This is a genomic window from Planctomicrobium mucosum, from assembly GCF_051466335.1.
GTDB lineage: Bacteria > Planctomycetota > Planctomycetia > Planctomycetales > Planctomycetaceae > Planctomicrobium.
Map to the genome: position 1 here is coordinate 3,964,354 of NZ_CP195793.1, position 230,686 is coordinate 4,195,039.

General features: G+C 52.6%; 182 protein-coding genes, 2 tRNA genes, 1 other RNA gene and 2 pseudogenes (2 of these 187 running past the window's edge). 103 read left to right on the forward strand and 84 right to left on the reverse strand.

Annotated elements, in window-relative coordinates:
- From SH668x_RS15730 to SH668x_RS15750, 5 genes are all read left to right on the forward strand, one after another.
- Positions 1-187 carry the final stretch of a hypothetical protein gene (locus tag SH668x_RS15730; RefSeq protein WP_437186019.1) on the forward strand. Its footprint begins 1,031 nt before the window's first position, so 187 of the gene's 1,218 nt are visible here — the last part of the coding sequence; the start codon falls outside the window, past its left edge; it ends in the stop codon at positions 185-187.
- 181 nt (positions 188-368) lie between these two features.
- Positions 369-1,847, forward strand: coding sequence for an aldehyde dehydrogenase family protein (locus SH668x_RS15735; protein ID WP_437186020.1), 1,479 nt, complete (start codon positions 369-371; stop codon positions 1,845-1,847).
- Between the two features lie 321 nt (positions 1,848-2,168).
- Positions 2,169-3,434, forward strand: coding sequence for an outer membrane protein assembly factor BamB family protein (locus SH668x_RS15740; protein WP_437186021.1), 1,266 nt, complete (start codon positions 2,169-2,171; stop codon positions 3,432-3,434).
- Positions 3,435-3,524: 90 nt separating this feature from the next.
- Positions 3,525-4,064 carry a hypothetical protein gene (locus SH668x_RS15745; protein ID WP_437186022.1) on the forward strand — a complete coding sequence of 180 codons (540 nt, stop codon included), beginning with the start codon at positions 3,525-3,527 and terminating at the stop codon, positions 4,062-4,064.
- Positions 4,065-4,201: 137 nt separating this feature from the next.
- Complete coding sequence (locus SH668x_RS15750) at positions 4,202-4,783, forward strand: hypothetical protein (protein ID WP_437186023.1); 582 nt, start codon at positions 4,202-4,204, stop codon at positions 4,781-4,783.
- Positions 4,784-4,859: 76 nt separating this feature from the next.
- Here SH668x_RS15750 and SH668x_RS15755 read toward each other — a convergent pair whose 3' ends face one another.
- On the reverse strand, positions 4,860-5,885 hold the full coding sequence (locus SH668x_RS15755; RefSeq protein ID WP_437186024.1) for a ThuA domain-containing protein: 1,026 nt from the start codon (positions 5,883-5,885) through the stop codon (positions 4,860-4,862).
- Positions 5,886-6,110: 225 nt separating this feature from the next.
- Here SH668x_RS15755 and SH668x_RS15760 point away from each other — a divergent pair, with 225 nt between their 5' ends.
- Positions 6,111-7,229: a Gfo/Idh/MocA family protein gene (locus SH668x_RS15760; RefSeq protein WP_437186025.1), complete on the forward strand. Its 1,119-nt coding sequence runs from the start codon at positions 6,111-6,113 to the stop codon at positions 7,227-7,229.
- A 122-nt stretch (positions 7,230-7,351) separates the two neighbouring features.
- Entirely contained in the window at positions 7,352-8,170 is an 819-nt protein-coding gene (locus SH668x_RS15765) for a glycerophosphodiester phosphodiesterase (RefSeq protein WP_437186026.1), read from the forward strand.
- 121 nt (positions 8,171-8,291) lie between these two features.
- On the opposite strand, the gene SH668x_RS15770 is transcribed toward SH668x_RS15765, so the two are convergent.
- A complete protein-coding gene (locus SH668x_RS15770; protein ID WP_437186027.1) occupies positions 8,292-8,981 on the reverse strand; it encodes a TIGR02117 family protein in 690 nt (229 codons plus the stop codon).
- Positions 8,982-8,998: 17 nt separating this feature from the next.
- Positions 8,999-9,928 carry a hypothetical protein gene (locus SH668x_RS15775; protein WP_437186028.1) on the reverse strand — a complete coding sequence of 310 codons (930 nt, stop codon included), beginning with the start codon at positions 9,926-9,928 and terminating at the stop codon, positions 8,999-9,001.
- 718 nt (positions 9,929-10,646) lie between these two features.
- Here SH668x_RS15775 and SH668x_RS15780 point away from each other — a divergent pair.
- Complete coding sequence (locus tag SH668x_RS15780; protein WP_437186029.1) at positions 10,647-11,951, forward strand: alpha/beta hydrolase family protein; 1,305 nt, start codon at positions 10,647-10,649, stop codon at positions 11,949-11,951.
- 30 nt (positions 11,952-11,981) lie between these two features.
- On the opposite strand, the gene SH668x_RS15785 is transcribed toward SH668x_RS15780, so the two are convergent.
- The 4 genes from SH668x_RS15785 to SH668x_RS15800 form a co-directional block, all read right to left on the reverse strand.
- Entirely contained in the window at positions 11,982-12,560 is a 579-nt protein-coding gene (locus SH668x_RS15785) for a hydrolase (protein WP_437186030.1), read from the reverse strand.
- Between the two features lie 78 nt (positions 12,561-12,638).
- A complete protein-coding gene (locus SH668x_RS15790; protein WP_437186031.1) occupies positions 12,639-13,469 on the reverse strand; it encodes an enoyl-ACP reductase FabI in 831 nt (276 codons plus the stop codon).
- Between the two features lie 272 nt (positions 13,470-13,741).
- Positions 13,742-15,442 (reverse strand): hypothetical protein, encoded by a 1,701-nt coding sequence (locus SH668x_RS15795; protein WP_437186032.1) that lies wholly within the window; start codon positions 15,440-15,442, stop codon positions 13,742-13,744.
- Positions 15,443-15,766: 324 nt separating this feature from the next.
- A complete protein-coding gene (locus SH668x_RS15800; RefSeq protein WP_437186033.1) occupies positions 15,767-16,558 on the reverse strand; it encodes an HpcH/HpaI aldolase family protein in 792 nt (263 codons plus the stop codon).
- A 364-nt stretch (positions 16,559-16,922) separates the two neighbouring features.
- On the opposite strand from SH668x_RS15800, the gene SH668x_RS15805 reads away from it, so the two are divergent.
- A complete protein-coding gene (locus tag SH668x_RS15805; protein ID WP_437186034.1) occupies positions 16,923-17,261 on the forward strand; it encodes an STAS domain-containing protein in 339 nt (112 codons plus the stop codon).
- A 109-nt stretch (positions 17,262-17,370) separates the two neighbouring features.
- Here SH668x_RS15805 and SH668x_RS15810 read toward each other — a convergent pair whose 3' ends face one another.
- Together SH668x_RS15810 and SH668x_RS15815 are read right to left on the reverse strand one after the other, a co-directional pair.
- Positions 17,371-19,470 carry a glycosyltransferase family 39 protein gene (locus SH668x_RS15810; protein ID WP_437186035.1) on the reverse strand — a complete coding sequence of 700 codons (2,100 nt, stop codon included), beginning with the start codon at positions 19,468-19,470 and terminating at the stop codon, positions 17,371-17,373.
- A gap of 193 nt (positions 19,471-19,663) precedes the next feature.
- Complete coding sequence (locus SH668x_RS15815; protein WP_437186036.1) at positions 19,664-20,782, reverse strand: glycosyltransferase family 4 protein; 1,119 nt, start codon at positions 20,780-20,782, stop codon at positions 19,664-19,666.
- A 283-nt stretch (positions 20,783-21,065) separates the two neighbouring features.
- On the opposite strand from SH668x_RS15815, the gene hisA reads away from it, so the two are divergent.
- The 7 genes from hisA (at position 21,066) to SH668x_RS15850 (ending at position 28,774) form a co-directional block, all read left to right on the forward strand.
- A complete protein-coding gene (gene hisA, locus SH668x_RS15820) occupies positions 21,066-21,806 on the forward strand; it encodes a 1-(5-phosphoribosyl)-5-[(5-phosphoribosylamino)methylideneamino]imidazole-4-carboxamide isomerase (protein ID WP_437188569.1) in 741 nt (246 codons plus the stop codon).
- Positions 21,807-22,118: 312 nt separating this feature from the next.
- On the forward strand, positions 22,119-22,604 hold the full coding sequence (locus SH668x_RS15825) for a DinB family protein (RefSeq protein ID WP_437186037.1): 486 nt from the start codon (positions 22,119-22,121) through the stop codon (positions 22,602-22,604).
- A 173-nt stretch (positions 22,605-22,777) separates the two neighbouring features.
- Positions 22,778-24,253 carry an FAD-dependent oxidoreductase gene (locus SH668x_RS15830; RefSeq protein ID WP_437186038.1) on the forward strand — a complete coding sequence of 492 codons (1,476 nt, stop codon included), beginning with the start codon at positions 22,778-22,780 and terminating at the stop codon, positions 24,251-24,253.
- Between the two features lie 233 nt (positions 24,254-24,486).
- A complete protein-coding gene (locus SH668x_RS15835) occupies positions 24,487-25,536 on the forward strand; it encodes a sulfate ABC transporter substrate-binding protein (RefSeq protein WP_437186039.1) in 1,050 nt (349 codons plus the stop codon).
- 187 nt (positions 25,537-25,723) lie between these two features.
- Positions 25,724-26,665: a sulfate ABC transporter permease subunit CysT gene (cysT, locus tag SH668x_RS15840; RefSeq protein ID WP_437186040.1), complete on the forward strand. Its 942-nt coding sequence runs from the start codon at positions 25,724-25,726 to the stop codon at positions 26,663-26,665.
- A complete protein-coding gene (locus SH668x_RS15845) occupies positions 26,655-27,632 on the forward strand; it encodes a sulfate ABC transporter permease (RefSeq protein ID WP_437186041.1) in 978 nt (325 codons plus the stop codon). Before cysT ends, SH668x_RS15845 begins: the two co-directional genes overlap by 11 nt.
- A gap of 77 nt (positions 27,633-27,709) precedes the next feature.
- A complete protein-coding gene (locus SH668x_RS15850; protein ID WP_437186042.1) occupies positions 27,710-28,774 on the forward strand; it encodes a sulfate/molybdate ABC transporter ATP-binding protein in 1,065 nt (354 codons plus the stop codon).
- Positions 28,775-28,832: 58 nt separating this feature from the next.
- Here SH668x_RS15850 and SH668x_RS15855 read toward each other — a convergent pair whose 3' ends face one another.
- The gene (locus SH668x_RS15855; RefSeq protein WP_437186043.1) at positions 28,833-29,456 is read right to left on the reverse strand and encodes a hypothetical protein; all 624 of its coding nucleotides are present in this window, start codon (positions 29,454-29,456) and stop codon (positions 28,833-28,835) included.
- 295 nt (positions 29,457-29,751) lie between these two features.
- Here SH668x_RS15855 and SH668x_RS15860 point away from each other — a divergent pair, with 295 nt between their 5' ends.
- From SH668x_RS15860 to tsaD, 3 genes are all read left to right on the forward strand, one after another.
- On the forward strand, positions 29,752-32,370 hold the full coding sequence (locus tag SH668x_RS15860; protein ID WP_437186044.1) for a PVC-type heme-binding CxxCH protein: 2,619 nt from the start codon (positions 29,752-29,754) through the stop codon (positions 32,368-32,370).
- A 142-nt stretch (positions 32,371-32,512) separates the two neighbouring features.
- On the forward strand, positions 32,513-34,051 hold the full coding sequence (locus tag SH668x_RS15865; RefSeq protein WP_437186045.1) for a S41 family peptidase: 1,539 nt from the start codon (positions 32,513-32,515) through the stop codon (positions 34,049-34,051).
- A gap of 234 nt (positions 34,052-34,285) precedes the next feature.
- The gene (gene tsaD / locus SH668x_RS15870) at positions 34,286-35,353 is read left to right on the forward strand and encodes a tRNA (adenosine(37)-N6)-threonylcarbamoyltransferase complex transferase subunit TsaD (protein ID WP_437186046.1); all 1,068 of its coding nucleotides are present in this window, start codon (positions 34,286-34,288) and stop codon (positions 35,351-35,353) included.
- Here tsaD and SH668x_RS15875 read toward each other — a convergent pair.
- The gene (locus SH668x_RS15875; RefSeq protein ID WP_437186047.1) at positions 35,350-37,110 is read right to left on the reverse strand and encodes a carbon starvation CstA family protein; all 1,761 of its coding nucleotides are present in this window, start codon (positions 37,108-37,110) and stop codon (positions 35,350-35,352) included. The two genes, tsaD and SH668x_RS15875, sit on opposite strands and share 4 nt — an antisense overlap.
- Positions 37,111-37,186: 76 nt before the next feature.
- Positions 37,187-39,280 carry an MJ0042-type zinc finger domain-containing protein gene (locus tag SH668x_RS15880; RefSeq protein WP_437186048.1) on the reverse strand — a complete coding sequence of 698 codons (2,094 nt, stop codon included), beginning with the start codon at positions 39,278-39,280 and terminating at the stop codon, positions 37,187-37,189.
- 201 nt (positions 39,281-39,481) lie between these two features.
- On the opposite strand from SH668x_RS15880, the gene SH668x_RS15885 reads away from it, so the two are divergent.
- The 7 genes from SH668x_RS15885 (at position 39,482) to SH668x_RS15915 (ending at position 47,542) form a co-directional block, all read left to right on the forward strand.
- Positions 39,482-40,672: a pyridoxal-phosphate-dependent aminotransferase family protein gene (locus SH668x_RS15885; protein ID WP_437186049.1), complete on the forward strand. Its 1,191-nt coding sequence runs from the start codon at positions 39,482-39,484 to the stop codon at positions 40,670-40,672.
- Positions 40,673-40,978: 306 nt separating this feature from the next.
- Positions 40,979-41,287, forward strand: a complete 309-nt coding sequence (locus SH668x_RS15890; RefSeq protein ID WP_437186050.1) for a hypothetical protein — start codon at positions 40,979-40,981, stop codon at positions 41,285-41,287.
- Between the two features lie 382 nt (positions 41,288-41,669).
- Positions 41,670-42,413, forward strand: coding sequence for a succinate dehydrogenase cytochrome b subunit (locus SH668x_RS15895; RefSeq protein ID WP_437186051.1), 744 nt, complete (start codon positions 41,670-41,672; stop codon positions 42,411-42,413).
- A gap of 119 nt (positions 42,414-42,532) precedes the next feature.
- The gene (locus SH668x_RS15900; protein ID WP_437186052.1) at positions 42,533-44,464 is read left to right on the forward strand and encodes a fumarate reductase/succinate dehydrogenase flavoprotein subunit; all 1,932 of its coding nucleotides are present in this window, start codon (positions 42,533-42,535) and stop codon (positions 44,462-44,464) included.
- Positions 44,465-44,524: 60 nt separating this feature from the next.
- The gene (locus SH668x_RS15905; protein ID WP_437186053.1) at positions 44,525-45,325 is read left to right on the forward strand and encodes a succinate dehydrogenase/fumarate reductase iron-sulfur subunit; all 801 of its coding nucleotides are present in this window, start codon (positions 44,525-44,527) and stop codon (positions 45,323-45,325) included.
- A 73-nt stretch (positions 45,326-45,398) separates the two neighbouring features.
- Positions 45,399-46,673, forward strand: a complete 1,275-nt coding sequence (locus SH668x_RS15910; RefSeq protein WP_437186054.1) for a PLP-dependent aminotransferase family protein — start codon at positions 45,399-45,401, stop codon at positions 46,671-46,673.
- A 227-nt stretch (positions 46,674-46,900) separates the two neighbouring features.
- Entirely contained in the window at positions 46,901-47,542 is a 642-nt protein-coding gene (locus SH668x_RS15915; protein WP_437186055.1) for an NfeD family protein, read from the forward strand.
- Positions 47,543-47,652: 110 nt separating this feature from the next.
- Here SH668x_RS15915 and SH668x_RS15920 read toward each other — a convergent pair whose 3' ends face one another.
- The 6 genes from SH668x_RS15920 to SH668x_RS15945 form a co-directional block, all read right to left on the reverse strand.
- Positions 47,653-50,784 (reverse strand): efflux RND transporter permease subunit, encoded by a 3,132-nt coding sequence (locus SH668x_RS15920; protein ID WP_437186056.1) that lies wholly within the window; start codon positions 50,782-50,784, stop codon positions 47,653-47,655.
- 89 nt (positions 50,785-50,873) lie between these two features.
- On the reverse strand, positions 50,874-52,319 hold the full coding sequence (locus tag SH668x_RS15925) for an efflux RND transporter periplasmic adaptor subunit (protein ID WP_437186057.1): 1,446 nt from the start codon (positions 52,317-52,319) through the stop codon (positions 50,874-50,876).
- 85 nt (positions 52,320-52,404) lie between these two features.
- The gene (locus SH668x_RS15930; protein WP_437186058.1) at positions 52,405-52,848 is read right to left on the reverse strand and encodes a MarR family winged helix-turn-helix transcriptional regulator; all 444 of its coding nucleotides are present in this window, start codon (positions 52,846-52,848) and stop codon (positions 52,405-52,407) included.
- Positions 52,849-53,560: 712 nt separating this feature from the next.
- On the reverse strand, positions 53,561-54,370 hold the full coding sequence (locus SH668x_RS15935; protein ID WP_437186059.1) for a TerC family protein: 810 nt from the start codon (positions 54,368-54,370) through the stop codon (positions 53,561-53,563).
- Positions 54,371-54,532: 162 nt separating this feature from the next.
- Positions 54,533-56,203, reverse strand: a complete 1,671-nt coding sequence (locus tag SH668x_RS15940) for an ABC1 kinase family protein (protein WP_437186060.1) — start codon at positions 56,201-56,203, stop codon at positions 54,533-54,535.
- A gap of 163 nt (positions 56,204-56,366) precedes the next feature.
- Entirely contained in the window at positions 56,367-60,500 is a 4,134-nt protein-coding gene (locus SH668x_RS15945; protein ID WP_437186061.1) for a hypothetical protein, read from the reverse strand.
- A 387-nt stretch (positions 60,501-60,887) separates the two neighbouring features.
- On the opposite strand from SH668x_RS15945, the gene SH668x_RS15950 reads away from it, so the two are divergent.
- The 3 genes from SH668x_RS15950 to SH668x_RS15960 all read left to right on the forward strand — a co-directional run bounded on the left by SH668x_RS15950 (position 60,888) and on the right by SH668x_RS15960 (position 71,556).
- Positions 60,888-61,673, forward strand: coding sequence for an inositol monophosphatase family protein (locus SH668x_RS15950; protein ID WP_437186062.1), 786 nt, complete (start codon positions 60,888-60,890; stop codon positions 61,671-61,673).
- Positions 61,674-62,227: 554 nt separating this feature from the next.
- Positions 62,228-65,506 (forward strand): hypothetical protein, encoded by a 3,279-nt coding sequence (locus SH668x_RS15955; protein ID WP_437186063.1) that lies wholly within the window; start codon positions 62,228-62,230, stop codon positions 65,504-65,506.
- A gap of 35 nt (positions 65,507-65,541) precedes the next feature.
- Complete coding sequence (locus SH668x_RS15960) at positions 65,542-71,556, forward strand: hypothetical protein (RefSeq protein ID WP_437186064.1); 6,015 nt, start codon at positions 65,542-65,544, stop codon at positions 71,554-71,556.
- A 102-nt stretch (positions 71,557-71,658) separates the two neighbouring features.
- On the opposite strand, the gene SH668x_RS15965 is transcribed toward SH668x_RS15960, so the two are convergent.
- On the reverse strand, positions 71,659-73,110 hold the full coding sequence (locus SH668x_RS15965; RefSeq protein ID WP_437186065.1) for a hypothetical protein: 1,452 nt from the start codon (positions 73,108-73,110) through the stop codon (positions 71,659-71,661).
- 73 nt (positions 73,111-73,183) lie between these two features.
- Complete coding sequence (gene bioD / locus SH668x_RS15970; RefSeq protein WP_437186066.1) at positions 73,184-73,873, reverse strand: dethiobiotin synthase; 690 nt, start codon at positions 73,871-73,873, stop codon at positions 73,184-73,186.
- A 184-nt stretch (positions 73,874-74,057) separates the two neighbouring features.
- Between bioD and SH668x_RS15975 the strand changes: the two genes are divergently transcribed.
- From SH668x_RS15975 to SH668x_RS15990, 4 genes are all read left to right on the forward strand, one after another.
- A complete protein-coding gene (locus tag SH668x_RS15975; RefSeq protein ID WP_437186067.1) occupies positions 74,058-75,083 on the forward strand; it encodes a DHH family phosphoesterase in 1,026 nt (341 codons plus the stop codon).
- Between the two features lie 115 nt (positions 75,084-75,198).
- The gene (locus SH668x_RS15980; RefSeq protein ID WP_437186068.1) at positions 75,199-75,774 is read left to right on the forward strand and encodes a ubiquinol-cytochrome c reductase iron-sulfur subunit; all 576 of its coding nucleotides are present in this window, start codon (positions 75,199-75,201) and stop codon (positions 75,772-75,774) included.
- Between the two features lie 144 nt (positions 75,775-75,918).
- Positions 75,919-77,835 carry a cytochrome b N-terminal domain-containing protein gene (locus SH668x_RS15985; protein ID WP_437186069.1) on the forward strand — a complete coding sequence of 639 codons (1,917 nt, stop codon included), beginning with the start codon at positions 75,919-75,921 and terminating at the stop codon, positions 77,833-77,835.
- A 526-nt stretch (positions 77,836-78,361) separates the two neighbouring features.
- Positions 78,362-79,705, forward strand: coding sequence for an NAD(P)/FAD-dependent oxidoreductase (locus tag SH668x_RS15990; protein ID WP_437186070.1), 1,344 nt, complete (start codon positions 78,362-78,364; stop codon positions 79,703-79,705).
- A 139-nt stretch (positions 79,706-79,844) separates the two neighbouring features.
- On the opposite strand, the gene SH668x_RS15995 is transcribed toward SH668x_RS15990, so the two are convergent.
- Entirely contained in the window at positions 79,845-81,200 is a 1,356-nt protein-coding gene (locus tag SH668x_RS15995) for a pyridoxal phosphate-dependent decarboxylase family protein (RefSeq protein WP_437186071.1), read from the reverse strand.
- A 103-nt stretch (positions 81,201-81,303) separates the two neighbouring features.
- Between SH668x_RS15995 and SH668x_RS16000 the strand changes: the two genes are divergently transcribed.
- Positions 81,304-81,699, forward strand: coding sequence for a transposase (locus SH668x_RS16000; RefSeq protein WP_437185515.1), 396 nt, complete (start codon positions 81,304-81,306; stop codon positions 81,697-81,699).
- Positions 81,699-82,103: a transposase gene (locus SH668x_RS16005; protein WP_437185516.1), complete on the forward strand. Its 405-nt coding sequence runs from the start codon at positions 81,699-81,701 to the stop codon at positions 82,101-82,103. Before SH668x_RS16000 ends, SH668x_RS16005 begins: the two co-directional genes overlap by 1 nt.
- Before the next feature lie 104 nt (positions 82,104-82,207).
- Here SH668x_RS16005 and SH668x_RS16010 read toward each other — a convergent pair whose 3' ends face one another.
- From SH668x_RS16010 to rfbA, 3 genes are all read right to left on the reverse strand, one after another.
- A complete protein-coding gene (locus tag SH668x_RS16010) occupies positions 82,208-83,617 on the reverse strand; it encodes a tetratricopeptide repeat protein (protein ID WP_437186072.1) in 1,410 nt (469 codons plus the stop codon).
- 140 nt (positions 83,618-83,757) lie between these two features.
- Complete coding sequence (locus SH668x_RS16015) at positions 83,758-84,765, reverse strand: RluA family pseudouridine synthase (protein ID WP_437186073.1); 1,008 nt, start codon at positions 84,763-84,765, stop codon at positions 83,758-83,760.
- A 191-nt stretch (positions 84,766-84,956) separates the two neighbouring features.
- A complete protein-coding gene (gene rfbA / locus SH668x_RS16020; protein WP_437186074.1) occupies positions 84,957-85,871 on the reverse strand; it encodes a glucose-1-phosphate thymidylyltransferase RfbA in 915 nt (304 codons plus the stop codon).
- 340 nt (positions 85,872-86,211) lie between these two features.
- On the opposite strand from rfbA, the gene SH668x_RS16025 reads away from it, so the two are divergent.
- From SH668x_RS16025 to SH668x_RS16035, 3 genes are all read left to right on the forward strand, one after another.
- The gene (locus SH668x_RS16025; protein ID WP_437186075.1) at positions 86,212-88,482 is read left to right on the forward strand and encodes an efflux RND transporter permease subunit; all 2,271 of its coding nucleotides are present in this window, start codon (positions 86,212-86,214) and stop codon (positions 88,480-88,482) included.
- A 153-nt stretch (positions 88,483-88,635) separates the two neighbouring features.
- The gene (locus SH668x_RS16030) at positions 88,636-90,057 is read left to right on the forward strand and encodes an NAD-dependent malic enzyme (protein ID WP_437186076.1); all 1,422 of its coding nucleotides are present in this window, start codon (positions 88,636-88,638) and stop codon (positions 90,055-90,057) included.
- Positions 90,058-90,363: 306 nt separating this feature from the next.
- Positions 90,364-90,438 (forward strand) — tRNA-Pro (locus SH668x_RS16035).
- Between the two features lie 48 nt (positions 90,439-90,486).
- On the opposite strand, the gene SH668x_RS16040 is transcribed toward SH668x_RS16035, so the two are convergent.
- From SH668x_RS16040 to SH668x_RS16050, 3 genes are all read right to left on the reverse strand, one after another.
- Positions 90,487-91,644 carry a tyrosine-type recombinase/integrase gene (locus SH668x_RS16040; protein ID WP_437186077.1) on the reverse strand — a complete coding sequence of 386 codons (1,158 nt, stop codon included), beginning with the start codon at positions 91,642-91,644 and terminating at the stop codon, positions 90,487-90,489.
- Positions 91,622-91,864, reverse strand: coding sequence for a hypothetical protein (locus SH668x_RS16045; RefSeq protein ID WP_437186078.1), 243 nt, complete (start codon positions 91,862-91,864; stop codon positions 91,622-91,624). Before SH668x_RS16045 ends, SH668x_RS16040 begins: the two co-directional genes overlap by 23 nt.
- 113 nt (positions 91,865-91,977) lie before the next feature.
- On the reverse strand, positions 91,978-92,622 hold the full coding sequence (locus tag SH668x_RS16050) for a hypothetical protein (RefSeq protein ID WP_437186079.1): 645 nt from the start codon (positions 92,620-92,622) through the stop codon (positions 91,978-91,980).
- Positions 92,623-92,748: 126 nt separating this feature from the next.
- Between SH668x_RS16050 and SH668x_RS16055 the strand changes: the two genes are divergently transcribed.
- Together SH668x_RS16055 and SH668x_RS16060 are read left to right on the forward strand one after the other, a co-directional pair.
- Entirely contained in the window at positions 92,749-93,558 is an 810-nt protein-coding gene (locus SH668x_RS16055) for an IS5 family transposase (RefSeq protein ID WP_437186080.1), read from the forward strand.
- On the forward strand, positions 93,492-93,812 hold the full coding sequence (locus SH668x_RS16060; protein ID WP_437186081.1) for a PH domain-containing protein: 321 nt from the start codon (positions 93,492-93,494) through the stop codon (positions 93,810-93,812). The genes SH668x_RS16055 and SH668x_RS16060 overlap by 67 nt, the downstream gene beginning before the upstream one ends.
- A 53-nt stretch (positions 93,813-93,865) precedes the next feature.
- On the opposite strand, the gene SH668x_RS16065 is transcribed toward SH668x_RS16060, so the two are convergent.
- The gene (locus SH668x_RS16065) at positions 93,866-94,099 is read right to left on the reverse strand and encodes a carbon storage regulator (RefSeq protein WP_437186082.1); all 234 of its coding nucleotides are present in this window, start codon (positions 94,097-94,099) and stop codon (positions 93,866-93,868) included.
- A 637-nt stretch (positions 94,100-94,736) separates the two neighbouring features.
- Positions 94,737-95,228, reverse strand: coding sequence for a thermonuclease family protein (locus SH668x_RS16070; RefSeq protein WP_437186083.1), 492 nt, complete (start codon positions 95,226-95,228; stop codon positions 94,737-94,739).
- A gap of 521 nt (positions 95,229-95,749) precedes the next feature.
- On the opposite strand from SH668x_RS16070, the gene SH668x_RS16075 reads away from it, so the two are divergent.
- The 4 genes from SH668x_RS16075 to SH668x_RS16090 all read left to right on the forward strand — a co-directional run bounded on the left by SH668x_RS16075 (position 95,750) and on the right by SH668x_RS16090 (position 98,051).
- Positions 95,750-96,925 (forward strand): TIR domain-containing protein, encoded by a 1,176-nt coding sequence (locus tag SH668x_RS16075; RefSeq protein ID WP_437186084.1) that lies wholly within the window; start codon positions 95,750-95,752, stop codon positions 96,923-96,925.
- A gap of 220 nt (positions 96,926-97,145) precedes the next feature.
- Positions 97,146-97,454, forward strand: coding sequence for a hypothetical protein (locus SH668x_RS16080; RefSeq protein ID WP_437186085.1), 309 nt, complete (start codon positions 97,146-97,148; stop codon positions 97,452-97,454).
- Positions 97,451-97,765 carry a hypothetical protein gene (locus SH668x_RS16085; RefSeq protein ID WP_437186086.1) on the forward strand — a complete coding sequence of 105 codons (315 nt, stop codon included), beginning with the start codon at positions 97,451-97,453 and terminating at the stop codon, positions 97,763-97,765. Before SH668x_RS16080 ends, SH668x_RS16085 begins: the two co-directional genes overlap by 4 nt.
- Positions 97,713-98,051 carry a hypothetical protein gene (locus SH668x_RS16090; protein WP_437186087.1) on the forward strand — a complete coding sequence of 113 codons (339 nt, stop codon included), beginning with the start codon at positions 97,713-97,715 and terminating at the stop codon, positions 98,049-98,051. The genes SH668x_RS16085 and SH668x_RS16090 overlap by 53 nt, the downstream gene beginning before the upstream one ends.
- Positions 98,052-98,148: 97 nt before the next feature.
- Here the strand turns inward: SH668x_RS16090 and SH668x_RS16095 are convergent, their stop codons facing one another.
- The 5 genes from SH668x_RS16095 to SH668x_RS16115 form a co-directional block, all read right to left on the reverse strand.
- Entirely contained in the window at positions 98,149-98,697 is a 549-nt protein-coding gene (locus SH668x_RS16095; protein ID WP_437186088.1) for a hypothetical protein, read from the reverse strand.
- Positions 98,698-98,858: 161 nt separating this feature from the next.
- Positions 98,859-99,374: a hypothetical protein gene (locus tag SH668x_RS16100; RefSeq protein ID WP_437186089.1), complete on the reverse strand. Its 516-nt coding sequence runs from the start codon at positions 99,372-99,374 to the stop codon at positions 98,859-98,861.
- A 277-nt stretch (positions 99,375-99,651) separates the two neighbouring features.
- Positions 99,652-103,101: an RHS repeat-associated core domain-containing protein gene (locus SH668x_RS16105; protein ID WP_437186090.1), complete on the reverse strand. Its 3,450-nt coding sequence runs from the start codon at positions 103,099-103,101 to the stop codon at positions 99,652-99,654.
- Positions 103,102-103,210: 109 nt separating this feature from the next.
- Complete coding sequence (locus tag SH668x_RS16110) at positions 103,211-104,071, reverse strand: transposase (protein WP_437186091.1); 861 nt, start codon at positions 104,069-104,071, stop codon at positions 103,211-103,213.
- Between the two features lie 32 nt (positions 104,072-104,103).
- Positions 104,104-104,916, reverse strand: a complete 813-nt coding sequence (locus SH668x_RS16115) for a hypothetical protein (protein WP_437186092.1) — start codon at positions 104,914-104,916, stop codon at positions 104,104-104,106.
- A gap of 66 nt (positions 104,917-104,982) precedes the next feature.
- Here SH668x_RS16115 and SH668x_RS16120 point away from each other — a divergent pair, with 66 nt between their 5' ends.
- The 6 genes from SH668x_RS16120 to SH668x_RS16145 all read left to right on the forward strand — a co-directional run bounded on the left by SH668x_RS16120 (position 104,983) and on the right by SH668x_RS16145 (position 112,046).
- Positions 104,983-105,378 carry a transposase gene (locus SH668x_RS16120; RefSeq protein ID WP_437185515.1) on the forward strand — a complete coding sequence of 132 codons (396 nt, stop codon included), beginning with the start codon at positions 104,983-104,985 and terminating at the stop codon, positions 105,376-105,378.
- The gene (locus SH668x_RS16125; RefSeq protein WP_437185516.1) at positions 105,378-105,782 is read left to right on the forward strand and encodes a transposase; all 405 of its coding nucleotides are present in this window, start codon (positions 105,378-105,380) and stop codon (positions 105,780-105,782) included. The genes SH668x_RS16120 and SH668x_RS16125 overlap by 1 nt, the downstream gene beginning before the upstream one ends.
- Positions 105,783-105,932: 150 nt before the next feature.
- Positions 105,933-106,334 carry a DUF3427 domain-containing protein gene (locus tag SH668x_RS16130; RefSeq protein ID WP_437186093.1) on the forward strand — a complete coding sequence of 134 codons (402 nt, stop codon included), beginning with the start codon at positions 105,933-105,935 and terminating at the stop codon, positions 106,332-106,334.
- A 441-nt stretch (positions 106,335-106,775) separates the two neighbouring features.
- A complete protein-coding gene (locus tag SH668x_RS16135; protein ID WP_437186094.1) occupies positions 106,776-109,874 on the forward strand; it encodes a PSD1 and planctomycete cytochrome C domain-containing protein in 3,099 nt (1,032 codons plus the stop codon).
- 14 nt (positions 109,875-109,888) lie between these two features.
- Positions 109,889-111,313: a DUF1501 domain-containing protein gene (locus tag SH668x_RS16140; protein ID WP_437186095.1), complete on the forward strand. Its 1,425-nt coding sequence runs from the start codon at positions 109,889-109,891 to the stop codon at positions 111,311-111,313.
- A gap of 253 nt (positions 111,314-111,566) precedes the next feature.
- Complete coding sequence (locus SH668x_RS16145) at positions 111,567-112,046, forward strand: TspO/MBR family protein (RefSeq protein WP_437186096.1); 480 nt, start codon at positions 111,567-111,569, stop codon at positions 112,044-112,046.
- A 282-nt stretch (positions 112,047-112,328) separates the two neighbouring features.
- On the opposite strand, the gene SH668x_RS16150 is transcribed toward SH668x_RS16145, so the two are convergent.
- Together SH668x_RS16150 and SH668x_RS16155 are read right to left on the reverse strand one after the other, a co-directional pair.
- Complete coding sequence (locus tag SH668x_RS16150) at positions 112,329-113,138, reverse strand: IS5 family transposase (RefSeq protein ID WP_437185075.1); 810 nt, start codon at positions 113,136-113,138, stop codon at positions 112,329-112,331.
- A gap of 45 nt (positions 113,139-113,183) precedes the next feature.
- Positions 113,184-113,384 carry a hypothetical protein gene (locus SH668x_RS16155; RefSeq protein WP_437186097.1) on the reverse strand — a complete coding sequence of 67 codons (201 nt, stop codon included), beginning with the start codon at positions 113,382-113,384 and terminating at the stop codon, positions 113,184-113,186.
- Positions 113,385-113,648: 264 nt separating this feature from the next.
- Between SH668x_RS16155 and SH668x_RS16160 the strand changes: the two genes are divergently transcribed.
- From SH668x_RS16160 to SH668x_RS16170, 3 genes and pseudogenes are all read left to right on the forward strand, one after another.
- Positions 113,649-114,935 carry a metallophosphoesterase family protein gene (locus tag SH668x_RS16160; protein ID WP_437186098.1) on the forward strand — a complete coding sequence of 429 codons (1,287 nt, stop codon included), beginning with the start codon at positions 113,649-113,651 and terminating at the stop codon, positions 114,933-114,935.
- A 403-nt stretch (positions 114,936-115,338) separates the two neighbouring features.
- Positions 115,339-116,148: an IS5 family transposase gene (locus tag SH668x_RS16165; protein WP_437186080.1), complete on the forward strand. Its 810-nt coding sequence runs from the start codon at positions 115,339-115,341 to the stop codon at positions 116,146-116,148.
- A gap of 131 nt (positions 116,149-116,279) precedes the next feature.
- Positions 116,280-116,378 (forward strand): annotated as a pseudogene (locus tag SH668x_RS16170) (IS5/IS1182 family transposase); the annotation flags it as partial.
- A 233-nt stretch (positions 116,379-116,611) separates the two neighbouring features.
- Here SH668x_RS16170 and lpdA read toward each other — a convergent pair.
- Positions 116,612-117,994, reverse strand: coding sequence for a dihydrolipoyl dehydrogenase (gene lpdA, locus SH668x_RS16175; protein ID WP_437186099.1), 1,383 nt, complete (start codon positions 117,992-117,994; stop codon positions 116,612-116,614).
- A gap of 439 nt (positions 117,995-118,433) precedes the next feature.
- Between lpdA and SH668x_RS16180 the strand changes: the two genes are divergently transcribed.
- The 3 genes from SH668x_RS16180 (at position 118,434) to SH668x_RS16190 (ending at position 121,504) form a co-directional block, all read left to right on the forward strand.
- On the forward strand, positions 118,434-119,060 hold the full coding sequence (locus SH668x_RS16180; RefSeq protein ID WP_437186100.1) for a hypothetical protein: 627 nt from the start codon (positions 118,434-118,436) through the stop codon (positions 119,058-119,060).
- A gap of 380 nt (positions 119,061-119,440) precedes the next feature.
- The gene (locus SH668x_RS16185; protein ID WP_437186101.1) at positions 119,441-119,953 is read left to right on the forward strand and encodes a DinB family protein; all 513 of its coding nucleotides are present in this window, start codon (positions 119,441-119,443) and stop codon (positions 119,951-119,953) included.
- Between the two features lie 534 nt (positions 119,954-120,487).
- Positions 120,488-121,504, forward strand: coding sequence for a peptidase M42 (locus SH668x_RS16190; protein WP_437188571.1), 1,017 nt, complete (start codon positions 120,488-120,490; stop codon positions 121,502-121,504).
- Between the two features lie 182 nt (positions 121,505-121,686).
- Here the strand turns inward: SH668x_RS16190 and SH668x_RS16195 are convergent, their stop codons facing one another.
- Together SH668x_RS16195 and SH668x_RS16200 are read right to left on the reverse strand one after the other, a co-directional pair.
- Positions 121,687-122,484: a dienelactone hydrolase family protein gene (locus SH668x_RS16195; RefSeq protein WP_437186102.1), complete on the reverse strand. Its 798-nt coding sequence runs from the start codon at positions 122,482-122,484 to the stop codon at positions 121,687-121,689.
- 108 nt (positions 122,485-122,592) lie between these two features.
- Positions 122,593-123,246 (reverse strand): response regulator, encoded by a 654-nt coding sequence (locus tag SH668x_RS16200; protein WP_437186103.1) that lies wholly within the window; start codon positions 123,244-123,246, stop codon positions 122,593-122,595.
- Positions 123,247-123,916: 670 nt separating this feature from the next.
- Here SH668x_RS16200 and SH668x_RS16205 point away from each other — a divergent pair.
- The 6 genes from SH668x_RS16205 to lptE all read left to right on the forward strand — a co-directional run bounded on the left by SH668x_RS16205 (position 123,917) and on the right by lptE (position 131,574).
- Entirely contained in the window at positions 123,917-124,750 is an 834-nt protein-coding gene (locus SH668x_RS16205; protein WP_437186104.1) for a DUF6677 family protein, read from the forward strand.
- A 75-nt stretch (positions 124,751-124,825) separates the two neighbouring features.
- The gene (locus SH668x_RS16210) at positions 124,826-125,002 is read left to right on the forward strand and encodes a hypothetical protein (RefSeq protein WP_437186105.1); all 177 of its coding nucleotides are present in this window, start codon (positions 124,826-124,828) and stop codon (positions 125,000-125,002) included.
- 89 nt (positions 125,003-125,091) lie between these two features.
- Positions 125,092-128,223, forward strand: coding sequence for a valine--tRNA ligase (locus SH668x_RS16215; RefSeq protein ID WP_437186106.1), 3,132 nt, complete (start codon positions 125,092-125,094; stop codon positions 128,221-128,223).
- Positions 128,224-128,479: 256 nt separating this feature from the next.
- A complete protein-coding gene (gene recO / locus SH668x_RS16220) occupies positions 128,480-129,226 on the forward strand; it encodes a DNA repair protein RecO (protein WP_437186107.1) in 747 nt (248 codons plus the stop codon).
- Positions 129,227-129,486: 260 nt separating this feature from the next.
- Positions 129,487-131,007, forward strand: a complete 1,521-nt coding sequence (locus SH668x_RS16225) for a tetratricopeptide repeat protein (RefSeq protein ID WP_437186108.1) — start codon at positions 129,487-129,489, stop codon at positions 131,005-131,007.
- A 3-nt stretch (positions 131,008-131,010) separates the two neighbouring features.
- Positions 131,011-131,574 carry an LPS assembly lipoprotein LptE gene (gene lptE / locus SH668x_RS16230; RefSeq protein ID WP_437186109.1) on the forward strand — a complete coding sequence of 188 codons (564 nt, stop codon included), beginning with the start codon at positions 131,011-131,013 and terminating at the stop codon, positions 131,572-131,574.
- Positions 131,575-131,581: 7 nt separating this feature from the next.
- Here lptE and SH668x_RS16235 read toward each other — a convergent pair whose 3' ends face one another.
- From SH668x_RS16235 to rpsL, 5 genes are all read right to left on the reverse strand, one after another.
- Positions 131,582-132,130, reverse strand: a complete 549-nt coding sequence (locus SH668x_RS16235) for a GNAT family N-acetyltransferase (RefSeq protein WP_437186110.1) — start codon at positions 132,128-132,130, stop codon at positions 131,582-131,584.
- 43 nt (positions 132,131-132,173) lie between these two features.
- The gene (locus SH668x_RS16240; protein ID WP_437186111.1) at positions 132,174-132,557 is read right to left on the reverse strand and encodes a DUF2237 family protein; all 384 of its coding nucleotides are present in this window, start codon (positions 132,555-132,557) and stop codon (positions 132,174-132,176) included.
- Between the two features lie 196 nt (positions 132,558-132,753).
- Positions 132,754-134,835 (reverse strand): elongation factor G, encoded by a 2,082-nt coding sequence (fusA, locus tag SH668x_RS16245; RefSeq protein WP_437186112.1) that lies wholly within the window; start codon positions 134,833-134,835, stop codon positions 132,754-132,756.
- Positions 134,836-135,031: 196 nt separating this feature from the next.
- A complete protein-coding gene (rpsG, locus tag SH668x_RS16250; RefSeq protein ID WP_437186113.1) occupies positions 135,032-135,505 on the reverse strand; it encodes a 30S ribosomal protein S7 in 474 nt (157 codons plus the stop codon).
- A 94-nt stretch (positions 135,506-135,599) separates the two neighbouring features.
- Entirely contained in the window at positions 135,600-135,971 is a 372-nt protein-coding gene (rpsL, locus tag SH668x_RS16255; protein WP_437186114.1) for a 30S ribosomal protein S12, read from the reverse strand.
- Positions 135,972-136,367: 396 nt separating this feature from the next.
- Between rpsL and SH668x_RS16260 the strand changes: the two genes are divergently transcribed.
- The 5 genes from SH668x_RS16260 to coaD all read left to right on the forward strand — a co-directional run bounded on the left by SH668x_RS16260 (position 136,368) and on the right by coaD (position 140,929).
- Positions 136,368-136,694, forward strand: coding sequence for a tetratricopeptide repeat protein (locus SH668x_RS16260; RefSeq protein WP_437186115.1), 327 nt, complete (start codon positions 136,368-136,370; stop codon positions 136,692-136,694).
- Positions 136,695-136,886: 192 nt separating this feature from the next.
- Complete coding sequence (locus SH668x_RS16265; RefSeq protein WP_437186116.1) at positions 136,887-137,531, forward strand: hypothetical protein; 645 nt, start codon at positions 136,887-136,889, stop codon at positions 137,529-137,531.
- A 301-nt stretch (positions 137,532-137,832) separates the two neighbouring features.
- On the forward strand, positions 137,833-139,164 hold the full coding sequence (locus SH668x_RS16270; RefSeq protein ID WP_437186117.1) for an MFS transporter: 1,332 nt from the start codon (positions 137,833-137,835) through the stop codon (positions 139,162-139,164).
- A gap of 92 nt (positions 139,165-139,256) precedes the next feature.
- Entirely contained in the window at positions 139,257-140,141 is an 885-nt protein-coding gene (locus SH668x_RS16275; protein WP_437186118.1) for a ThuA domain-containing protein, read from the forward strand.
- Between the two features lie 248 nt (positions 140,142-140,389).
- Positions 140,390-140,929 (forward strand): pantetheine-phosphate adenylyltransferase, encoded by a 540-nt coding sequence (gene coaD / locus SH668x_RS16280; protein WP_437186119.1) that lies wholly within the window; start codon positions 140,390-140,392, stop codon positions 140,927-140,929.
- A gap of 20 nt (positions 140,930-140,949) precedes the next feature.
- Here coaD and SH668x_RS16285 read toward each other — a convergent pair whose 3' ends face one another.
- Positions 140,950-142,221 (reverse strand): lactate racemase domain-containing protein, encoded by a 1,272-nt coding sequence (locus tag SH668x_RS16285; protein ID WP_437186120.1) that lies wholly within the window; start codon positions 142,219-142,221, stop codon positions 140,950-140,952.
- A gap of 289 nt (positions 142,222-142,510) precedes the next feature.
- On the opposite strand from SH668x_RS16285, the gene glnD reads away from it, so the two are divergent.
- Both glnD and nth read left to right on the forward strand, forming a co-directional pair.
- Positions 142,511-145,195, forward strand: a complete 2,685-nt coding sequence (gene glnD, locus SH668x_RS16290; RefSeq protein WP_437186121.1) for a [protein-PII] uridylyltransferase — start codon at positions 142,511-142,513, stop codon at positions 145,193-145,195.
- A 109-nt stretch (positions 145,196-145,304) separates the two neighbouring features.
- The gene (gene nth, locus SH668x_RS16295) at positions 145,305-145,967 is read left to right on the forward strand and encodes an endonuclease III (protein ID WP_437186122.1); all 663 of its coding nucleotides are present in this window, start codon (positions 145,305-145,307) and stop codon (positions 145,965-145,967) included.
- A 5-nt stretch (positions 145,968-145,972) separates the two neighbouring features.
- Here nth and SH668x_RS16300 read toward each other — a convergent pair whose 3' ends face one another.
- Positions 145,973-147,334 (reverse strand): excinuclease ABC subunit UvrC, encoded by a 1,362-nt coding sequence (locus SH668x_RS16300; RefSeq protein WP_437186123.1) that lies wholly within the window; start codon positions 147,332-147,334, stop codon positions 145,973-145,975.
- A gap of 414 nt (positions 147,335-147,748) precedes the next feature.
- Between SH668x_RS16300 and aroF the strand changes: the two genes are divergently transcribed.
- On the forward strand, positions 147,749-148,786 hold the full coding sequence (aroF, locus tag SH668x_RS16305; protein WP_437186124.1) for a 3-deoxy-7-phosphoheptulonate synthase: 1,038 nt from the start codon (positions 147,749-147,751) through the stop codon (positions 148,784-148,786).
- Positions 148,787-148,956: 170 nt separating this feature from the next.
- Positions 148,957-150,534, forward strand: a complete 1,578-nt coding sequence (locus SH668x_RS16310; RefSeq protein ID WP_437186125.1) for a sialate O-acetylesterase — start codon at positions 148,957-148,959, stop codon at positions 150,532-150,534.
- Positions 150,535-150,787: 253 nt separating this feature from the next.
- On the opposite strand, the pseudogene uvrA reads toward SH668x_RS16310, so the two are convergent.
- A pseudogene (uvrA, locus tag SH668x_RS16315) lies at positions 150,788-154,435 on the reverse strand (excinuclease ABC subunit UvrA); the annotation flags it as partial.
- Positions 154,436-154,672: 237 nt separating this feature from the next.
- On the opposite strand from uvrA, the gene ssrA reads away from it, so the two are divergent.
- Positions 154,673-155,031: a transfer-messenger RNA gene (gene ssrA / locus SH668x_RS16320) on the forward strand.
- A 167-nt stretch (positions 155,032-155,198) separates the two neighbouring features.
- Here ssrA and SH668x_RS16325 read toward each other — a convergent pair.
- The 4 genes from SH668x_RS16325 to SH668x_RS16340 all read right to left on the reverse strand — a co-directional run bounded on the left by SH668x_RS16325 (position 155,199) and on the right by SH668x_RS16340 (position 159,806).
- Positions 155,199-156,152, reverse strand: a complete 954-nt coding sequence (locus SH668x_RS16325) for a hypothetical protein (protein WP_437186126.1) — start codon at positions 156,150-156,152, stop codon at positions 155,199-155,201.
- 104 nt (positions 156,153-156,256) lie between these two features.
- Entirely contained in the window at positions 156,257-158,062 is a 1,806-nt protein-coding gene (locus SH668x_RS16330) for a serine/threonine protein kinase (RefSeq protein ID WP_437186127.1), read from the reverse strand.
- A 188-nt stretch (positions 158,063-158,250) separates the two neighbouring features.
- On the reverse strand, positions 158,251-158,862 hold the full coding sequence (locus tag SH668x_RS16335; RefSeq protein WP_437186128.1) for a hypothetical protein: 612 nt from the start codon (positions 158,860-158,862) through the stop codon (positions 158,251-158,253).
- Between the two features lie 128 nt (positions 158,863-158,990).
- On the reverse strand, positions 158,991-159,806 hold the full coding sequence (locus SH668x_RS16340; protein ID WP_437186129.1) for a hypothetical protein: 816 nt from the start codon (positions 159,804-159,806) through the stop codon (positions 158,991-158,993).
- A 387-nt stretch (positions 159,807-160,193) separates the two neighbouring features.
- Between SH668x_RS16340 and SH668x_RS16345 the strand changes: the two genes are divergently transcribed.
- The 3 genes from SH668x_RS16345 to SH668x_RS16355 all read left to right on the forward strand — a co-directional run bounded on the left by SH668x_RS16345 (position 160,194) and on the right by SH668x_RS16355 (position 164,082).
- Complete coding sequence (locus tag SH668x_RS16345; RefSeq protein ID WP_437186130.1) at positions 160,194-161,381, forward strand: LptF/LptG family permease; 1,188 nt, start codon at positions 160,194-160,196, stop codon at positions 161,379-161,381.
- Between the two features lie 417 nt (positions 161,382-161,798).
- Positions 161,799-162,128, forward strand: coding sequence for a thioredoxin (trxA, locus tag SH668x_RS16350; protein ID WP_437186131.1), 330 nt, complete (start codon positions 161,799-161,801; stop codon positions 162,126-162,128).
- A 256-nt stretch (positions 162,129-162,384) separates the two neighbouring features.
- Positions 162,385-164,082, forward strand: a complete 1,698-nt coding sequence (locus SH668x_RS16355; protein WP_437186132.1) for a hypothetical protein — start codon at positions 162,385-162,387, stop codon at positions 164,080-164,082.
- A gap of 83 nt (positions 164,083-164,165) precedes the next feature.
- On the opposite strand, the gene tpx is transcribed toward SH668x_RS16355, so the two are convergent.
- The 4 genes from tpx to gatB form a co-directional block, all read right to left on the reverse strand.
- A complete protein-coding gene (gene tpx, locus SH668x_RS16360; RefSeq protein ID WP_437186133.1) occupies positions 164,166-164,669 on the reverse strand; it encodes a thiol peroxidase in 504 nt (167 codons plus the stop codon).
- A gap of 213 nt (positions 164,670-164,882) precedes the next feature.
- A complete protein-coding gene (locus SH668x_RS16365) occupies positions 164,883-165,467 on the reverse strand; it encodes a Uma2 family endonuclease (RefSeq protein WP_437186134.1) in 585 nt (194 codons plus the stop codon).
- A gap of 142 nt (positions 165,468-165,609) precedes the next feature.
- A complete protein-coding gene (trpE, locus tag SH668x_RS16370) occupies positions 165,610-167,097 on the reverse strand; it encodes an anthranilate synthase component I (protein ID WP_437186135.1) in 1,488 nt (495 codons plus the stop codon).
- Between the two features lie 215 nt (positions 167,098-167,312).
- A complete protein-coding gene (gene gatB / locus SH668x_RS16375; RefSeq protein ID WP_437186136.1) occupies positions 167,313-168,809 on the reverse strand; it encodes an Asp-tRNA(Asn)/Glu-tRNA(Gln) amidotransferase subunit GatB in 1,497 nt (498 codons plus the stop codon).
- A gap of 455 nt (positions 168,810-169,264) precedes the next feature.
- Here gatB and SH668x_RS16380 point away from each other — a divergent pair, with 455 nt between their 5' ends.
- The 5 genes from SH668x_RS16380 (at position 169,265) to SH668x_RS16400 (ending at position 178,953) form a co-directional block, all read left to right on the forward strand.
- The gene (locus SH668x_RS16380) at positions 169,265-170,197 is read left to right on the forward strand and encodes a LysR family transcriptional regulator (RefSeq protein ID WP_437186137.1); all 933 of its coding nucleotides are present in this window, start codon (positions 169,265-169,267) and stop codon (positions 170,195-170,197) included.
- Positions 170,198-170,401: 204 nt separating this feature from the next.
- Entirely contained in the window at positions 170,402-175,015 is a 4,614-nt protein-coding gene (gene gltB, locus SH668x_RS16385; protein ID WP_437186138.1) for a glutamate synthase large subunit, read from the forward strand.
- 160 nt (positions 175,016-175,175) lie between these two features.
- Complete coding sequence (locus SH668x_RS16390) at positions 175,176-176,696, forward strand: glutamate synthase subunit beta (protein ID WP_437186139.1); 1,521 nt, start codon at positions 175,176-175,178, stop codon at positions 176,694-176,696.
- Positions 176,697-176,802: 106 nt separating this feature from the next.
- A complete protein-coding gene (locus SH668x_RS16395; protein ID WP_437186140.1) occupies positions 176,803-177,489 on the forward strand; it encodes a hypothetical protein in 687 nt (228 codons plus the stop codon).
- 471 nt (positions 177,490-177,960) lie between these two features.
- Positions 177,961-178,953, forward strand: a complete 993-nt coding sequence (locus SH668x_RS16400) for a hypothetical protein (protein ID WP_437186141.1) — start codon at positions 177,961-177,963, stop codon at positions 178,951-178,953.
- A gap of 84 nt (positions 178,954-179,037) precedes the next feature.
- Here the strand turns inward: SH668x_RS16400 and SH668x_RS16405 are convergent, their stop codons facing one another.
- Entirely contained in the window at positions 179,038-179,859 is an 822-nt protein-coding gene (locus tag SH668x_RS16405) for a sugar phosphate isomerase/epimerase family protein (protein ID WP_437186142.1), read from the reverse strand.
- Between the two features lie 522 nt (positions 179,860-180,381).
- Here SH668x_RS16405 and SH668x_RS16410 point away from each other — a divergent pair.
- Positions 180,382-181,746 carry a hypothetical protein gene (locus tag SH668x_RS16410; protein WP_437186143.1) on the forward strand — a complete coding sequence of 455 codons (1,365 nt, stop codon included), beginning with the start codon at positions 180,382-180,384 and terminating at the stop codon, positions 181,744-181,746.
- 463 nt (positions 181,747-182,209) lie between these two features.
- Here SH668x_RS16410 and SH668x_RS16415 read toward each other — a convergent pair whose 3' ends face one another.
- On the reverse strand, positions 182,210-183,937 hold the full coding sequence (locus tag SH668x_RS16415) for a serine/threonine-protein kinase (RefSeq protein WP_437186144.1): 1,728 nt from the start codon (positions 183,935-183,937) through the stop codon (positions 182,210-182,212).
- Positions 183,938-184,037: 100 nt separating this feature from the next.
- Between SH668x_RS16415 and SH668x_RS16420 the strand changes: the two genes are divergently transcribed.
- The 3 genes from SH668x_RS16420 (at position 184,038) to SH668x_RS16430 (ending at position 184,882) form a co-directional block, all read left to right on the forward strand.
- Positions 184,038-184,110, forward strand: a tRNA-Glu gene (locus SH668x_RS16420).
- 120 nt (positions 184,111-184,230) lie between these two features.
- A complete protein-coding gene (locus SH668x_RS16425) occupies positions 184,231-184,491 on the forward strand; it encodes a hypothetical protein (protein WP_437186145.1) in 261 nt (86 codons plus the stop codon).
- A gap of 193 nt (positions 184,492-184,684) precedes the next feature.
- A complete protein-coding gene (locus SH668x_RS16430; protein WP_437186146.1) occupies positions 184,685-184,882 on the forward strand; it encodes a carbon storage regulator in 198 nt (65 codons plus the stop codon).
- 111 nt (positions 184,883-184,993) lie between these two features.
- On the opposite strand, the gene SH668x_RS16435 is transcribed toward SH668x_RS16430, so the two are convergent.
- A complete protein-coding gene (locus SH668x_RS16435; protein WP_437186147.1) occupies positions 184,994-185,404 on the reverse strand; it encodes a hypothetical protein in 411 nt (136 codons plus the stop codon).
- A gap of 340 nt (positions 185,405-185,744) precedes the next feature.
- Here SH668x_RS16435 and SH668x_RS16440 point away from each other — a divergent pair, with 340 nt between their 5' ends.
- The 4 genes from SH668x_RS16440 to SH668x_RS16455 all read left to right on the forward strand — a co-directional run bounded on the left by SH668x_RS16440 (position 185,745) and on the right by SH668x_RS16455 (position 190,255).
- The gene (locus SH668x_RS16440) at positions 185,745-186,302 is read left to right on the forward strand and encodes a hypothetical protein (protein ID WP_437186148.1); all 558 of its coding nucleotides are present in this window, start codon (positions 185,745-185,747) and stop codon (positions 186,300-186,302) included.
- Positions 186,303-186,388: 86 nt separating this feature from the next.
- Positions 186,389-187,522, forward strand: coding sequence for a glutamate 5-kinase (gene proB, locus SH668x_RS16445; RefSeq protein WP_437186149.1), 1,134 nt, complete (start codon positions 186,389-186,391; stop codon positions 187,520-187,522).
- Positions 187,523-187,682: 160 nt separating this feature from the next.
- The gene (locus SH668x_RS16450) at positions 187,683-188,498 is read left to right on the forward strand and encodes an enoyl-ACP reductase FabI (protein WP_437186150.1); all 816 of its coding nucleotides are present in this window, start codon (positions 187,683-187,685) and stop codon (positions 188,496-188,498) included.
- A 203-nt stretch (positions 188,499-188,701) separates the two neighbouring features.
- Positions 188,702-190,255 carry a UxaA family hydrolase gene (locus SH668x_RS16455; protein ID WP_437186151.1) on the forward strand — a complete coding sequence of 518 codons (1,554 nt, stop codon included), beginning with the start codon at positions 188,702-188,704 and terminating at the stop codon, positions 190,253-190,255.
- 96 nt (positions 190,256-190,351) lie between these two features.
- On the opposite strand, the gene SH668x_RS16460 is transcribed toward SH668x_RS16455, so the two are convergent.
- The 3 genes from SH668x_RS16460 to argC all read right to left on the reverse strand — a co-directional run bounded on the left by SH668x_RS16460 (position 190,352) and on the right by argC (position 193,649).
- A complete protein-coding gene (locus SH668x_RS16460) occupies positions 190,352-191,125 on the reverse strand; it encodes a hypothetical protein (RefSeq protein WP_437186152.1) in 774 nt (257 codons plus the stop codon).
- 347 nt (positions 191,126-191,472) lie between these two features.
- Positions 191,473-192,492, reverse strand: a complete 1,020-nt coding sequence (locus SH668x_RS16465) for an AAA family ATPase (protein ID WP_437186153.1) — start codon at positions 192,490-192,492, stop codon at positions 191,473-191,475.
- A gap of 149 nt (positions 192,493-192,641) precedes the next feature.
- Positions 192,642-193,649, reverse strand: a complete 1,008-nt coding sequence (gene argC / locus SH668x_RS16470) for an N-acetyl-gamma-glutamyl-phosphate reductase (RefSeq protein ID WP_437186154.1) — start codon at positions 193,647-193,649, stop codon at positions 192,642-192,644.
- Between the two features lie 1,048 nt (positions 193,650-194,697).
- On the opposite strand from argC, the gene SH668x_RS16475 reads away from it, so the two are divergent.
- On the forward strand, positions 194,698-195,225 hold the full coding sequence (locus SH668x_RS16475; RefSeq protein ID WP_437186155.1) for a MarR family winged helix-turn-helix transcriptional regulator: 528 nt from the start codon (positions 194,698-194,700) through the stop codon (positions 195,223-195,225).
- Positions 195,226-195,322: 97 nt separating this feature from the next.
- On the opposite strand, the gene SH668x_RS16480 is transcribed toward SH668x_RS16475, so the two are convergent.
- The 7 genes from SH668x_RS16480 to SH668x_RS16510 form a co-directional block, all read right to left on the reverse strand.
- Positions 195,323-197,692 (reverse strand): DNA gyrase/topoisomerase IV subunit A, encoded by a 2,370-nt coding sequence (locus SH668x_RS16480; protein WP_437186156.1) that lies wholly within the window; start codon positions 197,690-197,692, stop codon positions 195,323-195,325.
- Between the two features lie 102 nt (positions 197,693-197,794).
- On the reverse strand, positions 197,795-198,295 hold the full coding sequence (locus SH668x_RS16485) for a 6-pyruvoyl trahydropterin synthase family protein (protein WP_437186157.1): 501 nt from the start codon (positions 198,293-198,295) through the stop codon (positions 197,795-197,797).
- 22 nt (positions 198,296-198,317) lie between these two features.
- A complete protein-coding gene (locus tag SH668x_RS16490; protein WP_437186158.1) occupies positions 198,318-199,211 on the reverse strand; it encodes a triphosphoribosyl-dephospho-CoA synthase in 894 nt (297 codons plus the stop codon).
- 23 nt (positions 199,212-199,234) lie between these two features.
- Positions 199,235-199,711: a 3-hydroxyacyl-ACP dehydratase FabZ family protein gene (locus SH668x_RS16495; RefSeq protein WP_437186159.1), complete on the reverse strand. Its 477-nt coding sequence runs from the start codon at positions 199,709-199,711 to the stop codon at positions 199,235-199,237.
- 127 nt (positions 199,712-199,838) lie between these two features.
- Positions 199,839-200,222: an acyl carrier protein gene (locus tag SH668x_RS16500; protein ID WP_437186160.1), complete on the reverse strand. Its 384-nt coding sequence runs from the start codon at positions 200,220-200,222 to the stop codon at positions 199,839-199,841.
- Between the two features lie 254 nt (positions 200,223-200,476).
- On the reverse strand, positions 200,477-201,229 hold the full coding sequence (gene fabG, locus SH668x_RS16505; RefSeq protein ID WP_437186161.1) for a 3-oxoacyl-[acyl-carrier-protein] reductase: 753 nt from the start codon (positions 201,227-201,229) through the stop codon (positions 200,477-200,479).
- Between the two features lie 113 nt (positions 201,230-201,342).
- Positions 201,343-201,822: a 3-hydroxyacyl-ACP dehydratase FabZ family protein gene (locus SH668x_RS16510; RefSeq protein ID WP_437186162.1), complete on the reverse strand. Its 480-nt coding sequence runs from the start codon at positions 201,820-201,822 to the stop codon at positions 201,343-201,345.
- Positions 201,823-202,334: 512 nt separating this feature from the next.
- Here SH668x_RS16510 and SH668x_RS16515 point away from each other — a divergent pair.
- A complete protein-coding gene (locus tag SH668x_RS16515; RefSeq protein ID WP_437186163.1) occupies positions 202,335-202,925 on the forward strand; it encodes a hypothetical protein in 591 nt (196 codons plus the stop codon).
- Between the two features lie 182 nt (positions 202,926-203,107).
- Here SH668x_RS16515 and SH668x_RS16520 read toward each other — a convergent pair whose 3' ends face one another.
- The 13 genes from SH668x_RS16520 to SH668x_RS16580 all read right to left on the reverse strand — a co-directional run bounded on the left by SH668x_RS16520 (position 203,108) and on the right by SH668x_RS16580 (position 213,513).
- Positions 203,108-204,223: a pyridoxal phosphate-dependent aminotransferase gene (locus SH668x_RS16520; protein ID WP_437186164.1), complete on the reverse strand. Its 1,116-nt coding sequence runs from the start codon at positions 204,221-204,223 to the stop codon at positions 203,108-203,110.
- Between the two features lie 48 nt (positions 204,224-204,271).
- Positions 204,272-204,976 (reverse strand): 7-cyano-7-deazaguanine synthase QueC, encoded by a 705-nt coding sequence (gene queC, locus SH668x_RS16525; protein ID WP_437186165.1) that lies wholly within the window; start codon positions 204,974-204,976, stop codon positions 204,272-204,274.
- A gap of 193 nt (positions 204,977-205,169) precedes the next feature.
- Positions 205,170-206,054: a class II aldolase/adducin family protein gene (locus tag SH668x_RS16530; protein WP_437186166.1), complete on the reverse strand. Its 885-nt coding sequence runs from the start codon at positions 206,052-206,054 to the stop codon at positions 205,170-205,172.
- A gap of 75 nt (positions 206,055-206,129) precedes the next feature.
- Positions 206,130-206,453 carry a EutN/CcmL family microcompartment protein gene (locus tag SH668x_RS16535; RefSeq protein WP_437186167.1) on the reverse strand — a complete coding sequence of 108 codons (324 nt, stop codon included), beginning with the start codon at positions 206,451-206,453 and terminating at the stop codon, positions 206,130-206,132.
- 42 nt (positions 206,454-206,495) lie between these two features.
- Entirely contained in the window at positions 206,496-207,230 is a 735-nt protein-coding gene (locus SH668x_RS16540; protein ID WP_437186168.1) for a hypothetical protein, read from the reverse strand.
- A gap of 46 nt (positions 207,231-207,276) precedes the next feature.
- Complete coding sequence (locus tag SH668x_RS16545) at positions 207,277-207,543, reverse strand: EutN/CcmL family microcompartment protein (protein ID WP_437186169.1); 267 nt, start codon at positions 207,541-207,543, stop codon at positions 207,277-207,279.
- Between the two features lie 107 nt (positions 207,544-207,650).
- The gene (locus SH668x_RS16550) at positions 207,651-209,144 is read right to left on the reverse strand and encodes an aldehyde dehydrogenase family protein (RefSeq protein ID WP_437186170.1); all 1,494 of its coding nucleotides are present in this window, start codon (positions 209,142-209,144) and stop codon (positions 207,651-207,653) included.
- Between the two features lie 48 nt (positions 209,145-209,192).
- Positions 209,193-209,504 (reverse strand): EutN/CcmL family microcompartment protein, encoded by a 312-nt coding sequence (locus SH668x_RS16555; protein WP_437186171.1) that lies wholly within the window; start codon positions 209,502-209,504, stop codon positions 209,193-209,195.
- A gap of 181 nt (positions 209,505-209,685) precedes the next feature.
- The gene (locus SH668x_RS16560) at positions 209,686-210,882 is read right to left on the reverse strand and encodes an acetate/propionate family kinase (RefSeq protein WP_437188573.1); all 1,197 of its coding nucleotides are present in this window, start codon (positions 210,880-210,882) and stop codon (positions 209,686-209,688) included.
- Between the two features lie 159 nt (positions 210,883-211,041).
- A complete protein-coding gene (locus tag SH668x_RS16565) occupies positions 211,042-211,305 on the reverse strand; it encodes a BMC domain-containing protein (RefSeq protein ID WP_437186172.1) in 264 nt (87 codons plus the stop codon).
- 267 nt (positions 211,306-211,572) lie between these two features.
- On the reverse strand, positions 211,573-211,863 hold the full coding sequence (locus SH668x_RS16570) for a BMC domain-containing protein (RefSeq protein ID WP_437186173.1): 291 nt from the start codon (positions 211,861-211,863) through the stop codon (positions 211,573-211,575).
- A gap of 127 nt (positions 211,864-211,990) precedes the next feature.
- Complete coding sequence (pduL, locus tag SH668x_RS16575; RefSeq protein WP_437186174.1) at positions 211,991-212,722, reverse strand: phosphate propanoyltransferase; 732 nt, start codon at positions 212,720-212,722, stop codon at positions 211,991-211,993.
- Positions 212,723-212,757: 35 nt separating this feature from the next.
- On the reverse strand, positions 212,758-213,513 hold the full coding sequence (locus tag SH668x_RS16580; protein WP_437186175.1) for a DeoR/GlpR family DNA-binding transcription regulator: 756 nt from the start codon (positions 213,511-213,513) through the stop codon (positions 212,758-212,760).
- A 266-nt stretch (positions 213,514-213,779) separates the two neighbouring features.
- On the opposite strand from SH668x_RS16580, the gene SH668x_RS16585 reads away from it, so the two are divergent.
- From SH668x_RS16585 to ndk, 6 genes are all read left to right on the forward strand, one after another.
- Positions 213,780-214,802: an AAA family ATPase gene (locus tag SH668x_RS16585; RefSeq protein ID WP_437186176.1), complete on the forward strand. Its 1,023-nt coding sequence runs from the start codon at positions 213,780-213,782 to the stop codon at positions 214,800-214,802.
- Positions 214,799-216,040, forward strand: coding sequence for a DUF58 domain-containing protein (locus SH668x_RS16590; RefSeq protein ID WP_437186177.1), 1,242 nt, complete (start codon positions 214,799-214,801; stop codon positions 216,038-216,040). Before SH668x_RS16585 ends, SH668x_RS16590 begins: the two co-directional genes overlap by 4 nt.
- Positions 216,028-218,079 (forward strand): transglutaminase-like domain-containing protein, encoded by a 2,052-nt coding sequence (locus tag SH668x_RS16595; protein ID WP_437186178.1) that lies wholly within the window; start codon positions 216,028-216,030, stop codon positions 218,077-218,079. Before SH668x_RS16590 ends, SH668x_RS16595 begins: the two co-directional genes overlap by 13 nt.
- A complete protein-coding gene (locus tag SH668x_RS16600) occupies positions 218,079-218,366 on the forward strand; it encodes a hypothetical protein (RefSeq protein ID WP_437186179.1) in 288 nt (95 codons plus the stop codon). Before SH668x_RS16595 ends, SH668x_RS16600 begins: the two co-directional genes overlap by 1 nt.
- Positions 218,367-218,505: 139 nt before the next feature.
- Entirely contained in the window at positions 218,506-219,654 is a 1,149-nt protein-coding gene (carA, locus tag SH668x_RS16605; protein ID WP_437186180.1) for a glutamine-hydrolyzing carbamoyl-phosphate synthase small subunit, read from the forward strand.
- Between the two features lie 65 nt (positions 219,655-219,719).
- Complete coding sequence (gene ndk / locus SH668x_RS16610; protein ID WP_437188575.1) at positions 219,720-220,181, forward strand: nucleoside-diphosphate kinase; 462 nt, start codon at positions 219,720-219,722, stop codon at positions 220,179-220,181.
- Positions 220,182-220,255: 74 nt separating this feature from the next.
- On the opposite strand, the gene SH668x_RS16615 is transcribed toward ndk, so the two are convergent.
- Both SH668x_RS16615 and SH668x_RS16620 read right to left on the reverse strand, forming a co-directional pair.
- Entirely contained in the window at positions 220,256-220,576 is a 321-nt protein-coding gene (locus SH668x_RS16615; protein WP_437186181.1) for a hypothetical protein, read from the reverse strand.
- A 48-nt stretch (positions 220,577-220,624) separates the two neighbouring features.
- Entirely contained in the window at positions 220,625-221,149 is a 525-nt protein-coding gene (locus SH668x_RS16620; protein ID WP_437186182.1) for an SdrD B-like domain-containing protein, read from the reverse strand.
- A gap of 403 nt (positions 221,150-221,552) precedes the next feature.
- Between SH668x_RS16620 and SH668x_RS16625 the strand changes: the two genes are divergently transcribed.
- The 7 genes from SH668x_RS16625 to SH668x_RS16655 all read left to right on the forward strand — a co-directional run bounded on the left by SH668x_RS16625 (position 221,553) and on the right by SH668x_RS16655 (position 228,715).
- Positions 221,553-222,164 (forward strand): A24 family peptidase, encoded by a 612-nt coding sequence (locus SH668x_RS16625; RefSeq protein ID WP_437186183.1) that lies wholly within the window; start codon positions 221,553-221,555, stop codon positions 222,162-222,164.
- On the forward strand, positions 222,164-222,580 hold the full coding sequence (locus tag SH668x_RS16630) for a TadE/TadG family type IV pilus assembly protein (RefSeq protein WP_437186184.1): 417 nt from the start codon (positions 222,164-222,166) through the stop codon (positions 222,578-222,580). The genes SH668x_RS16625 and SH668x_RS16630 overlap by 1 nt, the downstream gene beginning before the upstream one ends.
- 48 nt (positions 222,581-222,628) lie before the next feature.
- The gene (gene cpaB / locus SH668x_RS16635) at positions 222,629-223,645 is read left to right on the forward strand and encodes a Flp pilus assembly protein CpaB (protein WP_437186185.1); all 1,017 of its coding nucleotides are present in this window, start codon (positions 222,629-222,631) and stop codon (positions 223,643-223,645) included.
- 110 nt (positions 223,646-223,755) lie between these two features.
- Positions 223,756-224,871 carry a hypothetical protein gene (locus SH668x_RS16640; RefSeq protein ID WP_437186186.1) on the forward strand — a complete coding sequence of 372 codons (1,116 nt, stop codon included), beginning with the start codon at positions 223,756-223,758 and terminating at the stop codon, positions 224,869-224,871.
- Between the two features lie 77 nt (positions 224,872-224,948).
- Positions 224,949-226,280, forward strand: a complete 1,332-nt coding sequence (locus tag SH668x_RS16645) for a CpaF family protein (RefSeq protein WP_437186187.1) — start codon at positions 224,949-224,951, stop codon at positions 226,278-226,280.
- Positions 226,281-226,343: 63 nt separating this feature from the next.
- Positions 226,344-227,192 carry a type II secretion system F family protein gene (locus SH668x_RS16650; RefSeq protein WP_437186188.1) on the forward strand — a complete coding sequence of 283 codons (849 nt, stop codon included), beginning with the start codon at positions 226,344-226,346 and terminating at the stop codon, positions 227,190-227,192.
- Between the two features lie 179 nt (positions 227,193-227,371).
- Positions 227,372-228,715 carry a type II secretion system F family protein gene (locus SH668x_RS16655; protein ID WP_437186189.1) on the forward strand — a complete coding sequence of 448 codons (1,344 nt, stop codon included), beginning with the start codon at positions 227,372-227,374 and terminating at the stop codon, positions 228,713-228,715.
- A gap of 192 nt (positions 228,716-228,907) precedes the next feature.
- Here the strand turns inward: SH668x_RS16655 and SH668x_RS16660 are convergent, their stop codons facing one another.
- Positions 228,908-230,686 carry the 3' portion of a hypothetical protein gene (locus tag SH668x_RS16660; protein ID WP_437186190.1) on the reverse strand. Its footprint extends 33 nt past the window's final position, so the window shows 1,779 of its 1,812 coding nt (coding positions 34-1,812); its start codon lies beyond the right edge, outside the window; the stop codon is at positions 228,908-228,910.

The window sequence follows — 230,686 nt, forward strand, 5'->3', positions numbered from 1 at the left end:
GAAAGTTGCTCAGGCTTCACAAAACGAATCTGGTAGCTCTGAAGGAGAAGATTTCCGTCCGCGAATGCTGAGAGATAAATCAGCACCGGACTCTGGTCGCCCCGCAAATCTCTCTCCGACGACTGAAGTGATCAACGTCAATCCAAAATCCTCTTCGTACGCGTTTCCAGAAGCTCGCCGGCAGTAAATTTGCCGGTGCCACTCCAAATTCTGTACAATACGGAACGATCTCCCGGCAGTTCCCAGTCAAACCAGTTCGCGTTGATCGGACCGGTTGACCTGCGAGGCTGAATGCGGTTCAATCGAGAATAGGTCAAACGCATTACGTTTTGCCGATCATTTACGCTCGATTGTCCAAGGAGTTCTTCATGTCCGTTGCATCCGCCCCCAAGTCGACGTACGCCCCACCCCGAGTCCGTCGAACTCAATTGCTCATTGACGGGAAGTGGCAGGACTCTGTCAGCGGCGAAACGTTCGCTACATTCCACCCAGCGACCGAAGAGAAGATTGCTGATGTCGCTCGTGCGAACGAAAAGGATGTCGACCTAGCGGTGATGGCTGCTCGTCGAGCCTTTGAGACCGGTCCTTGGTCCAAGATGGATGCCCGAGACCGCGGACGCTTAATGTACCGGCTGGCTGATCTCCTCGAAGAGAATATCGAAGAACTCGCAGCCCTGGAAACACTCGACAACGGTAAGCCGATTCTCGATGCCCTCAACGGTGACTTACCCGGAGTCATTGACTGCATTCGTTATTACGCCGGTTGGGCGGACAAACTGTCGGGCGATACCATCCCGATCCGCGGAAATTACTTCTGCTACTCGCGTCGCGAACCTGTCGGCGTCGTCGGCCAGATTATCCCGTGGAACTTCCCTGCTCTGATGGTGGCATGGAAGTGGGGACCAGCTCTTGCCTGTGGCTGCACGATCGTCATGAAGCCAGCAGAACAGACTCCATTGAGCTGCTTACGCATGGCAGAACTGGCGATGGAAGCCGGAATTCCAGCAGGCGTGATCAATATCGTCACAGGATTCGGCGACGCGGGGGCTGCATTGGTTCGGCATCCGGAAGTCGACAAAATCGCGTTCACTGGCTCAACAGAAACCGGTCAGATCATCATGCGAGAGTCGGCTGCAACTCTCAAACGATTGACGTTCGAACTCGGTGGCAAGAGCCCGAATATCGTCTTTGATGATGCAGACATTGAGTCGGCGATTAACGGAGCCGAATTCGGCCTGTTCTTTAATCAGGGGCAGTGTTGCTGTGCGGGGAGCCGCCTGTTCGTCGAAAAGTCCATTCACAAAGATTTTGTGAAGGAGCTGACAAATCGCGCCCAGCAGCGAAAGCTCGGAAATCCGTTCGATGCTGCGACGACTCAGGGACCACAGATTGATGGTGATCAGTTCAACAAGATCATGGACTACATCGATCGAGGAAAGAAGCAAGGTGCCGACTGTGTGACGGGCGGAAATCGATTTGGTGACAAAGGCTTCTTTATCGAGCCGACCATCTTCGACAACGTGAAGGATCACATGGACATTGCCACCGACGAAATCTTTGGCCCGGTTCTCAGCGTCTTCCCGTTCAATGACATCGACGAAGTGGTTGCCCGAGGAAACAAAACCAACTACGGTCTGGCTGCAGCGATCTGGACGAAAGATGTCAGCAAGGCTCACCGCGTCGCGGCCGCCTTGCGGGCAGGGACCGTCTGGGTGAACTGCTACGACGTCTTCGATGCCGCTGCTCCATTCGGTGGCTTCAAACACTCCGGAATCGGAAGAGAACTCGGCGAAGCAGCACTGGCCAACTACACGGAGCACAAGACCGTGACAATGAATCTGGGATAGTCGCTCTCTGCAAGAGAGCAGCGATCTTCTTCTTCGATTCGCAAAACCAAAAGGCAGGTAACTTGAGTGTTGCCTGCCTTTTCGTTTGTTCTACGGATGTAGCTCCGGCGTCCAGAAGTTCCTCGTTGTGGACATCTCCCCTTTCTATATCGTTCGCATCCCCAAGTTCACGCCCGCACCTGCAGTTGTCGTCAACATTTCAACATTTGGATTCGAGCAGTGTTGGGGTTATAGTGACCGGTAAGTCAGACCAGTGATTCCTCTGACCGTGCCATTTGTCCTTTCGTCCTTGTCCAACGATCACATTCAGGAAGGCTGACGATGCGTCGAAAACTGTTGACTGCTGGTGTAGCTGCCATGCTCTTTTCAGCTCCGTTGTTGGCAGAAGACTGGCCACAATGGCGTGGAAAAGACCGCGACGCCAAAGCCGTTGATCCCGGCCTGAAGTTGGACTGGGAAAAGAAAGCCCCCGAACACCTGTGGACGATCGACGGGATGGGCCAGGGTTATGCGAGCATGTCGATCGTCAACGATCGTCTGTACACAACGGGGAATACCGCTGAGGGACAGAAGGTTGTTTGCGTCGACCTCCCCAGCCAGAAAGTCGTCTGGTCTACTCCGATGACAAGCAAGGCGCCAGAGCACGGTTACGAAGGCTCGCGCTGCACCCCGACGATCGATGGCGATCGCCTGTATGCAGTTGCCTCCGATGGGCAGATTTTCTGCATGAATACGGAAGATGGCAACGTCATCTGGAAGCACAGCTTCGAATCAGAATGGGACGGAAAGATGATGAGCGTGTGGGGATTCTCGGAATCTCCCCTCGTCGACGGTGACCGGGTCGTCTGCACTCCCGGTGGCGATCAGGCCATGATGGTCGCATTGGACAAGATGAGCGGCGATGTCATCTGGAAATCACCTTTCTCTTACAATGGAGAACGAGGAAAAGATGGAGCTGGCTATTCGTCCATCGTGATTTCCAATGCTGCTGGTGTGAAGCAGTATGTCCAGCTGATTGGCAGGGGCCTCATCGGCGTTCAGGCGAGCGACGGAAAATTCCTGTGGGTATACGACAAAGTCGCCAATGATGTCGCCAACATTCCTACTCCGATCTGCTTTGGAAATTTTGTTTTCGCGAGTAGCGGATACGGGACTGGAGCCGCCTTGCTGAAGATTTCGAAGGTCAGAAATGTTGTGAAGGCGGAAGAGGAATATTTCCTCGATGCGAAGACTTTCCAGAATCACCATGGCGGAATGGTTCAGTTTGGCGATTTCATCTACACCGGGCATCAGCACAACAAAGGATTCCCTCTCTGCCTGCATGTTCCTTCTGGAAAGGTCAGATGGGGTGGCAATATTCGCCCGGTTGGAGACGGCTCGGCGGCCATTACAGCAGTAAACGATCAGTTGATCTTCCGCTACCAGGATGGGACGTTGGCATTGATCAATGCAACCCCCAAAGCCTACCAGCTCAAGGGAACATTCAAGCCTGAGTATCAGGAGCGTGAGAGCTGGTCGCATCCTGTTGTGGTGAATGGCAAATTGTATCTGCGTGAGCAGGACAAGCTCATGTGCTATCAGTTGTGATCAACCAGCTGCTAACATTGACATCGGGTGACCGGAAGCCAGTGGTGAGTCCACTGGCTTCTTCTTTGAATCAAGTTGAAAGTGCGATCGATGAAACTGGAATACAGCCTCACAGCTGAGGATTTTCTGGCGTTCCAAAACTATTACCTCTCCACGGACAAGCGATATCGTCAATCGACAATTCGCGGAGCAGCACTCTGTTTTATCGTACTTTCAATTCTGCCCATCATGGCGCTGTTCGGCGGAGAGAAGCCTGCAATTGAAACAGCGAAGGAAATCTGGCCAATGCTGCTCGGCCCTTTCTTTGCTGTTCCAATTTATCTCTTCATGACGAAGCGAACAGTCCGTCGTCGACTTCGAGCAATGGCAGAGAGTGAAGAAGTTGCTGCTGTCTACAGTCCAAAATCCGTGACGACTTCTGCAGAAGGAATCTCCGGAACAGATGAGATCGGAACCGTAGTTTACAACTGGACAACATTAACACACCTCGCTGTCCGAGAGGGTCGAGTGCTCATGGTGTTCAACAACGGGAGTGGTTTAGTGCTTCCTGCAAATGCATTTCAAAACGACAATGAGCGACAGGCGTTCGTGGCGGAAATTCAGCAATTTTCGGGCATCGCAGCAGACTGAACACGTAGCGTCGTCGGTGTCACGATCTTGCTTCCATGTCAGATCAACATTTCCATTCATGATGCTTCTCACCCTGCTATACTAAATTTGGGTGCGAATTCCGCGGAAACGTTCTTGCTTCGGGAGTTGTGTTTTCGATGGCAAAATGCGATGGGTGTGGAGCGTCGATCGTTTTTGGGGGTGTCACGTTTAACGACCTCCGCTTTTGTAAGCAGGCTTGCCTCAAGAAGAACCGTGACAGCGTCATCATCAAATCTCTGGCTCGCGAGATCCCTCCCGAGGTGCTGGCCGAACAAGTCCAGCTGGTTTTTGAGGGAGACTGTCCGCGATGTGGCGGGTCCGGCCCAGTCGATTGCCACAAGTCGCATTGGGCGCTCTCTTACTTCCTCGGGTCGACCTATGGTAGCCAGACGCATGTTTGCTGCCCGTCATGCGCCAGAGTCTCGCGGCTGAAAAGTTTGGGCTACACTGTCTGTTTCGGCCTGTGGTGCTTTCCATGGGGGCTGCTCTTCACCCCACTGCAAATCGGTCGGAACATCTTCGACATGGTTTCATCTTCAAGAACAGAAGCTTCTGCTGATCTGGAAGAGTTTGTCCGATTGCAGCTAGCCGCTCAGCAGTTCATTCAAGTTTCCATGCAACAGGAGCAGGAAGAGCAGCAAAGGAAAGCCCTCAACAAAGGGAGTCTGAATTTTGAAGATTCAGGCGAAAGAACCTGAAACCCAATGAACAAGCCCGAACAAAGTTGATTGCTCGGGCCTGAGATCTTGCTGAATTCACGAAGTCAAAGCGACTTCATTTTGTAGGGTGTACCGGGTTCATGATAGGGGTATCCCAACCCGCCATGTCGAGCGGCTTCACTCCACGGCGATAGCCGTCGAACGAGAACTTGACCGGGTGATATGCGCCGACGAAAGCGATTTCGGACTCGGGTTTGATCTCGTCTTCCAAACCAAGCCCCCACAGGCAGGCATTGACAAGCATTCGCCTGTAGTCGTCGTTGAGAATATCGACAGAGGCCCCGTAGGTGCTTGTGAAGACACGTCCCTGTTTCCCATCGACTCCTTCGTAAGTGCGCGTCCATGCTCCGGGGCAAGGATGCTTTCCTTCAGCGGGAGCGGAATCCTGAGTCATCCCTTCGAGCGGCTGCGCCAACGCCAGAATGGTGCTGTCAGCTTCAGGCTCTGTCCAATACCCTCCAGCCTGTACCCAGGGAGTGACTACTCCCTTGAGAATTGGATGAGTCTTTTGTTCTGGGACAAGATCCAATCGCGTGCTCATGCGGTGATTGTCTCCGTAGTGACCTGCCCAGGTCTCCCCGAGTACTCGTCGTCCGAACCCCTTCGGATAGTCCGCCCCATCATAGTCGTAGGAGTAGCGGGAATACTGTTTTCCCTTGGGGATATTGAAAGCATGTGTCGAGGTTCTCAGCCCAACGACAGGTCCAGCACGGTGCAAGTAGTCCTCAATCGGCTGCATTTGTTCTGGACTGAAATCCTGAAATCGCAACATCATCACCATCAGGTCTGCGTTTTCAAGAGCCTCTGTCCCGGGCATATTGTTATTCCCCGGAACGATTTCACCCGTGACAGGATCCACATTGAAAAGCACAGTGGTTTTAAAGCCGTAGTGCTTCGCAAGAATTCGAGCCAACGCAGGCAGCGTTTCTTCGGAACGATACTCATGATCGCCCGCCAAGAACACAATGTGTTTCCCATGGCCGATCCCCGATTCCCCCTCGAAGACCAGATGGTCAGCCCGTACAGCGGAGGTGAAAATGAACACGGAACACAGAATTAGAGCCAGTCTTGATCGCTTCATTGGGACTCCACAGTGTATCGTTCATGGAAATTCGCCACACGAAATTCCCCAGTATGAATTCGAATCCATCGAATCCGGAGATCTCACGAAGCTGAATCAGGACTAATCAACGGAAGCTGTTGTAATGAAGTTAAATTTGTCCTGCAACACCCTGTGGTCCGTTGGTCCTCGAATTCCGTCCTGACTCAATTCATTGCAGCAATTCTTCCGGAAAGTGATTGCCCCATGTTCGAACTGTTCTCTTCTTCGAGCCAGCAGTCGATTTCTCGACGGGTCGCATTGAAGGCCGGGTGCTTGGGACTGACATCCATCGCGGTCGGTTCACAGAACGCGGTTGGCAAAGATCGCCCCCAGCGAAAAGTCCGTATTGGCCAGATTGGTGTGACACACGGGCATGCGAACAAGCTGCAAGTGTTCAAGAACCATTCCGAATTCGAGATCGTTGGGGTCGCAGAGCCGAATCCTGAGCAACATGAGATGATGAAGTCGTCCCGCTTATACGGGGATCTGAAGCATTGCTCGGTTGAAGAGCTTCTCTCCAGTCCAAATCTGGATGCGGTGTTAATCGAAACGGATATCCGCGATCTTCTTCTGTATTCCAAACTTGCATTGGAGGCTGGCAAACATATTCATCTGGACAAGCCCGCCGGCTCTTCACTTCCAGAACTGCAGGAAGTGATTGACATCGCAAAGCAGCGGAATTTGTTCGTTCAGCTGGGTTACATGTACCGGTACAGCCCGGCTGTTCAACTGCTCCATCAGTTCCTTCAGCAGGGATGGTTAGGAGACGTTTTCGAGATCCATGCCGTCATGAGTAAGGTCGTGGATCCGACTTTCCGCAAGGTCTTCTCCGAGTTCACAGGCGGAACGATGTTCGAGCTGGGTTGCCATCTGGTCGATCTGGTCGTCGGAATTCTGGGAGTGCCCGACAGCATCCACTCTTACTTGAAGCACTCGGGAAAATTCGATGATTCATTGAACGACAACTGCCTTGCAGTGTTCGATTATCCACAGGCGAGAGCCACGATTGTCAGTACAGGATTGGAAGTCGACGGTTTTGCACGACGGCATCTTGTCGTCTGTGGAACTCAAGGAACTTTCTCGATCCAACCATTAGACAATCCATCCGCAACAATCACTTTGGAGACCGCACAAGGTGACTTCAAGAAAGGAACCCAAACTGTGACATTCCCGCGGTTCGATCGGTACATCGCAGAGGCAGATGAGCTGGCTCGCGTTGTACGTGGTGACATGCCAATCCCGAATCGTTATCAACAGGAAATTGATGTGCAGCGGTCTGTATTACTCGCTTCCGGTATGGAGACAATCGGCAACAAAAAATGACTGTTAAAAAGCGGTGAATTCAGGCCAAGTGGGTTGCGGGTTGACGACACAGACAGGATTGTTTGTAAAGCGGGCCAACTGCATCAGAATCAAACGCCTCCTTCTCGAGTTGAAAGACTGAAATGAAGTTAGTGAATTGGCTGGCTGGTATCGCCATTTTGGGACTGTGCAGTCAGATCCCAGTAACTGCAGTTGCTCAGGAAAAAGGGCTCGTCTATGCCCACCGTGGGGGAGCATTTGAGTACGAGGAAAACACACTCTCTGCAATCCGCACATGCTACGAAAAGGGAATTCGCGGGTTTGAAATCGATGTTCGTATGACCAAGGATGGCGAACTGGTCGTTCTGCACGACGACACCCTGGATCGCACGCACGCAGGAACCGGTCCAGTTGAAACCAAGACTGCCGAAGAAGTCCGGAAGATCAAAACGAAAAAAGGGGAGTCGTTTCTGTTCCTGACAGAGCTTCTCGATTACCTCGCGGATAAACCCGGTGTTTATCTCGAACTCGAAATGAAGACCAGCAAACCCGAAGTTTACACTCCGGAAATTCTGGAAACGTACTGCCAGAAAATTTACGATCTGGGAACATCCAGGCAACCAGAGAAGTCAATATACACCTTCACTTCGTTCGACGATCGCCCTCTCAAGATTATCAAGAAGAATCATCCAGAAGCGGATATTCTTTACATCACGGGGGGAGCCTGCACTCCTGAATTCGTGGAAAAGGCGGTCTCTCTCGGAGCGAAACGAATCGGAGTTCGCATGGAAGGAACCTCCCGCGCGATGGTCAAAGAGGCCCAGAAGGCCGGACTCAAAGTGAACGGGTGGCCCGGTCGGAATCTCGAAGATTATCACCTCGCTGTCGGGTTGGGAGTCGATTGCATCTGCACCGACATCCCCATGGCAGTGCTCAAGTTTCAGGGAAAATTGCCCGAGTAATGCAGGTTGAAAATTGCCGGCCCAAAGCGTGGTGACGGTCATAAACAGAGCTTTCAGAAACAAATTCTGGAGGCTCTTTTTTTATGACGAGACCTCTTCATGTAGGCGTCTTCGCCACGCATTACGATCTTGGGAGATAGAGGGTCGGTGTTTTGGGAAGTGTGCTTTGCCACGGAACGTGAACGCCGCTGACGCGCAGTGCGTTCCCCACCCACGAATTGCACGTGTTGAAGATGATGTAGCTCCCCTTGGCTTCGAAAAATGCGTCGGTCTGGCCGTAGGAATATCCCGGAATCTGAATCACTCGCCCCTGCTCATCCCGCTGAAATGATCCCCTGATGAACTCGACCAACTCGCTGTACTGATCAGCGGAGATTTTCACAGAAACAGCCCTGCTCTCGACCTGCGGGAACGTGAACGCAACGTGTAAGCAAGTATGCGACGGGAGGCAAAGTGCATTGAACGCGGTCGAGAACTTGAGGTCGTTCCAAGTCGGCGTTCCGAGAAAGAAACCCCGATCTCCCCAGCCGATGGCGATGTGGGAATATCGAGTGGGACTCGTTTGGAACCAGTCTGGATTCAGTTCAGTTTGCCAGTCGAAAACAGCGTTCGTCACGGGAACGATGATATCAGAGTGAACAGCATTGGACGTGATAAAGATCTCGATTCCATCCGGGGTGGGGGTAAAGTCGTTGTTGACAGGGATGAGCCCAATCAGGATGACTCCGACGTAAAACAGAAAGAGGTAAGCAGTCCACTTTCCGATTCGAAATCCCCATCGTCCAATAACCGAATTCAGAGAAACTCGCACGTTTCACCTCTGGCATACTAATGGACTTGTTCGAGCAAATTCGATTGAACACTCCGGCTGACGAGCCAACGAAGGCCGATCAAGAGTGAGACATCAGCGATCGCGGTCCCGATTGCGAATAATGGATTTCCCGAGAGTACCACAATGGAAACCACAGCGGTCTGAAAATACCACCCAAATGCAAACGACAGCAGTGCCGGGGACGAGTTCCACCCGTTGGCAATCAGGATCGTCGTGTACGTCGCCAGAAATAAAGCGAACAGTCCGTAGAAAACCCAGAGATTCATTTTGTGTTCTGCAACATAGCAAAGAGACATCATTGGCACGAAAACGCTCACTCCGAGAATGCCCGCCAGAAGCGATGGCCTTCCTGTCAATGTCAGGGAACCGCGCCGTAACAGCAGCGACGCTCCCATTAGAAGGACCATGATGCCGTAAAGCGCGATCAGCTGCTCTATGTTTCCGACAATTCCATCACGTCGAGTATCTGAAAGGAACACCAGACTCCCCAATGCGACGAGTCCCAGGCTCAGCAGGAAAAACGATCGTGTAGTTCGTAGCCAGGCTTGTACACTCACTGCTCGAAAGAAAAAGTGAGTGAAGAAAATGGGAAAAACGACTGAGGCAAACCCATGCCAGATGCTGATGAACGTCCCCCAGGGCCACCCGATTCCAATCGCATCCCCGTAGCCATCAAATTGCCTAATGGGAGTCCCTGTCTCGAGCAGCAGCGTCTTTGCGAGGACGCCTTCGTTAAAGATCCCGTATGCTGTTCCACAAAGAATCAGACCTCCTAAACCAATTTGGCGACGACACGCAAACTCGCGTATCAAGAGAACCGGTAACCCATAACCGAGCGTCAGAAAGACAAGTGTAATGGGATTTAGAAACGCGTGGAGGGGAGTGCTTCCGGTCACCAGTTCAGGAGTGACCATCGTGAGAAACATCAGCGTGGCAATCGGTTGCCAGAGTTGTGTCTTGCCCGGAGCAGTAATGGCAACAGTCCTTTCAGGTTATGTGAATCGGTTCATTCCCCCGTTCCTGAATATAGCACTCTTATCGACTGAAATGGAAATGCCGTAAAACGGTCGGTTCACTCGCAGATGTTGCCCGAAAGAAGTTCATCAGCCAGTCACTGATTCAAGTTGAACTCTCTCGATCGTCACCTGAAGGTCGAGTGAATACTCAATAAAGGACCTGTTGTTGAACCCCAGAACGAATCGTGCTGAGCGCTGTCGCTGTGTCAACTCGCTGCAATTTCCTTCTGCAATTCTGACAGTGACCACTTCCCCCTCAATCCAACACTCCACTCACGCCCTCCTCAGTTGGCAACATGCTTCCAAAGTATCACGCAGGTATTCGGATTGAATCGACAATACCTGGGAGCGCGCTCGATTCAATCACAGTCTCTCAGGGTTGCAGGTTGAATCGTTCCAGCTGAGACGGAAGCGATCAGCGAGTCGGGGTGACTGGTAAATTCAGAACGAAACGGTCACGATAGATTCGTCCGTTTGTCAGATAACTCATCTGATTGAATATCTGGCGTCTGGCAGCGATTGAATGCTCCGGGGAATCGGCATCAATTCCTTTGGTTGAGGCGTCGATCCGTTTGGTCAAGCAGGTGAAATACAGAGATTCGCAGAGAAATAAAGCGAGGGTTGCTAAATGGTGAATCACTGGACGCTGAGAGTTCAATTCTTATCACTCCTTACGTTCATGGCTGGACTTGCGATGGCAGACTCACCGCCGACCCATACGGATGAATCCAAAGTTTCCGCTTACCAGTTACCAGATCCGCTGACATTCGCTGATGGAACTCCAGTGAAGACCGCTGAGGACTGGTTCGAACGGCGTCGTCCGGAATTGCTGAAATTGTTCGCAGAACAAATGTATGGCAAGCTCCCACCTGCCCCGGAGAAACTGAAATATCAGATACTTTCCCAAGACGAACAGGCATTAGATGGGAAAGCAATCCGCAAGGAAGTTGAGATAACGCTCGTCGAAAAGCCAACGCCCGTCACGATGACGATGCTGATCTACATTCCTAAAAACTCGAAGCCTGCCCCGGTTTTTTGGGGCCTCAACTTCCGTGGGAATCATTCCGTCACTGCCGACCCTCAAGTCCGACTGAACCCCAATTGGATGGCAAATGGGATCCCTGGAGTTGTGGATCATCAGGCAACAGAAGAGAGTCGAAACAGCCACGAGTCCCGCTATCCAATTCCCATGATCATAGATCGTGGTTACGCTGTGGCGACCGCTTACTACGGGGATATCGATCCAGATTTCGATGACCAGTTTCAAAACGGAATTCACCCCGCATTTTACAGCTCAAACCAATCCAAGCCACTTGCGGATGAATGGGGAGCGATCGGTGCATGGGCATGGGCCATGAGTCGCGGTGTGGATTATCTCCAGATGGATTCAGACATTGACGGAAACCGAATCGCTGGAATGGGGCACTCCAGACTGGGAAAAACCGCTCTTTGGGCAGGCGCGAATGACCCCCGGTTTGCGTTGACAATTTCAAATGAATCCGGATGTGGCGGAGCGGCGATCAGCCGCAGGGAATATGGTGAAACAGTCTGGCGAATCAACCATGCGTTTCCGCATTGGTTCTGCGAGAACTTCAAGAAGTACAACGGTCGCGAGGCGGAACTCCCCTTTGATCAGCATGAACTCATCGCCTTGATCGCCCCCCGCCCCGTCTACATCGCGAGCGCCCTTGATGATCAGTGGGCCGACCCTAAGGGTGAGTTCCTGGCCGCACGATTTGCTGATCCGGTCTACCGCTTTTTAGGGACCTCAGGGATGGGAGGAGACGGTCTACCAGAGATCTCACCGGAAGTCGATCAGCCACTTCAGTCAGGGATCATCGGTTATCACATCCGGTCAGGGAAGCATGACCTGACGGAGTACGACTGGGCTCGGTTTCTCGATTTCGCCGATATCAATCTTCAGAAGAAGTAATCTCATTCATCCAGGACCGACGTCAGGTCCTTATGAACGCCCTGTCACCAGATTGCTGATCTGCTTGAACGTGGCTGAACCAGCGACTTCGACCCACTCGAAGAGCACCATTTCCATCGTTACCAGTCTCACTCCCGCATCCGACATTCTCTTCAGACCGAGTTCGTGGTCATCGGGATTTCGGCTCCGCGAAGTGTTGGCGACCAAGTAAACATTGAATCCCGCTGCCAGCAGGTCGAGCGCCGTTTGTGTCATGCAGACGTGCGTTTCAATCCCTGCGATGACAACTTGATCCCGACCGTCAAGTCTTCCTGACTGAGTGACCCAGTCGAGGCACTCAGCGCAGCTAAAACGAAGCTTCTCAACCCGCTCTGGGACAAGTTCGGCCAACGAAGCGACTGTCGGCCCCAGCCCCTTTGGATATTGCTCTGTGACGCTGACGGGGACGTTCAGCAATTGGGCCCCCTTGGTCAGCTTGATGCACTTGTCGAGAACGACATCAAATTCCGGCACCACCGACTGAAATCGCTCCTGCATATCAACAACCAATAGACGGCTGCGAGTTGCAGAAAGGAGTTCGGAACTGCGGGAGTAGGCAGCGTGAGACATGGCGGCATCTCAGAAACAATGCTGAAAAAAAGAGCGGGGGACTTTCATCCCCCGCATTCCTGAATCGGACGTGACGTCTTACGACGCTGATGATTCGGATGACTCACCGAATGCATCCAACGGAGGACCACCCATGACGTGGTATCCGCAGTCGACGTGCAGTGTTTCACCTGTGATGCCGGAAGCATAATCGCTCAGCATGAACATCCCCGTCTTACCAACTTCATCTTCAGAGATGTTGCGACGGAGTGGTGAGAACGTCTCGTACAGCTCGAGCATCTTCTTGAAGTCGCCCACACCGCTGGCACTCACGGTTCGGAGAGGACCTGCACTGATCGCGTTGATACGAATGTTCTGCTTGCCCACTTCGCTGGCCATGTACTCGACGCTGCTTTCGAGAGCCGATTTGCAAAGCCCCATCAGGTTGTAGCCTGGGATCACTTTCTCACCGCCAAGGTAGGTCAGCGTGAGAATCGAACCACCATTGGTCATGAGAGGACGGGCGCGGTCAGTCATCGCGAGCAAGCTGTAAACGCTGATGTCCATTGCGAAATGGAAACCGTTGCGGCTGCAGGCGTAAACCGGACCGGTCAAGTCTGCAGGCAATGCTCCAGCGATACTGTGGAGGATGAAATCGACTTGGCCGAACTGCTCTTCGATGATCTTGAACGTTGCATCGAGTTCTTCGTCGCTTTGAACGTTACATGGAACAACGAACTTGGCGTCGAGCGGTTCGACGAGTTTGCGGACTTTGTTCTCGTTCTTGGGGCGTGCTGGATCTTTGTCCGGCAGATGAGTGAACCCCATTTCGGCGCCTTCCGCGTGCAGTGCCTGAGTAATCGCCCAGGCAATAGAGCGATCATTGGCGATGCCGAAGACGACTCCCTTCTTTCCAGTGAACAAACCCATGATCCGTATTTACTCCTGAAGATGCAGTTAACCTGAATTGCTGAACGATAATGGACAACCAGACTTTGGGCAATTGGGCCGCGACGTTTCATATCACGCCGGGAACACAACTCCCGTTTTCGGCTTCGCTTTTCCTGGGAACTCAGGCACTGGGATTTGCAGCCAGTAACACGACTAAGTTACCCAGACTATCAACGCTCAGTAGATATATGAAAACCGCCCACTGAAACATTCGGTTTCAGTGGGCGGCGACTTAAGTTCAAACCAACCCGTTATTTACGCTTGAGAGAGAACTGAACCCCCAATGATCCATGACCTTCTGAGTCTGGAACCATGTAAGAGGCCGATGGAGTGAGATACTTCTGAAGAGCTTCGAATGGAGGAAGCAATCCGAAGTCGACATTTCCTTCGAAAAGACTATCAAATTCGCCTTCACGTGCCTTATCGTAGCCGAGCTTCAGCTGGTCCACTGGATTCTGGTAAGCCAGCAGGCTGACTTTGGCTGGAATCTTGGCTTTGACTGCTTCGTACTCCGCCGACTTGTTCAACGGAGCTTCATGAGTTGATGACAGTGCGGTCTTCAGAAGTGATTCCTTCGACGAAATCATGATGCTCTTATTCTTGACGACAGCAGCACCCTGGTCACCCTCTTCGGTCAACTTCAGGAGTTTCGCTCCCTCAAAGTCTTCGCTCTTCGCATTCAGATTCTGTCCTTCGACGAAATCGAGAAGCTTCTGGGCTTTCTTTTCGTCTGTGACGCCGAGAGCGACTGTTGCAAGAACGTCTTCTGCCGATGCACCTGGAGTGATCTGGTACTGAACTTCTCCGGTCAGGACGTCAATAATGTCCTTCTTAATGTGCAAATTGGTGCCGGATTGCTGCGAGAAGCCGTCAACCATCTGAGCGAACTTGCCCGGCCCCGAGAACGAATCGTACATCGATTCAATTGCTTGGTATGCCCCCTGAATATTCCAGTCAAACGCACCAAACTGGCTTGCATTGGCTGGAATCCAGTCCGCTGGAGCGGAAACGGTTGGGCGAAGTTCAAAAATCTTCAGGATGCCGGAAGGTGGGCCGTCAACATAAATCATGGAACGGCTGATCGAATCGTAGTCTTCGACTGCAAACTCGATCGCTCCACCCATTCCCTTGAGGGAGTTCAGTCCGAAAGTTGGAGCATTGATGAGTCCGGCAGCCATCTGAGTCTGCTCGCTCATTGAAAGTGCCGTCGCGAGAAGGCCGACAGGATCGATGTAGTACTCGAATGCGGTGTCCGAGCTTCCTGGAGTGGTACACTTCTCGATAATCTCGCCAAACACTTCGTTGTCGGCGAATGTTTCTTCGCCGTCGCCACCCCATTGATCAATGACCGTTTCAAGGACAGACAGAGATGAAGCTGCGACAAAGATTTGATCTTTGACGAAGTAAGAGATTGTAACCCCTTCGTCAAAGTCTTCGTGGTCGATGGTGTAAGTCGTGACTTCAACACCGTCGATTGTTTCCGTAGACTTCTCGGAAATCTCGTCTTTGTCAGCTTCTTCTGCCTTGGCTAACAGCGTCTCGAGCACATCCTGATGTGTCCCGATGTCAATGAACAGAACTCCAGCCAATGACTCGCCGACTGGACGAACGAGAGCAAAGCTCACTTCGCCAGAAAACAAACCGCAAATCTGAGCCGGGTTGAGTCCGATCTCTTCTTCGGCTTTCTTCAGCCCTTCGTCGATTTTATCGACAATCTGCTTCTTGAAAGCGTCAAACTCTGGGTCGTGGAAGAGCTTGCTCAATTCCGTTTTCTGGAAGCTCTCATATGCCTTTGGAGCATTCGGAATCGTAGTGTACAGCAGAACTCCGTCGGGTAGACGCTGTGCTGCGGTAATTTCGTCCGCTGCATACCCTCGAATTGGCGATACTGCGACTGAGGCTGCGAAAGCAAGCAGCATCGCGGTGGTTCGCAAGAGACGATTGAACCTCATCTTCGTGGTATCCTTTTCGGCTATGTCGCGTTGGCCAACTGCCTGTGATGCGAACGGGCAATTGATCCCAACACAAAGATATTTGTTGCTGGAGAAATGTGATTCAATTCTCCAGAGACATGATTTGATTTTCTCAGGTGTATCGGGAAAATGTCAAATCGGCAAGCTTTACCAAGAGAATACCATGACGAACAGTAAATGGTTTCGCGACTTCCCGTTAATTTTTGACTAGTCGGGTTCCTTGCGATGCCAATTTGTTTGCACATTCCTGACTCAGGGCGGAGCGGGCATGCAAACTTGAGACACTTTCAAAGAAAGATCAAATTAAAACAGGGGTTTGAATTTCTCTTTGATCGCCTTGATCCCTTCCTGAAATGTTTTCACGTCCGTCGTCATGGAGACTAAACTGCAACCATGATCGACCAACATCGCTGAATGCTCTGGGCTGAATGTGACTGCTCCGAATGTCTTACCGTGACGTTCACAACTCTTCGCGATCTTCACGACCGCTGCGACCATGCGGGGATGCATGATGTCTCCAGCAATGCCATAAGCCTGACTGAGATCTGCAGGCCCCAAAAAGAGGTGATCGACATCGCTGATTGAAGCAATTTCTTCGCAGCATTCGACCGCAGCTGCGGTTTCAATCTGAATCGCGACCAAGGAGTTTTGATTCGCTTGCTGACAGAACTCGGGGATCGAGAGAAGGCCGAACTGACCATCATGACCACCACCGTTGAGTCCTCGCTCTCCGCGGGGTGCGAATTTACTCCATCGGACAAACTGCTCTGCTTGCTCGGGGGAGAAAACCTGCGCAGCCATCACCCCTCCGACACCAGACTCCAACGCGCGAGTCACAGTGGCGTAATCCGTCGGAGCGACTCGAACAAAACTGTCGAGATTCCAGGCCCTGCCAGCGCGGGCGGCTGATTCGATTTGATCGATCGTGAATCCGCCATGCTCGTGGTCGATCCAGAATCCATCGAAGCCGCCCTGAAGCCCGAACATTTCGACCATATTCGGGTGAAAAGACCGTCCGAGAGCAAATACGTTCAATCGTTCTTTGCGGGCCAGTCTCGATTTAATCGAACGCGATCGATCGTCTTGGTGATGCATTGGACACTCCTCAGGGGCAACGTGTTTTATCTGATCATATGCATTGTTTCAGAAATCATCTACTGAAAACACATTGCTTCGATCGAGGCGTCGTGTCTAGCGGCTAGCCAGACCTTCCAGCACAGCAATTGCTTCCGTCCCCTCAGTCGATTGGGCCATTGGACTGACCCCGCCACCGAGGCAAATATCTCGATATCAAAACCGTCCACCGTGAATTTTGTGCAAAAATATTACAAAAACACGCCTGTCATTGACCAACGCCGTGTTATATAAAACTAAAAAAGATATAATCACCCGCACTTCATCTCGAAGGCGGCTGAAGATTCATCGAGTTTTTAGATCAACCATTTGAAAGTACTGACTCATGAGTGCTCCCGCACATCCCATTCTCGAAGTTTATCAGACCGGTCCGACGACGGTGGTCGGATTTGGTGGACGGGACGTCCTGCTCGATGTGAATGTCGCGGGCTGTCGAGATGAACTTCTCGCGCTGATTGAGAACGAACAGTGTGAGGTCGTCGCCTTCGACTTGACCGGTGTAATGCTGCTACCAAGCGGTCTTCTCGGGGTGCTTGCATCACTTCGCAAACTCGGGGTTTCAGTGCACCTGTACAACCCGTCGAAAGACATTCGCGAGGTTTTGGAAATCACTCACCTGAACCGGCTAATGGAAGTGTACGAAGTCCCGATTCAGAAAGATTGACCAGTGAAGCTGGCTCGCAGATAATCCACGACCTGACCGGACTCCTTTTGTCAATAAAAAACGCCTGCAGACAGTGCAGGCGTTTTTTATTACAGAGTCATCGCTGGGATCAGTTCTCTTGGTATTCAGGTGTCGCTGGAGGGGTTTTGCTGTCGCCAGGGGGAGGCGTAGCGATCTCCGAATCCTGCGGATACCACAACGAGTCATACTGAGGATTCAGCTGCGATTTTGGTTGCGAAGATTCCCGCAATGAATTTGGATTCGATGGCGAGTTCAATAGTGGAGAGGTCCCCGAATTCGGTTGATAAATCGAGTCATTGCTACTTGGAGTCGAAGTCCCTGTTTCCCCATAGTTGAATTTGCCGGTCACCGGGTCGTAGACAGGTCCACTTTTCGAACTGGAACTTCCGGTAGTTTTCTGCGATGGGTAGCCAGCAGGGAGAGAAGGTGCTGCATCAGGATGGTTCGTCGTCGAAGAGCGCGGAGAACCATCGATCGAAAATGGAAGAGACTGACTCTCTGTAGCGGACGGTGTCTGGAGTGGAATCCCGGTTGCGAGCGGAGCATCACTCGCTCGGTTTGGATTGAATCGGAACGGAGCAGCCGGGCTCGCCCCTGCAGGTTGAAGTTGCTGGACGCGCGTTGGCTGCGGTTCGGTCGAAGGTCGGACGACTGCCATCCCCAATCGAAACGGAGGCACGTTGGCATCCGTTTGCCACTTCAGATTCACCGGGGTAATGACATTGGCATTTGGAATACGGTTCTGCAATTCAACTGGCGTCAGCTGATCGGAATCCGCATCCCAAATCACGACTCCGCCATTACGGAGCAATGTCTGGTCATTCATTCCGACATTTTTTCCGGGATTTAGATCCGTGTATGTTTTTACGGTCGAGCCTGTGGTGCTGTACCAGGCAGCGTTCTGAACAAGCTGCTTATTGCCAGCGACGATGGGAGGTTTTCCTTTGAAGCCGGCGGATTTCCAGGCAGACTCAACTTGCTGAGAGAGTTTCTCCCCCGGGAACTGCGTGTTCGCTCCCTGATTTTTAATTTGAGGAACCATCACAGTCAGGGCGACGAGTGTCGCTGCGAACAAGCCCACGGCGGCACCGATACGAATGATGGATCGTCTCCATGAAAGTCGTGTTTCGCTTAAATGTCCCCACATCAGTAGCACCACTCCCAGGTAACTCCAGTTAGTGACCCCTGCAAACAACGCTGAACTCGGGCCGGCCATCAAGGAAAGCCCGAAGATGATCGCCGGAGGGAGGCAAGTCAGCCACAACAAGTAACGACGACCAAAATCTCGCTCTTCATCTTCTGATTTCACTGGCTCTTCAAAGCTGAACCACGCGACGAGCGGAGTGAGGAGAAGAATGACTGGTACCACGCACAACAGCTGAGTTCCTAAAAACGACAGCGGCTGGATTAAGTGGTGAGCAACAGAAGCAGAGCGTTCAATACCAGCCTGGACTGTCAGGAATTGATTCTGAGCAAGCCAAACCAGATGTGGCATCAGGAACGTCACCATGGCGATTCCAGAGAGGAATGGCCAAGAGGAATCCCAGCATCGTCTCGCACGATCATTAATCAGCGTGAAGATGAACATGGTCAGAAGCAGAAGCAACGTTCCGTAACTGGCAAGGAATCCGAGTGCCAGGCAAAGACCAGTCGCAGCCCAGTAGCGGCGTCTTTCATTCGTCAGAGCCGTGTAAAATGAGTAGATACTCAGGGACCACAGGGCGCTTGCCAGCTGATCACCATTGAACGCTGAAGCTGCGATGGTGCAGGAATATCCCCCCAGTAGTACGAACGCAGCACAAAGTGCCGTCCAAGGGTGAAGAAATTGTCTTCCCAGCTTCCAGGCAGCCCAGACGCTGACAACACCACACAACTGCGCCAGCATGTAAACCGGCCAATTCCACGGTGCGAAGAACGAACTGACAGCAGTTGCGATCCAGACGCCCAATGGGGGATGCGATGCATAACCCCATGCGAATTCGCGTCCCGACGTGAGCATTTCCAGCGTCTCATTCGGGAGGTTCGGCTGAGTTGCTGTTGCGAGAATCGTCCAGACGATGACATGGACAGTCACGATCGCCCAGAAGAATCCGATCGTCGGATCACGTCGACTCAATCTTGCGAAGTGAGCGATCGGCGAGAATTGGAACATCAAATGGCGGCGTTGTAGGGCTCCGTCCCAACTCATCGGCCTGTACTCCTGAATTTCATTGCCGAACTTACTGATCCGCTGGTGTGATCGAGCTGATTAAAAACCAGCATCACGACGAAACTCCTCTCTCGGCATCAGGAGGAGCAACTACGAATGAAACGGAAATATAAACACTGTGTCGCAGGAATCCTCCTGCGCGGTAAATCTTGTTAGTGAGTCAAATTGCTCATCAGGCTGCAAACTCGCGATAAACATTGAGCGTCTGGCTGAGCATTCGCTCCTTCAGGTAAGGGTGATCTTCCGGAATGGATGCCCCCTCGGTCAGTATCTTCTTAATCGCTGCCGCTGCTGCTGCGGTGTCTCCCGGAGGAACGACCCCCACCGGGAAGATGCGATTCAGGATCTCACCAGTTCCACCATGATCGTACCCCACGACGGGTGTCCCCATATTCAGGGCTTCCACAGTGGTGCGTCCAAACCCTTCTGGAGGGTGTGAAGTCAGCGAGACGAGAACATCGGAGACCGCATAAATTTCGCGAATGTCGTGACGATGCCCCACAAACGTGACTTGCTTGTCCAACCCTTTTGACTGAACGAGTTCCCGCAATTCCTCAGCATATTCCTGACGACGTGGATCAACCCCACCCACGATCAACGCTTGAATTTCTGGGAGATCGACTTTCAGACGCTCAACGATATCGACCAGATCATGGTGCCCTTTCAGGCGAGTCATGCGTCCGACGAGCGAGACGACAGGCTTTCCTTGCAGATGGGGATATTTTCCATACCACGCATCAAGCCAATTGGCGTCAGGCTGAAATCCTCGCGGGAATTCCACAGGATCGATCCCTCGTGGAATGGTCCGAATCCGATCTTGTGAGAGTGCCGGATAATTTGTTTTCAAATAATTTGCGACAGTTTCGGAGATCGCGATCACTCGCTCTCCGGAAGTCATGATGGCACTGAACCGGTTGACGCGGTATAGGCCGTGTGCAGTCGTAACCAGATGCGGGCGGGACTTTCGCCCCAGACTTTTCCATGCAAACCACCCAATCCACGCCGGGATACGTGAGCGGATATGCAGGATATCGACGTTTTCTTTTTTTAGCAGAGATCGCAGCTTAAAGATGTACTGGAGCACCTTGGGGGACTTCATCCCAATTGGCCATTGGACATGTTCACCGCCAGCGCGAGTAATCTCTTCAACCAGACGGCCTCCACCAGAGATCACGATGGAGCGGTGTCCGTTCCGAACGAGTTCCGCATTCAACTCAACGGTTCCACGCTCAACCCCGCCGGATTCCAGGTTCGGAAGGATTTGAACAACGGTGAGGCGTGGGTTAGACATACTCTGTACGCAACAAAAAAGTGGAATCAGGCTCTCGGATCGAGACACTCGCCGGGAAAATACCCCAAATTGCGCAAACAGGTCAATGCGTAACTGGCGCCGACGATTCAAAACGCACTTTCACTTCAGTGAAATATGATGTTCGATCGCCATTTTGTAAAAAATGCCAGCGAATTCACTGGTGGCCGACCATTCTGACTGCCGCTTCCTTGACTCCACCCCCCAGTCCCCCGACCATTCTTCTTTCAACAGATTACATGACTTGTGGAATTCGGTGGACATGATGGAAATTCTCCCAGCGATCGATTTGCGTGGAGGAAAATGCGTACGACTGCGTCAAGGGGACTACGCACAAGAGACCATTTTCGGTGACGACCCTGTTGCCATGGCGCTTCGATGGGAGCAGGCTGGTGGCCAACGGTTGCACCTCGTCGACCTGGATGGGGCGAAGGCAGGGAAACCTGTGAATACCGATGTCATTCGTGAAATTGTGAAAGCGGTCAAGATCCCCTGCCAGCTTGGAGGGGGAATCCGAAGCGAAGAGACCGTTCGCCAGATGCTCGAGGAAGTCGGTCTGGCTCGCGTCATCATCGGAACCGCTGCACTCAAGCAACCGGAATGGTTCCGGGACATTGTTGAAAAATTTCCCAATCGGGTCTGCCTGGGACTCGATGCTAGAAATTCCATGGTCGCGACAGAAGGTTGGCTGGCCGACTCCAAGACATCGGCGATGGATCTCGCGAAACAGTATGTGGGGCTTCCGCTGGGCGCTGTGATTTACACGAACATCGCGAATGACGGGATGATGCAGGGAATTGATGACGGAACCCTCGCCGACTTCCGGACACTCGCAGACATGGGGCTCAAGGTGATCGCTTCTGGCGGAGTCACCACGATGGAAGATATTCGTAAGCTCCACGAGATTTCAAAAACCTCCCCAAACCTTGTCGGAGCCATTACAGGACGAGCGATCTACGAAGGAACCGTGGACGTCGCTGAGGCCGTAAAACTGGCCGCTTCCTGAAAAGAATGACTGGAGAGATTGGCGGCCTACAGACGACCAGCGCAGCGTTCACTTGATGAACCAGGTTGCTCGGTCCGCCTTCTCTCCGTGACATTCGTCTCTTCGCCCGATCTCTGACGTCGATGCGTCTCTGGCACTCCAGTCCAACGTGAAACAGAAGCCCACACCCAGTCCACACGCGCCGCACAGGGGACCAGTTGTAATGCCACGACGTATTTAACTGGGAATCTCATCTATCTAAATGCTGCAGGACATGCCCATAATTCGGTCGTGGTTGCGTCAATTCAATGAGATCTCCGACGGAAGTAAGAAATGTTGGAAACCGAAATCAAGGTGAACCGGTTTTTGATTGAGTATGTGGTGAACCTGCTCAACGACGTCCCGGATGAGCAAATGGCGGATCAGCCATTCCCGGCAGCGAATCACCCCGCCTGGATTGTCGGACACCTGACTGCCTCCGCAGAATCGATTGTGACACTCCTCGGAGGAGTGCGAAGACTTCCGGAAAACTGGACTGAACTCTTCGGGCAGAATACAGAGCCATCGACGGACCGCTCGAAGTATCCTTCAAAAAAGGATCTCATTGAATTGCTCGTCGATCGATATCGCACCGCTTGTGAGCTCCTCGAAATCGCACCAACCGAGGCATTAAAAGGTCGCAATCCTCGCCCTCACATGATTGAGCATCTCCCGACCGTAGGCGATCTCGTTTCATTTGCGATCACGGGGCACGTCGGAATTCACACCGGTCAGCTGTCCATGTGGCGTCGTGCAATGGGAATCGGTCGCCTATTCTAAAGAAGCAGACCAAGTGATCATTGAACGTTACAAACCGAGCACCCTAAGCCAGCTTGGTCTCCCCGACAAGAACGTTCAACAATCAGCCGGCTGTCGGGAGTGATTCCTGATTTCGATTTCAAGTCGATGATCAATTCGAATTGAAATGTGTCTCTGACATCAGCGGAGAGACGATGAATCGTGAAAATGCCTTGTTACGGTTGCAAGACGAAATTTGGGACGTGCTTGTCATCGGGGGAGGATCGACCGGGCTGGGAACTGCCGTTGATGCGGCATCACGCGGATACAAAACAGTTCTCGTCGAGCAAAGTGATTTCGCCAAAGCGACCTCCAGTCGTAGCACGAAGCTGATTCACGGTGGCGTGCGTTATCTCGCACAGGGAAATGTCTCCCTCGTTCGCGAATCGCTGCATGAACGGGGGCTGTTATTACGCAACGCCCCGGAACTCGTTCGACCGCTGGAATTCATCATACCCGCACACAGTTGGACGGAACGCCTGTACTATGCCGCTGGATTGAAAGCCTACGATCTGCTCGCGGGCAAACTGGGCATGGCTCATTCAAGAATTCTCTCTCGCGCAGAGACAGTTCGCAGAGTCCCCACACTCAACGGCGAGAAATTTTCAGGCGGGATCTCCTATTTCGATGCCCAATTCGATGATGCCAGATTGGCGATTGCACTCGCGCAAAAGGTTCTCGATTTGGACGGCGTCGCTCTGAACTACGTGCAGGTTTCATCGTTAATGAAAGAAGGAGGAAAAGTCACTGGGGCAGAAGTGCAGGATCGTGAAACCGGTCGATCCTTTCGAATTTCAGCCAAATCAACCATCAACGCTACTGGAATTTTCACCGACGAAATTCGCCGAATGGATGATGGTGAGGCGAAGCCAACACTCAGCTTGAGCCAGGGAGCACACATTGTCGTTGATCGATCTTTCCTCCCCGGGGGAGCGGCGATCATCGTCCCCAAAACGGATGATGGTCGGGTACTCTTTTTGATCCCCTGGCATGGATCGACCGTGATCGGAACAACTGACATTCCCGTCTCTGCTCCTGAATTGGAACCACGCCCGTTGAAGGAAGAAGTGGAATTCCTGATTGAACATGCGAATCGTTACCTTGCAAAACAGGTTCAGCGTTCTGATGTGCGAAGTTGTTTCGCAGGACTTCGGCCATTGGTCAAAAGCGATGGGGAGGCCTCGACGTCGAAATTATCCCGAGATCACGTCATCCGGACGTCGGCGACCGGATTGGTCAGCATCTCAGGAGGGAAATGGACCACCTTCCGAAAGATGGGTCAGGATGCCGTCGACGCAGCGTCCAAAGTCGCTGACCTGCCGATGAAGGCGTCCCAGACCGAGTCTCTTAAATTCTCTGCCGGGGAGTTCAAGGAGAGCGTCAACCTCCAGGAAATCCCTGTTCTGAGTGGTGACTTCGTCAGAGAGAGTGCTCGGCACGCGATGGCGAGAACGGTAGAAGACGTTCTCGCCCGCCGGAGTCGATTACTCTTCGTCAATGCGCAAGATGCGATCCTCCAAGCTTCCGAGGTCGCTCGAACGCTCGCAGAAGAACTGCAACGGGATGAGCACTGGGTCGCGACGCAAGTTTCTGACTTTGAAGCGGTTGCATCTCGATATCTGCTTCCGTGACTCTCCATGATTCCGTGAAGTATTCGCTCCACCAAATCACCCTGCTCAACCGCAAAAGTAGCGGTTGAACTGATTATTTTGATTAATTTGGGTATTGTGGTGGCGATTCACTGGCAAAAACGCCGATCGACACAAATTGGTGTGGATTGACAGCGTACGTAAATCTGATATAACCACGACTGAATTAGTAGTTCATTTTCCGGTCAAGCCTCAAAGTTACAGGACGACGCCTCTTGTTATCGCAATCGACTCGAAAATCTGGTTGGAGCTTCCTCGTTGGAACAGCGTTGCTGCTCGGAGGAGTGGCGACGTTCCTGCCTCTGTCGGGATGTTCACAACAGACGACCGATTATGAACTTCTCAACGTCTCGTACGACCCAACCCGAGAACTCTGGAAGGATCTGAACGCTGCGTTCGTGCCCAAATTTGAAGAAAAGCACGGCAAGACGATCAAGATCAACCAGTCCCACGCCGGGTCTGGACCTCAGGCCCGGGCTGTGATCGAGGGTCTGCCGGCCGATGTTGTGACCTTGGCACTCTCTTCCGACGTCGATGCAATCTCACGTTCCGAAGTGATCGCCGAAAAATGGAGCGAACGGCTCCCCCACAATAGCGTTCCGTACACCTCCAGCATCGTTTTCGTCGTCCGCAAAGGAAATCCTCAGGGAATCAAGGATTGGCCAGATCTCGCCAAGCCAGAGGTTCAGGTGATTGTCCCGAGCCCCAAGACTTCCGGCAACGGGAAGCTGGCATTTATGGCACTTTGGGGAAGTGTTGTCCTCAATGGCGGAACAGAAGATGAAGCACGCGAGTTTGTCAAAAAGATCTATAAGAATACACCTGTGCTCGACACCGGGGCGCGTGGTGCGACAGTTTCCTTCGCAGAACGTGGTCTTGGAAACGTCCACCTGACTTGGGAAAGCGAAGCTCACCTCGAAATTGCCCAGTCAAATGGAGACCTCGAGCTTGTGTTCCCATCGAGCAGCATTCTGGCAGAGCCCCCTGTCACCGTCGTGGACAAAGTGGTCGATTCGAGAAAGACCCGCGAGATCGCTGAAGAGTATCTCCAGTTCCTGTACACACCTGAAGCACAACAGATCATCGCCAACCACTATTTCCGCCCACAGGACACAACAGTTCTCGAAGCGAATCGGGATCGCTTTCCTGAAATCAAACTGTATCCTGTCACAGCAATTTCCCCCGGCGGACTGGGCGAGGCTCAAAAACGATTCTTCGATGATCGTGGAGAATTCGATCAGATCTACGAAAGCTCGGGGAAGTAATCTGCCGTCAACAGACTGTCGCCGAGAAATTAATTCGGCGACTGGTCACTTCCGTTCCATTCAGATTTGAACTCAACGAGTTTACCCGTACTGACCCCATGACCTTTCCATTGCGATCTCAACTGAAGCTTGGAGAGAACTGGCCCCAAAACGTGCGGGTGGCTTTAATTAACAGTTTTGAAGGATCATGACCGAGTCAAAAACCGGAGTGATCACAACTCCATCACAGCACGAGTCCTCTCCCGGAAAAGCTCAGGGAAGTCGAACCTTGTATTCATCGGATGGATCAAAGCCTCCAGTGAAGAAAGGGCGTTCGCATCGAAGCCCTCTTCCTGGATTCGGTCTCGGGATGGGAATCACACTCAGCTACCTCTCTGTGTTGCTGCTGATTCCGCTATTCGCTCTCATCCTGAAAGCGACCAGCCTGACTCCTTCAGAATTTCTCGCTGCCGTATGGTCCCGTCAGGCTGCATCAGCCTACATGGTTTCGTTCGGAACGTCACTGGTCGCTGCGATTGTGAACTGTGTGCTCGGGCTGCTTCTTGCCTGGGTGCTCGTCCGGTATCAATTCTTTGGGCGGCGGTTCCTCGATGCATTGATCGATCTTCCGTTTGCACTTCCAACCGCTGTCGCGGGACTTGTCTTCTCTGCCTTGCTGGTTGAAAAGGGGCTCTACGGGAATGTTCTGGTTCCAATCGGCATCCAAGGAGCGTACACCCAGCTTGGGATTGTCATCGTGATTGTGTTCGTGGGCCTTCCCTTCGTTGTGCGAACCGTCCAGCCTGTTCTGGAAAGCATGGATAAAGATGTCGAAGAAGCGGCGGCATCGCTGGGTGCTTCTCGCTTGCAGACCTTTAGAAAAGTGCTCTTTCCCGCACTCTGGCCTGCGATCATGACCGGATTTGCGCTCTCCTTCGCACGTGGAATTGGTGAATACGGAGCGGTTGTGTTCATCTCGGGAAACATGCCGATGAAAACTGAAATCGCCCCTGTACTGATCGTGAAAAAACTCGACAACTTTGCATATGCGGAAGCGACGGCAGTTGCGCTGGTTTTGATTGTCGCGTCATTGCTGTCACTGATCGTCATTAATTGGCTCGAAAGCCGGAGTCGACGTTATGCAGGTTAGTCACTCACACGGCCTGAAAAAGGCAAACGCAACAGCACAGGAGCCATTTTGGCTTCGTTGTGTCTTGATCACCTTGGCTTTTGTCGTTGTCTTTTCTCTGATTCTCGTTCCGGTGTTGTACGTCTTCTATCAGGCGTTGCTCCCGGGCGCAAAAGGATTTCTCGACACAATTCTTCACGTTCGCAGCTTCAGTCAGCTGGCTGAAAGTCTGGGATTATTGTGGTCCGGATTCGCTGCGTTTTTCTCGAATCTTTTCGGCGACCCAAATACCCGACACGCGATTTTCCTGACCTTCACGGTTGCCCCCATCGCAGTGATTCTGAACACGGTCTTCGGCGTCGCAGCAGCCTGGACAATCACCAAATTCAGATTTCCGGGTCGTTCCGCATTAATGGCGTTCCTGGATGTCCCGTTCGCAATTTCTCCCGTCGTCGCGGGATTGATGTTCGTGTTGCTGTTTGGTTCACGCGGGCTGCTGGGACCAACACTGAACTCCATGGGATTGCAAATCATTAACTCGTGGCCGGGAATCGTTCTGGCAACAAGTTTCGTCACGATGCCATTCATCGCCCGTGAATTGATTCCATTGATGCAATCATTGGGAAGCGATGAAGAGATGGCTGCGGTCAGTCTGGGGGCAAGTCCCTGGCAATTATTCTGGCGAGTGACATTCCCCAATATCCGCTGGGGACTGCTCTTTGGAATTATTCAATGCAACGCGAGAGCGATTGGTGAGTACGGAGCGGTCTTCGTGGTCTCAGGACGCATTGAAGGGAAGACAGACACCATGCCGCTTCGCGTGGAGAAGCTGTTTTTCGAATCGAACAATCCCGGGTCTTACGCCGTTGCATCCGCGTTGACTCTCATGGCATTGGCAACACTCATCGGGAAGATCATTCTCGAGAACATTCTGGCTTCGCAAGAGGCAGCCCGTCGGGCGGAAGCTGAGGAACTTGAAACGGTTTGACGCCGACTCAGGAAGCGACTTTCGCATCAGGATTCAAAAGAGAGTAACACCCGACCGGGGTGCTGAAGGACAGTGGAATGAGTATCACAATCCAGAACGTGACAAAAACGTTTGGCAGCTTCACAGCGTTGCACGACATTACCCTGGAAGTTCCATCGGGATGCCTGCTCGCGTTGCTTGGCCCTTCCGGATCTGGGAAAACGAGCCTGCTCCGCATTATCTCCGGATTGGAGCATGCAGACACTGGATCGATCCGTTTCGAAGACGAAGACGTGACCAGTCAGCAGGCTCGCGATCGCGGCGTCGGGTTTGTGTTTCAGCACTACGCATTGTTCCGACATATGACGGTTTTCGAAAACGTCGCTTTCGGGATGAGGGTGCGAAAAGCTCCGAAACAGGAAGTACACGACCGCGTTCACGAACTACTGAATCTCGTTCGTCTGGAAGGCCTCGGACATCGTTATCCTTCAGAGCTATCAGGTGGACAACGGCAGCGTGTGGCACTCGCGCGTGCGTTAGCTGTCCGTCCGCGCATGCTCTTGCTGGACGAACCGTTTGGTGCACTGGATGCGCAGGTTCGTCAGGAACTCAGAAACTGGCTTCGCAGACTGCACGAAGAGATGCACGTGACAACGGTCTTCGTGACGCACGATCAGGAAGAAGCATTCGAAGTTGCTGACCGGGTCGTTGTGATGCGGAAGGGGAATATCGAACAGGTTGGAACTCCTCAAGAGGTTTTCGACCACCCGGCGACCCCTTTCGTGATGGACTTCCTTGGGAACGTCAACGTCTTCCACGGACGAGTTCAAGCGGGACGCGCACACGTCGGCCCGTTCAACCTTGCCTATGACGACTATCAACACGATGAGCCTCGTAATGCGACCGCGTATGTGCGTCCGCACGAGTTGCTGATCGATCGCGTGGCTGTTGCACCGGGATCACTTTCGGGACGCGTTGTTCAGATCAATCCGCACGGGGCGGTCATCAAGGTTCGCGTTCTTTTGGACGAATTCGGCGCTCAAGTCACCGTCGACCTGGTTCGGGAACAGGCACAACGGTTGCAACTTGTGCTCAACGACAACGTATTCGTCAGCCCGAAATCGGCAAGGGTCTTTATGCCCGAAATGGACTACGCCATTTAGTCGGAGTTTGAGATGACTGCACATCGATGGAGACGAATTCAGTCCAGCTGACAAGCTGTCACCGAAGGCGTTTCCAGAGATAGACTTCATCGGAATTCTGAGTGTCGACAAGTTTCAGCGAGGAGTCGTCGACTCGAACAATGTTGTAGCTGCGAGAGTCTCCGAAGTCTCTGACGAGGCGGTCGACGTTTTCTTTGGGAGTTCCTGCCACAATTGTGTGGGTCAACACCCCATCTTCTTCTTTCCAACGCAACTCCAGTTCCATTTCCGTCCCGTACAGGAACGACGCCAAAAGATCCAGGCGGATGTGCATTTTGGCAGTCCCATCCTGATTCACCCAGATCTCCCTGCGGATCGATTCATCGAGTAACCAGTGTCCGGTCAGTTCAACCTGCTGGGCCGCTGTTGTTGAAGTCGTTCCTTCATCTGTCGCGGGGTTCTCCGAAGCTGGATTCACATTCTGCACTGCGCCTCCTTCAGGAATCTTTCCGGAGGTAGGAGACTCGGGATCAGTGCGACGTTGAATCAAAACCCCTGCACTCACCATTGCGAAAATCAGCAACGGTAGCAAAGTCATTCGTAACGTGAGCGACGTTTTCTTTCGTCGACCTGGTGCCGGGCGTTCGACGACATCCGCGAGTGGTGACGTTTCTGCGAGATGTGGTTGTTCTGATTGAGTCATGTGAACAGTGTTTGTCGGGGAATGCGAATCAATACCCATCCAGGAATTTACAATCGTCGTCTTTGTTGCCAAAATCTCAGGCGATCACAGAGGATGGAATGTGGTCAATAGCGGCATGAGCGTCTGCAAAATCTGTAAGATTTGAATTTGTTCATTGTCACCAGAGAGACGAATGCAAATTAAAAATAAAACGTTTTCAGAAGAGTCCAATCAAAATTCTGTCAAATCGGACAATCAAATGAAATATGGCTTTTCAGGACCCAAAAAATGGAAGCTGCTGGGATGTCTGCTTTCAATGGGCGTGGGCTCCTTTTCGTTCGCAGACGAGCCGCTCAAATTCAATGCAAATGACAAAGTCGTCGTCATCGGTAATACCTTTGCCGAACGGATGCAGCTTCATAATCATTGGGAAACTCTCCTACATTGCCGATTTCCTGATAAAAAGTTAGTGCTTCGTAACCTTGGGTACGCTGCTGACACCATTACCGTCCGTCTGCGCTCCGAGGATTTTCAGAACCACGGCCACACACTGATTGACCATCAGCCGGATGTGATTCTGGCGTTCTTTGGATTCAACGAGTCATTTGCTGGTGAAGCCGGTCTGCCTGAATTCAAGGCCAACCTGACGACGTTTCTGACAGACCTGAAGCAACTGAAGTACCCAAGCCATAACTTCCCGAACGGCCGAACGGAACCTGTGCTTCAGGACATCTCTGGCACCGTTGAGAAGGCTCCTCAGATTGTTCTTGTTTCGCCGATTGCGAACGAGGACCTTGTCGAACGCAACATTCTTGCGGGAAAAAAGAATAACGCGAATCTTGAACTTTACACCGCTGCGATGAAGGAAGTCGCTGCTGCCTCTGGTGTTCGATTCGTTGATTTGTACTCGGTCACAAAGCCCTTACTCGACGACCCCTCGACCGATCTCACCATCAACGGCTGCCACCTGAACGAAAAAGGTGACGCTGCTGTCGCAGAGGTTCTGGATCGTGCACTGTTCGGGACAGAAACGACACCTTCCGGCGATAAATCCGAGAGCGTCAAGAAAGAAGTTGCTGAGAAGAACAAAAAGTTTTTCTACGACTATCGCGCTGTCAATGGCTTCTACATCTACGGCGGCCGCCGCAATCCGTTCGGAGTTGTGAACTTTCCTGCTGAGTTCGCGAAGCTTCGTAAAATGGTGGAAGTTCGTGATGAACGAATCTGGAAGGCTGCTGAAGGCGAGACGTTGCCAGAGCAGATTGATGATTCCAAAACCGGTGAATTCACACACATTGAAACGAACTTCAAAAATGAAGTTCGAATCAATCCACCAGAAGAATCCGCGAAACTGTTTACGGTTGCAGATGGTTTCGAAGTGAACCTGTTTGCTTCTGAGGTCGATTTCCCGGCCCTCGAAAACCCTGTCTCCTTCGCGTTCGACCCGAAGGGGCGTTTGTGGGTCACAACCATTGAATCGTACCCGCAATACCTCCCGGGAACGCCTGTTAACGACAAAGTTCTGATTTTCGAAGACACCGATGGTGATGGCAAAGCGGACAGCCACAAGGTCTTTGCCGACAATCTCTATCTTCCAATTGGAATCGAACTGGCGGACCACGGGGCTTACGTTTCACAACAACCAAACCTCGTCCACCTGAAAGATACAGATGGTGATGATCGAGCAGATCACTCAGAAACGGTGTTGCAAGGATTCGATTCTGCCGACTCCCACCATTCGCTGAGCGCGTTTGAAATGGGACCGGGCGGAGAACTTTATTTCCAGGAAGGAACGTTCCATCAGACTCAGGTGGAGTCACCATACGGTCCAACTCGTGTCGCGAATGCAGCGGTTTTCCGCTACGAGCCCAAGAGCGAGAAGTTCAGCGTCTTCGTTTCCTACCCATTCGCGAATCCGTGGGGGCATACGTTCGACAAATGGGGCCAGGACTTCGTCGCAGATGCTTCGGGTGGAGCGAACTACTTCGCTGCACCGTTTTCTGGCGATCTGGATCACCCTCGCAAACATTCGGGGCTCAAGCAATTCCTCCAGATGCAATGGCGTCCGACATGCGGGTGCGAATTCGTTTCCAGCAGCAATTTCCCAGCCGAAATGCAGGGCGACTACCTGTTGAACAACTGCATCGGCTTCCAGGGAGTGCTGCAATACCGAATGCGGGAGGAGGGATCCGGGTACGCTGCTGAACCAGTCGCTCCACTCCTGCGATCAGCTGATCCGAACTTCCGCCCTGTTGACCTGCAGTTTGGACCAGATGGAGCACTGTATGTTCTCGACTGGTACAACCCACTCGTCGGCCATATGCAGCATTCCATCCGAGATCCAAATCGATCCAAGATTCATGGTCGTATCTGGCGAATCACCTACAAAGGAAACCCGCTAGTCAAACCAGCCCAAATCGCTGGAGAGCCTGTCGAGAAGGTGCTCGATCTCCTAAAGACGTATGAAGACCGGACCCGCTACCGCGTTCGTCAGGAACTTCGTGACCGCAAGACCGCTGAAGTGATCCCTGCCGTCGACGCTTGGATCGCTGCCCTCGACACAGAGGATGAACACTACGAGCATCATGTGCTCGAAGCGTTTTGGGTTAAGCAACACCACAACATTCTGGACGAAGCACTGCTCAAGCAGCTGTTGTCCGCGAAGGATGGCCGAGCACGCGCTGCCGCTGTTCGTGCCCTCTGTTATGCGACAGACCGCGTCGAGCAGCCATTGGAACTGCTGAAAGCAGCGGTTCACGACGAGCATCCACGCGTTCGATTGGAAGCAGTCCGCGCTCTCAGCTTCTTCGACAGTCAGGAAGCACTCGACGCAAGTGTTGAGGTTCTGTTGTACGATCAGGATGACTACCTGGAATACACTCTGAAAGAGACGCAGGAGACCCTGCAGCGGCGAATCGACGCCAAGTCCAACTAGAGTAATACGTTACAGATTTTCATTGGAAGCCCGGGAGAACACTGCTCTCCCGGGCTTCCGGTGTTGATGGTTCTCGCAAACGGATTTACAATCGAGCGACGATGCGCACAATCCAAAATTGCCTTGGTAGAGGGATGGCTTCATGCTGAATCGATACTCCCGCTTATTCGGATGGCTCACAGGAACTGCGTTGACAGCGTCAATGTTCTTCACAACTCCCGTACTATGTGCGCAGGAAACTCCGGAAGCCGAAATTCCGGCTTCAACAGAATCGATGCCGGATGATGCTGTTGAAGAAGACGTGGTCGCTGACGAAAAGCTGACTCCGGAAGAAGAGTATTTTGAGTTGATGCGTGTCTTTGCTGACACGTTTCAGGAAATCGACCAGAACTACGTGGAATCAGTTGATCGCCGGACCCTGATCAATGCCGCTGTTCGCGGCATGCTCGCCGAACTTGATCCCTACTCTGACTACATTGCTCCAGAAGATCTTGCGAACTTTACGGAAGCGATCTCGCAGGAATTCGGTGGCGTTGGAATTCGAGTCAACTGGAACCGCGACACTCGAACGCTTGAAGTTCAAAGCCCACTCGCTGGAAGTCCTGCATTCAAGGCTGGATTAAAATCTGGAGATCGGATCGTTGAAATCAACGGCAAACCGATCAAGGATTTTCCAGTCGGGAAGGAAATCGATACCGCCGTCGAAACCCTGCGGGGTAAGCCCGGGGAATCCGTCGAAGTGGGCATCCTCAGTGGGGATTCAACTGAAGTGAAAAAGGTTCCGCTCGTTCGAGAGATCATTCAACTCGATACCGTCATGGGAGACACCCGGACCCCAGACGGTAAGTGGAAGATGATAATCGACGATGAGAAGAAGATCGGCTACATGCGGATTACGCACTTTACCAGCCGAAGCACATCGGAGGTTCGTGAAGCGCTCAAGACGTTGAAGAAAGAAGGAATGAAAGGATTGATTATCGACCTGCGATTCAATCCTGGTGGACTTCTCGAAGCTGCCGTTGAAATCTCCGACCTGTTCATCGAAGAAGGGTTAATCGTTAGTACCGATGGGAGAAACAGTGCCCATCGCACATGGAACGCGAAACGCTTTGGAACGTACACTGGCTTCCCGATAGCAATTCTCATCAATCAGTACAGCGCCTCCGCAAGCGAAATTGTGAGTGCCTGTTTGCAAGATCACAAGCGTGCCGCTGTCATCGGAGAACGGAGCTGGGGAAAGGGGAGCGTTCAGGACGTCATCGACCTTGAAGGTGGAAAGAGTGCACTGAAGCTGACAACCGCTGGATATCACCGCCCTAGTGGAAAAAACATCCACCGTTCACTCAAAGCCAAAGAGACCGATGAATGGGGTGTCTCTCCGGACGAGGGTTACAAGGTCGAAACAGATTTGAAATGGAAGCAGCAATACCAGGACTATCGCAACGAACGTGACCGCCTGGGTGATAAAGCACCGGAAAGTTCGTTTATCGATACCCAGCTGAATGCAGCGATTGATTACCTCAATCTGCAATTCCAGAAACAGGCTGAACCCAAAGCAGAGGGCGAAGAAAAGCCGGGTGAAGAACCTGCTGCTCCTGCGGAAGGTGAACCGGCCGGGAAGAAAGCTGCAAAGAATGGACGTCCTCCACTCTTCGCAGTCCCTCGTGTTCGAGTCGGTTAGTCCTTCTCGCATGTGAAGTTCGACACTTTTGGAATTCACAATTAACTGGACTCTTGCTTGCAATGCAGCACGCAGAGTTGTGACTACTAAATTTTCGTCAGGGTCGCCGAAGCAGTTGCGTTGCGTCGGCGATCCTGATTTTTGCTTTCACACTGAACGAATACCTTGTGACGTTTTGTTTGTGCTGGTTTGTTTTGATGACTGCCTGCGAACACCGAAACGGGGATGAATCGCATGTCATCGACCACTCAAATTGAAACTTCAAACTCCTCTTCACAGCTGATTCTGGTGATCGAATCGTCGTGTGACGAAACTGCCGCTGCGGTCGTCGACCGGGGTCTGAACGTGATCAGCAGCGTCGTCGCATCTCAGGACGAATTGCATCAACGTTTCGGAGGCGTGGTGCCAGAGATTGCTTCACGGGCGCATCTGTCACGAATTCTACCCGTGATCGACGAAGCGATGCGACGAGCGGAGAAGTCGTTCGACGATCTCACAGCCATTGCCGTCATGACGGAACCGGGACTCGTCGGATCGTTGCTGGTCGGCGTGACTGCGGCAAAAACGCTTGCAATGGTGCTGAACAAACCGCTCATTGCGGTGAACCACATCCACGCCCATCTTTATGCCTGCCGAATGGTCGCTCAGAAAAATGTCTTCCCTGCGATCGGATTGGTTGTGAGCGGGGGCCACACCAACCTTTACGAATGCCGGACTGCGATCGACTACGAACTGCTTGGCTCCACAATTGATGATGCGGCCGGTGAAGCGTTCGACAAAGCTGCCGCGATGCTGGGATTGCCCTACCCTGGTGGGCCGTGGATGCAGAAAGTCGCGAAAAAGGGAGACCGAAAGGCGTTTACCTTCCCGCGTTCGTTCATTCACGATGATCGACTGGCATTCAGCTTCAGCGGACTCAAAACAGCGCTGCGATACACCGCGCTGGGACAACCGGGATCTTCGACGCCTGCACCGGAACTGACAGAACAGCGGATTTCGGACCTCGCAGCAAGTTTTCAGGAAGCAGTCGTCGACGTCTTGGTTTCCAAGAGTCGACAGGCGTTGAAGCAGCGTGGACTGAAGACTCTTTGCATTGGAGGGGGCGTGGCAGCGAATGCTCGACTCCGGGAACAACTCGCAGAGGCATCGCGTCGCTATAAATTTGAGGTCATCATTGCCCCCATGTCATTATGCACTGACAACGCAGCAATGGGAGCGATCGCGTGGGAACTCCTCGACGCCGGGCGCACATCTGAACTCGATCTCGATGTGACACCCGGACTGGTTCGACATTCACGCTAAGCGGATTCCGGAGGAACTGGCGTCGCTGTTCGTGGGGAGTCGAGCGGCATGTTTCGACTGATGATCACAATCGCTTCCCAGATCATCAGTATGGCCAGGGTAACGAGGAATATCGCGATCCATGCAACAGGATTGGCGGTAACCCCTCCCTTGAACTGCTTCATGATGATCAGAACAAGAGCCCAAATGCTCATGATCGACATCAAGACCATCGGAATGCCGGTGACAAACCAAACCCAAATCGCTTGTCGGGTTCGCCACAGCCAAACCGTGACGCCGAGCAACGCAATCGCTGCAAGAAGTTGATTGCTGGCTCCGAACAACTCCCAGAAGGTTCGCCAGACAGGAATACGGCGACCATTCGCATCCGTGGCCGCCTGAAACACGAAGAATAGCGGAGCACCCGTCGTCAGAAGCGTGCCAAGAACCCGTCCCGCTGTACCTTGCAAGCCGGTCAGTTCTTGAATGATAAATCGCCCAAGACGAGTGCAGACGTCCAACGTATCGTAGACAAAGGTGGAAAACGCCATTAAGGCGAACGCAACCCCAACAGACGATGGAATCGATATCGTTTCAAGGAAACTTCCGATTCCCAGTGCGTAGATGAAGTTTGGCTGCGGGTTTTTCACGAGTGCATGATCTGCTGCCAGCGTCATCACACAGCAGAGTGATACGATCGCGACCATTGCCTCGAGAAGCATACTTCCATAGCCAATTGGCTTTGCATCAGCTTCTGTTTTCAATTGCTTGGATGTTGTTCCAGAAGCGATTAGAGAGTGAAATCCGGAACAGGCGCCGCAGGCGATTGTAATGAATAACATCGGGGCCAGTGCGTCCCCCTTCAGGCTCGTCCAACCGGAGAAAGCAGGAAGCTCAATAGGCTTTCCACCCGCGATCAAACCAATGACTCCTGCTCCTAAGGCCAGAAACAGGAAGTAGCCCCCCAACTCACCCCGAGGCTGCAATAAAATCCAGAGTGGAGCGACGGAAGCAATCGCACAGTACAGGAGGAGGAACACATCCCAGATGACATGAGCGGTACCGTCCGCCTGAGCAACAGTCATCTCTGGATTCCACGAGCGGAGCATCGCTGAAACGTCGACTGGAAAATGTTGGCCAGCCACGATGGCAACACCAATCAGCGGCAGAAAGATCAGCGTTGCCCAGCCGGCAGTCAACTTCGTAAATCGAAGCAAAAGTCCCATGATCACAGGAAGAACCAGATACATCAGAGATGAAGATGCGATCCCTGCACCCGTCACCCGATCGCCATTTTCAAGTTCCTGAACGCCAACGAACGAGGCTGCTGTGATATCGGTAAACGCGACGATGATGTAAACCAGGGCCAACCAGATGAAGGTCAGGAACAACAGGAACGCACGAGCAGACATGTACTCCCGCACAACCTCTGCGATCGATTTACCCTGATGTCGCACGGAAGCGACGAGCGAAGTGAAATCGTGCACACCCCCGATGAAGATCGACCCAAAGAGTATCCAGAGTAACGCTGGAGCCCATCCAAATGCAGCCCCTGCCAGAATGGGACCAACGATCGGGCCCGCTGCTGCGATGGCAGAAAAATGCTGATTGAGAAGTGGTCCCTTCGACAGTGGCGCGTAGTCGAGATCATCCTGCAGTTCATACGCCGGAGTCTTCCGTCCGGGATCGATCTGAAGGAGTCTGGTGAGGAGACGTCCGTAAGTTCTGTACGCGATCATCAGCAACACCGCTGAGACCGCGACAATAGCGACCATCATGCCCGTATACCTTAAAACTCTGAGATGACCTAATGGAGCAACGACGCATTCAATGAGCCCGAGTGCATAGAACGAATCACTCAGGTTTCAAGTCAAAAACAGGCTGATTGTTTTGACCTGCAAATTTCAATGTTGTCACCGTGATTGTCTTCGTTTTTTCATCGATCGAGATCACCATCTCTTTACCAGCTTCCTGATAAGAGTTGACGATCTTCGAAAGTGCCTTCTTCATCGGAACTTTCCCCAAGTTGAACGTCTGCGGCATGTTCTTGGTATAGCCAGCATCCTTCAATGCGTCACCATCGACGAACACCTTGACCTGAATTTCGTCACACAGGAAAGTGACAGCCTGTTCAAACGGTGTTCGAGCGAACTCGGCATCGACGATTGTGTTTAGACGATCGACAACAGATTCCGGTAGCTTGGGTTTCGCAGGATCTGTTGCTGTTGTCACGGCTGTTGAGAAGTTGGTGCGGGCCGCTTCGTTGATGGTAAACAGCGTTGCCAATGACAGATTAGGGGTCGCTTTTGCAGGGAGCACTGTTGTAAAAGAAACGTGTTGCGTGTCATCGGAAATGACGGTCGATCGCTGAAACGCTTCAATCATGGCTGGGAGTCGGCCAATCAGTTTTCGGAACCGGACTTCTTGCGGGTGCATCTTGATGCAAAGTGACCGCCAGAGCACCTTCGGAAGAAGTTGCAGCTGAGACGCCATTTCTGATTTCAGCTTCATCGGCCGCATTGTCGTCACAGGGAGTACGGTAAACTCGGAGTGAAGATAAGGGGTCGGATGCATTGACCATTTTGCCATCTCGATATCTTCGCCGAACCAGTCTCGTACTGCCGTGACGAACTGCAGAGCCGGTCCCGGAACCAGCTCTTTGGCGTAGATATCAAGATCCCGCAAGTCTGCAACCACTGAAAAAAGGCGCTGCCGGTCCGTTGTTTTCAGCATCTCCTCCATGGCAGCAGAGACATCCTGATTGGGACGATTGACCGAATACTCGAGGTCTGATGCCAAACTGACCGGGCAGATCGCATAGTTGCGCTCGTCTTTGATCAGATAGCCTTGAGTCTCGTCAATTTTGATACGCAGGTCCGGACGATCAGTGATCTCATACAGATACTTCCCCGGAAACGAGTCAAGGAGCGATGTGAGTTTTTCAGGCTCTTTCAGTGTGACGGCGGCGCAGTATTGAGGTGGTGCTCCGCGACCGGAAAAGAGGACGCCCAACGTCAACGACTCGATCTGAGATGGGTCACGTCGACAAAATGTTTTGATCGTGTCGGCAATCCATTCAGTTACCTCATCGGTCAGGCTGGCCCGCAAGACCTGAAAATCATATTCATCCGACCAGAGTTCCGCTGGCCGGAGATGAATGACCATGTTGACACCATTTGGCATCATCAGAAGCTGAATTGGATCACCGTGAGTGGGACGAAATTCGGCTGCCAATTCGGGATCGCTCTCAAGAAGTGCTTTGCTATAGATCGCGTTCGGATGAGTTGGCCTTGGAATCACTTTGGGAGCAACCGCTTCGTTCCGAGCAACTGGTTGAGTTGCTGTCGTTGAAACCGCCGCAGGTTGCCGAGTCGCCATAAATGCGATGACTCCCGCACAGGCAATTCCAATCACTCCAAATACCGCGTACTGATAAAGCTGAGCTTTCTTTTGACGTGCTTTGCGAGCAGAAATGTAGTCAGACTCGGCGGTCTCATCTCCTTCACTGCTTGTGAGAGGCGACGATCCGCTCGACTTAGGCTGCTGAACTGCATCAAATGAAAATGGAGAGAGAGTTGAAGCGGGCTTCTGTTTTGTTGCGGGTGGAGCCGTAAACGGGTTCGGATCGGTGAACGGATTTTGTTCACCGAAGTTGAATGCGCCAGGCTGTGCATTGGTATGTGCATTGGCAGAGGGTTGCGAGAAGTCTGGAAAAGCAGGTGCAGATTCCGCTGGGGAAGGAGCCGTTGCCTTTGGAGAATCCGTCTCCTCAACCCGATCGACCGGTTCCGGCACGGATGTAGCGTCGGCAGCAGGTTCGTTGGGATTGCGCAGGACAAACGGTTGCTTGCAACCCGGGCATTTCACACTTCGCCCGAAAAGGGAATCGTCCTTGATTTTGAGTTTCGTTTCGCAATGCGGACAATGGAGTGAAACAGCCGTGGACATGATCTCGTTGCCCCTGCGCGTCTGCAGCAAATCAGGTAAATCAACTCTTAGAGAGTTGCCAAAGTAGTGAATTCGCTGTGAGAAAGGAATTTTTTCACCGCAGCGACTTCCGAATTTTCTGCGACCGATGACAAATCCTCGGTATCGCTAGTAGACTGGAAATGATTCTACAGTCTCTTTGCATCCGATGGCAGGTCGCTCATGTCCCAGATGAAATTCGATCCGATCACTCCTCCAGACCGAGTCTTGATGGGCCCTGGTCCAAGTACTGTGTCAGCTCAGGTCCTTGCGGCGCTCGCTGCTCCGAGCGTTGGTCATCTTGACCCGTATTTTCTCCGAGTGATGGACGAAACTCAACAGATGCTGCGTCAGGTATTCGCTACCGAGAACAAACTGACTCTGGCGGTCAGCGGTACTGGAAGTGCAGGAATGGAAACGTGTGTTGTCAACCTGATCGAACCGGGGGACCGCATGCTTGTTTGCGTGAACGGAGTCTTCGGCGGGCGAATGGCCGATGTCGCAGCCCGTGCTGGTGCTGAGGTTCGAAAAATCGAACGTCCCTTTGGCGAAGTCTTTCACGTCGCCGAAATCGAAGCGGCCATCAAAGAATTCAATCCGAAAGTGGTGGGAATCGTCCACGCAGAGACTTCAACGGGCGCGCTTCAGCCCCTCGAAGAAATCTCCGCTGCGGTGCACAAAGCGGGAGGTCTACTGCTTGTTGACTGTGTGACCAGTTTAGGGGGAACTGAAGTCGCGATCGACAAATGGAATATCGACGCAGCCTACTCTGGCACTCAGAAATGCCTGAGTTGTCCACCGGGCCTCTCGCCAGTGACCTTCAGCGACCGCGCCGTTGCCGTGATGGACGCTCGAAAAACCAAAGTTGCCAGCTGGTACCTGGACCTCTCAATGGTACGAAATTACTGGAGCAGCCAGTCACGCGCTTATCACCATACCGCGCCGATCAATATGAACTACGGATTACACCAAGCACTTCGAGAAGTTCTGGAAGAAGGGCTGGAAACCCGCTTTGATCGCCATCGGCGGAATCATCTGGCATTGCGGGCAGGGATCGAAGCGATGGGCCTGAAATTCGCAGTCGAAGAGTCCATTCGCCTCCCGATGCTCAATGCGATTCTCATTCCAGAAGGAGTCGATGACAAAGCCGTTCGTGGGAAGTTGCTTCAGGACTACGGAATTGAAATCGGCGGCGGACTGGGACCAATGGCAGGCAAAACATGGCGGGTCGGCCTGATGGGAGTTTCCAGCAGTCGACGGAACGTCCTGGGATTTCTGGCCGCCTTGGACGGATGCCTGATTTCTCAGGGATACAACTGTCAATCTGGATCTGGAGTTGCGTCAGCGAACAAGTTCTATGGAACTTCAGAGTGATCGAATCTCAGCTTTGAGTCTTCGCATCGGAATACGAACTTTCCAATGTGAAGACTCAACTTTAAATACTTCGATGAACGCTTCCAAAATTCGCGTTTATTCCAAGAGCGGGAGCAACGAAACCCGCGACGCCCCCCCGGGATTTGGTAAAATTCAACGGAGCGATCGCCGATGGAATGGACGGATCACTCGTTTCGTCGGAAACGCAACTGCTCAGGACGGAAGAGTCGCCCCTCATCAGACGGTGAGGCATCGTAAGTCAATAAAATAGCTCAGCGATTGGTCGTCGACTGATCAAGAGTGCCAATGGGTTTGAATGTCATGGCTAAAGATCTCAGTGCATATCAGCAGAAAATAGTTTCCCGCTACTACGACAATCGAGACCAGATCGATGATCAGCGACTTTCGGAACTTGTGACGAGTATTTATCTCGCCAAGCCTGGAAGCAAACAAATGGACAAGCTTTGGATCTCGGCGGGCGAAACCATGGAACGATTGCGAGTGATCTCCAGCCGAGTCCAACACGTCATGGAGAAGCGAGACCCGGCGATCCTCGCTGAAGTCGTCAAAGAACTGCAGAATGGAACCTTGAAGCGAGAACCCGTGAAAAAATAGCGCAGCCTATCGCGACTTCCCGACAGATTCGCGCCGTGACACCCAGCCCCCCTGACGCAACAAGCAGCACATCCAATCAAATTCGCCAGCACAACATGAGGTCTTTTCAGATCGAATCTCTGCGCCAAATCTTCCTTTTTTTGGGCAGAATTCCGGAATCGGAATTGATTCTCAGTACTGAGAAAGAATCGTGAGAATCTGTTTCAACGGTGAGAGTGATGCGGTTGATGGAAGAGTGCCTCGTTGCAGAGAAGCGGCGGTTCCCTGTATTATCGCGTGACTTAGGCAAATTCCGTGACAAGTGTGAATACGTGGTTTCTGATGTAACTGGAGCCAAATTGATGCACTTGATGCAATCTTCTGCGAAACGAAGGAGCCTCAATTGAATTGGCTCAAAGCTTTCTTCGCCTCATCAGTGGGGCGGAAGTACGTCATGGGAGCAACAGGGCTGTTTCTGTGCTTCTTTCTCGTTGTGCACCTTGCTGGAAACCTCATGATTTATGCGGGTTTCGAGGTATACGATGAGTATGCTCACAAGCTGCATTCAAATCCTGAATTTCTGGTGCTTGCCGAGATTCTGCTCTTTTCCGCTTTGGCATTCCATATCGCTTACGGAATCTGGTTGACCTTCTCCAATCGGGAAGCCCGCACCGAGCGTTATGCGTTTCAGAAATCGAAGCGTAAGGACCGCGTACTGACCGAAACAGTGCCGACTTCCGACAAGACCATGTTTTTGACCGGTTTGGTCATCCTCATGTTCCTGATCATGCACCTGAACGACTTCAAGATTCAGGGTGGCTGGGAAACGGCATTCGAAGGGGCGACACCTTCTGACAAAGTGCAGATCGTGTTATCTCATACCTTCCGTGGAGTGTTGTACCTGATCGGTGCGGTATTCGTCGGAATTCACGTTTCACACGGTTTGCAGAGTGCCTTCCAGTCGCTGGGAGTCAATCATCCTAAATACACGCCGACCATTAAATACGCCTCATGGCTGTTTGGATTGGTCGTTGCAGTTGGATTCGGAAGTTTTCCAATTGTTGCCTGGATTAGTGGATGGAGCGCGTCTCCGGAAGTGGTTCCACAAGTGGGACGGGTTGTTAAAGCAATCCTGCTTCAGTGTTAGGTAAATAAGAGTTCTCGGACGTTGAGAGATCGCGTGGGGGATGAGTTCCATTGGAACGACGCCCAATGATTTCGCACTGTCGATTGCGGTTTGCAATTGAGGAAGTCAGGACAGCAGCAATGAGTGACGGTGAGACAGGACGATTGAATTCTCGCATCCCCGCAGGCCCCTTGGCTGAGAAGTGGGATCGCTGTAAGAACAATTTGAAGTTGGTCGCTCCAAACAACAAACGGAAATACGACGTCATCGTTGTCGGTTCCGGTCTGGCAGGGGCATCGGCAGCGGCATCGCTCGCTGAACTTGGCTATAACGTCAAGGTCTTCTGTTTTCAGGATTCAACCCGTCGTGCCCACAGCATTGCGGCACAGGGGGGAATTAACGCCTCGAAGAACTACCCGAACGACGGTGACTCCGTCTATCGATTGTTCTACGACACGATCAAAGGGGGCGACTTCCGGGCTCGTGAAGCCAACGTCTATCGTCTCGCTCAGGTCAGCTCCAATATTATTGATCAGTGCGTAGCGCAAGGGGTTCCGTTTGCTCGCGAGTACGGCGGACTTCTCGCGAATCGAACATTCGGGGGATCGCAGGTTTCGCGAACCTTTTACTGCCGCGGACAGACCGGACAACAACTGCTCCTCGGTGCGTATTCAGCGTTGATGCGACAAGTCTCGAAGGGGAAGGCGAAGGTTTTCGCCCGTCGGGAAATGTTGGATCTCGTCAAAGTCAACGGTGTCGCACGTGGGATTGTCACGCGTAACCTTGTGACAGGTGAATTTGAGACACACGCAGCCCACGCCGTTCTGCTTTGTACTGGCGGGTACGGAAACGCGTACTACCTGTCAACAAACGCCAAAGGATGTAATGTCACCGCTGCGTGGCGATGCTACAAGCGTGGGGCGTTCTTCGCGAATCCAGCGTACACCCAGATTCATCCGACCTGTATTCCAGTGAAGGGTGACTACCAGTCCAAGCTCACGCTGATGAGCGAGAGTCTCCGGAACGACGGGCGAGTTTGGGTTCCCAAGAAGGCAGACGATCAACGCAACCCGAAGGATATTCCGGAAGAAGATCGCGACTACTATCTCGAACGCCGCTATCCATCATTCGGAAACATGGTTCCTCGCGACGTAGCCAGCCGTGCCGCTAAGGAGCGATGTGACGCCGGTTTCGGTGTGAATGAAACAGGGAAAGCCGTTTATCTGGACTTCCAGCGTGCCATTCAGGAACAGGGCGAAGATGTCATTCGCAGCAAGTACAGCAACCTGTTCCATATGTACGAAAAGATCACCGACGAGAACCCGTACAAGGTTCCGATGAAGATCTACCCTGCGGTTCACTATACGATGGGTGGACTGTGGGTGGACTACCATCTGGAGAGCACCGTTCCGGGCCTGTTTGTTCTCGGGGAAGCAAACTTCTCTGACCACGGAGCAAACCGCCTGGGTGCAAGTGCTCTGATGCAGGGACTCGCAGACGGTTACTTTGTGATTCCTTACACCCTTGGGCATCACCTCGCCTCTGCTCAACTTGATCCAGTGACGACAGCACACCCAGAGTTCGACGCTGTGAAGGCAGAAGCTCAGGCCCGTGTCCAGAAACTCCTCGATGTGAACGGAAAACGCTCCGTGCAGAGCTTCCACCGCGCACTCGGGGAGATCATGTGGGATTATTGCGGCATGGCCCGCAATGCATCCGGGCTCCAGACAGCGATCAACAATATTCGTGAGCTCCGAGAAGAGTTCTGGACTAACGTCCATGTTCCAGGAAGCGGTGCAGACTTCAATCAGCAAGTCGAACAGGCTGGACGAGTCGCAGACTTCCTCGAATTCGGTGAACTTCTTGCCCTCGACGCATTGCGACGCGAAGAGTCCGCAGGAGGACACTTCCGGGAAGAACATCAGACATCAGATGGCGAAGCCAAACGTGATGACGTGAACTTCGCTCACGTCGCAGCCTGGGAACATCAGGGACCGACCGCCGAGCCGATTCGTCACACCGAACCACTGTCGTTCGAATCGATTCAGATCAGTTCCCGAAGCTACAAGTAAAGTCGAAGGTCAGCCCTGTTTCGTTGACGTTCAAACATTCCTTATTAGACCGTGCATCCCATGACCAGTTCCTCAAAGAAGTCGCTCAGCCTGACCCTCAAAGTCTGGCGGCAATCCAGCCCGAATGAGAAGGGGGCATTCCGAGAGTACAAGCTGAAAGACATTTCTCCGGATATGTCGTTTCTGGAGATGTTGGACATCCTCAACGAACAGCTGATCGCAGACGGGGCATTGCCTGTCGCTTTTGATCATGACTGCCGTGAAGGGATTTGCGGTTCTTGCGGAATGATGATTAACGGTCAGGCTCATGGTCCTGACATGGAAACGACAACCTGCCAGTTGCACATGCGACGATTCCAGGATGGAGACACCATTCTGATCGAGCCATGGCGGGCTTCAGCGTTTCCTGTCATTAAAGACCTTGTTGTCGATCGAACTGCGCTCGACCGCATCATGCAGGCTGGTGGTTACGTCTCAGTGAACACCGGACAAGCACAGGACGGGAATTGCATTCCTGTTCCTCGCCATGATCAAGAAAGCGCGATGGACGCAGCAGCGTGCATCGGATGCGGAGCATGTGTCGCCTCCTGTAAGAATGCTTCGGCGATGCTGTTTACGTCTGCCAAAGTCTCACAGTTGGCGCAGCTGCCTCAAGGCGAACCTGAGCGTGCTCAGCGGGTCTTGAAGATGGTGGCTCAGATGGACACGGAGCGTTTCGGCGCCTGCACGAACACCTACGAATGCGAGGCAGCTTGCCCAGCAGGGGTTTCAGTCAGCCACATTGCCCGTCTGAATCGTGAATACTTGAAAGCAACTATTTTCTCCAAAGAGGCCAAGGCAGAGGCGGGCGGCCACGGCTGATTCGGTTCGACAGGGAATGTCCATTGGCAGTGCCGATGGACATGACTGGCGAAAGCAGGATTGATCACCGTATATGCCGGATATCAAATTTAGCCAACGTCGCGCGCTGACTCACGACCTCGCGATCAGCTACCTGATGCAACAGGGAATCGAGAACCCGCATGTCATTTCTTTGGCTGCGGGGTTTGTCGATCCCGAGACGCTTCCGCTGAGTGAAGTGATGCAGGCTGCGGCCGGAATTCTTAGCTCCCCTGCTGCAGGCAAAGGGGCCCTCCAGTACGGGACCACGCAAGGCTATAGTCGATTACGACGCCTGCTAGTCGAACACCTCGCGCATCTTGAGAATCTTGAGTCCCAACAGCTAGGGATTTCCCCCGACCGCCTGGTGGTCACTACTGGTTCGCAGCAGTTGCTTTCTCTGCTCTGCGAAGTGCTGTTCGATCCGGGCGACATTTGTCTTGTCGCTGGCCCGACCTACTTTGTCTTTTCAGGAAATCTGGAAGGAGTTGGAGCCCGTCCCATCACCATCCCCAGCGATGGTGATGGGATGCGGATGGATCTGCTCGAGCAGGCTTTGGAGCAACTCAAAGCTTCTGGGGAGTTGTCTCGCGTCAAGATGATTTATGTCGTGAGCTACTTTGATAATCCGGCGGGAACAAATCTCAGTCTCGAACGACGTCAACAGGTACTTGAGATCGCAAAGAAGTACTCTACTGATCATCAGATTCTCATTCTGGAAGATGCGGCGTATCGGGAGATCAACTTCGATGGTCCGAACTTACCGAGTATCTGGTCGTTTGATGAGTCGCACGAACAGGTGATCTACACTCAGACCTTCTCCAAAACATTCGCACCGGGACTGCGGGTTGGGTTTGGTGTCTTGCCAACCCAACTTGTCTCTGCGGTCTGCGATCGGAAAGGGAATGAAGATTTCGGCTCTGGAAACCTTTCGCAGCATCTACTCGCGCAGGTGTTGCAGGAAGGGCGGTATTTCCCGCATCTGGCACAGGTGCTGCAGGGATACCGGGTCAAACGAGACGCGATGCTGGCAGCGGCCGATCGGTATTTCTCGGACATTCCCGGAGTCTCCTGGCATCACCCTCAAGGGGGCCTGTATGTCTGGATGACGGTTCCCGAGCATATTGACACCGGATTCGACAGTCCTCTCTATCGGGCGGCGGTAAAAGAAGGCGTGATTTACGTTCCGAGTGAGCTTTGTTATGCACAGGCTGGCGAAACGCGAAAACGGAACCAAATGCGCCTCAGCTACGGGGTGCAGACGCCGGAAGGAATTGATCGCGGCATGAAATGCGTCGCGAACGCTCTGCGGGTAGTGCTGGGATTTTGAAGGTGACTCCCAGCGACTCACCCGTTCTCAGAAACGCTGAGCAATCGGACGAATTCGGCACGGGAACACACACTTGCCCATTGCAATCGCGCTGATCCTCACCAATTTTTGAATCGTTGTTGAGTGACGGTTTGTTCTCGCCATTCCCGGAGCTAAAATTCTGGAGTAACTCGAGATTGATATAAGCTGTGACTTAACTTCACGATACAGCGGAGCAATTGTAGTTTATGGACCCACAACTGCTCGTATTCCTGTTTTTGATTTGCGGCCTGGCTCTTATTTTTGTGGAGCTCTTCGTTCCATCGGGTGGAATGATTGCGGTCATGGCCGCATGCTGTTTTATTGCTTCCGGCTATAGTGCGTACCAGTCCTGGTACGGTTCGTATCCACTTTACTGGTGGATTTATATTGTCTCCATCGCTTTTCTCATTCCATTGGCGATCTGGGGGGCAATCCAGATCCTTACCAGAACAAAGTTCGGGAACCGTGTCCTCATGCCGGCCCCCACACTCGAGGAAGTAACCCCATTTCAGAGCGATCAGGCCCATCTGGAATCTTTGATCGGAAAACGCGGACGATCATTATCACCCATGAATCCCGGGGGGATGGTCCTCGTTCAGGGGGAACGACTTCATGCGACCAGTGAGGGACTGATGGTCGACGCCAATCGCCCCATCGAAGTGGTCGCGGCTCGAGGAACTCGAATCGTTGTGCGTGAAGTCGATTCCGAAACGGAACCAGAACCCGTTTCCCTTGTGGAGACCGAAGAACAGACTCCCCCCGAACCGGAGAAGAACGCCCCCGGAAAGCAGTCTTCGGAAGAGATTTTTGATCCTTTCCTGACTGACGACCTTCAGGACAAGAATTGATAAAAAGAGCCCGAAGCTTCATGGAAACTTCGGGCTCTTTTTTGATAACTCGTCGAACAGTGCACCGTCCTTGCACTGTTCAGTCCGCATTGTGATCCGAGAAGCCGGGATCAGACGGACTGAAGTTCGTTTACCCTGTCTGCTTCGACCTCCTCCGGAGCCGCGAACCGTTTGGATCGGCCTCCAGAGAACCAGTTGCCGAAGCTGTCGATGAGCGAGTAAGTCACGGGGGTCACGAGCAGTGCCAGCAGCAGGCTCAGCATCTGCCCGCCGATGATGACTTTGGCCATGCTCGCACGGGCTCCTGCTCCGGGGCCCTGCCCCACAGCGATCGGCGCCATCGCTGCGACAAGCATCACGGTCGTCATAAGAATCGGACGGAGACGAGTATGGTTTGCTTCGAGAATCGCTTCATCGCGAGGCATCCCAGCACTACGTAATTCGTTCGTTTTGTCGATCTGTAGAATCCCGTTCTTCTTCACGATCCCGATAAGCATGAAAAGCCCGAACATCGCGTACAGGTCCAATGGAGTCCGGAAAAGCATGAGCGAGACCAAGCCAAACGGAATGGTCACCGGCAATGCTGCCAGAATACTGACCGGGAACAACCAGCTTTCGAACTGAGCAGCCAAGATCAGGTACATGAACAAGATGCTGAGGATCAAGGCAACGGCGAAGTAGTATGCTGTATCAGCCAACATCTCCGCCTGCCCGGCGTATGATGTTTCGTACTCGGGAGGAAGGTTCATCTCTTTGACGATTGCGTTTGCCTGATCGACCACTTCCTTGAGCGTCACATCTTCTGGCTGAGCGCGGATCGTTACAGTACGCTGGCGATTGAGTCGGTCAATCTGGCTTGGACCACGAGCTTCGGTGAGCTTAGCCAGACTGGTGAGTGGCACCAAACCGGAAGTCGGCGATGGAATTGTGATGTATTCGAGGGATTCAGGATTATTACGAAACGACCTGTCTGCTCGAAGCCACACATCGTATTGCTCCGCCCCTTCTTCGTACTTCGAAACAATCTGCCCTCCAACGAGTACATTCAACGTACTCGAAATTGTCTGAACAGGGATTCCAAGGTCACTGGCTCGATCGCGATCAATCTGCACTTGTAGCTCAGGCTTACGAAGCGTCAAAGTGGTGTCGACGTCTACAAGACCTTTCACTTTTTTCAGTTTTTCAGCGAGCGCTCCCGAGTACTCTGCCAGTTTTTCCAGATCCGGCCCTTTCAGCTGCATCTGAAAAATACGGTTGTCCCCATTCGCTCCGCCGGCAATCGTCGCGACGTCCATCACCGCAGTTCGGAGTTCCGGGTAGTCGAGCAAGATTCGTCGAGCCCGCTTCATCACATCGAACTGAGAGTATTTTCGATCTTCAAGCGGAAGGATCGCACAGTGAATCGACGCTTTCGTGACATCTCCCTGCCCTTTGCCCCCGCCGTTACTCTCTCCAATGACTGTGAATAAGTGAGTCGCTCCGGGAAGCGTTTTGATTCTCTCTTCGATTTCCTTGACGATGTCGGTCGTACGTTGCAGCGTGTACCCCTCTGGAGTGAGGATGCTGACCTGGAACTCGCTCTGATCATCACGGGGAACCATGTTGACTCCCAAATTCATCGCGATGGGAATCGTTGAGAAGGTCACAAGCACACAGACAATCATCGTCAGCCATCGGTGTCGTAAGGCGAACCGGAGAGCGTACCCGTAACCCTGATCGATGATTCGATAGATGAAACCATCTTTCGAATTGTGTTTGCTAAGGTCCTCAATTTTCAAGAATCGAGAGCACAGCATCGGAGTGAGCGTAAACGAAACGAACAGACTCACCAAAATCGCGATCGCAACAGTAATCCCGAAGCTGGAGAAGAAGCGACCGATAATTCCTCCCATAAATGCGACCGGCAGGAAGATCACGACCAGCGACAGACTGGTTGCCACGACTGCCATCGCGATTTCTTTCGTCCCGACCCGCGAGGCCTCCATAGCACTCATTCCGTGTTCTTCCATGTGGCGGAAGATGTTTTCGTGCACCACCACCGCGTCATCAATCACAATTCCAATCGCCAGAATCAACCCCAGCATCGTGATGTTGTTCAGCGAGAAATCGAGGTACTGCATGAACAGGAAAGTTGGGACGATGGATGTCGGAATCGCCAATGTGGCGATCAGTGTGGTTCGCCAGTCGCGAATGAAGAGGAGAATCGTTGCGGAAACGAGAATCGCTGCCAGGATCAGATGGAATTGCACTTCATCCATCGATTCCTGGATGAAGTGTGACTGATCCTGAATGATTTCGATTCGAATGTCAGGAGGCAACGTTTTCTTGATTTTCTCGAGCCGCTTTTTGACGGCATTAGAAATCGCAACTGAGTTCGTTCCTGACTGTTTGAGAACAAACAGACTCGCTGCATTTTGATTGTCGAGAGTGCTTAATCCTCGCGGCACTTCGATGGTGTCTTCAGCACGTCCGATGTCTTTGATTCGAATCGGCAGCCCATTGCGATTGGTGACGATGAGATCATTGAACTCACGCGTATCACGGATTCGCCCCAGCGTGCGAAGAACGAGTTCTCGCGGCCCTTGATCGACAATACCACCCGGAAGCTCAACGTTTTGCGTGACGAGTGCGACTCGCACATCCTCGACCGAAAGCTCCAGCGCGTTCAGTCGATCCATATCGAGAATCACGTTGACAGCCCGAGTGCGTCCTCCATTCAGAAAGATTGATCCAACGCCAGACACAGTTTGGAGCACTTCCTGAATATTTCTGCGTGCGATCTCAGTGACTTCGCGTTCATCACGGTTCCCTGAAACCGCGAGCGTCAAAATCGGCGAGGCGTCGAGGTCGAACTTGTTGACGACAGGTGGCTCCATCCCTTCGGGTAGCTGCCTGGTGATTGCGGAGACTTTGTCGCGTACTTCCTGCACCGCAACGTCGATGTCTTTTTCGAGATCGAATCGGACGACGATTGTGGTCGCCCCTTCTCGACTCACAGATTGAATTTCGTCCAGCCCCGAGACGGTATTGATCGCCTCTTCGAGAACTTTGGTAACCGTCGTTTCCATTTCCTCCGCACTCGCACCTGCGACTGTGGCGGTGACTGATGCGATCGGAAATTCCACCTTTGGAAACAGGTCCACTCCCAGTTCAGTGTAGGCCACGATCCCGAGGACCGCTGGGATGGTGACCAGCACCCAGGTGAAGACCGGACGACGAATACAGATTTCCGAAATGTTCACAGAACAGCATCCTTGGCTCGACGTAGTCGGACCGTTTGGATTCGAATGGGATGTCAGTCAATTACAGGTTGAGGTTGTTTCCGCTGCAACTACGGATGCTCTGTCGTTGCTGGTGTCGTGGAAACAGGCTTCACGTCTGATGCAGTCGCATCAGGCTGAGATTCGCGAATCCGAACTTCGGCGCCCTCTGAAAGATTGAACTGTCCGCTGGTCGCCACAACCGCGTCAGGAGGCAACTTGGGCGAAGCAACTTCGATCCAGTCATCAGTCTGCTTTCCGGGGGTGAACTGAACTTCCCGGGCTTTTCCGTTCTCAATCAAAAACAGCTTCATGACACCGGCATAGCGGATCATCGCAGAGAGTGGCACCGTCCGGGCTTCGGGATCGTTTTCAACCTCGATCACTGCTTTCGCAAATGCGCCCGGCTTCAGGCCGGCGTGATCGTTCTTGACCTGGATTTCCACCTGAAAGGCTCGATTTCTGGTCTCGACGCCGGGGTTGATCATCGTCACGAGCCCCTTGAACGGCTCATCAGACGAAGCGGTCCAAACGTCAACGTTCTGACCGACTCGAATCTGCGAACTGTACCGCTCAGGGACTGCCACGCGCAACTTCAGTGTTCCGTCGATACACATCCGGAAAAGCTCATCTCCAACCCGCACGAATGTCCCCTCCGAAACGGATCGACTCGTGATAATGTACGGCTTGGCTTCATCTCCATGAGGGCTCATCCGCTGTGGAGTGGGGGCGCGAACTTTTGTGTCGAGAAGTTGCTGCTGTGCAATGGCGAGGGCAGCCTGTCGGGCCGCAATTGTGGCGAGGCTTGCTTTAGCAATCAGCAGCTGATTTTCGAGTTCAGCCCCGGCCATCCGGAATTCGCTCATCACGTTGTCGACCGCTTCCTGAGTCGTTGCCTGCCGCTCTGCGAGACTCTTGATCCGTCCGAGCTTCAACTGAGCGAGATCGACTTTTTCCTTCGCCAGGATGACAGTCGGAATCGATTCGATATTGAACTGGGTGTCCACGACATTCTTCAAACCGAGGCGTGCCAATTCGACATTCAAATTGCTTTCCGCCTGCTTCGAGGCAAGCTCGAGATCAGTTGGGTCGATCTCAAGCAGGAGCTCTCCCGGCGCAATTCGTTCAGAGACTTCTTTCTCGATTGATAGGATCCGTCCCTCTGCTTTTGCACTGACCACGAGATCCTCGTAGCCATACAGCGTCCCGACAGCTTCGACAGTCCGCTTGACAGGGCGAACCGTGACTTTGTCAGTCGTAATCAAGATCGAAGACGGCTCTTCGCCATCTCCTGCAACGTCCGGAGGAAGTTCCGCACGGTGGTCTTGTCCGAATTTGCCTGTCGCGTAAGACCACCCGCCGAATCCAAAAGCAGTCATCAGAAGCAACCAGAACGCTGTCTTCAGCGGACTGGACTTCTTGGAATGCTCGGCCGTCGAACTGGAATTATGATGTGAGGGTGAACCAGGTTGCTTTGCGGTCAGAGGTTTCGGTTCAGTGACTTGTGCTTGTGACATGGAATGGGTGTCTCAGTGAGATGAGAGATGAAACGACTGAGCTGAATTGATTAATCATTTCGATCCACGAAGCGGGATCGTTCACTTATGAAATGGACTCAAATTGGGGTGCCCCTTCAGCGATCTTACGGAATAAGCCAAGGAGCTGAACTTGTTCTTCGGTGGTCAGGGGCAGGAGTAACGCCCGGTGCAACTCCATTTTGTACTGATTGACACCGGACCAGATTTGGTTCCCGTTTTCTGTCAATTGGACAAAAACAACACGACGATCTGTTGTGGACCTCTGACGGCTCACGAGCCCTTTGAGTTCCATTCCATCGATCAAAGAAGTGACAGAGTTGACGGCGAGACAAAGTTGCTCAGCAAGTGAACGCATGATTTGATCCCCGGACTCTCCAAGGATCTCAATCACTCGAATCTCGTTCGACGTCAGCGCAATATCAGACGCGGTGCAGGGGTTTTTACGAAATCCCTTTAAAATCACCTGAACATACTGACCGAGTTCTTCCGCCCGTTTTTCGATTGTCACAAGCCTCGTCGCCCCTTCAATAATTAGTTCGAACTTCGAATGATTCCATTATTGAACTGATTAAACCCTGAAGTCAATAGGAACTATCGGCCGCTTGCTGAACTCTCAAATTTGAGCAGTGCCCCGGGCGCTCTTTAGAATCGTGGGGAGTTTAGGAACTGAAGAACATTTGGCGTCATCGCCTTAAGGCTGCGAGTTCGCATCAGCGGAACTCGCTTCGATTCTCATGAATCAAAAAGGAACTCAGTTTGCTGTCCCTGCTTCAAGCTCATTCGTTAGCGAACGAAGCGGCGGACGTGAATCCCCTTCACAGCAAACGAATCGATGCTCATCGAGAAGCGAAGCTCCCGACATCACTGGGACATCGAAGACGTCGGAAAGAGAATCTTGGAAGCCGCATCAACGAACCGAACGCGATTTCAGACGAATTTCAGTTCATTGCAACGATGATGTTTCGGCCCCGTATCCGACGGCGAATCGACCAAGCGTCGATAAAGAGGTCTACTGCCACAAGATGATTTAGAAACGTCTGAGGAAACAGCGGTAATGCCGACGGCCTCGCATCATGGGATTCAGCCCGCAACCACGCATGGTCGTAGAATCACTCCTCGACACCGGGATAGGATCAAGCGGTCTACTTGATCCTATCCCGAATGACAGGGAACAATGCGAAGCAGTTTTCTGTCGCATCGGGTGATCAAAGACATCGACATTAGTGAGCAGGATTCGCTGGCACGTTCGACTCCGTAGCGCGTCGCAATCGAATGTTGATCATCTCGACAGCGAGCGAGAAGGCCATCGCAAAGTAGATGTACCCTTTATTCATATGTGTCCCCAGCCCTTCAGCGACCAGTAACACCCCAATCAGAATCAGGAAACTCAGCGCGAGCATTTTCACGGTCGGGTTCTTATTGACGAAGCGTTCGACTGTCCCGGCAAAGAAGATCATGATTCCGATGGAGATGATCACCGCGGTACACATCACCCAAATCTCCTTCGCCATCCCCACCGCTGTGATGACTGAGTCGAGAGAGAAAATAATGTCCATCAGCGTGATTTGAATGAGAATGGACTTGAGAGTCACTTTCTTAGGTTCAGTGTGCTTCTCATTCGCACCATCCAATTTGTGGTGAATCTCCAAAACACTATTCCCGATCAGGAACAGCCCCCCCAGAAGCATGATCAAATCTCGCACGGAGATGCCGTTCATCTCATCGAATCGATGTTTCGCTTCGGTTGCTGCCAGAGCATCATCGCCCTGAGGTTGCATCGCTTCGATCCAGCCCGCAGGAATCCCCAGATCCGTTACGTGGAAAATGGGAGTCGCAAGTGATAGCACCCAAGTGATACAGAACAACAACACCAAGCGCATCCCCATCGCCAGACTCAGGCCCAATGTTCTTGCAAATGCTCGCTGCGCTTCCGGAAGCTTTTGAACCAAGATGCTGATGAACACGATGTTGTCGATTCCAAGAACGATTTCCATCGCAGTCAACGTCAGCAGCGGAATCACCCAATCCATCGTTCGCCTCGATTCGAGTACCAGATCGCAATCTCTGAAATCCGTTGTTCATCGGGACTTCAGTACTACAAGCATCTGAAGTTAGCAAGCTTTGAAACAGCGTAAAGAGGATTTGTCATCTCCCTTCCTGAATTTCGTTCAGGAACAGCATACAAGAGATCTTTACAGCCGACCGCTACGAAGAATCCCCCAGATCAGCCAGATTCCAAGCAGTCCGGAAAGTGTGAATATCGGCAGGGCGATCCAGATGGAATTCAAGTCCCCCGAACGAATCACCAACGCTGTCGAAACGACAAGCGATGAAATCAGAAGACCAATGACGAGCCTGTTGCTGGAGCGGTCAAACTCGTTAATGAGTCGATCCAGACCGCGATGCTCCAGTTGGACTTTCAAGTCGTCCTGACCGATTTTCTTGAGCGTATTGCCGAGATGAATCGGCAGATCATGGGCAGCACCCAGTAAGATCTTCAGATCTTCAAAAGCCCGTTCCACTATCTTTTTGGGGTGATATCGCTGCTTAATCTGCGATTCCACGTACGGCGCCAGAACCGCCGCCAGATTGAAATGGGGATCAAGTTTTCGACCAACCCCTTCCAGCGTCACGATTGCCCGAACCAGGACCATGAGATCCCCGGGGCACCGAAGTCCGTGACTCGCTAAAATGGCGATAAAATCGTTGAGCAAACTTGCGATTCGGAGTTGTTCCAGTGAGACGCCGTAATAGGCATCCAAAAAGTCCCGGACGTCCGACACTAACAGTTGCTCGTCGACTTTCTGGGTCGCCTGTCCGAGTTTCGTCACGACATTAACAGCGGAATCGACATCATTTCTTGCCACCGAGACAAACAGATCGAGAAGGAGATCTCTCCGTACCTCGTCGAGATACCCAACCATGCCATAGTCGAGCAGACAGATGGAACCGTCAGGCATGATCCGAATGTTTCCGGGGTGCGGATCGCCGTGAAACACCCCCATCTCAAATGCCATCCGCAGATAGATCAGCGCTCCATCAGACGCGACTTTCGCTGGGTCGAGACCACATTGCCGAAGCCCAACGATGTCGTCAACTTTCATCCCGTCTACCCGTTCCATGAAGAGGACCGAGTCGGAGAGCAATTCGTCGATAACGACTGGAACGTACAGGGAGAGATCGCCCTCGAACAGGCGGGCAAACTCCTGCATCGCTCGCCCTTCCCGACGGAAATTCATTTCACGGCGGATCGTACGAGTAAACTGATTGACCAACCCCACCGGATCAAACACCCGCGATTCCGGAACATGATTTTCCAGAAGTTGTGCAAGTTCCAGAATCAGGGAGATGTCCCGCTCAACGGTTTGAACGACATCTGGCCTGCGAACTTTGACCGCAAGACGACGCCCATCTTTAGCGATCGCAGTGTGAACCTGCCCCAACGAACCAGCGGCGAGTGGAACTTCGTCGAAACTGCGTACAAGGTCCTGAATGGGACGCCCGAACTGATCCTCGACCGATTCGTAAACCTGCGTCACATCAAAGGGGGGAACGCTCTCCTGAAGCAGTGCAAGCTCAGCGATCACATCCGCTGGAATGAGATCCGAACGTGTACTCAACACCTGACCGAACTTCACAAATGTTGGCCCCAGATCCTGCAGGGCCATCCGGATTCGGCGAGGAGTGGTCAGATTCTCCGACGCCTCCCGCTTTCTGCGACTGATAAGTCGATGCCCCCAGTTGAGATAAGGAAGCAATCCAAGCCGTTCGAGCAGATCGCCAAATCCGTAATTCAACAGGACCGTCGCGACTTCACGGCCGCGGTTCAAATTCTTCAGGAAACGAATGGGATACGGCTGCACTACAAAGAGTTCATCAATTTCCGGAGGTGGTGATACGGATTAAACATGCGTTTCAGAGCGAGTCGCCCTCACTGCGATCTCATCTCAAAGGTGGAATATTCAGGGTCGACGACGAGGTAAAAATCGTTCGAATATTAAAAAACGACCGAACAAGAAGTGAGATTTACGGCTTCTGCGTTCCCTGACGGTTCAGCATTTCCTTATAGGCTTCAGTATTCCGCCGATACTGCGGTGGAGCCAGACGATTGCTGGAACCGGAACTTCCGGAGGCCTTTCTTTCGTGCGTGCCCCCAGCTTTGGATTGGCCGCTCGACTGATAGTCGATCCCTTTCAGAAGTGTCTCAAACTGTCGACGTGATGCAGCCGATTCAGGGGATTGATCCGCTCCTTGGTCTCCCAATTGCTGTTCCAGTCGTTGCATGAACTGGTCCAGATCTTTCTCGGTATATCCAAGTCGATCCATCAATTCGTTGGGAGTTTCACCTCGCTCCATCTGGTTCCGCAGGCGTTTCAGTGCCAATTCTGTCGCTTTTTTCTTGTTGGCCAGATTCGCTTCCTCTGGTGTCAGGTCACCTGAGTCCCCGGAAGGAGAACCAGAAGCGTTGTCATCGCCGACCGGGCGTTGCATTCCGTTACTGACTCCGCTTTGACGATTCGATCCTGGTTTCCCTGATGGCGAACCATCGCTGCTCTGGGCCCCACTCTCGCCGCCTTCCTGCCCCCCACCTTCCTGCCCCCCACCTTCCTTACCAGATCCCTCCTTACCAGATCCTTCCTTACCAGATCCCTCCTTACCAGATCCCTCCTTACCAGATCCCTCCTTACCAGATCCCTCCTTACCAGATCCCTCCTTACCAGATCCCTCCTTACCAGATCCCTCCTTACCAGATCCCTCCTTACCAGATCCCTCCTTACCAGATCCCTCCTTGCCAGACCCCTCCTTGCCAGGCCCCTCCTTGCCAGGCCCCTCCTTGCCAGGCTGGTCTTCCATACCTTGCTGCGAACCTTCTGCCCCTTCGGAGTCGCTCCCCGATTGCTGTTCGTTGCCTGATGGATTTTGTGGATTCTGGGGTTTGCCCTGTTGCGACTCCTGCCCCTTCATCCCCTGATTTTCTTTGGCTTCCTGCTCCGCGCCATTTCCCTGAGCATTCGGATTGGGGGGATTTCCTCTCTCCTCCGACTGACCAGCAGATTCGCCGCGCGACTCTCCCTCGCCCTTTTCAGGCATTTGTTCGGGATCAGAGGAATTTTCGCCCTGCGAGCGAGTCGTTTCGCCCTGGTCGGGAGCAGGTTTTGAGGCGTCATTGCCCTCTTTCATCGGTTTGCCATCGGGTTGACCAGTCTTCTGCGTTTCCCGATTGCCTTCACCTTGCTGCTCACCGGTTTCGCCGGGCCGTCCCTCTTTGCCGCTCTCCATCTGATTGGCGTCTGGTTTGCCGCTGCTGGAGTCGTTATTTCCTTTTTCAGCAGAATTGTTTTTCGGCTTGGACGAATCGTTTGGAGCGGGTTTCATGTTGCTCCCGTTTCCGTTCTCTTGCCCGGAAGCATCTCCATGAGAACCATCTTCGGAGTCAGACGGGGTTGCCGTCTCACCGGGCGAGCTTGGTTGCTCTCCTTGCTGAGGAGTTGCGTTTTTCGTGTTCTTGCCCGTTGAAGGCTCCCCGTTCGATTTCGGAGGATTACCGTTCTGCGGTTGGTTCTTATTCTCGCCGTTTTCATCGGCCGGCATCGACTCACTGTCGGGACCAGTATTGTTTTGATCAGATGGCTCGCCGTTCGACTTCTGTTCCTGATCGGTCCCACTCTGATCCGTCATCGGCTTCTGCTTCGAATTCTGCGACGGCGACATCGGTGAGTCCGATGGTGACTGATCGTTCTGATCCCCGTTTTCACTCTGAGCATTTTCTGAATCAGAAGAACGATTCTCACCCCCCTGCTGATTTGCAGATGGCTCATTCTGGCTCGATTCCGGTTTCGATTGATCTCCCCCGTCAGAACGGTTCATCCCCTGTTGAGATTTCTCCTCGTCTGACTGCTGCTGATTCTTCTCTTCCCATTCCAGCAGTTCTTTCAGAGCTTGGTCCTCGGCAGCCTTATCTTGCTTCGGCTTTTGAGTGGACTTCTGGTTCTGAGAAGATGGCTTACCGGATTGCTCACCCTCTCCGTTTTGCTTGGATGATTCCCCATCACTTCCCTTTTGATTGGGTGATGGTTGTGATTGTGTCCCGTTCCGGGAATCGCCTTCTTTGCCTGCGGATTCCCCAGATTGTTGTTCGCCCGGTTGCTTCTGGTCGTTGGGCATTTGCTCAGGGTTCGGCTCCGGAGTGTTCCCGTCCGCTCCCTTCCCCTGACGCGAATTTTCACCCGGCTGGGAATTTTGCTGGTCTCCGTTGCCAGCATTTTCACTCGTTTCTCCACCCTTCTGCTGGTTTTCATTCGCCCCATTCATAGGCTGTTCGCCCTGCTGGTTCTGATCAGCCTGATCCTGCATCTGCTCGGAGTTTTGTTCGCCCCCCTCTTGACGGGGCTCTTTCTGGCCCTGTTGGTCGTGATCTTGAGGCTGTTGTTTGTTCGGTTGATCCTGACGCTGGTCGTTTTGATCCGCCTGTTGGATCTTTTCGTCGAGGTTCTTTTCCTGCTTCTGGTTCTCATTCTCTGCTTGCTCAGGCGCAACAGGTTCAACAATCTTGATGACTTGCCGCTGCGTGCGGGTAATGTTTTTCAGACGTTTGCCAAACGGTTCAAAGTTGTCTTCAGCCTCCGCCCAATACTCGATTTGATCCCCTGCCTTGAGCGGAATTTCGTTGAGTTTTAATCGGTAAACGGATTTGAACTCATCCTTCTCTGGAGGAGCCATGAACAATGGCGCGGGGTAGGCAAGCTCTTCCCCATTATGGGCGAGTTTCAAAGAGACACGCCGCAACATGAAATCAGGATCGCGAGCGTTCAACGCGATGGGGATATGAATATTCGCCGGAGCAGTGATCTCTTCCGTCGGATTGACGATCGTGATCTCCGGTTTCAGGTCCGGTTTGATTTGAATGCGGTAGATCGTAGGCGCCCGATTCTTTTGATTCCGCTCGTTCCAGACCTGAACATGGTAATACCGGGCAAACGTCCCATCGTCCCGAAATCGAAGTTGCCACCGTGCGGTAAGCACATCGTCTCGGATCACCATTGGGTACTCTTCCGCGCTCTCAGTAGCGGTTTCGTCTTCAGTGCAGAAAACCGCTCCCTTCTTCACAGGCATGTTTGCGCGAGCACGAACCGTAACGAACGTTCCTTCCCACGCTTCGATGGTATTGCCTGGCTGTGTCGATGGATCGAGTCGCATGTATCGCGGGTACTCATACACCACTTCAATGACTTCGGCAGATGGAGGCTGATTGACGCGAATCTCATACGTCGCGGACCGAGCATCGCCTGCTTCGATTCGATAAGTCACATCGCTCATGAGCCCCTTGCCGCCGTCGCCAGTCAGAGTCGCCTGAAAACGGGGAATCTCTTCGTCAGTCCTCTGCATCCGGATCGGCTCATTCACAAACCGACGATCTGCGGTGGAGAAGAGCAGGTTGACGACCTCCGGAATTTTTCCGCCCAGTTCCGCCACGACCTGCACATGATCGCGGGCGAGAACTTCTGTGGTTCCCGGCTTCACGTTGCGAATCTCTGTTTGCGTGGCAGCAGATACAGACGAAGCTGGCATCAATGCGCGCCAGAGTGTCGTGGACATATTCTTCGGTGAGAAGAACGTATAAAGACACAGAACAACGATGATCGAGAAAAGTACGTAAGAACCTCGCATCAGCGATTTACGGTCGACAGCCTGTTCGAGATTCGCGTTCGACATCTCGTGTGCAGTTCGCTTCTCGAGCGCGGAGAGAATCGATGGCGAGATCTCATGGCCGGCTTGTCGGAGATTGACCCAACTCAGCAGGCTCCCTTTGAGCTCGGGATGCGCAGCTTCGATCTGTCTGGCTGCATACAGCGTGTTGATCGACTGCATCCACGGATAGAGAATTTTCCAACCGACCCAGCCCAGCGCGATCAGCCCCAATGCGGACAGAAGCAGCAACCTTGCGCTGTCCGATAACCCATGCGGGATGACCCACTGATCGACGATCGCAAACACGAGTAGGTACGCACTGAGAAAACTCAGCAGCACAACCCCGGCGGAAATCAGATCGGTTGAGTGAATCCCGGTTCTTGTCTTTTTGAGTTGATACTCAATGAACTCGTCAAAATCGACGTAGCTTCCCTGCGCTGCATCAGGTTTAGGTTTCTCAATAACCGCCATAGGGTGATTCCTTGGACGATGAGCCCAATGAGCAGCAACAAGTCCTGAGAGTTAGAAATCGCACCAGAACAAGTCACTCGTGAAAAAGTGCTATCAGGTTAATTGGCGTCGATAAACAACCAGATCCGCGACGCAGATCAGCATTGAATACCTCCCCATCATCATACTCGACGTGAACGGTTTGGTGAATGTTTCCGGAATTGCTGAAAATTCAATGATCGCAGAAAACTGCGCGGCAAACTTCGGTTTTTTCTGTCAGTTGTCCCCAAGATTGAATTCAGGACTCACTTTCCAATGCGAATTCTCGGAGTCACGCTGGAGATTTGGGTGAAATAAATCGACAATAACGGGAAGGTCTGTTTCTGTGGGGTTCAGTTGGAAGTGAAAATGGATTTTCTTCAGGCAGCGATTGAGGCAGCCAGGATCGGCGGGAGAATTCTCGAGGAGTGGGGAGAAAAGTTCACCGCGCGAGAGAAATCGCCAGCAAATCTGGTGACGGAAGCTGACGAAGCGTCTCAGAAAGCAATTTTTGAATACCTGCACGGACTCTACCCAGACCACCGTTTTCTCGGGGAAGAGGGGCTGTCGCTGGAAGTTGGAGATTCTCCGTACCGATGGATCATCGATCCATTGGATGGGACGTCAAATTACGTTCACCGCTTTCCCTATTACGCCGTTTCCATCGGACTGGAGAAAAGCGGAACAATTGTCGCTGGAGTGATTTACGATCCAAATCGAAACGAAATGTTCGCCGCAGCACTGGGACAGGGCGCAACACTCAACGGCAAACCGATTTCTGTTTCAGATCGCAGCGACATTCGACAGGCGATGTGTATGGCAAGCCTCCCTGTCAAAGTGGATCGCGATCACCCAGCAGTGAAACGGTTCTTGAAGATTCTTGAAATCTCGCAGACAGTCCAGCGGACGGGGTCGGCAGCGTTGAATCTGTGCGCCGTAGCGTGTGGAAGGATTGAAGCCTTCTGGTCAATGAGTCTGCAGTCGTGGGACATGGCCGCCGGAGTCCTGATCGTCACTGAAGCGGGTGGGAAAGTGACCACAACCTGCGATGAATCGCCCTTCTCGGTGATGGTCCCGGACTTGTTGGCCACGAACGGCCTGGCACTCCATCAAACGCTCGTAGACGTCTTTCGCGCGGACCACAACGCCCTTTAAATGACAACGAGTCAACGAAAACCCAACCTCAACCTCAGTTGAAGAATTTCATAAACGAAGAACGCTGTGACTCCTAGCGAGGCGTTGCTGTCTAAAAACTGAATATTTTGAGTCAACCTCCAATCCAACAAGAGGTTACGTCGAATCCAAAACAGCAAAAAACCATTCCAGTCCTACCGATTTTTTCTTTTCGGTGATTCCTTCCGAAAGTTCTTGGCTCCTGAGTGAGAATTCGAGGAGTCTTGTGGTTTTCAAGGTGAAGGGTGACATATCATTTGTCGTTGGCAGCCCGATCCGGCATCGACAGTCAAACGGAAGTTGACGAGGTGATGCGAGTTCAGTCGAATCTTCTGAAGAGTTGCACCTGCTCGAAAATGATTTTCAGGCGGGCCCGATCAGCGTTTGCTCAAGCTGCGGCTGAAAATCAACGCTTTCGGTTTGGCAGTAATCTGTTGCGTCACAGCACGATATGCCTTGCATTCATTCTTGCCATTTTCTGCGAGACCGCTTCCGCATCAGCTCAACCAGCCTCTCCGGAGAGAGACTCCAGTGGGATGACCGAGGGAACTCCACCCCAGCCACAACCCACGACTCCTCCATCAGCGTCATCCAAACCGACAAATCCCGTTCCCCCTGCTGCCGGAGCATCCGCTCCAACACCGTTTGGACGGCCATCATCGACGATGACACCAGTCCCCAACAGCGCCGGGCCACCGTCTGTCGCAACTCCAAAAGCTGAACTGGAAATTCCTGAGTTCCACCTGACTCAGGTTCAATTGGACGCTGACATCGTCGCAGATCGAGTCAATCTGGTCGTGACAGTCGAAGTGATGATCAATCATGGACCGGGTTGGCACCGAGTTCCTTTACGGTTCGGCGGGATGCACGTTTCACGTCGCGAGTACACGGGGGGGGGAGAAGAAGCAGCCGACACATCAAACAAAGAAGCAGACGAGGGGTTGAACTGGCTGTTCAAAGGAGAGGGGAAACACCAACTCAAACTCCACGGCTGGGTTCCGTTGAAGTACTCGGTGACCGGTGGGCAGTTCCAACTGACTCTGCCAACCTTGCCATCACAATTCGAAGCTCGCCTGAAAACTCGAATTCCTGATCCGACCGCGATCGTACGGTCGGCCAAGAATTTAACCGTTCTCGACGTCAAACGAACACCCGAAGAAACCACCGTCGAGTCGAGCATTATTGGCAATTTGCTCCTGTTCTCATGGCAAACACCGATCGCGGGCGGCGAAGTCGTTTCCAATGTCCAGACCTGGCTTCATCTCAAACCAAGCGCTGAACATCTCGCGTTGATTGTCGAACAGGAAATCGACCTGCAGCAGCCGACCGATTCGCTGCTCATCAGCCTTCCGCCGGGATTTCGACTTGTTCAACTCACCGGCCAGCAATATCGATCACACGAAATCCTACCTGATCGCCCCAATTGGGTTCGGGTCCAGTTTGCCAGCAACAACCTCGGTCGCCTGACCTTGAACTGGGGCTTTGAGCGGGATTTCAATGCAGCAGGTGGAACACTTCAGTTGGAAGGGTTCGATGTTGAAGGGGCAGTCAGAGAAGAAGGCCGGATTCGAATCGATGAATTCGAAAACCTCTTGATGGTTCCTCGTCCACAAGGGACGCAACTTGTCCACGCGATCGGCGTTAATCAGGTTCGATCCCTGGGAACAGGTGTCCCGTTGGTCGCCTATGAATATCTGCGACAGCCATTCCGAATCGAATTTGAAGTACAACCGTCGATCCCTTATTTCTCGGTTGAGCCTGTTGGGCAACTGCGATTCAACAGCGACTCCATTGACCTGACGGTCAATCACCATGTTCGCTTTGAACGGGGAGCCATCACCGAGTTAAAACTCAATTGGCCAGACTGGATGAAAGAAGGTTGGCGGGTTGTCTCTGTTTCCTCAGACCACTCCCGCACCGGTCCAATGGCGTACGATGCCACTTCACAACCCGGCATGATTCGTCTTTGGTGGCCGAATCCTCTTGGCCGGAAAGAAGGGGAAGCAGTTTTTACGACAACGTTTCGTAAAGCGGTTAAGTTCGACCAAAAAGAAGCGAAGGTCGAATTCACGCTCCCTGCGCCACAGGCGTCGGAAGTTGAACCGTTCATTGTCAGACTCGATTCAGCGGATCAGCTTTCTGTCCAGCTGACGAAAACCGACTCCAGCCCGCTCCCTCGATTCGCTGGAGTGTCAGAATTACCTGAACTGGCACTCGTCCAGACAACACCGTCTGAGAAGAGCAGTCGCGCCTATCGGATCGACCAGCCATCAGAACCAATGATTGCCCTGATCCAGTCGCATGACCGAGAGACCAAGATCTCAACACAGGTCCAAATTGGGAATGTCACTGCCACCAAGCTGAGAGTCGATCAGCTGTTTCAATTCGACGTCCGTTATGGACGAGTCCGGACATTCGAAATCGTCATTCCGCCTGAGCTGAAAAAGCACATTCCCGATTGGGCGTTGACTCAGGGCTTCGAGGTCACCTCACAAGGTCGCCCGGTAGCAGTGTCCCCGGGAGAAACGTCAGACGCTGTCCAGGTCGATCTTGGAGCGGAGCGGATCGGGCAATTTGATGTCACAGTGTCCTACAGCTTCCCGGTTCCTGAAAACGCCTCCACTCGCGACATTGACCTCCCGGTTTTCTCATTGAAGAACGAACCATTCCAAGTCGCAGAGTGCACGATCAGTGCGGTCGATTCGCTTCAGGTCCGCTCCGGTAACAAAGAATGGGAAGCCCTGCAGACCTCTCCGAGTTATGCTCGTTGGATCAACTCCCTGAAGAAAGGGCCAGTCCAGTCGATTCCACTCACGATGGGTGCGAAACTCGCGGACGCTTCTCAGCAATTTGTGGCGGATCAGGTTCAGGTTCGCACAATTTTCGCCTCCGATGGAAGCGCCGAGTCGTGGGCAGAACTTCAGTTGGAGCGGCCTCAATCACGACTCGTGATCGACTTCCCAAAGGGAACTGAGTTCAAGGACAACGCCTTCCTGATGGATGGACTCCCGCTCCCACAAAGCGCCATCACCCGTCGAAGTGGTGAGTCCGACGAAGTGACGATCACGATTCCTCAACATGCAAAACCGAAAACCGTTGTAACGGTGCGATACCGGACTCCATCAACGAAGGCGTTCGGGCTTTATAACCGGATCAAACTCCCACTCCCTCAATTCAAGGGAAGTGTCTGGGTGGATGAAACGGTCTGGGAAGCACAACTCCCGCAGAACAATCACATGTTCACCTATCCAGATCTGGTCCCGCAATTCAAGTGGACCCGAAATTACTTCTTCTGGTTACGTGAACCGACTCCTGATTTCCTGCGTCATCGAAAAGAACTGACCATCGCTGAAGTCCCACACGAGTTTCAGTTTGCTCCGCAGACATTTTACGCGTTTCGTGCATTCGGCCCGGTTCCTGAACTCTCGTTCATCTCGATGAATCGCTCCCTGATTCTCCTGATCGGAGCTGGTTTCGCGTTATTGCTCGGATTCATCTTCTGGTACTTCCCAGCGACCCGAAACGTCTTCTCCATCGTGGTCATTTTCTTCCTGTTTTCAGCCGCGAGCCTGTGGTACGTGGAATCGATGCTACTGCTCCTTCAACCTGCCATTTTCGGGGTACTACTGGCATTGACTGCAACTGTGATTGACTCTTCAGGAGTCCCCAAAGAGAAGGATCGGCCGAGCTCTAGATTGGATCGCAATCCAGTGACCGCCACAGAAATCAAGCAGGAAGATTCTTCATTGAACTCCCGTTCGACTCGGATCTATCGGCAAGTCAACGCCGGAAAATCCGATCGGATCGAAAGTTGATTCGCCATTCGATCCGGATTTGGGAGTCAGAACAGATGAACAACAATCGAACACTTTATTCGTATCTCCCGGCAAAGAGGCGTATTTGCTTTTGGCTGCTGCTCCTATTGGCACTCTTGCCGGCTTCTAGCTACGCGCAAGACGCAGTGCAGCCAACGACTCTTTCCACTCCCACAAAAACCGCAACGACTTTAGAGCCAGCAGACTCGACTGGAGTCCACAAACAAGACGTCGTTGCAGTTGACCTCGCTGAATATTCCGCAGAGCTGAATGGACAGGACCTGACAAGCGGCGCTTTTACGCTGGATGTCGTTCGCAAGGAAGCGGGAATTGGCACGCTGGACTGGACCGACATCAGAATCGCGGTCGCCAACCTCAAGTGGTCCCAGCAGCCTCTTCTCGCGGGCACGTCTCCCGCCAATCGAATGCTGATTTACACAGATCGCGATCAAGACACCCTCACTGGAAACTGGAGTGCCGCGGGCACTCTAATCAATCAGCAATCCGTTTTTGATCTGGTGTTCCCTCCAGCGCTCAATAGCCGAGTCACGATTCGATCCGCATCGGATATCGTTCTCACTGCCAGTCATGGAGTCTTGAAGAAGGGATCACAGGACGAGCAAGGAAAGGTGGAATGGACCCTCGAACTTGGAAATAAACCTGCGACGACACTCACCGCGACTCCGGGAACATTTTCTAAAGGGAGTGTTCCTGCCCGCTACGAACTCGAAACGGAATTTCGAGCCCGTCGCGACGGGATGTTTATCAAAGCAGACTTCGCCATCGAAGGTCCAATCAGTTCAACGCATCCATTTCTGCTGAATGTCCCTGCCGAGCTGGATGTGCAGTCAGTCACCCTCTTCAGCGGGGCTTCTCAGATCGGGACGACCCTGAGCTTTAAACGAGACCCATCGCAACCGGATCAGCTGCTTGTCCCGTTGAATGTTGATCGGCTGGAACCCCGGTTCATCCTGCGGCTTCGCGCCTTTCAGTCAGTTGCGTGGGGACAGCCTCATGCGCTGGAAGCAGTGAGTATCTCCTCCGCTTTCGCGACGCGAAAGTCTGTTGTGATTCGCATTGAACCGCCATTGCAACTGCAATTCAGCGAGTCGCAGGGCTTGCTTCAAACCAGTCTGACGAGCGAAGAAGCGACAGGGGAAGTTTGGCGATACGAAGTCAGCGACCCGTCTTCCGCATTGAAGGTCACTATCGATTTCCCACAGTCTCCCGTCGTCGCAGACATCACCTGTCTGATGGATGCTCGTCGATTGAGTGCGTGGACGGCAGCCTCGATCACGATGCATGTCGAAAACGGAAGCCGTTTTGAATCTGCAATTCAGCTTCCGGATGACTGGAAGCTGGTCTCCGTGGCAGCAGGCGACTCTGAATCTCGCATCGCGTCTTGGAAGGTCGAACAGAAAACGTTGATCGTCAATTGGCAAAACCCCATGACATCGACCTCTCATCGACAACTCAGGCTCTTTGCGAAGGTCTCTCCATGGAAATTGCAGACGCCAACTCGCCTACAGATTCCACAAGTACTCTCGACGAGCGAGGTCTCAGTTCTGTTCCAGATTCTGACTCCGGTCAGTTCAGAATTACAGATCATCGAAAGCGAAGGGTGGCGTGTTATCGAAAACACCCCGATTGCTTCGCCGATTCTGCGGTTACGAGAAGTGACTGACAGGATTACGACGGCCAATTCGATCACCTGTACGACCCTGAAGTCCAATCACGTCAATCGGGGGGGCAGAACGCTCATTAATCTTGTTTCCAAGAACCCTGCTTCAGAAAGTGGAATCACCGGTCGCTTGATCGATCAGAGTCCTCGAACAGAATCGTCATCTGATGACACCACAGCAGCTGCGTTGAGTTCCGGAATCGCGAGCGTGGTCTCGATGGAAATGCTGACGAACGTTGGTCCGACAGTCCGTCATGGTTGCATGCATCAGGTCACAATCGATGTTGATCCACCCTCCAATGCAGCGGACCTGAAACTTCGATTACCTGAAAATTGCCGGCTCTCGGCGATTTCTGTCGATGGTCGGTCGATCACCGTATTCCGGGTGGGAGACGAAGTACCGCTCCCCTCAGAAATCACGACCGTGGGGAAACTGGGAATCACCTATGTCACCGAGCCGATCGAAAAGTGGCCGAATCAGATCAACTCCATTCCAGTGCCTCGACTCTCGCTCCCAGTGACTGCGTTTAACTGGAAAATCAACTTCCCCGCAGAACAGCAAATCGAGAATGTCGCCGTCCCCGGTGTGTTGAGTAGTCTGAAAAACGCCCCTTCAAATGAAAATCAGTTCTTCGGGCCATTGAATCGCGATGACAACGACAAGGTGTTTAATCCATTCTCCAGAAGTGAATGGACTCAGGTGATTGACAAACTCCATCACGCCGATGACATCGAGTCCCTCCGCCGATCGATCCACCTGACCGCTCCGACTGTAGGTGACTCCGTAGAATTCACAGCATGGAATGCAAACAACGTGCGTGGTTACGCGTGGGTCGCAATGATGGCTTGTATGCTGATTGGCGCAGCGACGAGGCTGTTCCAGATCGTCTGGATTCGTCGCATTTCGGCGTTCTGGATCATCATCCTGTTTGCGGCTGTTTCCGTTGCCTCTCCTCCGTGGGCGCTCATTCTCGGCGGAATGATCTCCGGCTCACTCTTGTCCCTGTTGATTCCACGGAGATGGATGCAGAAGCCCGATTTTCTCGCAGAAAGCAGTACGCGGACGGTTCGCAAACGCGATGTGGCAACAATTTGTGCGATTCTTTTCAGTTCCCAATCGGCGTTCGCCCAGCCGGTTCCTGAATTGCCAGAAGTGCTCGTTCCGTCTTTTGCTACTGAAGAATCGACCGCTGCCGCCTCCGTTTTACCAGAGTATCTGATTGCTTCAGCTCACTACAAGTTAGAGCAGTCCAACCCGATTCCCCGATTCCGAACAACATTTGTTGTGTTCACGCCGAATGCAAAAAAAGAAGTCTCTGTGCGATTGCCGCTGCGGAGTGTTGTCTTTTCCCCCTCGGCGGAGTGCCTGGTCAACGGTGAGAAGCAGAGTCTGATTCCCTCGGTTAGCGGAGATTCGATCATCGTTCGCGTCGATCCAAGTCAAGCGAAGATGGAGGGAGAAGGACTCCCCGATGGCTGGGGCAAAAGCGAAATCGAACTGGAATTCTCAATTCGACCGACCTATTCAGACGCACCCGTCACTCCCATGAATGCGATGATGGGAGAGCGCTTGGTCCAGTCGTTCCACGCTCAGATTCCTGCAATTCACGACTCGGTGCTATCGATTCCTGATACGGAATCCGCGCGTCCGTTCAAACGTCTTGGCGAGGCTGTCCCGGATGGAAAAGGGGGATTGATCATCCAGCTGGGAGGAGTTCAGAATCTCAAGATTGACCCCGACCAACCAAAGCGGATTGAGCTTTCGGGAGGAAGTGCTGTCACCCTTCTCGACGTGACTCCGCTTCGATTCAAAGGACAGACCCGAATTCTTCCCGGACCGGATGGATGGCCCGCTTTACTTCCGCTCAGTTTTCCGCCGAACTGTGTCATTACTTCCGTCACAGGAACCAATCTGATTGACACTGTCGACGCTGCCTCTTCGCCGGATTCCACAGACCTCACACTCCGCCTGAAACCCGATGTCGCTCCAACCGCAGTCACGATCAACTATGACCTGAAGGGGAGCCAGCAGAACGACATTGATCTCTCAGTCCCCGCATTTCCTCTTTGGGAAGGTCGAACTGTTCCACATTCCATTGGAATCACAGGGCCACCAACTAGCCAGTTGAGCGTTGTGCCGAGCACGGGAGTGAGCATCCTCAATCCCGATGAATGGCCAATTCAGCAAGATTCACAGAAGACCCGCCCCTATGTCGCAGTCCTCTTGAACTCCCCTCAGACGTTTCAGTTGAAATGGAACAAATTAGTTCCGGTTCGAACTGCTGCGTTATCCGAGCAAATGACTATCGAAGGGGAATACATTTCGTGGTCCGCCAGCATCCGCTTGAATGTGGCACAGATTCCGACGTTCCGTCATCAATTTCGAATTCCTTCTGGAGTGAAAATCGATGCTGTCATCTCCGGCCAGGATGGGATCGACGGGCCTGTACGATTTTCCAGAGTGGGTGATGTTCTCTCGGTTTTTGTGTCGGGCGGACAACTTGGCGAGCGGATGTTTCAGATTCATGGAAAGGTCCCACTGACTGTCGACGCCTGGAGTCAAATCCCCTCCATCACGGGAATTGATACGACATTCACAGAATCGCTACTCTCGATTTCCGATAACACGGGTTGGAATATCGATCTGGAAACCCAAGCGGGAGTCCCACTGGCCAATCGAATCCAAAGAGAGGATGCCGAGGGGGCGATTGAACTCCCGCGTGCGATCGGCACATATCAATCCGGATCGGGCCCTCGACCAGAACGGGTTCGTGTCACCATGCCCTCTCGAGCGACGCGGGCCGAGGGGATACTGCTTCTGAAAATCCAGTCGGAAGAAGAAGCCGATCTGATCAGCACTTTTCATCTGACCGCAGTCGAAGCAAGTTTGAAGAAAGCAGTCTTTCGACTCCCCACTGATCTCTCGGACATCCGTGTTCGCCCTTCGCTGTTCACTCATACGTCGACGTCGGACGCCAATGGGACGACCATCACGGTCAAAATCCCGGACCGTTTCTCCAGCTCTGCGACTGTCTCAATCGCCGCCAAGCTGAAGGGGGACATCATCCAGAAACTCCTGACTCATCAAAGTTCTGCATCGCCCCCGGTACTCTTCCCGATGGTGGAGATTACGTCCGCACAGAAGCAATCTCAGATTGTCCTGCTAACCAAAGGATCGTCCTTCATTCCGGTCCAGTCGGAAAGCGTCCGGATTGAATCTACTGATCTGCCAACATGGATCCCCCACGAATGGTTGCACGCCGTCCAGAATCAGGAACTGGTCAGTTATCAGCTTGTTCGCAAAGAGTTGAATCTGATTGGACGATCGACCGTTGACCTCACGGGCAGACCGGTCGTGCGGCTGATCGAGTCGGTCATTTGGCCGCTCGAAAAAGGGCTCATGGCAGGAACAACACGGGTCTGGCTGGCGACAAATAAAAGTGAGCAGTTTTTAATCCCGCTGGACAAGTACCTTCACGTCACTGCGATCACCTGTGATGGGATGTCACCGCCGGCCTGGGAAATCAGTCAGGCAGGCATCCTGATTAATCTCCCATTGGAAAACCTGATCACTTTGAACATTTCCTGGTATCAGCTTGCCTCCCAAGGGGCTGAAGCACCGATTCAGATTCGAGGAGATCTCGCGGAATCCCACATGATCGCAATTGCTCAGTCGGATTTCTGGAAACTCAACCCCGTGGGCTTACGTCCGATGCAAAAGCTGTCGGTCTGGCTGGAACGCTGGTCTGCGTTGCTGCAATGCATGAGCGATGTCAGCGGTCCACTTGATCAAGATAGCTTGCTACTTCAGCAGATTCGCTTCAGTTCAAGTATGGCAAACTCCATCATGTCGTCGGGAGTCAGTCCGACCAAGGAAGAGCTTGAACTCTATGAACGCAATTCCAAGACGTGGATGAAACTAGAAGAAGACCTCGCGTTTCTTCGAGGAACAGAAAGCCTCGAGATCACTCCGGCCGCTTCAGGAATTCCCTTCACGGAGTTTCTCGTTGATCCTGATCAGATCATCAAAGTGGACTGGTTCAAGTCCATTCCCAAAAGCGATTTCGGTGAAATCAGTTCAGAGCTGGTTGTTCCTCTTCCATGGGGTAGTCTCTGGAGAGAGCTATTGGTACTGGTCGCAGTCTGCATCGTCGTGCTCTATTCGACTTGGCTACAACGAACCAGAGAGGCGTTTGCACTCCGTCCCCAGTGGAGCATCATGCTGCTTGGAGCCCTATGGTGGACCTTTCTGACTCCCAGCATCATTGGATTTCTCATTTTCACAACCGCCTTTTTGGTAGAGGTAGGAGTGAGAATCTTTGCGATGATGAACGGACGTGTTCTGGAAACGCAATCAAAAGCGGGCTAAACCGGTTACATTGAGATCGGCGAGCGTTTCGATCAGGGAAGCAGCGGACTTGGTTGCGACCAAGAAATTCCGTACAGATTCCAATTCTTAAAGTCGATGGAATCACCGACGAACAACACTCGCTTCAGAATGTTGTTTGACATCGCTCTTCTTGAACGCGACCTCGGCGATCGTTGTTACGCCGTTTCCATTCTTTGAATACCCCTTCCGAAACTGAAACCGCCAGACAAGGTTTTCCGGTAATTGATCCAGCCCTTCATCTGAAGAGGTCAGGTAGGTCTCATAGGAGGCTCCCGGTGAGAGAACTTTACCCAACTCCTGACCGACCATGTCCCAGTCACTCGAAACCGGAAGACGATAAAGTGGCAGTTCCTGGGCGTCCCGAATCTTTGTTCCCGCTTCAGCGATATAGTTGTTGGATAGATCGTGCTTGAATTTTGAATTCGTCACCCATCGTAAGATCAATTCCCGATCGAACGGGGCAATCCCTTGCTCGGGCGACAGGTTCGTCAATCTCAGCTTGAGCTTCCAGAGCGGTTGTGTTGGCTCCCGTTTGCGAAACGTGTCTCCAGAATAATGAACAAACTCTGCTCGTGACTGCTCGATCTCGAGAGGCTCGACGAGAATGTTTCCAAAACGCCGAGACTCACCCAAATGAAGCGTGTGGCCGTCGGGTAGCTTGATATGCGCTGGAACGTAGGTGAGTTCATCCGGCTTCTGGTTGGGGATGTCAGGGAGGCTTTCCAACTGATGAGACCGTCCGCCCAACAGAAATATTGATGCCAGCAGTGCCAAGGTCACCGCACTGGCGTAGCTCACGAGAAGTACCCACTTCAGATGAGAGGGTGAGGATGTCGGTGCAACCTGCTCGGGCGATGGCTGGCCAGTGGCTGCCTGATTTGGGCGAGACGTCGGTTGATCCATCCCGGCGAATGCACCTGCGACCGTCGCGGCGCTTCCAGCGACTTTCTCTGGCGAACTCACTTCAAACGGAGAGGCCGTTGAGAGACTCCTACGGGGCTCCTGCGGTTTTGGAGGGGGGCCATTCAGAAAATCGACAGGACTCGCTTCCGTATGTGCATTCTGGCGAATCCGTGCTGGTTCGAACGAAAATGACTCACCATCTTCAGGAGTCTCAGTCTCCTCCCGCGTGGATGGGTCGACGCCGGCCTGCTCTCGTTCTTCAAAATGGGCGTTCTCGCCAGTCGATTCCTGGAAGAAGGTTTCTACGGGAGTTGTGCTCTCAGCTTCTTTACCTTCACCGAATTGAAGATTCGTCTCAGGAGGTCGTTCAAGGGGAAAAGAGAAGATCAGTGTCGATCCATCGGATTCATTGAACCGCGGAGGAGGAATCGATGCAATCTCTTCGCTCTCAACGTACTCAGCTTCAATATCGACGTCCGCTGGTTGCACATTCTCCTGCTGTGCACTGTCGCTGGAGTCAGCGGCATTCCCATCATCACCGAGTGGAATTTCCCCGCGTTCTTCAGGTGGATCTGCTGGCTGGCGCTGATTCAACCAATCCTGCTCAGAAGAGGAATCCCGTTCGGCCATCGTTACACCCCTTGCAGTCCAACTGAAACAACAGAAACAGAAGACCAGTTTAAATCCAAACGACCTCGACGAATTAAGAACTCAGACCATTCACGATGCTCTCCAGAATTTCGCGTGACTCCGCCTCGTTCATTGCATCTGGCCCGCTGATAAATGGAAGTGGTCCCAGAATCGAGACGGATGTTAAGCTCTGAAGCAGGCTCACATTGGACGATCCTGTTCCATCATCTAATGCAGAAACCCGATTGACAACCGCCGCGGTGACTGGCAATCCAGAATTTCGGATGGATTCCAAAGTCAGCAACGTATGATTGATCATCCCCAGACGATCGGCTGCCACAACCAGAACCGGAAATCCCAGATCCACCGCGAGGTCAGCAATAGTTTGTTGTTCGCCAATCGGGCAAAGCCAACCGCCAATTCCCTCAACGAGAAGCCAATCGACATTCCCCTTCCAAACGTCGACCCCGGATCGTAGTAAGCCTGAGTCGACTTTCTTTCCTTCCAGCTCAGCCGCAGCGGGCGGAGCCAAGGGAGCGAGAAACCTCTGAGGGCAAATCCAATCCAATGGGTACTGATTCCCCGTTGCATTGGCGAGAATTTCCAGATCGGACCAGCTTTTCCCGTCGAGACTTGCCCCAGAACAAGCAGGCTTATAAACCCCGACCCGGTGCCCATCCTGCTGCAACTTTCTGGCGAGTAACGCGGTCACATGTGTCTTGCCGACCCCGGTATCAATCCCTGTTATAAACAACTCTTGCATTCTGAACGTTATAACCTTGAATACAATCAATACCGTAAGAATCATTCTAACTCCCTGATGTCGCTGAAATTCAGGGAGGCCATTGGAAACTCGGCAACGAGCGAGTTACATTTTCCACTATAGACATTCGCCGGATCCGATACCAATTCATCTCATACGTTCGTGAACCCCAAAGGTAACCCTCATGCCGATCGACTGGCAGCCGCTCATTGACATTGTTAACGCTCACGAGCGGTTTGTGATTACCAGCCACGTTCGTCCAGACGCAGACGCGATCGGTTCGGAGATGGGGCTTGTTGCTCACCTTCGTGCCTTGGGGAAGCAGGTACGTGTCATTAACCCTTCCGCAACTCCAAATCATCTGAAATTTCTGGACCCCGAAGGAATTACTCAGAAAATTGGCGGCCCCATTACTGTTGAGTCGGCATGTGACACAGATGTGCACATCGTTGTCGACACAAGCGCCTGGCAGCAGTTGCAGGAAGTGGGAGAAGTCATTCGAAAATCCCCCGCGAAGAAGGTCGTGATCGATCATCACCTCAGTTCTGATGATCTGGGAGCCGTCGTTTTTAAAGACACCACCGCTTCAGCAGCAGGTGTTCTCGTCACCGAATTCATTCAGGCTTCGAAGGCCCCGATTCAGGAGCAACAGGCGTTTGCGTTGTTCGCTGCGATTGCCACTGACACCGGTTGGTTCCGTTTTTCAAATGTTGAAGCGAGAACTTTAAGAACAGCAGCCTCTTTGATTGACGCCGGAGCCAAACCACACATATTATTCCGTGAATTATATGAGCGATCTTCGCTCGCCCGCCTGAGATTACACTCCCTTGTATTGGGTCGAGTCACCTTGGCCTGCCACTCCCGCGTTGCACACACCTTTGTTTACCGACAGGATTTCGTCGATACCGGCGCTGTCCCCACCGATACTGAAGAACTCGTCAATACCTGCCTGACAATTGAAGGAGTCGAAGCGGCCTTTATCCTTGTGGAACAACCCGACGGCAGAGTCAAAGGAAGCCTTCGAAGTCGCTCCTCCGTCAGTGTTGCCGCTGTTGCAGAGCTGTTCGGAGGAGGAGGACACAAACAGGCTGCCGGTGTCATGCTCCCGGGACCGATTGCTTCTGCTCAGGAAACGCTTCTTCACTCGTTCAACCAACAGTTAGATCAGCTGCAGGCCACTCAGAATTCCACTGCGAATGAGTGCCCGTAGCGAGTCATTGACGAACATCGAATAAAATCCCCCCGAAAGCACCGTCACACAGATTCCGAGTCGCTGAGTCACTCCGTCATGGAAGACCCTCAGCTCCAACTACGAAGGGCTTAAGATGTCTGATGCGCCTCCAGTTCAGGAATCGTCAGAAGTTCCTGCAGAAGTTGTGCGACGTAAATTTATTGTTGAGGCAGCTGCCGTCGTTGTTGGCGCCTTCACAGCTATTGTGCCGGCGTTCACAGCGATCGGGTATTTTCTCACTCCGCTTCTGAGAGGGAAAGCCAAAGCTGCGGAGGGCGATGACGGCTTTCTGAAAATTGGCTCGGTCAACAGCCTCAGAAATGAAGGCGAACCATCTTTTTTTCAGGTCTCCGGCATCAAACAGGATGCGTGGACAACCTATCCATCGACGTCACTGGGAGCGGTCTACGTTCGCAAAGACGAAAACGGCAAGCTCACCTGTTTTAATGCACGATGCACACATTTAGGCTGCACTGTGACTTATCGTCCGGACAAAGAGGACTTTCTTTGCCCATGTCACGCGAGCTCTTTCAGTATCGATGGGCAACGCAGCAATCAGATTCCGCCGCGTGATCTCGATCACCTCGAGTGCGAAATTCGTAACAACGACGAGTTGTGGGTCAAGTTTCAGAACTTCCGGGCTGGTCGCGAAGCGAAGATTCCGGTTTAGTCGTTGTGTTTCGCCTGTGAAGCCTCGTCGCCAGACGGCAAGCCCGAACGACACAGCGATTGCTTCTCTCTTTGGCAGGGAATTCCTGCCCCGCTGAGCATAAGTCGAATGCTCGACCTTTGAATCAACATCAGGACCGGAATCATGCAAAGATTGCTCAACTGGCTGGACGACCGCACGGGCATTCGACACCTCATGAAGGAAGCATTGTTCGAGCCAATCCCTGGTGGCGCACGATGGCGCTACGTCTGGGGAAGTACGCTCGTCTTCACGTTTATGATTCAGGTCATCACCGGAACATGTCTGTGGATGTCTTACAGCCCCAGCGCGACCACTGCCTGGGAAAGCGTGTTTTACATTCAACACTACATGATGTTTGGGTGGATCATTCGCGGGATTCATCACTTCACAGCACAGGCAATGATCATTCTGTTGATCCTGCACATGATGCAGATCGTCATTGACGGAGCATATCGGGCCCCACGTGAAGTGAACTTCTGGCTCGGGCTCGTCCTGATGCAGATCATTCTATTCCTTGGTCTGACAGGCTATCTGCTTCCGTGGGATCAAAAGGGGTATTACGCGACACAAGTCGCCACTGAAATCATGGGTTCCGCTCCGATTGTCGGACCTTCCATTCAGACATTGATGCAGGGAGGAACGCAATACGGAAATCTGACGCTCACTCGATTTTTCGCTTTGCACGCTGGAATCCTGCCAGCAATGCTCATTGGATTTTTGGGACTTCACATCTACGTGTTTCGTCGCCATGGGATTCATGCCATCAAACGACCGACCGTCCAGGATGGGATGTTCTGGCCCGATCAGATTCTGAAAGATGCCGTGGCCTGCATGGCTGTGCTGATCGCCATTCTCGCTGCGACGTGGTATTGGAATGGAGCAGAACTGACCGCCCCTGCGAACCCAGCAGAGGCCTACAATGCCGCTCGTCCGGAATGGTATTACCTGTTCCTGTTCAAATTCCTGAAGTTTCCATGGGTCAGCCAGATGGGAGAAGCTACCCACCTGGGTGAAGCGTTCGGAGCGATCGTCGTTCCGGGCATCGCGATGACAGTGATCTTCCTGATGCCGATCATCGCCTACTTCCGCTGGGGACATCGCTTTAACGTCGCTTACATGTGGACAGTGTTGGGAATCGCTGGCGTCTTGACTGCTCTGGCGTCGTACGAAGACTGGTATTCTCCTTCACAGGACGGAAAAGACTTCCGATCAGCAGTGGCCAACGCGCATCGTGATGCTGCCCGCGTCGTGGAACTTGCGAAGTCTCCCACTGGAATTCCGCCTCAGGGAGCAGCCTCCCTATTAAACGACGATCCTCTGACACAGGGGCCACGACTTTTCGAAACTTATTGCATCTCCTGCCATCAGCCCCAAGAAGGCTGGGAGTTCGCAGAGAAACCTGTTGCACCAGCACTCGCGGATCCTCACCATCGGAGCGAGATGTTCTTCGGTTCCCGGGAATGGACAAAATCAGTCCTCACAGACTTTGCCGTGCATTTCTCACGCCTTGAAAACACTCAGGGTGATCTCGCAGAGAATGCCAAAGCAATTCTGGGTGGCAGCATGAACGATTGGTCCGTCTCGAATGGTCCGACTCTGGCGCTTCCAGAAAACGCCGCTGACCTCGAAGCAATCACCGAGTTCGTCTACGCACAGAGTCAACGACCGGATGCTCTTGATCCAGATCACGAAAAAGTGGTTCGTGGACAGGAGATTTTCACTAGCGGCACACTCACCAACGGAACGATTGATGCCTGTGCGGATTGCCATAGCATGCGCCCATTGGCCATCGTCGACGGGAAAGCTCAACTTGCTGAAACGGCTCTCTCGGAAGATTTGTTTCCGACATTGACCGGCTATGCAAGCACGGGCTGGCTGAAGGCGTTCATCAGCAATCCACAAGGCCATTATGCTGGATCAGATGGAAATAACGCGATGCCTGCGTTCGAGTCTCAGATGCAGCCACGTGAACTGGATCTGCTGGCCCGCTGGCTCTCGCAGAACTACTACATCCCGGCAGAACCAGCGGCCGCCCACTGACGGCTTACCTTCAGCAACTGAAACTTCTCCAGCATCGGAGCCAACTTAAGTGTTTTGGCTCCGATGCTTTTTTATTTGAACTCAACCACATTTCTTTAGAGACTTCGCCCATCTACTTGTTGATGTTTTAAATCCTGAAACAGCGACGCTCTTCTGGAAATTCAGTTTTGCATTCGTCAAAAGATCATCTAGGCTTCATCAAGCTGGCCAAAGTCAGAATGGCGGCAACGAAGTGATCAGTGACGATCAAATTCAAGATTCTTTCCAGCAATTGAGAAATGAACTCCGGAATGCCCCTGGGTCGCGAACAGGCCAAGTCAACGAGTGTCCTGAATGCCAGGAATAGAAAGTGGATTCCATCAACCTCGTTCCACTTCCATTCCTGTGAACTGACAGGCGGTTCTGCGGATGAATGACTACGGATGTCCATTCTGTCTCGGTCCCAAATGTCGTTTATTTGAGCAATCACAGTAACAATTCGCACAGTGCCACTTCATCGAAACTCCGCAACGAGCAGACTCATTCAATGAACACAACTCATCAATCCGCACGACGACACCAGGTGGTCATCATCGGAGGAGGCTTCGGTGGCTTGAATGCAGCGAGATCACTCAAAAATGCTCCTGTCGACATCAAACTGATCGATCGGCGGAACTTCCACTTATTCCAGCCGCTGCTTTACCAAGTCGCTGGCGGTGCTCTCTCCCCGGCGAATATCGCATCTCCTCTTCGTCACATTTTCGCACGACAGAAGAACTGCCAGACACTGCTCGCATCCGTCACCGGGATTGCTCCTGATCGCAATGTGATCATCACTGACGAAGGAGAGATTCGCTACGACACGCTGATCGTAGCTGCCGGTGCGCGTCACAGCTATTTTGGGAATGATCAATGGGCGGAATTCGCTCCCGGCCTGAAAACGGTGGAAGACGCAACATCGATTCGTGCTCGGATTCTGATGGCGTTCGAGGACGCTGAACTTGAGCCAGACCCTGCCATTCGCCGCAAACTTCTCACGTTCGTGATCGTTGGGGGAGGTCCGACAGGTGTGGAACTCGCTGGGGCTTTGGGGGAAATTGCTGGTCGCAGCCTGAAACACGAGTTCCGGAACATCAACCCTTCCGAGGCCAATATCCTGCTGCTCGAAGGAGCAGATCGTCTTCTGCTTCCGTTTCCACCAGAACTTTCCGAGCGTGCGAAACAATCTCTCGAACGAGCTGGCGTACAGGTACGGATCAACACCAAAGTGATCGACATTCAGGCAGATCACGTCAAAATTCAGTTCGATGGAAAAGAAGAAATCATCGAAACCAGCACCATTCTCTGGGCTGCTGGAGTTCAGGCCTCTTCGATCGGGAAGAAGATCGCAGAAGAAGTCGGCACTCCAACGGACCGTGCTGGCAGGGTAATGGTAGAACCGAACATGAGTCTCCCCGGCCATCCAGAGATTCTCGTGATCGGAGATACTGCCAACTTCTCCCATCAGGGAGACCGTCCTCTTCCCGGAGTGGCCCCCGTTGCGATTCAACAAGGTCAGTACGTCGGCAAGCTGATCAAAGCGAGATTAAAAGGAAAACCAGAACCAGAGTTCAAATACTGGAACAAAGGAAATCTCGCCACCATCGGAAAATGGTCTGCGGTTGCTGATCTTGGACTCTTCAAAGTCTCTGGGGTAATCGCCTGGCTCCTGTGGCTCGTCGTCCACTTGATGTACATCGCAGCATTTCGAAACCGAGTGCTCGTTGTCATTCAATGGGGTTGGAATTTCCTGACTAACGACCGTTCAGCCCGACTGATTACTGGCGACGATCAACTCCGTGCTGCATCGGCTCAACATCAACGTGATGCAACGATTTCTCAAACGAAGTAGTCAGCAGGCACCGTCGCACGAAGTGCCCCTGAATTTTGAGCGAGTACTCTGTCCTGACAATGAACATCGATTGCAGAACGATTCCGCTTCTTGAACCAGACAACGGCTGAAGGAGCGGAAGTCGCCTGTTTTGAACACTCTATTGAGAGAGCACGTCATTCAGAGTTTTTTCCAATGCTTGAATGATTCGTGGCATCCACTCGAAGTGTTCCTGTTTCATAAGGCAGGTGCGCAAGCAGGTAACTTCGTCTGTATCCCACGTCTCGATGGAGTGATCTCCTGAGAAATACGATCGCGGCAGAGAGAGCAACGCAAGATGGATGTTGTTCTTCGCAGCCTGATTGAAGAACTGCCGAGCTTTCTCACTGGCAAGGCTGCTACTTTCAGCCTGAAAGTTCCACACAACAATGTCCAGCTGCGGTTGAGTCACAAGATGAAAGTGGCTCTCTGATTCGATCCAACCTGCGAGTTGTCTGGCAGCCAGACAACATTGATCGAGCTGACCTGCAAATTCTCCACCCGGAATCGTTGGGAGTAGCTGCATCGTGGCCCAAAGTGCTGCCGCACCAGCCCCAGCCCGCGAACACTCCAATGAGATCTCGCCCAGATGGAGTTCATCTGAAGTAAAATACGTGTACGGAGATTCGTGATGGTAAATCGCAGCTACATTTCGATTTCGAAAGAGAACACACCCGCAGCCGTACGGTTGTAACCCATGCTTGTGCGGATCAACGACGATGGAATCAACTTCCGATGTGGCGTCGAATGCCCGTTTCACATCAGTATCCAAGTGCGAGGCCAACCGAAAATAACCACCGTAAGCAGCGTCGACGTGCACTCGAAAAGAATAGCGTTCTCTCAGGAGCAGAATTTGATCAAGAGGATCAACCGCTCCGAATCCTGTCGTTCCCAGCGTAACGACCACAGTTCCAATTTCCTCATCTTTCAAGAGCCGCTCGAGCTCGGCAACATCGATGCGCCCTCGGGAATCGACTGGCACAGGATGAAATGGAACCTGCAGGACATTCGAGAGTCGAGAATGAGTGTAATGAGCCTGTGACGAGGCAGCGACCGCTTTTCCTTCGGTCAATTCACGTGCTACCCAAAGTGCCTCGAAGTTGGCCATCGTTCCCCCACCTGTCAGATGCCCGAGGTGGGTCGACAATCCAAACATCGCTGCAATTTGGCTAACTACGTCGAGTTCCAGAGCCGACGTGGCCCGCCCGCCGTCGTGCGCATGGTTATTGGGATTGAGGTTCATCGCCAGCATGTATGCGAGGTGCGCCACAGGATGTGGCGGGCGCAGCATTTGCCCGAGATAGAGAGGATGCTGATAAGGATAGTTATCCTGCAACTTCACAGCGGTTTGCTGAAGCACTTCCTCCATACGACGGGTCACTTCCGGAAGCTGAATCTCCGGAAGATCACTAAATCCGAGCGCTAATGTCTGCTGGCAGCGTTGAAACAGTTCGAGATGGGCTGACGTCAGAAACATTGATTTGACCATTGTGTGTCTTAGAGCGTTCGGACAAAACTGATCTTGGCACGTTTTGAGGATTGTGGGAAGGTCTGGTTTTTCTGTTCATGGAGGAACCGACATGGCTGGCCAATTGCTCAGTGATGATTTGTGGAACGAGATCGAATCGTTCTTCCCAACCTACGAGTTCTCTCCCAAAGGGGGCCGACCTCCTGCGGAGAACCGCACCGTCTTCACCTGCGTTCTGTTTGTGCTCAAGACTGGGATCGCCTGGGAAGACCTGCCACTGGAGCTGGGCTGTTCTTACAAGACCTGCTACCGGCGGCTTCGCCAATGGATCGATCTGGGAGTCCTGCAAGACATTCATCGCCACCTCCTCACGCAGCTCAACGCCGCTGGTCGCCTAGAACTGGCCGACGTGCTCATCGATGCTGGGTTGATTAAGTCCCCGCTGGGAGGACAAAAATCGGCCCGAATCCGACAGACCGCGGCCGCTGCGGCAGCAAGTCGCACCTGATGACCACTCACAACGGGATTCCATTGGCCAACACGCTCACTGCTGCCAATGTCCCTGATCTGAGACAACTTCTCCCGCTGGTGTTTCTGAAGTTTCCCAAGATTGGTGGCAAGCGAGGACGGCCACTGGACCGTCCCCGTAGCGTGATCGCGGACAAGGGCTACGACTGCCAGACCACCCGTGATCTTCTCGCCGTGGCCGGGATTGAAACGCACATCCCCAAGCGCGGAACGCGACAGGCCTCTTCTCTAGGCGGCAGCCGCTGGCCCGTTGAACGGACGATCGCCTGGCTCAAGCAGTTCCGTCGAATCCGGATTCGCTGGGACAGGCGGGAAGAGATCTTTCAGGCGTTTCATGACATCGCTAACTCACTGATCACCTGGCGATTCCTCAACGCCGATTAAGTTTTGTCCGCCGGCTCTAAGAAAGAAGACAGGCAATCCTGTGTTGGACTGCCTGTCTGAAGTGACGTCAAATGTCGACCGGAAGTTCGACGAACTAAAGTCGGTTATGGAGCACCAAGTGCGTAAACCGATCCACGATACGCTGACAGTTTCGGAAGCTTGTTCACTGTTGCTTGCTTGAAGTAGGCCTTGGCATCATCTTCACGATTCAATCGCTGAAGTTCCACCCCGATGAAGTAGTATGCCTCAGCCATTTGCGAAGCCTGCGCGTTTTTGTCGACCTTGCTCACCGCAGCGAGCAGTTGCTTGGTATCGCTCTTTGACAACTGGAACAGAACAACCTGATCCACCCAATCCAGTTGATCAGCAGCTTTGGTCGTCGAGGCCTGGTAGTTGGCAGCATTGACCTGATTGAGTCGTTTTTCACAGGCCAGTTGCCACTGCAACAGGAATCGCAAATTCGGATTCAGACGCAATGCTGTCCGGAATGAATCTAACGCTCCGGAATAATCTTTCGTGAAGAAGAGAGCAAATCCCAGGTCAGCGTAGGCCATTGGGTTTTCTGGCGCCTTCTGCACAACCTGACGATAGTCAGCGATCGCTTCAGCAGCTTTGAACTGGTCCAGACGAGCGGTTGCTCTCAGACTCACTGCCCCCAACTGTGAAGGATCCATTGCCAATGCTTGAGTCAGTGCCGCTTCTGCAGATGCAGCGTCACCAGACTCAAGGAGCGCGAAGCCACGATTCACGTAAGTCGGAACGAACTTGGGATCGAGTTGGATTGCGCGATCGAAATCTGCAAGTGCTTCTTTGGTCTTTCCAATCGACTGCAGGTACATCCCGCGGTTGTTGTACACGAGCGGGTTCGTCGAAAAGGTGGCAACTACCCGGTTGTAATCTGCCACTGCTTCAGCAGGCATATTGGCAGCGGCAGCCGACTCTGCGAGGAGCATATGAGCAGCCAGATGTTGAGGCTGGAGTTTAATTGCTTCTTGAAGATCTTTCCGAGCTTCTGGAAAATCCTTCAGCTGCAGGTCTGCCTGAGCCCGCTGATAGTACAAGTTGGCGCGCTGCTCTGCTGTCAAACCCTCTTTGTCCAGAATGGAATCGGCGACAGTTCGTGCTGTTGTGGCATGAACCGGCTTCCCTTCATGGGCGGAAAGATGACTCATCCCGTAGATGTAAGGAAGGTAGTATTCTGGCTTTCCGTTGCCTTCATGCCGAATCGCCTCACGGGAATCAGCAATTCCAGAGACGATCAGATCTGTCTTGCCAGAGAAAATCCCCATCTCAATTCGGCTACTGCCGCGGAGATACAAAGCGACGTGGTCCTGAGGGTCTTTCGCGAGTACCTGATCGCAAAGCTGCATCGCCTTCGGAAAGTCGCGATCACGGTAAGCGGTGTCCGCTGCATCTTTCAGTTTATCGAGCTCGCTGGGAGCCTGGGCAAATACGGAACTTGCGTTTAGAAAAATGCAAATTCCAAGCAGCATCACGCCACGTAAACGAAACATTCCCAACTCCTTCTGGGTCTGAATGATTAACAATCGAAGTTCTTCGTAACTGATTTTCTCCGAATCATCAAGCCTAAACGGGGACTTGAATGAGTTTGCACAAAATAGGCGATTGGCCAGAAAAAATCTGACATTCAGTGTCATTCATCGACGCGGCCGACCAGATTTCCGCAGCGTAACACCTCAATCGTCTGAACGAAGTCGTCAGGCACTGGGGCGGTGAACTCCATCCACAACTGAGTAACCGGATGTGCGAAAGAAAGTTGATTCGCATGCAAGGCGTGTCGACGAATCGGGAGACCGGTTTCGATTTCCCTGTCTTCGTCTTCGGTCATTCCTGGTCGAAACGGTTTGAATCGATTGTTGCTCTCGTAAAACTCATCCCCAACAAGAGGATGTCCCAATGCGGCAAAATGGACTCGAATCTGATGATTCCGACCAGTCCGAGGTTTCGCCAGAACGAGTGTGTGATTTGCGAATCTCTCGACGACTTCAAAATGCGTTCTTGCCGGTTTGCGATCGATGGCGTCTGCCCGACAGGACATTAAGACGTGCCGGTCTGTCCTCGCTCTTCCGATCGGCCAATCAATCGAACCTCGCGATTTCTCAATGACTCCCTCGACGATCGCGAGATAGGTTTTACTCATCCGTGACGCTTCAAACCCCCCGGCCAAAGCAGCGTGAGCATGATGGTTCTGCGACGTCACAATCACCCCGCTCGTTTGGCGATCCAGACGATGCACGATCCCCGGTCGCAGCAATCCACGATGAGATGTCCGCTGATCGAAATAGTGCTGCAGTCCGTTGGCGAGTGTGTGGACCTGAGTTTCACCAACCGGGTGAACGATGAGGCCGGCCGGTTTGTTCACGACCAGCATCCAGGGATCTTCATAAATCACAGAAATCGGGATGTCTGTCGGTTCCAGCAACTTGTCAGGGGGTTCCAACAATCGAATGTTCACGAGTTGCCCGGAGAAGACCCGGTCCGTTTCGTTCGCTGGAGCGTAGTTAATTGTCGCTCCACCCGCTCTGACGATTCTCTGCATCCGCCAGGGGTTGTAGTTTCTCAAATGCTTAATGAGAAAGGAGTCGATGCGGACTCCATTCAGTTCGGCTTCGACGAGAAATTCAAATGCTGGAGCCGACATAAGAAAGTGATCAGAACATAAAGAAACCGGATGCAACAAACACAACCTGCAAATGGTTTTGCATCCATTCGCTGGAACATCCCCCGAGACAACGGGTAGTTTTACCACCGGTCAGGTTCGATCGACAAGCTCTGAGGATTCGATTCCGAAAGAATGGGAACGCTTCCCCATACGGAATGCGAATCCGCAAGTTAGCGCCCTTCTTTCAGTCGACGAGGGAGTTCTCGACCTTCATTCAGCAGGTCGAGGAGATACGCTCCGTAGGCACTCTTCCCAAGAGGCTGAGCCAGCGCCCGCAACTGTTCATTGTTGATGTATCCCAATTGCCATGCAATTTCTTCAGGGACAGCAACTTTTTGGCCTTGTCGACTCTCAATTGCTTCGACAAAACCGGATGCCTGCAACAATGCCGATGGGGTTCCGGTGTCCAGCCAGGCAAACCCGCGTCCCATTAACTCCACGCAAAGATCGCCTCGTTCGAGGTACGCCTGATTGATCGATGTGATCTCGAGTTCCCCACGCTGCGATGGAGTGACCGATTTTGCCATCTCAATGACATCGTTGTCATAGAAATACAGCCCGGTGACAGCATACCGGGATTTCGGCTGCCTGGGCTTTTCGATGATGTCGACCGGCTTTCCATTTTCGTCGAACGAAATCACCCCGTAACGTTCTGGATCGCTGACGCGATATGCAAAGACGGTGGCACCTGTCTCGCGGGACGCAGCACTCTGGAGGAGTTTTTGCAGGTCGTGACCGTAGTAGATGTTGTCCCCCAGAACGAGGCAGACGTTCTCTTTTCCAATGAACTCTTCACCGATCAGAAACGCCTCAGCTAGTCCTCGTGGTGCCGTTTGCACCGCATACTTGAGCGAAATGCCCAACTGTGAACCATCTCCGAGAAGTCGTTCGAAAAGGGGAAGATCAACGGGCGTGCTGATGATCAGAATTTCGCGAATCCCCGCCAGCATCAGTACGCTCAGCGGATAGTAAACCATCGGCTTGTCGTAGATCGGAAGAAGCTGCTTGCTGACCACGCTTGTCATTGGATGCAAACGGGTCCCCGCTCCCCCTGCGAGAATAATTCCCTTCTTCGTCGATGCCATCAGGCGCTCCGGCTGTGTTCGGTGAAACAACACCTGCCCTTGGGGTTGCGTGCAGTATCCATCAGATATCGACCCTGCATTACGAAATCCGATAGAAAATGTCACGTTGTGTGCGGAATTGGAATGGCTCTCGCAATCCTCAAATTTCCTCACCTGAATTCTTCAATTCCAGAACTTCCAAAAACTCCCGTCCGTTACAGATCAGGGAAAAGGCACGTTCATCGAGTTGTTTGCGATGCTTCTCTCGTTCCTTCCTTGCGGGAAGGCCCCAGTATGCTAAACCTTGTGAAGCGAATTACCTCACAGGCAGATTGCAGTCGCTTTTGCTGCGAAAGTTTCCATGAACATTCAGTCAACGGATCAAACCGCAGGAAATCGTCTCATCGATTTCGTCATGCGTTGGCCGGGCTGGCTGATGCTGGTAGCAATTATACTGACAGCACTGGCTATCAGGCCTGCCTCTCAGCTCACGTTTGATCAATCGATCGAATCTCTCTACGCGGAAAATGATCCTAGACTTCTGGATTATTTGAAAAGCAAAAAATGGTTTGGCGGGGACGACTTCGTCTTTCTCGCTTACACCGATCCAGAACTAATGTCTGCAGAGGGTCAGGCTCACCTCATTCAATTGACTGACCTCATGCGGAACACCCCGGGAGTTGACCCGAGAAATGTTCAAAGCCTGAGCGAACTCATTAACATCGGTCGCAATCCTTTTATGCGACGCCACCCGGAAAGAGTGATCGAGTTCGGGCGGCGACTGGTCGTAGGTGACGACAATCAAACCACGGCGCTGATGATCAGCCTTACACCGGACGGCCAGGATGGTATCTCGCAGGCGGACACCATTTCTCGCTTGCGGCAGATCGCTGCCGAGCAGCCATTTGAAACGTTTGTCGTCGGTGAACCCGTTCTGATCCATGACATGTTTCAGTATGCGGAGAAGGATGGAGCCCGCATGGGATGGGCTGCCGCTGGCGTCCTCTCTTTCGTCATCCTGATCATGCTGCGGGATTTGCGATCAGTCATTCTTCCACTGATCATCGTCCAAATGACTGTGATCTGGACGAAAGCCGTTCTCGCGCTGAGTGGAATTCAGCTGACGATGGTCAGCTCGATTCTGGCTTCACTCGTCACAATCATCGGTGTGTCGACGGTCGTTTACACTTCTCTTTTCTATCGATCACTCCGGGAATCACATGATCGACGAGGCGCATTCCGCCTCATGATGCAATTGCTGGCAATCGACATCATGTGGGTCTGTATCACCACAGCCACCGGATTCTCAGCTCAGCTCACAAGCCATCTTCACCCTGTTCGTTCTTTTGGGGTGACGATGGTGATCGGTTCTCTTCTCGTTCTCGCAGCGATGGCACTTGTCATTCCCGGCGGATTGCTGATGGGACCGGAACGCTCGTTGGCTCGACACCCTCGCGGAGAAAGCCAGATCACTCGCTTCCTGCTCGCCGTCACGGAATGGGTGCTTCATCACCGATTCCTCGTCTGGACTGCGACGTTGGTACTACTGGTGATCTCTTTGTTTGGGCTCCAGCGACTCCGACTGGAAACGGACTTCAGCAAGAATTTCCTCGCTTCAAGCCCTGTCCGTAAATCACTCGATTTCATGGAAGAAAGACTGGGAGGAGCTGGCTCGCTCGAAGTGAATTTCCCGGCTCCGGAAGAACTGAATGACATCTTTCTCGATGAAGTTCGAGAACTCTCTGAGACGCTGCGCGCGATCGAGATCAATGGGAAGCCAGGAATTACCCGCGTCCTCTCTGCGAGTGACGGGGTCGACATGATCCCCAGATTCCCGATCATCACACCAACGCTGCAAGTTCAGATTGAGCGACTCAACAAGGTCCAACCTCATTTCCTCCCGAGCTTGTACTCGCCTGAAGAAGGGCGAATGCGCATCATGCTGCGAGCACAAGAACGTCAGTCTTCGGAAGAGAAAGAACAACTTATTCAGCAGGTGACCGCAGCGGTTAACGAGAAATTTTCCGATGCAAATGTCACCGGGCTCTACGTCCTGATGACGAATCTGATCGACAGCCTGGTCCATGACCAATGGATCGATCTCCTGACTTCCGCAACCGGTCTGATTTGCGTCATGTCGATCGCATATCGCAGCCTGAAATTTGGTGTTATTTCGCTGATCCCCAATGTTCTCCCGATGATCATGTTGCTCGGAGGAATGGGATGGCTCGGTGTTCCAGTCAACATTGGAACCGCCATGATCTCCAGCGACGCCATGGGGCTCACGATTCACGACAGTATCTTTTACCTCTCCGCCTATCGAAGAGCCCGCCGATCGGGATTGCCGTTTCGTGAAGCATTACGCGAAGTTCAAACCGAAGTTCGCCGCCCGCTCGTCTATTCCAATGCAGCCCTCATCTTAGGCTTCCTTGTGCTGACGACCTCCAATTTCGTTCCGCTTATTTATTTCGGGGTTCTTGTCAGCGTCGCGATTGCGGGAGGATTGGTGGTGAACATGATCCTGCTGCCCCTCTTGCTGGAACTGATCGACTCTCCTCGCAGATCACAAGCAACCCCCGCTGCCGACGACTCCATTGCAGATTCTTCAGCTCAGGACGATGTCACAGAGTGATCTCTCTGAACTGAATTCACTCCGTCGATTTAATGATCCGATTGTCTGTCAATCTTGCGGCCAGCAAGTTGATGTCGCAGCGTCGACCGTGATTGAATATTATCGAACCGCATTCAAATTCGATTCGATAAGTTCTCGGGAAGCGACGCGACAATGAGCCATTTCAGCCCTGCTTATAGCATTACGATTCGTTTGAAATACCACGATATTCCGGGTGCGCTCGGAAAGATCACCTCAGCGATTGGCCATGCAGGTGGGTCCATCGGTGCCGTGGATATCGTCGACAGCAAGGACGGGGTGATCACTCGCGACTTCTCTGTTCAGGCAACCGACGTCGCCCATGGCGAACAGATCGCGAAATCGGTCAGCAGCCTGGACAATGTCGATGTCGTCAATGTCTCTGACCGTACCTTTCTGATGCATCTGGGCGGAAAAATTGAGGTCACATCCCGCGTTCCGTTGAAAACTCGAGACGACCTGTCGATGGCATACACGCCGGGTGTCGCACGAATCTGCAAAGCAATCGCCGAAGATCCTGATGCTTCTTTTAATCTCACCGTCCGCCGAAACATGGTCGCGGTCGTTAGCGATGGAACTGCTGTGCTCGGACTCGGAAACATCGGTCCTCGGGCAGCGATGCCTGTGATGGAAGGAAAGGCACTCCTGTTCAAAGAGTTCGGAAAAGTCGACGCGTTTCCAATCTGTCTGGAAACACAGGACGTAGAAGAAATCATCCGAACAGTGAAGTATCTCGCTCCGACATTCGGAGGGATCAACCTGGAAGACATTTCGTCGCCTCGCTGCGTCGAGATCGAAGAACGCCTGGAAGCAGAACTCGAAATTCCCGTCTTTCATGACGACCAACATGGAACCGCCGTCGTCGTGCTGGCAGCCTTATTGAATTCCCTCAAAGTTGTCGGCAAGAACATGGAGGAGATTCAGGTTGTCATCAACGGAGCCGGGGCTGCTGGCGTTGCTATCGCGAAACTTCTCCTCCTCGTGGGAGTGAAGCGGATGATCGTTTGCGACACAGCCGGAGCGATTCACAAAGCCCGGACCGACAAGATGAACTCCCTGAAAGCCTGGCTCGCAGACCATACCAATTCAGAGCAAAAAGCAGGGACATTATCCGACGTCATCGCCGGCGCCGACGTCTTTGTGGGAGTCTCCGCTGCAGGCTCGCTGAAGCGGTCCGACATCGAACAAATGAACAGCGACGCGATCGTCTTCGCACTCGCAAATCCGGATCCGGAAATTACTCCAGAAGACGCGGGAGACTCCGTTCGCATCATGGCGACCGGACGCTCAGACTACCCAAATCAGATCAACAACGTCCTCTGCTTCCCGGGGCTCTTCCGTGGACTCCTCGATGTCCGAGCCCGCAACGTCAACGAAGAAATCAAAGTTGCCGCTGCCCACGCGATTGCATCGATCATTACAGATTCAGAACTTCACGAAGATTACATCGTCCCCAGCGTCTTCGACCGCCGTGTCGCGACTGCCGTTGCTGAGACTGTTGCTCGCGTTGCAGTCGAAACGGGCGTCGCGCGTAAAGGACTGCCACCAAAGCAGTAAAGAACAATTTTCAGACACAGCTGAACCGGAACGTCCAGACAGGGTCTTTAACAGGACATCCGTGCAAAGCCGTTGAAGCGTTCAAACGGAATTGCGATTGCCACTGAGACGTCAAGGTCACGAAACATTGTCCCCAGAAAGTGAACAAACGGTTAGTTCGGGGTCAGTTTCCCCTTCCCGGCGACACTTGGTCGCTGTAGAAGGAATTTCGGTTTGAAAATTTTTCAAAATGGGGGGGAGAGATTTCAGAATCTCAGTCGAATTGACTTTCATAGTCGGGTCGGACCCGTTAATCTTCCCCGCACACGGAGTGTAGCTCAGCTTGGCTAGAGCGCCTGCTTTGGGAGCAGGAGGCCGCAGGTTCGAATCCTGTCACTCCGACTTAGTTTACGGCGAATCCCAAACCGCCGAACAGCAGTTAGACAGCAATTAGGAAGTGAGTCTCGCAAAGACCACTTCCATTTTTTTTGCCGCAATCTGTCCGTCTGACGCAATAAAGTGCGAGTAAGTCCGGTGTGTTGTCGCTGAATCCGAGTGGCCCAGGATGTGAGACACAATGTGAATCGCCGTCCCCTCTCTCAGCAATGTGCTTGCAGCAGTATGACGAACGTGGTGGTAGCCACGATGTCGAATGCCCAGATCTCGCAACAAGACCGCCCAGTGATTCTTCGCAAAGCTGGTTCTACGAGTGGGGAGCCCTCTCCGGCCAATAAAAATAAAATCCTCGGGTTGGGCGTGCTTTTCCTTCAACGCAATCTTTTGTCTCTCCCTGAGCTGATCCATTACGCTCGCAGGAAGAGTGACAGTCCGCATCCCTCTCATGGTTTTTGGCGCCTTGATTGTGACTGTTCCGGCATAGTCTCTGGCCTGACGTTCAATTCGGATGGTGCAATTCTTCCAATCAACGTCACGCCACTGGAGACCAAGAAGCTCCCCAAGTCGTGGACCGCAAGCAAAAGCGATATGGTGCAGGGCCTCCAATCGATGACCTTTCACGTGTCTGAGAATCTTTCGAACTTCAGAATCCGTGAACGGTTCAATCGCAGCTGGCTTCACAGTCGGTTTCAGTTCCTTTTCGCAGGGATTGAATGCAACAAGTTTGCGACGCATCCCAAACGCAAACGCGCTGGACAGAACCTTGAATGCAATTTCGATCGATCTCGCACCAGATGGCTTGACCACAAGGGACGTAGGAGACTTCAGCTCGGAAACCCACATGTCGACAACTTCGACCGTGCAGTCTTCGCAATTGCGGTTTCCGATCAGCGGGACTATCCGCCAGTCAATGGCACGCTTGTAACTGTCGATGGTGCTCACTCCTCCTTTACTTGTAGTGAGCCACTTGGCGAGCAGGTCTGCAACAGTCAGTTTCGTTCCTGCCGTGGCGAATCTCTTGTGCTTTTCTCGCAGCTCACTCAGGACAAGTTGTCCGTGAGCCTGAGACTTAGCATTTTTGCTGACTCGTCGAGTCGTACCGTCCAGATTCTCAACGGTCAGACTGACAACCCACTGACCGTTTGCTCGCTGAAAGATCGTCCCCTCGCGATTTCCGCGACGCCGTTGACTATTTCGTTTTTGGTTTTTCACTTGTGTTTGACCTTTGGTTGCTCAAGTACCCGAGTACATCATCTGCGTGAATCAAAGACCAATCTCCCCACTTTATTATTGGAATTTCCGCATCCTGAACCTTCTTCCGAAGTGTCTTTGGCTCGACGTCTCCAACCGCCTTTGCCCAGGCCGTGTCGGTGTAGAATCCATTCTGAGACAAAAACTCTTCTGGGGAGTTTGGATATTGTGTTGTTGACATGGGTGAATAGAATCCCTATGTTCGCACTTGAAGGCACGAAAACCGTGGTAGGTAGGAATGTCTTGAAGCTTGTGAACACGTGCAGTTGGGATTCGCAGTCCCGACTGCATTTTTTATTTCACAAGCACCGCCAGCCCAAAACGGATTACACCGGGGGCGGCAAGAAACATCTTTGGAGGAGGCCTCGCAGCTGGCGAGACTCGCAACGCACGACAACAGAACGCAGGGCGATAAGCCCGCTTGTGCGGATTGAACACGACGTATCGGTCCTTACGGTGGTAACGTAGGGTCTGAGAATGCACGTCGTGGTTCGCACCCACGGCGTGCAACGTCGCTTTATATCGATTATCATGCATCAACACAAGACACGTCAGGAGGCTGTTGAAATTCGCCCTGATTGTATTTGCAGCAATTCCTGAGCAGTCGTTTGACACCGTGCCAAGGGCCAGCGAAATGAACGGGCTGATTAGTTTCTCGTGCGATGGTTGCGGGTCAAAACTCAAGGCCCCGTCGCGAAAAGCTGGCAACTCCTTCCCCTGCCCCAATTGTGCGATGAGCGTCGTGGTCCCTCCAGTCTTCAGGGAAGATGTCGCGACCAGTTTGCCGCTCACAAGCCAAAGCCGTAACTCCGGCATTCCGGAGACTGCACCAAAAGACGAACGAGTCTTGGTTAGGCTAAGCCCGACACTATTGGGAGAGAGCCCATTTGGCTCGTCAGTTGTGATGGCTTTCGCCGCTGGTCTGATCGCACATGGCATCGTGAATTCAATTTCTGCTTGCATTGTGGGAGGGGCGTTAGGAATTTTTATTGCGGCCATCTGCTGGCTAGACAGATCTAGAGTCTGTTATGGACTTAAGTGTTGGTTTTGAAGTAGTTTCCGTGGATGAGCAAGCCCCGGATGCCTTACCCCAGTGACGTCACGGACGACGAATGGGCCTTTTTAGCCCCCTATTTGGCGCTGGTGAAAGAGGACTCGCCGCAGCGGGTTCACTCCCTTCGAGCCGTGTTCAATGCCATGCGGTGGCTGGTACGCACCGGGGCGCAGTGGCGGTTCATGCCCCATGAGTTCCCGCCTTGGCCCGTGGTCTATCAGCAGGCTCGCCGTTGGCTGGAGGCTGGCGTGTTTGAGCACATCGCTCATGACCTGCGGGAAGTGGCTCGCGTGTCTCAGGGACGCGATGAGCCCCCCTCAGCAACGATCTTAGATGCGCGAGTCATCCAATCCACTCCCGAGAGTGGTGCCAGAGCCGGTTACGATGGCGGCAAACGGCGGAAGGGCTCGAAGGTTCACGTGGCCATTGACACGCTCGGGCACCTTCTCGCCTTGAAAGTGACCCCAGCCAATGAACAGGAGCGAGCCCAGGTTTCCGACTTATGTGTCGCTGTGCAGGAGGCGACTGATCAGGCCATTGAAGTCGCCTATGTGGACCAAGGTTATACTGGCGAGAACGCGGAAGAGGCTGCCGCTGAGCAGGGAGTGGAACTGCGCGTCGTGAAACTCCCTTATGCCAAGAAAGGATTCGTATTATTGCCACGTCGGTGGGTCGTGGAGCGGACCTTTGCCTGGCTAGGACGATCACGGAGGCTGGCACGTGACTACGAACGACTGGCAGAAGTCTTGGCCGGATGGCACTGGGTGGCCATGGTCGCACTGCTGCTCAAATACACGCCGATCGTCGTCCAGAGTTCATAACAGGCTCTAGGACAACACTGACTGTCACGACCACAAGGACCATTCTTCAGCGTTCGTTCTTTTCGTTTTCAACCACTGAAGTCCGGCATAGTGACGTCAGAAATATTCAAGTCACTCAGTCTTTAGGACAGAGACTTGCGAACTCTGGAAGAATTAAGCTCTCCACTTCTGGTCAATCCGGATTCGAAATTGAGATCAACGGAATTGACAATCCCATGCATGTAAAAAGCCTAATCGACAAATGCCGTCGGTGAGTTTTGCCAGCCAGATCACGACTCCTAGCCAGGGCTTCTTCGACGCGTTTCCCTCAATCGTCGCGAACAATTCGCAGCTCGAATTTTCGATCAGTTCCGACTCCAAGAACACTCTGAGTCGTTGTGACGTTCTCTCGAAAATCAGCCACGTTACACCTGAGAACTGGCACTGACTTCGGTGCATTGACCTGGATTGAAACGCGACCGTTTCTCGTCTTGCGGACTTTGATAGAGATGTCGGACGTGATGTGAATCAACTCATCATTGAAGACTGTTGTAGTGATCATCTGAAAACCTCTAGTTCGTGATGGAAGTTAGAAATAGGCGTGCGTATGCACGGACCCGGAAGATTCAGGAACGAAGCGATAACACCAGCTATCCCATGACGCGAAAACGCAAGCCACGGAACGTGACGGTGTGACAACGTGAATGTCGTGACGACACAAACTGGAACATCGCCAGCTGCCTTAGTCATCAGCAAAGCAAACTGATGAGCCGCATCAAAGCAGCCTATCTCGACTGCTGAGTACGTGATCGAAGAGCGTTCCCGTCGCGAGCCGCAGAGGCTTCTGAGCGACAGAAACGTGGATCAATCTGAAAGAAAACGTGATCGTCGCTGATCATCGCGTGAATGCCCTTGTCCGATTATGTGCGTTGTGTCTTTGGCACCTCATTGCGCTGTTGACTGCTCCTTTGCATGTGGTGAACATTACTATACACCTGAACACTCATCAAGAGCAGTTGCTGTCGTCACTACATCTTGTGTGATCGTCGGCGATGGAACCTCAATTCTTCAGAATCACTTAAAAAACGATCGGGACAATTACCGCCCACTGATACGTCGATTTTTACGTGAAATTTGGACTAAAAATTCTCTCCGACGGAATTTTCCTGAAAAAACCTCCACGGTCACCTTCGTTTCGCTCACTTCCGCTTACGAAACTCCCACGGCGGCAGCGGCATCGGATCAGCCCACAAACCTCTCTTGGCTTCCTTCGCCTCGACCTGAGCAGCTGCATACCGCTCCTCTGAGTTGTAATACTCGTAGTGCCACGCCATTCCGTCCGTGATCATCTGCAGATTGACGTCACCCCCATCGACGAACAGCTTGCCCAAAATCCGGCCATAGCGATCCTTGCCTGTCACGTGCAGTTGAACGGTCTTACCAAAAGCCAAGTCGCTGAGGTGTTGCTTAGCCTGCGCTCCAACCGCCTGCTTGCCCTCGGGTGAATCGATTCCTTCCAATCGCACCCTTACCTCTGAACCATCGATCAGGACTTTTACGGTGTCGCCATCAGTTACGGCAACGACTTTGCCTTGGGCAACCCGCTCGATCGTTGGAATCTTGCCTGCGGCCAATCCAGTCGTAGATGCCTGAATGACGACCAGCATCATGAAGAGATACTTTGCCCGCATCCCAATTCTCCAAACTCAAAGGGCCAACAAATGAAGCTGCTGAAACCTTTTTTAATCACATATGCAATTGCTGCTGTCACCCACGAGGGACATTCACGCTCACCTCTGTTCATGCAAGCACTGTAAATCTGATGGCACGAGCTGAGTTTGTAAGCCTGGATCCAAGAAGCAGTAAGTTCAGATCTGATCCCCGACAAACATGGGCATGCGTTTCTGTCGAGTCATCACTTCATAATAATGAGTTGCAGGCTGCGAAATCGGGTATGCCGTCCGATCAAGTAGTGAGCACCCCATAGCTGATGCTGCGTACCAGAACCCGTTATCGAACGCAAACGTCGCGGGGATGAACGCTTCCCGACCGCCCCATTCACCGTCCCGCAGCAGCTCGACACGTCGCTATGGTCGCTCTGCTCCTCAAATACACCCCGTTCGTCCTCCAGAGTTCATAACAGATTCTAGAGGGGATTGGGGCAGCAGAGTGTATTATTGCCTTTTAGGCGGATTGTTGCTTGAATTGTGGTATGACAACTCGCAAAACACCAAAAAGCTGTGGTAAGAGATCAGCATCCACCCAAGAAGGCAGTCCGGACGCACTACTCCAAGCCATCGAGAACGCCGCCCGTGAAATTGCCAGAAGATGCGAAGCTTCTGATTTATCAGAAGCGTTTGATGCACTTACTACGTCTATTGAGACAGCTGGGAAAGCCCATTCCGGTTCATGGCTTGGTTATCAGTCTCGCGTTTACTATAGAGAATTGGAAATACCCCCACCTGGCTCTCATTTCGATCCAACTTGGGGATTAATGAATAGATACTCAAATGGAACCGATGAAGGATGGTTCGAGTATCCCTTTGATGCCGTCTATGAATTCGTTGTCAGCTCTGCGAAGAATCCTAACCTCGATCAAATCAAGAAATTGGCGATTGCAGCCGCAGAAGAAGTCCGGGAACTAAAGGAGCGATTGTCTTCACTGCTGATCACGCTGAATGAAAGAGAAGATCGTTACCTGTCGGATTTACTGAAAGACTGCGAAAGCTTAAGGATGGCTAGTGCACGGACCTTAATAGGAAGACTGAAACCTTCGGGGAAGTTTTTCTCTCATGATATGGTGGCTCTTTCCAACGGAATTAAACCCCCACCTCATATTGCCGCTTATGGTGAAGTGGCAGCGTATCAAGAACCATACTCAGTGGCTGGTATACTTTCAAAAATTGCTGGTCGAGCAAGGACACATTTGTCACACCGCAATCAAACTTCGAGCCAAAAGCCTGTACTGGGTGACAAAATTTTTATTGGACACGGACGATCTGCTGCATGGCGCGATCTAAAGGACTTTCTCCAAGACCGTCTGCATCTCCCCTGGGATGAGTTCAACCGAGTTTCAGCGGCTGGGATTACTGTCGTCGCTCGGCTTTCGAGAATGCTCGACGAAGCGGCATTCGCCTTTCTTGTGATGACAGCAGAAGACGAAACAAAGGACGGAAAAATCCAGGCACGAATGAATGTCATTCACGAAGCCGGACTATTCCAAGGCCGCTTGGGGTTCGAAAGGGCGATCATTTTATTGGAGGAAGGGTGTGAAGAGTTTTCCAATGTCGAAGGACTCGTTCAGATCCGCTTTCCTGCAGGAAACATTTCCGCGATCTATGAAGATATCCGCAGGGTTCTGGAGCGCGAAGATTTGTTGAATAATTAGACCAATTTTCTACGCCTCCTTGTTGAAAGAAGATTGCCTTGTTGAAAGAAGATTGCCTTGTTGAAAACGACTCTTGAACATCTGGAATGCTGGGGCTAAAACAGTTTGCATGAGCCAGTCATCACGGACGAGCATCCTTTTGGAAGTCGCCTCACTTTCACTGCGGATTGGCCGGTAGTACGTGGCTCCGAATTCGCATCGCTTCAGTCGTCAGAAATTCATGCAGGGACAACTGCTCACTTGCCTGATTCTGCGGGCTGATCTGAAGACAACCTATCGAGGTGTGATTGAGTTCCTGGAAGTCTCTGACGCCTTGCGCGACCGTCTGGGGCTAAAGGCTCTACCGCACTATTCCACGCTCAAGAAGTTCGCGGACCGTTCCAGCGTACTGGAGATTGTCGATGCCATACTGCATGAACTGGTCCAGCAGTTTGCTTTGGATGCAGAAGAAGCGGCGATCGATTCCACGGGCCTAGAAACAAGCTCAGCCAGTGCTCATTTTCAGTCTCGCAGTGGGAAAAACAGATGAAATACGTGAAACTGTTCGTGTGTGTGCTGGCCAAAGCAGCGACCAGTTCCCAGCCGAAAACCCTCTTCGCCGATGCAGGCTACGATGCCGAATGGGTCCATCGGTTCTGCCGGGAAGACTGGCAGGTGGACAGCGTGATCAACCCTGCTGTGCACCGAACGGATGGTGGGCTCAATGGAATGTATCGCTCCGAAATGACTGCAGACACACTCAAGGAGAAAGGCTACGGCAGACGCTGGCTGGTGGAATCGTACATGAGTGGGCTCAAACGCACGCCAGGAGGCACAGGAAAAGGCCCGGATCGAAGCTGAAGAAAAGGCTAAACGGGACGCTGATGAAGCTGAGAAGGCAAAGGCTGCCAAGGCTCAAAAAGACAAAGAGATTGCTGAGCAGGCCGAGCGGGATCGACTGCACCGGGAAGCTGTGCGACCGGACATCGAGAAGTTGACTGCCATTACAGATGCGATCCACGCCATTAACGCTCCAGAGGTTTCAAATGCCGCATCCGAAACGCTGTTCCTGATTATGGACGCGATCAACGACTGCGAGCAGAAGGTGCGGAAAATTATCCAGAGATCACAGGGAATCGCGCACTGAAAAGTCCTGTCGGCGTTGGCCCGCACTGACAGGTTGCTGCCGGGGGAGGAGGCCCGCCAACCCCGGCAGCTTTTTGATTCACGAGAGAAACCCATGATCATCGTTCACCATCACTACATGGATTCTCAGCGGCTTCCGCTTTTTCATTGCACGGCCCCCAACTCACCGCCAGTCCGCTGGGAATCAAAGATCCAGCCAGGACACACACTGACAGTTTCACGTATTTCGTCCGCTGTTTTCCGCTGCGGGACTGGAAATGAGCACTGGCTGAGCTTGTCTCCATGCCGGTCGAATCGATGACCGCTTCTTCTGCATCCAGGGCAAACTTCTGGACCAGTTCATGCAGCATGGTATCGACAATCTCCAGCACGCTGGAGCGGTCGGCAAACCTCTTGAGGGTCGAATAATGCGGAACAGCAGTCAGTCCCATTCGTTGGCGAACAGCGTCAGAGACTTCCAGAAATTCAATCAGTCCCCGGTAAGTGGTCTTCAGATAGGCCCGCAGGATCAGGCATGTCAGCAACTGTTCCTGCGTCAACTTCTGAGGACTGTTGCGGTGCGAATAGGACGCCACGTACTTGCGTGCGATTCGCAGCGAAAGGGAAGTAACTTCCAACAGAATGTTCGTCCGAGGTGACTGGCTCATCAACGACTTTTAGCGCATCCAAATGCAAACTTCAAGAATACTTTTCAACAAGGCAAACGGAAATCTCCTTAACCATTCCTTCTTTTTGATCAGTGAGAAAGGGACGTGAAGGAGAGTAAGGCACTGATGATCGCGGATGCGTGCGACGAACGCAATAGACATTACGGTCCGAACAAAATTAATTTAGGCATTATCTCTCCGGAGTGATTGACAAGATACTCAAAATAATAGCTACGACCACGCTTGGTTTGCACCTGCAGCAAGACATAACTTCCATTCGAATCTTGGCTTTTTAGATCCCACTTAACTTCTCTCCAGTCAGTTTCATCTCCCCATAATTCTAAGATACTGTTCAAACGATCTAAGTATGACTGATTCAGAGGAAAAGGAAGGTCAAAGCAAACATTTTTAACATCTATTGTGCCTTGCGAACCATCATTTCGCACATATGTAATTGGATTGTTTTGCAGTTCCCTATAGTCAATAATTATTGCTCTATTTAATTTTTCATCGACCGATCCAAGCTTCGGAAACCCTAGAATCAAAAACAACTGATAACCACCAAGATTACGAGAATCTGCATCACTCCAGACAACTTTCTTCTCTGTGGGTGCGCTTATCATAAAAATCACTGCTGTTAACACTACCGCAGAAATAATCGCAAAAACAACTCGCATTACACGAAACCTTCTCAAAAACGCAACACGCTAAAAGCAATTTCATGACCCAAACACACAGGTGTCAAAGTGTTACATAGAGGCACTGAAAGGCCCTGTTGAGTGACATGGGTTTTCCTGCAATCGAACAACACTTTTGTAATGCATACTACTAGAGCGCCTTTCATAACCCATTCGGGGACCCCTCTGAATACCTGGGTTTTCGAACAGTTCCAGGGGGTATGAAATCGGCTCTATGAAATTGACTCTTCAATACTGTTGCTGATTGACACGTTTATTATCTAAGGTTTATTGCGGCATTGAAGAAATTTTGATAATGCCCCAATCCTTGATTCTTTACAGATAACATGTCGGATTGAAGCTGTGAAGGACGCGGGGGGCGCATTTCTATATCCAAGCAGTCAATATTAAACAATTCGGGCAATGAAATCGATCCGTCCATCAGTGATCTTGCGGCAGTAATTGCAACTCGCTCATTTTCTTTTCCAAATCGAGAGAAGTTAATGCCATTTGCTGAATCCGATAATATCCATGCGATTTTTCCTCCACCATAGACGATCTCAAGCGGCAGAATGTAAAGAATAACGGATCCGGGGCAAGGGGCATTTCCGCAGGATGCATTTATTATTGTTAGCATCCAATCAACGTCAACATCTCCGTATTTTGTTTCCATTTCCAGATTAAACAAAATGTTCCCCTCTTCTCCCCATGTTGGATCAAACCGCTTTGCGAAATTACATATATTCCCATCGTAATGCTTTAATGTTTCACAGATTGCACTCCTCTTGTCTTTGATACTGGACCAAATTTTTCTGTTTTCCGTTCCACTGGGGTCCACCCCGTTCGGCACGAAGTACGCGCGGTACAAATTCATGCCATCCACGAATCCGGCGGGATCGATTGTGGTCCAGCGGCCGGTTCGAGGCATGTAAATACGGGCGCGGATGTAGATCCGGCCGGTATCTGAATCGGTGAAGTAGCCCCAGAATCCGCCGAACTGGAAGGGATTCCGTGTCGTGCCGGTTCTGGCAAGCAGCTCGCCAAAGGCATTGTATTGATAGGTATCGGTGACAATCTGGCTGGCATCTGTCAACTCAGTGGTATTGCCGAGACTCTCGTCGTGAGAATAGCTTGGAACCCAGACACTTCCATTATACCGGTATTGAGACACTGTGCCGCCGTAGATTGTCGGCTCTTGAGTGTAAACCGCGGTGATGACATTGCTGTTGTCCGTCTCCAACAGGTACGCCTGACTATCCCAGAGAAATTTTGTCGTGCTGCTACTGTCTTGTAGAAGAACTCGCAGCCCATCTGGATCATACGCCATGGTATTTCGAATGCCGCCAGAAAGCTGGATCAGAGTTTGGCGATTTTCATAGTCATAAGTCCCGGTGGTCCGCGAACCGCTTGGCTCCAGCATGACAGTGAGGTTTCCACTGGCGTCGTAGGTGGAGGTGGTTCGACCGGAGGGGCTGACGCTGACGGTCAGCTGATTGGCAGCGTCGTATGTGCTGGTGGTGAGGGTGCCGTTTTCGTTCTTCACCAGCCGGTTGCCGGTGGCGTCGTAGGTGTAGGTGTTCCGGTAAGAGATCCCGGCATCGAGTGTGCTCCATTCATCGGCTGACAGAGTGTCCCAATCATCAGGAGTGAGACCAGACAAGCTGAGAGCGGGAGAACTTCGATCCTCACCGGTCAGTCGATCAATGGCATCATATGAATAGGACGTGACGCTGCCGGAAGCTTCGGTGATCGTCTTTCTGTTCCCGGCTGCATCGAATGTGTAGTCGAACTTCGAAATGGTTGAATTGTCCGACTTCAGGTTCGCGATTCGCTTTTGCTGGTTGGCAGCATCGTACAGATACGTCGCCCGGGTGCCGTTCGCCAGTTCCTTCAGCGTTCTGCGTCCGGCATTGTCATAGCTGAAGGATGTCCTGCCGTTTTGCGGGTTGCGGAGGGTCTTCAGCTGATTGTTGGCATCGTAGGAGTAAGTGAACACCCCTCCACTGGCGACATTCAGCTGAGTCCGGCGACTGTTGGCATCGTACGAATAGGTCACCCGCTTGCCGACTGGTGTCACCTGCGCACGTTTCCGTTGCAGTGTGTCAAACGTCGTCGTGTATCGTCCGGTGGCATTAGCACTCATCGTCCGCGCTCCCAGCGCATTATACACAAACGTCGTGCGGGATCCATCCGGATAGCGCCCCTGGGTCACTTGATGATTTGCATCATAAACATAAGTCGTCCGGAACCCTCGGGCGTCAGTGCGGGCCTGCACGTTCCCATCTGCATTGTAGGTGAACGTCACTCGCCGATTGAGAGGATCGATCTGACGAGTCTGCTGACCGGCAACATCATAGATGGAGGTATACCGGTTTCCCCGTTCATCGATCTTCGCGATCGTCTGCCCAGCGGCATCAAACACATTGGTTGTGCGGAAATTGAGAGCATTGACCGTGGCCTGCTGTCGTCCGTTCAGGTCGTAGACGGCCGTCGAGCGGTTTCCGTTGGGATTAATGGTCGCTACGATGCGGGATTTGTCGTAGACCGACGTAGTGCGGGCCCCGAGGGGATTGACCTGAGCCAGAGGTCGGCCAGCGGAATCGAAGACATTGGTACTGCGATTGCCGAGAGGATTGACAATCGCCACCTGCTGACCAGCGGCGTTATAGACCAGCGTGGTACGCTGCCCCAGTGGAGCGATGTTGGCGACCACGTCGCTGGCGGTGTTGTAAACGGTCGTTGAACGGGTTCCCAGTGGGCTGATTTGAGCGGTTGCCCTTCCAGCGGCATCATAGACCGTCGTGCTTCGTCCACCGATGGCATTGACCTGAGCGGTCATTCGACCGGCAGCGTCGTAGACCATTGTCGTCCGGTTGCCGAGGGAATTGATGCTGGCAATGACCTGCTGATTGGCGTTGTAGACCGTCGTCGTCCGATAGTTGAGGGAGTCGATCTGGGCAACGGGCTGACTGAGGGCATTGTACACGGTGGTCGTGCGGTGATTCAGGGGGTCGACTGTCGCAATCTGTCGATTGGCGTTGTCGTAGATGTTCGTGCTGCGATTGCCCAGAGGGTTGATAGACGCAATCACATCGTTGTTCGCATTGTAGACCAGCGTCGTTCGGGCCAGCAGCGGATTGATGGATGTAAGAGTGCGACCGTTGGCATCGTAGAGTGTAGTGCTGATGTTCCCCAGCGGGTCTTTCGTCGCGATGCGCTGATTGGCCAGGTTATAGCTGAAGCTGGTCCGCTGGCCAAAGGGGTCGATCGCCGCCACTTGTCGACCGAGTGAGTAGATATTGGTGGTGCGATACCCCGCAGGGTTGATCGTGGAAAGTTGCCGACAACCGGCATCATACGTGTAGCTGGTACGCGCTCCGGTGGGGTCGACATTCGCCAGAATGCGATTGGAGAGATCGTACAATACGGTCGTTCGACGGTTGAGCGGATCTTGTGTAACAGTTCGCTGACCGTTCACATAGGTGTAGCTGGTGCGGTTTCCCAACGGGTCGACCGTGGAAATTACCTGGGAGAGTGCATTGTAGACCATAGTCGTCCGCTGGCCAAGCGGATTCACAGTGGCGATCGTCTGTCCTGCGCCATTATAGATGTAGCTGGTCCGATCCCCCAGCGGATTGATTTCCGAGATGACAGTTCCATTTCCATCACGGACCAGAGTCGTTCGCTGACCAAGTGGATTCACAGTGGCAACGTGTCGCTCGTTCACGTCGTAAACATAAGTGGTGCGACCGACCGGGGATTGTCTGGTTTCGATTCGACGGACGTTTTGAGAGAACGTTGCTCTGTTGAAAGGCCTGTGAGTTATTGTGTTTCACCTAACGCCTCAGGGCGTAGGCCAGGACTCGGATCGCTGCTTCCACAAACAAGCTTCGCTCACTCCGGGCTGAGAGGGCGTTTCCGGTGGTGCGTTTGAGCCCACTCAGGTACGATTCCACCAGCCAGCGTCTGCCGTAGCCTTTCTCCTTGAGTGTTTCTGCAGTCATTTCGGAGCGATACATTCCATTGAGCCCATCATCCGTTCGGTGCACAGCAGGGTTGATCACGCTGTCCACCTGCCAATCCTCCCGGCAGAACCGATGGACCCATTCGGCATCGTAGCCTGCATCGGCAAAGAGAGTTTTCGGCTGCGAACTCGTCGCCGCCTTGGCCAGCACTTCAGCTGCTTCAGCCTTGTCATTGCAGGGCCCCCAACTCACCGCCAGTCCGCTGGGAATCAGTGATCCGGCCAGTACACACACGGACAATTTGACGTACTTTGTCCGCTGTTTTCCGCTGCAAGACTGGAAGTGAGCACTCGCTGAGCTCGTCTCCATGCCTGTGGAATCGATGGCGGCTTCTTCTGCATCCAGTGCAAACTTCTGGACCAGTTCATGCAGCATCGCGTCGACGATCTCCAGCACGCTGGAGCGGTCAGCGAACTTCTTCAGCGTCGAATAATGCGGCAAGGACTTTAGCCCCAGACGGTCACGCAGGTCACTGGAGACTTCCAGAACCTCGATCACACCCCGGTAGGTTGCCTTCAGGTACGCCCGCAGAATCAGGCAGGTGAGAAGCTGCTCCTGAGTAAACTTCTGGGGACTGAAGCGGTGCGAATAGGGAGCGACGTACTTGCGGGCGATCCGCATTGAGAGTGAAGTGACTTCCAGCAGGATATTTGTAGGTGATGACGCGCTCATGCAACCTCTTTTAGCGCGACACAATCGAACATTCAAGAGACGTTTTCAACAAGGCAAGAGAACGTCTTGTACGAGTAAGTTGTGCGACCACCCAATGGCGGAATTTCAGCGGTGAGAAGCTGGCGGTCGTAGGTCCATGTTGTGCGGTTTCCGAGTGGCTCGATCTCGCCGACCTGATTGCGCATGGCGTCGTAGATCTTAGTGGTCACCTGCCCCAATGGGTTGGTGACCTCCGTCACCGCCCCGCTGACATAGTTGTACGTGGTGATCCCACTATTAGGCGACTGGACACGGTTGCAGAGCCCGTTCGCATCCCATCCATAGGTCGTGCGCAGGCCGTCTGGAGCGATAATAGATTTGATGCGGCTGTTGGCGTCGTACTGATACTGAGTCTGGCAGAGTTCGGGAGTTGTTGCGGACTGCAGTAGTCCTCCAGCACTGAATGCGTAGGCTGTCGTCCTGCCATAGGGATCTGTGATTCCGGAGAGGTTGCCGTTGCCATCGTATGCGTATGTGGTCACCTGACTGACCGGGTTGGTGATGGTCGTGTTGCCGACATTGCGGGTAATTGTCCAGGTGCCCGGCTGAGGGATTGTTTTCCGAATGCGAAAGATCTTGCCCGGGTGCGACGGCGCCGTGGATGAATTGTAGTCGTGCTGGGTCCCATCCGCCTGCGTCTCAGTGAACGTACCGTCGTCATTTTCGACGAGTGTACAGGCGTTGCTTCCGACGGATTGGTACTCGTATGCTGGAGTCGCTGTGAAAGTTGCAGGCGGCGTGATTGCATCAGATTCTAGAAGTGAGGGGACGATGACCTTGCAATAGTACTTAGAGCGTTCGGACAAAACTGATCTTGGCACGTTTTGAGGATTGTGGGAAGGTCTGGTTTTTCTGTTCATGGAGGAACCGACATGGCTGGCCAATTGCTCAGTGATGATTTGTGGAACGAGATCGAATCGTTCTTCCCAACCTACGAGTTCTCTCCCAAAGGGGGCCGACCTCCTGCGGAGAACCGCACCGTCTTCACCTGCGTTCTGTTTGTGCTCAAGACTGGGATCGCCTGGGAAGACCTGCCACTGGAGCTGGGCTGTTCTTACAAGACCTGCTACCGGCGGCTTCGCCAATGGATCGATCTGGGAGTCCTGCAAGACATTCATCGCCACCTCCTCACGCAGCTCAACGCCGCTGGTCGCCTAGAACTGGCCGACGTGCTCATCGATGCTGGGTTGATTAAGTCCCCGCTGGGAGGACAAAAATCGGCCCGAATCCGACAGACCGCGGCCGCTGCGGCAGCAAGTCGCACCTGATGACCACTCACAACGGGATTCCATTGGCCAACACGCTCACTGCTGCCAATGTCCCTGATCTGAGACAACTTCTCCCGCTGGTGTTTCTGAAGTTTCCCAAGATTGGTGGCAAGCGAGGACGGCCACTGGACCGTCCCCGTAGCGTGATCGCGGACAAGGGCTACGACTGCCAGACCACCCGTGATCTTCTCGCCGTGGCCGGGATTGAAACGCACATCCCCAAGCGCGGAACGCGACAGGCCTCTTCTCTAGGCGGCAGCCGCTGGCCCGTTGAACGGACGATCGCCTGGCTCAAGCAGTTCCGTCGAATCCGGATTCGCTGGGACAGGCGGGAAGAGATCTTTCAGGCGTTTCATGACATCGCTAACTCACTGATCACCTGGCGATTCCTCAACGCCGATTAAGTTTTGTCCGCCGGCTCTAAGCGAAGGCTATACCATCGCACAGGAAGATTTGCAGACGCTTCGCAAATGCATTAAAAACTGAGCCCTCCCGCTCCGGTCTAAATCCGGCAGGGTGGGTGGCGATCTACTTGAAGCCAACAAGGGTGATGTGTGGTTGTTTCATTCGATGGAGTCGTTATCGGCAACGACTACTCTCGAAAGACGCTGGCGAAACTCTGGGGTTACTCCAGCTATCACGCCCTTGCGCGAGGAGTGGTGACACCAGAGGCCGATAATAAAATCATCCTGTTCGTGACCAAAGAGAAACAGGCGTCAAGTGAGCAGTATGCTGACTCGTTGAATGGCAATTTTCTCTTCTGGGAAGGCCCCAATGACCATTTTGCAGAAGGTCGAATGGTCAACGCGACTCAATCAGATGATGAGATCCATTTATTTTATAGGCCGAGGCATCACTCGGAGTTCACCTATCTCGGTGAGTTAAGTGTCCTGGAGTTCAAAGAGTACAAAGACCAGCCGAGTCAATTTGTTTTTAAGTTAGAATCCTACAAGTAATCGGAATTTTCTGACGTTCCATGCCTCCAAAGACTCAATCGCGATTACAAACCGTTCATTGGCGTCTTGTCATCCCGACTGAAGAAAAGGCTCGTTGCAGTAATTTGCAACGAGCCTTTTTTCGTTTGGTAGATCGCCATTCCTAGAGCGACTTTCATAACAGTCTGAAGGTGCTGACGCAGCCAATCCGCTGACCCGGGCGTTGTTGCCGATGAAAACTTTGAACCGCCCACACCCTATCCAGCCATTCAACAAAATCAGCGATATTGCAACCGGCAGTTAGTCGACACCATAGGCGAGAGTCTCGCCAGAATGAATTACTGCTGTTCAAGCTCGTTCTCGTGTACAAACTATGGGTTCGCCTGGACGTTCCAAACTTGACTAGAATTGGATGCGGCGATATGAAAATGGTTCCGTCCATTGTGACTCAGGAGCCGGGCCTTGAAGTTGCTTCGTCTGCTTAATGTGATTGTCGTTTTGGCCTCTTCTGTGGCTTTCGTCGCTGCGGAGGAATTGCCACCCGCAACCGGTCCCCGGATCGATCCTAATGATGTGTTTTCATTGCTGAAAACTCACTGCGTTCGTTGTCATGGGCCGGCAGTGGCAGAAGGAAAGCTGAACCTCGCGATTAAACAAGGAATCAAACGAGGAGGCGAGAACGGCGCAGCGGTTGTTCCCGGGCATCTTGAGGACAGCCTAATCTGGCAGCGAGTGGCCGCTAAAGAAATGCCCCCGGAAGAGCCGCTTTCTGACGAAAATATCGGAATTCTCAAACAGTGGATCTTGGCCTGCGCCCCCGGATTGCCGGAAACAGTATCCGACGAGCCGAATACGGAAGATCACTGGGCGTTTCAGCAACTCCAACCAAGTTCAGTTCCTGAAGTTCGTGATGACACGGCGGTGCGGAATGATCTTGACCGATTCGTGCAGGCTCGACTCGAACCAATGGGGCTAAAAATCGGCAGTGAAGCCCCTCGAGAAACGTTGATCCGCCGCGTGAGTTTCGACTTGACCGGCCTTCCACCTAAGTTGTCAGAAATCGAACAATTTCTAAGCGATCCTGCTGATGACGCTTATGAAAAAATGGTGGAACGCTATCTGAACTCAGAGCGGTATGGAGAACGTTGGGGAAAGTACTGGCTTGATGCTGCTGGGTACGCTGACAGTAATGGTTATTTTGGAAGTGATACCCTGCGTCCGTATTCCTATCGATACAGGGATTATGTCATTCGTTCGCTCAATGCGGACAAGCCGTGGAACCAGTTCATTCGCGAACAGCTAGCCGGGGACGAGTTGGCCGGGTATGTTTCTGGCCAGGAATTCGATCCACAGATGGTCGAACTGCTCGAGGCGACTCATTTTCTGCGAAATAGTCCTGATGGAACAGATTCCAGCGACGGCAACCCCGACGAAGTTCGCGCCGATAAATACGCTGTTCTGGAAGGAACCCTGCAGATCGTTGGAACGTCACTTTTAGGTCTCACGGTCCAATGTGCTCGCTGTCATGACCATAAGTTCGAGCCCTTTACGCAGAAGGATTATTATCAGCTTCAGGCAGTCATCTACCCTGCTCTCAATGTGGATAGCTGGATCACGCCAAGTCAACGCGTGATTGTTTCCGCTACAAAAGACGAGGTCTCAAAATGGCAAGAGCAAAACCAGCTCATCGATAACCAGATCGCAAAAGTCCATCGCGATTATCAACAGTGGGCCAGAGAGCATCGTGAACGAGGAAACATTATTTTTCACGACGCTTTTGATACGGAATCACAGCGAGTTGCTGATCACTGGTCAAACGTAGTTCCTGGAGACGCTCAACCCGCGGGCGACCCTCCAGTTCAGCTGGACCACACGACTTCTCCCGGCGCGAATCTCGCTGACGGGACACTCAGGATTTTGGCCGGAGCAGAAGAAGGAGATCGTGTCCTCTCGACACACGAATCCTTCGACTGGACTCCAGAGGCCACCGGTGACTGGATTCAAGCGACGTTCGATCTTGTTGATGCTGGTACTCCAGCTCCTTACGTCGGATTTTTTATTGCATTGCGGGATTTCAACAACCAGCAGGAACGGACCAACGGGAACCTGCTCATCGACGGGGCGATGTCCGGCCGAACAACAGTTCACACCAATTACCCTGGCACCGTTTCCGTGAATCGCGGTCAGATCGGAAAGAGCAGCTACTCGCCCGGCCGTAACTATGGCGTCCGGATCACCAATATTGGAAATGGCAAGTTTGAGCTATCTCATGTCGTAGATGGCTCGGTCGAACCGGATTCGCTCATCCTCGATGAAAGCGAACTTCCCAATGGCGGTTTTGGGTTCGAGTACTGCTGCGGGAGAAGTTATGTAGTCGATAATGTCTTGGTGGAGACTTCACTGGCGACATCTCCAAAGAGTGACGAAATGCAAGCGATTGAGGAGGAACGCCAAAAACGCCGGCTTCAATTGGATAACGAGATCAAGTTACTGGAGGAGAAACGACCTGGCCCCCTCGAGCAACTTGCGCTCGTTACAGACGGTGGTCGCGAGGCACCACCAGTTCATTTATTAGAACGAGGAAGTTATCAGGCTCGTGGGGAACTGGTGGCAGCGGCTGCTCCATCGATGTTCAGCCGAGACGGAAGTTCAGAGTTATTGGAACCATCGTCGACGGAAAATCGTCAAACCACGGGACGGCGACTCGCTTTCGTCAACTGGTTAATGGCACCTGATTCACGTCCCGCTGGATTGCTGGCTCGGGTAACTGTTAATCGCTGGTGGCAATACCATTTCGGAACTGGACTTGTCGCCACGCCGGATAATCTTGGCTATTCCGGTGCAGCCCCGACGCATCCGGATCTCCTCGAGTACCTCGCTTGGCAACTCGTTGATCGCGAATGGAGCAGCAAGGCGATTCATCGGTTAATTCTTCATTCGGCAACCTATCGACAAGTCAGTCTTCCTTCTCAGCAAAGCTTGGAATCCGATCCACAAAACCAATTTCTATCACGGTTCCCTCTCCGCCGACTCGATGCAGAAGCAATTCGCGATTCGTTACTCGCAGTGAGTGGGAGCCTTGATCTTACAATGTACGGTCCTCCCGCAGGAACCCAGATGAGCAGCGATGGGGATGTCATAGTTGCAGAGCAACCCCAGGGCCAACGCCGAAGTGTTTATTTACGACAGCGCCGAACGGAGGTCGTTGGTGTTTTGGACGCTTTCGATGCTCCTTCAATCGTGTTTAACTGCACCGTTCGAAATCGGACGACAGTCCCGCTTCAGTCGTTGAAACTGATGAATTCTCCTTTCATACGCCAAAGAGCGAGTGAGCTGTCCCGTCAGGTACAAAGTCATCAATTGAGTCAAGACAACACGATTCAACTGCTATTCCGCACTGCACTGGGCAGATCCGCGACCGAACAGGAACTTTCCGCCAGTCTTGAGTTCTTGAAAACGCAACCTGCCAATTACCCCTCGCGTGAAGATGCGGATTCGATCACCTGGGTCGATTTGTGCCAGATGATCCTCGCCAGCAACGCCTTCCTCTACATTGAATAACCGGAAGACCTCAGATGAATCCAGAGCTTCCCTTCGCATACAACCGCCGTGCATTTCTGAACCGATCTTCCGTTGGACTCGGAACACTTGCGCTCGCCCAGCTTCTACAGAATGATGCCAGGGCGGCGATGAGCAAGAGTGCAGGCAGAGGTCCTCATGTTCCACACCATGAACCGTCAGCGGATTCAGTCATTTGCTTGTTCCAACACGGTGGCCCCAGCCAGATGGATCTCTTCGATCCAAAACCTGAACTCAGCCGTCGACACGGACAGCCCTACGAAGGGGATTTGGAGATTCATTTTGTCGGCCAAAAGGGGAACATCTTAGGTTCCCCTTTTCAGTTCGCGCCGCGGGGTGAATCAGGAATTGAACTCAGCGAACTCCTCCCACACACTTCGACCATCGTCGACGAGATGACTCTCGTCCGAAGTGTGACGACAGATTCCGTAGACCACGAATCGGCATTACGACTGATCCACAGTGGAAAATTTCAGGCCGGGTATCCCACTTGGGGAGCGTGGGTCAGCTATGGCCTGGGAACAGTGAATCAAAATCTCCCTGCTTACGTCGTTCTGACGGATCCCGGCGGCATGCCTGTGGACAATGTTCGGAACTGGACCGCCGGCTGGCTACCGGCAGAGTATCAGGGGACCGCCTTTCGTCCGGGCAAATTTCCCGTTCCGAATCTCCAGCCTCCCGCCGATGTCACAGTGGGCGGACAAGCTGGACAACTGAAATTCCTCGAAGAGCTCAATCGATCTCACCTCGAACGTCATCCTGAGAACAACGAGTTAATGGCCCGTATTCAGGATTTCGAAATCGCGGCACGCATGCAGACGACTGTTCCGGAACTTCTCGACATCTCCGATGAAACTGAAGCGACACAGAAGATGTACGGTCTCGACAATCCGGTCACGGCGGAGTATGGCACTCGTTGCCTGATCGCCCGCCGATTGGTCGAGCGGGGCGTGCGTTTCGTCCAACTTTTTCTCGCCGGGCAGCCTTGGGATACGCACAGCAAAAACGCCGAGGAGCTGAAGAAGAACTGTGCACGCACTGACCAGCCCAGTGCGGCTCTCGTTCAGGATCTCAAACAGCGAGGACTTCTTGATCGAACGATTGTATTGTGGGGAGGAGAGTTCGGGAGACTGCCCATCTCACAAGGAACCGATGGACGCGACCATAACCGACATGCAAACTCATTGTGGTTGGCAGGAGGAGGTTTCCAGCAAGGCTACGCCCACGGTCAGACTGATGATTTTGGCTATAAGGCGGTTCACGACGTGGTCAGCGTACACGACCTTCACGCCACACTGCTGCACGCACTCGGTCTGCAACATCACCGGTTGACTTATCCCAATGATGGCCGCTTGAGCAGCCTGACAGATGTGGAAATCACGAAAGCTCGAGTGATTCCGGAATTGCTACGAAGTGTGTAAATGCCTTTGGTTCAATAGGGTGCTGTATCGATTGACTTCAAAGGTTCGGGTGATGACGGCAGCTTGATTTGAAGGATATCGAAAATGTTATCGAAGTCCCCGGCAAGCCGTCAGGGACAATGATATGCACGGGCTCTATTTCACATTGCGTTGCTGTCAGTTTCAAAGTACGAATTGATTCAGGACTTGAAGCTCACAGGCAAATTGAACCTAGTTCCGATTCGGAACCGCATGCGACGGTCGTGGAATTCCAATGAGCAATACAAAGCAAATCCTGGGACTAGTCTTTTTTCTCTTTATCTGCCTGGGAGCAGGTGGGCTTGGCGCCATGGCGATGTCGCCTGCGGACGATGAGTGGTATCGGACGCTCGTCAAGCCGTCCTGGAATCCTCCGGGTTGGATTTTTGGACCAGTTTGGACCACTCTTTATGTCTTCATGGCGATTGCTGCCTGGCTTGTTTGGCGGAGTCGCGGACTTAAGGGAGCGAGCATCCCCCTGACCTTGTTTGTTATTCAGTTGATTTTGAATATTGCATGGTCGTGGATCTTCTTCCGTTTTCATCAACCAGGATGGGCATTCCTTGAACTGATTGTACTCTGGTTGGCAGTCGCAGCGACGGCAGTTGTTTTTTATCGAAACAACAAGACAGCGGGGATACTGTTCTTACCCTACCTCGCGTGGTCAACATTCGCTTCAGTGCTGAACTTCACAATATGGCGATTGAACGCATAGAACCGCGGCAACCAGAAAATCTAAATCGACTTAGAGAGTTGCATCGGAAGAGAATGCACTTCAAGGCGAGTTTTGAAGGGACGTCGTACAGTGCATCAGCTCGCGAGGTCCGTACACAGTCCTGTGCAGGGTACTCAGAATTCACTAGAGCCAGTGATGGACTCTGTAAACTAGCCCCTGTCTCAGCGGTGTGTGGCCGCGAATGGTGGCAAAAACTCATTCAGAGGCTGCGTTTATCGCCGCCTGAACGCCACACTCTCGCGAAAATCGCTCTAGAGCCTGTTATGAACTCTGGACGACGATCGGCGTGTATTTGAGCAGCAGTGCGACCATGGCCACCCAGTGCCATCCGGCCAAGACTTCTGCCAGTCGTTCGTAGTCACGTGCCAGCCTCCGTGATCGTCCTAGCCAGGCAAAGGTCCGCTCCACGACCCACCGACGTGGCAATAATACGAATCCTTTCTTGGCATAAGGGAGTTTCACGACGCGCAGTTCCACTCCCTGCTCAGCGGCAGCCTCTTCCGCGTTCTCGCCAGTATAACCTTGGTCCACATAGGCGACTTCAATGGCCTGATCAGTCGCCTCCTGCACAGCGACACATAAGTCGGAAACCTGGGCTCGCTCCTGTTCATTGGCTGGGGTCACTTTCAAGGCGAGAAGGTGCCCGAGCGTGTCAATGGCCACGTGAACCTTCGAGCCCTTCCGCCGTTTGCCGCCATCGTAACCGGCTCTGGCACCACTCTCGGGAGTGGATTGGATGACTCGCGCATCTAAGATCGTTGCTGAGGGGGGCTCATCGCGTCCCTGAGCCACGCGAGCCACTTCCCGCAGGTCATGAGCGATGTGCTCAAACACGCCAGCCTCCAGCCAACGGCGAGCCTGCTGATAGACCACGGGCCAAGGCGGGAACTCATGGGGCATGAACCGCCACTGCGCCCCGGTGCGTACCAGCCACCGCATGGCATTGAACACGGCTCGAAGGGAGTGAACCCGCTGCGGCGAGTCCTCTTTCACCAGCGCCAAATAGGGGGCTAAAAAGGCCCATTCGTCGTCCGTGACGTCACTGGGGTAAGGCATCCGGGGCTTGCTCATCCACGGAAACTACTTCAAAACCAACACTTAAGTCCATAACAGACTCTAGAGAAATCGTGGCGATTGCTCGCCGCTTCCTTTCAGTCTTGTCGCCCTCTTTGACACGAACCACAACCAACGATTTTCCAGATAAATCGTTGAAAGACCGACGAAACTGAAGGGGCGACTCCACCACAACTTCTCATTGGGAGCGACCGGCATCGCAAGCCATTGCTGGCCATAATGATCCCCACCTTCAAGTTTCATGTCAGAGCTGCACTTGGCACGGAACAGCCGTGCCATCTGGGGGTCAAATAGTCAACAGCGGACCAAACATGTTACTCTACGTCCTCAACAATCGCCCGGAAGTTCGAGGGTGAACAGATCAAACCCGGCAGCGAATGCCGAAGCCAAGAGAGCTGAGGAAGTGCCGGCTTCAGTTGGGCCGAAGAGCTGATGTCCCTTGATCCAATTCAACGACAAAGCCATGGGTTTAACCTGTCGCGCCACGATTCATAGAGGAGAAAAGCAATGATTGACCGGCGTCAGTTCATGGGGGTGCTTCCGGCCAGCGTCGTGGCGCTGACCTCGAACGCTGTGAGTGCAATCGAGTCCAATTCCGGCAAATCAAATGGTGGGGACAATCGTCCTCTCATTTGCAGCCCCCCTGTGATCATGAATCCACGAGAGAGCGGATTCGATGTGAGTATCGCTGTAAGTCGACTCGCAACCGCATGGGTCGAATACGGTTTCTCAGAGGATGATCTTCAATACGTCGCTCGTGCCAGCCATCACGGATTAATTCAAGCCGATGACCGCGTGTTGCATCTTCGCGTCCAGCATCAAGGTGGCCTGCCCAACGACAATCCCATTTTTTACCGGATTGTCGTTCAGGAGCTACAGTATGAAAACGCCTATCGCCTGAGTCGTGGTCAGCCTGAAGAATCCCCAATCTATCGGGTCCAGTTCGCACACGCCAAGACCAGAAAAGTCCGTGTCGTCTCGATCAACGATACTCACGAGAACAAGGAAACGCTGAGAAAACTGCATCAAAGAATTGCGGAGCTCCAACCGGATGTTCTCATCTGGAATGGAGACACCTGCAATGACTTTAATGCGGAGAAGTCAACGGAACAGCTCTTGTTGAACCCGGCACAGGATGTGACCCAAGGATGGGCCAGCGAGCGACCAATCGTCTTCTCCAACGGTAATCATGATGTCCGCGGTCAAAAAGCAAGGGAAGTGCCCAAGTCTTTTGTCGGCTGCCCGGAGTCTGTCGATCTGCCGTACTGTCAGGCCCTGCGGGTCGGGCCGTTAGCGCTGATCACTCTGGACACCGGCGAAGACAAGCCCGATCATCATCCGGTCTTTGCGGGTACAGCAGCATACGAACCTTATCGTGAACAACAGGCCAGATGGCTGCAGACGATCGTTGAACGGCCGGATATCCGAAATGCCCCATTCAAAATTGCCGCTTGTCATATTCCTCTGAGAGGGCTTGAAGGACAGCCCGATGGAACAACGCTGGATGACTTTGCCCGGTTCAGCGGATTTGGCGCGAAACTCTGGTTGCCGACTCTCATCAAATCCGGTTTTCACGCGGTGCTTTCGGGACACACCCACAGCCATCGCGTCGACGAACCCAGCGACGAAGCTCCCATTCATCAGTTCGTCGGAGGGGGGCCCGATCCGGACAAAGCAACCGTGACAATCATTGATGTTCAAGAATTGGATTCAGGCCATGAGATGAACAGTCGCGTCACCAACCTGAATGGCGATGTCTTCCACGAGCACCGCTGGGCAGAAAAACTGGGATGAACCTCGCTGTCCAGTTGATTCAATGCCCCAAGAACGTTGACGAGAAATCGGCGGCGAAAACCGGGCGAATCAGCATTCACTTGCCTTGCTGTGTCCATTGCCAACTGTTCAATCACGCAGGTTCTCTGCTCGCGGAACAAAACACAGGGAGCAGGGATCGCTGCCTCATTGCAGTAGACCTCAAGACATTGGATTCGTGTACACGAAATCGGGTGTCGCGACAAACAGAGAATGCCGCTTGAGACAGCTTTCAACCGCAAGGAAAGTAGTGCGGAGGATCTTAGAAGCTGTTATGGATTCAAGTTGTGGATTTGTTGTGGCTTCCGTGGATGAACAAGCCACGAATGCCTTACCCTAGAGTCTGTTATGGACTTAAGTGTTGGTTTTGAAGTAGTTTCCGTGGATGAGCAAGCCCCGGATGCCTTACCCCAGTGACGTCACGGACGACGAATGGGCCTTTTTAGCCCCCTATTTGGCGCTGGTGAAAGAGGACTCGCCGCAGCGGGTTCACTCCCTTCGAGCCGTGTTCAATGCCATGCGGTGGCTGGTACGCACCGGGGCGCAGTGGCGGTTCATGCCCCATGAGTTCCCGCCTTGGCCCGTGGTCTATCAGCAGGCTCGCCGTTGGCTGGAGGCTGGCGTGTTTGAGCACATCGCTCATGACCTGCGGGAAGTGGCTCGCGTGTCTCAGGGACGCGATGAGCCCCCCTCAGCAACGATCTTAGATGCGCGAGTCATCCAATCCACTCCCGAGAGTGGTGCCAGAGCCGGTTACGATGGCGGCAAACGGCGGAAGGGCTCGAAGGTTCACGTGGCCATTGACACGCTCGGGCACCTTCTCGCCTTGAAAGTGACCCCAGCCAATGAACAGGAGCGAGCCCAGGTTTCCGACTTATGTGTCGCTGTGCAGGAGGCGACTGATCAGGCCATTGAAGTCGCCTATGTGGACCAAGGTTATACTGGCGAGAACGCGGAAGAGGCTGCCGCTGAGCAGGGAGTGGAACTGCGCGTCGTGAAACTCCCTTATGCCAAGAAAGGATTCGTATTATTGCCACGTCGGTGGGTCGTGGAGCGGACCTTTGCCTGGCTAGGACGATCACGGAGGCTGGCACGTGACTACGAACGACTGGCAGAAGTCTTGGCCGGATGGCACTGGGTGGCCATGGTCGCACTGCTGCTCAAATACACGCCGATCGTCGTCCAGAGTTCATAACAGGCTCTAGTGACGTCAGGGATGATGTATGAGCCTTTCTGGCCCCGGATTTGGCGCTGGTCAAAGAGGACTCGCACCAGCGGGTCCACTCTCTTCGAGCGGTTTTTAATGCCATGTGATGGCGAGTACGAACCGGTGCGCAGTGGAGGCTCGTGCCCCATGAGTTCCCACCCTGGCCCGCGGTCTACCAACGAGCGAGGTCGTGGCTGGATGGCACTGGGTGGCGATAGTCGCGTTGCGACTCAAAAACACTCCGCTTGGCGTTCAGAGTTCATAACAGGTCCCAGCCCCTGTCTCAGGGGTGTGTGGCTGCGAATGGTGGCAGAAACTCGTTCAAATGCTGCGTTTATCGCCGACGGAACGCCACTCTCTCGTGAGAGGCGCTCTAGAAGATCCCAATAAAAAACGAGGCGGACTGCATTAAACAATCCGTCTCGTCGAATTCTGCGAATAGAAGCTCCACTTACATGTTGAGGGTGCGACCATCAACTGCCAGAGACGCTTCCTTTAGTGCTTCTGCCAGTGTTGGATGTGCGTGGCAGACGCGTGCGATGTCTTCACTACTTGCACCAAACTCAATCGCGGCCGTTGCTTCAGCGATCAGTTCTCCCGCTTGTGGTCCGATGATGTGAACTCCAAGCACGCGGTCAGTCTCCTTGTGTGCGAGAACTTTGACTTTTCCGTCTGTATGTCCAGCGGCACGAGCTCGGGCGTTCGCTGCAAACGGGAAGGCCCCTTTGCGATAAGGAATTCCTGCTTCCTTCAGCTGATCTTCAGTCTTGCCGACAGTTCCGATTTCTGGCTCGGTGTAGACGACTCCAGGAATTGCGTTGTAGTTCACATGGCCATAGCCAGTGTAGAGGTGCTCGACGCAGGCGACACCTTCTTCTTCAGCTTTGTGAGCGAGCATCGCACCGCCGATGACATCCCCGATAGCGTAAATACCCGGAACAGTTGTCTGGAAGTGTTCGTTCACTTTGACAAAACCGCGTGGGTCGAGTTCGACTCCGAGTTGTTCCAGCCCGAGGTTCGCGGTGTTTGGGTTTCGCCCGACAGCCATGAGCACGCGGTCGCACACGATTGAGTCTTTGCCTTCGACCTGGACTTCACAGCCGTTGGCGCCGGTTTTTACTCCGGTCACTTTTGCACCCAGATGGAATTCAATTCCCTGCTTCTTGAAGATCTTCAGGGCTTCGTTGGCGATTTCGGAATCCATTCCCGGAAGGATTCGGTCGAGATATTCAAGAACAGTGATTTTGGCTCCAAGACGCCGCCAGACTGTTCCGAGTTCAAGCCCGATCACTCCTGCTCCAATCACAACCAGATGGGATGGGACGGCATCGTACTTCAGGGCTTCGGTGCTGCTTCCGACGTACTGACCGTCGAGTTCAATTCCGGGAAGTGTTGAAGGCTGGCTGCCCGTCGCGATTACAATATCAGTTGTGGAGATCGTGGTCGCCTGCTCGCCGCTGATCGACACCTGGCCTTTGCCTGTGATGGTGGCGGCACCATGAAAACGCTTGATTTTGTTCTTCTTCATGAGGCCTTCGACACCGGCAGCGAGTGTGTCGATGACTTTCGACTTGTGCCCCATCATCTTGGTGATGTCGAACTGCACATCACCGACTTTGACTCCTCGATCCTCGAAGCCTTTGACCGATTGCTCGTAGAGGTAGCTTGTTTCCAGCAGCGCCTTGCTTGGGATGCAGCCGACTCGCAAGCAGGTTCCGCCGAGCTGTTTCTCAAGCTCGACGATCGCGACACTTTTTCCGAGTTGTGCCGCTCTGATTGCAGAAATGTATCCCCCAGGACCACCACCAATGACCACCAGATCAAAATCTGCCATGACTATTCGTTTCCAGCCTCAAAGCTTGACTTTTTGCAACACTGACAGGCAATGCGAAAATGAGTGAAGTTCACGCTGTTCTTCATAAACAGTTGTTGTGCGTACTGCCAGAAACTGAACGCGAAATTTTGGAATTCATTCAAAGAGATTTGAAAAAAGATGTGAGAGCAGCAAATCCTGAACGACTTTCATCACTGGTAAATCGAGAAGACTCCTCGGGAACTGACACAGAAGTGATGTCACAAGAATCAAACCGACACCACAAAACATTGCACAATAAATGCGCGTCATTATTTCGTTATGTACAGTCTACAAAAGAGTTGTGAAAAACTGACAACGTCCCGAAAAACTTCGGCACAATTTACGCGTTAAAGAACTTCCAACTAGAACGAATCATCTCGAATACAAAAAGCAACTTTTCAACCTGAGAGAAATCATCATGAGAACCTTCATTGCAGCTGGCGTCGCTTCTCTTGTTTTCTCGCTCTTTAGTTCAATCGCACAGGCTCAGCATTTCTCGGCGCGGCACTTCGATGACCTTGTGTTCGGCGCAAGTCAGGCAGCCCGGGAACTGCGATGGGAACTCCACGATCACTTTGCTGATTCAAGGGATCGCGACCATATTATTGACGACATTCAACACCTGATCGTCGACCTTCAGGAGTTGCAGAATGCGATTTACGCAGGCCGCTCACCACGAATGCTCGATCGTAATCTGGATGCAGCCATGGAGTCCGTCTCCCAGCTTAAGGGGCACTTGTCGGGGTGCGATTTCGCGACCCAACGCCCTGCCCAATATCGAGGTTCAGCAGGCGGCTACCAGTTCGCTCCAGCAACCCGTCACCCCGGTCGAGTGCACGTTGATCATGCCCTGCAGCAACTGGCTGCCATCGAAACTCAACTGAACGAAATGCATGCGGAGTTGATCGTAATAATCAACGCACCTCAAATCCGTCCCGGAACCTGGGCTCCAGGAAAGACACCCGGGCCTCAGCATTCTCATCATGTGAAGCAACCAACTTTTCAGGTTGGGAACGGAAAGGTGACTTTCCAGATCGGTCGATAAGGCGATTGATAGTAATCAGAATTTGAACGGCCGCCTGTATCACGCAGGCGGCCGTTTTGCTGGGCAATCCACTACATAATGCATTTAATCTTCTGCGGTTTTAATGGATTGCTCTGCGTCTGCGCAGCGAACGACAATCATTCCTAGCGAGTCCTGATGGCACCGTCGGGGCCTCGCACTCTTCCGTTTTGATCTTGATTGTATGAGAATTTTCGTTTCAATCTCCCCAACAGTCAGTCTCCGGTCACGAACTCTTCTGAGGGCTAACGAAGAGTGAGGACTCAAACCAATCACGATGAGGTGAAATCCGCTTAACCCGTTCGAGACACGGACTCCATCTGGAGTATTCAAAGAATTAAATTTGATGACAGGGCCAAATTATGAGCTTACTAGAATCGCTCAAAGCTGAGCTTAATGCTGAGTTTGAGAGCACGCGTAGGATTCTCCAAAAAGTTCCAGACAATCTGCTGCAGTGGAGGCCGCATGCCACTTTGAACACAATTGGATGGAACTCCAACCATCTCGCTGAGATTAGCGGATGGGTCCGGCCGACTCTTTCATTGGCCGAATGGGACCTCACCCCACCAACAGGCGAGCCTTATTCGTCGCCACGTCTGCAGTCGATCAAGGAGATTCTCAACCTCTTCGATCGGAATTGCAGGGACGCGTTTCATCTTTTGGACTACATTGACCAACGGGCACTGAGTTCGCGGTGGTCATTGAAGTCCAGCAATCAAATTTTGTTTACGATTCCTCGATCTGCTGTACTGCGTACTTATGTACTGAATCACATGATCCACCATCGTGGGATTCTGTCAGTATATCTTCGCATGAACGAGATCAGTGTTGATGGCCTGTACGGACCGGCAGGACCTGCTCAGGTCAATGAGTAGTGCGTGCGTCTCCAATTTAGGGCTGACTGGACTTGAACGGCCGTTGATGACAGAAGTCAATTTCTGTTTTCAACCGGGGGAGACTTCGTCCCCTCTTGAAATCTCAACCGAGCTTGTCCGGCAGTCTTCGATTGGGGCTACAACGATTCATACAAACCGATCTCGCCAGATGATCACGAACCGACTGAACCCGTCAGTCTTGTTTCGCGTTCGATCCGTTCGGTAAGATGGGGTGCATGTATGATTCGATGTGCAAATCGCGAGATTGTGGAAATTGGATGCATCGACGATGCGAGAAGTGAACCGTTCCATCGGAATTGTTTGTGTCGACGATGAAGGTGCGCTGCTCAAGCAGGTCCTCTTCTCTCACAGTGGTAATTCTGGTCAAGTCGCTGCGCCTCCAGCCAAGAATCAACGATCGGCATTCAGGTATTTGACGGTTGGTAGCTGATGAGTGACTTCGATTACGACTCAGACCTCACCGCCATTTTCTCCGGTACTGAGAGTCCTCGTTACGCCGAACTTCTGGAGTTCATGGACACTCTCAACCCGCTTGTGCGCGAGCCATGCGTCGTGGGTTGCGAAGACGCATTTTTCAGGGTGCTGCGCAGGGAATTGGAAGAGGTTAACATTCATGTGCAGCACTATCAGGGGGTTCTCGTTGCGCAAGGAGATGACCCACACGAGCTGATTTTGTCTGCTCACATCGATCGTCACGGTCTCCTTTGCACCGGACCGAACGAATTTCAATATGCTGCGTTCATCGCTGCGAATCAGGGAGAACTGACTGGCGACTCAGTTTCTGAACAGATGATGTTCAACATTCAGGGGCGATTCTCCGGTCAACGAGTTCAGGCGCATATGCCTTACACCGGAACGTATCTTGGACAGGCAAGCATCACCAACAGCTACGTCTGTCCAGAGCGTCGCAACCTGATTTTCGAGCTCAGCGGCCTCGACTATCTCTCGCCCGGAACACCGATTTCGTTTCTCGATCGAGTCAAAATCAGCGATGGCTTTGTCTCCGCTCAGCTTGATAACGTGCTCTCAGTCGCCATGCTTGTCTACCTCTTTCGGTGCGGCTTTCAAGGGACTGCACTCTTCACCGCCCAGGAAGAAGCTGGGCGAAGCTGGCGGTTCGCACTCGATTGGTTCAAGAGGCAGCAACTGTCGACCCAGCGTCTACTGGTGCTCGACACCAGTCCATTTCCAACGCGTGAAGCGGCAACAGCACAACAACTGGTGCTGCGCCGTAAAGATGCAAACGGTCATTTTGCGAATCAGATCACTGCGGAACTTGAAGAACGGTGCACCCGGCTTGGCATCAGCTTCATTCACAAAGACGCGTATGTGGAGTCCCAGAATGTCGGGCGGATCAAGCCCCTTTCGCTGGGACGAACCGAGCTTGGACGACTCGTCGCTGCGACAGGAGGGTCCATTAATGGAACAACACTGCAGATCCCCACGACCGGCTATCACACTGCTTCGGAAACCGCCTCTCTGGATTCCATCCATGCCGCTCTACGGCTTCTAAAAACCTATTTGAATTGATGGTGGTCACGTATTCTTCATAGCGGAGTCGGGCCGCAATGAATCTGACAAGGACTCCAGATACAAGAAAAGACTGCGATCGATCGAATCGCAGCCTTGGATTTTCTGATAACTCTTCACCCCGTTGTCCTGACCGTTTCCCATTTCAATATGGCAAGCGGGAGCGCAGGAATTTGAGACGATTAATTGCTGAAGATGTCGTCGAAAAACAGCTTCATTGCGGTCCACGATCTGACGTCAGCTGATCGGTCGTATTTCAGGTTATCGACACCATAGTCACCTGCTTTGGGATTCGTGAACCCATGTCGGGCGCCGCCAAATACGACGATCGTATACTTCGACTTTGTCTGCTCCATTCCAAAAGCAAATGCGTCAATCTGAGCAGCGGGAATGCTGCTGTCTGCAGCCCCGGTGAAGACTAGCACTTCTGGCGCCACAGTGGAGTCGACTGCAGGGGGAGTCAACGCGCCGTGAAAGCTCACGACACCCTTGAGTGGAGCCCCTGCATAGGCGAGTTCGATTGCAGTTGAACCACCAAAACAGTATCCGATCGCGGCGAGTTTATCTGCATCCACCGAGGGGTGTTCTTTGAGAACATCAAGGCCCGCCAAAGCTCTCGCACGCCATTTCTGACGGTCACTTCGCACTGTTCCAACAAACCCGGCAGCCTGTGTTGCCTGAACCGTGACCTTTCCTCCGCCATACATATCTACCGCGAATGCCACGTAGCCTTCTGCTGCCAATTGTTCGGTGCGGGCCTTCGCGTAATCGTTGAGTCCCCACCATTCGTGAACAACCAAAACACCGGGCCGTTTTTCATTGACCGCGTCGTCCCAGGCGAGGTAACCCTTGAGTTCCAACCCGTCGTGATCGTACGTCACCTCCTTGGTCTGGACTTCTGCGCGAACGACTTGAGTAACTGAGGTCATTGTCAGCAGGACAAACGCTGCACGCTGTACGATTGGCCATAAATTCCGCATCGTGGAAACTCCCAGGTGAAAGGTAATGACTCCCGGAGCCTACCAACGATCTCGAAGCAGTCAACCCGCAGAGGACCTGCAACGCCGTTGACGCTGGGTCGACCCGCATCATGCTGGCATGAGCCCTTCCCGAATCGCGAATCGTGTCAGCACCACTCGATCATGAATGCCCATCTTCTGCATGATGCGGTATTTGTGACTCTCAATGGCCCGTTCGGAGAGCATCATCATTTTTGCGACTTCTTTGACGCTGTCCCCTCGAGCAAGATGGCGCAGCACCTGAATCTGTCTCAGCGTCAGGCTGGAAAAGAAACTCTGCGTCTTCACTACAAATTGTCGTGATTCTCGATCGTATTGTATGCGTTCCTGAATCCGTTCCGAGTAAATCGTTTCCCCCTGTGCAATTCTTGTGATCGCATTGACGATTTGGGCCACGGATTCGGACTTCAGCAGGTACCCAACGACGCCAAGTCGGATCGCAATATCAATGAAAATGTCGGTGTCGTAACTCGTGAAGAAGATTGTTCGAGTCGCGGGAAGTCGAGATGCGATCTGCTCGGCGACCTCAATCGCTCCTCTTCCGGGAATCTCCAGATCCATAATGACCAGATCGGGTTTCCGGTTCATGATCTCGAAAAACGCGCGGTCAGAGTGCGTCATCGCCGCAATGACTTCGAATTCAGGATTCGCTTGAAGACTGGCGGAAAGCGAATCTAAAACGATCGGCTGCTCATCAATGATCACGACTTTCTTTGTCACCATGCGAGAGTGTCCTGTTGGCTGACTACTGTTCATGCGATCACACGATGCGTGTCATATCAGCAACTTCCACCGTGTTCGTCTAGGGGAATGTTGCATTTTTTCACCACCACTTTTACTGATTCGACCAAGAGTTGCATTTTTCTGCACTCCGAACCTCGTTGGAAGAATCCCCACAGGTTTAACCTCATTCCATTTGCACAAAACACGTTACGACGCAATCTTTGAGTTTTTCACTCTCAAAGTGTTATTTCAATGCATCAATTCACTTCATTCGTGAGTGAAAATCTACGGGAGGAGCGCGAAAGGTAAGTATTTTTACTCACATACATCACATTCCCTTTATTCCTCCCATTGTGTGCATCATTTCGCGGGGCAATCGGTACTCAATCACAAGTCCTTTCCCTCAAACAAATCTTGCAACAACGGGAGGACTGCTCTCACGGACATCGCTCGTCGTTCTTTGCGACAATGCTACCCGGCAGCGACTTTTGAATTCGTCGCTCGCCGTTACCAACGTCAACTGGCGATGCACGTTGTGGACTCTTACAATGCCACGTTGAACGAAATTTTGGGCCACCCAGCGAACCTGCAGTTCGAATCCCGATTCCACCTGTCATCATGAAGCTGGGTAGCCCTGGCTCTTAGCACGCTCCAAAACTGAACGAGATCAATGCTCGACGAACGCATCAAGCTGAAAAACGTGTGGTTGGCAGGGCTATTGGCATGGTTGCTGCCAGGAGCCGGCCACCTTTATCAGGAACGTTACTTCAAAGGTGCGATCTATTTTGTTTGCATTCTGGGATTGTTTTTCTTCGGCCTCGTTTTGAGTAATTGGCAGGCGATCCAGCCCCCCTCGAAAGAGGCAGTGAAGGGAGGACAGATTGCGGCAATCCTGAAATACGGGACTCAGGCTGCTGTCGGAATTCCAGCCTTTTATGGACTCGTCCAGCGTGAACGTATTGAAAGCCCCAAAAATGTCCCGGAGACATCGATTTCCGGAAAGGTCTCGTACCCAGTACACGGTCTTCTCACATTCCGTGATGGAAGTCGCTCAGGGCAGATTGAGGGCACGCTTGACCTAGAGCCGTCTCAGGGACAGTTTGGAAAGTCCGGGATTTCTGGCACTTTCACTGGGAAGTTAAACGGCGAGAATGTCAAGTTTCCGCTTGGCACCGATGTTCAGCTCGCTCCCCCTGTTGGTGGGAGTAGAGATCGTGCAGTCGCAGGGACCATCCTGCTCGAGCAAAACGGACGGACGGAGCAATATGGAACTCTGCGTGGATCGGTCCCGCGAACGTTCTGGAACTGGTTCCAGGCTCCAGTTGATAAAGAGCAGGAAGAAGACCTGCACCGTCGCTTGGGCAAATTCCATGAATTGGCAATGGTCTTCACGTGGATCGCAGGGCTCCTGAACATTCTCGCCATCTGGGATGCAATTGATGGTCCCGCATACGGCTACAGTGGAAATCACGGGAAAAAGCCTCAACCTGCTCCTGAAGCGTAATCCTGCCGAGACAACACGGAGCATTTAGTCCGAGAAATTCTTAGTTACTGCCGCTCAACCTTACAGCGAAGTCATATGAACATTACCTGGTTTCTCTTTCCGATGGCAGCAGCAATCAGCCTTGTCTGGAATGCGAGCCGCTATGAATCAACAGAAGTCATCGTCCAGCGTTCTGTGAGAATGTTCATCCAGATCGTTGTGGTCATGCTGATTATTCTGCTTGCCCTCGTGGGGCTTTCCTACAAGATCTGACAAGCTCGCGCATTCGTCGATTTCGATAATCGGCGATGTACTCGATAAAAGTTTCAATACGTTATTTCATTGATTGAATATCTGGTTCCATGTCTGACATTCCAAAGCTTTACGACCCTCAGTCAGCCCAGTCGAAATGGTTTACTTTCTGGGAAGAACGGGGCTACTTCAACGCTGATCCTAACCCGAGTCGTCCGCCCCATACCATTATGATCCCCCTGCCGAATGTGACAGGGGCATTGCACATGGGGCATGCGCTGAACAGCACCTGCCAGGATCTGGTCAATCGATGGCGCCGGATGCAAGGCTTCGAAGCTCTCTGGATGCCCGGAACCGACCATGCAGGGATTGCGACACAGGCTGTCGTTGAACGCCGAATGCTGGAAGAGGAAGGACTGACCCGTCGTGACGTCGGACGGGAAGCGCTCGTCAATCGAATCTGGCGGTGGAAAGAGACCTACGAAAAGCGAATCATCGGTCAGTTGAAGTCGATCGGCGACAGCTGTGATTGGCGTCGTACGCGATTCACGCTGGACGACGTATGTGCTCGCGCGGTGAGGCGGACATTCTTCAAGATGTTCGGTGACGGACTGATTTTCCGCGGCAAGCGTCTTGTGAACTGGGATTGTCACCTGCAGACCGCAGTTGCCGATGATGAAGTGTTTGACGAAGAAGTCGCAGGTAATTTCTGGACATTCAATTATCCCGTCGTCGACGACAATGGACAACCAACGGGGCAGCAGATCCGTTTTAGTACCACTCGACCAGAAACGATGCTCGCTGATTCTGCAGTCTGCGTACATCCCACTGATGAACGGTACACTGATCTCGTCGGGAAAAAGGTTCGCATTCCTCTCAACGGTCGACTCATCCCGATCATCGCTGATGCACTTCTTGCGAACAAGGAACTTGGAACTGGAGCGGTGAAAGTCACACCGGCACACGATCCGAATGACTATGCGTGCTACTTACGTAACCCTGAAATTGGCATGATCAATCTGCTGAATGCAGACGGAACGTTCAATGAAAATGCCGGTGAATGGCAAGGAATTGACCGTCTCGAAGTTCGTCACCAACTTGTTGAACGGATGATTGAACTCGGCCACTTCGAAGGGGTCGAGGATCGCGTCATTCCGCTCAAGCACAGCGATCGTTCCAAGACTCCGGTTGAGCCGTTCCTGTCCGACCAGTGGTTCGTGAAAATGGACTCGCTGGCACAGAACGCGATTGATGCGGTGGAAGATGGACGTGTTCGGTTCTTCCCGCAACGATACGCGAAGACTTACATCGACTGGCTCGCAGAGAAGCGCGACTGGTGTATTTCCCGCCAGCTTTGGTGGGGGCACCGGATTCCAATCTGGGCAAAGGTCGACTCACCGGAATCGCGTGCGACTCTTGAAGCTCTCGGTGCCACATTTGACGGCGACCAGGTCATATTCTTACCCGCAAAAGCCGCTGCATTGGGAGCAACAATTGCCGACGGTATCCAACCGGGTGAACGACTGATCCTCGTTTGTATCGCTGACGGCAATTCCGATTTGGAACAGCTATTTGAAGCTGCTGGGTTCGAACAAGATCCTGACGTGCTCGACACATGGTTCTCTTCGGCACTTTGGCCACATGCGACACTCGGCTGGCCGGATACGACTCAGAATCCTCCGTTGGACGCTTCCGAAGTTGCCAAGCAGGTTCATGCTGGGGCTGAGGCGTCAGCCGGTTCAGGCGAACAACGTAACGAAGTACTCGATTACTTCTACCCCGGCAACGTGCTGATTACCTCGCGAGACATCATCACGCTCTGGGTCGCGAGAATGGTTCTCACCGGTCTGTACAACATGGGGAAGGTTCCCTTTCAGCATGTTCACGTTCACCCGAAGATCCTCGATGGATTCGGACAGACAATGTCCAAATCCAAGGGGAACGGTGTTGATCCAGTTGACCTGATCAACAAGTACGGTACGGATGCGGTACGCTTTACGATCGCATCACTGGCAGGGGAAACTCAGGACGTCAAGCTCCCGATCAGCTATGAATGTCCGAAGTGTGAAACGCTTGTCCCGCAGACTTTGAAGCATCAGAACGCGAAGCCTGAAGGGGGCGTGAAGCCGACGATTCACTGTCCTAAATGTAAAGCGAACTACCAGTATACCAGCCCGAATTACGATCCAGATCCGGACGCCCCGATCGCCCGAATGGTGAGTGAGCGATTCGAGTACGGTCGAAACTTCTGCAACAAATTCTGGAATGCAGCTCGTTTCGCCATGATGAACCTCGCCGATTACCAACCCGGCGAAGTGAAGTTCGAGCAGCTGCAGCTTGAGGACAAGTGGATTCTCTCTCGACTCTCGACAACCGCGAATGCTGTCAACGAATATCTGGGGCGTTATCAGTTTGACGCTGCGACCCGGGCCGTTCGAGATTTTACCTGGAACGAATTCTGCGACTGGTATCTCGAAATGGTGAAGCCGCGACTTCGCCGTAATGACGCCGTGGAGCAGACGCCGGAATTGATCGAGCAGCGCCAGACTGCCCAACGGGTTCTGTTAGCTGTGCTTGATTCACTTGTCCGTCTGTTGCAGCCGTTTGCACCGTTCATTTGTGAAGAATTGTGGCAACGTCTCAACGAAATCGCCCCACAACGTGCGCTGCCTGTTGAGTCGGGTGATCTCGTTCTGGTGCCACAGCCGGCTTCAGAAGCTGCCATCATTGCGTCCTGGCCGACCATTCCGAAGGGGTGGCAGGAAGTTGGTCTGGAAAAGCGATTCGAACGACTTCAGGAGACCATTGCTGCCGTCCGCAACGTTCGTTCGATCTACAACATTCCACCCGGAACTCCCGTCAAGTTGTTGATGCGAACAAGCTCGGAAGTCGCAGGCGATATGCAATCTGTCGCAGCCCAGTTCGACAATCTCGCGAAGGCTGTCCTCGAAGCTGCTGGAGGAGATGTCGAACGTCCAAGCGGTGCGGCGAGCTTTACGCTGGCTGATGCGGATGGATTCATTCCACTGGAGGGGTTGATCGATACAAAAGCGGAACTCGAACGGCAAATGAAAGAAGCGGAGAAGATTCGCAAACACATTGCCGGTCACTCTGCGAAACTGGAGAACGAGAGCTTTGTCAGTAAGGCTCCCGCCCATGTTGTCGATCAAATCAGAGAAACGCTCGAAGGCCTCAAGAACCAGCTGAAGAGTGTTGAAGAAGTGATTGCAGATCTCGGATAACCATTCATTTCTCGGATGAATGGCTGTTGGGAAAATGACTTCAGAACAATTGGCGATCGTGATCGAGTCGCCAATTGTTCGTGGATTTCGACTGTGAAGCGTTCGGGAGACGGACTTGCTCGCCGCAGGATTCTCAAAGGTGAGCTGTCAGAAGTTGGGGCAGATCCTAACCTGATTTACTTGAGCGGCATGCAGTTTGTGTGCTGCTCTTTTTTTGTGGCGCCACGTCGTCGGTGAATGAGACCTGGGGGACACTGTGTCGACAGAAAAATCTGATGCCATCGTGATCCGCCAGGCGGATTTCAGCGAATCGAGTCGCGTGATCACCCTGTTCACGAAGGATTTCGGAAAAATTTCCGGACTCGCCAAAGGGGCAAAGCGCCTGAAGAGTGCCTTCGAGGTCTCCTTGGACATTCTCTGTGAGTGTCGAGTTGTGTTTATTCGGAAAGCAACCGGGAACCTCAACTTGCTCACGGAATCGCAATTGATTCGACGCTTTCAGCCCAAGCCGGGGAGTTTGCCACATCTCTATGGGGGATACTACGTTGCAGAACTTATTGACGCTCTGACAGAGGAAGAAGACCCGCACGAGTCGCTCTATACCATTGCTGTCGATACGCTGTCCCGTCTCGCCTCGTCGAATTCTATTTTTGTCCCAATCTGTCATTTCGAGATCTCCCTGCTTCGCGAAATTGGCCAAATTCCCGATTTTGAAACCTGCATTATTTGCCACCGAGAGATCGAAGATGGAGAGAGTTCGCGATTTTGGGTCGCGCAGAGCGGATTGATCTGTTCAAGCTGTGGCAGTTCAGAGTATCAAACCGCCGAATTCCATCCGGAATCGCTGACTGTGCTCAGAAGTTTGGCCAGCGAACAGGTGCCGGAACTGGATTTATCAGCCCTCCAGGGGCGCACGATCAAGGAGGTCCGGCGATTGCTGGCCGCTGCGATCTCACATGTCCTTGGAAAGCGACCCAAAACACTTCCGTTATTGAACTTTTAAGGGACTCAATCAAAGTACGCTCCTTTCGATTCTGGCTGGCCAATGCAGATTTCTCGTTGCCAGCAAGAGTCCTTGTCCAATCCTCCCTTCAACGATCTGTCTGACATCGTGTCAGTCAGTTGAGCAGGTCCATGCCTGAAATTATGCGACAAAAATCTCGAAGGCTCGCGCTGGCCCTTCTGCTGTCCTCCGGGATCGTGGTTGGGACTGGTTGCGGTAGCCTGACGAAATTTTCTCGCAACGATTCGCTGGAACGGGAGATGAAGAGCGATCCGAACTACTCAATTGCGGGTGTTCAGGGGCCGATCGAGCGGAAATTGAGTCAGGAAAGCTGGGAGCGTAAACGAGCTGAACTTCTTCGGGACGGGGATGATCAAACTCATCAGGCATTGATTGACTACGATGCCGCCATGTCTTTGTACGAAAATGGAAAGTACGCCGAAGCGGAAGCAGCCTTCACGCAAGTTGTCAAAGGTCGACGCAAACTCCACGAAAGTTTCTGGGTGAAATTCCGGAAAGCGTGGGGAGCAGAAACCGAAAATCCAACTGACATGTACGGCACCTATGGCGACGCGATTGAAGAAGATGCGTTGTTTATGGTCGCGGAATCCCAGTTCTCGCAAAAGAAATACGCACACGCTGAGAAGAATTATCAAGAGCTTCTGGGCAAGTACCCATCGACTCGTTACCTGGACCCGACGACTCGGCAACTCTTCCGGATCGCCCGCTATTGGCTCGATTTCCCAGAGGACGAAGCGACAGCAAATCAGTCCCAGATTCAGGTGGCTGGTCACGAGACAACGGAACTCGGCAAGATCGAAGAGCCAATTCGTAAACCTTCGGTGACATCACGAGTACCTGTTCTCCCCAATCTTTCCGATAGATCTCGACCAACATTCGATACTTATGGGGCAGGAAAACGGGCACTCCGCGCCATTTGGCTGAATGACTCGACTGGCCCGCTGGCAGATGACGCATTGATGCTCGCTGCCAACCATGCACTGCGAACAGAAGACTATGTCGAAGCTGCCCGGTTATACGCGCTGCTTCGCGAACAATACCCTGACAGTCCACACATTAAAGATGCATATCTGCTTGGCTCTCATGTGACATTGGCTTCCTATCTGGGGCCGGCTTACGACGGGAAGAGCCTGGAAACCTCTCGCGAGCTCAAAGAAGACATGCTCGCCATGTTCCCGGAACTCACGCAGGATCAGAGAAGCCAGCTTGAAGACGAGGTGAATCGTCTCAAAGAAGCTGAGATTCAACGGCTTTGGGATCTGGTTGAGTTTTATCAGGCCAAGAGGATGTATCCGGCAATCAAGCTGCATTGCTATCTCATCCTGAATCGCCATCCAGACTCGAAATACGCAGAGCCTGCTCGCGAGAAACTCCGCGAAGTAGAACGCAAGGAACAAGAGTGGGCGAACTCACCTTGGAACCTGAAGAGGAATCGGTCAATCGCAGCGACGGCACCTGCTCAGCCATCGACGCCTGTTGCTCCGCAGCAATCTGCTCAGACAGAAGCAGAATCTGGCCAGACTCCGGCACGAGTCAAACTTCCAGAGCCGGAGGCCGCTCCTGCCGTTCTTCCAGAACCTCAGCAGCTGACGGAACCAGAAGCGAAGCCGCGGCTTCTGCCTCGACTATTCCCTTCCAACCGTGAGGAAGAGCCTGCTCCTCTCTCACCGCCAAATCGGTCTGTTCCCAAATCTGCTCCAGAGGTAGAATCCGACTCGAACCCGTTCGATCCGACCCGACGTGCGAACTTCGAGAATTGACCCATGTTTCGCAGCAGCTCAACTCAAATATCATTCACGCGAAGACTCGCGTTGTGGTCGTTGGTCTGCCTGAGCGGGTGTGGTTACGTGGTGGGATCGCCTTATCGCACGGAACTCCGAACGATTCATGTCCCAACCTTTCGCAATGATGCGTTTCAGGCATCGTACACAAACGATGGGTATCGACGTGGCTTTGAACTTCAACTCACTGAAGCAGTTCAAAAGCGAATTCAGACTGCCACTCCGTTTCGTCTGACGAAAAGTGAAAATGCAGATACTCGGCTGACAGGACGTGTCGTTAACGTCAGCAAGGGTGTCGTGAATCAGAACAAATACGACGATCCTCGAGAGCTTGAGCTCAATCTGGGTGTCGAAATTGTCTGGGAAGATCTCAAGAGTGGACAGGTGCTGGCCCAAAGCACTGTGCCGATTGACGCTCAGGTCGCACAAGCGGTTGTGAACACAAGTTTCGCACCAGAAACCGGCCAGTCGCTGGCCACCGCGACTCAGTCTGCCGTTGATCAAATGGCTCGCAAAATCGTCGGCATGATGGAAATGCCCTGGTAGAACTGATTCAGTCCGCGGCTTGCGATCGCGACTCCCAATTCTCTCGCGTCACGTAAAACGCATGATGCCGAAATCCGAAGTGATTGACGAGTTTCGCTTCGACTTGCATCTGCAGGCTCTTTGCCACTGCGATCGATGGAAGATTCTCCGGGCGAATCAGTGCAAAGATCCGATCGACATCCAGTCGGCGGAATGCCCATTCCAAGCACGCTGAAGCAGCTTCCTTAGCGAACCCTTGTCGCCAGGATTCTCGCTGGATCATCCATCCAACTTCGATCAGCTCACGGTCTTCGACAAGCTGTCGGACGATTCCAACCAACCCACGCGGTAATTGCGATTCCCGATCAAGAACCAGCCAGAGTGCGAATCCATCCTGAGCGTATCTCTGGAGTTGCTTTTCGATAAACAACAGCGATTCAGAGCGGTCCAGCACCTTGGGGTAAAACTTCATGACCTCTGGATCGCCGCGGAGTTCAGCGACGAAATCCAGATCTCCAACGACCAGCTTTCGCAACACCAGACGATTAGTCGCTAATACAGGAGAACTGTCCGACATACATCACCATTCCCCTTCGGTCACCGACACGCCCAGCGACTGCCTAGGCGTCGGCTTCGTCCGCATCGACAGCATACTCCATCATCTCTTCGAGCGAAGCAAACTCGATCGCTGACATGTGAGTCGAAGCGAGCACAACCTGCGGGGCCGCTCCCGCGTCGTAAGCTTCCTTCCATCGAGTGGCGCAGAGACACCAGCGATCTCCGTGTTTCAAACCCGGAAACTGATATTCCGGAACTGGAGTCGACAGGTCATTGCCAACGCTTCTGGAATAGCGAAGAAACTCATCCGTGACCTGCACGCAGATGATATGCAGACCGTAATCGCCTGGACCTGTATCGCAACAACCGTTACGAAACCAGCCTGTCATTGGATCGTAAGAACAGGGCTGAAGTGGATTCCCAAGGACATTCTTGGCACCGGGCATGGCTAGCCTTCCGATCACGGCACAAAAGTTCGGATTGATTCACTCAGATCTTAATCTGCAACTCACCGATCAACCAGAGCACTGTCGAGTCCGGATTTCGGCGGATCCCCCTCGCAACGTGGCCGCGAATTGGGGTAGATCCTCATCCAAACTTTGTCTTGGTTGCCCCTCAAACGCAAACTCGCTGAGGGGTATTCTAATTCAACATTTCGTCCAATACCGACTGTGGAGCAAGGTCGTATTTTAACGGCTCCATCGAGTACGAAGCACGCCCTTGTGACAGGCTTCGAACATGCGACGAGTAGCCAAACATTCGTGCCAGCGGTGCTTCCGCTTCAAGGGCCGTCAAATGCCCACGTTGCTCGCTAGCAAAAATCTTGGCGTGCCGCTGATTCAGATCGCCTTGAATGTTTCCAACGAATTCTGAAGGTGTCACGACTTCGACCTTCATGATCGGTTCGAGCAATCCAATTTCGGCATTTGTCAACGCTGTCTGAACTGCGTGCGACGCCGCTGCCCGCAAGGCTTCTTCAGTCGTTTCGCCTGGACGGTATCCCACGTCCAGGATAGTCAATTTGACATTCAGCAGAGGATATCCAAGCATGCCCCCTGCCTGCGCGGATTCTCGTACCGCTTCCCGCAAGACATTATCGAGTTCGACTGGAAGCGTTTCGGGTTTGAGTTCAGAAAAGACTGTGATGGGCTGCTCTGAAGCAAATGGCTCGATGCGAACTTTGACGCTGGCGTACGCGTTCTCGCCTGCTGTTGATCGTGAGAAAACCTCTTCTGCTTCTGCCTTCTTCTTCACAGTCTCGCGATAAGAAACGCGCGGACGATGAACACGCACATTCAAATTAAAATCACGCTGCAGGCGATCCTTGAGGATTTCAAGGTGCAGTTCGCCCATTCCGCTGATGAGCGTTTGTCCCGTCTCTTCGTTGACCTTGGCCTTAAAGGTGGGGTCCTGTCGAGAAAGTCGGACAAGAGCGTCCTCAAGTTTTTTCCGGTCGGCGTTGGTTTCGGGCTCCACCGCCATCGAAATCACCGTCTCAGGAAACGCAATCGATTCCAGGAGCAGGGGCAGATTCTGTTCGCAAAGTGTGTCGCCTGTCGCCACATCTTTAGGGCCGATGATCCCGCAAATATCGCCCGCTTCGACAATGTCTGTTTCGATCTTCTCCCGGGAATCTGCCTGGATATGCCACATCTGGCTGCAGAATTCTTTCTTCCCGGTTCGAGGATTCAGCAGACGCGTTCCTGCTTTGAGGACGCCGGAATAGACGCGGACGAAGCACAAGTCGGCGTGCTTGTCGGCGACGATTTTGAAAATCAACGCCGCCAAAGGAGCCTCTTTGTCTGGAGGACAGAGGATCTCTTCTGGCTCCCCTTTTTTGAGCTTTGGATTTCGATTGATCGCCTTCATAGGCGGAATATCGATCGGGCTGGGGAGGTAGCGTGCAACGCCGTCCAGAATTGGCTGCACACCGATGTAGTCCAGCGAAGCCCCTGTGAAAGTTGGCTGCAACTCACCTGCGATTGTCGCTTCTCTCAATAGCCGATGAATCGTTTCTTCTGGCAGGTCTCCCTCTGTGAAGAACTGCTCCAGAGCAGCATCGTCCCGCTCAGCGACGGCATCCAGCAATTTGCCACGCCATTCCTCCGCGAGATCGACGTAATCTTCCGGAATTGACTTCTCTTCGATGATCTGACCTTGAGAGGCGGCGTCGAAGTAAAGCGCCTTGCGGCGAATCAGATCGATGATGCCGGTGAAACCGTGCTCTGCGCCGATCGGGATGAATAATGGAACAGGATTGGCGCGAAGTCGTTTTCGCATCTGCTCCAGAACTCGTTCGAAGCCCGCTCCGATTCTGTCCATCTTGTTGATGAAACAGAGTCGTGGAACTTGGTATTTGTCTGCCTGTCTCCAGACCGTTTCGCTTTGAGCTTCCACACCTTCCACAGCGCTGAAAACAACAACTGCGCCGTCAAGAACTCGCAGGCTACGCTCAACTTCAGCAGTAAAATCGACGTGCCCCGGGGTGTCGATCAGGTTGATCGTGCAGTCTTTCCAATGGCAGGTCACCGCGGCGGAGTAGATCGTAATACCGCGTTTGGATTCTTCCGGGTCGAAATCGGTTTCGGTGGTTCCATCATCCACATTTCCCATCTTGTGGATGGCACCAGCGTAAAAGAGAATTCGCTCTGTTGTCGTGGTCTTACCAGCATCGATGTGGGCGACGATGCCAATGTTGCGAAGTTTTTCGATGGGGCCGGGCATTTCAGACCATTTCTATGGTTCGTCAACAGGCGACCGCATGTCTTATGTCAGAGCCGACTGCCTGTGGAACCTCGCGGATCATTTTCGAAGCAGCGCATCGCGCACGTCGAGAAAAACTGGTTCCAGAAACAAGTTTAGCTGCACCCTTTGAAGTGTGCAGCTAAACGAATATTCAAAACATCGACGCTTGCTAATGTTAGTAAGCGAAGTGGGCAAATGCCTTGTTGGCGTCTGCCATACGGTGAACGTTTTCACGCTTAGTCATTGCAACGCCTTCTCGCTTGTAGGCTGCAATGAATTCGTCAGCGAGTGACTGAGCAACAGGACGCCCCTTACGACCGCGAACTGCTTCGAGCAGCCAGCGAATCGACAGTGCCTGCTGTCGCTTGTAGTTCACTGGTGTTGGAACCTGATAGGTTGCTCCACCGACTCGCTTTGATCGGACTTCAGTGCTTGGCTTGACGTTGTCAATCGCTGCGTTGAAGACTTCCAATGGGGAAACGTCAGGAATCTTCTTCTCGATCGCTTCCATCGCTTCGTAGAACACGCCAAAAGCGACGCTCTTCTTGCCATCGTACATGAGGCAATTGACGAACTTTGTCACCAGCTTGGAGTTAAACCGTGGATCCGGCTTCAGCTGGGTCTTGCTTGCTGTAAAATTTTTCGCCATCGCTTGTTCTCAACAACAACTGATCGATCTATGTGGGGAGAAAGAGGCATGCAGCTGCCTCATCCGATTCGGCAATAGAGCGCCGACTGTCGGATTACTTGGGACGCTTTGCCCCGTAACGGCTGCGGGCCTGGCGTCGCTTCTGCACGCCAAGAGTATCCAGAACCCCGCGGATAACTTTGTATCGCACCCCGGGCAAGTCGCGAACACGACCGCCGCGAACCAGAACGATACTGTGTTCTTGGAGGTTATGGCCTTCACCGGGGATATAAGCGGTCAGTTCCTTGCCGTTTGACAAGCGAACACGACAAATCTTACGCAAAGCCGAGTTTGGCTTCTTGGGAGTCATCGTTCGCACCTGCAAACAGACGCCGCGTTTCTGCGGAGCACCTTCCAAAAGCGGTGTTTTGGTCTTGGTAGTCTGCTTCTTGCGTGGTTTGCGAATCAGCTGGTTGATTGTCGGCATGGAACCGTTCGTCGCGTCTGAAAGTCAATACTGGCTGGAATTTGCATCAATGTTCCCCCACAGCCGCAAATGTGCGGGTGGAAGGGAATCGAGAAATGTATCGGCCAGCGAGCGGGCGGTCAAGCGTTGCGACCCCTCTTCTCTACGACAACTTGTCAGGAAGTCCCCCTCGGCGACCGTCTGCGGAAGACGATGCAGGCATTTCTAATAGAAGTTTAAGCTCCGGCAGCCAATCGGTCCACCATCTCGATCGACTTGCTCTGCTTCATCAATTCACCCAGAACGTCTACAATCGAGAGAATTCCTGACGGAACAATCATTCGGATGAATTGAAGTTGCTCTTCGAGACGCTGCAATTCTCGTAATCAGAAAACTTTAGATCACGGAGACATGCCAGTGTCGACTCCACACCAGAACTACGATGCAGCCATCAATCTTAAGAATGCCGGTGATCTGGATGGGGCCATTGCGCTGCTGAAAGAAAATGCAGTGCAACATCCGGAGCACGCAGATACACACGCTGCTCTCGCTGTCTATCTGCAGCGACAGGGGAATTTCGATGATGCGATTTCACATGCGAAAAAAGTTTGTGAGATTCTCCCGAATGACCCGTTTTCTTACACGCAGCTTTCTGTGATCTACGTGAAATGCGGGAAGATCCCTGAAGCAGAAGAGGCGAAGGCACGTGCTCATATGGCTCAAGCTGGTGGGGCAATTCGCTAATCGGCGGATTCCACATCTTCATTTGTGATGCTCAAACTCTCGAATCCTTGCAGCCCGATTGGTTGCAAGGATTCTTTATTCCATAATTTCATGAGACTTGGTATAAATTTGAATAGTTCAATCTTAAACAGCGCGTTATTCGAGATCCTGACGCCCTAAGAGCATCCAAAACTTTCGGGAAGCCCAGCACCGATGGCTTATTTTAAATGGTTACTTGGAGGATTGGTCGGCGCAGGAATCGGCGGGATTGTTTGGGTATTACTTGGCTACTATGCCAACGTTGAAGTTGGCTATATCGCTTGGGGGATCGGGTTGCTGGCGGGCCTTGGAGTTCGCGTCCTCGCCGACTCAGAGCATGGGATTGGTCCCGGTATCGCAGCGGTGACGACAGCCACGCTTGTGATTTGTGTTTCGAAATACGTGGTGATTTCGATGCTTCTCTCGAATTCATTACAGACTGATTTATTAAGATCAAACTTTACGCTTTCTGAAGAGGAAGAGGTGGCGCTCATCGCCTCGGAGATTGCTCAATCGCAAGAGGAAGCCGGAACCGCAGTGAAATGGCCCAAAGGGATGACCTTGGAAGACGCGTTCTTGAAGGCGGACTTTCCTGCATCCATCTGGAAAGAGGCGCTGGCAGTTAGACGCAAGCAGACACCAGAGGAGAGGGCTAAAATGCTTCAGGACCGCAGAGAAGCAATCGATGCAATCATTGACGAAATGGTCCCTGCGATGCGTCAGGACCTGTTCTTTGCTCAGTTTGGAATTTTCGACCTACTTTGGTTTGGGCTCGCCGCCTTCACTGCTTTTCGTGTTGGGAGCGGGGCTGATAATTAGTTCGACTCTTGAAGCCTCAATAGTCATTGCGGGGTGACCTCTTTGATTGAGGCCGAAACAATCCCTTCTCGGCAGTTTCGCTGCAGATCGGCAGGACAGAGCTGACGCGGAAGGCATGGTCTTTACACGAGCTGTGGTATTCATTTCCACTCAGGGGGGCGCCACAAGTCCTCTGCCGATGCAGCGAGAAAACAACCAGAGTTGTCTCTCAGTTCGCAATGTCGACAAGCGACTTCCGCGTCCCTTTAATGGGCAGACTGAAAAACGGGCCGAACGATCGATGACTTAGGAAAGGGCATCCTTGAGTCGCGGTGAAACGACTTTCGAAATTCAACCTGATGATAAGCATGTCCTCCAGCGGGTGATGCTCAGTCAATTTCTTTTCACGTCAGGAAATTCGCTGACTGTCGGGGCAATCTTCTATTATTTCGTTTCGCAGTTCGCCCCATCCGCAATGTTTCTGGCTTTACTCATGATTACGCCAGAACTGTCCCAGTCGATGAGTCTGCTGGCTGGAAGAACTTTTCAGTCCAACTTTCATAATCGAAAACGGAACTGGATCGTATTTCTGATTCTCGCCCGTCTCGTTGCGATGTTCATTCCGATCGCACTCCTCTGGCCAATCCAAGGGTCAGCGACCGAGCGTGCAATGCAACTTGAACCGCTATTGTTTGTGCTTGGCTGTACCGTAGTGTGGTATCTCTGTCAGGGGATTTCGTACATCAACCTGATGTCTTGGCTCAGCGACCTGGTCCCTCAAGCTCGTTGGGGAGAGCTGTTTTCGAGACGTCAGATTGCCAGTCACTTCGCTGCCATTGGTTTTCCACTGCTGATGCTGTTCCTGCGCCAACAGGCGTTAAAAGGGCTCCCCAAAGAAGTGGAACGGTGGAGTTACGGTGCATTGTTTCTGCTGGGAGGGATCCTCACCCTGAGTTCTATTATTCCGCTCCTGTCAGTCCAGCATCACGCACCCCGTAAAGCAATACTCGAGCCGATAGCGGTCACAAAAGGTATGCGTTTCTCCGCATCGTTTCTGTATCTCCTGGTTTCCCGGTGGTGGCTGGCTTTTTTTCAGGGGCTCACGCAAGCGATCCTGTTTAAGTTCGCTGTCGGCTATCTCCACCTTTCACTGCTGACCTACGCCCTTTTGCAAAGCCTGATGATTTTCGTCCAGCTCCCTACAGCTTGGCAGGCCAGTCAGGTCTGTGATGCCTATCAGGATCGACGGGGGATGCAGTGGAGCATGGTGGTCGTCAGTTTTGCGATGCTGCTCTGGATGTTCTCAACGCCTGAGCACTGGTGGTTGGTGACTGGGGCTTACATTCTTTGGGGCGGCTTCGGCATGCTGAATGTCTGTGGTCACAGCCTGTGCTTCAAGCTCTCACCACGACAACACAATCGAACGCATTTCGCACTTTACGAGCAAATCTCCGGACTGATCGCTGGACTCGCGGGATTGTTGGGGGGCTTCTGGTTCGACTCCATGATCGTCAAAAATGCGTCGCCGGGCGAGGTTCAGGTCGCTCCGTACCTGTTGATCTTCTTCGTTTCCTGGCTCGGACGACTCACTGCTCCAATATGGCTGTTCGGTATCAAGCAGCCTCGACCGGAAAGCGATGATCAGATGAACTGAAATTTTTGGACGAGTTTCCTACCATGGTTCGAGGTGTTCCTCAGACTCAGACCACTGACCCGCCAGACTTCATACCGTCAAGGGAAATTTCAATGATTCCACGCATGCTACTGATGGCATTGGCTGTCGCTTTCTTCATGCCCGTTTCACAAATGCAGGGAGCGGATGCGAAGTCCAAGATCCTGTTTGTGACACAAAGTGTCGGATTTAAGCACGGCTCTGTTTCTCGTCCGGCGGACAAGCTCGCTCCAGCGGAAATTGCTCTCACGCAGCTTGGTGAAAAGACAGGGCTGTTCGAAGTTCATTGCACACAAGATTGTGCTGCTGACTTCACTAAAGAAAATCTGCAGAACTACGACATCGTTGCTTTCTACACAACTGGCGATCTTCCCATTTCGGAAGAGGATAAAGAGTATTTCTTCAAAGAATGGCTCCCTCAAAAAGGACACGGTGTCCTGGGTTTCCATTCTGCGATGGATACATTTCACAACTACGAGCCATACTGGGACATGATCGGCGGGGTCTTCATTTCTCACCCTTGGAACTCCGGAAACGATGTCACAATTGCCAATCACGACGTTGAAAATCCGCTGACCAACTCGTTTGGCCCAGAGTTGAAGCTCAAAGAAGAGATCTATATGTACCGCAACTGGCAGCCCAAAAAAGTGCGCGTGCTCATGAGCCTCGACTATGCCAACAGTCCGATCGGAAATGCAATTAACACATCGCACGGCTTCCACGTTCCGGTCTGCTGGATCAAGAACTACGGGGACGGAAAAGTTTACTGCAATAACCTCGGCCACAATGAAACAACCTGGACTCGGGCAGATTACATGGAATCTATCGAGAACGCTGTGAAGTGGATTCGAGGAGACATTGAAATTGACGCCACACCGAATCCGGAGTTGTCAGCGGCTCAGGAAACGAAAGCTCAGGCCGATTTTAAAGCCGGCAATTTTCAGGAAGCTGGAAAATAGTGCGTCTGGACGAAGAGAGACGCCTCCCCGTCTAGCTCGGGGAGACAGAGATCGAACAAGGGAGGAAGAGAAGATCTTCTTCCCTTGTTTTTTGCGGAGGGTCGGCCGTACGCCTCCACATCCGCGATCATTTCCAACGATTCCGATTTGAGAATTCATTTTGACCATTGGGGCAACGGAACCGGAACGTTAAATTGAAGCGGTGCAATCATCAATCGGTTCCATTTTCGGCTCTGAACTCATCTGAAATGTCTGAAAAAAAGCAAGAACGAATCGCGATTTACGCGGGTAGTTTCGACCCATTCACCTTGGGGCACGAAGATATCGTGCGTCGTGGAGCTCAGCTCTTCGACAAGGTCGTCGTCGGCGTGGGGATTAATCCAGACAAGAAGCCGCTATTCTCAGCGGCCGAACGTGAAGAGTCGATGCGAGCATCGCTTGTTGATGTGCCAAACGTGATCATCGACCACTTCTCCGGGCTGACTGTCGACTTCGCTGACAGCCACGGGGCGACTGTGATGATTCGAGGCGTCCGGACAGTCTCGGATATTGAAGCAGAATTCACGATGGCGCTGGCCAATCACATGATGGCACCTCACCTCGAAACGGTGTTCCTCATGGCAGCCGAAAAGTTCTCTCACATCTCCAGCACGCTGATTAAGCAAATTGCGTTCATGGGGAAAGAGACGACCCATTCGCAGCTGGAAAAATTCGTTCCTCGAAGTGTGATCGCTCCGCTGATGAAAAAAGTGGAAGAGCGGAACCAGAAACTCAGAGATGAGAAGTAACGAGGCTGCGAGGTTGAGAATCAGTTGTGAAAACTGGGGTACACGTCTCGCAGGAAGCCCTTTTCGTCAAATTGCATGGGGAATGGCCCTTCCAGAACTTCATGCGGGTGCTGGACACCATCTCTTAAATAAGCGTCGCTGACTAAGACCTGCTCGAGATGCATGGTGTCCGCGATCTGCATAACTCGGGCATCTTCCGGCTCGACCATGCCGACCGTCTTGAGTGCATCTTCGATCGCATCGTTGTCGTTAGGATAGATCAATGGGATCATTCCAGCGGGCACATGCGATGATGTGATGCAGTTAATGCGAGTGTACTCGAAATCGATCTGATCGACGACTGACTGAGTCGTAAACTCTGCAATCCCGATTCCAGCCGCATTGCCATTTGTTTCGGAAGTGAGACCTCGAACCATGATCCGTTTGCAGTTCGCACGATCTCCGGGCATCGCGACGTGATCGTTGTACTTTCTGCCGATGACGTTGGTGTCCATTCCTGAGCCGCTGATGTTCTTCCCGATTTTGTCAACAATCAAAAGGTCCGCTTCAGGGAACGGGAGCATTGGCAAGAGACCCTGAGCTTTCTTGAAGAGCTCCTTTTCGCGTTCATAAAAGTTTTCCGGAAGGATTGCTTCGATGTGAGCCGTTTCGTCGAACGAGTTCTCGACGATTGCAACGCCCGCGAGAATTCGACACTTCTCGATCAGCTGCGCTGCTACCGAATGAATGATCGTTGCGAAGGAATAGCTGGAAATTGCGCGATGGTAGAGCAACGCCCCAGCATGTTTTCCGAGTCCAATCAGCATCATCTTGTGCAATCCGGATTCGATTTCTCCGGTGAACAAGGTGTGCGGCTTGATTCTCCCTGCCACGAGAACATGATCAGCACCGAAAGCATGTTTGTCGAAGTGGACTGGCAGTCCCTGCTCGGTTGTGGCGACGATAACGGTTTCCATCGACGAGCGAATTTCCGCTCCCACAGCGTCAGGTGTCACCCCGAGACTTTCGAGAACTCGGGTTTGCCCTTCTGCTGTCGCTCCCCCATGGCTGCCCATCGCAGGAACGATGAATGGAGTTGCCCCCAGTTGTTTCACCACATCGACTATGGCCTTCACGATCTCGGGGATTCGATGAATTCCGCGGCTCCCCACGGTGATCGCGACGGTCTGCCCGGGGCGAACTTTGCTCTCCAGATTCAGACGGCTCAAAGTTTTGACTGTCTCCAGTGAGACGTCCGCCACTTTAGTCGGATCGAATTTCTGGCGAATTCGGTACATTTGGGGTAATGGCATCGCGATTCTCCGAAGAAATAGGCGTCAATTTAAGTAAATTGCTCAACCATGAACATGAATCAGCGGCTATTTTTCTGTTCTGTCAGCAATCATTAACCTTCGAAGAGATACAGATCCCGGTCAGATTCGGTGATTTGCACATTCCTGTTCTGCGATTCACTTCTTCAGGAGACGTGGACTCCTAAGCTATCGGGCCGTTCGAGTGCAATAAATTCTGATTTTGGTTGGACTTATTTCAAATTGTCAGACACAATCCGCTTTTTCCTTGCGCCTCATGCCGTCGCTCGAAATGTCAGATCACCAATCTGCTTCACTCTCTGAGATTACTCGCCGCAAACGGATGATTGCAGCCGTTCGAGAGCAGGCAAAACAACTCTTTCTCGCCGGGGAATCGGGGCTGCGCATCGCCACCGAAACATGCGATGCAACTGACCGCATGTTGTTCACTCTCATCGAAGAGACTCTCAAAGAGTTTCCTGACGATCGCGATGTCATTTTCGCTCAGGGGGCGATTATCGCTATCGGAGGGACTGGCCGGGGAGAACTCGCTCCGTATTCCGATGTGGACTTGTTGTTTCTCCACCAAAAAGAAAAGAGTGTTCAGTTCGAGAAATTCGCCCAGAGGTTCATGCAGACCTGCTGGGATTCCGGGTTACAACTCGGGCATTCATTTCGCGCAATTCCAGAGTGTCTCTCTCTCTCATTGAAAGATCCTCAGATTGCCACGGCTTTAATCGAAGCCCGGTATCTTTGGGGGGATCGCGAGTTATATGAGAAACTCACGAAGCAGTTCCGGCAGAAGGTCATTACGTCACGTGTTCGACAATTCATCGACGACTGCATTCTGGCCCGAACGGCCGGGGCTCCCGAGAACGGGCCGCCGACTCAGGAGCTTGAACCGGACATTAAATCGAGCGCGGGAGGACTTCGAGACCTGCATTTGCTCCGCTGGATCGCGTACGCCCGTTTCGGCATCAAAGACATTGATTCACTGGTACTGCAGGGAGCACTCAGCAAGTCTGATGCTCAACAGCTCAAGGATTCATGGGAGTTTCTGACTCGACTCCGGATTGATCTCCATCTGCAAGCAGGGAAGGCTCAAGATCGGCTCACTCGGGATGAGCAATTACGAATCGCTGATGCCCGGGGTGTTCGAGATACTGCCGAGCAGCGTTCCGTAGAGCGATTCATGCAGGAATTCTTCCTGCACAGTTCCGCCCTTCTGGCGATCACTCGACGGTTCGTGTACAGACAGAGACCACGATCGTTTTTCGATTGGATTCGAGCCTGGGTCACCGGACATCGTGCAGACGAAATTCTTTTCGTCGGACCTGACGAGATTACCATAGCAGAACGTCATCTCCCGTTGGCATGCAGTTCACTGGAGTGGATGCTTCGGATTTATCGGGCCGCTGCAATCTATGGAGTGCCGCTGGCCCCGAATGTGACGGAGGCAATTCAGGCTGCTGTTCCGAAACTGAATAAGCAGGTCTCGGAGGAAAGCGCCAATCTCTTCATGGAGATTTTTTCCTGCACGCAGACGCTGGGCCCCGTGATTCGCAGCATGTTCACAACCCGCTTGCTGGATATCGTCATCCCGGATGTGACGCATATCCGCAGTCTGCTTCAGTTCAATCAATACCATCACTTCACAGTCGAAGAGCACTCGCTGCGTGCTGTCGAGACCGTGGTCTCCTTCGAACTCGATGATGGGCCGGTCGGGAATGCCTATCGAGCGATCAGCAACAAAGCACTCTTGCATCTGGCTGTCCTTCTGCACGATCTCGGAAAGGGATTTAAGCGGGATCACTGCATCGTTGGCGAAGAGATTGCCGTCCGCATTGCAAACCGTTTGTTTCTTCCGGATCAGAAGACTGAGCAGTTGGCGTTACTGGTCCGCAAGCATCTGGAAATGGCTGATCTCGCATGGCGTCGCGACATCACTGACGAGTCGTTGTTGCTCAACTTTAGCCGTGAAATCGGAAAGCCAGACACGCTACAAATGCTGTATGTGCTGACCGCGGCAGACGTCACTTCTGTCGGCCCGGGAACCTGGACACAGTGGAAGGCGGAGTTGCTCGCTGAACTCTTCGACCGCTGCCTGGTCATGTTGAGCGGTCAGAGGTATTCGTTCCACGCAGCGATTCGCATTCAAGCAGTCCATGATGCTGTCACTGAGATACTGCAGGCGGATACTCCGGATCAGGACATCACGAACTGGGTGGCGAAACAGCTCAGCGGTTACTCAACATATTACTTAACAACGACGCCAGCTTCGCAGATCGCCAGTGACCTGAAAGTGATTGACGGACTTTCACCCACTGCGATTGAGGTGCTGACGACTTGGCGCGAAGAGACCGGCACCACCGAATACCGCATCATCACGAAGAACCCGCTGGCGACGTCGGGTTGCTTTCATAAGATGTGCGGAGTGCTCGCATCGCATCATATGCAGATTTTGTCAGCTGACATCAATACCACATCCGAGGGAGTCGTTGTCGACAGTTATCTCGTCATCGATCCCGACTACAGCGATGAGCCACCTCAGCATCGATTCAACGAAATTGCGGAGACATTCAGGAACGTGTTACGTGGGACGATGGATGTCGAGTCGCTCTTTAAACGCAAGCGTCGATACGGCGGGATCGGACCCAAGGGAGCGGTTTCCAACCTGAAAAGCCGCGTGCAGATCGACAACGAATCCTCTGCAAACAGGACGATCATCGATGTTTTTTCGCACGACCGAACAGGGTTGCTTTACCTTCTCTCAAAGACCCTCTTTGAGCTGAACCTTTCGATCGATATGGCAAAAATTGCGACCCATTTCGATCAGGTTTTGGACGTCTTCTACGTCATGGAGGCCGACCATAATAAGATTCAGACCCGGGAGCGAATTGTTGAAGTCAAAGAGCGGCTTGAACAGGTCCTTCAGGAATTCGAGGAAAAGAACTCGATCGAGGCGATGGTGTCTTAGCGTTGAATTTCATGGTCGTTTCGCGTTCTGGCAGCGAGAGACATTGAAGCTGATTGTGTAGTGATTTGCCGTTCTCCTTTTCTGTATGAGTCTTCAGTCGCTTCCATCCATGTCTGACACTCCCGAAATCAAAAAGCTGCGAGCCAAGAAAGTCGTTGCGAAGCTCGACAAAGAGTTTCCGTCCCCGGAATGTGCACTGGTTCATCGCAACCCGTACGAACTGACTGTGGCGACGATCCTTTCAGCACAGTGTACGGACGCCCGGGTGAACATGGTCACGCCTGCTCTCTTTGAAGAGTTTCCGACTCCTCAGCGTCTTGCCGTTGCGGACCTTTCCCGAGTTGAAGAACTGATTCAATCCACGGGCTTTTTTAGAGCGAAGGCAAACAACATTGTCGGAATGGCTCAAAAGCTGGTGAGCGACTTCAACGGCGAGTTGCCGCGGACCATCGATGAACTGACAACGCTTCCGGGAGTTGGAAGGAAGACGGCAAACGTGGTATTGGGGGTTGCGTTCGGTATTGCGTCAGGGATCGTCGTTGACACTCATGTCAAACGGATTACGAATCTTCTCGGACTTACCACCAGTCAGAATCCAGAAATCATTGAGCGAGAGCTGATGATGCTGCTCCCAAAGCCAGCATGGATCGCGTTCTCGCATCAGATCATTCTGCATGGACGAAAAACCTGCATTGCCCGTCGTCCAAAATGCGTCGAATGCCCGCTATTAAAGCTCTGCCCGCGTGTCGGACTGCCTCTGCTTAAGTCATAATCGAGTTACTCACCGAAGGTCGATTTGCGGCGGAGTGTGTGGTGGTAGGACTGTGCGAATCGATGTGCTTCGTCGCGCACATATTGCAGTAACCGTAAGGCGTAGGAATGACGTCCCAGTCGACGCGGTGCATCTTCCCCGGGGACATACACTTCTTCCTCTCGCTTCGCTAAAGAAATCGTGAACGGTGGTGTGACACCGATCGCTTTCATCGCCGCCAAAGCAGCGTTGAGTTGGCCCTTGCCACCGTCAATCAACAGGACGTCCGGAAACGCTTCTCCTTCCTGACTCAGACGACGCAACCTGCGGCTGACAACTTCCCGCATGGAGGCAAAATCGTCGACTCCCTCCACGGTGCGAATTTTGAATCGCTTATAACCATGCTTGAACGGCAAACCGTCGATGAATTGCACCATGCTCGCCACAGTTTCGCCCCCTTGCAGATGAGCGATATCCATCCCTTCGATTACACGCGGTACTTTTTCAAGACCGAAGATCTTCTTCAAACCGACAAGACCTTTACGTGGGTCGATCTGAAAGACTTCAGGCTGGACGTGGTCGTTCAGATTCCCTTTGGTTTTCAGGGCGTCCAGAGCTTTGATTTCATCCCTTATTCGTGCTGCTTTTTCGAACTTGCGTTCTTGGGCAGCCTGTTGCATTTCGGCATGCATCTCTTTGATCAGAGATTCCTTTTTGCCGTCCAGAAACAATCGAAGTTTGCGGATGTTCTCCCGATATTCCTCTTTGGTGATTCTCAAATTGCAGGGAGCGGTACACTGGTTGATACTCGCCAATAGACACGGACGGAACCAGCGCCATTTCTCGTCGTCGGAATCGATGTTCAGGCTGCAATTGCGAAACTTGAACACCTTCTGCAAGACGTTGATCAACCCACGCAATTTCTTGGCGGACGTGAATGGCCCGTAGAGCTTCACCCCTTTGGAGAGCGGCTTTCGGGTGAATTCGACACGGGGAAAGTCCTCGCGTGTCGTGATCTGTAAGTACGGGAACGTCTTGTCGTCTTTGAGCTCAGAGTTGAATCGAGGCTGGATATCTTTGATCAGTCTCGATTCGAGCAGGATGGCGTCCACTTCGGAATCAGTGGAAATGTAGTCGAGATCAGCGATCTCCGGGATCAAGTCGCAGGTTCTTCGGTCGACGAGGGAGGCCGCCAGAAAATAGCTTCCCGCTCGACTTCGTAAATTGACCGCCTTGCCGATGTAAATCACCCGACCCAGCTTGTCCTTCATTAAGTACACACCGGGAGATCGCGGAAAAGTTTTGACCTTTTCCGAGGGGATCACCTGAGGGCCTGCGGGCTCTGCCTCGACAGGGGTCAATTCTGGTTGCTGCGATCCTTCGTTCATGCGTGTATTTTAGGACTCAAGGGCGAAATCTGGCACTATGAAATTGGGGGGAGACAGGAAATTCCCGTAAGCAGCAGTTCCGCGAGCCGAATACAAGTTCGCTGATCGCCATGCCATTTCTATCTCACCCTTGCACGAAATTTGGGGGAAGAATCCACTTTATTTTCTTTGCGGCCCTTCAGTCGGCACTTCCCCTTAAATCCGTATCTTCTTTTGCAGAATGCGGTTACGGTTTGTCTGACTATTTTGCCGTAAGTGCATTTCTGAATGCAACAATTCTCTCATCGAGAGTCGATTGACTGCGTTGTGCGAGCTACAATCTCCACTCCTGGCGACGCCCGCCTGTAGTTCCATCGTGGAAATACTGCTGCCATGCCAGACTTAAATTCAAGATGTCACTCCAAGAGGTTTATCGTGATTATCGTATTGAAGCCCAACTTCACCGAAGAACAACTTCAGCATATTTATACCCAGCTGGAGTCAATGGGTTTTCGCTATGAACTGAGTCGCGGAGTGAAGCGAACACTGATCGGCGTGATCGGTGAAGAAGATCAATTGCGGAACGCTCCACTGCGAGCGATTCCTGGTGTCGAAGAGGTTATGTCGATTTTGAAACCATTTAAACTAGCCAGCCGGGAATTCCACGATCAGGATTCCGTATTTGATCTGGGCCATGGCGTCAAAGTCGGTGGTGGAAATCTCATTATGATCGCCGGTCCTTGTGCGATCGAAGGCGAAGAGATTCTGCGAGAAATCGCAACCGCAGTCAAAGCGTCCGGTGCAAACGTCCTGCGTGGAGGAGCCTTCAAACCACGAACAAGCCCATACAGTTTCCAAGGACTTGGCGAAGAAGGCCTCAAAATTCTTCGCGCCATCGGCGATGAACTCCAAATGCCGATCGTCACCGAAGTCATGGACCCACGGCAGGTCGAACTTGTCGATCGCTACACCGACATGTTCCAGATCGGTGCGAGAAACATGCAGAACTTCAATCTGCTTTCAGAAGTGGGGCAGACTCGCCATCCGGTATTGCTCAAGCGTGGAATGAGTGCCAGCGTTCAGGACCTCCTGATGTCCGCCGAGTACATTCTTGCTAACGGCAACAAGGAAGTCATTCTCTGTGAGCGTGGTGTTCGCAGCTTCGATTCATCGACACGCAACCTGCTCGATATGGCTGCTGTTCCAAACGTCAAAGGCCTCTCGCATCTGCCGATTATCGTCGATCCGAGCCATGCGACCGGCCGTCCGGATTTGATTCCAGCAATGTCACTGGCCGCTGTTGCTGCCGGTGCTGACGGTGTTCACATCGAAGTACATAGCTGCCCTGAAAAATCGATGAGCGATGGTCCTCAGGCTCTGTTGCCGAAGCAGTACGATGAACTCTTCAAGCAGATGAGTTCAATCGCGACACTTCTCGGGAAGAACATCCCGGTTGCAGGATCGAAGGCCTAATATCTGACTTCAGAGGGAATTGTTGCGACGGGAGCCACGACAGGACATCGCTGTCTTCCACTGCTCGTCGCCACCCCTCATGAGGTGAGGTAGGCGCTAGAGTTGACAATTTGGAACGAGCGTCTTCGCTCACTCGATTCACTTCTTTAACCTGCCACCAAGGGGGAAACATGAAGCGTAGTTTTGTGAGTTGGATGCTCGTAGCAGCCGCATTAGTGACCATGACACCGGTGTCCGCCTTCGCAAAGGTGCGGACGCCGGCTCTCTTTTCGAATGGGATGGTCCTCCAACGGGACATCGCTGCCCCTGTCTGGGGATGGGCTGAGCCGGGCGAGCAAGTCACGGTGACTTTCCGTGATCAATCGGTCTCCGCAAAAGCTGACGACCAAGGAAAATGGAAAGTCAGCCTGGCGCCGCTCGCACTCGGAGAACCAGGGACTCTTACGATCACAGGGGAAAATACCCTGACATTCGACGATGTGTTGGTCGGAGAAGTCTGGATCTGCAGTGGTCAATCCAATATGGGGTGGAGTGTCAATCAATCGGATGACCCCGACCTTGAGAGACTGGCTGCGAATTACCCGAACATTCGCCTGTTCAGCGTTCCACTGACAACAGCTGACACTCCACAGGATGATGTGAATTCTTTATGGAAGGTCTGCTCTCCTGAGACCGTCGGGCATTTTTCAGGGGTTGGCTACTTCTTCGGTCGGCAATTGCACATTTCGACAGGAGTTCCGATCGGCCTGATCAATTCTTCATGGGGCGGAACCCGTGCAGAAGCCTGGACGAGCCCTGAGATGATGGCTGTAAAGCCGAACCTGCAGCCGATTCAGGATTCGTGGAACAACATCATCGCCAAGCCTGAAAATCAGGAAGCGACGAAAGCCTACGAAGAGAAATGGAATGCATGGCAAGCAGCCCTGAAGAAGGCGCGGGCTGATGGGACGGACCTCCCGGCACGCCCTGGTCACCCGGGCAACACCCGCTGGTCGGAACACCATCCAAGTACCTTGTACAACGCAATGATTCATCCGCTTGCTCCCTACGCGATTCGCGGCGCAATCTGGTATCAGGGAGAGTCAAATGCCGGACGAGCATATCAATATCGTGAATTGATGCCGGCGGCGATCCAAAGTTGGCGCGACGCCTGGGGACAGGGAGACTTCTACTTCTATCAGGTAGAACTTGCCAACTTTCAGGCTGTCTCACCGCAACCTAAAGAGAGTGCATGGGGAGAACTCCGTGAGGCGCAGCAACTCACGAACAAAGCTCTTCCGAATGTTGATTCCGTTTGTATCACGGACGCTGGAGCAGCGAAAGATATTCACCCGAAAGACAAACAGACCGTCGGTAAACGACTCGCTCGCCTAGCTCTCAACGATGCATTCAAGATCTCAGGAGTCGTCCGAAAAGGCCCCACTTACGAAAGTGCCACGTTTGAAGATGGCAAAGTGACCGTGAAGTTCAATACCTACGGTCCGAAGCTGATCACCTGGTACGGAGAACCGCTTCAAGGCTTCGCTGTAGCGGGCGAAGATAAGAAGTTTGTCTGGGCAGAAGCGAAGATCGTCTCGGAGAATACAGTCGAACTGACCGCATCCGGCATCGAGAAGCCAGTAGCGGTCCGGTACAACTGGGCGGAAAACCCTCAAGGAAACTTGTACAACGAAACGTATCTTCCGGCACATCCATTCCGGTCTGATGATTGGATGGGGGTGACCGCCGACAACGTCCGAGTCGACTAGCCCTGTCTCAGGTGTGTATGGCGGCGAATGGTGGCAAAAACTCGTTCAAACGCTGCGTTTATCGCTGCCGGAACGCCACACTCTCGTGAGAGCCGCTCTAGGCGATCGCCGATTCACAAAATCGATGCTCCAGAGTTTCTCTGGGGCATCTTTCGTTTGGTGCGGCTTTCGCTCGGAATCATCCCTGACAGTTTGAGCAGGAGTAACGCAGACTCAACGTATCGACTCGCCATTTCGGCTCCGCGACGGATGAATCGACAAAGACGAGATGAACGACCCCGTTCCCAACTTCCAAAGCGGTTTCGACGGAGTCTGCCACACGTCCGCGACTTTCCGGGTCGACTTTCACCCGGTCGATAATCGCTTCGACGAGATGCTCACGCTTGTGGTCAATCTTGGGGACATCTTCCAGCGTGTATGTCGTCCCATTGATGCGGACTCTCAGGAACCCCTGTGTTCCCAGCTTGTCCCAGAGTTTTTCGTAACTCTGTCCAACGTCCACATGAATCGGAGCAGCAATGTAGAGCTTTGTTCCGACCTCGAGTCCCTGTACACGCTCGATGATCTGGTCTGTCGTTTGTCGCGTCACCGGTTGCTGACAGTCTGGACAGTACATCTGCCCGAGTCGCGCAAAGAGGACTCTTAGATAATCGTAAATCTCAGTGACCGTTCCGACCGTTGAACGAGGAGTCGCACCGACGGTTTTTTGCTCGATCGCGATTGACGGTGACAGTCCGGAAATGTGCTCCAGTCGGGGCTTCGGCATTTGTCCCAGAAACTGACGGGCATACGCGGAGAGCGATTCCACATAGCGACGCTGCCCCTCAGCATACAGCGTGTCCATCGCGAGTGAGGTCTTTCCGGACCCGCTCGGCCCACAGAAAACGCTCATTTTGTCGCGAGGAACGGTGACGTTCACAGATTGAAGGTTGTGCTGTGACGCTCCACGAATGACGATGTTCTCTTGCGAAACCTGTCTCACCGCGGCATTGGAATTCTTCTTTGGAGCAGCTTTTTTCTGTGGAAAAAGAATTGGTGCCAGTGCCTTCCCGGTGTGGCTTTCTTTGCACTGAGCGACCTCTTCCGGGGTCCCTTCGATGAGAATTCGTCCTCCCCCCTCGCCTCCTTCCGGGCCAAGATCGATCAGCCAGTCAGCAGTTTTGATCACGTCCAGATTATGCTCCACCACCAGGACAGTGTTTCCGTCATTGACGAACCCGTGGAGTACTTCAATCAGCTTGCGAACGTCTTCGAAGTGCAGACCTGTCGTCGGTTCATCGAGGAGGTAGAGTGTTTTTCCTGTCGATCTCTTTCCCAGTTCGCGAGCCAGTTTAATACGCTGGGCTTCCCCTCCAGAGACAGTCGGGGAAGCCTGTCCCAGCTTCATGTAGTCGAGCCCGACATCGTGCAGAGTCTGCAACATTCGGTGAATTTTGGGATGGTTCTTGAAATGCTCAAGTGCTTCCTGAACATCCATGTCGAGTACATCAGCAACAGATTTGTCGCGGTACTTCACTTCTAACGTCTCATGATTGAAACGCTTGCCATTGCAGAGAGTACAGGGGACCCAGATATCCGCGAGGAAATCCATTTCGAGCTTCGTCGCCCCGTTTCCTTCGCACGCTTCGCAGCGTCCCCCTTCCACGTTGAAGCTGAACCGACCCGGCGTATAACCGCGAATTTTGGCTTGTGGAAGCTGTGTGTAAAGTGTGCGAATTTCGTCGAACAACTTCACATAGGTCGCAGGATTCGAGCGCGGTGTTCTCCCGATTGGCGACTGGTCAATGTCGATCGCTTTGTCGATCAGCTCCAACCCTGTCACCTTCTTGTGAGTCCCCGGCGTCCCTTTCCCTTTATTGACGTCACGGTTCAGCACTTCCCAAAGAATGTCATTGCAAAGTGAGCTTTTCCCGGATCCACTCACGCCGGTGACGCAAATAAACATCCCCAGAGGGAAGTCGACGCTCACGTTCTTCAGGTTATGGTGGGTTGCTCCAGTGATGCGAATCTTATTTTCTGTCGACTTTCGTCGTTCCTTCGGAACTTCAATGACAGTTCGCCCGGAAAGATAGGCGCCTGTCACGCTCCTTTCGCTCTTCATGATCTCGTCGGCCGAGCCTTCAGCGACAACTTCGCCCCCTCGAACACCGGGACCGGGACCGAAATCGACGAGATGATCCGCCGCCCGCATCGTGTCTTCATCGTGTTCAACAACGATGACGGTATTCCCCTGATCACGAAGATTGAGAAGGCTTTCCAGAAGCATGTCGTTGTCGCGTGGATGGAGACCGATCGACGGTTCGTCCAGAATGTAAAGAACTCCCGTCAGTCCCGAACCAATTTGACCTGCCAGACGAATTCGCTGCGATTCACCCCCGGAAAGTGTCGGAGCGGATCGATCGAGAGCCAAATATCCCAGGCCACACTTCTTCAAAAAGCTCAGGCGCCCGCGAATCTCTTTGAGAGCCTCCTCAGCGATGAGTTGAGATGTCGCCGAAAGTTCGAGTTCCTGAAAAAACTGCACAGCATTGTCGACCGCGAGACGACAGACCTCCGGCAGAGAGAGTTGCCGGGCTGCGACCTCTTTGTTCCTCGACGTGATGCGGACGTTTCTCGCTTGTGGATTCAGTCGGGCTCCATGGCAACTGGTACACGGAACGACTTCCATGTACTTCTCCAGCTGCTTCCGACGCATGGGGTTTTTCCCCTTTAGGTAGTCGTCCAGCAGCTCTGAAAAATAGCCATTCCAGGTTCCACCATGTTTCCACACGCCGCCGGAATGTCGCCAGGAATACGTAATATGACGGTCCCCGGTCCCTCGCAAGAACTGCTGACACGCCGCTTCGGGGAGATTTTCCCAAGGGGTCTTGAACAGTTCCCCTTCTTTCATTCCGAGATCGTTTTCAATCGACGCAGCGACCCCGTGGTAAATGTGCCGCTTCCATCGTCCGACTTTCGATATCGAAGGAATGAGTTCAATCGCCCCTTTTGCGATTGACGATTCTGGGTTTTGAATGAGCCGATCAAGAATGAAGTCGTGTCGCATTCCGAGACCGGTACAATCGCGACACATTCCAAGTGGGCTGTTGAAGCTGAACAGCTGAGGAGATGGGGGATCGTAGCTGATGCCACAATCCGGGCAGGCGTATTTTGAAGAGTACAGCCGTTCCTCGGGTGTTTCTCCCGCTGTCAGGAGAATCAATCGCCCTTCGGCCAGCGTGGTCGCTGTCTCGATCGCGTCTGCGAGTCGGCTCCGAATTCCCTTGCCTGCGACAAGCCGATCAATCAACACTTCGATCGTATGCTTGAAGTGTTTCTTCAACCCGAGGTCATCGCCCAAGTTGACGATCTCTCCATCGACACGCGCCCGAACGAATCCCTGCTTCAGAAGGTCTTCAAACAGATCGCGGAATTCGCCCTTCTGGTTCTTGATCAACGGGGCGAGAATCTGAAATTTTGTCCCCTCTGGAAGTGATAAAATGCTTTCCAGAATCTGGTCAGTGGACTGCGCTGTGATCGTCTTCTGACATTTGACGCACTGCCCCTGACCGACACGGGCAAAAAGAACCCGCAGGTAATCGTAGATCTCAGTGATCGTTCCGACGGTGCTGCGCGGGTTTTTTGATGTGACTTTCTGTTGAATCGAAATGGACGGAGCAAGGCCGGAAATGGTGTCGACGTCCGGCTTCGGCATCTGCCCGAGGAACTGTCGGGCATAGGTCGACAGCGATTCGACGTAGCGTCGCTGGCCTTCTGCGTACAGAGTGTCGAATGCCAGCGAGCTTTTTCCGGAACCACTCACCCCCGTCATACAGATGAGTTGATTGCGGGGGAGCGTCAGATCGACGTTGCGAAGGTTATGCTCGCGAGCGCCGCGGATCACGATATCAGCTGCTGGCATGGAAATCCGTTTCACTGGAGGAATAATGAACGGAATTATAGGCGCATTCGAACGGTGTTTGGAATAGATCGAATGGCCATTTGTCCAGTTCCGGAGAGAGCTTCCCGTCTTACGCCCCCGTCTGAACCAAGTAAATCATTTTACTGAAGCATTGAACACACTTCAGACAGTCACCGAAATCGAAAGCATTGACGTGACAGGGGTTGATGCTACGATTGGGGAGTACGAAAGTGCACCGGGGGCGATCGGATTCGACTGGTTCTCCGCGGGGTGCTGGTCGCGTGTCGTGGTTGATCAGTTGGCCACGTAAAAAGCTGATCAAAAACTAACTGCAAACAAGCAGTTCGCAATGGTTGCCTAATTAGGTAGCCCCTGATGAGGGATCCCCGTCTGAGGAGCCCAGAGTCCGGTTACAAAATCAGACTGGTTTCAGGTCAACGGTCGCTACGCCTGAAACGAGATTCGTGGTGGCCTGTCTCCCTGCGGGCTGGTCCTTTGTCGCAAGGGGAGCGAGGAGAGTAAACAGAGGTCTACGCACGTAGAAGCCACATTCCAGGGCTCACAGGACGCGGGTTCAATTCCCGCCGTCTCCATACCAACAAGGCTCGTCAACAAATCAGTTGATGAGCCTTGTTGTTTTTTGAACACGTTGAAATGATCGAATGCTCATTTCTCTGAAGCGGATTCGAGATACTCGGGGCGCTCCACTTCAGACGATGCGATCAGGATCAGATGAAGTGGGCTTTCAAGACACTTCGCGTGGTCAAGCATGAACACGACGTTCTCTCGTGAGCATCGCGCCGATCCCCATGATGACGGTCGCCAAGCCAAGTGCTCCAGCGACAACGAACACTTTCCCTCTCCGTTCTTTTCGGACGAAGGTTCTCTCGACTTGTTCCAGAAAGTGCTTTGGAACGCTTCCCTTCCACATGACCTGATAAATATTCTCTTCGAATTCACCGACCTGCATCTTTGATTGCACAATGCAAAGACGATCAAGGAAGTGTTCGCGAGCCATTAATTCCTGTGTCTTGGGAAGGCGAACTTCGTGAGGTTTGAGATGAGGAAAGAGATCCGCAATATGCTTTCGCAGTTGAGATTCCAGGTCATGCTGCGCTTCGTGAATCGTGGCATAACGACCCGAATGAAGAATAAAGGAAGGGGTGTGTAACGAGGGAATCGAAGAGTTTTCCGAAGTCCATAATGGAAATAGGGATGTATCGGAAGCAATGCCTTCAACAGTCCGTGTGACCTCTCCTTCGTCGTAGTTGACTTCAATGACTTTGACCCGAGACTGATCTGGCTCCGCACTTCCCGATTCAACTGGCTGTGGCTCCTGTAATTCCTCAGCATCAGCATTGTCGTTTATTGCGATGTTGCCCCTCTCAATGGGGGCGACCGGTCGGTCAACTATTTTCTCTGCTATTAATGGAATTTCGGAGTGAGAGTACGAACTTCCATATTCAATCGCATCTGGAATGACAGTCGCGTGCTGCGTGACTCTTGAAACAGATCTTTCTCGTAGGATGACGAAAGCGAACGATGCAATACTCCCCCCCACTAACAAAAAAATCAGTGCTGAACCGACGACCATCGCAGGCTTTTTAACTGAAGACCCTGATGCTGCCAGAGCAACAACGGTCAGCCCAATCACAACGAGAAGGAAGACGAGAAACATCAATAGCACTGCCAGAATGCTGAACGTTGTTACGACCATTGCTGATGTTTCCCATTAAGCGTCAAAAAGAGGCCCTTCCGCAGGAGGTTGCAGTGCCGCACGACACTCCTGCGTGTTATGACCCAATACGAGAACAACTGATCCTAATGTCGAATCGCATTGCGATTCGTTCCACTCCACGGACTCGCCAATTGCAGTGTGCAAGTGACGATAACACTCCAGGCGAGTGCCCATTCGATTGGAAATTGGAAAAACCTTGTTGCAACCACCGCCACCAGTGCTGTTCCCGCCACTGAAAAGAATGAGAATCTGCTTTCACGGAATGGACTCATCACCTTGTTCCAGTTTCTAAGCAGGAACAACAATGAGAAAAAGACGGCGAAACCTGCTGGAGTCACCCCCTCGGATGCAGTGATAAAGGGCTGATCGCCGAGCGAATTGATGATCGCTCTTGGTCGATTCAGATCATTCACAGGGAGCTTCGTTGCGAGAAATTTCGAAACGCCAGACGCGGTCAACGCTGTCAGCACCGCAGGAAAGAGATAGTTCCAGCGAGAAGGACGCTTTTGATTGACTTGCCGCAGAAATGCCGGGACTGCGAGTGCACTCCAACACGCGACAATTGTCGTGGCCAGAAATGTGACGACGACACCTGCATCAGCGCCGTACCCCGCATCGACTTCAAACATCTCCCGGTAGAACGAAAGTGGAATCAATGTGAAGAGCCCGGCAATCGGAACGACAATCAGGCAAGAGGTGAAAAAGCCTGAAGCCCGTTTCCGCCAATTGACGCCTGGGTTCTCAGGAACAACAGTTGGAATGGTCAAGGATCCCTGTGTAGCGAGTCGATTCGACTCCGCTCTCTGCCGAGACAATTTTGCCCAAATTGGCCAGGTCACAGCTGCCAATGGGATCGCCAACCAGACGGGTCCAGAATCATGATACCGACGTGAAATCACAATACAGGTAATGAGAATGACGAAGAAGATCGGCATTGGGAGAGAATCTCCCTTCTCCCCTGTACCGAAGCTGCATGGTCCCTTCTGCTTGGGCGCAGCAGGTCGCTTGCTGCAAGATGAGTTCTTCACTTTGACTGCTGGAGGAAGCCGTTTGTCCTGGCCCGACGTTTCCGCTTTTGCTGATTTTGCCTCGGCTTTTCCGATGACCGCAGCGTTAAAGGCATCGAGAAAGCTCTTCATCGATGTGAATCGACGAGAAGGCTCTTTTTCAAGGGCTTTCGCAACGACAGGCTGCAAACGAGGAGGGAGCTTGTTGAGGTCTGGTTTTTCTGTGAGATGTTTCATCAGAATCTCACCAGTCGATTCTCCATCGAACGGGAGTAACCCAGTCAGCATCTCGTAAACAATCACTCCCATCGCGTAGATGTCGACTTCCAGGCCGTAGCGGCCCTTCGCGACTTCCGGAGCCATGTAATAGACAGTTCCGACACTTTGGGTGTGTGCACTTTGTCGGGACGGGGTGATGAACTTTGACAGCCCGACGTCACCGATTTTTACCTGATCCTGATCAATAAAGATGTTCGCCGGTTTCAGGTCGCGGTGGACCAGTCCGCTGCGGTGCAGAAACTCCATCCCTGCAACCATCCCCGGGAGCCACCGCCGAACCAGTTCGAGAGGCATTCCTGTCGGGTGTTTGCGAATCTGGGATTCCAGCGTCTCCCCAGGAACATACTCCATGACAATCCAATGATCTCCTTCGTCATCACTCCGGATGTCGAAGATGGTGACCAGATTTGGATGTGTCAGGTTGAGGCATTGCTGCACCCCGCGCAGCTCGACATCAACATTATTTTGCAGGAGCTTCAGTGCCACTTCACGCCCTCCATCGGAGAGGGCATAGTACACTTCACCGAACCCGCCCCGATGGATCGCTCGTTTCAGCGTATATCCAGCGAGAGGTCGTGCATCGGGTTGAAAGGTGAATTTCATTTGTGTTTTCTGCCTGAATGCCTGTCACTGCTCGTCGACTTCATAGCAAGTCTGAATCATGGTCACTTCAGAGCGAGCTTTACAGAGCAACGTGATTTTCCTCGATCCGGCTCAACATTTCATCTTGAATCTGGCATGGGGATCTGATTTTCAAAGAGAGCTGAAAGGTCAAAATCCCTGAGTGCCCGCTATGACAGCAGTTCCACCCGAATACACCCTGAATCCGTTTCAATAACGTCACCGTGCGCGATTGAACGTGGCCTCGAGCCTTCTGATTCGCTTTTCCACATCAAAACTCCCTTCGACTCGTAGAACAGGATCCTCTCGGAAAAGGAGCTGCATTGAATATGACACTTCGTATCGGGGCCCAATAGGCACAGGCCATTGAACAGAACCACTCCGCTGAGACTGTCCGGGTTTCGATGTGACGATTGAACGGTAATCGTACTGGTGTCAGAGAGTGGACTTGGAACTTTGATGGTCAGGTCGACATCCGAACCCAACCTGATGCAGTCGTTCGATCGTAACTGGGTCTCACCTCGCATGGGAGCTTCATTCAGGGACACTTCTCCAATCGGCTCGAACCAATCTGCTCCATCCCGACGCTTCCAGCGTCCATGTTCTGCAGCGAGTGCTCCCATGATCCGATATCGAAATTCCTCTTCGGCCGCGCGATTTGCGTTGCCGAAGAGGAGTTCACTACCGCCCCACAGTAACCAGCAGCCGACTCCATCAATCCAAAGTCGGCACGCTGGAGTTTCTCTGAGCTGAATCGCTGTCGGATCTTCCTGGGGCATCATGATCAACTTCTGGTTCACTGAAGAAGAAGTTCAGAGGGCGTCATCGCGATTCGCGGTCGTCGCGATCGGCGTGCAGTCACGCCCCCCATCCTCATTGTGAATGAACTTCTCTTCAAGCGAACTGGAAACTATTCAGTCGGATCTGATTTCTGCGCCATTTGAGTCACTTCATTTGTCCCGAAGTACTCGTCGATCTGAGCAGCGATATCGCCAAGCTCTTCTTCCTGAGCCTGTTCAACCGGAATGAGCCCATTCAGATCACCTTCTGAAGCGAGAACAGCGTCCTCAACATCAAGGCGTTTTTCGATATTCGCGATCAATCCTTTGACGCGTGTCAGCTGAGAATCGTCGATTTCGATTCCGTGGATCTGCTTGCGGGCAGCGATCGTACGCATGCGAGCATCCAGCCGTTCAAGTTCTGCTTCCAGATTCTTCTTCTGGTTGAGCATTCCTTCGAGGGTTTCACGATTGGCTGCGAGTGCTTTTTCCTTTGCTGCAAGGACTTGCTGTTCTCGTTTGACGGTGTCTTCAGCGATTTTGAAACGGTTAAATCGTTCAGAAAGGTCCTTCTCCACATCATTCCGGGAGTACTTGTGTCCCGCGTAGACGTACTGAAGATCCTGGCTCTTCAGGTCATTCTTCATCGCCAAAATCGCATCCTGCTGAGTAGCGAGCGCCTTTTCACGAGTCGCGATCGACTTGGTCAATTGAGCAACTTCAACCTGCTCTGTTGCGATCAAATGGACTGAACGTCGCACTTCTGGAATGAGCCGTTCTACTTCGTGACGTGCTCTTTCGATTTCAAATTCCAGCGGAACTTCTTTTCGCAGGTGATCACGAGCAGTTTTTACTCCTGTTCGTGCGTAGCTGCAGAAGTCGCGTCCAATGACAACACCTCCGATAGTTGCGGCGATTGCCGCTCCAATAATCAACTTGCGAAGCATGATTTCCCCTCCAGGCGTCTCGCAACATTTCAATCAGGCCTCTCCGACAGAAGAGGTGGTGATGTCTGTTGATTCGCTTGGTCGCGCGAAATATTGAAAACGCGAGTCCGATTTTTTGGGAATTTTTCGGATTTGTTGTTGGAACTGAGCTTCTGTGGAGGGCGACTCATCGGTCTCAACACGTTGTGGGAGTGGCATCACAATTGTTGTTAGTTCTTATTCTGTATCGTGTTGTGAATGATTCTGTCGACAGCGCCAGAGTGACGAGTTGAGGGGGCGCGTCGTAGACCCGTCTTGACGCTTTTTCCGAGTTGTTGCATAACTCCCGCTTGAATTTTGCCCCTTTGAATCAGTTCGCATTCCGCATGCGAAGCTCGCAGCATTCCAATGCTCCCTAAACTACCGATCCTTCAACGCTATCTCTTCGGAGAGGTCTTTCGCGTATTTGCGTTTGTCCTCTTCTGCATGACTGCGCTGCTGGTTTTTGTGGGGGTGTTTCAGCAGGCGACCCAGAGTGGCCTCGATCCCGGCCAGGCGCTGACGATTATTCCATACGTCATCCCCAGTATGTTGCCGTTCACCATTCCAGCCGCCCTTCTGCTGACTGTGAGTGTCGTTTACGGGCGTATTACGGGAGATCAGGAAGTCGTGGCTGCAAAAGCCGCGGGGATTCACCCATTCTCGCTGATGTGGCCGGCTTTGGTGCTGGGTGCCGTTCTCAGTGTCGGCGCCCTGTTCCTCACGGATCAGGTGATTCCTTGGTCGATGACGAAAATCGAACAGCACATCGTCTCGTTCATGGAGGATATCTTTCTCGAACAGTTGCGGACGGAACATCATTTCAGCGATCGAAAGCATGATGGGCTTTTGGTGACCGTCGACGATGTAGAAGGAAATGTGCTGATCCGTCCGACATTCAGGTACACGAAAGGTCAGAAAATCTGCACGCTTCAGGCTGAAGAAGCACAGATCGATCTTGATGCAGCTGGCCAGACATTATCGATCCGTGCTAAGAACGCGTGGATCGACATCCCTGGACAGGCTCGCGGACGTCTTTCTGAGAAGACCGAGACGATTCGCTGGGACAGTGAAAAAGGGCGAAAAAGCCCGAGAGACATGCCTATCACGTCGATTCAGTCGGAGCTGTCGAGTATTAAGGATCAACGTGAGCGCGAACGTCAGCTGACGGCAATCGAAGCCTGTTTCTTCTTGAACACAGCTGATTTCGCAGGGTTGGCGGACAGCTGTGAAAAACGCGTGATCGGAATCAATAAGGAACGGAGTCGGTCGTTCAAATTGAATACCGAAATCCACAATCGATACGCGATGGCGTGCAGCTGCTTCTTTTTCGTCTTGCTGGGCGCTCCGTTTTCGATGCGATTCGGAAAGAGTCAGTATCTGACAAGCTTCCTGTTGTGCTTTATCCCGATCGTCTGTTGCTACTACCCATTGCTTCTGGGGATCACGACGCAGGCGAAGAAAGGGGCCATTCCGCCGGAACTCGCAATGTGGATTGCCAATGCTCTGCTCGCGGTCGCTGCGTGGGTCGTGATGCGGAAAGTCATCCGTTACTAGAGCGACGCTCGTGAGAGTGCGGCGTTTCGCGCGGCGATAAGCGCAGCGTTTGACTGAGTTTTTGCCACCATTCGCCGCCACACTCCCCTGAGACAGGGGCCAATTCAAGCGAAGAGGGTCGCAGATTCCCTGCATTTAAAAAAATGCATGATGAAGTGATGGCATGGGAGTCAAAACAATGCGATCTTATTGGCAGGGAGCCCGTGCAATACGGATAGAAACGGTGAAAGTCGCCGCTCCGGGTTGAAAATAAAAGTGTCCAACAGACCGATAAACATTGCAACACATTCAAGGCAAACGAGTTATGGTGAATTTGCGTTCATAACGGTCGTTGACACCTATTTTGCGATCTTATAATTTTGCAACTCTCAACGACGAATGTTGAGACACTATTTCAAATCAATGAGGAATTGAGTGATGGCTGGGAACGTTCAGAATTTCAGTGATGCAACATTTCAGGAAGACGTGCTCAACAGCGATCAGCCGGTATTGGTCGATTTCTGGGCTCCCTGGTGTGGACCATGCAAAGCGCTGACACCAACAATCGACGCTCTCGCCGACGAATACGCTGGTAAGTTCAAAATTGGTAAGTTGAACACCGACGACAACCACAAAACAGCAATTGCCTACCAGATCAACAGCATTCCAACCCTGATCGTCTTCAAGGGTGGAAAGCAGGTCGACATGATCCGCGGCCAGCAGCCAAAGGATCGCATTGCTCAGGTTCTCGACAAGCACATTGGATAATTGAGAGAGACATTTGCGGCTTCAGATTGAACTGAGTCCGCGAACACAGAACAAAACGAGGGGTGTTCATCTCGCATGAACACCCTCCGTGCGTTCTGGGTCAATTGACCAGCTTCGATAATCTCGCCTTGAATCGACATGTCCGTGTGACGTTGCTTCTACGGAAGGAAGCCTTCGACGAAACACGCAATCCATGCCAACTGATGAAGAGACTCGCCGTTTCAGGTGAGCATTCCATCAGGGGAAAGGAATCCCCATGCAGGCCTCTGTTGCGACTCGTGATCTGCAACCTGATTCTGAGCTCGATCGGCTCTCTCAAGCTGCCCGCTTTGTAACGCATCTTCAACTTCAGCTTGCTGAGCTGGATCGACGCGAACAACAACTTAACGATCAGGCACAGCTACTTTTTGAGCAACAGGTCAACTCCAAGAGGGCTGCTCGCCTCGCTGAAGAAAAACAGTCGGAAACATTCCGTCAGATCGAAACGCAGGTATCGGTTCTCGCCGAACGCGAAAAAGCGTTGGATCAGCGACTGGTCGCAATCTCGCAGCAGGAACACGATCTCGCCCGTCGTGCGAACGAACTCGAGTTGGCGCGGGAATCATTTCGTCTGTATCAGGCAGAGGCGAAAGCCACGGCGGACGCTGAAGCGGAACAAGTCCGCAATGAGTTGCAAGAGGGACGAAAAGCGTGGACTGCAGAGCAACATCGACTTCGTGAAGAGTTCCAAAAGGAACAAGAAGCGTCTCGGCAAGCGCTCGTCAAAGAGCGTGCGCTGCTTCAAACAGAACTTCTGCAATTGCGGCAGGCTTGCGAGACAGAACAGGCTGGAGCCTGGGGAGAAGTCGAGCAACTGAAATCCCAGTTTTACGACGAGATGGAAGCTGAACGCAAAAAGCTGGCTGACGATCAGGCAGCTTTGGCAGAAGGAGTCAAAGCAGAGCGGGCAAAAATGCAGGAACTGCGGGAAGCGGAACTCGCCGAAATTGCACAGATCCGATTGGAGCTTCAGGAACAACGTTCCGAACAAGAGCGTCGCAACCAACAATGGGCCGAACATTCCCGCGAAGAGAAGAGAAATCTTCAGGAGCAGTTCGAGGAGTATCGACGGAGTCGAAGCGCCGATCTGGACCTGCGTGAACGTGAGATTCAACAACGCGATATCGATCTGCAAAAACGTTTTCGGCTCCATGAAGACCATTTGGAACGGACTCGAAAAGAACTGCTCAATAACCGTTCAGAGCTGGAATGGAATGCGCAGCGACAACGCGTCTGGATCGACCAGGTTGAGACATCCATTCGTCTTCGGCTTGGTCAAATGAGAAAGCTGCGAGAACTGTTGTCCCAGCGCGAGCATTCGCTAGCAGAAGAGCAGGAATTCTTCTCGCGCCAGCGACGAGAGATTGAACAGCAACTCACTGAACAACGCTTGAATCTGACGCAGGAGCAGGAACGTGCTTCGGAAGTCCGCCAAAGCGAGACTGAGCGGTTGCATTCGTTGGAATCCCGCCTTCAATCTGAGGCTGAACAACTCATGGTTCAGCGTGAAAATGTCTCGGAAATCGCGAAACAACTGCAATCTCTCCTCAGCGAATTTCAGGAGACAAATTCGAACCCAACAGAGGAACTTCCAGCGAGTCATCTCTCACAGGTTGTTTCTATTCTCTCCCGGCAGATTGCAGAACTGGAAGAGAGTCGGACGCTACTTGGAACTCAGCAAAAACAGCTGCGTGAAGAGAATTTGCAGCTATCCAACTGGATTGAATCACGTGACCGCTGGGTTCGAGACCGGGAGAAGCAGTTCACCGATCATTTGAACGAACTGACAGATCGGGAAGCTCGTTGGCAAGCGGAGCGAGATCAATGGCACGCCGACCGCATCGAAGTCGAAAAGGTCATTCGCGACCTGGTTCAACAATTGGAGTCGGTTAATGCTGCGAACATCGCAGCTTAGTCCCAGTTCCAATTTCGAATTCAATGAAAGAGCCGTGCAGGAAAGGTGACCTGCACGGCTCACTTTGTTGTTTGCGACATCGACTACGCGCGGGCAGCGGCAAGAACCGCATCGTAATCTGGATGAGACGCGATTTCAGCAACGTATTCGGAATAGGTCACTGTGCCGGCTGCATTGACGACAAACACAGCGCGAGCAAGGCAACGATCGAGACCACCACCGGCGATCAAAACTCCATATGACTTACCAAACTCGGCAGTGCGGTGATCGCTGAGGGTCTGAACATTTTCAACCCCTTCAGACCCGCACCATCGCTTCTGACCGAATGGAAGGTCTGTGCTCACGACGAGAACAACGGCGTTTTCCAGCTTGGCTGCTTCGTCGTTGAATCGCTTGGTTTCCAACGCACAGACGCTGGTGTCGAGAGAAGGGACAGTCACGATCACTCGTGTTTTCCCTGCGGAGCTTGCAAGAGTTACATCTTCCAGAGCAGCGCTCTGCAATGTGAAATCTGGTGCTTGTGCGCCAACTTTCAATTCCGGACCTGCGAGTGTAACCGGATTTCCCTTGAGTGTGACTTGTGGCATGCTCTGCTCTCGTGATGGTTGAAGACGGTGATGATTCCGGAAGTATCTTCGAAATTTCCACTCCTGCAACTCAACGCGAACAGAAGAGCAACGAAATCACTCAGACTCCTGTCGATTCGATGGGTGACAACAACAACCGCTTCATGAAATTAATTCACCATCCCCGCTGCAGCACTCTTTTTGAGTCACAGTTCTTTGGTGACTCGTGGGCAATTACTTGTCTTCCTGCGCCCACGCCGGAGGGAGAAAGAGGTGTTTCACAGGAATTGCAAATTCCATGAGCGTCGAACCGCCGGAGAGAAGCTGATGTTCTTCGACCCGTTCGTGATTCATGACACCTTTGCGACAGACGTATGCGGCCTTGACGTGTGGATCGATCACCCAGACGACTCCGACACCATGTCGATGGTAGACGTGAATTCGCTCGGTGATGTCTCGTCGTTTATCAGCTGTGGTTGCGAGTTCGATGACGAGCGGCGGAACAAGCGTGGCGACTTCGAAATCACCCTGCTCAAACCGCGGCCCTTCGAGAAAGTAGCTGACCGAAGGGAAAAAGACAGTGTCAGGATCGGATTCGACCTTCAGTCCGATATCGAAGCAGGGATACCCGTTCAGCGTTGTGTGAACGTACTGTGAGAAGGCTTTGGACAGGTTCAGGACGATGTTCCCATATTCCGGGTCTGGAGGATCCAGAGAGACCGGGACACCTCGAATCAATTCGCTCCATTGGCCTCCGTCTGCCAGTTCGCTTCGAGAGTCAATGAACTCTTCCGCCGTCATAATACGTCGATTGATCATCTTTACTCTCCTTGGGCGTTCAGTTGAGGCTCTCAACTCGGGGAGGCTGCTGCAACACGTCCGTCATCCGGGCAACGTGAATTTCCGATCACTGGGCATCATTCGTCAGCCAGTTTTCCGGATTGCCGATCGAAACAACCTGCTACGACTTCATGATCGTTTCTGCGAGAGCAATCGCTTTGAGTTGGCCGCGAGCTTTGTTCATCGTCTCCTGATATTCGCTTGCTGGGACACTGTCCGCCACGATTCCCGCCCCCGCCTGGACGTATGCTTTGCCGTTCATCATGACGATGGTTCTCAAGGCAATACAGGTGTCCATGTTGCCAGTGAAATCGATGTACCCCACTGCTCCAGCGTAAGGTCCGCGGCGGTGTTTCTCAAACTGGTCGATCACTTCCATCGCCCGCACTTTTGGTGCACCAGAGACCGTACCCGCGGGCAGACCTGCTCTCAGTGCTGCCAACGATGTCAGGCCGGGTTGCAGTTTTCCGGTCACGTTGGAAGTGATGTGCATCACATGGCTGTACTTCTCGACGACCATGAGATCGCTCAGCTGAACCGACCCGTATTCCGCAATGCGGCCAACGTCATTCCGGGCGAGGTCAATGAGCATGACATGCTCAGCGATCTCTTTCGGATCAGCGAGCAATTCAGCAGCCAACGCAGCGTCTTCCGCCTCATTGGCACCGCGCACTCGGGTTCCTGCCAAAGGGCGAATCGTGGTTAAACCGTCGTCGACCCGCACCATAATTTCCGGGGAACTTCCGACAAGTGTCGATCGCGGGGTTTGAAGAAGGAACATGAACGGGCTGGGGTTCACCACTCTTAAAGCGCGGTAAACGTCCATCGGTGTCGCAGAGGTCTCCACTTCGAGACGCTGGCTCAGGACGACCTGGAAGATATCTCCTGCTCGAATGTACTCCTGAGAAGAACTGACGATCCCTTCGAACTCTTCCTGAGTGAAATTCGAGGTAAACTTCGGCAGCTCCGGATTCAACAAGTCGACGTCCGGCATCGACAACCCGGAATCGCGATTTTGAAGTTGCTGACAGATCGCATCCACTCGGGAACAAGCATGATCGTAGGCTTCCTTGGGATCTCCTTCGTGAGTACGGGCGTGGACGACAATCAAAGTAACTTTGCGGATGTGATCAAAGATGATCATCGCATCGTGAAGAGCGAACGACATATCCGGAAGATGGCGATCATCCTCTGGCGGATTTAGAAGCTTCTCGGTGTAACGAACAACGTCATAGCCTGCGTAGCCGACGGCGCCCCCGACGAAGTTCGGCAGCCCCGGGATTTTCACGGAACGATATGTTTCGAGAAGCGTGTCGAGTTCCGAAAGCGGGTCATCAACGGTGCGGCGCGTCTCAATGGAATCGATGGTCGTGACAACTTCGTTGCCGTAGGCTTCGATCGTCAGGAACGGATCGCCCCCCATGAAGCTGTATCGCCCAATCCGCTCTCCACCAACGACGCTTTCGAACAGAAACTGGTTGTTGGTCCAGCCAGCTTTGCAGAATGCTGAGACTGGTGTGAGCGTGTCGCTGTAAATCATGCGGTAAACCGGGATCAGCGGTGCTTGCCCAGCGAGGCCAACAAATTCATCGAACTTGGGGAGATGCATGAAAATCACTCGGTTTGAACATTACGTCAGCAGCGACATGCTGACACATCATGATCGCAAAGGATCACCGGCATCTTAACGAATTGACAACGTCCAACAAATCACGGCCAACACAGGATCAAGCAGGATCTGTGCATCATCTGGGAGTGTGGACCGAAACGATTGCTGCCCGTGCGCATTCCGGGAGTCTTCATTCCCGGAATCTCGACGAGACTCTACGAGGGGATCCGTTCAATCACCATTTCCCGGACCACCTTCGGATCAGCCCCTTTGACCTGCTTCATCACTTTTCCAATGATGGCGCCAAGGGCCTGCTGTTTTCCAGACTTGAAGTCTTCGATCGCTTTTGCGTTTTCTGCGATCGCAGTCGAGATCGCCGCTTCGAGAGCCCCGGTATCGTTCACAACAGCCAGGCCACGTTCTGCCACAATGCGATCAACGTCCGCGACAGCAGGTGTCGCTAACTCGTCTGCATCGGGATCGCCCAGAAGTGCAGCGAACACTTCCCGTGCGCTCTTGACCGTCAGAACTTTGTCCGTGATCCGCTTGAGAAGCGTTCCAAGGATCTCGGAGGTGACAGGAAATTCATCGATGGTCAGGCGTCGTTCATTCAGTTCACGCAGCACATCTTGAGTAACCCAGTTGGCAGCCTGTTTGGCGTCCCCGCACAGTCCAAAGACCTCTTCAAAGTAGGCGGCAACCGCTGTCCCCTGATTCAAAATGACGTTCGCGTCGTAATCGGAAAGTCCAAGTTCGGTTTTAAAGCGATTTCGACGGCGGGCGGGCGTTTCTTTCTGGCTCGATCGAATTTGTTCCACCGTTTCGCGACTTACCAATACCGGCAGCAAGTCTGGATCTGGGAAATACCGGTAGTCGGCCGCTGCTTCTTTGCCTCGCTGGGCGAACGTGAGATTTCGATTGGCGTCCCACCCGCGAGTTTCTTTTTCAGCACCGGGATCGCCCAGTTTGCGTCCGGTTGCCTGGAACTCTTTGAACTGCCGTTCCGCTTCAAATTCAATCGCTGCCTCGACCCCTCGGAAGGTGTTGAGGTTTTTGATTTCCACGATCGGAGTTGCGATCGTCTTGCCGTCCACCTCGAGATGCAGGTTCACATTCGCATCGCAGCGGAGACTTCCTTCCTGCATGTTGCAGTCGGAAACTCCCAGCGATGTCAGCAGGAGATACATCTCTTCAAGGTAAGATTTCGCTTCATAGGCCGATCGAATATCAGGTTCTGAAACGATCTCAAGAAGTGGGGTCCCTGCACGATTCAGGTCAACCTGACTATCCGCTCCGCGACCGGATTCATCGTGGATATTCTTGCCAGCGTCTTCTTCCAGATGAGCGCGGTTGATTCGAACCTTGCTGATAGTTCCATCGGGCCGTGTCGCTTCGAGATAGCCATTTTTGCTGAACGGAAGATCAAACTGGCTGATCTGATACCCCTTCGGCAAGTCGGGGTAGTAATACTGCTTTCGATCCCATTTTGTGAATGAGGCGATTTCACAGTTCAGGGCGATGGCTGTGATGAGCGAGAGCCGAAACGCCTCTTCATTCATCACGGGGAGCGAACCAGGGAGACCCAGACAGACAGGACAAGTCTGTGTATTGGGAGCGTCTGGATTGAAGCGATTCAAACAACCACAGAAAATTTTTGTCTTTGTTTGCAGCTGAACGTGAACTTCCAGTCCAACAACAGTTGTGTATCGCATTGAAAACGCTCATCCCGGCAATGGAGAGTGATAGGTTCCTGAATTGAGGGAGAGTGTGACGAAAGAGTTCGCAATCATCTAGTGGAACGGGAGCAAGTGCCTCTGAAATCCGGTCGTTGAGTCTCGACTGAGGGTTAGATCAAGATCGTTGGATTTGTTCGAGGCGTGGGCGGGCTGTGTCCTCTCAGTCAATCCCGACGGTCTCGCTGCAGAGCTTTCTCATAGCCAGCCAATCGTAATGCAGCCGTTTGTGTTTTCCCAAAATTGGGTTTGGGCAAGGGGTTAGAAAAAACGCAGGAAAAAGTGGTTCAATTCGCACAAATCAACTTTGTCAAGTCCAGTTTTAGATAGAAACCTTGACATTGACGTCTGAGTCGCTAGACTAGTTTTTCTTATCGATCTTCGGACCTATCATTACGTTTCACTTATTCTGTCGAAATTTCAGTCACCGCCCTGTGAATATCCGCAATACAGAGATCTTTTGCGAGATTGCGACGCACCGCAGCTTAACCCGAGCTGGCGAGGTGAGGCAGATTTCACAGTCTGCGGTCAGCCAGGCTCTTCAGCAGCTTGAAGAAAAGCTAGGAGTCATGCTCGTTGATCGTTCCAAGCGGCCGATCGAACTGACCGCCGCGGGAAAGGTCTACTACGAGCGCTGTCAGCAGTGGTTGCAGGATTATCAGGAGATTGAAGATGCCGTTCTTCAACTCACTGACCGCATCCACGGTCGTGTCAGAGTTTCTTCGATCTACTCCGTCGGACTTTTGCAGATGTCAACATATGTTCGACGTCTGAAGGAATCGTACCCGGAGATCGAACTTTCTCTCGATTACGAGCATCCTGAAACGATTTACAACCGTATCCAACGGGACGAAATCGACTTGGGAATTGTCTCATATCCCCGAGTCGGGGGTGAAATCAGCTGTATTTCGTGGCAAGATCAAGAGATGGTTGTTGCGGTTGCACAGAATAATCCGCTTAGCTCCCGCTCATCCATCCGACTTGAAGAACTCGACAAGATTCCTTTCGTTGCGTTCACTGCTGACCTGACAATACGACGAAGAACCGAGAAACTATTTAAATCCGCTGGAATCGCGGTGAATGTCACCCACCAATTTGACAACATTGAGAACATCAAGCGTGCGGTCGAAATCGATCTTGGAGTGGCGCTCATTCCTTTAACGACGATGCGACGCGAATTGGAAATTGGCACTCTGGCAGCCATTCATTTGTCAGATGTCAGTTTTGTGCGACCTCTTGGGATTGTGCATAAACGGCACAAGCACCTTTCAAGAGCGGCGGAGAAATTCGTTGAACTCCTGAATGACGATCCGGGCGACTCCGCTTTCGTTGCAAGTCAAGCGATAGCAGCAGGGGCCACCCCCTGATCGTTTAAACGTGATTCATTTTTTGCCTGACATTTCTCTCTGAGAATTTCGCTCATTCCGGAGAAAAATGAAGAACCTGGATCAGATGAACGGGATCGTTCTGTTTCCGTAATTCTGTATGACAACCAGTAACAACCAGATACTGATGGCACCCGGTCCAGTAACGCCGAGCCAGCTTATTGTTTCGAAGAAGTCGAGTCTGATATGGACCAATCGCTAATCAAGTTGCAACCTTCAGGATTCCCCGAAGACAACGGATTGTACTCAAGTGAGAACGAGCACGATGCGTGTGGAGTTGGTTTCGTTGCGAATATTAAAGGTCATCCATCTCACCAGACGATTCTCGACGCCGATCGTATCAACCGTCAGATGCACCACCGTGGTGCTTGCGGATGCGAAGAAAACACCGGTGACGGTGCGGGAATTCTGACCGCGCTGCCTCATAAGTTTCTGCGACGTGTCGTCAAGGCAGAACTGGGAATTGACCTCCCGGAAGCTGGCCAGTACGGGGCGGGAATTGTTTACTTCCCCAAGGACAAAACTGTCCAGGAAGAATTCAAGAAGATCGTTGCAGAGCACGTCGCAAAGCAAGGGCTCAAACTGCTCGGATGGCGTAACGTTCCTCAAGATCCGGTTGCTGCCAACATCGGACCGAGTGCACTGTCCGTTGAGCCGGACATGCAACTGATTCTGATCGGGGCTCCCGAAGGAATTGACCAGCAGACATTCGAGCGGAAACTCTTCGTCGTCCGAAAAACCTCCAGCCACGCGATCCGAACTGGCAAGCACGCACTGGCTCTGCAGTTCTACATCTGCACGCTTTCCACTCGAATTATCGTGTACAAAGGAATGTTCACACCTGCTCAGGTGCTTCCTTACTACCCAGACCTTCAGGACGAAGACTACGAATCGCATTTGGCGATGGTGCACAGCCGCTTCAGCACCAACACCTTCCCATCATGGGATCGTGCTCAGCCGTTGCGCTGCATCGCTCACAACGGTGAAATCAATACCGTGAAAGGAAACAGTAACTGGATGTTCGCCCGACAAGGGGCTCTCCAGTCCGAACTGTTCGGGGAAGATCTCGAAACCTTGTTCCCGGTCGTGGAAGCACACGGAAGCGATTCTGGAAACTTCGACAACGTGATGGAACTCCTCTATCACGGCGGACGCGATCTTCCAGATGTCGCCATGATGATGATTCCTGAAGCATGGCAGAATCACCATGCAATGCCCGAGGAAAAACGGGCATTTTATGAGTACCATTCCGCATTGATGGAGCCATGGGACGGGCCTGCGAGCGTTTCGTTCACAGATGGCCGCTTCATCGGAGCGTGTCTGGATCGTAACGGGTTGCGTCCAAGCCGTTTCTACGTGACCCATGACGATCAGGTCATCATGGCGAGCGAAGTCGGTGTGCTGGAAGTGCCACCGGAAAACGTCAAGCTCAAGGGACGTTTGCAGCCAGGAAAGATGTTCCTTGTTGACTTCGAACAGGGGCGCCTGATCCCAGATGAAGAACTCAAGCACGCTGTCGCAAGCCGCCGTCCTTACGGTGAATGGCTCAAGAATCAGCGTTTGGAACTGCGTGACCTCCGTAAAGAATGGCAGGCAAATGGGGGGCAGATCTCCCCCATCCGCGATTCTGACCTCCTCAAGATGAAGCAGGCTTTCGGCTACACCACCGAAACCATGCAGTTCATGCTATTGCCGCTGGTCAATGCGAAGAAAGATCCCATTTATTCGATGGGAGACGATGCGTCGCTGGCATGCCTCTCAGATCAGCCACGTCCGCTGTACGACTACTTCAAACAGCTGTTCGCACAAGTGACCAATCCGCCAATCGATTCGATTCGCGAAGAAGTCATCATGTCTCTGGAATGTTACATCGGACCAGAGGGGAACCTGTTTGACACCGCTGAGAAGCAGTGCCATCGACTTAGAGTTCCTCATCCAATTCTGACTGATGAAGAATTGGCTGCACTCAAGAACCTGAATGGCGGCCACGGTTGGAAAACCAAGACGATCGACGCGACTTGGCCCAAGTCTGAGGGGACTGCAGGATTACTCCCAGCAATTCAGCGAGTCTGTCAGGAAGCTCAGGATGCGATCGCCGAAGGGTATTCACTCGTCATTCTAAGTGACCGTGCAACCGGACCAGATCGGGTGGGGATCAGCTCCCTGCTCGCATGCGGTGCTGTTCACCATCATCTTGTTCGTCAGGAACTGCGAACACGAATCGGCCTGATCCTCGAATCCGCGGAAGCACGCGAAGTTCACCACTTCTGCCTGCTGACCGGCTACGGTGCAGATGCGATTAACCCATACCTTGCTTTCGACACTCTTCGCGATGCTCGTAACCACGGCCATCTCAATGGTGATTACACCGAAGAGAAGATCGTGATGACCTACCGTGAAGGGATCAGCAAGGGGATGCTCAAGGTCATGGGCAAGATGGGCATTTCCACCTTGCAATCCTACAAGGGAGCACAGATTTTCGAAGCATTGGGACTGTCTCCTGAGGTGGTCGAACTCTGTTTCCGTGGGACAGCCAGCCGTATTCGCGGGATCGGATTCGAGATCCTTGCTGAAGAAACGCTGCGTCGTCATGAGATGGGTTACCCAAGTCGCACCGAGTCGACCGGACTTCCGGTTCTGGCCAACATGGGACTCGTTCACTGGCGTCACGGTGGAGAAAAGCACGGCTGGAATCCGTTCACCATCGCTGAAATCCAGCAGGCTGCACGTGCCGGTGACAAGGGCGCTTACAAGCGATTTGCAACTCTCGTGAATGAGAGTAGCCATCGTCAGGGAACGCTCCGTGGTCTCATGCGTTTCAAGGCAGGAACTCCCATTTCGATCGACGAAGTGGAACCAGCCAAGGAAATCGTCAAGCGATTCTGCAGCGGTGCAATGAGCTACGGCTCGATCTCTGCGGAAGCTCATGAAACCATTGCGATCGCGATGAACCGATTGGGCGGCAAGAGCAATACCGGCGAAGGAGGAGAAGATTACGAACGCTTCAATCCTCTGGCCAACGGCGACACCAAGCGATCTGCCATCAAGCAGGTTGCCTCGGGACGTTTCGGTGTGACATCGTGGTACCTGACCAACGCTGATGAAATTCAGATCAAGATGGCTCAGGGAGCGAAGCCCGGTGAAGGGGGAGAACTCCCCGGTCACAAGGTCGACAAGACGATCGCAGCCACGCGGCACGCGACCCCGGGCGTGGGACTGATCAGTCCTCCTCCGCACCACGACATCTACTCCATCGAAGACCTCTCTCAGCTCATCTACGACCTGAAGAATTCGAATCCAAGTGCCCGCGTCAGCGTGAAACTGGTTTCCGAAGTCGGTGTCGGAACTGTGGCTGCAGGGGTGTCGAAGGGGCATGCAGACAAGATTCTGGTTTCCGGTGACGGTGGAGGAACAGGGGCATCTCCTCTGACTTCCATCAAGCACGCAGGACTCCCTTGGGAATTGGGGATCGCAGAAGCCCACCAGACGCTTGTCATGAACGACCTGCGAAGCCGAGTTCGCTTGGAAACAGACGGGCAGCTTCGAACGGGACGCGACGTCGCGATTGCCTGTATGCTCGGTGCAGAAGAGTTCGGTTTTGCAACCGCTCCTCTGATCACCCTCGGCTGCATCATGATGCGTAAGTGTCACCTCAACACTTGCCCAGTCGGTGTGGCAACACAGGATCCAGAGCTGCGAAAGCGCTTTACTGGGCAACCTGAGCACGTCGTCAACTACCTGTTCATGGTGGCTGAAGACCTCCGGGAAGTGATGGCGAGCCTCGGCTTCCGTAGCATCAACGAGATGGTCGGTCGTGCAGACATGCTCGAATGGAATTCCGATGTCGATCACTGGAAGGCGAAGCACCTGGACCTCTCACCGGTCCTCAAGCTCGCGACCAGCCCATACCCAAATGCCGGTCGATACTGCACCCAGACGCAGAATCATGGACTGGAAGAGACACTCGACCAGCAACTGCTGATTCCATCATGCCGTGAGGCAATCGATACAGCACAACCCAAGCTGCTCGACGTCAATATTCAGAACATCGATCGTTCCTTCGGAACGACTCTGAGTCACGAAATCTCCAAGAAGTGGGGACCAGAAGGACTTCCAGAAGACACCATTCGACTTCGCGTTCGCGGATCGGCTGGACAGTCGCTGGGTGCCTTCGGTGTGAAAGGGTTGACGATCGAAGTGATCGGAGACGCGAACGACTACGTTGGAAAAGGACTTTCGGGAGCGAAGATTATCGTTGCTCCGCCTGAAGAGAGTTCCTTTACAGCGAGTAACAACATCATCATCGGAAACGTGGCACTTTACGGTGCAACGAGCGGCGAAGCTTACTTCCGCGGAATTGCAGCGGAACGGTTCTGCGTTCGGAACTCGGGTGCCAAGGCAGTTGTCGAAGGTGTTGGAGACCACGGACTCGAATACATGACCGGCGGTTGTGTCGTTGTTCTTGGACCAACCGGTCGTAACTTCGCAGCTGGTATGTCCGGTGGATACGCATTCGTACTCACGAACGACATTGATGAGTTGCGATTGAACACCAACCTGGAGTTGGTTGAATTTGAGTCGGTCGAAGAGTTGGAAGACGTCGAACTCCTTCGATCCATGCTCACGAAGCACCAGAAATACACTGGATCTTCAACAGCAACTGAGATTCTGGAGAACTGGGACAAGTCGCTTCCGAAATTCGTGAAGGTCATGCCTCGGGATTACAAGCGGGCTCTGGCTGAGCGCAAAGCGGAAGCAGCTGCCGAGGCGGCCGGGGAAGAATCACCGGTTCATGCCTAGTGTCGAAGTCAGTTCCGTGTTCCCGTTTCAGAAATGAAACGGGAACCGGCTCTCTTCAAACGCAGTGAATTTCTGACTTTCATCGCTCTTCACAAATCGAAATCATCCCGAAGCCGGTGCGACAACGCGAAACAGCTTCATAGTTAAGTAAGTAAACGTCATGGGTAAGCCAACAGGATTTCTTGATTACGAACGGCAAACAGCTCGAGAAATCGCTCCAAAAGAGCGTTTGAAGAACTGGAACGAGTTCGCGGAGAAGGTTGAACTCAAGGTTCTTCAATCTCAGGGCGCACGTTGTATGGACTGCGGAATTCCGTTCTGCCATACAGGGGATATTCTCGGCGGAATGGCCGCCGGTTGTCCCGTTCACAACCTCATTCCTGAATTCAACGACCTCGTCTATCACGACGATTGGCAGGAAGCTCTCGATCGTCTGCACAAGACCAACAACTTTCCGGAGTTCACGGGACGCGTCTGCCCAGCTCCTTGTGAAGGGTCTTGCACAGTCGGGATCAACTCCCCGCCGGTTGCGATCAAGACGATCGAGAAGAATATCGTCGATCGAGGTTGGGCAGAGAACTGGATCGTTCCACGGAAACCACAAAACCGCACCGGCAAGAAGGTCGCGGTTGTCGGCTCAGGTCCATCCGGACTTGCTGCCGCTGCTCAGCTCAACAGCGTCGGCCATGAAGTGACCGTCTTCGAGCGGAACGACCGCATCGGCGGCCTGTTGATGTACGGTATCCCGAACATGAAGCTCGAGAAGTGGATTGTGGATCGCCGAGTCAACCTGCTTCGCGAAGAAGGGGTCACCTTCAAGACCAACACCACGATCGGAAAGGACATCAAGGCAGACCAGTTGGTGTCTGAATTCGACGCAGTGGTTCTCTGTGTCGGATCAACAGTTCCGAACGACTTTTTCGCGAAGACTCCGGGACGTCATCTCAAGGGAATCCATTTCGCGATGGAATTCCTGCATGCGAATACCAAAAGTCTACTCGACTCCAAGCACGCCGATGGCAACTATATCTCTGCTGAAGGTAAAGATGTTGCGGTCATTGGTGGTGGAGATACCGGGAACGACTGCCTGGGCACGAGCCTTCGTCACGGTTGCAAGTCGCTCGTCAACTTTGAAGTGGTTCCACAGTCTCCAAAGGAGCGTGCAACGAACAATCCTTGGCCACAATGGCCGAAGATTCACCGGACTGATTATGGTCATGCGGAAGCAGCTGCGGTCTTCGATTACTCACAGGATCCTCGTAAGTCATTGACGAACGATCCACGTGAGTACAGCATTCAGACCGTGGAATTCCTCGGGGATGAAGAGGGTAACCTGCGAGCGCTGAAGACAGTCAAACTCGACTGGTCAAAGCCGGTTCCAGGTGGGGCCCCGTTCAGCACAGTACCAGGTAGCGAACAGGAATGGCCCGCTCAGCTTTGCTTCCTTGCACTGGGGTTCAAGGGACCTGAGCAACTCGTCGCAGAGCAACTGGGAATTGAAGTTGATCCTCGCAGCAACTTCAAAGCGACCTACGGCAAGTATGCCACCAACATTCCAGGGTTGTTCGCTGCTGGCGATTGCCGTCGCGGTCAGTCGCTCATCGTCTGGGCAATCAACGAAGGACGCGAAGCAGCACGTGAATGTGATCGTTACCTGATGGGATCGACCACCCTGCCATAAGCGCTGTGGACGGCTAAATGAATTGCCTGAGAGAGGTATGCCCAGCGGTGTACCTCTCTTTTTTATTTGAGGATGACCAATCAGTTGAAAAATCTTCGTTGCCGCGGTGACGAATTCCTCTACTCTTCTGAATGTGAACTACCTCGCCCACGGAATTCGATTTCTTGATCGCCCCTACTATCTCATCGGTTCTGCGATTCCGGACCTGTTGAGTGTGTCGGACCGCAGATCGCGTGTCCGCAAGAAGACAATCGAGAATCAACTTCCGGAACCCGCTTCGCATTCACGTGAGCTCTCGCTGGGGATGCTCCAGCACCTGCATGACGATCAGTGGTTCCACAACACGCCGGGGTTTTACGAGGTCACCGGTTCGATGTCGGTGCTGTTTCGGTCGGCACTGGGGCCAGATGAAGACTGGCACTGCGGGTTTCTTGGTCACATCGTGACCGAATTGCTGATTGACTCGACGCTCATGGAAGATTCCCCGGAAGCACTCGTGCAGTACTACGAGGCGTTTGCCTCAGTCGATTCTCAATTTGTCCATCACACAGTTTCCGGAATTGCGACTCAACCAATCGAACGTTTGGGCGGATTCATCGAGCTGTTTGTTCGCGAACGATTTCTGGCAGACTATCCGGACAACGAACGACTGCTGTTTCGACTCAATCAGGTTATGAAGCGAGTCTCACTCCGCCCGCTCCCGGGCGAAATCGTCGCTGTTCTGCGGGATGGGCGGCAACTGGTCCGAGAGAACATGCTGCAACTCCTTCCTAAAGAACACTTTACACTTTAGAACCTCATTGGAGTTGCCCATTTCGTGGTTCGTAGTGGCTTCGCATGGGTGTGACCGCAATCGCGATGGGCACTCAGACCATGAAGCCAAAAGGCCGCTCGCATCAAAAATTCCAATCAAGTTCTCCAACCGCAGCACTCGGAGCAACTTGACCGGTTTTCTCGCTCGCTCCTATACTGCCGCGCAGGACTTGCGGTAGCCTGACTCTGACGATTTTTGAAGAAACAGGCTCGATGATCTTGAGCAGAGTTCGTGTCGTTGAAAGACGGTGATACGGGGGCTGATTCTCAAGTGGGGAGATGACACAGGGGGATTCACCCTGTGTCTGTGACCACCGCGAGCATCACGCGCGGTCGTGATGTTTTCCGAACATAATCCCAGTTAACGACTTTGGTGAACAGGTTGCGGCATTTGCCGGCTTTGTCCATCAAGTCCCCCAGAGCCTGACAAGGCAGTAGGCTGACACCGGCAATGGCAGGAACGACCCCCGAAGTACCAGATAACGAGCATTTCCATCACTCACAGGCTCCCACTGCTCTGCAGCAGGGCTTGAATGAAGGAATGGCAAAGGCAGCTCCGTACACCAAGCAAATTTTGATTGGCTGTCTCGCTGTTGTCATCGCTTTTGTCGGTTATTACATCTGGACGAACGCCGCGCAATCCCGAAAAACTGCAGGCTGGGACAAATTCGCAGAATGCCGCGCTCCGGAAGATTACCTCGCTGTCGCAGACCAGTACCCAAACAATCCTGTCGGGCAATTTGCGCGACTTGAAGGGGCTCGACGCTTCCTCGCTGAAGGAGTGAACCAGGCAATGCGTAATCGCGAATTGAGCGATGCCAGCCTGAACAAGGCCAAAGAGAACTTCAATGCACTGCTCGAAAAGAAGTCGGTCATGTCCGAAGTTCGACAGGAAGCTCTCTACGGAATGGCCACATCTCTCGAACTGCTCTCCGATGGCGATAACAAACCTGCGATTAACGCCTATGAAGCCCTGCTCAGCGAATTCAGCGACTCTCCACATCGTCTGTGGGCAGAAGAACGGCTGGCGGCACTCAAGACTCCTGATTCAGAGTCCTTCTACAGCTGGTTCCGCAAGCAAAATCCAAAGCCTGCTGACCGTCCCCTTCCAAACGATAACAAGCCAAGCTCACCGCTGGATGTCCTGATGCCAGATCTGGAGATTCCGAAGGAGACTCCAGCTGTCGAAACGCCAGCGACTCAGACCCCGGAACCAGCAGAAGGTGAAGCTGCTCCCGAAATGCCAGCAGACCCAGCGGCGCCACCTGCACCATCTGAAGAAAAGCCAGCTGAGATGCCAGCTCCTGAAGCACCCGCTGCTGAGACAACCCCAGCTCCAGAAACGTCTGAGCCAGAAGCGCCAGCTCCAGAAGTGACCCCAGAGCCCGCTCCTCAATCAGAGCCGACTCCGGAAACTCCTGAACCGGCTCCAGCTTCTAACTAAGACAAGCTGAGAATAAAAAAGAGACCGCCGATTCCATTTCGAGTCGGCGGTCTCTTTTTGTATTACGAGTTGTGAAAAATAAGGTTATGAAAGGGAATTCCACACGTTCTGCATGTATCGCAGACTTTCCACCGCTGTTAGTTCAGCGCCCGGAGAGTAGTCGAACACTTCGACCGACACCCACCCTGGGTACGACGTCTCTTTGAGGGCCTGAAAAATTGGAACGTAGTCAATGTCCCCCATTCCCGGCCCGCGAAGATTCGCATCATTTGCGTGGAAGTGCCGAGTGGTGCTCGCGAAATCGCGAATCAGTTCCGGCAGAGGCGTTCCCTCGCCCAGCATCGCTTTGACATCCTGATGCAGCCCGAGATTGGGGTGATCGACCGCAGCGATGATCTCCGCAGCCTCCTGACACGTATTAATGAAATTGGTTTCATTTGTTGTCAGTGGTTCAATCAGTAAATCCACGCCTCTGTCGGCTAGTTGAGGTAGAGCTGCTTTCAACACTTCGATGGTGTTTTGCGTCGCTTGGTCTTTTGAAACTCCCTCTTCGAGATTTCGTTGAAGAGGAGACCCGAGCACCATCAGGTTTCCCCCGAGGTCGGCGCACAGGTTTCCGAGGGTGACCAGATATTCAGCGGTCTTCTTGCGGACGGCTTGATCGGCGGTTGAGAGGTGAAAACCGGTCGTTTTGGCGAGCAGCCAATGCAAGCCGATAATCTCCAGCCCATTCCCCTCCGCTATTCGCCTGAGTTCGCCTCGACTTTGCTGATCAACCCGATCTGCCTGTTCTGCCAAGGTGAACGGTGCGACTTCGACCCCTGTATAGCCAGTCTCGCGAATGAATCGACACTGTTTGTCCCAGTCCCAGTCGACGAACAGTTCCTGACAAATTGCAAACTTCATGTGTTTTCGGCTTAAGTCCGGAGGGAAATACGAGTGCTTCTGAGCGAGTCAACATCAATTCGAGATGATATCACGCCATATTACGGCGAATGCGAAAAAATAACGATCAATTTGCTTCGGAGATTTCGAAAAACTTTAGCAAAAGTTTGAAAGTTCCTTGAGTTTTCAACTGATCACTGCCGAAGAAAGAAGAGATGACGACTTTAAGCCCTATATCGCTTGTGGCAGTGCCTACGAGCTCACTGGTCGAACTCGTCGTTGGAATGGTGACGAAATTGTGGTTGGACGAACTCCCTTGTCGATCCATCAAGGGAGCGATGTCGGGAAAGATCCAATTTTGCCGCTTCCCCGGATATTCAGTGATAGGCACAGAAAATGGGCCAAAGGACTCAGTAACCAGATGATTAGGCAAGTATGGCAACTTGCGCTAACTAACTGGATTGGGTCAGTCGATTTTCAGAGTGGTTGAGTCCAAACATGGGCTCAGGGCATCTGGGGACTGATGAGTTGAGGACGACGATCATGAGAAATCTACTGTACATCCCGATCTTGGCGACGGTGCTGTCGCTGTTTGGGGTGAGTGACGCCAAAGCAGGCTTCCTGTGTGGCGTTGCCCGCTATCGAAACATTCCTGCCTCGTGTTGCGAGCCCAGTGGCGATTACTGCGCTGCGCGAGCCCAGGCAGCTCCACAGTATCGAACAGTCAAAGAGACTGTTTGGTGCACAGAAGAATACACCGAGTGCCAGACGGTCATGGATACTTGCGCTTACCAGGTGCCAGTCCAGACTAGCCGCACTGTTTTTGACACCTGCTACCGCGACGAGACCTATACAACAACTCGTCCTGTCTACAAGACATGCTACCGTGATGTCTCCTACACCGTTCGTAAGCCTGTCTACAAGACTTGCTACCGCACAGTGACATCCACCATTAAGCGACCTGTCTACAAGACATGCTACCGCACTGTGAACTACACCGTTTCGAAGCCTGTCTACAAGACTTGCTACCGTGACGAGTGCTACACAGTCCGCAAGCCTGTTTACCAGACATGCTACCGCACTGTGAACACCACAACCTACCGAAACGAGTTTGAAACCCGTTATCGCGAAGTCTGCAAGACTGTCATGAAGCCTGTCACAACCACAACCTGTGTTCCAGTTGAATGTGGTGAGTGGCAGACTGTCTCCGAGTGCGTTCCTGGTCCAGTTGTTGACCGTTGCGTTCAGGATCCAGGACAGTTCGTTCTCGATCCAGAATCCTGCTGCACTGTCTACAAGCCAGGTGCAACACGCATCGAGAAAGTTCAGTGCCCACCACGCACTGTTTGCAAGCGGGTTTGGGTTCCTAAAACTGTCATGACGACGAAGACCTGCACACGTATGGTTCCAGAAGTTCAGCGATGCCAGGTTCCATACACTGTCTGCCGTCGCGTTCCTGTCTGCAGCACCAAGCAGGTTCCTTACACAACATGCAGCTACGTTTGTGAGACCAAGGTTCGCCGCATTCCTTACACAACCTGCACTATGGTTCGTGAATGCCGCACCAAGCAAGTTCCATACACAACTTGCACCTACGTTTGCGAAACTGTCTGCAAGCAAGTTCCTTACACAACATGCAGCTATGTTTGCGAAACCGTCTGCAAGAAGGTTCCATACACAACCTGCACAATGGTCAAGGAATGCCACACACGCAAGGTTCCTTACTGTGTTCCACGCACCGTTTGTGAAACCAAGATGGTCACAAAAACCAAGTGCGTTCCACGTACCGTTGTTGTGAAGAAGACTCGTTGCGTTCCAAAGACTGTCTGCCGACAGGTTCCAGTCTGCGAAGACCCATGTGTCGCTGTGGAGCCAAGCTGCACAACACCGCTTACAATGGTGAACTAATTTTTGACTCAGCAATGTGCTGCGGCGAGCAGAAGCAACAGTATTCAAACAAGAATGCTGACTACGGCCCGACCGCACGGCTCTCTGGAGTTCACTCCAAAGTTCGAAGCTGTCCTTAAGGAACTCCTCAGGTCCTTATCGAACAGCGATTGAAAAGCTGTCAGATGCCCGCGGGCGACAATCATCGGATTGCCGCCCGTTTTTCTATTAACTTCATGTCGATTTCATGCCAATTCGCGGCCCACGACGTTCGGAAACCGCTTTCACTGGCAGAGCTGCAGCGGACCGATCCAACACGCTGTCCGCATTTCTTGACTCGCGACGTCAGTCTCGGGTGCTTTTGAATTTCACCAGTGATGGCCAATCATTTTCTCGCTGAGAGAGCGCGTGGGGGGAATTGAAGATTTCTTTTCTGAATCTTCCCCTCGATCGCATCTGAATAAAATTGGCTTCTTGGGGTAGACTATTTCTGCATCTCGAATGAGGTCGCGCTCTTCACTTCTGATAAGGGCGATTTCCTGGCGTCGTCTCGCTGCACACGTCGTTTTCGGTTCCCTAAATAGATCACATAGAACTTCACTCCATACCATAGGAACGAAACCCCTGCGACGATCCCAAAGATGGTCAGAGACAAACTCTTGAACAGACACATCGGGACGATAGCGAGGTAGAGCAGAATTCCCGGGAGGTAAAATTCCCCAGAGAGTACTCCAGCTTTGGAGATGAAGACCGTACCTGCAATCAGTCCAAGGACGGGGGAGAGTGTGAGGATGGGAAGTCCGAGAAGGGATTCGATGACGAATAGTCCCATCGAACTCGCCATACTCGCGCCCCACATGTGCGCGATTTGGCGTTCAACGAACGTGACCGGACCAGCCCGACGCCGCGCTATCCAAAAGAACGCTGCCCAGGCTGAGAGACCTGTCGCCCAGACCGTCGGGTAGATCCAATCTGGGGTGACGTGGTAAGCACGCATTAAATCAGTCGAGAAGCATATAACAAACAGAACGATTGCATGCCAGATCCAGAGTAGCCCCCAGTTTTCCAGCACTCCAATGTGGTGCGTCGGGCGAAACATTCGACTCAGAACCTGATTCAACTGAGACGACCGAGCAGAAACCGGATCTCCCTTCAGGTAAGCTTCCAGATCATCGGCCAGCTCATCGGCAGTCTGGTATCTGAGATCCATTGGTTTCTGGAGCGCCTTGAGAATGATGATTTCAAGGTCGCTGTCGATTTGGGGATTCAAAAGACGAGGGAGCGGCGGCTCCTGTTCCAGAATCATCAAGATGGCATCGATCGCGTTGTGAGATTGAAACGGCGCTCTTCCGGTGACACAGGCGTAAAGGATGGCACCGAGGCTGTAGACATCGGTAACTGGTCCGGGAGTCCCTCTTCCTCCAGCGGCCTGCTCTGGTGCCATGTAAGCTGGTGTTCCGAGGATCGCTCCTGTCTGTGTCAGGTGCATCTGTACCTGCGAATCCTCCGCGTTTTCAAAACGCTTGGCCAATCCGAAATCCGAAACGAATGGATGGCCTCTTTGATCAATCAGAATATTTGATGGTTTCAAATCGCGATGCAGCACGCCTCGTTTGTGGGCATACGCGATCGCGCGACAGATTGGAGCCATGATGCTGACTGCATCGCGTTCGTTCAGCGTGCCGCGAGAAATTAGTTTGGCCAGCGTCTCCCCTTTGACGTAGGGCATTGTGAAGTACAGCTGGCCCCCTTCTTCCCCGACATCGTAGATGGAAACGATGTTGGGATGGTCGAGATGTGCAGCAGCTTGCGCTTCGGTATGGAATCGACTCCGGTTCATCGGAGTGGCAGACTCCGAATGGAGAAGCATCTTTAATGCGACGATGCGATTTGGGTGCTCCTGTCTTGCCCGATAGACGATTCCCATTCCACCGCGGCCGACCTCTTCCAGCAGCTCAAATTGGGAAATCTTGTTGCGTATTGGGGACGCACTCTTGGAAGGCATGGAGTCGGACGGATTGACACTCTCGAGGAGGCTCAGGCCGATGCTGAATTGCTCGGCGACAATCATCGTTCCCCAGAGGGATCGGATCTCGTCCGCTTCCTCCGGAAAATCCTGTAGAACCTCTTCCAGTCTTGCATCCTCCCCTTGCCGGAGGCGGTCTGCCAGGAGATTGATTGCTTCTGAAACCCGAGACTCACTGTTGTGCATTGATGTGTCCGGTCGCCGAAATCAGGATCAAAAAAAGGTTCAAAACCATCAGCCGAGAAGCTTGACATTACTAATTCACTGCTTAATATCTGTGCTCACCGGCCCCATCGTCTAGAGGCCCAGGACATCGGATTTTCAGTCCGAGTACAGGGGTTCGAATCCCCTTGGGGTCATCCGGTTAAGACGCCACCTGCAAAGGTGGCGTCTTTTTTTATTTTGGCACTCTTCTCGCCAAAAGTATACGTAGCTCACCCCGGGTTATGTCGATCTCCTCTGAGCGAGGAGGTCGCAGTATGGATAGTTCAGCTGCCTGGCAGCAACTCTTTGATCGATGGCCCGACAGTCAGCCGCGCGTTGGCGTGATTGTCACGACGTCGCAGGAATCGATCGGCTTCACCGACTTTATGGTCAGCCCCGGAATTCTAGCTCTAGAGCGAGATCGCCCTGACACTTTAGGGGCTCGCAAGGTGCTCATCGCCTTCTCTGCCATTACGGCAGTCAAATTCATGGACACTCAGGACTTCGACAAGATCGCCGTGCTCGGATTTTGCTAGTTTTTTGGGCAGCTTAAAATTTGTGCACCCCAAGAGCAGTCCTGTTCAGTATGAAGTTCTGTTCACTCCTGTTTTACAGTAGGCGCAGAGTTTGCCGGTTGGTATCTTTCTGATGGCATGTTCGAATTGATGGCGCAGAGGTTTGCAAGACGCAAGCGGGAGCGCCCGAGCCTAAGGAAGGAGACATCAAGCCATGCTAGTTCTCTCAAGGAAGCCCGGAGAGCGGATCCTGATCGGCGATGACATCGCCCTCACCGTTGTTCGGATTGGACCGAATACCGTTCGAATCGGAATCGAGGCTCCTCGCACAATGAATATCGTGCGGGATGAGCTTTGTGCTCCGCCTGCAACCGCGACCACGTTGTCGGCGGCCGTTGAAAAGAGTTCGTAAGTCGCCAGCAACGCACTTGAAGGCGCGTGTCAGCTGGTGCGAGTCAACCTGGCGATCCTTGATCGCCAGTGGAGTCACGTAGCAAATCTCTTGGGTTGCCTCAGCTGTTGGCTATTGCCCGAGTCCGCGGTGCTTTTTCGCGGACGCCTGATCCGGGACCCAATTTCGAATGGATCCCTCTTTCATTTCTTTGAGCGCCTCCGCTGTCGGCGGCTGATTCCCCCCGAATACTCTGACCGGCTGGGAAGTTCTTAGGGCGTATTCTTTTCGCACTTTTTTCGGGCTTTTTCTCATCCATCCGTAGACGGATGAGAGGGTTCGCACTGGCTGGGCACGAAACAGGACTCCCAGTACAGGAATGAATGCGACGATGCAAAAGTAGATGACAATTCCGTGAATCGCATCTGTTCCAGTGGATGCAACGATCACCCCCGCGCCAATCGCTCCGAGCAACAAAACAGCCGCAGTCGCTACCAAGGGGCTGAAACTACGGTCCTGTCGATATTGAAAATTGCCGGCCATGCTGTGACCTCCCACTCAAAGCACTCTCGATTGTGTATCCATTTCAACAAATGCAGTTCGTGAATGCCAATCCGAAATGATTCACGCTCAATCGCCTGCCGTGCTCCGTGAATTGAAATGGAAGTTCGCGTCAAACAGTCACGACTTCTTTGTGAACATCAAACCCGCCCTAGGAGGGGTGGCCCTGTGAAACAGTGAGGGTTATCGATACAAATAAATACAAACGAGCATGCCAGCTGAAAGGGGAACGCCCTTCTTTTCAGAATGGAGTCGGGCTCGGTTTGTTGCGTGGAATTCGGATTTCAATTGGACCAATGGCGAAGCATTCGAAAGTAACCAGATGAATCGGCATTTCAATTCGCGACGACTTGTCCTGTCTTCTTTGGCAATGGCATTCATCTCACTGGGATGTATCGATGCCAAGATGATGGAGAACCAGAATCCGCCCCCGAAGGAACCCGCTGCGGCTCCGAATGTGGCTGCTCCCGCCCCCCAGGCAAATGCCGCTCCCGCTGCGAATCCACTTCCGCAAGACAACACAAAGTTGGTGGATCTGAAGCAGGCAATGGCAGATAACCCGGCGCTGATCATCACAGAAAATCGCATCAACGCGGGCGATCCCGTCAGTGCGGCGGCACAGGGGTATTTTGCGATCAGTTCGCAGGCAAATCTCCTGAACCTAAAGCATCAAGTCGATATCATGAAGGCGATTAACGATGGGCGAACCCCTTCCTTCGCCGAGTTCAGCGATCTTCTGCGTCAGGCGAACGTTCAGCTCAAGGGGCTCTATCGCTGGCAAGTTTATGCCTACGACGAGTCAACTGGCGAAATCGTCATCCTTGAGGATCACGAATACAAAAAACGCGAGTATGAAAAAGGGGGACTCAAACTTGATTGACCGTAGTGTTGTCGACAGCAATCGTTTCGATTGATTTTCCTAGCTCATTCCAGCAAAAGACCAGCTCACCTCAAAGTTGAATTTCAATGAAAAGTCTTGTTCGACAGGAAGTCGTCACTTCTGCGCGTACCATCGTTATCAAAGTCGGAACCAACGTTCTGTCACGGGAAGATGATCGACTGGACACTGACCGGATCGCACGATTCGCAGAACAAATCCATAAGATTCGCCAGACTGGAAGAAAAGTTGTTCTGGTTTCCAGCGGCGCGGTTGGCGCAGGAATTGGACTCCTAGGGCTTCCCGGTCGCCCGAAAGACCTTGCTCATCTGCAGGCCGCCGCGGCCACCGGTCAGGCAAAACTGATTCGTACTTACGATGACGTCTTCAGTAAACATGGTTACCACGCGGCTCAACTCTTGTTGACAGCGGACGATTTCCGCCACCGCGACCGATACCTGAATGTCCGGAACACGTTGAATACGTTGTTTGAATACGGCGTCGTCCCCATCATCAATGAAAATGACACGGTCAGTGTGCGAGAAATCAAATTCGGCGATAATGACCGTCTCGCAGCAATGGTGGCCAACCTGCTTCCAAACCCATTGTTGATCGTGCTGTCAGTTGTTGATGGCCTTTACGATGGCGATCCGACCGACCCGCAATCAAAGCGTATTCCGCTTGTTGATCACTGGGACGATGGGCTGATGGGGCTCGCAAAAGATGTGAAGAGCAGTCGCGGCACCGGAGGGATGTTCACCAAGCTGGAAGCAGTCCGAATGGCGACTGCAGTCGGCGAATGTGTCATGATCGCCAACGGGAGTGACCCGACAGTTCTGTCAAAAATAATGAATGGCGAAGATATTGGAACGCTATTCACCGCAAAAGGATACACCGTCCCAGCATGGAAGCGATGGATTGGGTTCACCGTGACGCCACGTGGTCGACTCAAGCTGGATGCAGGAGCAGTCAAGGCCGTCGAGCACAATGGAAAATCACTTCTGCCGATCGGTGTTGCATCGGTTGAAGGGAGCTTCGAAAAAGGTGAACTTGTCTCACTGGTCGATCCGGATGGTCACGAGTTTGCAAGAGGCCTGACGAACTACGACTCAACCGCTGTCTCGGCAATTGCCCGGCAACGCACAGAAGAGATTCAGAAAATTCTCGGCGACGCGGTGTATGAAGAACTCATTCATCGAGACAATCTCTGCGTCACCAGATAGTCTCCACGTCGTCACACTCAGTGTCGAACAGTCGGTGTCGAACAATCAGTGAGGGTGGCTCAGGGTTGCCTTTTCGGCGTCGAACTCTGAGAGACAGAACGGTTTTGCTAACATTCGCTTCATCCCCTGCGACGGGGGATCTTCAGGAACAGTGATCAGTATGGATTTTCTACAGCTTCAAGGAAAAACAATTCTCGTTATGGGGGCAGCGAATCGGAAAAGCGTTGCCTTCCAGATTGGAAAAATCCTGACTGAAGCGGGAGCCGACGTCCTGTACACAGTTCGCAGCGAAGCGCGTCAGGCAAGTCTGCGAAAACTCGTCGGTGATGCTCCAATTTATGTCTGCGACGTCGAATCACAATCGCAGATTGATTCCCTGAGAGAGGCTGTGGCACGAGATCGTAGTACGATTCACGGGATCGTGCATTCCATCGCCTTTGCTGACTACTCAGCGGGGTGGCTTCCGTTTCATGAAACTCCGCGATCTGCGTTTTTGCAGGCGGTCGACATCTCCTGTTTTTCCTTCATCGCGGTATCGAACGCATTCAAAGAGATGCTGTGCCCAAAGACCGGAAGCGTCATTACGATTTCAATTTCCACGACACGGATGGCCGCTGAGAACTACGGTTACATGGCCCCTGTAAAAGCGGCTCTCGACTCGTCTGTCTGCTTTCTGGCGAAGTCGTTTTCCAGCTTTTCCAGAGTTCGATTCAATGCGGTCTGTCCCGGACTGCTGAAGACGTCCGCTTCGGCCGGAATTCCTGGCTACGTTGATTCCTATCTGTTCGCAGAGAAAGCCACGCTCCGACATGAGGCACTGCAGACGGAAGAGGTAGCGAATGCTGCAGTCTTTCTGCTGAGCCCGCGCTCATCGGGGATTAATTCGCAAGGACTTGTGCTGGACGCTGGAATGTCGGTGAACTACTTCGACCAACAGCTTGTTTCCCCACCCTCAAGTGTGCCGGGAGCAGAGTGACAACTAGAAACAAGGTCTGATGCGTCCTGTTCAGGCTTTGCAAGAACTCGTAAAATACGAATTGCCCGATGGGTCAGATGTCCGAGGATCTGTCCCATCGGGCAATTTCCCGTTGTGGATGCACCTCCATCACATGCGGGCCGATTTCGACACATCCAGATTGTTGGTAACAGGCACCAACAGACCGAAAGTGACTTCCCGTCATGGCGACAGTTTCTTCCTTCCTGCAACTCCATCCCGCTGACAGCGTGGTTCTTGCTCGCATCACTGCGACATCAGGGACTCAATGGACACCTGCCCCCCCTGCCGACGTTGTTGTTGCTCGTGAACGGATTGATATGGGGCACAAGATGGCGATTCGCCCTATCGCTCCGGGCGAAACGATTTACAAATTCGGACAACCAATGGGGTTCGCCACTCAAGCAATTCAGGCTGGCGATTGGGTCCATTCGCACAATGTCGACATGACAGAACTCACTCGTGATTACGAATTCTGTTCTTCTGTCATCGAACTCCCTCGCCCCAAGGAAATCCGAACCTTTCAGGGATACCGACGAACTGATGGGCGGGCCGCCACCAGGAACTACGTTGCGATTGTCAGCACCGTCAACTGTTCTGCGACTTCTTCTAAGTACATCGTCGATGCGTTCGACAAAGAAGTTCTGAAAGAGTTTCCCAATGTGGATGGCGTCATCGCGCTCACACATAAAGGGGGCTGCTCCTTCGAATATGGCGGGCCAGACCACATTCAGCTGACGCGAACCCTCGCCGGCTATGCCCGTCACCCCAACATCGGCGCCTATATCATCCTGGGACTTGGCTGCGAAACGGGTCAGGCTTCCTTCCTTGCCGACAATCACAATCTCATTCAACTTGGGAATGCGGTAGAAACGTCTCATCGCCCGTTGATTCTGAATATTCAGGAGGTCGGTGGAGTCGCCAAGACAGTGCAGCGTGGCATTGCAGCACTCAAGGAACTTCTCCCCGACGCGAACCGTGTACAGCGAGTTCCCATTCCTGTTTCAGAACTGATTCTCGGAACAAACTGTGGTGGAAGCGATGGCTATAGTGGCGTGAGTGCGAATCCCGCTTTGGGGGTCGCGAGCGACCTGCTCGTCTCGCAGGGGGGAACAAGTATTCTCGCAGAGATCCCCGAGATTTATGGGGGAGAGCACCTGTTGACCCGAAGGGCTGTCCGCCGCGAAGTGGGCGAGAAGCTTGTCGAACGGATTCGATGGTGGGAAGATTACGCAGCCAAGTTCGGCGCGACAATCGACAACAATCCCTCAGTGGGAAACAAAGCTGGCGGACTCACTACGATTTTTGAAAAGTCGCTCGGAGCAATCGCAAAGGCGGGAGCGGCGCCGCTCACTGCCGTCTACGAATATGGGGAGCAGGTCACGGAGAAGGGCTTTGTCATCATGGACACTCCCGGAAACGACCCTGCCTCAGTGACAGGCATCGTGGCAGGGGGAGCTCATGTTGTCGTCTTCACGACGGGGCGAGGAAGCTGCTACGGAAGCAAACCGGCGCCGACCATTAAGGTGACCACCAACACCGTGACCTTCGACCGCATGCGAGACGATATGGATCTCAATGCGGGAACGATTTTGGATGGCGAAAAGACAGTCGAAGAGGTCGGCAAAGAGATCTTCGAGTGCATCGTCTCGGTCGCGAGTGGAGAGAAAACGAAGAGCGAGGCTCAGGGGATTGGAGACCACGAGTTCTTCCCGTGGACACCAGGCCCCGTTTTCTAAAAGTCAATTTGACTTCCGTTTTCGGTGGAAGGAGAATCGATTCGCGAAGCTCTCGTGGGTGCTCGTGATTCCTGTGAGCACCCATTGAACGCTTTGTTACTGCTCTTCAGGGACCCCCCACAGACCGGGGAGAATCTTGGCGAAATCCGGATCAGCCACCAGGATCTCTTCTCGATTGAATGGATAGATGTCGTTTCGTACGAAGTACGATTCCGTGCATTCAGCGAAGTACTCATTGTAGTTGGTCAACGCGTAGGCACGCCCCTTGTGGCGTTGTCCTTCGGAATCCTGTATCTCGACATCTTGGTACTTCCCGGATTTCACAGCCTCCTTGAAAGCGGCTGAAATCATGCGGTCCTGCTCTTCAGTCAGGAATCGATCCTGATATGCATGAGCTAACTCGTGAAGTGCAAAATTCGGCATTCGTCGCACTTCTGCATCGAAGATTCGGACATTGGTGAATTCGACGCTACGCGCCATCGCTGGATTTCGTCCATTCTCTTCCAGCCAGCGTTGGCTTGGATGGTACTCGGCGCTCGGCCCCTTCCCTTCGTACTCAGGAGAAAACCAGAGTGGAACCTCGCGTAGCTTGGCGACTGTCTCTTCGGGGAGAAGTCTCACGACCTCCTCGAGTTGGATTTTCAGCAACACGATTGCCCTGAGGACCTTCTCTTCATCGATTTCGTTGAGTCGACGATGTATTCGAAGTGTCCATCCTTCGACATTGCGCACTTCGTAAAGATCTTCCGCAAACGCATCTGAGACCTTCGCGACTCGTTCTTCCGCATTCGCTGGAGTGCTGTTAAGCGGAAACGCAATGCTGATGAGTAACGCAGCAAACGAGAGCATGACGGGTGAGAAACGCATCATTTCATTGACCTTTCGCATTTCTATCACTGATCGATCGTACCGGAATATGCGGACGGAAAGAGACCAGACTCCAGTGGCGGGACGCCTTTCACGATCGTTTCAGTGAATCGACATTAATGCGAACGGTGGGGTGATCGCAAGAAACATTCAACTACATTCTGCGCACAACACAGTCTGACGGGTGAATGAGTTGGCAGCGTTCAGAAGAAGCAGTGTGTGAGCATGAATGAATTGTGTTGAAGTAACTCCGCCTGAGGCAAACCGCTTCGTGCGTGGACACGTAACTCGCTCAAGCATCGAGCTTCAAGCTTCGAGCTTCCACTTGGAGTTCGACCGTCATAACAAGTTCAGCGAACAGTCGGAGCGCTGACTGATTCCAGGAGCCGTTGAACGACGGACTCAATGCGGAGCCCTTCTGCTTCCGCCTTGTAGTTCAACAAGATTCGGTGCCGTAACACGGGAACTGCGACGGCGTGGATATCGTCGACCGTGACGTGTGATCGCCCTTGAAGGAGTGCCCGCGCTTTGGCCGCCAGAACGAGATACTGGGAAGCGCGTGTACCAGCTCCCCAACTGACATATTTGTTCACGAATTCTGAAGTCGAAGATTCGTTCGGTCGACTCGCCGCCACGAGTCGCACTGCGTACTGAATGAGTTCTTTCGCGACAGGGACATTTCGCACGACTCTCTGGAACTCGAGTACGTTTTCGCCAGTGAAAATTGCCTCGATCTTCTGCGAATATCCAGACGTCGTGCGCTCGACGACAGTGACTTCATCCGCCTCTGGGAGGTAATTCACGACAACGTTCAGCATGAAGCGATCAAGCTGCGCCTCAGGAAGTGGATAGGTTCCTTCCATTTCGATCGGATTCTGTGTCGCGAGCACGAAGAATGGCTCTGCGATGGGATATCTTTTCCCGGCCGCTGTGACCTGATGCTCCTGCATCGCCTCCAGAAGCGAGGCCTGAGTCTTAGGAGGCGTTCTGTTGATCTCGTCGGCAAGAATCACATTCGAAAAGATCGGCCCGGGAACGAACACCATTGTTCGGCGCCCCTCGGCTGTCTCTTCCAGGATTTCCGTTCCAGTGATGTCCGCAGGCATCAAGTCTGGGGTGAACTGGATGCGCTGAAAGTTCAAGTAGAAAATCTGGGCGATCGATTTGACCAGCAGCGTTTTGGCTAATCCCGGAGCCCCTGTGATGAGGCAATGGCCACCAGCGATCAGCGTAATCAAGACCTGTTCGATGACGTCCTGCTGACCGACGATGGCCTTGGAAAGTTCCTCGCAGATCCTCTGCCGACCTTCCCGTAACATCAGAACGGCTGCTTTTTCTCGTTCGAAATCATCGCGCTGCAGGTCTTGCATTCCAAACTCTCCGAACAGGAATCTGAATCTGGCTGGCCGCTGCCTCAGAGGTGCAAGTTGGCGAGAGGTGGCAACCGCAACGAAGATCGCTGTGTCGATTGCCTCCGGAACGCCCATCTCCTCATGAAAAGCGTCTTCGATTCCCGATCCTATAGCAATGCAGTCGTTTCGTCGAAGTCACACATCAAATTGAAATTCTGAATGGCGACTCCGCTGGCCCCTTTGATCAGGTTGTCCAGCACAGAGAAGACCAGGACACGACCTTTCACGATTCGTGCTGTCAACTGGCAGAAGTTTGTCCCAGCGACATCCTTCGTGCGAGGAAGATGTTCCACAACGTGAACGAATGGCTGGTTCGCGTAGAAATCGCGAAAAACCTGCAAGATCTCGTCCTGTTGAACCTGCTTGATCAACGTGCCGTAAATCGTCGCCAGAATTCCACGATCCATTGGGATCAGATGCGGAGTAAACGTGACCTCCACAGGTTCTTGAGCGACGACAGTCAAAATCTGTTCAATCTCTGGCGTATGCCGATGATTTCCGACGCTGTAGGCGGAGAGACTTTCGTTGACTTCCGCGTAAAGTCGTTCCAGTGCGGGAGTCCGGCCAGCCCCTGAAACGCCGCTTTTAGCGTCAATGAGAATCCCGGTCGGTTCGATGAGTTTTGAGTGCAGGAGTGGAGCCAATCCAAGAATCGATGCACTGGTGTAGCACCCTGGATTGGCAATCAATGCTTGATCGGGAATCTGATTACGGAACAGCTCAGGCAGACCGTAAACGGTTGCTCCAAGTCGAGTCGGATCGATGTGCACGTGCCCGTACCATTTCTCATAGACCGCGGGGTCAGAGAGGCGGTAGTCGGCTGAGAGGTCGATCACCTTTAAACCAGCGGCCAACAAGGCTGGAATCGCCTCCATGCTGGCCCGGTGTGGCAAGCAGCAAAAGCAGACATCGGCGACGGTTGCCAACTCTTCGGGGTTCGGGTTTATGAAATTGAGATCCAGCCGACCTGCAAGCGAAGGGTGGACTTTACTGACGGCACCCGACTCAGTGCGACTGGTAACAGCAGTGATCTTGGCGTGAGGATGACGCAGCAGGAAGCGAATCAATTCCAAAGCTGTGTACCCAGTCCCCCCTTGAATAGCAACTCGAATCACGACACGTCCCACTACAGCTGAAGGCCTAATATCTGAATTCAAACGATCACGTATTCAGTGGCGGTGATACACGATCGTGAGTGGATCATCCAAAATGATGAACCTCTTCCCAACAGAATCTTACAGTGTTGGATGAGACAACGTAACGGATCGAGTCGACCAGAGATCGTTCAGATGACGCCGGGCGTAAGATTAAAAAAGGGATTCAGTTCGCATGGACGGTTTAACGCACTTCTGGATCGACGAGAGGAGTTCTTCAGCGATCGAGCGGGTCGACTTGTCTAAGTGGAGTAATCAATCGCAGGGTGTATCGAAGAGTCGCGTTTTTTGACGCTCCCTGAGAGGAGACAACTCTGCAAAAGCGTCACTATCGCAAATTCTGAGTCGGCTTGCTTTTGCCTGAAAATGACGAATCCCTAATAAATTGCTGGCAGCTCCTTGCCATTTCGATCAAGTTCGACGCAAAACAATACACATTGATCGATATTGCCTCAGGAAAGTTCTGAACAATGTTGAAAAACGCACAAATAAGATTGCATGCGCTGGTAAAAACTTGGCATGATTACTTTTATCAACGAGAGTCCTTTTTCAAGGCATTCGCATTCGCAGATTTCTAAGAATGATTATCAGTGCGTGATTCGAATTCAGAATGGATTCGAAGTCGGGAACTTTTAGAAATCCGCAAGATCTCAACGTTTTTAAGCCGCTCAAAGCAATTTTCGAATCCATTCCGAAACCACCAGACTGAAGGCGAATCTCAGGCGAAAATAGCGACAGAAGGATCGGATTCCCCGTGGGTTCGTGGCTGTTGCCGCACCACATGGCGCGACTTTCTTTGCATTTTTTGACAAAATCTAATCTTGTTTTGATGTTTTGCGGGCAAAAACGCAAAATCTATACAAAACTATATCGTACACGCAAATTCCGAGTGAGATCGTTCAGCGATCCGAGGTGACCCCCAAGGGGCCACACACCTTGCCGCTTGAAACGGGTGCACGTGCGATACTTGTAAGCTCCATTTTTACGGGTCTACTCAAGGAGTCTTTTTGTGTTGGATTACGATTGGGATAAAAGTGTTGGGCATTGGGTCTGCTCAACTTCACATGCAATTCGCAAGCTGCTAGGGACATACCTTTCTCAAGAGAAAATTACTCTCCGACAGTTTGAAGTGTTGCAAACACTCTCTAACAACCCCGCATGCGGATCACAGTCGGAACTCGCAGAACACCTAGGCATCGAGCCCCACACTCTCGCCGGTGTTCTCAAACGAATGGAGCGGGACGGGCTCCTCGAAAGAACAGCCTGCAATCAGGATCGCCGAAAGAACAAAGTTCAACCGACTCCCAAAGCTGACGAGCTTTGGAAACGGACGACCGCGATTCTGCACGGCATTCGCTCAGAGATGAGCAGTGGCCTCTCGCAGGAGGAAACGGACTCGCTGAAAGCCATCCTTGCAAAACTTCGTGTGAATATTGATGAGGCGGAATCAGCGTTTCACACGATGACAATTCCGGCGTCTCAAGGCATTAACGCCAGCCATTTCACAGTCGCTTCAACTCCAGCTATTCGCTCTTAACAGCGGTGTGAATCGTTAGTAAAAAACAGGAGCCTCCGAGAAATACGGAGGCTCCTGTTTTTATGTGGCTATTGACTGCACGTCGATGAATCGAAACTCATTGCCCCTGCTCAAGTCTGGACCAGTCGACCACAGGAATTTCGTCCCGGACCACCGATTTGATCCCTGTTCTCTGACTGGTTTTCACTCCCTTTCCGCCCCGCGCTGTGACGGCGTACTTCATCTGGCCATAGCTGATCGACTTGTCATGCTCGTTGACGACTTTCAGAACATCGCTGGGGCGAGTTAATCGCTTGGCTGCAATAACGACATCGTCTTTCTCGACGAGTTTCAGCCCGCGGACACCCTTTCCAGCACTGTTGAGGATTTGAACTTCCGAGACCGGAAAATGAATTAAACGGGCTGCTTTCGAGATGAGGAACATGGTGTCTTCCTCTTCCATGATCTCAACATGGACAACGCGATCTCCATTTGCCAGACGGCAGTATTTTCGACCGCTCCGGGTTGATGGAGAGCGAAATGCACTCAGCGAAACCCGCATCACCTGCCCATGGGCTGTGGCGACAACCAGATAAGGGCTCGGAGGAAATCCTTCCCATTCGACATCAGATGGAGTGAATCGAGGATCTGTGGTCAGCATCGTGACGACAGTTGCACCATCACTCAGCTTCACATGTTTGGAAAGCGGTTCCCCGTATCCTGTCGATGGAGGGACCTGATCGATCGGCATCGTGTAGGCGACGCCGTCGCTGGAGAAGATCACGACTGAATCCAGCGTGGAGCCCGGACAGATCGACAGTACCTCTTCCCCTTCTCGCACCCGCAATTTGTCGACGGTGGAGATTTTTCCGACTCGGCGAATCCATGCTTCTGTCGTCAAGACAACGTTGGTGTTCTCTCGCACGATATACGCGAGTGGATCGAACTCGGAAATCTCATCGGATGATCCAAGAATTGTTTTTCTCTTTGAATCGAAGGTGGCTCCGAGACTTTCCAGTTCGGATCGCACCTCTTTCCAGAGATTCTTTTCGGAACCCAGAATTTTGCGGATGCGGGCTGCTTCTTTTTCCTTCTCCTGGAGTTCCTCCCGGATTCGACCAATTTCCAGAGAGGAAATTCGATAGAGCATCAATTCCAGAATGGCGTTTGCCTGAGCTTCGTCCAAGGGGAACGCCTTGACCAGTTTTTCGCACGCATCCTGCTTGCCTGAACTGTTTCGAATGATCTTCAAGGCTTTGTCGAGACCATCAAAGATGATGGCGAATCCACGCAGAGTATGAAGTCGTTTTTCAAGCAAACCCAATTGATACTCGAAACGTCTTCGAATCGTCCCAAAGCGGAAATCGAGAAAGTGCCGAAGAATCTCGACGAGCCCGCAGCGTCTTGGAACGAGCACTCCATTTTCGGGGACCAGACAGGTCGCGTTGTAAGCGAAGTTGTCTTCGAGTCGCGTGTGTTTATACAGGTAGGACATCACCGAGTTCGGGTCGGAACCGGGCTTGATGTGAAGGACAATGCGCAAGCCGTGCTCGCCATCGGACTCATCCGCGACATCCAGCAACTGAGGAAGCCGGCGTGAATCCCGGATGTCTCCCAATGAATTCACAAGTGTTCCGGTTTCAACACCATAGGGAATTGAGAAGACGACCAACCGGTCGGTGATTTCCTTCTTCCCTTCCTTATCGAAACGCCATTCGGCACGGACTTTGAAGGACCCCTTGCCTTCCTCATACGCTTCCCGGATCTCTTTTCGATCCGTGACAATCCGGCCTCCTAACGGGAAGTCAGGGCCCTTGATGTACTTCATCACCTGCGCGACGCTAGACGAGGGGTCGTCGATCAGCGCAATACAGGCTTTAATCACTTCACCCAGATGATGCGGGGGCATGTTTGTCGCCATCCCCACCGCGATTCCCTGTGTTCCGTTGACGAGCAGATTCGGAAACTGAGCGGGTAAAACGGCTGGTTCTTCGTGGGCCCCATCGTAGGTAGGCCGCATGTCGACTGTGTTCGACTTCAGCTCCTCCATCAGCCGTTCAGCGATGCGAGTTAGCTTGGCTTCGGTGTATCGATCGGCGGCCGCGGGAAGCCCCATGATACTGCCAAAGTTCCCTTGGCCGTCCACCAGCTTTTCACGAAAGGTGAAATCCTGTGCCATTCGCACCATGGCATCGTAAATCGCAGCGTTTCCGTGGGGATGGAACTTACCCATCGTATCCCCGACGATACGCGCGCACTTCACGTATTTTGCATCGGCTGTCACGCGGAGTTCGTTGTACATGACGTACAGAATTCGCCGCTGTACAGGTTTTAATCCGTCCCGAACATCTGGCAATGCACGGGACATGATGACGGACATCGCATAATTCAAATAACGACGTCGAGTTTCGTCGCTGATCGAAACGTATTGGAGTTGATCTTCAGCCTCTTCCGCGTTTCCGTTTTTGGAGGATCCGTTCGCGACCATAAGACTATTTTCAATTTGCAGTAAGGACGAAACAACAACTTCAAACACGCTCTGGACGAATTGTCGACCGTTCGTAATAGCGAATCACGCCGACGACAACAATCATCCAAGTTGAAAACGACACCCGGCCCATTGACCGAAGTTTTCTTCTACCTTCACTGTCAGCGAAGTCAGATTGGAAACCTTTAGCCGATCCAGCATCTGCTCTCCCAGCCATTGAGCAATCAGTTCTGCGGTCGTTTGCTCAACCGGTAGCAGGACACATTCGTCTTTTGGGAATACCCAGCGGCGGCGATCGTATCGCACTTCGATCTCCTCCTCCTGAACGTCAACACGGATCTCCGGATGCCGATCTGGCAACAGCATGCGGTGGTCCAGCGAGTCACAGAGTGATTGCAGAGTATCTCTCAATGCGATGAAATCGAACACGAATCCGTTCTCATCCAGAGTTCCTTCCACCTGAGCAGCGACACGGTAGTTGTGACCATGAAGTCGCTCGCAGAAGTCTCCGATGGTGATGAAATGTCCCGCTGAAAAGACGAGATGGTCTTTTGTGACGTCGACAGTGAATTGCCGTGAAATCGTTCTGATATCTGGACTCAAAATGCCCCCCCCATCCTGCGGTCTACTCTTGTACTGGCAATCTCGACAGAGCCGGTTGTGTGACAGGTTGCCAGACCCCATCCCGCATCAAACTGAAAAGAGTTGCTGCAATGAGATCGGCCGTGGTGCCGGGGTTGCGACGATGCCCATCGCCCCGCAACCAAAGATCGAATTCCTCGATGGCATTGGCAGATACCAGGTTGTCGCTGGTCTCCAGTGAAACGATGCGATTCGCTCTTCGTTGAGCTTCGATCGCGACTTCTTCACCACACTTACGGAGGATCAACGAGTCCGACTGGTTTGCGAGATAGTCTAAATGCAACCCGACAATGGCTTCCAGTTCATCCTGTCCCTTGCTGAGCCTAGCAAGGAACCGCTCGCAGCCGAATCCCAGAACATCTTCATATGAATGTGTGTACTGCCATGCAATCTTGTCGGATGGAACCTGCGCCATCGCTTCGAGGATTGTGATTTGCGGTGTTTGAGAGACATCGTTTTGATCGACCTCTCCGAGTCCACCGGGCTGCGCATGGCGAATCGCTTCATAGATGAGTGCTGTTTGGCTCAGGTCGATCCCGCGAAGCACTGACTCGATTCCAGCGGCACAAGAAATCCCCAGCGGAATCGCAGCGAGTGGAGCAAGCAACAACACCATCCCAAGGTTTGTATTGGTGCCGACCGCTGACCGGGTCGCCTTCACTGCATTGAGAATCGCCTGACCGACTCCGGAGTCAGCAGACACCGCGAGGATCGGAGCAATGACTTCAGCGGAGCGGACAAAGTCGTCGTAGGTTAAATCAGCAAAGCGTTTGCCGGGAGAGACGTTTCCGGGTTTAGGAGCGGTGCATTCAAGCAAACACGCTGACTGCAAAAAAGCAGCCAACGTGTTCGAATTCGACTGAACGACAGCGGTCACCGGCAATCCCTGATATCAACGGATCAGAGCTTTGAGCGTTTCAATTCTGTCAGCAAGCTGTTGAGTCCAGCTTCGACTGCATTTTGTTGGCTCAGACCTTCAGGTAACCCTGCAGCTTTCTCGGTGAGCTGAGTAAAGATGATCTCAGCCTCTGCCACCAGTTCGTCACCGCAATGCGCGGTCATGGTCGCCATTCCACCTTCTTCGCGGGCATCTTCCAATGTCGCGGTGTAGATCAGCTGATCACCTGGTCGTGCATGTCGATGGGAGATGAACTTTGGAACTTTCGCGAGGAAAACCAAGTACTTGAACTGGAAAGCTTCTCCAAGAAGAATCCCCCCGGTTTGGGCCATACCTTCCATGATTAGCGATCCTGGCATCACAGGATAGCCGGGAAAATGGTCATGGAGATGCTCTTCCGCCAACGAGATGTTCTTGACCGTCTTGGCGTATTTGCCACTCTCAAACTCAATGAATTTGTCGATCCAGAACCAGCGCATGTATATTCCCAAACGGCATTCCAGGAATGCACTCTTCAAAGAAAGAAGGAACGAGTTGAGCCGCACAAGGTTCTGTACGGCTAAACCCGTTAACTCAAGTCACGAAACACTTCCTGCAGAATAGAGACTAGACTTTGCTAGCAATAAACTTGCAGATCATGTCGACTGTGAACAAATCTTGCACGTTAGATGCTTTGGGATCAGCAGCAAGCTTGTCCACGTTTGCGTGTGGCATGCTCTTGCGGAGTTCCTGAATCCCTTCCTCAGTGACCTTGCCGTCTTTAATGTAGCCAGAATCAGCTGTCAGCATGTGTTCCGGGAACAGTTCAGCACGAGGAATCTTGATATCGAACGCCTTCTCGAGCCGGAAGACGATGTCCAGAAAGTCGATTGACTCAGCGCCCAGATCGCCCATCAGTGTTGCTTCCGGAGTCACTTCATCATCTTCGACGCTCAATGCGTTGATCAAAACTTCCTGAACCTTCGAAAATACCTGCTCTTCACTCGCCATTTTCAGAAACTCCGTAATGAATGTCCGGACCATATCAGTACGGACGAAGACTCACCGTCGAACCCAACCATTCAGTGGCAAAGACGACGGTGAGCACGTCTTACCCAGAGAATTACTCATCAATCTTCAGGCGATTTCAACGACTCAAAATCGCCTGTTGAAAGCCAATCGGCATGTTAACCCGACTTCTTGATAGCAGAACGCCCCTTCTGAACACCAAACGTCAAAATAGGATTTCTGCGAGAAATATTCTACTAAAATCCGCCGAGAGTCAGTCCACCGTCGACGACGAGGACATGTCCGGTGATGTAACCAGCTTCGTCGCTTGCCAAGAATGCGACTGCGTTCGCGATGTCTTCTGGCTTACCCAGACGACGTACCGGAATCTGCTTCGTCAGTTCTCCCCCTGCGAGGTTACGCACAGCTTCAGTCATATCGGTCTCAATAAATCCCGGTGAAACTGCGTTCACGGTGATGTTACGACGACCGATTTCGGTTGCGAGGCAGCGGGTCAACCCCTGGATCCCCCCCTTGCTCGCAGCGTAGTTTACCTGACCCTGATTACCGAATTCTGCCGCCACGCTGGACATGTTGACGATACGCCCGTATCGCTGCGACATCATCTGACGCATGGCCGACTGGCAGAAGTTGTAAACGCTGTTCAGATTTGTGGAGATGACTGCGTTCCAGGCGTCTTCTTCCATGACCGCCAGCAGACCGTCGCGGATGATTCCCGCATTGTTGACGAGGATGTCGATGCGTCCCCACTTTTCAACGACAGCGGCGATGATGCGATCAGCGTCAGCCTTAACAGCGACGTCGCCCTGCAGAGCAATGACTTCGTAGCCTTTTTCGGCCATTTCAGCGACAATTTTGTCCGCTGATTCTTTACTCGCCTTATAGACGAAGGCGACTTTTGTCCCTTGGCTGGCAAGCTTTTCAACGATTGCCTTACCGATCCCTCGGCTTCCCCCGGTGACGAGGGCTGTGCGTCCTTGAGTGCTCATGTCTTCTCTTCTCCTAAGTCAGTTGAAACAGGGAGGCTTGGGAACTTATCACGCCGCCGGAATGGAACTCGGCAACGAAGGTCACGGGAAAAGTGAACTCCCAGTCAACCTGTTCAGGCTTTTCCGCCACGCCAGAGGACAGCATATAGGCTGCGCAAGCTGGCCAGTTCTAAATCGTCTGCACTTTTCATCTCTGGATTCTGACTCGAGAGATTGAATTGTTCGAGAACAAGACGCGCATTGACAGCACTCGTCCCTTCCATCGTCCCCGCAACTTTAAAGGACCAGGATCCCTCTTCCTTCTTCAACACTGTCGTCACAATCTCCAGAGTCTTCCCCGGAGAGACGAAATTGTTGAACTTCACGCCTTTGGCTTCTTTCAGAAGCACGGTGCTGTATTTGAAGTCTTCAGAAGCACGCATCAACCAGGCACTTGCCTGTACCATCGCTTCCACCATCAGCACGCCGGGCATGATAGGGAAACCTGGAAAATGGTCCTGCAGGTATTCTTCAGCCAGAGAAAGAGTCTTGATCGCAGTGAGCGACTCGCCAGGCTGCACCTGAGTGATCTTGTCGATGAGTGTGAATCGCATTTATCGATGCCGTGCCATGCGCAAAAAGGAATGTGTTCGAAAGCTTGTGCTGGAAGCCTATTTGATTCGCTAAAATTATCTAGGGTGCAGGTTTCTCTACGAACCAGTTTCCAACACCGTCCGAATTATCGGTTCTGACGAGGGAACTCCGGGGCAGAATTCGAGTGAATTATCAAATGCGGCAATATAGGGCACTCGCCTTCGAGTGACAACCAGCCCTGCGAATTGTTGATTGTCAAGGTTTTTGACGAAAACGCTGAAGTTTCACCCATTTGACTGTGTCGATTGTGTCGGATCTGGCACGCATCCGCCATTGAGTTGATGTTTTCTACGCATTCAGCTGAGTTTGCCCGACAGTTTCCACCATAAAAGCTACGATTTTCAGCGTAGCCCCCTTGTTTTGACAACGATTTGCGTACTCTGTCACTTGAGCCTATCAATTGGGTAGGTCCGCAACACATCGACGAGCGCCAATTTCTAGTTCCAAAGTTCACCAAGACGGAGAATGAGCAGTGGGAAAACTGAGTCTTGCCGGCACATCATTGACTGCTGCCATCCCAGCCGGAGCTCTCGCTTACGTCCTGTTGATGGCTGTTCTTCAGAGTCTCGACAAAATGTCGACGACTCTCAAAATCGCCGTGATTGCGACGCTGCTGGTTAGCGCGATCGTCGCCATCCTCCCGGCTTATTTACTCATTTGGTATCGCCGTGATCCTGTCGTCAGGGATAAAAAGGCCAAAACCAAAGGGAAGCCTGAAGCAGCCGCAGCTGTCGCTGGCGATGAACTCACCGGCGACGACCTGACGGGAGAACTTCCTGCAGATGGGATGGATCTGACCGAAGAATTCCCATCAGAGACCCTGAGTCAGGATGAAGCATTCGAAGAAGATGTCACCGGCGCCTACGGCGAAACCGCTCAGGAATTTGATATGTCGGGGATCGAAGACGAATTCTCTCCAGAGGGAGAATTCGATCAGGATCGCGAAGCGACTCTGGAATTTGACGCCCATGATGAAGACGACTTTGCCTCTGCATCGAACGTGGAAGATGACTTCACATTCGATGAATTCATGGACGAGGATGAAGACGACAAGAAGAAATAGAGCCCATTTCCCGAATTCACTGCGGGTCGCTGCCAGCCCGATGAGTCGTCAAACAGATCACCGTCGCCATTTGCCGAAGCAGGACCGCGAGGAAGTGGCTGATTGACCTTCCAAGTTTCAATAAACCAAACAAGAAACGCCGCTCAGAGTTGAGCGGCGTTTCTTGTTTTGATCATCAGCGTTTATGCGCCGGCGCGAGCAACTTTGCGGAGTATTTCTGCCCCCTTGAGAAGTGTCTCATCTGGAGCAGCATACGAAATCCGGAAGTGGGTGTCCGCGTCGCTGAAAACGTTCCCGGGGATCACAAGCAGCTGATTTTCGATCGCCTTTTTGACGAACTCGGAACCTGTTCCCCACGGTGCTTTCGGGAACATGTAAAACGCTCCGCCTGCTCCTTCAATCTCGAAGTCGTCCTTGAGTTCTGCCTTCAGCAAATCTCGTTTTCTTCGGTAATCAGCCGCTCGATCACTCACGTCGTAGTTCCAGGCGGTGACCGCTGCCCATTGCGCGGGATGCGGAGCACAGACGAACGTGTACTGCTGCAATTTCATCATTTGCTGAATGATGTGTTCGGGACCATGAGCCCAGCCAACCCGCCACCCGGTCATCGAATGCGACTTGCTGAACCCATCGATCACAATCGTCTGGTCGTTGTATTTCGCTGGACTGACGAACGCGCCGTCGTCGCAGAAAATTCGATAAATCTCGTCGCTCAGCAGCGCAATATCATGCTCTTTGGCGATTTCTGCGAGGCCGCGAACCTCTTCTTCGCTGGCGACGTGACCTGTTGGATTACATGGACTGTTGAGGATGATTAACTTGGTTTTCTCGTTAATCGCTGCTCGCACCTTATCCAACGGGATCTTGAAGTCGGGATAGGTCGAAATTGGACGAATTGTGCCGCCAGCCAGCGTCGTCAGGTGCTTGTACATCACGAAATAAGGATCGAAGACGATCACTTCATCGCCAGGATTCAGAAGTGTTGACAGCGTCAACATCAGCCCCCCGCTGGTCCCGCTTGTGACGAACGATGTTCGATCAGCATGGTTGTACTCCTCCTTGATTGAGCCTTGAATCAAATCAAGCAGCGGTTTGATTCCTTGCGTTTGGCTGTAGGCGTTTTTTCCTTCCTCGACAGCCTTTTCGAGCGCCTTCTTGATTGGTTCCGGCGTGTCAAAGTGTGGTTGACCGATGCTCATATTCACCGGATTCACCATTTTGGCTGCCAAGTCGAACACTTTGCGAATTCCTGATGCGTCAATATTTCGCATCCGGTCAGCAACCCAACGCTCACTCATCGTTATCTCGCCTGTTGAAGAACCATCCACAATGAAAATCGATCGACGTTACCGCGTCGTTGCGGGGTCGCTCATTCCGATTTCTGCAAACCCTTTCTGGCGTAGCTGACAGGAATCGCAGCGTCCGCACGGGTGACCATCCGGCAGAGGATCGTAGCAGGTATGAGTCTTGCCGTAATCCACTCCCAGCGACAATCCACGTTCAATGATCTGTGCTTTTGTGAGATGAATCAGCGGGGTGTGAATCTGGAATTTCCCCTTTCCCTCGACTCCTGCCTGTGTCGCCAGATTGGAAAGCCGAGCAAACTGCTCGATGAACTCTGGTCGACAATCGGGATAGCCGCTGTAGTCAACAGCATTCACGCCGATAAAGATATCAAAAGCACCTAATACCTCGGCCCACGCCAATGCCAACGAGAGAAAAACCGTATTTCTCGCCGGGACGTATGTGATTGGAATGGCCTGCGACATCGCCTCGTCAGTCCGCTCTTTCGGGACTTCGATATCTGACGTCAGCGCGGAACCGCCCCATTTCGCGAGGTCGAGATTCAACGTAATGTGCTCACTCGCGTTGAACGCTTTCGCCATTGCAGATGCGGCGTTCAATTCGAAGGTATGCCGCTGCCCGTAATCTATCGAGAGGCAATAACACTCGTATCCGGCATCGCGGGCAATTGCCAGGACAGTTGCGGAATCGAGACCGCCGCTGAGTAAAACAACCGCTTTTCGCGGGGAGGTTGTTGTCGTTGTCATGCTGAAATCCTACGAAATTGGGAAGCCAATCGCGAGTTACCGCAAATGAGTGTTCGCCGTTCACGAGGTTTCCTGCACCGGATGTCAGTGACTGCGATAATCTGTTGAACGCGATTCGGTTACGAAAAAAGACGCTGAGAAGAAATCGTCTTCCCAGCGTCTCAAATTCAAATGAGCTTTCGCCAATATCGCTTTAGCGATTTCGCAAAGCAGCGAGGACTTCGTCGGTGATCGCTTTGACCAGTGCTTCCGGGTCAGCAGCGGCTAACTCGGAAAGTCCTGATGGTGGCTGCAAATAGCCGGGGAAACTTGGAGGGGCGTCGAAAGCCTTTGTAACCGGCAATTGTGCATTCACCGAGTTGTAACCTTCGCGGAAGGCGGTGTTGCTGCACAGATCGCAGTCTTCAACGTGGAAGCGTGGGTCATCAAAGCCGAGCTTCTTCTTGAGGTCCAGCAGTTCGCGGGACTTCTGCTCGTTCAGGTAAGTAATTCCACCCAATTGCTTGGAGAGAATCAGAATGCGGCAGTATGCATCCAGAATCTCAGTCTTCCAGTAAGCCTCTTCAAGAGTCTTTCCGAAAGTCACAGTACCGTGGTTCGTCAGAATGATGGTGTTCGACGACTTCAGGAACGGAACCACCGTGTCGGCGAATCCTTGTGCTCCCGGAGTTTCGTAAGGAGCGATCGGAACCTCCCCCATGAACACTTCGATTTCTGGGAGAACGCATTGCGGAATTGGTTCACGTGTCACAGCGAATGCTGTGGCATGTGGTGGATGGCAGTGAACAACAGCTTTTACGTCTGGACGATGTTTCATGATCGTCAGGTGGAGCAGAATTTCGCTGGTGCGTTTTTTGGTTCCAGCAAGCTGCTTGCCATCGAGGTCGACCATGCAAATATCTTCATGCTTCATGAAGCCTTTGCAGATCATTGTTGGGCTACACAGAACTTCGTTTTCACCCACGCGGTAGGAGATGTTACCGTCGTTCGCAGCGGCAAAACCTTTGTTGTAGACGCGACGACCAATCTCGCAGATCCATTCCTTGATCTCCGGATTGTTGAAGAGTGGGTGATACATATCTGAAATCCTTGCTAGGCTCGGACCAAAGATCCGAAAACGTGCAGATGGTATTCTTTGAAGTAAAACTTGTTTTCACATGGGGACAGAGGCCATCCCCGTTCTTTGTTTCTTTAAATCCGGAATGCGGATTTCATCGAGTAATGCCGCGCAATAGGCGTCGAGTGGCTTCACATCTGGATAAAACGCCGCTGAAGCCTCAGCACCATCGCTGATGGCGATCAGTGAACCCGGACCAGAACCGAACTCGTCATATACGACCATCGGTTCGCCACGCCCTTGGACGTCACCTTTCAATCCCGTTCGACTCAGCGGAACCACCAGTTTCCAAATTGCTCCCTGCACGTCTGGATGACAGCGTGAAAGAGAAATTCGACCGATGACTTCGCCAATCTTCATGTTTGATTCTTCAATTCGCCTGTAAGTGTTTCCACATCCAGACTATTTCGCTTCCTGCTGGATCTGTTGAATCAAGTTCTTCAGTTCGAAGAATGAGCTATTTGTCGGGTCGAGACACCAGACATTCGCTCGAATCTGCGTCCGGACGATCTTGACATCACGCGATTCCTGAATGGCAACCGCTTTGATTTTCTCATTGCGATTGGCCAGACATGCTGCCCGAAATGTCTGTTCTGCCAGGATGACCACCGTTGAGGCATCTCCGCGGCAAACGGCACTGATCGCCAACTTGGCTGCGTCATCAGGGCAGCCAAGAATCTCTCGATTCCACTGAGTCGCAATCGACTCCCAAAGCTGATTCACGACGTTTCCGCTTCGAACCACAATCAACAGTGGTCGAAACGGAGAGGACACAGCTGAACCTCGATCGGTCTGGTTCGAGGCGGCCTGCCCATCGGCAATCGTTCCCCGTTCCAGTCGCAATTTGCGGCTCTTGACGACGTCCCAGGCAGCCGGTGTCACGATCGCTTTCGGACGAACTGTGACTGTGCTTGAAACTTCCATCGGTTCCAGAAGCTCAGCTGTGATGACCGCGCTACTCAGAGAGAATCGCCCTGTCTGGACCGGCTCCGGGTGCGATGTCACGGCCACAGGATGAGCGGCAGCGACCGAGGCAGAAACTGTCGGAAGTGCAACAGACGCACGGACACTGTCCGGGCTGATTTTTGTCAGCACGTTCGCAACAATCCGGTCAATCGCGTCTTGAGAAAGGGACATAAGTTACGCAAACAACTCGATAATTTTCGGTGATACTCGGAATGAACTAATCGGTTTTTGGGTCTGGTTGGCCCATGACGATCCATCTCACCGGAGTGTTGTTGGCGTTCATCGCTTCGCCGACAAGCTTTCCGTCAGAACAGATAATCACTTCGCTTCCAATCCCCGCGCCAAATGTGTCGATGGCCAACAGGGGATCGCCATCATCACCACCGCACGGCATCAACGGCTGAACGACAAGAAGCTTCCATCCATTCATGGAGGAATGCTTGATTGTTGACGTTGCGTTTCCGATGACGAGGGCGAGGTTCATAATGACTTGGACTTACTTGACGAACCCGAACTGAACTTCTGGATCAGCGTCGGGGCTGACATGAAATGATGATTCCACGCCAGTCCCTGTGCTGATGTTGTCAGGAACTACACAATGCGGCCTTCACCGACCATTGTGCAGCGACGTTTTCGAGTGAATGTCATTGGTGTAGTGACACCCTCTCCGGTCGGTGTGGCGATGCTGAAGGAAAGGTATCCTTCGCCGCCCAAACCGAGGCCAGCCATGCTTGGACCGTTCTTGATGTACAACGTGGTGTTCATCAGCCGCCCCATAGCGGTCATTGTGTGAACATCACGCGAGTGAATCAGAGCGGTGTGTCCGTACCCGTGTTCGAACTCCAGTGCCAGGCTGATGGCATGGCTGGTGTCGCGGGCACGAACGAATGGGACGAACGGCATCATCTGTTCTTCTGGAACGAACGGGTTATTGACATCCGTTTCGCCGTAGAGAAGCTGCGTGTTCGCAGGAACTTTCAATCCGATCTTTTCAGCCAGAACAGCAGCGTCTTTACCGATCAGATCGCGGTTCAGTCCGTAGTGTCCACCCGGTTCTTTCGGGGGAGTGAACGCGACTTTGGTGAGCGCTTCCACTTGTTGTGCGTTCAGTCGGTAACCGCCGTGACGTCCGACTGCTTCCATCAGCTGATCGAAAATCGGCGCGACTGCGAAGACTTCTTTTTCGCCGATGCAAAGCAGGTTGTTGTCGTAGGACGCCCCTTGAACAATGCTGCGAGCAGCGTTTTCGATGTCGGCAGTCTGATCAACGACGACAGGTGGATTTCCCGGACCGGCGACGATCGCCTTCTTCGAGGACTGAAGGGCAGCACGCGCCACAGCTGGTCCACCAGTCACGAGCAGCACTTTGACTCCACGGTGATGGAAGACTTCGTTTGCTGATTCGATCGTCGGCTTGCTGTTGATCGTGACCAGATTTTGGACACCGATTGCTTCCTCAAACGCTTTGTTGAACGCCTGAACCCCCGTGCACGCAATCTTCGCACCGTTTGGATGCGGATTGAAAACGACGGTGTTTCCGGAAGCAATAATGTTAATAATGTTCCCAGCGAGCGTTGGGAGCGAGTGCGTGACAGGAGTGATGGCACCGATGACGCCGAATGGAGCGTACTCTTCGAGCATCAGACCGTTGTCACCGCTGTAGCAATCGGTCTTGAGGAACTCGGTTCCAGGAACCAGCTTGATGATTTTCAGCTTCTCGATCTTGTGGTCGAGACGGCCGACTTTGGTTTCTTCGAACTCGGCTTTGCCCCAGACTTCGGCGTTCTTCTCGCAGAGGTCCTTGACGATCTGCACCACTTTGGCGCGGTCTGCCATCGTCTTGGTCTGCAGAACCTGAAATGCTTCCTGAGCAGCAGCGACGGCGTCGTTGACGTTATCGAAAACGCCATAGTTGCCACCGGCTGACCGACTCGAACCATTGGAAGCGATGCTTCCTGCTGTTCCGCTGGAGAGAACTGGAATTCCAGCCTTTTTCGGAGCTGCTCCGTTCGAACGCGTGGACTTGCCGAGTTCTGAAAGCACTTCTTCGACAACGGCCCGGATCGTGTTTTCGTTGGCTTGCATCTACTGCTCCTTCGTCATCAGTCAAGATGAACGAGACTGATTGATGAACTACGAGTTCGCTTTGTAAATCGAATGATTGGCAATCTGAACGTTGTCGACGATACCGATGATCGCACAATCGATTGGGAGTGTTTTTGTTTCGTCTGTGAAGCGTGCACTCGACCCCTGAACGATCAGCACCACTTCTCCTTCGCCAGCACCGACCGTGTCGACAGCGATGAAGGTGCGCCCGGTTGACTTCAGTGAATCCTGCGCTTGTTCATCAACTCGCAATGGTTCGACGATGAACAACGTCTGACCCACCATGCTGGGGACTTTTTGAGTCGCAGTCAGATTGCCGGTAATTTTCGCAAGAAACATGTCTTATTACTCACCACGGAGACACGGAGGCACGAATCACTTTTTCTGCAGCACGCGCCTGATGAGTCCGTCTTTCAATGTTGAGTGAAGAAACCTGAAAGTTCCCCGGTCCGCAAACTGGCCCGTCTACTGCCTCGACATTTTGGAATTCCGCTGGAATGCAGGCTCCGGAATTTCGAGGTTACCTAATATTTTCTCCGACCACTTTCGCGGTCTGCCGGGCGACGACGATCTCTTCATTTGTTGGAACGATCCAAACCTGTGTCTTCGCTTGCGGAGACGACAGATTGACTTCGCCCTTCAATGTTTCGTTTTTCTGCTGATCCAGTTCGATTCCTGCGAATGTCATGTTTTCGCAGACGAGTTTACGGATCAGGCTACTGTTCTCTCCGATTCCCCCGGTAAAGACGATGGCGTCAGCACCATTGAGAACTGCGAGATACTGTCCGATGTACTTTTTGATTTCAGCGACGTAGACCCGAATTGCGTGGTTGGCACGTTCGTGGCCCTGAGCCGCTGCATTCTCGATGTCTCGCAAGTCTGGAGAGACACCGCTCATCCCTTGCAGACCGCCCTGGCTCGCCAGTTCGTTCAACAGGGTTTCGTAGTCTTTTCCTGTGCGATTTTTCAGCAGACGCAATGCGAACGGGTCGAAATCACCAACTCGATTGTTCTGTGGCAATCCGGACTGAGGAGTCATCCCCATTGACGCTGCACGAGACTCTCCGCGTTCAATCGCACAGATCGAACTGCTCCCCCCCAAGTGACACGAGATAATCTTCGCGTCGGGATTGTTGAGCAGTTGGGCAGTTCGCGTGGCAATGAAACGGTGACTCGCTCCATGAAATCCCCAGCGGCGGATTTCATGATTCTCTGTCCATTCATAAGGAACCGCGTAAGAGCGGTATTCCGGGAGAATGGTGTCATGGAAGGCTGTTTCCAGTGCTGCCACGAGCGGAATCTTCGGGAAAGACGCCTTCAACAGACGCATTGCCCGTGCATAAGGTGGATTGTGAGCTGGAGCGACATCGGCTAGCGATTCCATCGTTTCCAGAAGCTCGTCATTGACCAGTCGAATGCCGCTCAATCGACCAGCGAAGACTGCTTTGAAACCGATCGCTGCCACTTCGTCGACCGATGTGAGGCAACCCGTTTCCGGGTGAGTGAGTTGATCCAGGCACATGCGAACAGCGGCCGCATGGTCCGGAATTCTCTGGATCACTTCCTGCTTGTGACTCCCCACTTCCGCCGTACAGACAGAGTCAGCATCTTGACCAATTCGGTCGATCGCTCCTCGTGCCAGTTGCTCTTCGGTAGACATATCGAAGAGTCGGTACTTGAAGCTGGTAGATCCAAGATTGGCGACCAGAACTTTCACTCTTAACCTCACAACTTTCCCGTCACGGAGCTTGCGCGTCAGCAAGCGTCCTCATGCAACATCAGCGAGGAATCAATCGTCTTTCAGAGAACGAAGCGTCGACCGACGCAGGGCGTCTCGCCTGCGCCTCGAACTCTGAAAAGCTGAATGTCCGTCCGACTAGAAAATGTCCATCAGCCCTTCAGAGGCACGTGGAATGATGTGAGCAGCGAGCAACTCGCCGACGCGGCTCGCAGCTGCGGAGCCAGCATCAACCGATGCGCGAACGGAGCCGACGTCACCACGAATCACGGTCGTAATGAAGGCGTTTCCGATATTGACCTGTTTCACCAGAGTCACGTTTGCGGACTTCAACATGGCGTCGGAAGCTTCGATCGCCGCGATGAGTCCTTTCGTTTCAACAAGACCGATAGCGTCGTTCATTGGACGATTTCCTGCGGGAGCAACAATGATGCTTGGGCTCGGTGGCGGTGCCGGTTGTGTTTCCGGCAATGTGTTTTGAACACTTTCTTCCACGATTCCACCTGAGTTAACACAAGGGCGAAGCCTGTTTGTCCGGGAACCGGACTCCGACCATGCAATTTTTTTGAACGAGACGTTGCAACGCTGACTTTTCAGTTGGACGACCAGCATCGCAATTCAGATTCTGAACTCCGAAATCAACCCGGAGTTTTCATCTTCAGAATCGAATTAGGCGTCTTTCTTCTTTGGAAGAATTGACACGAGCTCTTCGTGTGGACGAGGAATGACCTGAACGCTCATCACTTCGCCGATCTTGCTTGCAGCAGCAGCGCCAGCATCAACGGCGGCCTTTACAGCAGCAACGTCACCGGTCAAGAAGACGGTTGCGATACCGCTTCCGATTTTTTCCCAGCCAACCATGGTCACGTTGGCAGCCTTGAGAGCAGCGTCAGCGGCTTCGATCAGGCAAACCAGACCTTTGGTCTCAATCATTCCCAACGCTTCGTTAACACGAGCCATCGTACCTAACTCCAAAATTCAGTGGGGGTCAGTGATTGTGATCGGGCCTCAAACATACTGAGACCCCTTTTTTCAGAGTGGGCGAAGCGAATCGCACACCGAGATTTCAGTTCGCAACAGCACCGGATCAGTGCGTGTGGCATCCACAGGCAACCGCAGGAACCAACTCCACTTTCGTAGCTTTGGTAATGTTGACTGCGTTGCCTTCATCTGTATCGAGGTGAACTTCCAGCTTGATCTTGTCGTCGCCGCCGCGAACAGCCAGATTTTCGAGAGTTGTGCTGCATCCTGGAGATTCGATCTTCAGGTGCATCTGATCGCCATTCTTTACGCCGTAGTAAGCCATGTCTGCTGGAGACATGTGCACGTGACGCATCGCGCGAATCACACCTTCTTTCAATTCCAGGCTTCCCTTGGGGCCGACAAGCAGGCAGCCCGGTGTCCCAGCGACGTCACCGCTGATTCGAACGGGAAGATCCAGTCCGAGAGAAATGGAATCGGTGAAGGCGAGTTCTACTTGTGAGGCTCCGCGAGATGGCCCGAGAACACGAACTTCTGGAAGCATGCGGCGACGAGGGCCAACAATGGCGATGGTTTCTTCAGCGGCGTAGTAGCCTTCCTGATACAACCATTTTGTCGGTTTGAGTTTGTGCCCTTTTCCGAAGAGAATTTCGATGTGCTCGTCGGTCAGGTGAGCGTGGCGGGCAGAGATGTTCACGACCAGTGGATTGGGGGGAGTCTTCGAAGTTCCCTGCGAGCCAGTTGCTGGCGACGCTGCCGGGCCGTGCTTCGACAGAACGGACCGGACAACTCTTTCGATATCGCCTCTGGATAAGCCGCTGACATCCACTGCAGACATATTTACTTAGCTCCCCGTCTCACAAACGATCACTCTCAGACTTCAACGACATTCAAATCAATTCCGAAGCTGCTGATGCGGTCTCTCCACTCAGGAGTGATTCCGGAGTCCACAACCAGCCTGTGAATTTTTTCCAGTCCACAGAGCCTCGAAAATTCTGAATGCCCCAACTTACTGCTGTCAGCGACGACAATCACCTCGTCTGCCGACTCCATCATTTGCTGCTCTGCTTCCACGAGAAGTGAGTTCGAGTTAAACAAACCCGCTTCTGTGATTCCCCCTACTCCCATAATGAGTCGGCGGGCCTGTATCTGCTTCAATGCTGCGACTGTGAGAGATCCGAGTACGACTCCTGTCTTGGGGTAGAGATAGCCTCCCAAGAACACGACTTCGACATCAGGGACACTCACCAAGTGGTTCACGATTGGCAGCGAGTTCGTCACTACCTGCAACGATTTTCCGGAAAGATGTCGTGCTACTTCGAGAGTAGTCGTCCCACCATCCAGGATGATCGTTTCTCCAGTACCGATAAGATCGGCAACGCATCGACCGATCTTCTGTTTCTCACGAAGAGCGAGGTTTCGCCGATCATCAAAGCCGGCTAGTGACTCGCCAACGAATGCTGCGCCTCCGCGCGTGCGCCGAACCTGTCCGATACTTTCAAGATATTCCAGATCACGTCGGACTGTCGACTCGCTGACAGAAATTTCGTCAGCGATTTCCCTAAGTGATGCAAAGCCTTTGACTTCAATGATTTCTAGGACACCAGAGCGGCGTTGATCAAGCAACATCCGATTTCCCCTGTCCTATCTGTATTAACCTAAAATCAATCAAGCCGCACGGATATCATATGCTCAGCAAATGCAATGTTCAACCAAACTCTTTCAGAATCTTTCAAAACATGTCATCGCCAGATTGCGTAATCTGATCTCTCTTCTTTGATATTTCGTAACACACGTTGGATTCGTCGGCTGATGGTGAGCTAACATTCAGAGAATTCGCCGCGAATCGTTGTGTGCGTCGAGACTGCTGCCATCAACCGGAAAAGTTGGCCTGAATGGATTTTCCAGCGAGCGCAAAAAAGCATTCCGTCGCTTCTTCTTCTCCATCCGGCGCAAACCACACGGCTCCCGATAGCGAGGTCAGAAAAGGGCAGCGTCACTCAATTACCGTCCTTCAGCAACGGCTCAATAGTGTCATTCGTGGAAAAGAAGAAACGATCGACATTCTGCTCATCAGCCTGTTAGCTGGCGGTTCGGTCCTCATGGAGGACGTCCCGGGTGTCGGAAAGACGACTCTTGCCAAATCATTGGCCAAAGCACTGGATGCGGACTTTCGCAGGGTTCAGTTCACCCCGGACCTGCTTCCATCAGACATCCTTGGAGCAAGCATTTACAACCCGGCAGATGGTTCTTTCACGTTCAAAGAAGGACCGATATTCTGCAGCATCCTCCTCGCCGACGAAATCAATCGTGCCTCTCCAAGGACACAATCCGCACTGTTGGAAGCGATGAGTGAGGGACAGGCGACCATTGAAGGGGTTCGCCACCGTTTACCCCATCCGTTTCTCGTCCTTGCCACTCAGAACCCCGTCGATTTTCACGGGACCTACCCACTCCCTGAAGCTCAGCTCGACCGATTCCTCGTGCAGCTCAAGGTGGGCTACCCTGACCGGAAGATGGAAGTGGAGATTCTCTACGACCACATCCACGAGCAGCCTGACGATGAGATTGAACCAATCCTCCCTGTCCAGGAGGTTCTTAATCTTCAGGAAGAAGTCAAGAAGGTTCACGTTGAACGTTCTACAGCTGAATATCTGGTCGAAATTGTCGCTCGAACGCGGTCTCATCCCCATCTGAAGCTGGGAGTCAGCCCACGCGGATCGCTGATGTTCTTTCGAGCGGTTCAGGCATGTGCCTTTATTTCTGGTCGGGATTTCGCGACTCCGGATGACGTCCAGAGAATGGCTGGCTACGTCTTGGCTCACCGACTCGTCATGACTTCAAAAGCGAGATACGGCAACACCAACAAAAACGATGTGATCGACGAGATTCTCAAGCAACTTCCGGTGCCAACATGATGGGGCGCCGCAGCTGGCTGGCGAGAAAGCTCCTCTTCTTTATCCAGTTCAAGCTGACACCTGTCGGCCGGATGGCTGTATTTCTGATGTTCCTGAGCGCCATCGGGCTCATCACAACTGAGATTCCGATTTATCAGGTCTTCTGTGCCATCTCGTCGCTTTTCGGAATCGCCGAGCTGACCGGGATGATTCTGCGTCCCAAGCTCCGTATCACCAGCAGCCTGCCTGAAAAAATCGTCGCAGGGGATTCCGCGCACGGCTTTCTCACCGTGGAGAACCATGGATTATTCCCCGCATTTGATGTTAGCTGCGGGTGTTTCGTTCTTCCTCCGGGGATCACCCATCTGGTTCCAGACACAACCATCCAGACGATCCCGAGAGGAAAACAGGTCTCCATCCCCGTAGTGATCCATGCGGAGAATCGGGGCGAATACGTGCTCAGTGATATCTTCGTATTCAGCACATTCCCATTGAACATCATGCGAACGGGAGCAACGCAGGTTCCACCACATAAGCTGATCGTGGTCCCGAAGTTCCATCCTCTCGAACACTTGAGCATTCCTCTTTCACACCGCTATCAGCACGGTGGACTTCTGCTCGAATCCCATTCTGGGAACGCCGCCGCTGAGTACGTTGGAAATCGAGACTACATCCCGGGAGAGCCGACAAAACGTCTCGACTTTCGTGCCTGGGCGCGCGTCGGGAAGCCAGTTGTACGTGAGTATCAGGACGAATTCTGCACAAAGGTGGTGGTGATCCTGGACACCCACGTTCCTTCTGCCGGTTTTCTGAAGCGAAAAATCGCGAAGCAACAGTGGGACGCTGGCGTCTCGCTAACCGCTGCCATTATTGATTCTCTGGATCGCAGTGGAATCACCATCGAAATGTTCGGAGTTGGCGATCAGACGTACGACTTCAAAACGTTTAACCTCTCGCAGTCGTCCCTCGAAAACTCGCTCGATATCCTGGCCGGAGCCTCGCCATCCAATGGAGGCTCAATCGAGAACCTGTCCTCCAGCATTGCAGCTTATCTTGAATCGACCTCCGTCGTCATATTTCTCGTTTTTGACTGGGATCATCGGCGGGAGGAACTTGTCCAGGAAGTCCTGCAAAGTGGTTGCGGAGTCCGCATTTTTCTGGTCAGCGATCAGGCGACGACGCTCCCGTTTTCATCCGATGAATCGTCGACACGAGTCAGTCCCCGAGTGATACTGGAAGGGGAACAATGCAGCCTGTAGGGTCATTGCAACCAAAGCGATCCAGTAGACCTTCGTTTCATCGTACGATGGGGGTCTGCCTGATTCTTGCTCAGGCACTCACCCTGACAATTTTGATGAAGCCAGTTTTCTTTTCAATTGCCTTGGTTGCTTTGTTGGGGTGGCTCGCCCCGCAGATTCGACTCCTGTTTTCAGTTCCCCTCACGGTTGTGTTCGCGGTCGTGGCAGCCATCAGCATGATCGTTCATCAGTTTCTGAGCGATGAGTTTGCCAACATCGCGTTCATTGGAAGTAAAGTCGCGTTTGAAATCGCTTTAGGCTGCATTTTTTGTCAGCTTGGAGTTCTGTTTGTCCGTGAATATGAGCACAAACTTCCAAGCTGGTTTCTGGCTGCATCCGGGACAAGTATGGTCTTCGCGGGTGACGTGAGGGTTTCCTTTCAAAAAGTGAATTCTGTTCTCGCAGTGGTGATGATTTACATCGTCTGCTGGGTAGGGTACGCAATCTCCTGTCGGACAACGATTCCATCCCGATTTCGCAACAGCAAGCGACGAAGAGCAATCCTTGTTGCGGTGGTTGTCCTGACGCTTGTGTCTACAGCGGCAATTTCTTCGGTCTACAAAACCTATGCAAATCGTCTTGAACACTGGATCTCAGAGTTCATTACCGTTGGTCGGATTGGAAGCAACGGCGCCGGATTTTCAGGGACGGGAGGACTGAGTTCGATCTCGGATCATCGCAATTTCCAAGGGTTTGAAGTCGCACTGAAAATCGACTCTGATTACGACCCTGGGTACATGCGAGGAAAGGTGTTTACGAAATTCGAGTTCGATAGTTGGACGCAGAGTGAGTCGCCACAAATTCTGTCGCCACTCTCGCAAACGCCGTCCATCCGGTTCACTCATCCCAATGACTCTGTGTATTTGTTGAATGGTGGATGGCCATCGCATTCAACGCGCATGACAATCTGGCCGTTTGACCGTAATTCGCTGAATCATCTGTTTGTTCCACTGGACGCAGCAGTGATTAGCACGGACGACAAATCGATCAAGCTCGACTATGGCGGAACGGTGGAGCGAGATGGGAAATCACTGATTACATCGTACGTGGTTTTGACTGGGGAACCGCAACCCGTTCCGATGTCCAATCTCAATATTGTCACCCTTTCGCTCCCGGACGACCTTGAGCCGGTTGTTCATGAAAAGTCCAAGGAGATTTTTCAGGGGCTGAGCACCACCCGTGAAAAGATTCAGGCTGTGGAGGCGTATTTCAGCAATAACTACACCTATTCAACGAAGTTTCGTGTCCCACGCGGGGCCAATCGACTCTCTTACTTTCTCACAACGATGCCAGCGGCGCATTGCGAGTATTTTGCGACAGCGGCAACGATTCTGTTGAGAACAGCGAACGTTCATGCTCGGTACGTCACTGGTTATGTGACGAGCAGCAGAAACCCGATCGACGGCAGTTATCTCGCTTACCGCAAAGATGCGCATGCGTGGGTGGAAGCGTACGATGAGGAATCGGAATCCTGGATCACAGTCGAGCCGACACCGGTCGAAGGGATCCCCCAGCAACTGGATATGCCAGCATGGACGGAGCCTTACGATGCGGGGAAAGGAGCTGTCAAATATCTCTTTGAAATCCTCAGTACCGGCGTGATCTGGCACCTGTTCCTGAAATACAAAGTTCACCTTTCTCTGCTCCTGGTACTGGCAGGACTTCTCTATCTGGTCATTCTGTTTTCGATGAAACGACTCTCTGGGAGTGGACCTCAGCAAATTCATATCGACAAAGTCTACCGCCCTTTGCAGCGAGAACTCCGTAGAATGGATCGATTCCTGACACGGATGGGGATGTCACGGCAACCGGACGAAGGACTACTGTATTTTGCAGATCGAATCGAAAGGGACTCTCACTGGAACACTTCAGCGGCATTGGCCAACTGGTATCGCCAGTACACCAGTTTGCGGTACCAGGATGTTCCATTCGATTCGGACGCTGTGGCACATATCAAAGAAATTCGGCGCCAGATTACAAAACGCACAAAGGCTTCTTAATGAGCGAGGAATTTGGACATTTTTCAATTCCGGCGGATTTCATCGGAGAAATCGTTGTGTTTGATATGGTCGCACCCTATGTCTATATCGGAACTCTAGTTGGTGCCGATTCACATTACCTTATTCTTGAAGATGCGGACGCTCACGACCTGCGTGACAGCAGCACTACACGGGATTTGTACGTTCTCGACTGCCGTCGGCATGGCGTTGGAATCAACCGACACCGGATTTTCGTCCAAAAAAATCAGGTCGTCAGCATGTCGAAATTGTCCGACGTTGTGCCATAATAAGTGTGCCAGCCAGAGCACTGTGCGTTCTCCATCCGGTCTCCCGGAAATGAGGAGATTGCGCGATGACTTCCTTCAAGTTGGGCGGTCTGGTACAAGTCCGCCAACTGTATCCCGATTTTGAGGCAAATAAGGCAGCATGTCCGCACCCGCAAAACTCGCACTCGCTGATGGAACCGTCTACACCGGAACCCGCTTTGGAGCGGATGGCGAGGTGTACGGAGAGGTGGTGTTTCACACTGGTCTGACCGGATATCAGGAAGTGATCACTGATCCTTCCGCTACTGGACAGATTATTGCGATGACATACCCACTCATCGGTAATACAGGGATCAACGTTGAAGACCTGGAAGGCCCCAAAGTCGCCCTCCGTGGTTTCGTGATCCGCGAACTTTGCCACGAGCCGAGCAATCAGCGTTCTCAAAAATCGCTGAGCGACTACCTCGAAGAAAACAATGTGATCGGAATTGAAGGGGTCGATACCCGTGCCCTCGTCCGAAAAATCCGCTCAGTGGGATGTATGAACGGTGTGATTTCGTCGATTGATCTCGATGATGCTTCACTCATCAAGAAAGCCCAGACATGTCAGGACCTGAACGGTACAGACTTGGTCAAAGAGGTCGTTCCTGAAAAAGCATTCGAGTGGACCGATGGACTCTTGCCCGAGTTCCTCAACTCGACAACTCCGTCCTACAATCCAGAATCCAGTAAAGAGCCCGGACCGCATATTGTCGCGCTCGATTACGGGATGAAATGGAATATCGCACGATACTTCACCGAACTGGGCTGCCGCATGACGGTTGTTCCGGGAACTGCGACGGCAGAAGAAGTGCTCGCGTACAATCCTGATGGAGTGTTCCTGTCGAACGGACCCGGAGATCCGGTTCCGTTGACCTACGCTGTGGACACCATCAAGAACCTGCTCGGCAAAAAGCCAATTCTCGGGATCTGTCTCGGCCATCAGCTCTTGGGAATGGCTCTGGGGGCCAAAACCTACAAGTTGAAATTTGGTCATCGCGGTGCCAACCAGCCTGTGTTGAACGTCGCGACGGGCAAAGTCGAAATTACTTCACAGAGTCATACTTTTGCAGTGGATGAGTCGACTCTTCCTGCTGGCGTGAAGGTGACTCACGTGAACCTCAACGATCAGACCGTTGAAGGGATTGCCCACGAAGAACTGCAGGCCTGGAGCGTGCAGTATCACCCGGAAGCTGCCAGCGGTCCGCACGACAGTAATTACATCTTCGGTGAATTCGTCGATCGCCTGCGTCCGTTGATCGCAAAATAAGTCGTAATTCGCTTATTGATTCGCAACTCGCTTAGTCCCACCACTCTCAAGGTTTGAGTATGTCCCTGGAAAAATCTCTCATTCTGTTAAAGCCCGATGCTGTTCAACGTCGTTTGTGCGGCCGAATCCTGACCCGCATCGAAGAACGCGGCTTGAAGATTCTCGGACTGAAACTGCTGCGAATCACCAAGGAACTGTCTGCTCAACACTATGCCGAGCACGTCAGCAAGCCGTTCTACCCAATGCTGGAAGAATTCATCACTTCCGGGCCAGTCGTGGCTCTCGTTGTTGAAGGTCCAGAAGCGGTCGCTGTTGTTCGTGGAATGATGGGCAAGACAAACGGTCGTGAATCCGCTCCGGGAACGATTCGTGGAGATTTCGGTCTTTCACGTCAGGTTAATCTGATTCACGGTAGCGACAGCCCAGAGGCTGCCGCTCGCGAAATCGCGATCTATTTCCGCCCTGAAGAAGTTCTCGAATACAACTCGACACTGACTGAATGGGTTTGTGCTGACGACGAGAAATAAGTCATCAGTTGTGAGAATCAAACAAAACAGGCCAGACGTGATTGTCTGGCCTGTTTTATTTTTATCGCGTCGACTTACGAAGCGGCAGCGTGTTGTTGTTCGCCGGGATTCACACCAAGAGAGATGCGATTCTTCAGTTTGACCTTCAGGGCACGCTCGCCCTTTGCGTTGTAAAAATACACAACGTTCTGATCTGCAGCCCAGATCGCGCCCAGGCGAATTGCACGCAGGCCTTGTAGCGAGAACTCAATTCCGCACAGCTTATCCTTTACGAAAAGTGCTTTTCGTTGGGTATGAAACTGCTCTGCCAGAAGATTCTCAGAATCACAGAGTTGCTTGTGAACGTACGCGTGCAATTCACTGATCGATTCAACTTTGGATTCAGCTTCACGCATGGATTTCAATCTCCGCTTCCCGAACCATGATCTTGGGGGTGGCCCACACTACGGTCTGTTCGGCCGGAAAATGGTTGGTTCTTTAATGGAGGTCCCTTTTCCGAAGAGACTCTCGAGAACTCCGTTGGGACTTCCTGCTGCTCCCATCAGGTTCAGAGCCGCTCCGGTGCCGCCGTTGCCCTGTAATTTGCCATCCTTCACAAACTGAGCCCCTGTTTTTGCTTTCGGGGGAGCAACATCGGCGTCCCAGACGCGGATGAACTCCGAACGGGAGCCGATCACCACTTCATAGACCCCGGTGTGTAGGCCGGTGAAGTGGAACTTCCCTTGTGAGTCCGTCACAGCGGTGGCCACATCCTGGCCCGCTTTTCTGACTGTCGCCCTCACATTCTGAATTCCGATCCCGTTCAAGTTGACGTAATGTCCTGCCAGTACGGAATCCTTGAGGACGACATCACTCCCGAAAGACTCGACCGGCTTCCGCTTCAGTGGGTCACTTCCGATGGTGACTCGAGACTGAAGCAGCGTGTTGAAGAGCAACACACCAAGAATCAATTGCTGAGATCTGGTCATTTCAGAGCACCTCGCCTTTGTCCACAATCCTTCGCTAGAACTCGATTCGGCCGAAACTGCGGGAGATATTCGACTGATGCGCAGAAGCACCCTCGAATACGAGAAGCTTCACTCACTATGCGACAGTATCGTCGCGATTGCGACGATTGCGCCAATCGATTCATTTTGACATCCGAGATTCACCAAAATGGAATGTTGCTTTTCCCCCGTTCCTCAACCGGGGAAGACCTTCCGAACGATGTTTCCCCGCAAATTCGTTGTTCCGATTTTTCAAGATGAGCAACCTGTGCGGGCGGGGAAAACTACAAATTCCCAATAAGGCTGGCGCTGTCACCGCGAAACATGAGGTAGCGTTGCAACACAATCTATTAGCTTTGCCTGTTTGTATGGAATTTGCGCGAACATGAACTCGCTGAGTCCTCCAATTCTCCTCCTGATTTTGGCTGTCTCTGTCTTCACAGCGGCGGCAGCTTATTCGGATTTCCGCTCGAAGCGAATTCCGAACAAGTTAACCCTGCCCATGTTCTTTGCTGGTTGGGTCTATCAGATTGTCATGTCGTTCATGTACGGCTGGGAGCATCTGGGCTCAGCTGCACTTGGATTTCTGGTCGGCTTCGGCTTCCTGTTCGTCCTGTGGTTCGTCGGTGGAAGTGGCGGAGGCGACGTGAAGCTGGTCGGAGCATTAAGCGTCTGGCTTGGCTTCCAGATGACACTGGCGGTGATTTTTGTCACGACAGTCCTCGTGTTGCTTGGAACCTCCTTCATCATCCTCAAAGAGATCACCACAAAGGGGATGGGAAAAACTCGCGAGAAATACCTGGCAACTGGCAAAACCAAAGTGGGCCAACCAGCACATGTAGAAACCCGGGACGACAAAGTCCGCCGGCGAGTGATGGGCTATGCCCCTCCGGTCGCCATCGCCACATGGCTGGTTGTCATCTGGTATGCACCTCGACTTGAGCGAGCTTTGCACCCCGAAACTGCGAACGTGTCATCAACTGTGGAACAACGATAATGAAATCCCATCGTCGCCTCAGCAAGACCATCGCATCGCGTCGTCGCGGGGTGATGTCAATGGAACTAGTTCTGACGCTCCCAATTCTGTTCGTGATGTTGATGGGAATCTTCGAGTTCTCGTTCCTGATGTACGCAAGAAGCGACGTCGTTCAAGCATCTCGAGCAGGTGCTCGATTCGCCACATTAAACGGGGTCTATCCTGAAGATGTGGAGTCTGAAGTCGGGCGAGTTTTGGGTGGCAAATTCCAATCGGATTATTCAGTTGAAACTGAACTAGGCAAATTTAGCGGGGACGAAGTTGTCGTCACTGTCAGAGTCCCGATGACCGCAGCTTCGCCCAATTTGCTGTGGCCGATTGGTTACAACATTCAGGGCCGCGAACTGGTTGCCCAGACGCGTTTACTTAAAGAGTAATTTGAAACAATTGTGAACGCCCCTCGGCGCAATTCAGGGAGTTTTACCGTGAGACGATTATCGCCTGCCTTTTTGACGATCGCCATGCTGGGTGTCGTCGGACTGCTTGTAGTTCTATATGTCGGCAAAAAGTTGCTCGCCCGGGATGTGGCTCCTCCAAGCAATCCCAGCGTGAACGTTCCGATGGCGCTGACTGACCTTGAGCCAGGGACTCGCATTACCGACGCTCATCTCGCAACTGGGCCGACTTCGCGAGCTGACCTTGGCCGTGACGTCGTGCTGACATCACGTGCACTCGTTGGGCGTGTTGTGAAAAACAAAATCACCGGGGCGCAGCCGATCAGCTCTGCGGATCTCTATCCACCCGGACAAAACGCTCCATTGATCATTGAGCCGGGCAACGTCGCTGCGACAGTTGCAATTGATTCACCATTCGCTGCGACTCGCGGACAGTTTGTCGACGTTCACTTTACTCCTTCGGCTGATCCAGATCAGGAAGAGACTGGCGGAACGATTATGACACTGTTCCGTGGAGTTAAGATCCTTGAGATTTCCGGATCCGCAGCGAACCGGAATGCGACCAATGTGACGCTGGAGCTCTCGCGAGAACAGTCCAATATCATTCTTCTCGCCAAGGACCGGGGGAGTCTCAATCTGGTGTACGCTCCTGAGGGGCGCGGAAGCGGAGTTGTCGGCGTCAGCGATGAAGATCGAGCCACTCTGTACGAAATCCTTGGATATAAGAAGAAGCCAGAGGTTCCAGAAGTTCCACCATTCCAGACGGAACTCTTTCAGGGAACCGGCGGGCGGGATATTCACTACTTCCGCGACGGACGCAGAATCGGCGATGGAGGATACGGTGGTGGAACCGGGAACGGCGACGGTACTTCCGGACAGCCTAACCTTCCCCCTGTTCGACGCGGCAATTTGAACGGGTACAACGGAGCCCGTAATCAGGATTCGTCCCCCAGTGCCAGCAACGCGGCACCAGTGACACGACGACCATCCGCAATCCCTAACGTCGTGCCGAATCTGGCGAACAAAGCAGCACGAGGCGCTCTCTGATCATCAGGAACGCCTTGATCAAACGTATGAGTCTTTGATAGACGGGAAAAACCAGCGTGATTGTTACTCGATCCAGAAATGTTCGCAGCCATCGGCGTCAAGGAAACTTGATGCCGGCGATTGCAATCGCATTTTTGGTCAGTGGCTCCTGCATGGCACTCGTACTGAATGAATATTGGCTCTCAGGGATTCAGGAAGAATTGCGAAGTTCTACCCAGACCGCCGCACTTGCGGTGGCCCGGGAACTCGTCACCGATGATCTTTTGAAGCTAGACCCACCTCAGTCTCCCGCAGTTCTGGCGCGTGAAAAACTCGCGACACTTCAGGAAATGAATTCCGGAAGATCGTCCACGATGCCGGAGATGGAGCTGCATCTCGGGCGTGCGATTCTTGATCCCTCGACAGGACAAACGCATAAGCTGGAGACAGATAATCAACCGAATTCAGTGGTCGTGATCGGACATCGCGATCGGTCGCGAAGCAACCCGGTCAACATGTTGATTCCCCTTCTGACGGGGCGTCCCACAGCGGATGTGACATGTACATCAGAAGCAAGTGTCACAAATCTCATCGAAGGGTTTCGACCGTTTGGCCCGGTTGATGTGCCTGGTTGGCCCATCGCGATTCTGGAATCAAGTTCGGACGAAAAGGTTCAGACATGGAAATCCCAGATCGAACTCCGACATGGAACCGATTTCTATAGCTGGAATGCTGAGACTCAAACTGTCGAAAACAGCTCCGATGGCATTCCGGAGATTCTGCTTCAACCACGAGGCGATAACGGGACGAACAACTGCTATCTGGTGGATGTCGGTTCATCCCTACAGGATCCAGCTGTCAATCGGCAGTTTGAAGAAGGTTGGTCAGTCGAGGATCTGAGTGGTTTTGGAGATGTCTTCTCATTCAAGTCCGGCCCGCTTGATCTTGCCGCCAGCAACGATTTCAGTGGCGTTCCTGAAGATGCGATGCAGGAGAGTCTCGGGCAAGTCCGCGTGTTGATGCTCTACTCCAAGATGAGCAAAGCTGACCAGGATGGAATTGCAGTCGAAGCGGTCGAGTTTGTCGCTGGCCGTTTGATGCACGTTTCGCAAGGAAAGAACGGCCCCGAATTTGTATTTCAGCCAGCAGTTCTCACAACTCGAACTGCCGTGCTGGATGAAGATGCCTTGTACCGGGGGGAAACCTTCGGCAACCCATACATTTATAAAGTCTCGATTACGCAATAATTGTTTGCGTGATGGATTCGCAATGAGTCGACCTGCTTCAGACGTTACTGAAACAGGCACGGAGAGGACCGGGTAGGATGGTCGCTGTCGCAGAAAAAACTGTTGAAACCAGTGCACAGTTCCAGCATGTGAAAACACAACTTCACCGCGAGATGGTCGATGCAATCGACATGTCGAAAGCGGGGGAATTGGGTGAAGCGGAATTCCGCCGTCAGCTGGAATCACTCGCTGCACATCTGGTCAATCGCTCTGAATCACGCGTTCCGGAACGAGACCGTGCGCGGATGATTCGCGAGTTGATGGACGAAATCTACGGATTTGGTCCGTTGCAACCACTCATGGATGACCCCGATGTGAGTGACGTACTCGTGAATGGTTACAACACCGTCTTCGTTGAGCGAAATGGTCTTCTCGAAAAGACTGACATTCGCTTTGCGGACGACAATCACCTGCTCCGGTTTATTCAGCGACTTGTTGGTCAGGCAGGGCGACGCATCGACGAAGTGTCGCCGATGGTCGACGCAAAATTGGCTGATGGTTCTCGTTTGCATGCCGTGATTCCTCCTCTCGCATTGCGTGGACCGACACTGTCAATTCGTCGATTCAAAACGCAGATTGTGCGTATTGAAGACATGGTCCGGACGGACACTCTCGCCCCTGAAATGGCTGACTTCCTTGTTGCCATTGTCCGGGCCCGTATGAATATTCTGCTCTCCGGCGGTACAGGTGCCGGAAAGACGACGATGCTCAACAACCTCAGTCGGTTTATCCCTGCGACTGAGCGTGTCATCACGATTGAAGAAACTGCGGAACTTCAGTTGCAGCAAGCAGACGTCGTTGGACTGGAAACCCGACTGCCAAACGTTGAAGGTAAGGGAATCATCACTCCTCGCGACTTGTTAAGAAACAGCTTGCGAATGCGTCCCGACCGAATCATCGTGGGGGAAGCGCGCGGCGGAGAAGTTCTTGACATGCTGCAGGCGATGAACACCGGTCACGATGGTTCGATGAGCACCGTTCACGCGAACGATACAAAGGACGCATTGCACCGGCTCGAGTTGATGATCGCTCTCTCAGGAGCAGAACTCCCGACCCATGTGACGCGCCAGTACATCGCCTCTGCAATTCAGATTTTCGTTCACATCTCACGTCTGGCGTCCGGTGAACGTAAGATCATGCGTATTTCGGAACTGACCGGCGTCGTCGACGGCGAGTTTCAGCTGGAAGACGTTTACCTGTACCGAATGGCTGGACTGGACGAAAACGGAAAAGCGATCGGCTCGTTCTACGCCACCGGCTACGAGCCAATGTGTTTGCGAAAGATGGCATCACGTGGATACGAGCTCAATTCCAAATTGTTCGTGCCACGTGAATTGAAAACAGGCATGGAATACCGCGCTGACGTCTAACGCAGCGCAGAACTGTTGAAACAGTTCAACGAGAACCGACAGTTCAGCGACGTGAGTAATCAAATGGCAGACACAATCCTGAAACCTGACAGCAAGTTCAAGGGGATTCTCCGGCAGAGTGAAACGTATGCCGTTCCGAATGACCCTTCTCTCGGCAACCAGTTCAATAGTTGGTTTGACCGACTGATGCTGCAATCCGGGTTACTGACATCCCCTTCAATGGTGCTGGCGTTATGCCTGTGCTCCGGGGTGACATTTGCGGGGTTGGCATTTGTCTGGCAGGAAAACCTGGTGACCACTGCGCTCACTGGCTTCCTCGGGTTCCTCGTTCCAATTGTGGTCACGATGATCATTCGATCGCGTCGACAGTCGATGATGGTGAATCAGCTTCCTCCCATGATTGACGAACTTGCTCGCGCAGCGAAGACCGGTCGCAGTCTGGAAAATTGCCTGTTGATCGTCTCCACCGATACGCCGAATCCATTGGGGGCAGAACTACGTAACTGCACACGCAAGCTCTCGTTGGGCATGACGATTGATGAATCGCTGGCGGAACTTCCAGAACGGACAGGTCTGGTTGCCACGAGCGTTCTTTCAACAGCCCTATCTGTTCATCGACAGACCGGGGGAGACCTGGTTCGAGTGCTCGAACGACTTTCACTAACACTGCGCGACCGCATTCACTTTCAGGGACGCCTCAAAGCAGCCACCGCTGCCAGCCGTGCCACTGCTTTTTTAATGATCGTTCTCCCACCAGCGATTCTGGCCTTCTTCGTATTCCGCGATGGAGACTACCTGAACAAGCTGTTTGCATCATCCTGGGGATTCCGAGCCACGATTCTGGCGTTCATCCTTGAAGTCATTGGAGCGATCTGGGTGGTCCGGGTTCTCCAGAAGAGTACACAAAGCTGACACGAGCGATTCAAGCATGGGGTCCGTGATGAGCGGCCAACATGCACCGATAAAGTCTGATTTAATACATACGAAGACACGTGGCATATTGTTCATGCTGCGTGTGATTTGACTCACCCGAAACGACAACGATTCAACGTTATTCCCCAGTCGATTCGTTCCTGAAGACTGTTACTTCCATGAACCTGACACAGTACTTCGAGCAGCTGAAACTCGACAATCCTCAACGTTACTTTTCGAGCATTTCCACTTCGCAGTTGAACAACATGGCGATTGGAATCGGGATCGTCGTTGCGCTGTTCATCATTTACAAATTCTGGTCGTGGTCGCGTCGGCGTCGGGAATTGCTGGCGACCTCATTTCGTAAACGCGAACAAAAACCGTCGACGAATGTCGCTGACTTCATAAAACCGAATGTCCCGGCACACGTTGATAGTCAGCCGACTCCATCAAATGCCGTAGAAATTGCGGCAGAGACGTCGCAAGTGCCAGTCGCTATGGCGCAATCGGTGGTTCCTTTGGCTTCGGAGGAATCTCGCGCCGAGCCAATCGCGAGCGTCTCGGGATGGACTCCGAATCCACATCCACACGAGCGGAAATACTCATCCAGCGGCTACTGGCCGACCGAGCCGAAGGTCATCGAGAAAAGCAATCCCTTCGAAGAAGGGAAAGAGGAATACCCTTGGGCTGATGGGAGCGACTACGCATTCGGTTCAGCGACTCCGCTGCTCTCGGACCTCTTGCCGACGAGTGAATCAGGCCGGAAAGATCTGACGAAAACTCTCCGCAATGCCGGATACTACTCGCCCCATGCTTGGCAAAATTTGTCTGCGGTTCGCTACATTGGAATCATCCTTCCGATCTTACTGTTCGGCACATTGCTGGTTGTCGTCCCAGAGTCGCTTGAACCGTACATGATCGCAGGAATTGTCATTGGCCCGATTCTTGGGTGGGCACTCCCAACCCTGTATGTCCGTAGCAAGGCTGCGACTCGGCTTCGTGAAATTGAAACCGCGATGCCTGATATGCTCGACCTGTTGAACATGTGTGTCTCGCAAGGGATGACAGTTCCTACATCGCTTCGTCGAGTCGGTAAGGAGATTACGCCGGTTTACCCTGCGTTGTCGAAAGAACTGATGATCGTGGCGGAACAAGCACGAGTCGGCCACCTTTCAGAAGGGCTGACAAGCCTTGCTGAACGCGTCGATACCCCTGAAGTGCATTCCTTCTCATCGCTCATGATTCAGACTGAAGAGATGGGGACGAGTGTCTCAGAGGCTCTGAATGATTACTCAGACAGTATGCGGGAATCTCAAAAGCAAAGAGCGGACGAAAAGGCGAATGCTGCGACGTTCAAATTGCTCTTTCCAACTGTGCTCTGCCTGATGCCAGCGGTGTTTCTGTTCCTCATGGGACCTGCGCTGATTGACCTCAATGCCTTCTTCACTCGAGGAGGAATTCAGGGACTTGATCAGGGGGCGAATGCGGCCCTCCAGCAACAACGAACTGAACAGGCTCCTTAATTTGCGGAGCCACTGACGCTACGAACCAGACAGCCAATATGAAACGGGACCGTACTTGATGGTGCGGTCCTGTTTTTATTGCAAGGTGATTAGAAGTGAGGCTCACTTCCCTTTTGATGGTTTGAAGTAAACATTCGCCATCGAAGAAGTGCGAATGCTTCAGTTCGCGACAGGACACTTTCCGGACTACTGTTACATCAACATTCCAAGAGCAACTCCCATGAGCATCACTGCGATCACGCTGAGTGCTCGCCACGCGCGTTCGTATTGAGTTCCCTCTTCATCTGTCAGCGACGCTCGATTGCCGATCCATTTCATCAGTGTTGAGGGAATCCGTTCGACGCAATTCCCGATGAAAAACCATTCTGAAAAGTGGGCGAACCGAACTAATCCGCGAATGGGAATCTGGACCACGATTGCGATCACCGACGGAACGTAGAACTCCGCTTGTGCTAATCGATGCAGACCATTCCGTTGTTGGCGTCCTGCTCGCTGCGAATGTGGCCACGTTCGCGATGCAACATAGGCGATTGCCGTCACCATTCCGCACAGAATCGGCGTGGTGACTGATCCCCGCAATTGAAACAGGTCAACGATCTGGTGTCGGAAAATAATTGCCAGACACATCATTGTGATCAGCGTTAACCCCGCTGTGATTTGGCCGATTCCACGCACCGCAGGGAGATCCGTCCCCGGTACGAGTTCAGAATGCTGAGAGAACGCGTGAATTTCCTCTATTGTCCTGAACAATGAGAGCCCGACAAGAAAAATGCTGATGAGGATTCCGGTGATGTAAATCCAGTTCATTTGAGGCGAGTGGTCGGATTCGATTCGGATGGTTTCGATTAGTGCTTCTTGTCCGAGTACTCCAACGCAAAGCAGAACTCCGCCACCCAACATTCCCCACTTCGCAAGTCCTCGGCTTATTCCAGAGTCCTGAAAAAGATGGAAACTGATCGCAAGAGCAGCCATGAGGGTCACGCCCCCCAACCCTAATCGAGTGGCCTGATCCAAATCAAACTGCAAAGTTCCGACCGCAATCCAGACGATTCCCAGGCAGGAACTGACCATGTGCGCTGTCCGCGCTGCCGGGAGCACATGGCTCCATGCCATCATTCCCAGAAGGACTGCAGAGAGCGCTCCTACTCCCTGCAAGATAAGAGTCACTTCTGGAAATGAATGTAAGACGCGGCCCCAGCGAATCAACACGAGAATTGCCGGCCCGAAGCACAGCAAGATCAACCAGGCTGTTTCGCGAAATGACATTGTGATGGGGGCAGTCCAACTCATGAGCGGATACAGTCCGCAGCGGAGTGCCAGTGCCATCACAATGAGCGAGAGTCCGGAGACAACCTGCGCCACAGTCCCCGGTTCCAACCCTTGAAGAAATTCGCTCGACGAGAAAGCCGGCAGATCGCTGTTAGAAATCGCAAACCCTAGAGAAGACAATCCCATCAGGAAAACGAGATCTGCAAAAATCAGCCAGATCAATCCGCTGGCAATTCGTCGACTCCGAAATTCATCGCTGTTGTGGCATGCGAGGGTCAAACACATCAGCCAACTCATCGCCGACAGGCACGCCCATTGCAGCCAGATGTCCGTGGTGACAATCAAAACATAAGAAATTGCAACTGAGAGCAGAAAAAAGGGAGCTTCCGCCATGTAATCAGTTCGGCGAGGGGACCGTTTCCAATTTGCGAAAATGAGAATCGCCCCCAGTGAGACCAGAATCACGAGCCAGGTCTCAGGAACTCCATCCGAATAAACAAGTCGAAAACGAGTCGGCAGCCACTTCCAGATTTGCCGGAATGGGGAATAATGAACCCCTGCCAGAGCCACTCCTCCGCCAAGAAGAAGGGAGATACTCAGAATCAGTTGAGGGCGTTTCGGGCTGTTGCCACTTATCCCTAAGATCATATTGATCAAAAGGATAAAGCAACCTGAAAGAAACGCAGCGACGGCGACAGAGTG

Bases quoted from the DNA above. Each gene is read 5' to 3' on its own strand.
- SH668x_RS15735 (WP_437186020.1), top strand. From the start codon at position 369: ATGTCCGTTGCATCCGCCCCCAAGTCGACGTACGCCCCACCCCGAGTC.
- SH668x_RS15740 (WP_437186021.1), top strand. From the start codon at position 2,169: ATGCGTCGAAAACTGTTGACTGCTGGTGTAGCTGCCATGCTCTTTTCA.
- SH668x_RS15745 (WP_437186022.1), top strand. From the start codon at position 3,525: ATGAAACTGGAATACAGCCTCACAGCTGAGGATTTTCTGGCGTTCCAA.
- SH668x_RS15750 (WP_437186023.1), top strand. From the start codon at position 4,202: ATGGCAAAATGCGATGGGTGTGGAGCGTCGATCGTTTTTGGGGGTGTC.
- SH668x_RS15755 (WP_437186024.1), bottom strand. From the start codon at position 5,885: ATGAAGCGATCAAGACTGGCTCTAATTCTGTGTTCCGTGTTCATTTTC.
- SH668x_RS15760 (WP_437186025.1), top strand. From the start codon at position 6,111: ATGTTCGAACTGTTCTCTTCTTCGAGCCAGCAGTCGATTTCTCGACGG.
- SH668x_RS15765 (WP_437186026.1), top strand. From the start codon at position 7,352: ATGAAGTTAGTGAATTGGCTGGCTGGTATCGCCATTTTGGGACTGTGC.
- SH668x_RS15775 (WP_437186028.1), bottom strand. From the start codon at position 9,928: ATGTTTCTCACGATGGTCACTCCTGAACTGGTGACCGGAAGCACTCCC.
- SH668x_RS15780 (WP_437186029.1), top strand. From the start codon at position 10,647: ATGGTGAATCACTGGACGCTGAGAGTTCAATTCTTATCACTCCTTACG.
- SH668x_RS15785 (WP_437186030.1), bottom strand. From the start codon at position 12,560: ATGTCTCACGCTGCCTACTCCCGCAGTTCCGAACTCCTTTCTGCAACT.
- SH668x_RS15790 (WP_437186031.1), bottom strand. From the start codon at position 13,469: ATGGGTTTGTTCACTGGAAAGAAGGGAGTCGTCTTCGGCATCGCCAAT.
- SH668x_RS15795 (WP_437186032.1), bottom strand. From the start codon at position 15,442: ATGAGGTTCAATCGTCTCTTGCGAACCACCGCGATGCTGCTTGCTTTC.
- SH668x_RS15800 (WP_437186033.1), bottom strand. From the start codon at position 16,558: ATGCATCACCAAGACGATCGATCGCGTTCGATTAAATCGAGACTGGCC.
- SH668x_RS15805 (WP_437186034.1), top strand. From the start codon at position 16,923: ATGAGTGCTCCCGCACATCCCATTCTCGAAGTTTATCAGACCGGTCCG.
- SH668x_RS15810 (WP_437186035.1), bottom strand. From the start codon at position 19,470: ATGAGTTGGGACGGAGCCCTACAACGCCGCCATTTGATGTTCCAATTC.
- SH668x_RS15815 (WP_437186036.1), bottom strand. From the start codon at position 20,782: ATGTCTAACCCACGCCTCACCGTTGTTCAAATCCTTCCGAACCTGGAA.
- hisA (WP_437188569.1), top strand. From the start codon at position 21,066: ATGGAAATTCTCCCAGCGATCGATTTGCGTGGAGGAAAATGCGTACGA.
- SH668x_RS15825 (WP_437186037.1), top strand. From the start codon at position 22,119: ATGTTGGAAACCGAAATCAAGGTGAACCGGTTTTTGATTGAGTATGTG.
- SH668x_RS15830 (WP_437186038.1), top strand. From the start codon at position 22,778: ATGAATCGTGAAAATGCCTTGTTACGGTTGCAAGACGAAATTTGGGAC.
- cysT (WP_437186040.1), top strand. From the start codon at position 25,724: ATGACCGAGTCAAAAACCGGAGTGATCACAACTCCATCACAGCACGAG.
- SH668x_RS15845 (WP_437186041.1), top strand. From the start codon at position 26,655: ATGCAGGTTAGTCACTCACACGGCCTGAAAAAGGCAAACGCAACAGCA.
- SH668x_RS15850 (WP_437186042.1), top strand. From the start codon at position 27,710: ATGAGTATCACAATCCAGAACGTGACAAAAACGTTTGGCAGCTTCACA.
- SH668x_RS15855 (WP_437186043.1), bottom strand. From the start codon at position 29,456: ATGACTCAATCAGAACAACCACATCTCGCAGAAACGTCACCACTCGCG.
- SH668x_RS15860 (WP_437186044.1), top strand. From the start codon at position 29,752: ATGGGCGTGGGCTCCTTTTCGTTCGCAGACGAGCCGCTCAAATTCAAT.
- SH668x_RS15865 (WP_437186045.1), top strand. From the start codon at position 32,513: ATGCTGAATCGATACTCCCGCTTATTCGGATGGCTCACAGGAACTGCG.
- tsaD (WP_437186046.1), top strand. From the start codon at position 34,286: ATGTCATCGACCACTCAAATTGAAACTTCAAACTCCTCTTCACAGCTG.
- SH668x_RS15875 (WP_437186047.1), bottom strand. From the start codon at position 37,110: ATGATGGTCGCTATTGTCGCGGTCTCAGCGGTGTTGCTGATGATCGCG.
- SH668x_RS15880 (WP_437186048.1), bottom strand. From the start codon at position 39,280: ATGTCCACGGCTGTTTCACTCCATTGTCCGCATTGCGAAACGAAACTC.
- SH668x_RS15885 (WP_437186049.1), top strand. From the start codon at position 39,482: ATGTCCCAGATGAAATTCGATCCGATCACTCCTCCAGACCGAGTCTTG.
- SH668x_RS15890 (WP_437186050.1), top strand. From the start codon at position 40,979: ATGGGTTTGAATGTCATGGCTAAAGATCTCAGTGCATATCAGCAGAAA.
- SH668x_RS15900 (WP_437186052.1), top strand. From the start codon at position 42,533: ATGAGTGACGGTGAGACAGGACGATTGAATTCTCGCATCCCCGCAGGC.
- SH668x_RS15905 (WP_437186053.1), top strand. From the start codon at position 44,525: ATGACCAGTTCCTCAAAGAAGTCGCTCAGCCTGACCCTCAAAGTCTGG.
- SH668x_RS15910 (WP_437186054.1), top strand. From the start codon at position 45,399: ATGCCGGATATCAAATTTAGCCAACGTCGCGCGCTGACTCACGACCTC.
- SH668x_RS15915 (WP_437186055.1), top strand. From the start codon at position 46,901: ATGGACCCACAACTGCTCGTATTCCTGTTTTTGATTTGCGGCCTGGCT.
- SH668x_RS15925 (WP_437186057.1), bottom strand. From the start codon at position 52,319: ATGTCACAAGCACAAGTCACTGAACCGAAACCTCTGACCGCAAAGCAA.
- SH668x_RS15935 (WP_437186059.1), bottom strand. From the start codon at position 54,370: ATGGATTGGGTGATTCCGCTGCTGACGTTGACTGCGATGGAAATCGTT.
- SH668x_RS15945 (WP_437186061.1), bottom strand. From the start codon at position 60,500: ATGGCGGTTATTGAGAAACCTAAACCTGATGCAGCGCAGGGAAGCTAC.
- SH668x_RS15950 (WP_437186062.1), top strand. From the start codon at position 60,888: ATGGATTTTCTTCAGGCAGCGATTGAGGCAGCCAGGATCGGCGGGAGA.
- SH668x_RS15955 (WP_437186063.1), top strand. From the start codon at position 62,228: ATGACCGAGGGAACTCCACCCCAGCCACAACCCACGACTCCTCCATCA.
- SH668x_RS15960 (WP_437186064.1), top strand. From the start codon at position 65,542: ATGAACAACAATCGAACACTTTATTCGTATCTCCCGGCAAAGAGGCGT.
- SH668x_RS15965 (WP_437186065.1), bottom strand. From the start codon at position 73,110: ATGGCCGAACGGGATTCCTCTTCTGAGCAGGATTGGTTGAATCAGCGC.
- bioD (WP_437186066.1), bottom strand. From the start codon at position 73,873: ATGCAAGAGTTGTTTATAACAGGGATTGATACCGGGGTCGGCAAGACA.
- SH668x_RS15975 (WP_437186067.1), top strand. From the start codon at position 74,058: ATGCCGATCGACTGGCAGCCGCTCATTGACATTGTTAACGCTCACGAG.
- SH668x_RS15980 (WP_437186068.1), top strand. From the start codon at position 75,199: ATGTCTGATGCGCCTCCAGTTCAGGAATCGTCAGAAGTTCCTGCAGAA.
- SH668x_RS15985 (WP_437186069.1), top strand. From the start codon at position 75,919: ATGCAAAGATTGCTCAACTGGCTGGACGACCGCACGGGCATTCGACAC.
- SH668x_RS15990 (WP_437186070.1), top strand. From the start codon at position 78,362: ATGAACACAACTCATCAATCCGCACGACGACACCAGGTGGTCATCATC.
- SH668x_RS15995 (WP_437186071.1), bottom strand. From the start codon at position 81,200: ATGTTTCTGACGTCAGCCCATCTCGAACTGTTTCAACGCTGCCAGCAG.
- SH668x_RS16000 (WP_437185515.1), top strand. From the start codon at position 81,304: ATGGCTGGCCAATTGCTCAGTGATGATTTGTGGAACGAGATCGAATCG.
- SH668x_RS16005 (WP_437185516.1), top strand. From the start codon at position 81,699: ATGACCACTCACAACGGGATTCCATTGGCCAACACGCTCACTGCTGCC.
- SH668x_RS16010 (WP_437186072.1), bottom strand. From the start codon at position 83,617: ATGTTTCGTTTACGTGGCGTGATGCTGCTTGGAATTTGCATTTTTCTA.
- SH668x_RS16015 (WP_437186073.1), bottom strand. From the start codon at position 84,765: ATGTCGGCTCCAGCATTTGAATTTCTCGTCGAAGCCGAACTGAATGGA.
- rfbA (WP_437186074.1), bottom strand. From the start codon at position 85,871: ATGGCATCGACGAAGAAGGGAATTATTCTCGCAGGGGGAGCGGGGACC.
- SH668x_RS16025 (WP_437186075.1), top strand. From the start codon at position 86,212: ATGAACATTCAGTCAACGGATCAAACCGCAGGAAATCGTCTCATCGAT.
- SH668x_RS16030 (WP_437186076.1), top strand. From the start codon at position 88,636: ATGAGCCATTTCAGCCCTGCTTATAGCATTACGATTCGTTTGAAATAC.
- SH668x_RS16045 (WP_437186078.1), bottom strand. From the start codon at position 91,864: ATGTCAACAACACAATATCCAAACTCCCCAGAAGAGTTTTTGTCTCAG.
- SH668x_RS16050 (WP_437186079.1), bottom strand. From the start codon at position 92,622: ATGCCATGTGCGATCAGACCAGCGGCGAAAGCCATCACAACTGACGAG.
- SH668x_RS16055 (WP_437186080.1), top strand. From the start codon at position 92,749: ATGAGCAAGCCCCGGATGCCTTACCCCAGTGACGTCACGGACGACGAA.
- SH668x_RS16060 (WP_437186081.1), top strand. From the start codon at position 93,492: ATGGCACTGGGTGGCCATGGTCGCACTGCTGCTCAAATACACGCCGAT.
- SH668x_RS16065 (WP_437186082.1), bottom strand. From the start codon at position 94,099: ATGATCACTACAACAGTCTTCAATGATGAGTTGATTCACATCACGTCC.
- SH668x_RS16070 (WP_437186083.1), bottom strand. From the start codon at position 95,228: ATGCGGGCAAAGTATCTCTTCATGATGCTGGTCGTCATTCAGGCATCT.
- SH668x_RS16075 (WP_437186084.1), top strand. From the start codon at position 95,750: ATGACAACTCGCAAAACACCAAAAAGCTGTGGTAAGAGATCAGCATCC.
- SH668x_RS16080 (WP_437186085.1), top strand. From the start codon at position 97,146: ATGCAGGGACAACTGCTCACTTGCCTGATTCTGCGGGCTGATCTGAAG.
- SH668x_RS16085 (WP_437186086.1), top strand. From the start codon at position 97,451: ATGAAATACGTGAAACTGTTCGTGTGTGTGCTGGCCAAAGCAGCGACC.
- SH668x_RS16095 (WP_437186088.1), bottom strand. From the start codon at position 98,697: ATGAGCCAGTCACCTCGGACGAACATTCTGTTGGAAGTTACTTCCCTT.
- SH668x_RS16100 (WP_437186089.1), bottom strand. From the start codon at position 99,374: ATGCGAGTTGTTTTTGCGATTATTTCTGCGGTAGTGTTAACAGCAGTG.
- SH668x_RS16110 (WP_437186091.1), bottom strand. From the start codon at position 104,071: ATGAGCGCGTCATCACCTACAAATATCCTGCTGGAAGTCACTTCACTC.
- SH668x_RS16120 (WP_437185515.1), top strand. From the start codon at position 104,983: ATGGCTGGCCAATTGCTCAGTGATGATTTGTGGAACGAGATCGAATCG.
- SH668x_RS16125 (WP_437185516.1), top strand. From the start codon at position 105,378: ATGACCACTCACAACGGGATTCCATTGGCCAACACGCTCACTGCTGCC.
- SH668x_RS16140 (WP_437186095.1), top strand. From the start codon at position 109,889: ATGAATCCAGAGCTTCCCTTCGCATACAACCGCCGTGCATTTCTGAAC.
- SH668x_RS16145 (WP_437186096.1), top strand. From the start codon at position 111,567: ATGAGCAATACAAAGCAAATCCTGGGACTAGTCTTTTTTCTCTTTATC.
- SH668x_RS16150 (WP_437185075.1), bottom strand. From the start codon at position 113,138: ATGAGCAAGCCCCGGATGCCTTACCCCAGTGACGTCACGGACGACGAA.
- SH668x_RS16155 (WP_437186097.1), bottom strand. From the start codon at position 113,384: ATGAAACTTGAAGGTGGGGATCATTATGGCCAGCAATGGCTTGCGATG.
- SH668x_RS16160 (WP_437186098.1), top strand. From the start codon at position 113,649: ATGATTGACCGGCGTCAGTTCATGGGGGTGCTTCCGGCCAGCGTCGTG.
- SH668x_RS16165 (WP_437186080.1), top strand. From the start codon at position 115,339: ATGAGCAAGCCCCGGATGCCTTACCCCAGTGACGTCACGGACGACGAA.
- lpdA (WP_437186099.1), bottom strand. From the start codon at position 117,994: ATGGCAGATTTTGATCTGGTGGTCATTGGTGGTGGTCCTGGGGGATAC.
- SH668x_RS16180 (WP_437186100.1), top strand. From the start codon at position 118,434: ATGAGAACCTTCATTGCAGCTGGCGTCGCTTCTCTTGTTTTCTCGCTC.
- SH668x_RS16185 (WP_437186101.1), top strand. From the start codon at position 119,441: ATGAGCTTACTAGAATCGCTCAAAGCTGAGCTTAATGCTGAGTTTGAG.
- SH668x_RS16190 (WP_437188571.1), top strand. From the start codon at position 120,488: ATGGACACTCTCAACCCGCTTGTGCGCGAGCCATGCGTCGTGGGTTGC.
- SH668x_RS16195 (WP_437186102.1), bottom strand. From the start codon at position 122,484: ATGCGGAATTTATGGCCAATCGTACAGCGTGCAGCGTTTGTCCTGCTG.
- SH668x_RS16200 (WP_437186103.1), bottom strand. From the start codon at position 123,246: ATGGTGACAAAGAAAGTCGTGATCATTGATGAGCAGCCGATCGTTTTA.
- SH668x_RS16205 (WP_437186104.1), top strand. From the start codon at position 123,917: ATGCTCGACGAACGCATCAAGCTGAAAAACGTGTGGTTGGCAGGGCTA.
- SH668x_RS16210 (WP_437186105.1), top strand. From the start codon at position 124,826: ATGAACATTACCTGGTTTCTCTTTCCGATGGCAGCAGCAATCAGCCTT.
- SH668x_RS16215 (WP_437186106.1), top strand. From the start codon at position 125,092: ATGTCTGACATTCCAAAGCTTTACGACCCTCAGTCAGCCCAGTCGAAA.
- SH668x_RS16225 (WP_437186108.1), top strand. From the start codon at position 129,487: ATGAAGAGCGATCCGAACTACTCAATTGCGGGTGTTCAGGGGCCGATC.
- lptE (WP_437186109.1), top strand. From the start codon at position 131,011: ATGTTTCGCAGCAGCTCAACTCAAATATCATTCACGCGAAGACTCGCG.
- SH668x_RS16235 (WP_437186110.1), bottom strand. From the start codon at position 132,130: ATGTCGGACAGTTCTCCTGTATTAGCGACTAATCGTCTGGTGTTGCGA.
- SH668x_RS16240 (WP_437186111.1), bottom strand. From the start codon at position 132,557: ATGCCCGGTGCCAAGAATGTCCTTGGGAATCCACTTCAGCCCTGTTCT.
- fusA (WP_437186112.1), bottom strand. From the start codon at position 134,835: ATGCCCGGCCCCATCGAAAAACTTCGCAACATTGGCATCGTCGCCCAC.
- rpsG (WP_437186113.1), bottom strand. From the start codon at position 135,505: ATGGCGAAAAATTTTACAGCAAGCAAGACCCAGCTGAAGCCGGATCCA.
- rpsL (WP_437186114.1), bottom strand. From the start codon at position 135,971: ATGCCGACAATCAACCAGCTGATTCGCAAACCACGCAAGAAGCAGACT.
- SH668x_RS16265 (WP_437186116.1), top strand. From the start codon at position 136,887: ATGGCTTATTTTAAATGGTTACTTGGAGGATTGGTCGGCGCAGGAATC.
- SH668x_RS16275 (WP_437186118.1), top strand. From the start codon at position 139,257: ATGATTCCACGCATGCTACTGATGGCATTGGCTGTCGCTTTCTTCATG.
- coaD (WP_437186119.1), top strand. From the start codon at position 140,390: ATGTCTGAAAAAAAGCAAGAACGAATCGCGATTTACGCGGGTAGTTTC.
- SH668x_RS16285 (WP_437186120.1), bottom strand. From the start codon at position 142,221: ATGCCATTACCCCAAATGTACCGAATTCGCCAGAAATTCGATCCGACT.
- glnD (WP_437186121.1), top strand. From the start codon at position 142,511: ATGTCAGATCACCAATCTGCTTCACTCTCTGAGATTACTCGCCGCAAA.
- nth (WP_437186122.1), top strand. From the start codon at position 145,305: ATGTCTGACACTCCCGAAATCAAAAAGCTGCGAGCCAAGAAAGTCGTT.
- SH668x_RS16300 (WP_437186123.1), bottom strand. From the start codon at position 147,334: ATGAACGAAGGATCGCAGCAACCAGAATTGACCCCTGTCGAGGCAGAG.
- SH668x_RS16310 (WP_437186125.1), top strand. From the start codon at position 148,957: ATGAAGCGTAGTTTTGTGAGTTGGATGCTCGTAGCAGCCGCATTAGTG.
- SH668x_RS16325 (WP_437186126.1), bottom strand. From the start codon at position 156,152: ATGGTCGTAACAACGTTCAGCATTCTGGCAGTGCTATTGATGTTTCTC.
- SH668x_RS16330 (WP_437186127.1), bottom strand. From the start codon at position 158,062: ATGAAATTCACCTTTCAACCCGATGCACGACCTCTCGCTGGATATACG.
- SH668x_RS16335 (WP_437186128.1), bottom strand. From the start codon at position 158,862: ATGATGCCCCAGGAAGATCCGACAGCGATTCAGCTCAGAGAAACTCCA.
- SH668x_RS16340 (WP_437186129.1), bottom strand. From the start codon at position 159,806: ATGCTTCGCAAGTTGATTATTGGAGCGGCAATCGCCGCAACTATCGGA.
- SH668x_RS16345 (WP_437186130.1), top strand. From the start codon at position 160,194: ATGCTCCCTAAACTACCGATCCTTCAACGCTATCTCTTCGGAGAGGTC.
- trxA (WP_437186131.1), top strand. From the start codon at position 161,799: ATGGCTGGGAACGTTCAGAATTTCAGTGATGCAACATTTCAGGAAGAC.
- SH668x_RS16355 (WP_437186132.1), top strand. From the start codon at position 162,385: ATGCAGGCCTCTGTTGCGACTCGTGATCTGCAACCTGATTCTGAGCTC.
- tpx (WP_437186133.1), bottom strand. From the start codon at position 164,669: ATGCCACAAGTCACACTCAAGGGAAATCCGGTTACACTCGCAGGTCCG.
- SH668x_RS16365 (WP_437186134.1), bottom strand. From the start codon at position 165,467: ATGATCAATCGACGTATTATGACGGCGGAAGAGTTCATTGACTCTCGA.
- trpE (WP_437186135.1), bottom strand. From the start codon at position 167,097: ATGCATCTCCCCAAGTTCGATGAATTTGTTGGCCTCGCTGGGCAAGCA.
- gatB (WP_437186136.1), bottom strand. From the start codon at position 168,809: ATGCGATACACAACTGTTGTTGGACTGGAAGTTCACGTTCAGCTGCAA.
- gltB (WP_437186138.1), top strand. From the start codon at position 170,402: ATGGACCAATCGCTAATCAAGTTGCAACCTTCAGGATTCCCCGAAGAC.
- SH668x_RS16390 (WP_437186139.1), top strand. From the start codon at position 175,176: ATGGGTAAGCCAACAGGATTTCTTGATTACGAACGGCAAACAGCTCGA.
- SH668x_RS16400 (WP_437186141.1), top strand. From the start codon at position 177,961: ATGGCAGGAACGACCCCCGAAGTACCAGATAACGAGCATTTCCATCAC.
- SH668x_RS16405 (WP_437186142.1), bottom strand. From the start codon at position 179,859: ATGAAGTTTGCAATTTGTCAGGAACTGTTCGTCGACTGGGACTGGGAC.
- SH668x_RS16410 (WP_437186143.1), top strand. From the start codon at position 180,382: ATGAGAAATCTACTGTACATCCCGATCTTGGCGACGGTGCTGTCGCTG.
- SH668x_RS16415 (WP_437186144.1), bottom strand. From the start codon at position 183,937: ATGCACAACAGTGAGTCTCGGGTTTCAGAAGCAATCAATCTCCTGGCA.
- SH668x_RS16425 (WP_437186145.1), top strand. From the start codon at position 184,231: ATGGATAGTTCAGCTGCCTGGCAGCAACTCTTTGATCGATGGCCCGAC.
- SH668x_RS16430 (WP_437186146.1), top strand. From the start codon at position 184,685: ATGCTAGTTCTCTCAAGGAAGCCCGGAGAGCGGATCCTGATCGGCGAT.
- SH668x_RS16435 (WP_437186147.1), bottom strand. From the start codon at position 185,404: ATGGCCGGCAATTTTCAATATCGACAGGACCGTAGTTTCAGCCCCTTG.
- SH668x_RS16440 (WP_437186148.1), top strand. From the start codon at position 185,745: ATGAATCGGCATTTCAATTCGCGACGACTTGTCCTGTCTTCTTTGGCA.
- proB (WP_437186149.1), top strand. From the start codon at position 186,389: ATGAAAAGTCTTGTTCGACAGGAAGTCGTCACTTCTGCGCGTACCATC.
- SH668x_RS16450 (WP_437186150.1), top strand. From the start codon at position 187,683: ATGGATTTTCTACAGCTTCAAGGAAAAACAATTCTCGTTATGGGGGCA.
- SH668x_RS16455 (WP_437186151.1), top strand. From the start codon at position 188,702: ATGGCGACAGTTTCTTCCTTCCTGCAACTCCATCCCGCTGACAGCGTG.
- SH668x_RS16460 (WP_437186152.1), bottom strand. From the start codon at position 191,125: ATGATGCGTTTCTCACCCGTCATGCTCTCGTTTGCTGCGTTACTCATC.
- SH668x_RS16465 (WP_437186153.1), bottom strand. From the start codon at position 192,492: ATGCAAGACCTGCAGCGCGATGATTTCGAACGAGAAAAAGCAGCCGTT.
- SH668x_RS16480 (WP_437186156.1), bottom strand. From the start codon at position 197,692: ATGGTCGCGAACGGATCCTCCAAAAACGGAAACGCGGAAGAGGCTGAA.
- SH668x_RS16495 (WP_437186159.1), bottom strand. From the start codon at position 199,711: ATGCGCTGGTTCTGGATCGACAAATTCATTGAGTTTGAGAGTGGCAAA.
- SH668x_RS16500 (WP_437186160.1), bottom strand. From the start codon at position 200,222: ATGGCGAGTGAAGAGCAGGTATTTTCGAAGGTTCAGGAAGTTTTGATC.
- fabG (WP_437186161.1), bottom strand. From the start codon at position 201,229: ATGAGCACTCAAGGACGCACAGCCCTCGTCACCGGGGGAAGCCGAGGG.
- SH668x_RS16510 (WP_437186162.1), bottom strand. From the start codon at position 201,822: ATGCGATTCACACTCATCGACAAGATCACTCAGGTGCAGCCTGGCGAG.
- SH668x_RS16520 (WP_437186164.1), bottom strand. From the start codon at position 204,223: ATGAGTGAGCGTTGGGTTGCTGACCGGATGCGAAATATTGACGCATCA.
- queC (WP_437186165.1), bottom strand. From the start codon at position 204,976: ATGACAACGACAACAACCTCCCCGCGAAAAGCGGTTGTTTTACTCAGC.
- SH668x_RS16530 (WP_437186166.1), bottom strand. From the start codon at position 206,054: ATGTATCACCCACTCTTCAACAATCCGGAGATCAAGGAATGGATCTGC.
- SH668x_RS16535 (WP_437186167.1), bottom strand. From the start codon at position 206,453: ATGAAGATTGGCGAAGTCATCGGTCGAATTTCTCTTTCACGCTGTCAT.
- SH668x_RS16540 (WP_437186168.1), bottom strand. From the start codon at position 207,230: ATGTCCCTTTCTCAAGACGCGATTGACCGGATTGTTGCGAACGTGCTG.
- SH668x_RS16545 (WP_437186169.1), bottom strand. From the start codon at position 207,543: ATGAACCTCGCCCTCGTCATCGGAAACGCAACGTCAACAATCAAGCAT.
- SH668x_RS16550 (WP_437186170.1), bottom strand. From the start codon at position 209,144: ATGCAAGCCAACGAAAACACGATCCGGGCCGTTGTCGAAGAAGTGCTT.
- SH668x_RS16555 (WP_437186171.1), bottom strand. From the start codon at position 209,504: ATGTTTCTTGCGAAAATTACCGGCAATCTGACTGCGACTCAAAAAGTC.
- SH668x_RS16565 (WP_437186172.1), bottom strand. From the start codon at position 211,305: ATGAACGACGCTATCGGTCTTGTTGAAACGAAAGGACTCATCGCGGCG.
- SH668x_RS16570 (WP_437186173.1), bottom strand. From the start codon at position 211,863: ATGGCTCGTGTTAACGAAGCGTTGGGAATGATTGAGACCAAAGGTCTG.
- pduL (WP_437186174.1), bottom strand. From the start codon at position 212,722: ATGTCTGCAGTGGATGTCAGCGGCTTATCCAGAGGCGATATCGAAAGA.
- SH668x_RS16580 (WP_437186175.1), bottom strand. From the start codon at position 213,513: ATGTTGCTTGATCAACGCCGCTCTGGTGTCCTAGAAATCATTGAAGTC.
- SH668x_RS16585 (WP_437186176.1), top strand. From the start codon at position 213,780: ATGGATTTTCCAGCGAGCGCAAAAAAGCATTCCGTCGCTTCTTCTTCT.
- SH668x_RS16590 (WP_437186177.1), top strand. From the start codon at position 214,799: ATGATGGGGCGCCGCAGCTGGCTGGCGAGAAAGCTCCTCTTCTTTATC.
- SH668x_RS16595 (WP_437186178.1), top strand. From the start codon at position 216,028: ATGCAGCCTGTAGGGTCATTGCAACCAAAGCGATCCAGTAGACCTTCG.
- SH668x_RS16600 (WP_437186179.1), top strand. From the start codon at position 218,079: ATGAGCGAGGAATTTGGACATTTTTCAATTCCGGCGGATTTCATCGGA.
- carA (WP_437186180.1), top strand. From the start codon at position 218,506: ATGTCCGCACCCGCAAAACTCGCACTCGCTGATGGAACCGTCTACACC.
- SH668x_RS16615 (WP_437186181.1), bottom strand. From the start codon at position 220,576: ATGCGTGAAGCTGAATCCAAAGTTGAATCGATCAGTGAATTGCACGCG.
- SH668x_RS16620 (WP_437186182.1), bottom strand. From the start codon at position 221,149: ATGACCAGATCTCAGCAATTGATTCTTGGTGTGTTGCTCTTCAACACG.
- SH668x_RS16625 (WP_437186183.1), top strand. From the start codon at position 221,553: ATGAACTCGCTGAGTCCTCCAATTCTCCTCCTGATTTTGGCTGTCTCT.
- SH668x_RS16630 (WP_437186184.1), top strand. From the start codon at position 222,164: ATGAAATCCCATCGTCGCCTCAGCAAGACCATCGCATCGCGTCGTCGC.
- SH668x_RS16640 (WP_437186186.1), top strand. From the start codon at position 223,756: ATGCCGGCGATTGCAATCGCATTTTTGGTCAGTGGCTCCTGCATGGCA.
- SH668x_RS16645 (WP_437186187.1), top strand. From the start codon at position 224,949: ATGGTCGCTGTCGCAGAAAAAACTGTTGAAACCAGTGCACAGTTCCAG.
- SH668x_RS16650 (WP_437186188.1), top strand. From the start codon at position 226,344: ATGGCAGACACAATCCTGAAACCTGACAGCAAGTTCAAGGGGATTCTC.
- SH668x_RS16655 (WP_437186189.1), top strand. From the start codon at position 227,372: ATGAACCTGACACAGTACTTCGAGCAGCTGAAACTCGACAATCCTCAA.